The 230,686-nt window shown below is 41.8% G+C and carries 207 protein-coding genes and 3 pseudogenes (2 of these 210 cut by a window edge); 151 read left to right on the forward strand and 59 right to left on the reverse strand.

What is annotated here, in order from left to right; all coding sequences use genetic code 11:
- From MKY93_RS04045 to MKY93_RS04065, 5 genes are all read left to right on the forward strand, one after another.
- Positions 1 to 945, forward strand: partial view of a DctP family TRAP transporter solute-binding subunit gene (locus tag MKY93_RS04045; RefSeq protein ID WP_340758341.1) — the 3' portion only. The gene continues 45 nt to the left of window position 1, outside the view; 945 of the gene's 990 nt are visible here — the last part of the coding sequence; its start codon lies beyond the left edge, outside the window; its stop codon occupies positions 943 to 945.
- Positions 942 to 1,982 carry a DctP family TRAP transporter solute-binding subunit gene (locus tag MKY93_RS04050; protein ID WP_340758342.1) on the forward strand — a complete coding sequence of 347 codons (1,041 nt, stop codon included), beginning with the start codon at positions 942 to 944 and terminating at the stop codon, positions 1,980 to 1,982. The genes MKY93_RS04045 and MKY93_RS04050 overlap by 4 nt, the downstream gene beginning before the upstream one ends.
- Positions 1,983 to 2,194: 212 nt before the next feature.
- On the forward strand, positions 2,195 to 2,692 hold the full coding sequence (locus tag MKY93_RS04055; RefSeq protein ID WP_009765942.1) for a TRAP transporter small permease: 498 nt from the start codon (positions 2,195 to 2,197) through the stop codon (positions 2,690 to 2,692).
- On the forward strand, positions 2,673 to 3,944 hold the full coding sequence (locus tag MKY93_RS04060) for a TRAP transporter large permease (RefSeq protein WP_078817198.1): 1,272 nt from the start codon (positions 2,673 to 2,675) through the stop codon (positions 3,942 to 3,944). The genes MKY93_RS04055 and MKY93_RS04060 overlap by 20 nt, the downstream gene beginning before the upstream one ends.
- Before the next feature lie 101 nt (positions 3,945 to 4,045).
- Positions 4,046 to 4,612, forward strand: a complete 567-nt coding sequence (locus MKY93_RS04065) for a DUF488 domain-containing protein (RefSeq protein WP_340758343.1) — start codon at positions 4,046 to 4,048, stop codon at positions 4,610 to 4,612.
- A gap of 32 nt (positions 4,613 to 4,644) precedes the next feature.
- Here MKY93_RS04065 and MKY93_RS04070 read toward each other — a convergent pair whose 3' ends face one another.
- Positions 4,645 to 5,010, reverse strand: a complete 366-nt coding sequence (locus MKY93_RS04070) for a hypothetical protein (RefSeq protein ID WP_340758344.1) — start codon at positions 5,008 to 5,010, stop codon at positions 4,645 to 4,647.
- Positions 5,011 to 5,304: 294 nt separating this feature from the next.
- Positions 5,305 to 6,993 (reverse strand): M14 family metallopeptidase, encoded by a 1,689-nt coding sequence (locus MKY93_RS04075; protein ID WP_340758345.1) that lies wholly within the window; start codon positions 6,991 to 6,993, stop codon positions 5,305 to 5,307.
- A gap of 447 nt (positions 6,994 to 7,440) precedes the next feature.
- Between MKY93_RS04075 and MKY93_RS04080 the strand changes: the two genes are divergently transcribed.
- Together MKY93_RS04080 and MKY93_RS04085 are read left to right on the forward strand one after the other, a co-directional pair.
- The gene (locus tag MKY93_RS04080; protein WP_009765937.1) at positions 7,441 to 7,632 is read left to right on the forward strand and encodes a hypothetical protein; all 192 of its coding nucleotides are present in this window, start codon (positions 7,441 to 7,443) and stop codon (positions 7,630 to 7,632) included.
- Positions 7,625 to 9,043 (forward strand): amidase, encoded by a 1,419-nt coding sequence (locus MKY93_RS04085; protein ID WP_340758346.1) that lies wholly within the window; start codon positions 7,625 to 7,627, stop codon positions 9,041 to 9,043. The genes MKY93_RS04080 and MKY93_RS04085 overlap by 8 nt, the downstream gene beginning before the upstream one ends.
- A gap of 342 nt (positions 9,044 to 9,385) precedes the next feature.
- Here MKY93_RS04085 and mgtE read toward each other — a convergent pair whose 3' ends face one another.
- Positions 9,386 to 10,744: a magnesium transporter gene (mgtE, locus tag MKY93_RS04090; protein ID WP_009765935.1), complete on the reverse strand. Its 1,359-nt coding sequence runs from the start codon at positions 10,742 to 10,744 to the stop codon at positions 9,386 to 9,388.
- 149 nt (positions 10,745 to 10,893) lie between these two features.
- Positions 10,894 to 11,379, reverse strand: coding sequence for a general stress protein (locus tag MKY93_RS04095; RefSeq protein WP_340758348.1), 486 nt, complete (start codon positions 11,377 to 11,379; stop codon positions 10,894 to 10,896).
- Positions 11,380 to 11,653: 274 nt separating this feature from the next.
- Here MKY93_RS04095 and MKY93_RS04100 point away from each other — a divergent pair, with 274 nt between their 5' ends.
- A complete protein-coding gene (locus MKY93_RS04100) occupies positions 11,654 to 12,238 on the forward strand; it encodes a 3D domain-containing protein (protein ID WP_009765933.1) in 585 nt (194 codons plus the stop codon).
- Positions 12,239 to 12,366: 128 nt separating this feature from the next.
- Here the strand turns inward: MKY93_RS04100 and MKY93_RS04105 are convergent, their stop codons facing one another.
- The 3 genes from MKY93_RS04105 to MKY93_RS04115 all read right to left on the reverse strand — a co-directional run bounded on the left by MKY93_RS04105 (position 12,367) and on the right by MKY93_RS04115 (position 14,870).
- Positions 12,367 to 13,779: a GGDEF domain-containing protein gene (locus MKY93_RS04105; RefSeq protein WP_340758349.1), complete on the reverse strand. Its 1,413-nt coding sequence runs from the start codon at positions 13,777 to 13,779 to the stop codon at positions 12,367 to 12,369.
- Between the two features lie 240 nt (positions 13,780 to 14,019).
- A complete protein-coding gene (locus MKY93_RS04110; RefSeq protein ID WP_040758379.1) occupies positions 14,020 to 14,319 on the reverse strand; it encodes a hypothetical protein in 300 nt (99 codons plus the stop codon).
- A 74-nt stretch (positions 14,320 to 14,393) separates the two neighbouring features.
- Complete coding sequence (locus MKY93_RS04115) at positions 14,394 to 14,870, reverse strand: VanZ family protein (protein WP_009765930.1); 477 nt, start codon at positions 14,868 to 14,870, stop codon at positions 14,394 to 14,396.
- Between the two features lie 386 nt (positions 14,871 to 15,256).
- Between MKY93_RS04115 and MKY93_RS04120 the strand changes: the two genes are divergently transcribed.
- Positions 15,257 to 17,785, forward strand: coding sequence for an S-layer homology domain-containing protein (locus MKY93_RS04120; RefSeq protein ID WP_340758350.1), 2,529 nt, complete (start codon positions 15,257 to 15,259; stop codon positions 17,783 to 17,785).
- A gap of 151 nt (positions 17,786 to 17,936) precedes the next feature.
- The gene (locus MKY93_RS04125) at positions 17,937 to 19,496 is read left to right on the forward strand and encodes an FMN-binding glutamate synthase family protein (protein WP_340758351.1); all 1,560 of its coding nucleotides are present in this window, start codon (positions 17,937 to 17,939) and stop codon (positions 19,494 to 19,496) included.
- A 39-nt stretch (positions 19,497 to 19,535) separates the two neighbouring features.
- On the opposite strand, the gene MKY93_RS04130 is transcribed toward MKY93_RS04125, so the two are convergent.
- Positions 19,536 to 20,216: a C40 family peptidase gene (locus tag MKY93_RS04130; protein ID WP_340758352.1), complete on the reverse strand. Its 681-nt coding sequence runs from the start codon at positions 20,214 to 20,216 to the stop codon at positions 19,536 to 19,538.
- 206 nt (positions 20,217 to 20,422) lie between these two features.
- Positions 20,423 to 21,007, reverse strand: a complete 585-nt coding sequence (locus MKY93_RS04135) for a general stress protein (RefSeq protein ID WP_078817207.1) — start codon at positions 21,005 to 21,007, stop codon at positions 20,423 to 20,425.
- Positions 21,008 to 21,289: 282 nt separating this feature from the next.
- Here MKY93_RS04135 and MKY93_RS04140 point away from each other — a divergent pair, with 282 nt between their 5' ends.
- On the forward strand, positions 21,290 to 21,712 hold the full coding sequence (locus MKY93_RS04140; protein ID WP_340758353.1) for a hypothetical protein: 423 nt from the start codon (positions 21,290 to 21,292) through the stop codon (positions 21,710 to 21,712).
- A 161-nt stretch (positions 21,713 to 21,873) separates the two neighbouring features.
- Here the strand turns inward: MKY93_RS04140 and MKY93_RS04145 are convergent, their stop codons facing one another.
- Both MKY93_RS04145 and MKY93_RS04150 read right to left on the reverse strand, forming a co-directional pair.
- The gene (locus tag MKY93_RS04145; RefSeq protein WP_340758354.1) at positions 21,874 to 23,262 is read right to left on the reverse strand and encodes a purine-cytosine permease family protein; all 1,389 of its coding nucleotides are present in this window, start codon (positions 23,260 to 23,262) and stop codon (positions 21,874 to 21,876) included.
- 51 nt (positions 23,263 to 23,313) lie between these two features.
- Positions 23,314 to 24,438 carry a class II histone deacetylase gene (locus MKY93_RS04150; RefSeq protein ID WP_340758355.1) on the reverse strand — a complete coding sequence of 375 codons (1,125 nt, stop codon included), beginning with the start codon at positions 24,436 to 24,438 and terminating at the stop codon, positions 23,314 to 23,316.
- Positions 24,439 to 24,810: 372 nt separating this feature from the next.
- Between MKY93_RS04150 and MKY93_RS04155 the strand changes: the two genes are divergently transcribed.
- The 3 genes from MKY93_RS04155 to MKY93_RS04165 all read left to right on the forward strand — a co-directional run bounded on the left by MKY93_RS04155 (position 24,811) and on the right by MKY93_RS04165 (position 26,140).
- Complete coding sequence (locus MKY93_RS04155) at positions 24,811 to 25,395, forward strand: TetR family transcriptional regulator (RefSeq protein ID WP_340758356.1); 585 nt, start codon at positions 24,811 to 24,813, stop codon at positions 25,393 to 25,395.
- 81 nt (positions 25,396 to 25,476) lie between these two features.
- Positions 25,477 to 25,863 (forward strand): DMT family transporter, encoded by a 387-nt coding sequence (locus tag MKY93_RS04160; protein WP_009765921.1) that lies wholly within the window; start codon positions 25,477 to 25,479, stop codon positions 25,861 to 25,863.
- Complete coding sequence (locus MKY93_RS04165) at positions 25,826 to 26,140, forward strand: DMT family transporter (RefSeq protein ID WP_009765920.1); 315 nt, start codon at positions 25,826 to 25,828, stop codon at positions 26,138 to 26,140. Before MKY93_RS04160 ends, MKY93_RS04165 begins: the two co-directional genes overlap by 38 nt.
- A gap of 46 nt (positions 26,141 to 26,186) precedes the next feature.
- On the opposite strand, the gene MKY93_RS04170 is transcribed toward MKY93_RS04165, so the two are convergent.
- Positions 26,187 to 27,341 (reverse strand): polysaccharide deacetylase family protein, encoded by a 1,155-nt coding sequence (locus MKY93_RS04170; protein WP_340758357.1) that lies wholly within the window; start codon positions 27,339 to 27,341, stop codon positions 26,187 to 26,189.
- Positions 27,342 to 27,551: 210 nt separating this feature from the next.
- Positions 27,552 to 27,737 carry a sporulation histidine kinase inhibitor Sda gene (locus MKY93_RS04175; protein WP_445683477.1) on the reverse strand — a complete coding sequence of 62 codons (186 nt, stop codon included), beginning with the start codon at positions 27,735 to 27,737 and terminating at the stop codon, positions 27,552 to 27,554.
- A gap of 521 nt (positions 27,738 to 28,258) precedes the next feature.
- Between MKY93_RS04175 and ilvD the strand changes: the two genes are divergently transcribed.
- The 9 genes from ilvD (at position 28,259) to MKY93_RS04220 (ending at position 41,117) form a co-directional block, all read left to right on the forward strand.
- Positions 28,259 to 29,926 carry a dihydroxy-acid dehydratase gene (gene ilvD / locus MKY93_RS04180; RefSeq protein WP_340758359.1) on the forward strand — a complete coding sequence of 556 codons (1,668 nt, stop codon included), beginning with the start codon at positions 28,259 to 28,261 and terminating at the stop codon, positions 29,924 to 29,926.
- Between the two features lie 554 nt (positions 29,927 to 30,480).
- The gene (gene ilvB, locus MKY93_RS04185; RefSeq protein ID WP_340758360.1) at positions 30,481 to 32,232 is read left to right on the forward strand and encodes a biosynthetic-type acetolactate synthase large subunit; all 1,752 of its coding nucleotides are present in this window, start codon (positions 30,481 to 30,483) and stop codon (positions 32,230 to 32,232) included.
- Positions 32,229 to 32,747, forward strand: a complete 519-nt coding sequence (gene ilvN / locus MKY93_RS04190; RefSeq protein WP_009765916.1) for an acetolactate synthase small subunit — start codon at positions 32,229 to 32,231, stop codon at positions 32,745 to 32,747. The genes ilvB and ilvN overlap by 4 nt, the downstream gene beginning before the upstream one ends.
- A 27-nt stretch (positions 32,748 to 32,774) precedes the next feature.
- Entirely contained in the window at positions 32,775 to 33,809 is a 1,035-nt protein-coding gene (gene ilvC / locus MKY93_RS04195; protein ID WP_078817214.1) for a ketol-acid reductoisomerase, read from the forward strand.
- The gene (locus tag MKY93_RS04200; RefSeq protein WP_078817215.1) at positions 33,796 to 35,337 is read left to right on the forward strand and encodes a 2-isopropylmalate synthase; all 1,542 of its coding nucleotides are present in this window, start codon (positions 33,796 to 33,798) and stop codon (positions 35,335 to 35,337) included. Before ilvC ends, MKY93_RS04200 begins: the two co-directional genes overlap by 14 nt.
- 67 nt (positions 35,338 to 35,404) lie before the next feature.
- Positions 35,405 to 36,505 carry a 3-isopropylmalate dehydrogenase gene (gene leuB, locus MKY93_RS04205; protein WP_009765913.1) on the forward strand — a complete coding sequence of 367 codons (1,101 nt, stop codon included), beginning with the start codon at positions 35,405 to 35,407 and terminating at the stop codon, positions 36,503 to 36,505.
- Positions 36,506 to 36,667: 162 nt separating this feature from the next.
- On the forward strand, positions 36,668 to 38,080 hold the full coding sequence (leuC, locus tag MKY93_RS04210; RefSeq protein WP_009765912.1) for a 3-isopropylmalate dehydratase large subunit: 1,413 nt from the start codon (positions 36,668 to 36,670) through the stop codon (positions 38,078 to 38,080).
- Between the two features lie 13 nt (positions 38,081 to 38,093).
- Positions 38,094 to 38,678, forward strand: coding sequence for a 3-isopropylmalate dehydratase small subunit (gene leuD, locus MKY93_RS04215; protein WP_078817216.1), 585 nt, complete (start codon positions 38,094 to 38,096; stop codon positions 38,676 to 38,678).
- Positions 38,679 to 38,867: 189 nt separating this feature from the next.
- On the forward strand, positions 38,868 to 41,117 hold the full coding sequence (locus tag MKY93_RS04220) for an S-layer homology domain-containing protein (protein ID WP_340758361.1): 2,250 nt from the start codon (positions 38,868 to 38,870) through the stop codon (positions 41,115 to 41,117).
- 45 nt (positions 41,118 to 41,162) lie between these two features.
- On the opposite strand, the gene MKY93_RS04225 is transcribed toward MKY93_RS04220, so the two are convergent.
- Positions 41,163 to 43,190 (reverse strand): S-layer homology domain-containing protein, encoded by a 2,028-nt coding sequence (locus tag MKY93_RS04225; protein ID WP_340758362.1) that lies wholly within the window; start codon positions 43,188 to 43,190, stop codon positions 41,163 to 41,165.
- A 412-nt stretch (positions 43,191 to 43,602) separates the two neighbouring features.
- Between MKY93_RS04225 and MKY93_RS04230 the strand changes: the two genes are divergently transcribed.
- The 3 genes from MKY93_RS04230 (at position 43,603) to MKY93_RS04240 (ending at position 49,320) form a co-directional block, all read left to right on the forward strand.
- Positions 43,603 to 45,060, forward strand: a complete 1,458-nt coding sequence (locus tag MKY93_RS04230) for an O-antigen ligase family protein (protein WP_078817218.1) — start codon at positions 43,603 to 43,605, stop codon at positions 45,058 to 45,060.
- A gap of 668 nt (positions 45,061 to 45,728) precedes the next feature.
- Positions 45,729 to 48,041: an S-layer homology domain-containing protein gene (locus tag MKY93_RS04235; protein WP_340758363.1), complete on the forward strand. Its 2,313-nt coding sequence runs from the start codon at positions 45,729 to 45,731 to the stop codon at positions 48,039 to 48,041.
- Positions 48,042 to 48,171: 130 nt separating this feature from the next.
- The gene (locus tag MKY93_RS04240; RefSeq protein ID WP_078817220.1) at positions 48,172 to 49,320 is read left to right on the forward strand and encodes a polysaccharide pyruvyl transferase family protein; all 1,149 of its coding nucleotides are present in this window, start codon (positions 48,172 to 48,174) and stop codon (positions 49,318 to 49,320) included.
- A 27-nt stretch (positions 49,321 to 49,347) separates the two neighbouring features.
- On the opposite strand, the gene MKY93_RS04245 is transcribed toward MKY93_RS04240, so the two are convergent.
- Positions 49,348 to 50,013 (reverse strand): LytTR family DNA-binding domain-containing protein, encoded by a 666-nt coding sequence (locus MKY93_RS04245; RefSeq protein WP_340758364.1) that lies wholly within the window; start codon positions 50,011 to 50,013, stop codon positions 49,348 to 49,350.
- Between the two features lie 210 nt (positions 50,014 to 50,223).
- Here MKY93_RS04245 and aceA point away from each other — a divergent pair, with 210 nt between their 5' ends.
- Positions 50,224 to 51,504 carry an isocitrate lyase gene (gene aceA / locus MKY93_RS04250; protein WP_040758374.1) on the forward strand — a complete coding sequence of 427 codons (1,281 nt, stop codon included), beginning with the start codon at positions 50,224 to 50,226 and terminating at the stop codon, positions 51,502 to 51,504.
- A gap of 228 nt (positions 51,505 to 51,732) precedes the next feature.
- On the forward strand, positions 51,733 to 52,902 hold the full coding sequence (locus tag MKY93_RS04255; protein ID WP_078817222.1) for a pyridoxal-phosphate-dependent aminotransferase family protein: 1,170 nt from the start codon (positions 51,733 to 51,735) through the stop codon (positions 52,900 to 52,902).
- A gap of 46 nt (positions 52,903 to 52,948) precedes the next feature.
- Here the strand turns inward: MKY93_RS04255 and MKY93_RS04260 are convergent, their stop codons facing one another.
- The 4 genes from MKY93_RS04260 to MKY93_RS04275 form a co-directional block, all read right to left on the reverse strand.
- A complete protein-coding gene (locus MKY93_RS04260) occupies positions 52,949 to 55,126 on the reverse strand; it encodes a 5'-nucleotidase C-terminal domain-containing protein (protein WP_078817223.1) in 2,178 nt (725 codons plus the stop codon).
- Positions 55,127 to 55,315: 189 nt separating this feature from the next.
- Positions 55,316 to 55,480 carry a hypothetical protein gene (locus MKY93_RS04265; RefSeq protein WP_340758365.1) on the reverse strand — a complete coding sequence of 55 codons (165 nt, stop codon included), beginning with the start codon at positions 55,478 to 55,480 and terminating at the stop codon, positions 55,316 to 55,318.
- A gap of 513 nt (positions 55,481 to 55,993) precedes the next feature.
- Positions 55,994 to 57,652: an N-acetylmuramoyl-L-alanine amidase gene (locus MKY93_RS04270; protein ID WP_009765901.1), complete on the reverse strand. Its 1,659-nt coding sequence runs from the start codon at positions 57,650 to 57,652 to the stop codon at positions 55,994 to 55,996.
- Positions 57,653 to 57,815: 163 nt separating this feature from the next.
- The gene (locus tag MKY93_RS04275; RefSeq protein ID WP_009765900.1) at positions 57,816 to 58,712 is read right to left on the reverse strand and encodes a C40 family peptidase; all 897 of its coding nucleotides are present in this window, start codon (positions 58,710 to 58,712) and stop codon (positions 57,816 to 57,818) included.
- Positions 58,713 to 59,008: 296 nt separating this feature from the next.
- Here MKY93_RS04275 and MKY93_RS04280 point away from each other — a divergent pair, with 296 nt between their 5' ends.
- Together MKY93_RS04280 and murJ are read left to right on the forward strand one after the other, a co-directional pair.
- Entirely contained in the window at positions 59,009 to 60,127 is a 1,119-nt protein-coding gene (locus MKY93_RS04280; protein ID WP_009765899.1) for a glycosyltransferase, read from the forward strand.
- Positions 60,124 to 61,407, forward strand: a complete 1,284-nt coding sequence (gene murJ / locus MKY93_RS04285) for a murein biosynthesis integral membrane protein MurJ (protein WP_340758366.1) — start codon at positions 60,124 to 60,126, stop codon at positions 61,405 to 61,407. Before MKY93_RS04280 ends, murJ begins: the two co-directional genes overlap by 4 nt.
- 505 nt (positions 61,408 to 61,912) lie before the next feature.
- Here the strand turns inward: murJ and MKY93_RS04290 are convergent.
- Entirely contained in the window at positions 61,913 to 63,505 is a 1,593-nt protein-coding gene (locus MKY93_RS04290; RefSeq protein WP_221836729.1) for a SulP family inorganic anion transporter, read from the reverse strand.
- Between the two features lie 237 nt (positions 63,506 to 63,742).
- Between MKY93_RS04290 and MKY93_RS04295 the strand changes: the two genes are divergently transcribed.
- The gene (locus MKY93_RS04295) at positions 63,743 to 64,480 is read left to right on the forward strand and encodes an SDR family NAD(P)-dependent oxidoreductase (RefSeq protein ID WP_340758367.1); all 738 of its coding nucleotides are present in this window, start codon (positions 63,743 to 63,745) and stop codon (positions 64,478 to 64,480) included.
- Between the two features lie 74 nt (positions 64,481 to 64,554).
- Here MKY93_RS04295 and MKY93_RS04300 read toward each other — a convergent pair whose 3' ends face one another.
- Positions 64,555 to 65,253, reverse strand: coding sequence for a C40 family peptidase (locus tag MKY93_RS04300; protein WP_078817227.1), 699 nt, complete (start codon positions 65,251 to 65,253; stop codon positions 64,555 to 64,557).
- Between the two features lie 267 nt (positions 65,254 to 65,520).
- On the opposite strand from MKY93_RS04300, the gene MKY93_RS04305 reads away from it, so the two are divergent.
- Entirely contained in the window at positions 65,521 to 67,416 is a 1,896-nt protein-coding gene (locus MKY93_RS04305) for a sensor domain-containing phosphodiesterase (protein ID WP_340758368.1), read from the forward strand.
- A 62-nt stretch (positions 67,417 to 67,478) separates the two neighbouring features.
- Here the strand turns inward: MKY93_RS04305 and MKY93_RS04310 are convergent, their stop codons facing one another.
- The 3 genes from MKY93_RS04310 to MKY93_RS04320 are packed head-to-tail and all read right to left on the reverse strand — an operon-like array spanning position 67,479 to position 69,802.
- Positions 67,479 to 69,131 carry a b(o/a)3-type cytochrome-c oxidase subunit 1 gene (locus tag MKY93_RS04310; RefSeq protein ID WP_340758369.1) on the reverse strand — a complete coding sequence of 551 codons (1,653 nt, stop codon included), beginning with the start codon at positions 69,129 to 69,131 and terminating at the stop codon, positions 67,479 to 67,481.
- Positions 69,132 to 69,134: 3 nt separating this feature from the next.
- Complete coding sequence (locus MKY93_RS04315; protein ID WP_009765891.1) at positions 69,135 to 69,635, reverse strand: cytochrome c oxidase subunit II; 501 nt, start codon at positions 69,633 to 69,635, stop codon at positions 69,135 to 69,137.
- A gap of 26 nt (positions 69,636 to 69,661) precedes the next feature.
- The gene (locus MKY93_RS04320) at positions 69,662 to 69,802 is read right to left on the reverse strand and encodes a cytochrome c oxidase subunit 2A (RefSeq protein ID WP_425441331.1); all 141 of its coding nucleotides are present in this window, start codon (positions 69,800 to 69,802) and stop codon (positions 69,662 to 69,664) included.
- Between the two features lie 348 nt (positions 69,803 to 70,150).
- Here MKY93_RS04320 and MKY93_RS04325 point away from each other — a divergent pair, with 348 nt between their 5' ends.
- Positions 70,151 to 70,933 carry a glucosamine-6-phosphate deaminase gene (locus tag MKY93_RS04325; RefSeq protein ID WP_009765889.1) on the forward strand — a complete coding sequence of 261 codons (783 nt, stop codon included), beginning with the start codon at positions 70,151 to 70,153 and terminating at the stop codon, positions 70,931 to 70,933.
- A 1,083-nt stretch (positions 70,934 to 72,016) separates the two neighbouring features.
- Positions 72,017 to 72,496 (forward strand): C40 family peptidase, encoded by a 480-nt coding sequence (locus tag MKY93_RS04330; RefSeq protein ID WP_009765887.1) that lies wholly within the window; start codon positions 72,017 to 72,019, stop codon positions 72,494 to 72,496.
- 347 nt (positions 72,497 to 72,843) lie between these two features.
- Here MKY93_RS04330 and MKY93_RS04335 read toward each other — a convergent pair whose 3' ends face one another.
- Both MKY93_RS04335 and secA2 read right to left on the reverse strand, forming a co-directional pair.
- On the reverse strand, positions 72,844 to 73,752 hold the full coding sequence (locus MKY93_RS04335) for an accessory Sec system S-layer assembly protein (RefSeq protein WP_078817230.1): 909 nt from the start codon (positions 73,750 to 73,752) through the stop codon (positions 72,844 to 72,846).
- Positions 73,749 to 76,115, reverse strand: a complete 2,367-nt coding sequence (gene secA2, locus MKY93_RS04340) for an accessory Sec system translocase SecA2 (RefSeq protein WP_078817231.1) — start codon at positions 76,113 to 76,115, stop codon at positions 73,749 to 73,751. The genes MKY93_RS04335 and secA2 overlap by 4 nt, the downstream gene beginning before the upstream one ends.
- 405 nt (positions 76,116 to 76,520) lie before the next feature.
- On the opposite strand from secA2, the gene MKY93_RS04345 reads away from it, so the two are divergent.
- A complete protein-coding gene (locus tag MKY93_RS04345) occupies positions 76,521 to 77,564 on the forward strand; it encodes a glycosyltransferase family 4 protein (RefSeq protein WP_009765884.1) in 1,044 nt (347 codons plus the stop codon).
- 95 nt (positions 77,565 to 77,659) lie between these two features.
- Here MKY93_RS04345 and MKY93_RS04350 read toward each other — a convergent pair whose 3' ends face one another.
- Together MKY93_RS04350 and MKY93_RS04355 are read right to left on the reverse strand one after the other, a co-directional pair.
- Positions 77,660 to 78,700 carry an LCP family protein gene (locus tag MKY93_RS04350; protein WP_139365953.1) on the reverse strand — a complete coding sequence of 347 codons (1,041 nt, stop codon included), beginning with the start codon at positions 78,698 to 78,700 and terminating at the stop codon, positions 77,660 to 77,662.
- 189 nt (positions 78,701 to 78,889) lie between these two features.
- Positions 78,890 to 79,522 carry a YigZ family protein gene (locus MKY93_RS04355; protein WP_009765882.1) on the reverse strand — a complete coding sequence of 211 codons (633 nt, stop codon included), beginning with the start codon at positions 79,520 to 79,522 and terminating at the stop codon, positions 78,890 to 78,892.
- 148 nt (positions 79,523 to 79,670) lie between these two features.
- Between MKY93_RS04355 and MKY93_RS04360 the strand changes: the two genes are divergently transcribed.
- The 4 genes from MKY93_RS04360 (at position 79,671) to MKY93_RS04375 (ending at position 82,715) form a co-directional block, all read left to right on the forward strand.
- Entirely contained in the window at positions 79,671 to 80,819 is a 1,149-nt protein-coding gene (locus MKY93_RS04360; protein ID WP_221837541.1) for a sensor histidine kinase, read from the forward strand.
- A 28-nt stretch (positions 80,820 to 80,847) separates the two neighbouring features.
- On the forward strand, positions 80,848 to 81,528 hold the full coding sequence (locus MKY93_RS04365) for a response regulator (protein ID WP_040758372.1): 681 nt from the start codon (positions 80,848 to 80,850) through the stop codon (positions 81,526 to 81,528).
- A 74-nt stretch (positions 81,529 to 81,602) separates the two neighbouring features.
- Positions 81,603 to 82,166, forward strand: a complete 564-nt coding sequence (locus MKY93_RS04370) for a nuclear transport factor 2 family protein (protein WP_009765879.1) — start codon at positions 81,603 to 81,605, stop codon at positions 82,164 to 82,166.
- A 171-nt stretch (positions 82,167 to 82,337) separates the two neighbouring features.
- On the forward strand, positions 82,338 to 82,715 hold the full coding sequence (locus MKY93_RS04375; RefSeq protein WP_040758371.1) for a hypothetical protein: 378 nt from the start codon (positions 82,338 to 82,340) through the stop codon (positions 82,713 to 82,715).
- On the opposite strand, the gene MKY93_RS04380 is transcribed toward MKY93_RS04375, so the two are convergent.
- The 3 genes from MKY93_RS04380 to MKY93_RS04390 all read right to left on the reverse strand — a co-directional run bounded on the left by MKY93_RS04380 (position 82,678) and on the right by MKY93_RS04390 (position 85,190).
- Positions 82,678 to 83,214, reverse strand: a complete 537-nt coding sequence (locus MKY93_RS04380) for a competence protein ComK (protein WP_009765877.1) — start codon at positions 83,212 to 83,214, stop codon at positions 82,678 to 82,680. The genes MKY93_RS04375 and MKY93_RS04380 overlap by 38 nt on opposite strands.
- 156 nt (positions 83,215 to 83,370) lie before the next feature.
- The gene (locus tag MKY93_RS04385; RefSeq protein WP_009765876.1) at positions 83,371 to 84,534 is read right to left on the reverse strand and encodes a M20 family metallopeptidase; all 1,164 of its coding nucleotides are present in this window, start codon (positions 84,532 to 84,534) and stop codon (positions 83,371 to 83,373) included.
- A 146-nt stretch (positions 84,535 to 84,680) separates the two neighbouring features.
- Entirely contained in the window at positions 84,681 to 85,190 is a 510-nt protein-coding gene (locus MKY93_RS04390) for an antibiotic biosynthesis monooxygenase family protein (RefSeq protein ID WP_009765875.1), read from the reverse strand.
- A 433-nt stretch (positions 85,191 to 85,623) separates the two neighbouring features.
- Between MKY93_RS04390 and hemE the strand changes: the two genes are divergently transcribed.
- The 3 genes from hemE to hemY are packed head-to-tail and all read left to right on the forward strand — an operon-like array spanning position 85,624 to position 89,085.
- On the forward strand, positions 85,624 to 86,667 hold the full coding sequence (hemE, locus tag MKY93_RS04395) for a uroporphyrinogen decarboxylase (RefSeq protein WP_009765874.1): 1,044 nt from the start codon (positions 85,624 to 85,626) through the stop codon (positions 86,665 to 86,667).
- Between the two features lie 39 nt (positions 86,668 to 86,706).
- Positions 86,707 to 87,633, forward strand: coding sequence for a ferrochelatase (gene hemH / locus MKY93_RS04400; RefSeq protein WP_221837538.1), 927 nt, complete (start codon positions 86,707 to 86,709; stop codon positions 87,631 to 87,633).
- Between the two features lie 3 nt (positions 87,634 to 87,636).
- A complete protein-coding gene (hemY, locus tag MKY93_RS04405) occupies positions 87,637 to 89,085 on the forward strand; it encodes a protoporphyrinogen oxidase (protein ID WP_009765872.1) in 1,449 nt (482 codons plus the stop codon).
- Between the two features lie 378 nt (positions 89,086 to 89,463).
- Here hemY and yhfH read toward each other — a convergent pair whose 3' ends face one another.
- Positions 89,464 to 89,589 (reverse strand): protein YhfH, encoded by a 126-nt coding sequence (yhfH, locus tag MKY93_RS04410; RefSeq protein ID WP_009765871.1) that lies wholly within the window; start codon positions 89,587 to 89,589, stop codon positions 89,464 to 89,466.
- A 206-nt stretch (positions 89,590 to 89,795) separates the two neighbouring features.
- Here yhfH and MKY93_RS04415 point away from each other — a divergent pair, with 206 nt between their 5' ends.
- From MKY93_RS04415 to MKY93_RS04460, 10 genes are all read left to right on the forward strand, one after another.
- Positions 89,796 to 90,788 carry a lipoate--protein ligase gene (locus tag MKY93_RS04415; protein WP_009765870.1) on the forward strand — a complete coding sequence of 331 codons (993 nt, stop codon included), beginning with the start codon at positions 89,796 to 89,798 and terminating at the stop codon, positions 90,786 to 90,788.
- Entirely contained in the window at positions 90,785 to 90,997 is a 213-nt protein-coding gene (locus MKY93_RS04420; protein WP_340758370.1) for a hypothetical protein, read from the forward strand. The genes MKY93_RS04415 and MKY93_RS04420 overlap by 4 nt, the downstream gene beginning before the upstream one ends.
- Before the next feature lie 84 nt (positions 90,998 to 91,081).
- Positions 91,082 to 91,780, forward strand: a complete 699-nt coding sequence (locus tag MKY93_RS04425; protein WP_445683478.1) for a response regulator transcription factor — start codon at positions 91,082 to 91,084, stop codon at positions 91,778 to 91,780.
- Positions 91,780 to 92,847: a sensor histidine kinase gene (locus MKY93_RS04430; protein ID WP_340758371.1), complete on the forward strand. Its 1,068-nt coding sequence runs from the start codon at positions 91,780 to 91,782 to the stop codon at positions 92,845 to 92,847. The genes MKY93_RS04425 and MKY93_RS04430 overlap by 1 nt, the downstream gene beginning before the upstream one ends.
- Positions 92,828 to 93,607 (forward strand): ATP-binding cassette domain-containing protein, encoded by a 780-nt coding sequence (locus MKY93_RS04435; RefSeq protein ID WP_040758369.1) that lies wholly within the window; start codon positions 92,828 to 92,830, stop codon positions 93,605 to 93,607. The genes MKY93_RS04430 and MKY93_RS04435 overlap by 20 nt, the downstream gene beginning before the upstream one ends.
- Positions 93,579 to 95,513 (forward strand): FtsX-like permease family protein, encoded by a 1,935-nt coding sequence (locus MKY93_RS04440; RefSeq protein ID WP_078817242.1) that lies wholly within the window; start codon positions 93,579 to 93,581, stop codon positions 95,511 to 95,513. Before MKY93_RS04435 ends, MKY93_RS04440 begins: the two co-directional genes overlap by 29 nt.
- 994 nt (positions 95,514 to 96,507) lie before the next feature.
- Positions 96,508 to 98,061 carry a fatty acid--CoA ligase family protein gene (locus MKY93_RS04445; RefSeq protein WP_009765864.1) on the forward strand — a complete coding sequence of 518 codons (1,554 nt, stop codon included), beginning with the start codon at positions 96,508 to 96,510 and terminating at the stop codon, positions 98,059 to 98,061.
- A gap of 141 nt (positions 98,062 to 98,202) precedes the next feature.
- Positions 98,203 to 100,173, forward strand: a complete 1,971-nt coding sequence (locus MKY93_RS04450) for a S9 family peptidase (protein WP_340758372.1) — start codon at positions 98,203 to 98,205, stop codon at positions 100,171 to 100,173.
- A 116-nt stretch (positions 100,174 to 100,289) separates the two neighbouring features.
- On the forward strand, positions 100,290 to 101,735 hold the full coding sequence (aspA, locus tag MKY93_RS04455; protein WP_340758373.1) for an aspartate ammonia-lyase: 1,446 nt from the start codon (positions 100,290 to 100,292) through the stop codon (positions 101,733 to 101,735).
- 563 nt (positions 101,736 to 102,298) lie between these two features.
- Positions 102,299 to 102,592: a late competence development ComFB family protein gene (locus tag MKY93_RS04460; protein WP_078817245.1), complete on the forward strand. Its 294-nt coding sequence runs from the start codon at positions 102,299 to 102,301 to the stop codon at positions 102,590 to 102,592.
- Between the two features lie 20 nt (positions 102,593 to 102,612).
- On the opposite strand, the gene MKY93_RS04465 is transcribed toward MKY93_RS04460, so the two are convergent.
- On the reverse strand, positions 102,613 to 103,422 hold the full coding sequence (locus tag MKY93_RS04465; protein WP_078817246.1) for a flagellin: 810 nt from the start codon (positions 103,420 to 103,422) through the stop codon (positions 102,613 to 102,615).
- Positions 103,423 to 103,534: 112 nt separating this feature from the next.
- Here MKY93_RS04465 and MKY93_RS04470 point away from each other — a divergent pair, with 112 nt between their 5' ends.
- On the forward strand, positions 103,535 to 103,933 hold the full coding sequence (locus MKY93_RS04470; RefSeq protein ID WP_340758374.1) for a flagellar protein FliS: 399 nt from the start codon (positions 103,535 to 103,537) through the stop codon (positions 103,931 to 103,933).
- Between the two features lie 40 nt (positions 103,934 to 103,973).
- Here the strand turns inward: MKY93_RS04470 and MKY93_RS04475 are convergent, their stop codons facing one another.
- Together MKY93_RS04475 and MKY93_RS04480 are read right to left on the reverse strand one after the other, a co-directional pair.
- Entirely contained in the window at positions 103,974 to 104,138 is a 165-nt protein-coding gene (locus MKY93_RS04475; protein ID WP_009765857.1) for a hypothetical protein, read from the reverse strand.
- A 61-nt stretch (positions 104,139 to 104,199) separates the two neighbouring features.
- On the reverse strand, positions 104,200 to 104,976 hold the full coding sequence (locus MKY93_RS04480) for an enoyl-CoA hydratase-related protein (protein WP_340758375.1): 777 nt from the start codon (positions 104,974 to 104,976) through the stop codon (positions 104,200 to 104,202).
- 704 nt (positions 104,977 to 105,680) lie between these two features.
- Between MKY93_RS04480 and MKY93_RS04485 the strand changes: the two genes are divergently transcribed.
- The 13 genes and pseudogenes from MKY93_RS04485 to MKY93_RS04545 all read left to right on the forward strand — a co-directional run.
- A complete protein-coding gene (locus tag MKY93_RS04485; RefSeq protein WP_340758376.1) occupies positions 105,681 to 106,529 on the forward strand; it encodes a DegV family protein in 849 nt (282 codons plus the stop codon).
- Positions 106,530 to 106,604: 75 nt separating this feature from the next.
- Complete coding sequence (locus MKY93_RS04490; protein ID WP_340758377.1) at positions 106,605 to 107,918, forward strand: DEAD/DEAH box helicase; 1,314 nt, start codon at positions 106,605 to 106,607, stop codon at positions 107,916 to 107,918.
- Positions 107,915 to 108,532 carry a ComF family protein gene (locus MKY93_RS04495; protein WP_340758378.1) on the forward strand — a complete coding sequence of 206 codons (618 nt, stop codon included), beginning with the start codon at positions 107,915 to 107,917 and terminating at the stop codon, positions 108,530 to 108,532. Before MKY93_RS04490 ends, MKY93_RS04495 begins: the two co-directional genes overlap by 4 nt.
- A gap of 6 nt (positions 108,533 to 108,538) precedes the next feature.
- Positions 108,539 to 108,955, forward strand: coding sequence for a TIGR03826 family flagellar region protein (locus MKY93_RS04500; RefSeq protein WP_078817252.1), 417 nt, complete (start codon positions 108,539 to 108,541; stop codon positions 108,953 to 108,955).
- Positions 108,956 to 109,077: 122 nt separating this feature from the next.
- Complete coding sequence (flgM, locus tag MKY93_RS04505; RefSeq protein ID WP_040758361.1) at positions 109,078 to 109,344, forward strand: flagellar biosynthesis anti-sigma factor FlgM; 267 nt, start codon at positions 109,078 to 109,080, stop codon at positions 109,342 to 109,344.
- Between the two features lie 18 nt (positions 109,345 to 109,362).
- Entirely contained in the window at positions 109,363 to 109,866 is a 504-nt protein-coding gene (locus MKY93_RS04510; protein ID WP_340758379.1) for a flagellar protein FlgN, read from the forward strand.
- Between the two features lie 16 nt (positions 109,867 to 109,882).
- Positions 109,883 to 111,403 (forward strand): flagellar hook-associated protein FlgK, encoded by a 1,521-nt coding sequence (gene flgK, locus MKY93_RS04515; protein ID WP_340758380.1) that lies wholly within the window; start codon positions 109,883 to 109,885, stop codon positions 111,401 to 111,403.
- Between the two features lie 18 nt (positions 111,404 to 111,421).
- On the forward strand, positions 111,422 to 112,333 hold the full coding sequence (gene flgL, locus MKY93_RS04520) for a flagellar hook-associated protein FlgL (protein ID WP_340758381.1): 912 nt from the start codon (positions 111,422 to 111,424) through the stop codon (positions 112,331 to 112,333).
- 105 nt (positions 112,334 to 112,438) lie between these two features.
- Positions 112,439 to 112,990: a DUF6470 family protein gene (locus MKY93_RS04525; protein ID WP_340758382.1), complete on the forward strand. Its 552-nt coding sequence runs from the start codon at positions 112,439 to 112,441 to the stop codon at positions 112,988 to 112,990.
- Between the two features lie 37 nt (positions 112,991 to 113,027).
- The gene (fliW, locus tag MKY93_RS04530; RefSeq protein WP_340758383.1) at positions 113,028 to 113,459 is read left to right on the forward strand and encodes a flagellar assembly protein FliW; all 432 of its coding nucleotides are present in this window, start codon (positions 113,028 to 113,030) and stop codon (positions 113,457 to 113,459) included.
- 1 nt (position 113,460) lies between these two features.
- Positions 113,461 to 113,682 carry a carbon storage regulator CsrA gene (gene csrA / locus MKY93_RS04535; protein WP_340758384.1) on the forward strand — a complete coding sequence of 74 codons (222 nt, stop codon included), beginning with the start codon at positions 113,461 to 113,463 and terminating at the stop codon, positions 113,680 to 113,682.
- A gap of 301 nt (positions 113,683 to 113,983) precedes the next feature.
- Positions 113,984 to 114,853 (forward strand): flagellin N-terminal helical domain-containing protein, encoded by an 870-nt coding sequence (locus MKY93_RS04540; protein ID WP_340758385.1) that lies wholly within the window; start codon positions 113,984 to 113,986, stop codon positions 114,851 to 114,853.
- Positions 114,854 to 115,193: 340 nt separating this feature from the next.
- Positions 115,194 to 115,307: pseudogene (locus tag MKY93_RS04545) on the forward strand (flagellin); the annotation flags it as partial.
- A 137-nt stretch (positions 115,308 to 115,444) separates the two neighbouring features.
- Here the strand turns inward: MKY93_RS04545 and MKY93_RS04550 are convergent.
- Positions 115,445 to 116,215 carry an endonuclease gene (locus tag MKY93_RS04550; protein ID WP_340758386.1) on the reverse strand — a complete coding sequence of 257 codons (771 nt, stop codon included), beginning with the start codon at positions 116,213 to 116,215 and terminating at the stop codon, positions 115,445 to 115,447.
- Positions 116,216 to 116,398: 183 nt separating this feature from the next.
- Here MKY93_RS04550 and MKY93_RS04555 point away from each other — a divergent pair, with 183 nt between their 5' ends.
- From MKY93_RS04555 to MKY93_RS04580, 6 genes are read left to right on the forward strand one after another with little or no spacing between them, the layout of a single operon-like run.
- A complete protein-coding gene (locus MKY93_RS04555; RefSeq protein WP_340758387.1) occupies positions 116,399 to 116,998 on the forward strand; it encodes a hypothetical protein in 600 nt (199 codons plus the stop codon).
- Positions 116,985 to 118,850: a motility associated factor glycosyltransferase family protein gene (locus MKY93_RS04560; RefSeq protein ID WP_340758388.1), complete on the forward strand. Its 1,866-nt coding sequence runs from the start codon at positions 116,985 to 116,987 to the stop codon at positions 118,848 to 118,850. Before MKY93_RS04555 ends, MKY93_RS04560 begins: the two co-directional genes overlap by 14 nt.
- Entirely contained in the window at positions 118,837 to 119,991 is a 1,155-nt protein-coding gene (locus MKY93_RS04565) for a polysaccharide pyruvyl transferase family protein (protein WP_340758389.1), read from the forward strand. The genes MKY93_RS04560 and MKY93_RS04565 overlap by 14 nt, the downstream gene beginning before the upstream one ends.
- 3 nt (positions 119,992 to 119,994) lie before the next feature.
- Positions 119,995 to 121,035 (forward strand): N-acetylneuraminate synthase family protein, encoded by a 1,041-nt coding sequence (locus MKY93_RS04570; protein ID WP_340758390.1) that lies wholly within the window; start codon positions 119,995 to 119,997, stop codon positions 121,033 to 121,035.
- Positions 121,032 to 122,159: a UDP-N-acetylglucosamine 2-epimerase gene (gene neuC / locus MKY93_RS04575; protein ID WP_340758391.1), complete on the forward strand. Its 1,128-nt coding sequence runs from the start codon at positions 121,032 to 121,034 to the stop codon at positions 122,157 to 122,159. The genes MKY93_RS04570 and neuC overlap by 4 nt, the downstream gene beginning before the upstream one ends.
- A gap of 5 nt (positions 122,160 to 122,164) precedes the next feature.
- Positions 122,165 to 122,860 (forward strand): acylneuraminate cytidylyltransferase family protein, encoded by a 696-nt coding sequence (locus MKY93_RS04580; protein ID WP_340758392.1) that lies wholly within the window; start codon positions 122,165 to 122,167, stop codon positions 122,858 to 122,860.
- Between the two features lie 502 nt (positions 122,861 to 123,362).
- Here the strand turns inward: MKY93_RS04580 and MKY93_RS04585 are convergent.
- Positions 123,363 to 123,724 (reverse strand): annotated as a pseudogene (locus MKY93_RS04585) (transposase); the annotation flags it as partial.
- Between the two features lie 492 nt (positions 123,725 to 124,216).
- On the opposite strand from MKY93_RS04585, the gene MKY93_RS04590 reads away from it, so the two are divergent.
- The gene (locus MKY93_RS04590) at positions 124,217 to 124,543 is read left to right on the forward strand and encodes an IS110 family transposase (protein WP_340758393.1); all 327 of its coding nucleotides are present in this window, start codon (positions 124,217 to 124,219) and stop codon (positions 124,541 to 124,543) included.
- Positions 124,477 to 125,316 (forward strand): IS110 family transposase, encoded by an 840-nt coding sequence (locus MKY93_RS04595; RefSeq protein WP_340758394.1) that lies wholly within the window; start codon positions 124,477 to 124,479, stop codon positions 125,314 to 125,316. The genes MKY93_RS04590 and MKY93_RS04595 overlap by 67 nt, the downstream gene beginning before the upstream one ends.
- Positions 125,317 to 125,491: 175 nt before the next feature.
- On the opposite strand, the gene MKY93_RS04600 is transcribed toward MKY93_RS04595, so the two are convergent.
- Positions 125,492 to 126,397, reverse strand: a complete 906-nt coding sequence (locus MKY93_RS04600) for an endonuclease (protein ID WP_340760903.1) — start codon at positions 126,395 to 126,397, stop codon at positions 125,492 to 125,494.
- A gap of 161 nt (positions 126,398 to 126,558) precedes the next feature.
- Here MKY93_RS04600 and MKY93_RS04605 point away from each other — a divergent pair, with 161 nt between their 5' ends.
- On the forward strand, positions 126,559 to 126,783 hold the full coding sequence (locus tag MKY93_RS04605) for a hypothetical protein (protein ID WP_340758395.1): 225 nt from the start codon (positions 126,559 to 126,561) through the stop codon (positions 126,781 to 126,783).
- Positions 126,784 to 126,996: 213 nt separating this feature from the next.
- On the opposite strand, the gene MKY93_RS04610 is transcribed toward MKY93_RS04605, so the two are convergent.
- Together MKY93_RS04610 and MKY93_RS04615 are read right to left on the reverse strand one after the other, a co-directional pair.
- Positions 126,997 to 127,290 (reverse strand): hypothetical protein, encoded by a 294-nt coding sequence (locus MKY93_RS04610; protein ID WP_340758396.1) that lies wholly within the window; start codon positions 127,288 to 127,290, stop codon positions 126,997 to 126,999.
- A 69-nt stretch (positions 127,291 to 127,359) separates the two neighbouring features.
- A complete protein-coding gene (locus MKY93_RS04615) occupies positions 127,360 to 127,701 on the reverse strand; it encodes a hypothetical protein (RefSeq protein ID WP_340758397.1) in 342 nt (113 codons plus the stop codon).
- 536 nt (positions 127,702 to 128,237) lie between these two features.
- Here MKY93_RS04615 and MKY93_RS04620 point away from each other — a divergent pair.
- Positions 128,238 to 128,957: a GntR family transcriptional regulator gene (locus MKY93_RS04620; RefSeq protein ID WP_340758398.1), complete on the forward strand. Its 720-nt coding sequence runs from the start codon at positions 128,238 to 128,240 to the stop codon at positions 128,955 to 128,957.
- A 38-nt stretch (positions 128,958 to 128,995) separates the two neighbouring features.
- Here the strand turns inward: MKY93_RS04620 and MKY93_RS04625 are convergent, their stop codons facing one another.
- From MKY93_RS04625 to MKY93_RS04645, 5 genes are all read right to left on the reverse strand, one after another.
- Complete coding sequence (locus MKY93_RS04625) at positions 128,996 to 130,672, reverse strand: amidohydrolase (RefSeq protein WP_340758399.1); 1,677 nt, start codon at positions 130,670 to 130,672, stop codon at positions 128,996 to 128,998.
- 14 nt (positions 130,673 to 130,686) lie between these two features.
- The gene (locus tag MKY93_RS04630) at positions 130,687 to 131,640 is read right to left on the reverse strand and encodes an AEC family transporter (protein WP_340758400.1); all 954 of its coding nucleotides are present in this window, start codon (positions 131,638 to 131,640) and stop codon (positions 130,687 to 130,689) included.
- Between the two features lie 37 nt (positions 131,641 to 131,677).
- A complete protein-coding gene (locus MKY93_RS04635) occupies positions 131,678 to 133,087 on the reverse strand; it encodes a sodium:solute symporter family protein (RefSeq protein ID WP_078817291.1) in 1,410 nt (469 codons plus the stop codon).
- An 18-nt stretch (positions 133,088 to 133,105) separates the two neighbouring features.
- Positions 133,106 to 133,318 (reverse strand): DUF3311 domain-containing protein, encoded by a 213-nt coding sequence (locus MKY93_RS04640; protein WP_078817292.1) that lies wholly within the window; start codon positions 133,316 to 133,318, stop codon positions 133,106 to 133,108.
- A 450-nt stretch (positions 133,319 to 133,768) separates the two neighbouring features.
- Complete coding sequence (locus MKY93_RS04645) at positions 133,769 to 133,969, reverse strand: hypothetical protein (RefSeq protein ID WP_139365958.1); 201 nt, start codon at positions 133,967 to 133,969, stop codon at positions 133,769 to 133,771.
- A 429-nt stretch (positions 133,970 to 134,398) separates the two neighbouring features.
- On the opposite strand from MKY93_RS04645, the gene MKY93_RS04650 reads away from it, so the two are divergent.
- The 17 genes from MKY93_RS04650 (at position 134,399) to hisD (ending at position 153,105) form a co-directional block, all read left to right on the forward strand.
- A complete protein-coding gene (locus MKY93_RS04650) occupies positions 134,399 to 135,868 on the forward strand; it encodes a methyl-accepting chemotaxis protein (RefSeq protein ID WP_340758401.1) in 1,470 nt (489 codons plus the stop codon).
- Between the two features lie 100 nt (positions 135,869 to 135,968).
- Positions 135,969 to 136,868, forward strand: coding sequence for a 3-hydroxyacyl-CoA dehydrogenase (locus MKY93_RS04655; RefSeq protein ID WP_340758402.1), 900 nt, complete (start codon positions 135,969 to 135,971; stop codon positions 136,866 to 136,868).
- 194 nt (positions 136,869 to 137,062) lie between these two features.
- Positions 137,063 to 137,257 (forward strand): hypothetical protein, encoded by a 195-nt coding sequence (locus tag MKY93_RS04660; RefSeq protein WP_340758403.1) that lies wholly within the window; start codon positions 137,063 to 137,065, stop codon positions 137,255 to 137,257.
- Positions 137,258 to 137,801: 544 nt separating this feature from the next.
- A complete protein-coding gene (locus MKY93_RS04665; RefSeq protein WP_340758404.1) occupies positions 137,802 to 138,818 on the forward strand; it encodes a LacI family DNA-binding transcriptional regulator in 1,017 nt (338 codons plus the stop codon).
- A gap of 23 nt (positions 138,819 to 138,841) precedes the next feature.
- Positions 138,842 to 139,612 (forward strand): SDR family NAD(P)-dependent oxidoreductase, encoded by a 771-nt coding sequence (locus MKY93_RS04670; RefSeq protein ID WP_340758405.1) that lies wholly within the window; start codon positions 138,842 to 138,844, stop codon positions 139,610 to 139,612.
- A 65-nt stretch (positions 139,613 to 139,677) separates the two neighbouring features.
- Positions 139,678 to 140,880 (forward strand): iron-containing alcohol dehydrogenase, encoded by a 1,203-nt coding sequence (locus MKY93_RS04675; protein WP_340758406.1) that lies wholly within the window; start codon positions 139,678 to 139,680, stop codon positions 140,878 to 140,880.
- 14 nt (positions 140,881 to 140,894) lie between these two features.
- A complete protein-coding gene (locus MKY93_RS04680; RefSeq protein ID WP_340758407.1) occupies positions 140,895 to 142,301 on the forward strand; it encodes an aldehyde dehydrogenase family protein in 1,407 nt (468 codons plus the stop codon).
- Positions 142,302 to 142,357: 56 nt separating this feature from the next.
- The gene (locus MKY93_RS04685; RefSeq protein ID WP_340758408.1) at positions 142,358 to 142,978 is read left to right on the forward strand and encodes a cupin domain-containing protein; all 621 of its coding nucleotides are present in this window, start codon (positions 142,358 to 142,360) and stop codon (positions 142,976 to 142,978) included.
- Positions 142,978 to 143,697, forward strand: a complete 720-nt coding sequence (locus MKY93_RS04690; RefSeq protein WP_340758409.1) for an alpha/beta fold hydrolase — start codon at positions 142,978 to 142,980, stop codon at positions 143,695 to 143,697. The genes MKY93_RS04685 and MKY93_RS04690 overlap by 1 nt, the downstream gene beginning before the upstream one ends.
- Before the next feature lie 116 nt (positions 143,698 to 143,813).
- Complete coding sequence (locus MKY93_RS04695) at positions 143,814 to 144,941, forward strand: ABC transporter ATP-binding protein (RefSeq protein WP_340758410.1); 1,128 nt, start codon at positions 143,814 to 143,816, stop codon at positions 144,939 to 144,941.
- 27 nt (positions 144,942 to 144,968) lie between these two features.
- The gene (locus MKY93_RS04700; protein ID WP_340758411.1) at positions 144,969 to 145,733 is read left to right on the forward strand and encodes an HpcH/HpaI aldolase family protein; all 765 of its coding nucleotides are present in this window, start codon (positions 144,969 to 144,971) and stop codon (positions 145,731 to 145,733) included.
- A gap of 12 nt (positions 145,734 to 145,745) precedes the next feature.
- Entirely contained in the window at positions 145,746 to 147,071 is a 1,326-nt protein-coding gene (locus tag MKY93_RS04705) for an amidase (protein WP_340758412.1), read from the forward strand.
- Between the two features lie 127 nt (positions 147,072 to 147,198).
- Positions 147,199 to 148,554 carry an ABC transporter substrate-binding protein gene (locus MKY93_RS04710; protein ID WP_340758413.1) on the forward strand — a complete coding sequence of 452 codons (1,356 nt, stop codon included), beginning with the start codon at positions 147,199 to 147,201 and terminating at the stop codon, positions 148,552 to 148,554.
- Between the two features lie 96 nt (positions 148,555 to 148,650).
- On the forward strand, positions 148,651 to 149,529 hold the full coding sequence (locus tag MKY93_RS04715) for a carbohydrate ABC transporter permease (protein ID WP_340758414.1): 879 nt from the start codon (positions 148,651 to 148,653) through the stop codon (positions 149,527 to 149,529).
- The gene (locus MKY93_RS04720; RefSeq protein ID WP_340758415.1) at positions 149,520 to 150,398 is read left to right on the forward strand and encodes a carbohydrate ABC transporter permease; all 879 of its coding nucleotides are present in this window, start codon (positions 149,520 to 149,522) and stop codon (positions 150,396 to 150,398) included. The genes MKY93_RS04715 and MKY93_RS04720 overlap by 10 nt, the downstream gene beginning before the upstream one ends.
- Positions 150,399 to 150,459: 61 nt before the next feature.
- A complete protein-coding gene (locus MKY93_RS04725; protein ID WP_340758416.1) occupies positions 150,460 to 151,707 on the forward strand; it encodes an ester cyclase in 1,248 nt (415 codons plus the stop codon).
- A 144-nt stretch (positions 151,708 to 151,851) separates the two neighbouring features.
- On the forward strand, positions 151,852 to 153,105 hold the full coding sequence (gene hisD, locus MKY93_RS04730) for a histidinol dehydrogenase (RefSeq protein ID WP_340758417.1): 1,254 nt from the start codon (positions 151,852 to 151,854) through the stop codon (positions 153,103 to 153,105).
- Between the two features lie 1,050 nt (positions 153,106 to 154,155).
- Here the strand turns inward: hisD and MKY93_RS04735 are convergent.
- Entirely contained in the window at positions 154,156 to 154,608 is a 453-nt protein-coding gene (locus MKY93_RS04735) for an OsmC family protein (protein ID WP_340758418.1), read from the reverse strand.
- Between the two features lie 258 nt (positions 154,609 to 154,866).
- Here MKY93_RS04735 and MKY93_RS04740 point away from each other — a divergent pair, with 258 nt between their 5' ends.
- The 14 genes from MKY93_RS04740 (at position 154,867) to MKY93_RS04805 (ending at position 168,891) form a co-directional block, all read left to right on the forward strand.
- Positions 154,867 to 155,316, forward strand: a complete 450-nt coding sequence (locus tag MKY93_RS04740) for a hypothetical protein (protein WP_340758419.1) — start codon at positions 154,867 to 154,869, stop codon at positions 155,314 to 155,316.
- Between the two features lie 853 nt (positions 155,317 to 156,169).
- Positions 156,170 to 157,549, forward strand: coding sequence for a hypothetical protein (locus MKY93_RS04745; protein ID WP_340758420.1), 1,380 nt, complete (start codon positions 156,170 to 156,172; stop codon positions 157,547 to 157,549).
- A 370-nt stretch (positions 157,550 to 157,919) separates the two neighbouring features.
- Positions 157,920 to 158,636, forward strand: coding sequence for a GntR family transcriptional regulator (locus tag MKY93_RS04750; protein ID WP_340758421.1), 717 nt, complete (start codon positions 157,920 to 157,922; stop codon positions 158,634 to 158,636).
- 118 nt (positions 158,637 to 158,754) lie between these two features.
- On the forward strand, positions 158,755 to 159,936 hold the full coding sequence (locus MKY93_RS04755; RefSeq protein WP_340758422.1) for an SIS domain-containing protein: 1,182 nt from the start codon (positions 158,755 to 158,757) through the stop codon (positions 159,934 to 159,936).
- A 14-nt stretch (positions 159,937 to 159,950) separates the two neighbouring features.
- Positions 159,951 to 160,394 carry a PTS sugar transporter subunit IIA gene (locus tag MKY93_RS04760; RefSeq protein WP_340758423.1) on the forward strand — a complete coding sequence of 148 codons (444 nt, stop codon included), beginning with the start codon at positions 159,951 to 159,953 and terminating at the stop codon, positions 160,392 to 160,394.
- A gap of 24 nt (positions 160,395 to 160,418) precedes the next feature.
- Positions 160,419 to 161,153, forward strand: coding sequence for an SIS domain-containing protein (locus MKY93_RS04765; protein ID WP_340758424.1), 735 nt, complete (start codon positions 160,419 to 160,421; stop codon positions 161,151 to 161,153).
- Between the two features lie 23 nt (positions 161,154 to 161,176).
- Complete coding sequence (locus MKY93_RS04770; protein ID WP_340758425.1) at positions 161,177 to 161,449, forward strand: PTS sugar transporter subunit IIB; 273 nt, start codon at positions 161,177 to 161,179, stop codon at positions 161,447 to 161,449.
- Between the two features lie 60 nt (positions 161,450 to 161,509).
- Complete coding sequence (locus MKY93_RS04775) at positions 161,510 to 162,886, forward strand: PTS ascorbate transporter subunit IIC (RefSeq protein WP_340758426.1); 1,377 nt, start codon at positions 161,510 to 161,512, stop codon at positions 162,884 to 162,886.
- Positions 162,887 to 162,981: 95 nt separating this feature from the next.
- Positions 162,982 to 164,139 carry an N-acetylglucosamine-6-phosphate deacetylase gene (gene nagA, locus MKY93_RS04780; RefSeq protein ID WP_340758427.1) on the forward strand — a complete coding sequence of 386 codons (1,158 nt, stop codon included), beginning with the start codon at positions 162,982 to 162,984 and terminating at the stop codon, positions 164,137 to 164,139.
- 38 nt (positions 164,140 to 164,177) lie between these two features.
- The gene (gene gatY / locus MKY93_RS04785; RefSeq protein WP_340758428.1) at positions 164,178 to 165,035 is read left to right on the forward strand and encodes a tagatose-bisphosphate aldolase subunit GatY; all 858 of its coding nucleotides are present in this window, start codon (positions 164,178 to 164,180) and stop codon (positions 165,033 to 165,035) included.
- A 47-nt stretch (positions 165,036 to 165,082) separates the two neighbouring features.
- Positions 165,083 to 166,015, forward strand: a complete 933-nt coding sequence (pfkB, locus tag MKY93_RS04790) for a 1-phosphofructokinase (RefSeq protein WP_340758429.1) — start codon at positions 165,083 to 165,085, stop codon at positions 166,013 to 166,015.
- A gap of 77 nt (positions 166,016 to 166,092) precedes the next feature.
- On the forward strand, positions 166,093 to 166,362 hold the full coding sequence (locus MKY93_RS04795; RefSeq protein ID WP_340758430.1) for an HPr family phosphocarrier protein: 270 nt from the start codon (positions 166,093 to 166,095) through the stop codon (positions 166,360 to 166,362).
- Positions 166,359 to 168,071 (forward strand): phosphoenolpyruvate--protein phosphotransferase, encoded by a 1,713-nt coding sequence (gene ptsP / locus MKY93_RS04800; protein WP_340758431.1) that lies wholly within the window; start codon positions 166,359 to 166,361, stop codon positions 168,069 to 168,071. Before MKY93_RS04795 ends, ptsP begins: the two co-directional genes overlap by 4 nt.
- Before the next feature lie 385 nt (positions 168,072 to 168,456).
- Positions 168,457 to 168,891 carry a hypothetical protein gene (locus MKY93_RS04805; RefSeq protein ID WP_340758432.1) on the forward strand — a complete coding sequence of 145 codons (435 nt, stop codon included), beginning with the start codon at positions 168,457 to 168,459 and terminating at the stop codon, positions 168,889 to 168,891.
- A 138-nt stretch (positions 168,892 to 169,029) separates the two neighbouring features.
- Here the strand turns inward: MKY93_RS04805 and MKY93_RS04810 are convergent, their stop codons facing one another.
- Both MKY93_RS04810 and MKY93_RS04815 read right to left on the reverse strand, forming a co-directional pair.
- Positions 169,030 to 170,247: a benzoate/H(+) symporter BenE family transporter gene (locus MKY93_RS04810; RefSeq protein WP_340758433.1), complete on the reverse strand. Its 1,218-nt coding sequence runs from the start codon at positions 170,245 to 170,247 to the stop codon at positions 169,030 to 169,032.
- A 516-nt stretch (positions 170,248 to 170,763) separates the two neighbouring features.
- Positions 170,764 to 171,900, reverse strand: coding sequence for an amidohydrolase (locus tag MKY93_RS04815; protein ID WP_340758434.1), 1,137 nt, complete (start codon positions 171,898 to 171,900; stop codon positions 170,764 to 170,766).
- Positions 171,901 to 172,076: 176 nt separating this feature from the next.
- On the opposite strand from MKY93_RS04815, the gene MKY93_RS04820 reads away from it, so the two are divergent.
- The 7 genes from MKY93_RS04820 to MKY93_RS04850 are packed head-to-tail and all read left to right on the forward strand — an operon-like array spanning position 172,077 to position 179,972.
- Positions 172,077 to 173,654 (forward strand): ABC transporter substrate-binding protein, encoded by a 1,578-nt coding sequence (locus MKY93_RS04820; RefSeq protein WP_340758435.1) that lies wholly within the window; start codon positions 172,077 to 172,079, stop codon positions 173,652 to 173,654.
- A 56-nt stretch (positions 173,655 to 173,710) separates the two neighbouring features.
- The gene (locus MKY93_RS04825) at positions 173,711 to 174,655 is read left to right on the forward strand and encodes an ABC transporter permease (RefSeq protein WP_340758436.1); all 945 of its coding nucleotides are present in this window, start codon (positions 173,711 to 173,713) and stop codon (positions 174,653 to 174,655) included.
- Between the two features lie 18 nt (positions 174,656 to 174,673).
- Positions 174,674 to 175,507, forward strand: a complete 834-nt coding sequence (locus MKY93_RS04830) for an ABC transporter permease (RefSeq protein WP_340758437.1) — start codon at positions 174,674 to 174,676, stop codon at positions 175,505 to 175,507.
- Positions 175,508 to 175,525: 18 nt separating this feature from the next.
- Positions 175,526 to 176,527, forward strand: a complete 1,002-nt coding sequence (locus MKY93_RS04835) for an ABC transporter ATP-binding protein (RefSeq protein ID WP_445683479.1) — start codon at positions 175,526 to 175,528, stop codon at positions 176,525 to 176,527.
- The gene (locus MKY93_RS04840) at positions 176,517 to 177,491 is read left to right on the forward strand and encodes an ABC transporter ATP-binding protein (protein WP_340760905.1); all 975 of its coding nucleotides are present in this window, start codon (positions 176,517 to 176,519) and stop codon (positions 177,489 to 177,491) included. The genes MKY93_RS04835 and MKY93_RS04840 overlap by 11 nt, the downstream gene beginning before the upstream one ends.
- Positions 177,488 to 178,147: a DUF1028 domain-containing protein gene (locus MKY93_RS04845; protein ID WP_340758438.1), complete on the forward strand. Its 660-nt coding sequence runs from the start codon at positions 177,488 to 177,490 to the stop codon at positions 178,145 to 178,147. Before MKY93_RS04840 ends, MKY93_RS04845 begins: the two co-directional genes overlap by 4 nt.
- A gap of 22 nt (positions 178,148 to 178,169) precedes the next feature.
- Positions 178,170 to 179,972, forward strand: a complete 1,803-nt coding sequence (locus tag MKY93_RS04850; RefSeq protein ID WP_340758439.1) for a helix-turn-helix domain-containing protein — start codon at positions 178,170 to 178,172, stop codon at positions 179,970 to 179,972.
- Between the two features lie 567 nt (positions 179,973 to 180,539).
- Here MKY93_RS04850 and MKY93_RS04855 read toward each other — a convergent pair.
- Together MKY93_RS04855 and MKY93_RS04860 are read right to left on the reverse strand one after the other, a co-directional pair.
- On the reverse strand, positions 180,540 to 182,522 hold the full coding sequence (locus MKY93_RS04855; RefSeq protein ID WP_340758440.1) for a methyl-accepting chemotaxis protein: 1,983 nt from the start codon (positions 182,520 to 182,522) through the stop codon (positions 180,540 to 180,542).
- Positions 182,523 to 182,656: 134 nt separating this feature from the next.
- Complete coding sequence (locus tag MKY93_RS04860; protein WP_340758441.1) at positions 182,657 to 183,160, reverse strand: sigma-70 family RNA polymerase sigma factor; 504 nt, start codon at positions 183,158 to 183,160, stop codon at positions 182,657 to 182,659.
- Between the two features lie 400 nt (positions 183,161 to 183,560).
- Here MKY93_RS04860 and MKY93_RS04865 point away from each other — a divergent pair, with 400 nt between their 5' ends.
- Together MKY93_RS04865 and MKY93_RS04870 are read left to right on the forward strand one after the other, a co-directional pair.
- On the forward strand, positions 183,561 to 184,118 hold the full coding sequence (locus MKY93_RS04865; protein ID WP_340758442.1) for a competence protein ComK: 558 nt from the start codon (positions 183,561 to 183,563) through the stop codon (positions 184,116 to 184,118).
- Between the two features lie 534 nt (positions 184,119 to 184,652).
- Positions 184,653 to 185,357, forward strand: coding sequence for a gamma-glutamyl-gamma-aminobutyrate hydrolase family protein (locus MKY93_RS04870; RefSeq protein WP_078817305.1), 705 nt, complete (start codon positions 184,653 to 184,655; stop codon positions 185,355 to 185,357).
- 50 nt (positions 185,358 to 185,407) lie between these two features.
- Here the strand turns inward: MKY93_RS04870 and MKY93_RS04875 are convergent, their stop codons facing one another.
- The 3 genes and pseudogenes from MKY93_RS04875 to MKY93_RS04885 all read right to left on the reverse strand — a co-directional run bounded on the left by MKY93_RS04875 (position 185,408) and on the right by MKY93_RS04885 (position 187,852).
- Positions 185,408 to 187,387, reverse strand: coding sequence for a methyl-accepting chemotaxis protein (locus tag MKY93_RS04875; protein WP_340758443.1), 1,980 nt, complete (start codon positions 187,385 to 187,387; stop codon positions 185,408 to 185,410).
- A 144-nt stretch (positions 187,388 to 187,531) separates the two neighbouring features.
- Positions 187,532 to 187,615: pseudogene (locus tag MKY93_RS20410) on the reverse strand (YjcZ family sporulation protein); the annotation flags it as partial.
- A 120-nt stretch (positions 187,616 to 187,735) separates the two neighbouring features.
- Positions 187,736 to 187,852 (reverse strand): YjcZ family sporulation protein, encoded by a 117-nt coding sequence (locus MKY93_RS04885; protein WP_078817308.1) that lies wholly within the window; start codon positions 187,850 to 187,852, stop codon positions 187,736 to 187,738.
- 177 nt (positions 187,853 to 188,029) lie between these two features.
- Between MKY93_RS04885 and MKY93_RS04890 the strand changes: the two genes are divergently transcribed.
- Positions 188,030 to 188,311 carry a hypothetical protein gene (locus MKY93_RS04890; protein ID WP_340758444.1) on the forward strand — a complete coding sequence of 94 codons (282 nt, stop codon included), beginning with the start codon at positions 188,030 to 188,032 and terminating at the stop codon, positions 188,309 to 188,311.
- 26 nt (positions 188,312 to 188,337) lie between these two features.
- Here the strand turns inward: MKY93_RS04890 and MKY93_RS04895 are convergent, their stop codons facing one another.
- Positions 188,338 to 189,090, reverse strand: a complete 753-nt coding sequence (locus MKY93_RS04895; RefSeq protein ID WP_340758445.1) for a DUF2268 domain-containing protein — start codon at positions 189,088 to 189,090, stop codon at positions 188,338 to 188,340.
- Between the two features lie 223 nt (positions 189,091 to 189,313).
- Here MKY93_RS04895 and MKY93_RS04900 point away from each other — a divergent pair, with 223 nt between their 5' ends.
- The 18 genes from MKY93_RS04900 to MKY93_RS04985 all read left to right on the forward strand — a co-directional run bounded on the left by MKY93_RS04900 (position 189,314) and on the right by MKY93_RS04985 (position 208,055).
- Positions 189,314 to 190,786, forward strand: a complete 1,473-nt coding sequence (locus tag MKY93_RS04900; protein ID WP_340758446.1) for a methyl-accepting chemotaxis protein — start codon at positions 189,314 to 189,316, stop codon at positions 190,784 to 190,786.
- Positions 190,787 to 190,946: 160 nt separating this feature from the next.
- Complete coding sequence (gene flaG / locus MKY93_RS04905) at positions 190,947 to 191,321, forward strand: flagellar protein FlaG (RefSeq protein WP_340758447.1); 375 nt, start codon at positions 190,947 to 190,949, stop codon at positions 191,319 to 191,321.
- 18 nt (positions 191,322 to 191,339) lie between these two features.
- Positions 191,340 to 192,926, forward strand: coding sequence for a flagellar hook-associated protein 2 (locus MKY93_RS04910; RefSeq protein ID WP_340758448.1), 1,587 nt, complete (start codon positions 191,340 to 191,342; stop codon positions 192,924 to 192,926).
- 35 nt (positions 192,927 to 192,961) lie between these two features.
- On the forward strand, positions 192,962 to 193,363 hold the full coding sequence (gene fliS / locus MKY93_RS04915) for a flagellar export chaperone FliS (protein ID WP_221835650.1): 402 nt from the start codon (positions 192,962 to 192,964) through the stop codon (positions 193,361 to 193,363).
- A complete protein-coding gene (locus MKY93_RS04920) occupies positions 193,360 to 193,713 on the forward strand; it encodes a hypothetical protein (protein WP_340758449.1) in 354 nt (117 codons plus the stop codon). The genes fliS and MKY93_RS04920 overlap by 4 nt, the downstream gene beginning before the upstream one ends.
- Positions 193,714 to 193,781: 68 nt before the next feature.
- On the forward strand, positions 193,782 to 194,153 hold the full coding sequence (locus MKY93_RS04925) for a PilZ domain-containing protein (RefSeq protein WP_340758450.1): 372 nt from the start codon (positions 193,782 to 193,784) through the stop codon (positions 194,151 to 194,153).
- A 118-nt stretch (positions 194,154 to 194,271) separates the two neighbouring features.
- Positions 194,272 to 194,832, forward strand: coding sequence for a ribosome hibernation-promoting factor, HPF/YfiA family (hpf, locus tag MKY93_RS04930; RefSeq protein ID WP_009765757.1), 561 nt, complete (start codon positions 194,272 to 194,274; stop codon positions 194,830 to 194,832).
- Between the two features lie 670 nt (positions 194,833 to 195,502).
- Positions 195,503 to 198,001 (forward strand): preprotein translocase subunit SecA, encoded by a 2,499-nt coding sequence (gene secA, locus MKY93_RS04935; protein WP_340758451.1) that lies wholly within the window; start codon positions 195,503 to 195,505, stop codon positions 197,999 to 198,001.
- Positions 198,002 to 198,253: 252 nt separating this feature from the next.
- Positions 198,254 to 199,355, forward strand: a protein-coding gene (prfB, locus tag MKY93_RS04940; protein ID WP_340760906.1) for a peptide chain release factor 2 whose coding sequence is annotated in 2 segments (ribosomal slippage) — positions 198,254 to 198,325 and positions 198,327 to 199,355 — 1,101 coding nt in all. Because the reading frame shifts where the segments join, the coding sequence is not laid out codon by codon here.
- Between the two features lie 866 nt (positions 199,356 to 200,221).
- Positions 200,222 to 200,569, forward strand: a complete 348-nt coding sequence (gene cccB, locus MKY93_RS04945) for a cytochrome c551 (RefSeq protein WP_340758452.1) — start codon at positions 200,222 to 200,224, stop codon at positions 200,567 to 200,569.
- A 196-nt stretch (positions 200,570 to 200,765) separates the two neighbouring features.
- Positions 200,766 to 201,452: a cell division ATP-binding protein FtsE gene (gene ftsE / locus MKY93_RS04950; RefSeq protein ID WP_078817320.1), complete on the forward strand. Its 687-nt coding sequence runs from the start codon at positions 200,766 to 200,768 to the stop codon at positions 201,450 to 201,452.
- Complete coding sequence (ftsX, locus tag MKY93_RS04955; RefSeq protein ID WP_009765750.1) at positions 201,442 to 202,326, forward strand: permease-like cell division protein FtsX; 885 nt, start codon at positions 201,442 to 201,444, stop codon at positions 202,324 to 202,326. Before ftsE ends, ftsX begins: the two co-directional genes overlap by 11 nt.
- Positions 202,327 to 202,366: 40 nt before the next feature.
- The gene (locus tag MKY93_RS04960) at positions 202,367 to 203,683 is read left to right on the forward strand and encodes a murein hydrolase activator EnvC family protein (protein WP_245799470.1); all 1,317 of its coding nucleotides are present in this window, start codon (positions 202,367 to 202,369) and stop codon (positions 203,681 to 203,683) included.
- A gap of 74 nt (positions 203,684 to 203,757) precedes the next feature.
- The gene (locus MKY93_RS04965; protein WP_340758453.1) at positions 203,758 to 204,414 is read left to right on the forward strand and encodes a hypothetical protein; all 657 of its coding nucleotides are present in this window, start codon (positions 203,758 to 203,760) and stop codon (positions 204,412 to 204,414) included.
- Positions 204,411 to 204,998 carry a peroxiredoxin family protein gene (locus MKY93_RS04970; RefSeq protein ID WP_340758454.1) on the forward strand — a complete coding sequence of 196 codons (588 nt, stop codon included), beginning with the start codon at positions 204,411 to 204,413 and terminating at the stop codon, positions 204,996 to 204,998. The genes MKY93_RS04965 and MKY93_RS04970 overlap by 4 nt, the downstream gene beginning before the upstream one ends.
- A 70-nt stretch (positions 204,999 to 205,068) precedes the next feature.
- Positions 205,069 to 206,502: a S41 family peptidase gene (locus tag MKY93_RS04975; RefSeq protein WP_340758455.1), complete on the forward strand. Its 1,434-nt coding sequence runs from the start codon at positions 205,069 to 205,071 to the stop codon at positions 206,500 to 206,502.
- A 114-nt stretch (positions 206,503 to 206,616) separates the two neighbouring features.
- Entirely contained in the window at positions 206,617 to 207,789 is a 1,173-nt protein-coding gene (locus MKY93_RS04980; protein WP_340758456.1) for a PDZ domain-containing protein, read from the forward strand.
- 14 nt (positions 207,790 to 207,803) lie between these two features.
- A complete protein-coding gene (locus tag MKY93_RS04985; RefSeq protein ID WP_340758457.1) occupies positions 207,804 to 208,055 on the forward strand; it encodes a CsbA family protein in 252 nt (83 codons plus the stop codon).
- Between the two features lie 112 nt (positions 208,056 to 208,167).
- Here the strand turns inward: MKY93_RS04985 and MKY93_RS04990 are convergent, their stop codons facing one another.
- Both MKY93_RS04990 and MKY93_RS04995 read right to left on the reverse strand, forming a co-directional pair.
- Positions 208,168 to 208,470, reverse strand: a complete 303-nt coding sequence (locus MKY93_RS04990) for an AzlD domain-containing protein (protein ID WP_009765743.1) — start codon at positions 208,468 to 208,470, stop codon at positions 208,168 to 208,170.
- Complete coding sequence (locus tag MKY93_RS04995) at positions 208,470 to 209,192, reverse strand: AzlC family ABC transporter permease (protein ID WP_078817323.1); 723 nt, start codon at positions 209,190 to 209,192, stop codon at positions 208,470 to 208,472. Before MKY93_RS04995 ends, MKY93_RS04990 begins: the two co-directional genes overlap by 1 nt.
- Before the next feature lie 131 nt (positions 209,193 to 209,323).
- Here MKY93_RS04995 and MKY93_RS05000 point away from each other — a divergent pair, with 131 nt between their 5' ends.
- The 10 genes from MKY93_RS05000 to MKY93_RS05045 all read left to right on the forward strand — a co-directional run bounded on the left by MKY93_RS05000 (position 209,324) and on the right by MKY93_RS05045 (position 222,484).
- A complete protein-coding gene (locus tag MKY93_RS05000) occupies positions 209,324 to 209,959 on the forward strand; it encodes a TVP38/TMEM64 family protein (protein WP_009765741.1) in 636 nt (211 codons plus the stop codon).
- A gap of 363 nt (positions 209,960 to 210,322) precedes the next feature.
- Positions 210,323 to 210,586: a hypothetical protein gene (locus tag MKY93_RS05005; protein ID WP_340758458.1), complete on the forward strand. Its 264-nt coding sequence runs from the start codon at positions 210,323 to 210,325 to the stop codon at positions 210,584 to 210,586.
- 45 nt (positions 210,587 to 210,631) lie between these two features.
- On the forward strand, positions 210,632 to 210,802 hold the full coding sequence (locus tag MKY93_RS05010; RefSeq protein WP_176132517.1) for a hypothetical protein: 171 nt from the start codon (positions 210,632 to 210,634) through the stop codon (positions 210,800 to 210,802).
- Positions 210,803 to 210,875: 73 nt separating this feature from the next.
- On the forward strand, positions 210,876 to 214,367 hold the full coding sequence (addB, locus tag MKY93_RS05015) for a helicase-exonuclease AddAB subunit AddB (RefSeq protein WP_340758459.1): 3,492 nt from the start codon (positions 210,876 to 210,878) through the stop codon (positions 214,365 to 214,367).
- Positions 214,351 to 218,061 carry a helicase-exonuclease AddAB subunit AddA gene (gene addA, locus MKY93_RS05020; RefSeq protein ID WP_340758460.1) on the forward strand — a complete coding sequence of 1,237 codons (3,711 nt, stop codon included), beginning with the start codon at positions 214,351 to 214,353 and terminating at the stop codon, positions 218,059 to 218,061. Before addB ends, addA begins: the two co-directional genes overlap by 17 nt.
- Positions 218,058 to 219,245: a DUF418 domain-containing protein gene (locus MKY93_RS05025; RefSeq protein WP_340758461.1), complete on the forward strand. Its 1,188-nt coding sequence runs from the start codon at positions 218,058 to 218,060 to the stop codon at positions 219,243 to 219,245. Before addA ends, MKY93_RS05025 begins: the two co-directional genes overlap by 4 nt.
- A 55-nt stretch (positions 219,246 to 219,300) precedes the next feature.
- Positions 219,301 to 220,200: a fumarylacetoacetate hydrolase family protein gene (locus tag MKY93_RS05030; RefSeq protein ID WP_340758462.1), complete on the forward strand. Its 900-nt coding sequence runs from the start codon at positions 219,301 to 219,303 to the stop codon at positions 220,198 to 220,200.
- Positions 220,201 to 220,300: 100 nt separating this feature from the next.
- Positions 220,301 to 220,675: a YisL family protein gene (locus MKY93_RS05035; protein ID WP_340758463.1), complete on the forward strand. Its 375-nt coding sequence runs from the start codon at positions 220,301 to 220,303 to the stop codon at positions 220,673 to 220,675.
- 33 nt (positions 220,676 to 220,708) lie between these two features.
- Positions 220,709 to 220,837, forward strand: a complete 129-nt coding sequence (locus MKY93_RS05040; RefSeq protein WP_281250648.1) for a hypothetical protein — start codon at positions 220,709 to 220,711, stop codon at positions 220,835 to 220,837.
- A 195-nt stretch (positions 220,838 to 221,032) separates the two neighbouring features.
- Positions 221,033 to 222,484, forward strand: a complete 1,452-nt coding sequence (locus MKY93_RS05045) for an alpha-amylase family glycosyl hydrolase (protein ID WP_340758464.1) — start codon at positions 221,033 to 221,035, stop codon at positions 222,482 to 222,484.
- A gap of 199 nt (positions 222,485 to 222,683) precedes the next feature.
- On the opposite strand, the gene MKY93_RS05050 is transcribed toward MKY93_RS05045, so the two are convergent.
- Positions 222,684 to 223,541, reverse strand: coding sequence for a DegV family protein (locus MKY93_RS05050; protein WP_340758465.1), 858 nt, complete (start codon positions 223,539 to 223,541; stop codon positions 222,684 to 222,686).
- A 31-nt stretch (positions 223,542 to 223,572) separates the two neighbouring features.
- Positions 223,573 to 224,412 (reverse strand): Cof-type HAD-IIB family hydrolase, encoded by an 840-nt coding sequence (locus MKY93_RS05055; protein WP_340758466.1) that lies wholly within the window; start codon positions 224,410 to 224,412, stop codon positions 223,573 to 223,575.
- Between the two features lie 175 nt (positions 224,413 to 224,587).
- Here MKY93_RS05055 and MKY93_RS05060 point away from each other — a divergent pair, with 175 nt between their 5' ends.
- The 4 genes from MKY93_RS05060 to MKY93_RS05075 all read left to right on the forward strand — a co-directional run bounded on the left by MKY93_RS05060 (position 224,588) and on the right by MKY93_RS05075 (position 228,870).
- On the forward strand, positions 224,588 to 225,364 hold the full coding sequence (locus tag MKY93_RS05060; RefSeq protein ID WP_340758467.1) for a dienelactone hydrolase family protein: 777 nt from the start codon (positions 224,588 to 224,590) through the stop codon (positions 225,362 to 225,364).
- Between the two features lie 46 nt (positions 225,365 to 225,410).
- Positions 225,411 to 225,722, forward strand: a complete 312-nt coding sequence (locus MKY93_RS05065; protein ID WP_009765729.1) for a metal-sulfur cluster assembly factor — start codon at positions 225,411 to 225,413, stop codon at positions 225,720 to 225,722.
- A 352-nt stretch (positions 225,723 to 226,074) separates the two neighbouring features.
- The gene (gene rraA, locus MKY93_RS05070; protein ID WP_340758468.1) at positions 226,075 to 226,554 is read left to right on the forward strand and encodes a ribonuclease E activity regulator RraA; all 480 of its coding nucleotides are present in this window, start codon (positions 226,075 to 226,077) and stop codon (positions 226,552 to 226,554) included.
- Between the two features lie 165 nt (positions 226,555 to 226,719).
- Positions 226,720 to 228,870, forward strand: coding sequence for an ATP-dependent Clp protease ATP-binding subunit (locus MKY93_RS05075; protein ID WP_425441333.1), 2,151 nt, complete (start codon positions 226,720 to 226,722; stop codon positions 228,868 to 228,870).
- Positions 228,871 to 228,926: 56 nt separating this feature from the next.
- Here MKY93_RS05075 and MKY93_RS05080 read toward each other — a convergent pair whose 3' ends face one another.
- Positions 228,927 to 229,109 carry a YjzD family protein gene (locus MKY93_RS05080; RefSeq protein ID WP_009765726.1) on the reverse strand — a complete coding sequence of 61 codons (183 nt, stop codon included), beginning with the start codon at positions 229,107 to 229,109 and terminating at the stop codon, positions 228,927 to 228,929.
- A gap of 178 nt (positions 229,110 to 229,287) precedes the next feature.
- Here MKY93_RS05080 and MKY93_RS05085 point away from each other — a divergent pair, with 178 nt between their 5' ends.
- Both MKY93_RS05085 and fabF read left to right on the forward strand, forming a co-directional pair.
- The gene (locus tag MKY93_RS05085) at positions 229,288 to 230,220 is read left to right on the forward strand and encodes a beta-ketoacyl-ACP synthase III (protein ID WP_078817333.1); all 933 of its coding nucleotides are present in this window, start codon (positions 229,288 to 229,290) and stop codon (positions 230,218 to 230,220) included.
- Between the two features lie 237 nt (positions 230,221 to 230,457).
- Positions 230,458 to 230,686 carry the beginning of a beta-ketoacyl-ACP synthase II gene (gene fabF, locus MKY93_RS05090; RefSeq protein WP_078817334.1) on the forward strand. Its footprint extends 1,007 nt past the window's final position, so only the first 229 of its 1,236 coding nucleotides appear in the window; the start codon lies at positions 230,458 to 230,460; its stop codon lies off the right edge, out of view.

Below are 230,686 nucleotides of genomic sequence, written 5' to 3' on the forward strand. Positions count from 1 at the left end.
TTAAGTGCAGAAGAACGATTGGTTATCCGTTTTTCACATGTTGTAGGAGAAGATACTCCAAAAGGATTGGCAGCCAGAAAATTTGCCAAATTAATGAAAGAGCGGAGCAATGGATATATCGAAGTACAAATATTCCCGAATAGTATCTTATATAAAGATGGCGAGGAAATGGAAGCGCTTTCTAATAATGATATACAAATGATTGCACCTGCTACATCTAAGGTTACGTCAACCGTACCGGAATGGTCTGTTGTTGACTTGCCATTTGCCTTTGATAGCTATGAAGAAGTACATGCATATATGCAAGGGAAGGTCGGTCGGCAGTTAATAGGGAAATTCGAAAAGCAAGGTCTCGTGATGTTGGGAATGTGGGATAACGGTTTTAAGCAATTGACGAATCGTGAGTATCCTATCAACATGCCTGCAGATATAAAGGGGCTTAACATGCGGATTATGCCAAGTGACATATTAGAGCAGCAATTTGAGCTCTTCGGTGCCTCCGCTATGAAATTGGATTTCAATAATGTGTTCCAGTCATTGGATAAAGGATTAATTGATGCTCAGGAGAATACTTTGTCCAATATTGTGAGCAAAAGCTTACATTTAAAGCAAGGCTACATGACGGTTAGTAATCATGGGTATTTAGGGTATGTGCTGTTGATGAATAAAGAGTTTTGGGATGGGTTACCTGAAAATGTTCAGTTCTTAATCCAAGATACGTTGTCTGAGGTGAGCGAATGGCAACGAGAAATTGCACACCAACTAAATGAAAAAGACCTCTCTGAATTGGAGAAATGCGATTGTATTCAAATTCACAATTTATCGGAAGATGAGAGACAACAATGGGAAGAAGCTTTCAGCCCGGTTTACGATTTTTATCGGGGGCGGTTTGGGGCTAAATATATAAATTCACTTCCAAAAATAAAAGGGGGAAATAAAGAATGAAAAAAATTTTTTTAGTTGCAGTGATCAGTATGTTTGCTATCGTGGCGGCTGCTTGTTCATCTGACAAAGAGTCATCTTCTTCAGGCGACGGCGAAAAAGCGTCATCTTCGGATAAGCCAATCATCATCAAGTTTTCGCATGTAACGGCAATTGATAGTGTAAAGGGGAAAGCTGCTGACCGTTTTGCGGAACTAGTTGCAGAAAAAACAGATGGAAAAGCGAAGGTAGAAGTATACCCGTCTTCTCAATTATATGGAGATGCAGATGAATTAGATGCATTGGTATCAGGAAATGTTCATATGATTGCACCATCCGTTACAAAAATGGTGAAGTTGGATCCACGCTGGCAGTATGTAGATATGCCCTTCTTGTTTGAAGATCAAGATCATGCGCGCAAATTCTTTGAGAGTGATGTAGCACAAACAATCTTGAATAGTGATCAATTAGCAAATAACGACATTATGGGATTGGAATTCTGGGAGAATGGGTTCAAACACTTTTCAGATAATAAACACCCTTTGAAAACTCCAGCAGACTTCAAAGGTCTGAAATTCCGTGCGCAAGCAGGTAAAGTCCTTGAATCTCAGTTCAATGCTTTGAACGCGGGAAGTGCAACGATTTCATTTGGTGAAACCTATGCAGCCCTGCAACAAGGCACTGTAGATGGACAAGAAAATACATTCAATAACTTTGATACTCAAAAGTACCAAGAAGTACAAAAGTATTTGACGACAAGTGAACATGGCCGTCTAGACTATGCGATTTTTGTTAACAAATCATTCTGGGAAGGTATGCCAGAAGATATTCGTACGCAAGTCGAGGAAGCTTTGAAAGAAGCAACAGAACTTGAGTGGCAGTTGGCTGCTGATGAGAATGAAGCAAGTTTTGAAAACATCAAGAACTCTGGAAAAGTTGAAGTTACTGAGTTGACTCCGGAAGAGCGCCAAAAGTTCGTTGACGCTTTACAGCCGGTATACGATGAGTTCTCTGATGATATTACACCTGAACTGCTTGAAGGAATCCGTAGCTTGAAATAAGAAGAATTGTCATCTAAGTGGGAAAGCGGAGATCATAGTACCTGTTTATACAGGGATATGGATGCCGATCTGATTACCGGATCGGCATTTCTTTGTTTATAGGTTGGCATAGGGCATGACTTGTCGTCTTTCGAATGATTAGCAGTAGGTTGGAAAGACGACAAGTCACGCACTTGCAATGTATCTGAATTCAGCAGAAGGGGTGCGAACTATTGAAAACATTACAAAAGATTTGGAGAGCAGTTGAGGAAATCTCAGCAGGAGTATTTTTCTTTGGTGGAATTACACTCATATTCTATGGCGTCGTCATGCGCTATGGCTTCAACTCTCCTAAAGCATGGGTTGAGGAAGTAGTGAGATATGTTATTATTTGGGGCGTTTTCTTAGGTTTCTCTATTGCATTACGACATAATCAGCACATCCAAGTAGATCTCCTCTATGATAAAATGCCAGGTAAAATGAAAAAGTTTGTTGATTTATTTGCTACGCTTGTCAGCATCTTTTTCTGCCTGGCCTATACGTATTACGGTTATGTACTCGTAGAAGCACGTTATCATTCTGGCATGGTATCACTGGATGTCGGCATTCCAATGTGGATTGTCTACTTAATCTTGCCTATTTCCGGTGTATTATTTACATTGCGTTTTATTGAAAGACTGGTTCAATTGGTACGCGGAAAGGATGTAAAATATGACAATCCTCTTACTTAGTATTTTCTTTATTTTACTTCTGTTGCGAGTTCCGATTGCCATCAGTCTTGCTTTATCGACTATGGTTGTGTTGTGGCAGATCGACTTTAATATGACGATGGTACCGCAACGGATATTTACGGCTCTTGATTCCTTTCCGATGATGGCGATTCCAGGATTCGTCCTAGCGGGCGTTCTGTTGGCCCGTGGCGGAATTTCGAAGTATCTAATCGAGGCTTTGAAATCATGGGTTGGCCATTTACCGGGTGGTCTTTCGGTTGTTACGATTTTAGCTTGTATGATTTTCGCGGCAATCTCGGGTTCTAGTCCGGCTACAGCAGCGGCAATCGGTTCGATCATGATTCCTGCAATGGTGAATGCAGGGTATGATAAGAAGTATTCTATGGGTCTGGTAGCAGCTGGTGGTACGTTGGGGATTTTGATTCCTCCAAGTATTCCATTGATTATTTATGGTATTACAGCAGAAGTCTCGATAGGAAAGTTATTTATGGCCGGTGTCATTCCGGGAGTCCTATTAGGAGGAGTCCTTATTGCTTCAGCTATTTTTTATGCAAAGAAAAATGGCTATAAAAGTGAGCGGAAAGCTACTTGGGATGAGAGAAGAAAGAGTTCATTAAAAGCAATTTGGGGAGCATTTCTCCCATTCTTGATTTTGGGTAGTATTTACAGCGGAGTAGTTACACCGACAGAATCTGCTGTTATTGCGGTGTTTTATGGAATCATTGTATCAGCGTTTATTTATCGCGAACTTCATTTTCGGGATATTCGTCCGATCATTATTGAGTCCATCAACATTACTGCGATGATCTTCTTGATTATCGGAGCTGCAAGTTTGTTCGGATTGTATTTAACCAATGCACAAATTCCTCATGAAATCGGGGCGTGGATTTCGGAAAGTAATGTGAATAAGTGGGTATTTATCCTGCTTGTGAATTTATTGCTGTTTGTGTTGGGAATGTTCTTAGAAGCAGTTTCCATCATTCTGATTACACTACCAATTCTATTGCCTATGCTCGTTCATTTTGATATTAATTTATTACACTTCGCGATCATTATGACAATCAACATGGAGTTGGGTATGATTACACCGCCAGTTGGTTTGAACTTATTCGTAGTGAGCGGAATATCGAAAGAAAAACTTGGAGATGTTGTAAGAGGAGTTATACCTTTTATCTTCTTGATGATTCTAGTGTTGGCGATCGTAGTTTTCTTCCCTCAATTGTCATTATGGTTAACAGAAAAGATGGATTAACAGAAGGTCTTCCAGTATTTTTGCTGGAAGGCTTTTTATTTATCTAAAAGTTTATTCATACAGGCAAGTAGGGAAGAGTGATGGTAAGAGGAGGGGAGAAGGTGGAGATTTATACAATTGGTCATTCTACGCATACAAAAGAAGAATTCTTAAAATTGCTTGATGATGCGAAGATCGAAAGGTTGATTGATATAAGGGCATTTCCAGGCAGTCGAAAGTTTCCTCATTTTCATGAGAATCTAATGAAAGAATGGCTCCCTGCAAACGACATTGCATATGAACACTGTGGAAAACTTGGTGGGCGACGGAGGAAATCGAAGACGATTGATCCAGAAATAAATGATGCGTGGGACAATCAGTCCTTTCATAATTATGCGGATTACACATTAACTGCAGATTTTAAAGAAGGCGTTGATCGATTGATGGAAAAGGCTTTAAAGCAGAGGATTGCGATATGTTGCTCTGAACGCCATCCCGCACGATGCCATCGTCTGTTAATCAGTAATTGGCTGGCGCTGCACGGATGGGAAGTGAAACATATTATAGACGGTCCAAAAGAGAAAACGCTTATTGAAGATCATGTTATCGGAAAATGGGGACCACATCATATAGTGCTAGAAAGTAATGGCACGGTTATTTATCCTCCAGAGCCAAAAGAAAAAAACTAGCTTGCCCTTACAATGTTGAAAGGGCGAGCTAGTTACTCGTAGAGGGTCTTTTCATGTGATCCATCAGCAAGGAAAATGGATAAAACTCCATCATGTTCATTCACATATTTCTTGGCTTTCTCTAGTAGATATGTTTTCGTAGAATCTTTAAGGATGACATGGTCGCTGTCGGTCTTTTTTAGAATCCATTCGTCTTGCCTAGGTTTCACTTCGTAGTGTGGACGTCCTTCACTTTTTCCTTCTACATATTCATGAGCTTGGGCGGTAGCTATTGAGATGGCGCGACCTTCTTCGTAGTTCTCTCTTAATAAGGCGTTGGCAATTTCAATCGCTTTTTCTCGGACATCTGGATCTAAGTTCTTCATTGAAGCAGGATAATCATTTTTACTCCATGGCATGAACCGTCACCTCCTGCTTCATAAATTCCCGTTCGGTAATGAAAATAAACGTAATAAGTCATGAAGTTTTGGACGGCTCTAGTGTTTACTGAAAATCTTTTGTTTGTCATTTATCGGCTGCTCTATCAGGGGGAATGTGCTGTCGGGAATGAGAATGGTTCGGTAAGATGGTGTAATGGTTCATCCCGACGAAGCATTGAAGTGATCCTTTACCGTCCGAAGTTTGATACAGAAATAAAAGCCTGTCCTGAAAGAAATTACTGACTTTCAAGACAGGCTTTTTGGCATTTATTTTTATTCCAGGACTAAATCCAACTCCAACTCTTTCATATATCGGTAAACAGGTACTTCATCTTTTACATTTACAGGGATAAAGTTGAATGTTACATAGCTATCGACAGATTCGGGTTCTAGCGAAAGAGCGACTAGATTGGCGGTAGGTTGTGCCATACTGATGACGTAGCTGCCAGCAGGGAAGAATACTCTTTTCTTGGAGAGTTGGGCTTCGATATTTGCTCGCATATGTCCTTCGTAATAGCTTGTGTCTACCTTTTTATCTGTGACTATATAACTCTCCACTTCTAACTCTTGAGCATTCTTTGTTTTCTTAACAGTAGCTCCTTGAATTTTCAGCTTGTCCGCAATATGGTGATATGCTGGCGGTAAAATATAAGCGGTAGGGCGAACGCGTTCTAATGTAGCGATACCATTCGTTGCGCTGTTATAGCCAACCGGTATTTCTTTTACCGTTCCTGTTGCAACATCAACGACTTCGAGAGTTTGGTTTTTCACTTCTGTACGATCACTTCTCAAAATAAGTGTGTCTTTTTCCGACACTGTTTTTCCTTTTTCAACTATTTCATCGCGAGCATCTTGCACCATTTTCTTAACAGACTCTGCATTTTCTGCAGTTGTTCTCAAAATACTTGAGTGTGTTTCGACTTGTGATGCGACTCGGCGGACAAAGTTCTCTTTACCAATCCCGATCCCGCGGCTTTCTACTAAGAAGGAGAAGCTTGGCTGCAATCCATTTGCGTTTCTACCGATTCTTGCTTCTGCGCCGCCTTCATCCAATGTCACATGACCATCTTTGGAGCTGTTAGTAAAATATTCTCTACTCGAATAGCCAGTACGCTCGAGTGCCTGAAAAACATTTTTTCCGAATAAATCATCTGATTGCTTTCGGATTTGCTCTGGAATATTTAAGTTCTTTCCGGATAGCAATAAGATATCATGATACTTGATGGAGCCTTGCTCGCCAAATTGCTTGAAGGTTGAATCGCTCAATCCGTATTCATGTGCATCGACTACTACTTCAGGTTGGAATTGATTCATGCCTTTATGGACAGCTTGGGTTTCAGGAAGCTCTAATTTTACGTGATCTCGGTTCGCATCTAAAGGAAGTGCTGTTTGACGCTGGAAGTATTGTGCGCCATCTGGATTGATACGTGGATAAATGACGACGTTGATCTTATCCAATACTTCTTTTCCTAGGTTTCCATTTGCCAACTCATTAGCCATGACCAGCATGGATTCTCCGCCGGCAGGCTCGTTACCATGGACATGTCCTTGTAGCCAAACTGTGGGCTTCGAATTAAATTCTGCTGAATCTTTTCCGCTGGTTGTAGTGAAAATGAGCATAGGCAGTACAACGCCTTCAAGAGAGTGCCCGGCAATCTCCATACTGACTGTAGGGTTATTATCCACGATATCTTGCAGGTAACGCATCATGTCGGGATTCGTAGTCATCCATTTATCCTTTTTCAAGCCTGGCGTTACAAGCTCCATTTCTGGTTCTTTGTATAACTCTAATACTTTGAGAGATTGTTCATAATGAGTGCCGGGAGAATAAGACATATGTGAAGAGTTTGTTTGGCCGGCAGCTGGAGGTAAGGAGTGTTCTGCAGTTGCAGCTGAAGAATAAGTGGGCGCAGCGACAATTGTTGCTAAAATAGCAGGTATAACTAGTTTTCTTTTTAACATAGAATTCCCCCTAGAATAATGTTTTTATATAAATAATAGTAGTAAGCGCTTACAAGTCGAAGTTATAATAGATTGCTAAATAACTCAAGCAACTAAGTTTACACCAACTAAAATTGATTCGTTTTATCTAAAATATTAATATGTTCCGGTACTGTTGGTACAATTAATATAAATAATCATGCTTTTAGGTTAATTGCATGTATCTTTTGTAGTATTTGGTAGAATATTTTATTTTAAGTTAAATTTCATAAAAGCCATTGTAAAAGATATAGGGCAGTAAAATAAGAAAAATATAATTAAACGAAAAGACCCAGTAGAGGATTGTTATATTTGAATTATTTTGAATAATTTATAACTTGATGATAGTGTTAAAGAGAGAGCTTAGTATTGGTTCACAATAAGATCTCACTTTGCACTAAACAATGTAGAAAAAACAAATTAAAAGGAGTGAACACATTGTCTCTATCCGTTAAGCAACTATTGGAGAACAAAGGGATTCAGGCTAAGCCGGAACATTTGGAGATCTTGGAAAGTCGCTGGAAGGGTATGCAAGAGTTAAGAGGGACATTAAAGGGTGTTAAAATCGAAGACGCCGATATCGGGCTTCGCAATATTCCCGGAGGTGATCATATTGGCTAAAGAATTGATTCAGAAATCTGTTGAAGAATTGGCTCCGCTTATACAAAATGGCTCCTTATCTCCTGTTGATTTAACGAAGGCGGTTTTAGACCATGCTGAGGACACTCAGGAATCCATTAATGCGTATATGACCATCTATCGCGATGAAGCAGAGCAGTCAGCCCGTGAGGCAGAAAAAGAAATTAAAGAAGGAAAGTATCGGGGAATGTATCACGGTATCCCGATGGCCTTAAAAGATAATTTATATTTCAAAAATAAAGTGACTACAATGTCATCTAAAATCCATAAAGATTTTGTTCCGGACGATGATGCAACTGTTGTTAGCAAGTTGCGGGACGCAGGTGTAATTTTTACCGGCAAACTGAGTATGCACGAATACGCATGGGGGATCACTAATAATAATCCTCATTACGGAGCGGTCAGAAACCCATGGGATACCGATAAAATACCAGGCGGTTCGAGTGGCGGTTCCGGAGCAGCTGTGGCGGTAGGTTCGAGTGTTGCTTCACTTGGAACAGACACGGCAGGCTCCATTCGGATTCCGTCATCCATTTGCGGAATTGTCGGATTAAAACCGACGCATGGACGAGTTAGCAAATATGGCTGTTATCCATTAGCTTGGACACTGGACCATATTGGACCTATGACGAAAACAATCAAGGATGCGGCGGGAATGATGAATATCATTTCAGGATACGACCAGAAAGATCCCACTTCTGTGAATAAACCGGTCGATCAGTATTTGCAAAAGATCCAAGGCAATGTGAAAGACTTGGTAATCGGAGTGAATGAAGAGTACTTCTTTAAACAAGTCGATAATGAAGTAGATCAAATCGTACGGAAAAACATACAAGCTCTTGTAGATCAAGGAGCTAAAGTAGAAATCGTTAATATTCCTTCACTTCAATATGCGGAGTGGGCAGAGCTGGTTACTTCACTTTCTGAAGCATCTGCAATTCACCATGAAGATATGTTGAAGAGACCACAAGATTTTGGCGATGATATCCGCATGTTGTTTGAACTGGGTGAACTACCGTCGGCTGTAGATTATTTACAAGCACAGCAAGTCAGACGACAGTTGAAACAGGAATTCCAACAAGCGTTCCAGAAAGTGGATGTAATGATCGCACCAACGTTGCCTGTAGTCGCCAGTACAATTGGGGATGATACCGTTGATCTGAATGGTCAGCAAGTCGATTTGATTGATAATATTATCCGTTTCACAGGACCAAGTAACTTAACAGGCTTACCGGCATTATCGGTACCTGGAGGGCTGAAAGGGAATCTGCCGGTTGGCGTCCAGATTATCGGGCCTGCATTTGCTGAAGCTCGTATACTTGATGTAGGATATGCAATTGAACAGACAAACCCAATGAAAGACAGAAAGCCTGAGTTGTTAACCCGAGCGTAAAATCAATTAAAAACTCCGCGATCAACCCATGATCGCGGAGTTTTGGTTAGGTACCCGCTCTTCGACTAAGCGGTACTTAACTATTCGACGTATAGTTTCTTCCCTATCACAAACCCAGCTGCACCAAACTTCAACCCAAATCCGTTTGTGCAATTGGTATTACTATAAGTATAGCCTGTGAAGAACAGAATAAACGCAAATCATCGAACTGTGAGAAATGTCATGCCCCTGTAGTGTTTGGCATCATAATGACATAAATTACACCAACCTTACAACTGTCTTTCATTAAGATAACATATGAAAAACCTTCCGACTTTATGCATGAAAAGTCGGAAGGTTTTGTTACATTAATTTAGAAATAAACATTGTCGCAATACCAAAATAGATCAGCAAGGAAAGAATATCATTGATCGTTGTGATCAGAGGACCGGATGCTACAGCAGGGTCGACTTTGAACTTATTGAGGATCAAGGGAATAACAGTACCGGCAATTGTCCCGATGATCAATGTCGCAATGAGTGAGGAACCTACTACCAATCCAAGAGTAAAGCTTCCTTGCCAAATATATGCAATGACAGAAATAACTGCCCCGCACACGACACCCAATATAACGCCAACAATTAATTCGCGAAATACTAAATGCAGAGATTTTTTCATGGTCATGTCTTCAGACACTAAACCGCGCACGACGACAGCGAGTGACTGTGTACCAGTATTACCTGTCATTCCTGCAATCATTGGCATAAAAAAGGCAAGTGCAACGACAGCTTCGAGGGTCTCTTCGAAACGAGAAATGATACTGCCTGAAACGAGCCCGATAAAAAGTAATAATATAAGCCAAGGAAGTCTACGATAGGCAGCAACTAGGGGTTTTGTATGGAAGTCAATCGATTTACCGGAAGCAAAAAGCATTTCGATGTCTTTATCTGCCTCTCTGACGACAATGTCGAGGACTTCGTCAGCCCTGATGATCCCAATCAATATATTATTTTCATTGACTACAGGAAGGGACACAAAATCAAAACGCCCAATCATTTTGGCAACTTCACCTTGCTTGGTCGTATCAAACACTTTGGCGATCGAAGTTTGCATAATATCTTTTACGCATTCATCAGCTTCAGCAAGCAACAAGTCCTTATAGGATAATACGCCAACTAATTGTTTATCATCGTTAATGATATATACATAATTTAGATAATGGGCGAAAGCTTCATAATGCTTTAATTTTTCCACAGCTTTTGTGACGCTATAAGATTGATGAACCCATACATAACGAGTCCTCATAATTCGACCTGCAGAATCTTTTGGATACTTTCTCTGTTGGCGAATATACTTTTTTTCTTCCTGTCGCATTTCAGCAATTAATTTTTCAACTTGTTTATCGGGAAGATCTGAAAGCAGATAGGATAAGTCTTCACTTTTCATTTGATCAAGTAATTCTGTTGAACGAATCGGGCCTACTAATTCAAGCACCCGCAGTTGTTCATTTCTAGTTAGGGACCCGAGCATTTTGATCAATTTATCAGTGTCCAATACTTCCAAAAAGATTGGATGTCGCTTTCTTGGCAGCCGTCGGTATTGTGCAGCAACTTCAGAAGGCTCTAATTCATCAATCGCCTTTTTCAAGGACTCTAAATTACCGTCCTTCGTCAGTTTTATAATAGCTCTTGAAATATCATCTCTATTGTTTGTCAATGGCAAGGTCAGCACCCCAATCGTTTAAAGATAATTGTTGTCTCTCTTGCTATCCCCCAAATGAAGAAAAAACAAACAATAGTAAACCTGGCTAAGTGCATAAGTTTTTCCAATCAAAAAAGAGCCTCCTTTGTGGAGACTCTTGTATCTTTAAATCAAATAAGTGGACCTCTGCCATGAGGTGCCGGGTCATTTAATGAGTCATAAAGATCGGAATCGACTAATACCAATATTTTCCCATGTTCGAACTGTTCATTATATTGATGTGCTTCTTCATCTGGAATCCCCATGCCGATTAAAGCACCCGCCAGACCGCCTACACCGGCACCTGCAGCCGCGCCCGTGATGCCCGCTACAATTGGTCCTGCTGCAATAATCGGACCGACGCCAGGTATAGCTAAGGCCCCAAGGCCCGTTAAAATGCCGCCTAATCCTCCAATTAATCCTCCAGTTGCTGCTCCTGTAGCTGCGCCTTCACCTGCATGCGTATCCGTTTCTTCCACTACATGTTCTACTTGATCGGAACTTCGACTGATTACTGAAATTTGATCCGCAGTAAAACCTTGGCGTTTAAGATTTTCAATCGCCGCAATTGCTTCTGTATCCGTGTCATATGTTCCTACCACTTGTCTTCTAACCATAAAAAATTCCCTCCTTGAACTAAAAGCTCTTATTTTCTCACTACAGAGAATTTACCCTTTTTTTAATAGATAAAACGTAAGAAGAAATAAGAGTTATTTCGACAGTAGTTGATAGATTTATTGGACAAAATACCTGTTTCTTAAGCAATTTTCTATTAAGGAGCCATACTTGTAACAATAGACTTATCTTTGTAATGGATTCGACTGATAGTTGTAATGTAACTGTAACAGTAGCTTGGTAAGCTGAGTCTATTAAAAAGTTAGGGGTGGCATATTGAAGAAGTTTTTATTTTCATTAACAGTAGCCATGTTGATTACTATTTTCACAAGCGGAATGAATGAAACATCTGCAGCTACATCTGTTCATACAGTGAAAAAAGGCGATAGCTTATATAAAATCTCACAGATACATAAAGTTTCCGTAGCAGATTTGAAAAAATGGAATAACTTAAAGTCATCGGTTATTCATCCAAACCAAAAACTGCGCTTAGTTAAGCCGTCAAAAGTTGCTTCCAGTACATCTTCAAACAAGAGCAAAACACCATCACGCTCTGATGGACCACAAGTCGTTAAAGAGTTCATGGTGAGTGCAACAGCATATACGGCACATTGTAATGGGTGTACGGGCTTGACGAAAACAGGTTTAAACTTACGTAAAAACCCAGATTTGAAAGTGATTGCAGTCGATCCAAGTGTCATTAAATTAGGCACGAAAGTCCATGTCGAAGGGTATGGATATGCGGTTGCTGGAGATATTGGCAGCGCAATTAAAGGAAATAAGATTGATGTATTCATTCCAAATAAGACACGCGCGTACCAATGGGGCCGCAAGAATGTGAAAATCAAGATTCTTGATTGAGAATAAACCTAGTTCGGCTTTATGCCGGATTAGGTTTATTTTATTTCTCTGTTCTTATTTCAGAATTGGAGAAGGTGAATACCATATAAAAAAACATGAATCCTTTTCAAAAGGAATTCATGTTTCTATTATACAAATGAAACGATTTGATTTTTCCCATTTTGCTTTGCTCTATAGAGCGCTAAATCAGCTAGGTGAAATAAATCTTTAAAGCTTACAACATCGCGCATCAGATTATCACCAATACCAATACTAATTGTAATCTTTTCAGGGACAGTTTGTAGATCCAGTGGTATAGTTTCAATTTTCTTTGAGATGAGTAAAGCTTTCTTCTTCGCTTGCTCTCGCGATATTCCATGCATGACCAACACAAATTCATCACCACCGAAACGTCCTAAGATGTCGTCTCTCCGAATTAGAGAAGAACAAACCTTTGCTACCATTTTAATTGCCTCATCACCTGCTAAATGACCGTACGTATCATTGATAGATTTTAAATTATCAATATCAAAGGCGATACAAACAATAGATTCTTTCGTATGTGAAGCAGCGGCCAATAAACGATCCGTCGTTTCCTCTAAATACCTTCGGTTATACAAACCAGTTAGATAGTCAAGATGCTCATTTGTTTTCTTAGAAGAGGCTTGCAATCGGAGTTTTAATTCTAAAGCAGCTTTCCCCCAATTGTAGCTTTCGAGTTCATGTAATAAATCAATATATTCCTTTTGTATGATCGCCAATTCATCATAACTAAAAAGATGTTCTGCTAATTCAATTCGTTTCTGTTGAATTTCTTTCAATAAAAAATTATCGTGAAGCAATAGGTCACTTTCTTTGACCGTTGTATAAAATTGAAACGCTTTCTTTTGGTCACCAAGGAGTTCGTAAAGCCGGCCTTTTAAGATTGTTAAAAAGGCCTTCTCCTGTGGATACTTTTGTAACTCTGGGAGCTGATCTAAACATTTTATACTTGTCATCGCAATGTCAGAACGCTTCATATTGAGGGCAGATTCAACTAAATATAGATGCCCGCGAATCGAAAGGATAAAGCGATCTGCCACGTATAAGTTTGCATATTTAACTGCAGATTGGGCAGCTTTCAGAGCTTCAGAAAATTGATTAGTTTTATTGAGCGTATGGCTTAAGTTACTATAGGCCATGCTCACATACACGAAATTCTCTGTTTCTAGAGCTATCGAGAGTACGTCTTCCAGCAGCTTTTGCCCATGTTCAAAGTCGTTTGATATAAAACTGACGAAATATTGTAAATAATACGAGCGCATCCAGTCCTGCTTGGCACCGAATGATAGACAATTTTCATGGTGAGCTTCAATATGGAAAAGAACTTTTTTGAGATCACCAACATAATAATTGGAGAGCGCACTGAAGTAATGAGCATATAAAATGGCTTTCGGATCTGCATACTGAGTGCCTTTCTTCAATAATTCCTCTGCAGTCTTTATGACTAGTTCGTATTTACCTTCACTTCGTAAATGGCTAATAGAGTTTTGTAATGTAGCTAACTCCTTTTCGTGAAGCATATTAGCCCCTCCCATAAACTTTGAATTTTACTAGCTATCATGAGTAAAGACCTATGTTTGTGAAAAATATATGCCTCAATTATAACATGATTTTCCAATAAAAATGACAGTTAAATGAAAAAGAACGTAAATAAATAAAGTTTTAGAACATTATTCTAGTTTTTTATACCTTTTGATATATTTACTAAACATACTACTTTAGGTTTATTTAAAGGTTGGATAAGTGATTTGAAAATCAAATCAGTTAGATTGTATTTCTTTAAACAATTTAATGAAACGATCGGGGTTATCCACTACTTCAAATGTAAATACGCCTTCGTGGGTATGAAGATAAAAAAGACCTGTTTGACCAGAGAAAGGACGATATGATAGATCAAACACATGCTCAAGTGGAAATGTGCGTTGGGAGGTAGTGATACGATCCTGGAACAAATGAATAGAGTGAAAAGATTTAAGGTATGTTTGTTCCAGGCGGTCAACGACCCGTTGGATAGATACATAAGAAATTGAATGGATTAGTTGATCAGCTGAGTTGCTCATAATAAAACCTCCTGTATCGCGTATCATATCATATGCGAACAACTTCACAAAAAGTTGCACTTACTATTTGGGCTCTAAATTTTCCTGATAGCTCGAATAAACTGAACAACTGCAACAATAAACAAAAAGGTAATTGCACCTGCCATGTCCAAATAGACATCTTGAAGGGTAGCGGTTCGTCCTCCTGTAAAAGATTGATGTAACTCATCAGCGCAAGCTAATATTAATGTAAGAAGGGCAGCCCCTAATAAGCGCCCTTTTCGTTTTGGCAGTACCCAATAGATTACTAAAGAAAGAAATCCGAACGTTAAAAAGTGTGCAGCTTTGCGAATTAAAAATTCTACAAAGTAATAGTAACCGCGTTCGTCAACTGAAATTATGCGGTCCCAATAGGAAAACTCCAATTCGGACAGGACAGCTTTGCCAGGTTCATCAGGCAGCAGCTGTTCAAGCGTAGAAACAAGTGATTGCTGTTCGTATGTTTGACTCGATGAAATTGCCAAGCCTACTAAAAGGGCTATAAGTATAAGAATCACAATAAATTTTTTCATAGTTGGATTGTATCACAGAACCCCCTTTCCTTGTCGTATAATAAAATTGTAAACTCCTATATAAAAATATAAACATCTTCTATATATATACCGTACACTTTGTAGAATACTAGATACCATTATACATTAAATATATCCTCAAATTTCCACTTACTATTGTAAAAAGATATGCTAATATTTAACTCGAGTGGTTGAAATAAGCCCTAACCCCCAATCATACATACAAGATATTCTAGCTATATCGAAAAATTGAATGATTACGGAATAATAAATAGGGTATAAGAACAAAAGAACGTTTTTATACTACTCAACGTTTTCTACAAGCTCTTTGGAAACCTAGTAGTTTCCAAGCAGTATTAGAAGAATTAAAAGGAGGAAATTTTTCCATGAAGGTTCAATCAAAAAAATACAGCAAATACATTACAGGCGTAGCATCAGCAGCATTAGTTGCATCAGCGGTGGCACCAGTTGTCAGTGCGGCAGATTTCAATGACGTACTGGAAAACAACTCTCACAAGCCGGCAATTGACGCTCTGTCAAACGCAGGTGTTATTTCTGGATATCCTGACGGTTCTTTTAAACCAAATAAAACGTTAACTCGTTCTGACGTAGTGAAATTGATGGGTAAATGGCTCGTCTCTATGGGATATGAAATTCCTAAAGACTATAAAACAAACCCTCGTTTCAAAGACTTAACGTCTAAGTCTAACGATGAACTCTTACAATCAGCAGCTATTGTTAAAGATAATAATGTCTTCAAAGGATACGAAGACGGCACATTAAAGGCAACTGGCAATATCACACGCGAAAATATGGCGATCGTCCTCGTACGTGCATATGATGCAGTGAATAAAACAGATCTATTAACTTTTGTTAAAGAAGAAAAGTTTGATAAAGATGTTGTAGATTTGGCTAAAGCTAAAGCTGAAGCACGTCCTTACATTGACGTACTCGACTACTTCGATATCACGAACCCAGCTGCACCAAACTTCAGACCAAAAGAAACTACAACACGTGCACAATTCGCTTCTTTCTTATATAAAACTAGTGAAGTAGAGAAGCCAGGTGAAGAAACACCTGAGGCACCGGAAGTAGCTGAAGTGACTGCAGTAGAAGCAATCAGCGACAAAGAATTGGAATTGAAAGGGACAAACCTACACCTTCTAAAAGCTGAACAGCTTAAAGTAGAAGGTAATGAACTAGCTTCATTCAATGCCAATCAAGATGGAACTCAAGCAACAATTGAATTGAAAGACGAATTGACTTCTGGAAAAGAGATGACACTTACTGTCACAACTAAAACAGAAGGACAGCCTGATCAAGAGAAAACTTTCAAATTCACTTATGAGTTGAAGGTTGGTAAAGTGGTTGCGACTACTACTCAGGTGAATGAGACTGGCGAGCAATTCCTTGAATTCAATGTAGATGGTAAACTAGCAGACTTAAAGAAATTGAACGAAGCAGGTTATACAGTTGAGTTTCAAGCTACGAAAAATAATGTACTAAAGAATGCGAAGACCGGTGAATTGAATGCAGATCAACTAAATGCGAATGATACTTTCTCTTATAAAGTAGTAGTATCAAAAGACGGAAAAACGGTTGAATCGGACTTGGTAGATGTAAAAGTATTGAACTACGGTTCTTATGTTTCTACTATTGATGAAGTAACTGTTACGCAAGGTGGTACGACAGTAGAAAGCGGTAAAGTATCTCTTGATGAAGATGAAGGTAAAGTTACTGTAAAAGCGACTAAAGCGACAACAGTAAATGGCACTTCTGTAAGTAATCCTAATGCAACTTACACATCATCGAATCCTAGTGTTGCTACAGTCAACTCAAGCACTGGCGCTGTGGAACTTGTTAGCCCTGGTGAAGTCAATATTGTGGTGAAAGCAGATGGAGCTACTAAGAATGTTCCATTGACAGTGGTATCAGGTAAACGTGCAGCTGCTGAAGTAGTTGCTTCACCAACTTCAGCAAAAGTATTGAAAGACAAAACTTCAGATATCGGGTTGACAGTTAAAGATCAATACGGTGAGTTGTATACAGGTGCATTAACTGTTACTTCTAAGGACGAAACAATTGCTACAGCTACTATTGATACAGTAACTAAAGGTAAGTCAGCTGTTCACATTAACGGAGTGAAGACAGGAACAACAGAAATCCAAATCAAAGCAGGCGATAAAGTCCTTTCAACAATTGCAGTTAACGTTTCTGACAATTCACAAGTAGCTACTAGAAAATTAGAAACTAAATCGGCTTCTGACGATCTACAATTAGATGTGATGAAAGGTTCCGAAGACAAGACTGTAGAGTTGGTTTGGAAACAATATAATGAGCAAGGTTTCTACCTTGGAAATGATCTTATCCCAGTTGCGAATTATACTGTAACTTCATCTAATGAAGACGTAGCAAAAGTCAGCAAAGATGCTAATGGTGTAATTACAGTTGAAGGATTAAAAGCAGGAAATACAACGATTACGATTAAAGAAGGCAGTGTAACACGAGCGACAGCTGAAATTAAAGTAGTAAATACTACCCCTTCTATCGCTTCAGTGAATTTTGAGAAAACAGAACCGGTTACTAAAGTTGGAAACTTTAGTAGTGCTGTAGTGAAAGAAGAGGGTATTAAGCTAACTTCTTCTGAATACAAAGCTAAAATTGCTGCAGATGGTACGATTTATATTGACTTAGACAAAGTGGATGGTTACTCAGCGACTGAGGATGTTAAATTAGGAACTATTGCAACAAGCTACTCAGGTAATGCGACAGCACTTGGTTTGAAAGTAGTTAACGGAAACATTACAGGTACTGCAACAGCAAGCGACAATGGTACGATTGTTGTTAAAGTTAACCGTACAGATGAAACTGCTCCAGTTGGAACTAGTAATATTGAGGTAAGTGTACCAAAATAATAACGAAATTAATCATGTACATGAATAACTAACAACACCCAAGCTCTATTCCTTGAAGACGTTCAAGGAATAGAGCTTTTTACGTTTACTAAGCTACGTACCAAGGGTACAGATAGAATAGAAAGTTTAAAAGATTGAGAGGAGTGGGAGGATGCTTTGGTTTGAAGGAATCTATTTTACGACATCGTTGATTGTGCTTTTATTGCTAGCTGTACCAATTACAATTGCAATATTCCTGTATTTCTTTGATCGACGTCAAAAACAGCACGCGATTTTACGTAATTATCCTGTACTTGGCAGAGTACGTTATATGTTTGAGAAGGCGGGACCGGAAGTGCGACAGTACTTATTCAATGACGATAACAGCGGCAAGCCGTTTAGCCGAGAAGAGTATTTACATATGGTCATGCCGGGAAAGTATTTGAATAGTGTCATCGGTTTTGGTTCGAAACGGGATTTTCAAGAGCCGGGTCATTACATTCGAAACGCCATGTTCACGAAGCAAAATGATGAGATGCGTGTAGATAATGATAACTTGATGAAGACGATGCGCTATGAGGTAGATCAAGATAACTTATTTTCACGTAAAGAACATCGAGAGGAAATTACCACACTTCCTTGGCTGCTTCCTGAAGAAGATGCGATTGTTTTAGGTCCCAACTGTGAGCAGCCATTTGTCGTACGCAGTTTGCTCGGGCAGTCAGGAATGAGCTATGGAGCTTTAGGAGACCATGCGATCACTGCGTTGTCAAAGGGGATTGGCATGGCGCAGGGTGCGTGGATGAACACTGGGGAAGGCGGTGTCTCGGATCACCATCTAGCTGGCGGTGCAGATATCATTGCACAGATCGGCTCAGGTTTATTCGGTTTCCGAACTGAAGAAGGAGACTTTGATTTGGAAAAGGTGAAAGAAAAGGCTAAAGTACCTCAAATTAAAGCATTCGAAATCAAGTTGGCGCAAGGTGCAAAAATGCGTGGCGGTCATGTAGAAGGTGAAAAGGTGACCGAAGAAATTGCGGCCATACGAAATGTCGTTCCTTTTACTTCTATTAATAGCCCGAATCGCTTCAATCAGTTCAATGACTATCCTACATTGTTCACATTCATTGAAGATATTCGTACTGCTGGCGGCAAGCCGGTCGGCATGAAAATCGTCATTGGAGGGAAGGAAGACGCTGAAGAACTTGCGGAACAGCTGGCAGAAACTGGTATGGGGCCCGATTTCATTTCATTGGATGGGGCAGAGGGTGGTTCTGGTGCAACCTATCAAGACTTAGCGGATAGTGTTGGGCTGCCGTTACGTTCTGCGCTTGTTTTATTGGATGATGCATTGCGGAAGTACGAGGTGCGAGATCGGGTGAAAATCATTGCTTCTGGAAAGGTCATTACACCGGACAAAGCGGCCATCGCGTTGGCATTAGGTGCGGATCTTGTGCAAATTGCCCGGGGATTCATGATTTCCGTAGGCTGTATTATGGCGGAACGTTGCCATACAAATACATGCCCAGCGGGGGTAGCGACGACGGATAAACATTTGCAGAGAGCGCTCGTTGTGGAAGAGAAAAAGTTTCGTGTCACCAATTATATCTTGACGATGAGGGAAGGATTGTTTCGCGTAGCTGCTGCGGCGGGTCTGGACTCTCCAACGAAGTTCGAACGTCATCATGTCATTTATAAGGATGAACGGGGAAGGATCCATTCTGTAGAGTAAAAAAGACTCGATGAATATTCATCGAGTCTTTTTTTAGGTTTATATTCTTCTGAAGCTATTGAATTTAGATTTCCAGTACGGGTTGCTTAAGCTGACAACCTCTGATTTTTTTCCACCAGCATGAACGAACTTGTTATTACCGACATAGATTCCAACATGGGAAATGCCTTTTCGATATGTATTGTGGAAGAATACGAGATCACCTGGTTTAGGTGAGTTGATTTTAGCGGACTGCGTGTACTGTCCTGTTGTTGTTCTGGAAACAGACTTACCATTTTTCTTGAATGCATATTGGATAAATCCGCTGCAATCAAATCCTTTTGTTGTCGTACCGCCGAAGCGATATGGAATACCTCTCAAATTCATTGCAGTTTTGACAACTCCCGCACTGCTTTTGGCAGGCGTGGATGCTGCAACCGACTTAGCAGAAGACTTTGCCAAAAGTGAGCTAAGTACATAACCCTTTTTACCATTGATTTTTACTTTGTACCATAGTTCAGAACCTGAATTCTTTTGATGGGTCAGTTGTACTCGTGTACCTTTTTTTAATGTGAAGACAATTCTATGTTTAGTGCCCGCATCAGCACGGACATTTATATTATGTTTCGTTATGTATGTACCACTTTTCGCTGTTGCCTTACTTGCCGCATCAGCACTTCCTCCTGCAAACCCCGCGACCATTACTGCTGCCATCAATAGTGAACACAAAAACTTCTTCATCATGACTCTCCTTCGAAATAATGTATGTCTCTCTAGCTGCAAGTTACATCTTACATGACTTGTAGAAACGAAACATTACGTTCTTGTTAAGAAGAGGTTACAGTCTTGTAATCATATTAATAGATTGTAATAAAGCAAGCCAGCCGCCCCAAAATCGGAACGGCTGTTATCAAACTATTTTATTGTCCTTCTCTTGGTACCGGATCTCAATCTTCCTCATTTAATAGGGGCTCGTCTTGAATATCTGCAGCCAAAACTTCTGGAGGTACAGGATTTTTCAATGGTTCATAGCCGCCGTATGAGGGCTCATTTACTTCCAACTGCCTTGCCTTTTTGGCATGTTGATCTCTCAATAATGGATCTGCTTCATTTTCGGTATCCGAAACTTGTTTTGAAGTAGCAGGAGCTAGATTGTCCGTATAAAAAGGCTCGTCTTTTGAATACACACTGAATGCCCAACCTTCGTCCACATACAGCAGTATACCGCCATGCTGCACTTCTTCATAATAGCGATCGATTTCAATTTCATTCATACCGACACCATCCATCATGCGCTTCACATGATTTTCTCCGGTAAGGAACCCGATAAACCGATCTGTCCAAGTACCATAAGCTGCATGTACATCGGCTGCAGTCCGGTTTCTAAGCATGGAGACATCGTTTTCATTCTTGGCGATTACGTAAATATTGTCGGCAAGATAGCCCGTCAGCTTTAGTTCCTCTATCTTGTCGAGAAGGTCAGAGTCGTTATAATATACACCGATAAATGTCTTGTTGTTTGGTTCAACCATTATTCTTCCTCCTCTAACTTTTAAGTTTATTTGGTATAGATACAATACCCTCAGGAATAATATAAAAACCTTGAAGGGAATCAATTTTAATTCTGTTTATAGAACTAGCACAATCTGGAAAGTTATATGCAATGGAGTGTACATTATAATGTTCGTTACTAACCTCGAATATAGTTACCTTACTAGTTCTATATATTGTCATAAATTATCAAAACCTTTGTCAGCGTTTTACAATTATGTTAGGATACAATCTAGAGTCTAGAAAAGAAAGGGTCGGTTACAATGAAGAAAAGACATTTAATGGCGCCGCTTGGTTTATCTCTTCTATTATTAGGAGCTTGCAGCGGGGACGCTGAAGAAGATAAGAAAGCGGATCAGGAGCAAACCGAACCAGCTGATAAAGAAACACCAGGTGTTGTAGATAAATCCGATACTACGACCTCAGACGATGAACTGAAAGAGGAACTCGCTAAAGAAGAAGGTGTATCGCAAGTAAGCTTAATCATTACAGAAGATGCGGGTGGTTATGTATTACTTGATTTCGAAGTATCTGAGGATATGAAAAAAGAGCAGGCTGAAGAACTCGCCAAGAAATTCTTTACACGCATTGAAAAAGAATATCCAGATCACAGTATAGATATCCAAGCAAGAAAGAGCGGGGAAACCTTCGCTCAAGAAACAAAGGAAGCAAAAGCAGAAAAATAACTATCTAAATAATTGCATATTGTATTATTGGCATTCGCTTAAATAGACATAAAAAACATTGCAGAGGAAAAGTCTCCGCAATGTGGTAAAATTATATTATGCGTTCTGGTCAGGAACGTTACAGTGAGTCATCATTCGATATCTATCCGAATGATGACTTTTTAATCTACCGTACTCGCTACACGGATATCAGCCGCCTTTTTAGAAGAAACCCGTTCACCTATTTTCATTGCAATCATATAGAATACGAATGCAATAACAATTCCAACAATCCATGCGATATCCATCCCACCCATTGCTTTTGACAGAGCGCCTTGGTATATCTCTGTATTAATAAAGGGGACTTGACAAAGTATTGTAAATAAGTAGATACCCATCGTTTTATAATTTAGTTTTCCGAATATGCCATCCTTTTTCATAAAATCCTCGTGGTGAAATCTTCTTTTTAATACATAGAAATCTGTCAAGTTGATAACGCTCCATGGGATAATAAAAAATAACACAAAACCCAAGTAGATTTGAAAGTTTGACATGAAGTTACCAGCACCTGCAGTTGCGGCGAAGCCAATGACAATACCAATTAACACAGAGATAATGATACGTAATCTTCCTGAAGTTCTAAAAGACCAAAAATTACTCGCGATCGATAGCACGATAATGCCCGCGCCATAAATATTTAATGAATTGATGATAAGGACACCTAGAGAGAGCAAGATGACAATAGAATATCCTAACACACCGCCCATGTTTTTAATTTCACCCATTATATTTCCGTTTACTACCATTGTAGCAATAGCTGCGCCAATCAGCATAAGCCAAGCAGAACTCATGAAGCTGCCGCTCGCCGTGTATAAAAAGGTTTTGCGTGCATCTTTTGCTTTCATAAATCGAGAATGATCGGATACATAAGGACCGTACGTAATTTGCCATGTCACACAGATGGAAGTCGCTAAAATGAATGCAGTCCAGGTGAATGTTCCTTGTCTTAACAAATCCATCGACAATTGACTTATGACCAAGCCTGAAAGCACAACGAAAACCAACGTGTAACCGACTGTGTAGAATTTCATTGATTTTTGAATAATATTTTGTCCGTAGATCGCCAAAAGAACCATAGGGATTAAGCCAAGAATTACTGTGATATTGATGTTAAGTCCGATTGTCTCTTGTATGCCTTGTGCGACTAAGATCGTATTCATGGCACCATAACCGAAATACATTGTCAAAATGATTAGCATCGGTAAAATAACGCCGAAATAACCGAATTGAGCACGACTTTGCAGCACTTGCGGGATACCTAACTTCGGTCCTTGAGCTGAATGTAAGCCCATAATAACCGCACCGATGGCATGACCGAGAAGAATTGCTAGTGCCGCCCACCAGAAGTTTAATCCAATGATGATTGCTAACGCTCCGGTCACAAGGGTAGTAGATACTGTACTTGCCGCAAACCAAGTGAAAAATAGTTCTTTAGGATTCCCTTTCCGATCAACTTCCGGTATAAATTCAAAACCGACTTGCTCAATAGCCTTTGATTTTTCTTTACCCATTGAAATGCCTCCTTTAAGCTAAGCGAATAGGGGGAAGGGCAATCACCCCTCCTATTTACTAACAAATTGACTCAGTGAACTCCAAAATTCCTGTTGAACTTCAATTACTTCATCGATAGCTTCTTTTTGATTGGGATACAATTTATCTGGATAACCTTGTGAACCGGAAGCGTATGGGTCCGTTACGTCAGTTTCTATACCACTCAAACGTTCAATAATTTTTAGTGTACAAAAGGGAACATACGCATTACTGTACCCCCCTTCATGGCAGAAGACGATTTTTCCATCGCAATACGTGTCGGCGATTCTTAACATACAATCTGTTAATTGACCGAAGCCTTCAGCTGTCATCATCATGCGGCCGAGGGGATCAAACATGCCTGGATCTTGACCAGCTGAAATAATAACTAATTCAGGCTTGAACTCAGCTGCGATAGGTTCCACGATTGACTTGAACGCGTGAACATAGCCTGCGTCTCCGGTACCTGGAGGTAATGGAATATTTACGTTGTATCCGCGTCCAGCTTCAGCTCCAACATCTTCTTTAAAGCCTGTATTATTCGGAAAGCTTAAGTGCTGATGGATTGAAAAAAATAAAACATTTGGATCCTCATAAAAGGCTTGTTCAGTGCCATTGCCATGATGAACATCCCAGTCGAGTACAAGTACTCGTTTTAAGCCGTATTTCTTGCGTGCATATTGAGCCGCAATTGCTACGTTATTAAAAATACAAAAGCCAATGCCTTTTTCTCGTTCTGCGTGATGACCAGGGGGGCGAGTCATTGCGTAAACATTATTAACTTCACCTTCCATAACAGCATCTACTGCACGTAAAGCTCCTCCGGTAGATAGCAGTGCAATTTCATAGGAACCCCTGCCTACAATCGCATGGTCTCCCGCGTCGCCACCCGTCGTATCACTTAATTTCTTTACTCTTTCTACATATTCAGGTGCATGAAAATATTCTATTTCTTCTTTCGTAGCGGAACGCGGTTCAATTTGTTCAAGCTTTTTCATCAATCCGCATCGTGCAAGTAGATTGTTGACCCGTCTTTTTGTTTCAGGGTGCTCCACGAACACATCAGTCTGCATATATCCTCCTGAAGGTAAGTAAAGAGTCCCGCTGCCGTTATCGTGCCAGAAATAGCTTTCGTCAAAAATATATCCAGTGCCCATCTGAATCCCTCCAAAATTTATTTTAGAATAAATAGTAAGAGATGAATGAATATCAGTCATTAGATTACAAAAATATAAGTGAGTAAGCGTTTTCAATTGTATGTCAAAATAACTGTTATCTTATGCTAGAATAGATGGAGTAACATAAAAGAAAAAATTATGTTGAAATACAAAATGTGACGTAATCGTGACTTTTCAATCTCTTGATTCCTCACATTAAATGAATATCAATCATTTGTCAATGATAAATTTTAGATAATTCAAAACATATGAATGAGTGTCACCATGGTGTGGAGATACATGAACAAGTTGTAAGGAGAGAATATTTACTATATACTATCTGAAATCTATTTATAGAAAGAAGGACGTTCATTGGGGAAAAAAACAGCGATAATTCATTCAGCTATAGAGGTATTTCAAGAGCAGGGAATCGAGAAAACGAAGATCTCGGATATTGTTAAACGTGCTGGAATTGCACAAGGAACTTTCTATTTATACTTTCCATCCAAACTGTCATTGATGCCTGCAATCGCAGAAGAGATGGTGGCGAAGACAATGGATATTGTGCAACGTACAGTTGATGATCTAGCAACTTATTCAAAGCAATTCGAACAGATGGTAGATGCGATATATGAAGTGAACAGGGAGTATTACGAAATAATGGCTGTAATTTACTCAGGACTTGCCTCCACAGAGCATATTAGGGAATGGGAATCGATATATGCTCCATTTTATGAATGGATCAGTGAGAAGCTTGAAGCGGCAAGGGAAGAAGGAGCTATTCGTCAGTCAATAAAGCCGGAGCGAACTGCAAAAGTCATCATAGGTCTGATCGAATCGACGGCAGAACAAGTATTCTTGTATGCTCATCGTGACGAAAGTGAGGCGGATCGCCAAAAAGAAGAGGTATTGGATTTTCTGTCACACGCATTACAATTCAAGACTGTGAAAAGTTAACATGGCACGTTGTTAACTTTTATGATAAAATGAATGACAGTCAGTCAAATAAATGAGACATAGAAATACGGAGGGAATAGTATGAGTAAGGCTTGGATGTATGTAGCGTTAACTAGCTTCTTTGAGTTAGTTTGGATATTTGGTTTTAACACAGCAAGTCAGTGGTGGCACTGGATTTTCATTGTCGGTTTTATATTTATTGATTTTCATTTCTTGACGAAGGCATGTGAAGGTTTGCCGACGGGAACGGTATACGCAGTATTTGCAGGTATCGGAACGGTCGGGACATCTCTGATGGACGTGCTTTTCTTCGGTGAACATATTAGTTTAGGAAAAATATTTTTTATATTCATCTTGGTTCTTGGAGTGGCAGGTTTAAAAATAGCGGATGGAATTGATGAGAAGAAAGCATTGAAAGAGGTGGAGAAGCATGGGATGGACGCTGGTGTTCTTGGCCGCTCTGAGTGAGTTTGTCGGAGTAATCGGATTGAAGAAATTTAGTGAAAACAGAAGCTGGGCTACTGGTTTAATGTATTATGGGGGTTTTGGGACGGCATTCTTCTTCCTCTATAACTCCTTTAAATATTTGCAAGTGAGCACGGCATACGCTGTCTGGATCGGCGTAGGTACAGCAGGGGCTGTTCTGATTAATATGATTTTTTTTGGCGAATCAAAAAGTGTCGGAAGAGTTGCGAGTTTATGTTTGATCGTATTTGGAGTAGTTGGATTAAAGGCTTTATCTTAAAAAGAAGGAACAGTCGACGGTTTAGATCGACTGCCCCTTCTTTTTTTTATTGACCGAGCAACCTTCGCTCGAAATCCGAAATAGACATTCCAGAATGAACACGCTGGCGTTTTAGATGAAATGGTGAGTCCCCTTGGAAGACGTTTCCTTCGGTGATCGTATAAGCACTTTTCATGCCCGCCACTTTACTCGCTCGTATAGCCTCTGTGTTACGAAGACCATATGGATAGGCAAGCGCGGAAACTGGAGGTTGCTCAGGAAGGATGCTTCCTATTTTTTGATTGGCCATGGTAAGATCTGTATAGATTGCCGATCTTGGCGTATATTCCAAGAGTGCTAGTCCAGTCATCGAATTAAAACCATGCAAGTCATATGTGTGGTTTTGGTAGGAAATCACATCCTGAGTTGACCGAATTTGTTCTTCTGTTAAATAACCGGGACGTTCTATACGGCTCGCTATCAAGAATGCCGTCGCTTTGAAACGATGGGATTTTAAAATAGGGTATGCTAAATCGGCAGTTGAGGAATAGCCGTCGTCAAATGTAATAAGGACTGATTTTTCTGGAAGCTTAATTTTCTTTTGAAGCCAAAGTGTTAAATCATCAGTGGAAATCGTATGCCAATTGTTTTTCTTTAAATAGGCCATCTGAGATTTGAATTTATCCACTTCCAAAATAGAAACATTTGTACCTTCTTTTTTCTTGACTAAATCATGATACATAAGTACAGGTATACCTTTTTGAACTTCTACGTCTTTCCTGTAGATATACCCCGTCTTGCCGCCGAACACGATAGGATAGTAATCACCACGCAGACGTTGCGTGTAAATTACTTGCTTTGGTTGGATATGGCCAAGCTCAGTTGATTTAATGTTTCGATTCGAATAGATTTTCACATGCTTTTTTGTAAGCAGTCGAACAGGGTTTGCGCTTTTCAATTGATCTGCATCTTGATGAATCATTTTTGCTTTCTGCTTGGAAAATTTGACTTCCAAGTCACCGATCTTTGTATAGTGAAAACGTTGATCGGACTTGGTTATAGTATGTATTGTTCCTTTAGAAAACACTGCGATTTTTTCGGTGTCTTTAAAAACAGGTGTAGTAGCTGCGATCTTTATAACAGATGTGGTAGCTGCTTCAGTGGTAGGTGTGGAAATAAACAAGCTGCATAATAAAACAGCCACCAACAATAACTTCTTCATTCTTCTTTCTAACCCCTATCTATAATGTCCTTTTCTAATAGTATGTTGTACTCTGGGGTAAAGCAAGATGCATATACGAAAAATCATGCAGTTTTTGTGAAGAATCTGGTAAGGGTCTTGTGTACAGTATATAGAAGAACAATTTCATACTCGAAAAAAGGACATACCCGAAAAATGCTAGGGCATGTCCTTTTTAATTGAATCCAAAGGCTAGCGAGAGAGATGCGTAGATTCTAAGGAGCGCTTCTCTATTTCTCTTTCTAACAATCGTATGAACTCAGGGCTTAGTTTTAGTCGTTGAGCTTGTTGATAAGAATAGAGCAGCATTTGATCGGACAATTGAAACATAATTGAACCGCCTCCCTTTCGGATGAATATCAAGCATCCAACCTGCATAGACTTTTTAGGATGTTATACAATACTTTAACAGTAAAGCAACAAAAGAACAACCGTTCGTTTTATCAACAAGAGCAGTGGATAAGCTGTGCGTACCCTGTGCATAGTTGTTCAAAACATAAAAGAGACGCGGTGGATTATGTGTGTAAAGTTATAAACAAAAATAAGTTGTCGTAAATTGTCGAAACATTCTTAACGATTTATTACCATTTTAAAGTGTTAGTGTGGATGGATCTAATAGTTGGGTTGCAACAAAGTTTAAAAAAAACATAATTTTTTTTTAGATTTTTTCAATATGCAATATATCGCTCCGTGCCGCGTATGTAAGCGTATTCAACTATTTTTGATTAGTCGCAATTGATTAAAAACTTTAAAAATACAGTTGACCTTTCATTGTTTACAAGATATGATAGCAACAATCTAGTTCATAGCTGTGAAACTTTTCACTGGCTGTTCAGAATATTCAACTGAATTCAATTGTTTGGAAATTGGTTCGTTCGATTAGTTTAGGAGAGATCGCAATGAGAAGTGACATGATTAAAAAAGGAATCGATCGTGCACCACATCGTAGCTTACTTTATGCAGCAGGTGTAAAAACGAAAGATATGAACAAACCATTTATTGGAGTATGTAATTCGTATATTGATATTATACCAGGACATATGCATTTGAATAAATTTGCAGAAGTCGTAAAAGAAGCAATTTGGGAAGCGGGCGGCGTACCGTTCGAATTCAATACAATTGGTGTAGATGATGGTATCGCGATGGGACATATTGGAATGCGTTATTCATTACCAAGTCGTGAACTGATCGCGGATGCGGCAGAGACTGTCATAAATGCACACTGGTTTGATGGAGTCTTCTATATACCGAACTGTGATAAGATCACACCTGGTATGTTGATGGCAGCAGTTCGTACGAATGTACCTTCCGTATTTGTTTCAGGAGGACCAATGGAAGCTGGCGTATCGGCAACAGGCGAACCCCTTTCATTAACATCCGTATTTGAAGGTGTCGGCGCTTATAAAAGCGGTCAGATGTCGGCAGAAACATTAAAGGATATTGAAGAAAATGCTTGTCCTTCATGTGGGTCTTGCTCGGGAATGTTTACTGCGAACTCCATGAACTCCTTAATGGAAATGCTCGGTATGGCCTTGCCAGGAAATGCGACAATTCTCGCAACTTCCGATGAGCGTCATACGTTGATCAAGCAGGCAGCAAAGCACTTGATGAACTGTATTGAAAAAGATATTAAACCACGCGATATTATTACTAAAGAAACGATCGATGATGCATTCGCGCTCGATATGGCGATGGGTGGTTCGACAAATACTGTCCTTCATACATTGGCAATCGCTCACGAAGCAGAGATCGACTACAATATTGAAGATGTAAATGAAGTTGCAAAACGAGTACCATATTTGTCCAAGATCATGCCGGCATCCGATTATTCTATGCATGACATACATCTAGCCGGTGGTGTAAGCGCAATTGTCAATGAATTGTGTAAAATTGACGGGGCCATCCATAAAGATCGAATAACCATTACAGGTAAAACAATTGCAGAAGATGTCGCTGGACATGAGATCACGAATACAGACGTCATTCGAACAAAAGATAACCCATATAGTTCAGTCGGTGGTCTTTCAATCTTATTTGGCAATATTGCACCTGAGGGCTCTGTAATTAAAGTAGGAGCCGTAGATCCTTCCATTAAAGATTTTAGAGGAGAAGCGATTGTCTTTGAATCTCAGGAAGAAGCGCAGGAAAATATCGATAATGGCACAGTGCAAGCAGGCCATGTAGTCGTCATTCGATATGAAGGGCCTAAAGGCGGTCCAGGAATGCCAGAAATGTTGGCTCCTACTTCCGCAATTATGGGGAGAGGGCTCGGGAAAGAAGTAGCTCTTATCACAGATGGACGTTTCTCTGGAGCATCCAGAGGTATTTCCATCGGACACATTTCACCTGAAGCTGCAGAGGGTGGACCAATTGCTCTTGTTGAGAATGGCGATATTATTGAAATCGATCTGATCAACCGAACAATCGAGCTTGAAGTTTCGGATGAAGTGTTGGCGGAACGTCGACACGCTTTAAAACCATTTGAACCAAAAATTAAAAAAGGATATCTAGGTAGATATTCTAAGTTGGTTACTTCAGCAAGTACAGGTGGAGTAATGAAAATATAATAAATCAATTACGCCTCGGCGTAAGTGCGTCCAGATTTTGAATTGTGTTTAGGCCAGCGTGACGCAGGTCAGTTAACCTTTGCCTGCGTACCTCTTTTGTTCAGCGGGTGTTTGAATACCCACTGAACAGGATAAAGATTACATTCATCTCATCACCTATATAGGTGAGAGTCTTCAGTTGAATAAAGATAAAACGTTGATGAGGTAAAAGTAAGTAGAAACTTGTATTCACAGAGAGCCGGTCATGCTGGAAGCCGGCAATACAACTATTTACGACATCCCCTCGGAGTGGACTGTTAAAAGGTATGCCGATTAGGCAGTCCCGGGCTCGGCAATTGGGCTCGTTAACAATGAAAAAGTCAGGTTTCGACTTGCTTTTTCTTAAGGTGACTCAGGTCACGAACTAGGGTGGTACCATGAAAGCTTTTTCATCCCTATGTGAAGAAATTCGGTTTCTTTGCGTGGGATGAAAAGGCTTTTTTTTAGGAGAAAATGCTGAATATTATGCCATTGAGTATCATCATATAGAAGAAAATTGTAAGGAGGAGTTCATTATGAGTGCTAAAGTAAAAGAAGAACAAACTGCTGTAGCAACAAAACCTAGGGAACAATCCAATAAAAAACCTGCTGATGGCTCTGCTATCTTGATCCAATTATTAAAAGAACAAAATGTTGAGATGGTCTTTGGATATCCCGGAGGGGCAGTTCTCCCAATCTATGATGCTTTGTATAATGACCCCATTCCACATGTCTTGGCACGACATGAACAAGGAGCAATTCACGCTGCAGAAGGTTATGCGCGAGTTTCTCGAAAAACTGGAGTCGTTATTGCAACATCAGGACCAGGTGCGACGAACCTAGTAACAGGTATTACGGATGCCATGATGGATTCTTTGCCACTGGTAGTCATCACAGGCCAGGTTGCAAGCACGGTGATTGGAACCGACGCTTTCCAGGAAGCAGATATTATCGGAATTACACAGCCGATTACAAAGCATAACTATCAAGTTCAAGACGTAGCAGATCTTCCGCGTATTATTCGTGAAGCATTTCATATTGCATCTACGGGAAGACCGGGACCAGTTGTTGTGGATATACCGAAGAATGTTGCTACAGACATTTTTGTACCGGTGGAGAAGGACAATAAAGAAGTGAATTTGCCAGGATATCAGCCGACTAAGCATCCTAATTATCTGCAAATTCAAAAAGCGGCACAAGCACTTTCTACCGCAAAGAAACCTATGATTCTTGCGGGAGCAGGCATACTCCATGCAGGCGGGTCAGAAGAACTGAAAGAACTGGTGGAAAAGCATAGAATCCCAGTTACAAACACATTATTGGGATTGGGCTCTATCCATGGTGATCATGAATTATTCTTTGGAATGGCAGGAATGCACGGTACGGCAACAGCAAACTATGCATTAAGCGAATGTGATGTACTGTTGAATATCGGTGCCCGCTTCGATGACCGCCTGACGGGTAATTTGAATTCATTTTTACCGAATGCCCGTGTCATACACGTGGATATTGATCCCGCGGAAATCGGAAAAAATGTTCCAACTGAAATTCCGATTGTGTCGGATGCGAAGGAAGCTTTACTTGCGTTGATAAATGCGGATTTCAAATCACCGGACACAGACGGATGGGTTGAATATCTGAAAAATATGTCGAACGAATATCCACTTTGGTATAAGGAAGATGAAAATGATCTATTGCCGCAGCAAGCGCTTGAAATCATTCATCGCATAACAAAAGGGGATGCAATCGTTACGACAGATGTAGGTCAACATCAAATGTGGGCGGCTCAATATTATCGCTTGAATAACCCGGATAATTGGGTCACTTCAGGCGGGCTAGGGACTATGGGATTCGGCTTCCCGGCAGCAATTGGCGCTCAGCTTGCTAAACCTGAAGCGCGAGTCATCTCAATTGTGGGAGATGCAGGCTTTCAGATGACAGCTCAAGAATTATCGTTGCTTCAAGAACTTCGAATTCCGGTTAAAGTCATTATCTTAAATAACGGTGCACTCGGGATGGTTCGTCAGTGGCAAGAAACTTTTTATGAAGAACGTTATTCCCAGTCGCTAATTCCGGTACAACCAGACTTTATTAAATTAGCTGAAGCATACGATCTGAAAGGATACCGGATTCAGACGCTGGAAGAAGCAGAAAAAGTATTTGAAGAAGCTCTATTGTCTGATGAACCAGTTGTGATCGACTGTCGGGTAAAACAATTGGAAAATGTCTATCCGATGGTTGCACCAGGCAAAGGCTTACAGGAAATGATTGGGGTGAGTCCTAAATGAAACGAATCATTACAGTAACAGTCATCAACCAAAGCGGTGTATTAAACCGAGTGACAGGACTTCTCATGAAGCGGCAATTCAATATTGAAAGTATCACTGTCGGTCCTACTGAACAGCCGAACAGATCCAAAATGACGTTTCAAGTTCATGTAGAAGATGAAAACAAAATCGAACAACTTGTAAAACAACTGCAAAAGCAGATTGATGTTATTACAGTTAAAGATATAACAGACAAAGCGATCGTGCTGCGTGAGCTGGCTTTAGTAAAGGTGATCTCGCCACCGCAGATCCGTTCTGAAATGAATAGTATTGTAGAACCTTTCCGGGCGACAATTGTCGATTCAGGAAAGAATGTAGTAACTTACCAAGTAACGGGTGATCCAGATAAAATCGAGGCTTTTATCGATTTGCTGAAACCATATGGCATCAAAGAATTAACCAGAACTGGCGCAACGGCGTTTGCCCGTGATATGCAAAAAGTTCAAGCACCACAGTTGTCAATCTTAAAACAATAATTCAAACACACTTAGGAGGAAATTAAAATGACAAAAATGTACTATAACCAGGATATCAATGAAGGACTTTTACAAGGTAAAAAAATTGCAATTATCGGATACGGTTCACAAGGTCACGCACACGCTCGTAACTTGAAAGACTCTGGCTTCGATGTAGTAGTGGGAGTTCGTGCTGGTAAATCATTTGATCAAGCAAAGGCAGACGGGCTTGAAGCATTATCTGTTAAAGAAGCTTCAGAAAAAGCAGATATCATCATGATCTTGCTTCCAGACGAAAGACAAAAGCAAGTATACGAGGCAGAAATCGAGCCGGCTCTTACTAAAGGGAAATCACTAGTATTCGCTCATGGTTTCAACGTACACTTTGGCGAAATTAAACCACCTGCAGACGTAGATGTATTCTTAGTAGCTCCAAAAGGACCTGGACATCTTGTACGCAGAACATTTGAAGCGGGCGGCGGTGTTCCAGCACTATTCGCGGTATACCAAGACGTATCGGGCCAAGCGAAAGACGTTGCACTTGCATATGCAAAAGGTATTGGATCTGCACGCGGTGGTGTATTGGAAACAACATTCGAAGAAGAAACAGTTACAGATCTTTTCGGAGAGCAAGCAGTACTTTGCGGTGGCTTGACTTCATTGGTAAAAGCTGGTTTCGAAACACTGGTGGAAGCTGGATACCAGCCTGAACTTGCATACTTTGAAACATTGCATGAAACGAAACTAATTGTCGATTTGATGTATGAGGGCGGTATGGCAGGCATGCGTTACTCGATTTCTGACACTGCAGAATGGGGAGATTTCGTTTCTGGACCACGTGTAGTCGATGCAGATACGAAAGCTCGTATGAAAGATATTCTTACAGACATCCAATCCGGTAAATTCGCTAAGGAATGGATCGAAGAAAATGAAAACGGTCGTCCGAAATTCAATGCAATTGAAAAAGCAGAAGCAGATCACCAAATTGAACAGGTTGGACAAAAGCTTCGTTCTATGATGCCTTTCATCAACGAAGGAGCTAAATCGAAAGAGGAAGAAGTGGTAGCGAGTGCGAAAAATTGATATTTTCGATACAACTCTTCGCGACGGTGAGCAATCTGCAGGTATAAATTTAAATACAGTAGAGAAATTAGAGATCGCTCGTCAGCTAGAAAAACTTGGGGTAGCAGTTATTGAAGCAGGGTTTCCTGCTTCTTCCCCAGGTGATTTCGAAGCCGTTCAGCGCATTGCCAATACTGTAAAAAACTCAACAGTAACAGGTCTTGCCAGAGCGATGAAGAACGATATTGATATATCATGGGAAGCATTACGCGGCGGAGAACAACCGCATATCCATGTATTCTTAGCAACATCACCTATCCATATGGAGTATAAGTTGAAAAAAACTCCGGATGAAGTAGTCAATATTGCAGTGGATGCAGTGAAGTATGCAAAACAGTATTTCCCTCTCGTTCAATGGTCAGCGGAAGATGCTTTCCGTTCAGAACCAGAATACCTCGTGCGAATCATTAATCAGGTCATTGCGGCAGGTGCTACAACGATTAACATTCCTGATACGGTCGGCTATGCCACTCCCCAAGAATACGGTGCTCTTTTCAAGTATTTGAAAGAGAATGTGACAGGAGTGGAAAAGGTAAAACTTTCCGCACATTGTCACGATGATCTTGGAATGGCAGTTGCCAACTCCATCGCGGCGGTTGAAAATGGAGCAGATCAAGTGGAGTGTACGATTAATGGGATTGGCGAGCGTGCAGGGAATGCTTCATTGGAAGAAATTGCGGTGGCTCTGCATATCCGTAAAGACTTCTACAATATGGATACAAGTATTAACTTGCAGGAAATTAAGCGTTCCAGTCAGCTTGTCAGTCGTTTGACAGGAGTGATGATTCAACCGAATAAAGCTGTTGTCGGTAAGAATGCATTCGCACATGAATCTGGAATACACCAGGATGGCATGCTGAAAAATCGCCAAACGTATGAGATCATTACGCCTGAATTAATTGGCGAAAGTGATATGCCGCTTGCCCTTGGAAAGCACTCTGGACGCCATGCATTTAAAGATCGCGCCGTTAGGATGGGCTTTGATTTAACAGAGAAACAATTAAATGAAGCATTTATCGATTTCAAGAAGCTGGCAGACCGCAAAAAAGAAATCACAGAAGATGATCTCTTTGTACTTTTCACTGGACAGCAATTGCAAGATACGGATACACCGATTTACGAATTGCATAACGTCCAAGTGCAGTATGGTACATCTAATATACCAACAGCAACAGTGACGGCTACTGTACCAAGTGGAGAAACTGTTACGGTGGCAACGACTGGTGCAGGTTCAGTTGAATCAATCTTTAATGCACTGGAACTGGTCATTAAAGGTGAAGTGTTAATTTTAGATTACCGCGTAACATCCATCGGCAAAGGCCGTGATGCATTAGGCGAAGCTGTAGTGAACTTAAGCTATAACGGCTTAGAACTAAAAGGACGCGACGTAGCACAGGATGTTCTTGAAGCATCTGCTAAAGCTTACTTAAACGCGATCAACCGCCAACTGGTACGTGAAAGATTGCGTAAACAAGAGGTAACTAACTGACTTTTTAAAAATAATGGATAGAGTATTCGATCGAGTGATACGAGATTGATCAAGGAGGAGAAGTTCTATGGAAAAGAGAGTAGCAGTATTGCCCGGCGACGGCATAGGACCAGAGGTAATGGCAGAGGCTGTTCGAGTGCTGGAAGTGGTTGGCAGACGCTTTAACCATACGTTCCATACTGAGTATGGATTGATTGGCGGAGCCGCTATTGATGAAAAAAATAATCCGCTTCCTAAAGAAACAATTGAATTATGTGAGTCAAGTGACGCCATTCTCCTCGGAGCTGTGGGTGGTCCGAAATGGGATCAAAATCCGTCTGAGTTACGGCCGGAAAAAGGATTGCTTGCGATCCGCAAACATTTTGATCTATTTGCGAACCTTCGTCCCGTTGCAGCTGTTCCTTCTTTAATCCATGCTTCTCCTTTAAAAGAAGAGATCGTCAAAGAAGTGGATATGCTGATTGTCCGGGAATTAACTGGGGGACTGTACTTTGGAAAACCGAGCCGGCATACAGATCAATCTGCAGTAGATACACTCGTGTATACACGTGAAGAAATCGAACGTATTGTCGACAAAGGTTTCGAGCTTGCCCGCTTACGTAAAGGCAAAGTAACTTCTGTGGACAAAGCGAATGTACTCGAGTCCAGTAAGCTCTGGAGAAAAATTGTGGAAGAGAAGAAAGTGGATTATCCTGATATTGAAGTGGAACATCAATTGGTAGACTCTGCGGCGATGAAATTGATCACGAACCCGTCAGTCTTTGATGTCATTATCACAGAGAATATGTTCGGAGATATTTTGAGTGATGAAGCCTCGGTCATAACAGGCTCACTTGGGTTATTACCTTCAGCAAGTGTTCGTTCAGACGGCTTAGGTTTATATGAACCAGTACACGGTTCAGCACCAGACGTAGCCGGTCAAGGTGTAGCCAATCCAGCGGCAGCCATTCTTTCCGTCGCGATGATGTTGAAATATTCATTCGGACTGGAAACAGAAGCTGCGGCAGTAGAGAAAGCAGTCAATACAGTTTTTGAAGAAGGACATTTTACAGCAGATTTAGCTGGTAAAGATCAACGTGCCTTATCTACGAAAGAATGGACAGATAAAATTGTAGACGAATTAGATCTTCAGTTCGTTTCTAACAGTATTATGTATTCTTACATCTAAGTATCAAAAGTGGAATGCACCGTATAGCCTCGACAGGCGTTGGAAGACCGGTAATAAAGGCGTTCTTTGCCTTTACTGTCATTCTGAAACGACCTGAGGGGCTGGTGCTTGGAACTAGATGTAACAAATTTTTAAGGGCATGGCTTGGAAGGAGAAACGATTATGGCAAAAACAATTATAGAAAAAATATGGGACCAGCATATTGTATACGAAGAAGAAGGGAAACCCGATTTGCTTTACATTGATCTTCACTTGCTGCATGAAGTAACTTCACCACAAGCATTTGAAGGCTTGCGCTTAGCAAATCGTAAAGTGCGCCGCCCGGATCTTTGCTTTGCGACGATGGATCATAATGTCCCGACAAAGAATTTACCGACTATAAATGATCCAATTGCAAAAAAACAAATTACGACTTTAGAGAAGAACTGTGAAGAGTTCGGCGTACAGTTAGCTCATATGGAACACCCAGACCAAGGGATCGTGCATATTATCGGACCAGAACTTGGATTGACGCAACCTGGAAAAACAATTGTCTGCGGTGATAGCCATACATCTACACATGGTGCGTTCGGAGCAATTGCTTTTGGCATCGGCACAAGTGAAGTAGAGCATGTATTGTCTACACAAACCTTGTGGCAAAATAAACCAAAGACGATGGAAATTCGTGTGACAGGTAAGCTGGGTTTTGGCGTTACCGCAAAAGATATCATTTTAGCGATCATTGCGAAGTTTGGAATCGATGTCGGAACAGGTCACATCGTGGAATATACAGGAGAAGCGATTCGGTCATTGTCTATGGAAGAGCGCATGACGATTTGTAATATGTCAATCGAAGCCGGGGCTAAAGCAGGCTTGATCGGCCCGGATGAAACTACGATTGAATACTTGCGTGGACGACGTTACGCTCCTCAAGGAGAAGAATTTGAAAAGGCGGCAGAGCGCTGGATCGCATTGAATACGGATGAAGGTGCACAGTTTGATCAAGTGTTGGAAATCAATGCGGATGAAATTGAACCATTTGTGACATGGGGGACCAACCCGTCGATGGGTTCCGGAATTTCGGCAAGTATTCCATCCGCTGCAGACTATAAAACAGAAACGGAAAAGTCCGCTCTTCGTTCTGCTCTCGAATATATGGGACTGGAAGAAGGTATGCCGTTAACGTCGATCGATATCCAGCATGTATTCATCGGTTCGTGTACGAATGCTCGTCTAAGTGATTTACAGGCAGCTGCAGATGTCATTGAAGGTAAACATGTTCATCCTTCTGTGACCGCGATTGTCGTGCCTGGGTCGCGAACAGTCAAAAAACAAGCTGAAGATATTGGATTGTCTCAAATCTTTATTGATGCAGGGTTTGAATGGAGAGAATCTGGTTGCAGCATGTGTTTAGCAATGAATGACGATATTGTACCAGCTGGTGAACGATGTGCATCTACATCGAATCGTAACTTTGAAGGCCGCCAAGGCGCAGGCGCTCGTACACATCTAGTCAGCCCATCGATGGCTGCAGCCGCTGCAGTTGCTGGACACTTTGTAGACGTTCGGGACGTAAAAGCCGCTGTGCATAATTGAGGAGGGGATTCAGATGGAACCAATTAATATAGTAGAGAGTGTACTCACTCCATTAGATAAAAATAACGTAGATACAGACCAAATTATTTCTAAAGAATTTTTGAAGCGAATCGAACGTACGGGATTTGGAGAGTTTTTATTCTATCACTGGCGCTTCAATCCAGATGGTACAAAAAACGAGAACTTTGTATTGAATGATCCGCGCTATCAAGGTTCTACTATCCTTGTGGCTCATGAAAACTTCGGTTGCGGTTCGTCTCGTGAACACGCGCCATGGGCAATTTTAGACTACGGTTTCCGTGTTGTCATCGCACCAAGCTTTGCTGACATATTCCACAACAACTGCTTTAAAAACGGTATCTTGCCAATCGAACTATCGGTTGCTGAAATAGATGAGCTTTTGGCTAAAGGGAAAGAAGCAGCTTACCAATTGACGGTAAGCCTTGAAGATCAAACGGTGACGGGAGAAAATGGAAAAGTCTATCGTTTTGACATTGACCCATATTACAAAAAGATGCTATTAAACGGCTGGGATGAAATTTCATTGACGATCCAATATGAAGACCATATTGCCGCATATGAAAAACAACAGGCATAATAAAGACTATCCATCGCTTTCATAGCCATGGATAGTTTTTATTTCCTTTTACTAGTCTATTTTACGCGTTTTATGGATAACGGACGAAACAACTGTCGCATTATGCTATAATTGTTGGAGGTATATACATACTACTATAATGAAAGCAGTGAATGGAGTTGATTTAAAAAGATGGTGACCTCACCTAAAATGAAAAAAAATATTATTTTCATTCCTTTACTATTTGCGCTGTTGATCTATATCAGTTTGCCACAGCTTTATGTGAGTGCGGAAATACAAGATCAGCGCTTCTCTGATGTGCACAATGATTTCTGGGCTAAAGACGAAGTGACGCAATTGGTTGAAGAAGGGATTATTAATGGCTATCCTGACCTCCAGTTCAGACCAAGCGTAAGTATTATGCGTGGTCAAGCTGCCAATTTATTAGCAGGTGCCTTGAAATTGCCGGAAGCGCCCTATCAGCCAGTATTCAAAGATGTCAGCCCAAAATCATCCCATCTACGGGGAGCGATGGCTACGTATCAAGAAGGCATATTTGGAGGGAAACCGGATGGCACATTTGGAACCGGTGACCAATTGACACGGGAACAAATGGCAAGTGTCATTGTACGGGCATTTAAATTGGAAGACACCGGAGAAGATGTGCGGTTTACAGATGATAACAAAATTAGTGAATCTCATAAGTATGGCGTAAAAGTCCTAATGCAGCATGGAATCACTACAGGTAAAGAAGATGGGTCGTTTGATCCGAAATCACCTGTGAATAGGGCATCCTTTGTTGTGTTCTTACATAGAGCAATGATCCAGGCAGGCATGTTGGAAAAAGAGAGTCCTATTTCGTTTAATAAACCAAAAACAATAGGGGATTTTGATCCGATCCGTTTTGAACAGCAGTTTGTAGAAGTGCCGATAACAAATGAAGACAAAACTTTCTTACGTTCCAATCATTATCTTCAGCTTGTCACAAAGCGTGTACAGCCTTATGCGCATGCAACGGATCATGTGTATATATACGGCGTAAGCGGGATGAAATCGACTCGCGTCACGGTGACAAAGCGAGAACTGCCGAATGGAGATTACTTCGTATTTACAGAATTACGAAACCCTCAGCGACTGCCGATTCGTGTGGATCTGGTACAGATTGAAAAGGGAATAAAGGAAAATCGCTTAGAACCCTACAGTAAATATCCAATGAAAAAAGATATTGATGACACCTTTGGATTCGATATTGCAACCTCCCCAATTGGAGTGCTTGAAACTGTATCGGATCAAGGAACTGGACAACAGATGATTGCGAAATCCTATCGTTCACGTGATTTGGAAATGAAGTATCCGAATGGTGCATTAAGTCAGACACGTGAATTGCATGATGAAAAAATAGCACACAGCAATATTGTAATGGGACCAAATCGCGTGACCGTCTATGAATTATATTCTCGCGGCTATGATATTGTAGATCAGTGGTATTTATCATCAGCTGAAAAACTATTCTCGAGCAACCAACGAATGGATGCTTGGATGCATGAGTCAATCATCAATTATAAAAAACGAAATAAATGGTATACCGCAAACGGTCCGTATAATAAAATGGCGACAACGATCGAACCAATGCCGGCTTCAGGAAGAGGATATGGCCGCAACTTATTGTTAGTGAAAGAAGACCGTGTTATGCTGCTGTACAATCAAACGCAAGAACGGTATTACGAAGATCTTTTGCATAATTCATTTGCGAACTTAACGATTTTTAGAGGGAATAAAACATATTGGGAGACAGAAGTGACAAGCACTTATTTAAAGAACTTGTATAACTTCACTGCTCCATTTGTCGATACACGTTTCAATGAACAAATTGCATTATTCCTTTACAATGGAGGAAAGGCGTTTGGTCATAAAGATTACAATGAAGGTTTACGTAACTATGCGAATTTATTGGTTCAGCAGCAGAAAAAAGGCAATGTCAGCGCGTTAACGAAAAGTGCTTATTATATTCCGGACTATTTCCCGGCGAAACAGCAAGTCCGTACGCATACTTCCATGAATCATTTGCTTGGTGGGATGAATATCTTACTTATGGCTTATCAAGAGGTCAAAGATCCGATCTATCTACAGACAGCGAGTGCAATTGAAAAGGCGATCCAGCTGGATGAGAAGAAGTGGATTCGTTCTGACGGGGATATTTGGTACAAACGCGATCCAAACGGTCAGTTTGCAGGAAGAGACTATACACATTTAACACTGGAAGATTTGATTCACTCCTATGAAAAGTGGTCTGCTGTAGACAAAACAAAATTGCCGGTATTTGAGCGTATGATCAAATCAAAAGCTGGCTATCTGAATAAAAATAAAAAAGGCTACACAACGAAAATTAAAGAAGGCCTTGAACGAATCAATATGTCGAACTTGTTACCTGCAGGAGCAGAACATACAGACGCGCTTTAAGTAAAAAACACCATCTCCCATGACGCGGAGATGGTGTTTTGCTGTTTATTTAACTAAGGTAACTAAGTCGGAACGAATCCAGCCATATGGTTCACTTGGCTTTTTATAATCAGGATTCGTATCTGCCAGCACTTTATACCAGACGTATCCGTCCGAACTATGTGTACGGTCCACAATGACTAAAGGATAACCGAATGCTGTCAGTTCGCCTGGATGTTTTGCTTTGTAGGAGAACAAGATATTGCTAGAATTACGCACTTCCGGGCTTGTCCGAATATTGACATCGGCAGTGCCGGTAAATGAAATGAAAGCCAGCTCTGCTTGATTCGCATCTTTATTGCCTAGATACTGATCAATTCTCCACATATGGCCGGCGATTTTACTGCCCCAAAAAGGATCGGAAGCGTATTTCATATTAAATCCAACTGCTTTATTTCCTGGTGCAGCGCCGTTCGCATAAGCACCGAAAGGATTTGCATAGTTCAAGTTGATATAACGGCCTATAAACGCATCAATACTTTTGGTAGGGTCTTGATAAACTTCTCCTTTGTCCGGAGAAGAGTCGAATACTCGAATACCGAAAATATTATTTTTGTTTTGCGCATTTGCACTCATTCCATAATCACTTTCATGGATGGCTGTCGCCAAGATGAACATAGCGTTTACTTGGTGCAGTTTTTCTGTAGATTTAATATAAGATCCAAGACCAATTAACTTTGACTTGGTCGTCGCATTTTTATAGCGCGCAATACCTGTTTTTTCACGGCTTTCTAATGCGGACTTAATGAATCGCTCCAAGTCTGCACCTGAATAAGAAGAAGGCTGACGAACAGATTGGAACTGGAAGTATGGATAATACTTCACAACGGTCTGACTACCGCGCTCTTTAAAGTGCACGCCGTCATTACTTGTGTAGGTTTGTCCTTTTTTCAAAGCAGAAGAAGCAACAGGTCCTACTGTATACTCTGCGTATTTACCCGTATATTTCTTAGTCTTCGAATCATATGTCCGGTAATATGGATAATGAACCAATAAACCGTCATTCGATACTTTATAGTAGCTGGAGCCTGCTGAAAGCTGAGTTGGCACGAGGTCGACTTCTGCGTGTTTCGCATAATATTTATAGCCGCCTAACTCAACGATCACGTGATTTTCACTGCTGCCTACATAGTCCAATTCAAATCCTTTTTGGACGTATGTGACCTCTTTTTTCAAAGCCGAATCACTATATAATGATGTATATTGCTTAGGGTTTTCCGAAGCAAATACTTGTCCTGACTTCATTTTAATAATCACATTGTTTTGAGAAATCGTCTGAACAGAAGAGGACGCATTATAAGCTGCTAATGCATCCTCGAATTTTAAAAACGACTGGTTTGTTGGATTCAGCTGACCATTTGTAACTGAACTGATTTTATACACTTCGGGATCTACATTCCCGTTGGCGGGGGGAGTAGGAACTGAAGGTTTTGACGAATCCGTTACCGCAAACATTCTGAACAAAAATGCGGAAGCATGTCCAATGGTTGCATTATTTGTTGGCTTAAAGTAGCCTTGATCTCCTCGAATGATGTTTAAGTTCGAAGCGGCGGAAACAGCATCGACAAAGTTCGGAGAGATTTTCTTGCTGTCTTTAAACTGAACCAGTTTTGTATTGACCGGAATATCAAGATAACGGAACGCTTTGAAGATCATTCCAGCCATTTGCTGGCGAGTGATCTGCTGGTTCGGTTTGAATGAGCCGTCAGGATAACCGCCTAAAATTCCAGCGCCTGCTGCATTTTGGATTTCAATCGTACGTGATGTATTTGCTTTCAAATCCTTAAATGTATATTTCGTAGACGCAGGCAGTTCAAGAGAACGTGCTAAATAAGAAGCAAATTCACCTCGTGTCACCGCGCGATCCGGAGATACATTGCCTTTTGCATCGGTTTGAATTACACCCTTATTGACCCAATATGAAAGTTCCTCTTTCATTTGATGCCCTTTATAATCATTGGCGCTTGCAACTGAAGTGAAAAACGGAGAAACTACTAAAAGTAGAAGCGTAAACAGTGTGACCCATCGTTTCAATTTAAAACCCCCTCTATAAATCTTCCACTATTGTAACAGAAAGTGCTAACATTAGTAAGTTGCTTTTGACATATTGAGAGATTAATAGTATATAAAAGAAACGATTTTGTTGTTGCTATAATTACACTTCTCCAGTAATAGATGGGTTTCCCAAAATTGGGGAAGTTTACAAGAGAAGATTTTCGCTCCAGACGGTACGCTTTCCGGAGGGCGGCGACTCCTGTAGAAAGCGTCCGTCCGGAGCTGTCATCGACTGTGCTCGGTTAAGATGCATTTGCTCCTATAATTTTGACTTAGACAGGGGACTTTGAATTAATTCGAAAAGATGCAACGAAAGCTTGCACCATTACGTCCAAGAAAGTGATATAATGCAACAAGGAACAAGCATGTGTAGAAAGGGATTTATAATCGAATGAATAAATGGATACAGCGATTGGAAAAACAATCTACGGTTACAATACTGATTGCAGTAGCAGTTATGCTCATAGCTTTGTTGCTGCCTTCAAAAATAGCATTACTCGGTACGGCTTTATTTTTTGTCATATTTTCATTCCTTCAGCCGCAACAGAGCCTTCTCTTCTTGGTCATTTACGTCAACATCCGACCCTTCTTGATCGAAGTGAACAGTGGGCTGAAATTAATAGGAGATTTAATTATCTTCGTCGTATTCGCATGGACCTTACTGCGTTACAGACGAAATATCGGATCTTTATTTACGTTCAAATGGTTTGAATGGTCTTATTTTGCGTTTATTTTATTTGGATCCATTATTGGTCTGCTGAATGATGTAGCACCGACAGCGGTTATTTTCCAAATACGAACATTCATTATCATGTATTTGTTGTATTACACGATCTCTAGGATGGAATTGACGAAGAAATGGTTAATGCAGCTGGCATGGGTTACGGTGTGGATCAACCTTGTCATGTCGATTCATGGTCTGATTGAGAAACTATCCTTACGGCAACTATTGCTTCCGGAAGAGTGGAAATACAAGGTGTTATCCGCAACGAATGCAGTGCGTATTTATGGGCTTGCGGGAAATCCGAATTCATTGGCATTGGTCCTGTTTTTCGGAATTATTGGGGTTATTTATTTGCAACATGTCTATCAGGCGAATAAGTACAAATGGTCTTTACGGATTCTATTAGTTTTATTCTTAGGGATTCTCGTCCTTACATATTCAAGAGGTACATGGATTTCTGCGGTGACGTTCGGCATTGTGTTCATCGTGATGACGAGGAAATGGTATATCTTAAAACGTCTTGTGATATCAGGCATAGTTTCAATTATTTTGGTCTATTATCCAGCCAACTTAGCTGTTCATTATTTGCAAGAGTTTGGCATGAAGGTCGACCAGCCAGGTCCAGGTAGTATCGGGGGGCGCTTTGGTGAGACGTTTGATGAGAAGAATTTAGCGTTGATGACAGAGAGTGGAAGATTTTTCTATATCAAGAAAGGTTTTGAGATCTTTGGGGATCATCCGGTGACAGGAACTGGATTTGGTTCATTCGGCGGTTCTGCAACACTTTCATACGGTTCTCCTATCTATGATCACTATGGAATCAATTCGGATATTTACGGAGGCAAGTACTTCTATTCGGACAATCAATATATTCAGGTCATTGCAGAGACAGGCGTAATCGGTGTACTGATTTTCGCTCTATTCTTACTAAGTATGCTGTGGTACTTCTGGAAAGCGCGCCATACAAACTTCGGTGTCTTCATGATTGCCCTATGGTTCTCAACAGGGGTTTCGGGAATGTACTATAATATTTGGGAATTAAAAATGTACACACTGTTCTACTTTATTTTGTTGGGTACATTTACGGCTTTTACAAAACTTCAAACAAAAACTGCGAATGATTAATTCATTCGCAGTTTTTGTTTGTAGACACACATCAATTGACAAGTTGCATTAGCGTCAGAGAGAAAAATACATGAAAGACGCACCGGCTCGCGGACCGGGGATTTGCGCTGCAGACGGGACGCTTTCCGTGGGGCGCGGATGAGCCGCTTCCTTCACTACGCTCAGTCCAGGGTCTCATCATTCGCGCTATATCCCACAGGAGTCGCCCGTCTTTCGCTCCAATCCCTAGAAGGTGAACCGTGATACATAGTAAGCTCACTTTAAGTAGTATGAATTTCCGTATTCTGGGATGGAAAAGTATACGTATTTTCAAGAGAATACAGCTTCCGCGCGTGGACATTCAACTCACTAACTTCAGAAAAATACACTAGTTGATCGTAGTAAAAGGCGGCGACTCCTGCGGGATTAGCTCGACAGGTGAGACCCCGCAGGAGCGCAGCGACGAGGAGGCTCACCGCGAGCCCCGCGGAAAGCGTCCGCCTGGAACGCAGATCAACGGTGCCTTTACCAACTGCCATTTTTATAACTATATTCTAAAACCGTGAATGGATAATCTCATCGCGGTTCTTTTTCGTCCAAACGGTACATAGTAATCTTGCTATAAATTTGGTAAACTATAGAATGACATAGAATTGGAAGGATGGAGTTGCGTTATCAATCAAAAAAGTTTGCTGACCCATGCGAAGCGGAGAGTAGCAATCACCGCCATGTCGGCAGTCATGCTCGTGTCATTGCCGTTTGGAGCATCAGCCAGCACGAAAACCGTCACTAGTTACCCAGTCTCTTCGGGCGTCAATTATTCTCAATACACGTATTCAGGCAGTAGTTACATAAATCATTTAGAAGTCAATCTTGGAGACCCACATACAAAACTAAAAATGGGCGTACCTTCACCTATAGCGAAAACAGCGCCAACACTTACTTTGGCGAATCGCGATTCCAAAGAAGGAAATCGGGTAGTAGGCGCTGTCAATGCATCGTTTTTTGATATGAAGACAGGGATGCCCATGTATTTATTATCTGAAGGGAATGAAATCGTCAACGGCGGTGTAATCTCCCAATCAAATTCCTATTATGTGAGCCATCCGATCGCTTTCGGCGTGACAAAAGATGGGCTGGCGGAAATTGATAATTTTAATTTAGGTATTCAAGTCGGAGCCAAAGGAAATGTCTATCAAATGACAGGAATCAATAGAGAACGTCAGGCAGACGAGACGATTATCTTTACTCCGCAACACTATAAGAAAAGTACTGGATCCAATGAATTTGGAATTGAGATTGTCGTAGAGACCAATGCGCCAATTACATCCACTCATTACGGACAGAAAGTACAAGGTAAAGTGGTGAAGGTCCGTGGCTATGGAGAGAAGGCAGCTGTTTCCATTCCATCAAACGGTTTCGTATTATCAGTTCACGGTAAGAAAGGGTTGGAACGTTTCAAGTCGTTAACAGTAGGCGATGACGTTTCATTGGATCTATCAATTGATGATAAATGGAAAGATTCACAGTTCATGATGGCGAGTGGTCCTATGCTTGTGAAAGACGGCAAGCGTCATATTACGATGGACACGTCCAATTGGCGTGCGACTGCTAAAACTGCAAGAACTGCGATTGCAATCAGCAAAGACAAGAAGCAGGTTCATTTGGTGACAGTTGATTCGCGTTCTGGTTATAGTAATGGGATGACGTTGACACAATTCGCAAATTATCTTGTATCTAAAGGTTACGACCGCGCGTTGAACTTTGACGGTGGGGGCTCCACGACAATGGGTATCCGAAAATACGGCAGCAATCAAGTCGTGTTGGCGAACCGGACGACAAATGCCAGTCAGCGAAATATTTCAGCAATCGTTGAAGCGGTCAGCACAGCACCTACCGGCGAACCGGCAATTGTCAGTGTGTCTCGTTCGAATATCGGTGAAATGCTTGTAGGAGCAACGGCGACATTGAAACTGAATCATGTATTGGATGCACATTATAATCCGATCGTGCCAAATGCGTCACAGCTAAAAGTCACTTCAGGTAAAGGCACAGTCGAAGGTACCGGTTTGACATATAAAGCAATAAAAGCAGGGGAAGATCGAATCTATGTAAACTATGGTTCTGCTGAACAGTCCTTCCCGGTTAAAGTCGTTGCGGAACCAGCAAAACTAACTGTCAAAGCTTCAGCGAAAAGTGTTAAGCCAGGTGAAAAAATCAACTTTACGGCTACGCCTGCAGATGCATCAGGAAAACCAATCATTTATCAACCGAGTCAATTGACTTGGAGCGTTACAGGCGATCAAATCGGATCGGTTAATTCAAATGGTACATTCAATGCTACAAAAGCTGGAAAAGGACAAGTCAATGCGACGCTGGGTACAAAAACCATCGCGGTGCCGATTGAAGTAAAATCGACATCAACATCAACTCCTAAGCCGACACCGCCAACTGGGGGAGGCAATGGTACGGATACAAATCTGTTCAAGGATGTGCCTAAGTCCTATCCATATGCTGAGGAGATCTACTACTTGCGAGATCAGAAAGTGATTAATGGAGATATCGATGGGAAGTTTAATCCGAGTCATACCTTATCAAGACAACATGCTGCGGTTATTTTGAGCCGTGCATTCGATTTAGCGCCTGTAGATAATGCAAAAACAAGCTTTAGTGATGTGCCGAAAACACATCGCTATTACAAAGAAATCAGTGCTATCGCCAATGCAAATATCGTAGGAGGCTATTCGGACGGAACATTTAATCCGAATGGACAACTGACTCGGGCGCAAATGGCCATGATTCTTGTGAAAGCCTATAAATTAGAGGGAGAATCATCTGCTAAGTTCAAGGATGTATCCCCTCAACATGGTGCGTATAAACAAATTCATATTTTAGCAAATCACGGTATCACGACGGGGAATGAAAAGGGTGAGTTCATGCCTGGCCGCGCTGTGAATCGTGCGCAATTCAGTGCATTCCTATACAGAAGTATGAACTTGTAAGTTTGGATGAAAGAAGCTTTCAAATCAATTGAACAACCGTTGATTTGAAGGCTTCTCTTCCGTTTGTATACAATATAAAACTCCACTCTGCTATACTTGTAGCAAATGATCTGAAAAGGATGTATGGAAATTGAAAATAGGAATTGTGGGGAACTATGGTAATGACAATAACGGCGATGAAGCCATTTTACTGAGCATCATTTCACAAGTTACAGAGGTCTTTCAAGTTCCAAGTGATGTGATCACCGTATTCAGCAATAATCCGAAGCAAACTGCAAAACGCTACCAAGTGATGAGTGCACCGCTTTATTATAAAAAAGGCAATGCAGTCAAAACATTTGCAGCCACGTATATGCAAAATAAGAAAATCGTTAAAACATTTGATTTGCTCATTATTGGCGGCGGCGGTATCTTAATGGATTTGTACAAGCGTGAAGCCCCTTTATATGGATCATATGCCATGATGGCGAAAAATTCAGGCGTGCCATATGTGATTTATGGTTGTGGAGCCGGTCCGCTCAGCAGTGATCTTGGAAAGTGGTTCATCCGATATATGAGCAAGCATGCACATAGTATTTCTGTGCGAGATCCGGAATCGGCAGAGCTTTTGCAATCAGTAGGTGTGAAGAAGGAGATCCAAGTCATTGGGGACCCGGCCTTTTCATTAAAAAAAGAACGTCACACACACTCAGAAAGCCCGGTGAAAATCGGCGTGACAGCTGTTCCTTATTATCATGGCGGCTATTGGCCGGAGAGTAAAGAGGAAATCTACCAGCAGTATATAGAAGGAATGGCGAAAAACCTAGACGCTTTAGCGGCGGCTCGACCTGTTGAAATCACGTTTTTTGCTACAAAGTTCCCTCAGGACGCAGACGTAACGAAAGACATTCAAGCATTAATGAAAGAATCAGCGCACACCACTGTTATCGACCGCAATTTATTGCCGAAAGACTTGTTGGAAATCACGGCGTCCCAAGATCTGGTAATCGGGACCAGATTACACTCGTTAATCTTAGCGACCTGTACAGCGACACCAGTTATCGCGGTTTGCTATCACCACAAAGTTACCGATTTCATGAAGCTCGCTAATTTGGAGGAAGTTTCGATTCCGATAGGAGAGATGCATCAATCTGAGAACCATTTGACTACTGCATACGAATTATTAGCTGCGGATTGGACGCAGACATGTGAGCAGACACAGAAACTTTCCACAACGTTATATGAAGAAGCTATGAGCGGCACACGACAATTTACAGAGGCCATCAAAAAAAACGTATGAAACTGATTACAGTTTCATACGTTTTTTTTAAAATCCAAGCAATGATCTTACTTCATTAAGGTAAGTTTGGCTTACGGGGAGTTCTGTGCCATCAATGAGCGTGATGACTAAGTTTGAAGAAAAATCCCTGGAGATTTTTTCGATACAACTCATGTTGATAATATACGAACGATGGATACGCAGGAAAACCTTGGGGAGACGAAGATGTAAATCTTTTAATGTGAAACTAATATTATATTGTTCACCAGACGTATAGAACCAAGTCTTCTTATGTAAACTTTCAATATAAGTTACTTCATTGATAGGGATGGGAAACCATTCATCATCCCGTTTCCCCGTCAGAAATTGTAGTTGATCTTTTTTAAGCACATGAAAGTTCGGTGGCAATATAATGATCAAGGCTCCCGGTTCGCCCTTGACATCAATCGGATAGCCTATTCCAAAGTAGGACATTCCATAAAGTGTATTATCCATGACGACCTCCACTTTATGGCGTCCTTTGATCGTAGCCTCCGCAATACTGCCTGTTTGGATATGTTGACCTTCTTTTAAATGGATGTCATGCATGCCAGGATCATAGTAAATGTAGCGGTCCGATACCGCAATGGCGATAGAAGCGTCCTTTGGAACCCAGTCCTCTAAGATGGTTGCATATTGATTCAATATTTTTTTTGGGATATCAACATTTTCCATAGATTCACATAAACCCCTTTGTTTATGAATTCATTTCAATAACTTTCCTTTTCATCCATTCTACCATTCTTTCATCCACTAAAAAAGCCTTTTTGTCGAAATGAACTGACAATTCAGATGGACTGTTATATAGTAATCAATAACGAATATAACTGTTATGAAACAGTTTGTAACAGTTAGCCGTTGAAAAATTGGGAAGGTGTGAAGAATATGTCAACTAGACAAGAACAAATTGCGCAATTGGAAAGAAGCTGGGCCGAGGATAGCCGTTGGAAAGGAATCAAACGTAACTACACTGCCGAAGATGTAGTGAAACTACGAGGTTCACTTCTAATTCAAAATACACTAGCTGAAAAGGGTGCTGCTCGCCTTTGGAAATCTCTTCATGAAGAAGATTTCATCAATGCACTTGGTGCACTTACAGGTAACCAAGCGGTACAACAAGTAAAAGCTGGTCTACAAGCAATCTACCTAAGCGGATGGCAAGTTGCTGCTGATGCAAACCTTGCAGGACAAATGTATCCTGACCAAAGTTTATATCCAGCAAACTCTGTGCCTGCAGTTGTTAAACGCATCAACCAAGCACTTCAACGTGCTGACCAAATCGACCATGCTGAAGGCCGTGAAGACGGATTTGATTGGTTTGCACCAATCGTAGCGGACATGGAAGCTGGCTTCGGCGGTCCATTGAACGTTTTCGAATTAATGAAAGGCATGATCGAAGCTGGAGCTGCCGGCGTTCACTTGGAGGACCAATTGGCTTCTGAAAAGAAATGTGGACACTTAGGCGGTAAAGTTCTTCTACCAACTCAAAACGCGGTTCGCAACCTATCTGCTGCCCGTCTTGCTGCTGACGTTCTAGGCGTTGATACAGTAATCATCGCTCGTACAGATGCGGATGCTGCTGATATGGTAACTAGCGATATCGATCCAGTAGATGCAGAATTCCTAACAGGAGAGCGTACACCTGAAGGATTCTACAAATCTAAGCCAGGTATCAAACAAGCAATCGCACGCGGTCTTGCGTATGCAGAATATGCTGATCTAGTATGGTGTGAGACTTCTCACCCATCACTTGAAGAAGCTCAAGAATTCGCGGATGCTATCCATGCGAAATTCCCGGAAAAAATGCTTGCATACAACTGTTCACCTTCATTTAACTGGAAGGCGAACTTGGATGATGCAACAATTGAAAAATATCAAGTTGAACTTGGTAAAATGGGATACAAGTTCCAGTTCGTTACACTTGCAGGTTTCCACACGTTGAACCACAGCATGTTCGAATTGGCTCACGGTTACAAGACTCGCGGAATGGGTGCTTATTCAGAGCTTCAGCAAGCTGAGTTTGATAACGAAGTAAAAGGTTACACTGCTACACGTCACCAACGTGAAGTAGGAACAGGTTACTTTGATGAAGTCGCACAAGTAATCTCTGAAGGCCAATCTTCAACGACTGCAATGTCAGGTTCAACTGAAACAGCACAGTTCTAATAGAAGTTTTATAGTTTTACCGAATGTGACTTTGGGGAGAAAGTTCCGTTCGCTTAAATAAAAGGGGTATTAATAGAATAACGGGGTCACGGTATCTTCCAGTAGATAACGTGAAAGGGGGAGGGAATTGGATGCGAGTCCAGTTCCCTTTCTTTGTTTCATTTGAAAGATTCTGATATTTTGTCTATTATAGAAGTTATGCATATACAATAAAGGAGGAGTAATAGGATGAGAAATGAAGAAATGTTGCTAATCCCCGGACCGACACCGGTGGTAGATTCAATTTATGAAGCGCTTGCAGGCGAGACACGATCTCATACAGACCCAAGATTTGTAAAAATCTACAAGCATACAATTGATCAAACGAGAAAGATATTTAATACCGATGGGGAAGTGTTCGTAGTGGCTGGTTCTGGCACAGTCGCAATGGAAATGGCCATCGTCAACACAATAGCAGAAGGAGAAAAGCTGCTTGTCATCAGCCAAGGCTATTTTGGTGACCGTTTTATTAAATTAGGCCAAGCTTTCGGGATCGAAGTAGATGTCTTGCAGTCTGAGTGGGGGCAACAAGTGTTACCTGAAGATATTGATCGTAAGCTGTCAGAAGGAAACTATAAAGCAGTCACTGTAACCCATGCAGACACTTCTACAGGTGTGGCGGCTAATCTGGAAGCCATCGTGCCAGTCATCAAGAAACATGGCGCATTGGTTATCGTAGATGGTGTCTGTGCTTCTACTGCAATGGATGAAGATATGAGCAAAGAGTACGGAGGACCGGGGAATACATTGGATATTGTATTAACAGGTTCACAAAAAGCGATAGGTGTCCCTCCAGGTCTTGCGCTTGTCGCATTTAACCAAGCGGCTTTGGATGCACGCGCAGCGATGGAAAGAGTTCAAGCGTATTACTGTGATATTTATAATTGGATTCCGATCATGCATGATCCTTCAAAATACTTCGCGACGCCTGCCGTGAATTTGATCTATGCTTTAGAAGAAGGTTTGCGCATTGTTTTGGAAGAAGGGATCGATGCGCGTATCAAACGCCACCAAGCTTATGGTCGTGCGGTTCGACAAAGTCTAGCTGTGTACGGTATGAAGGCATTAGCATCGGAAGATGTAGCTGCACCGACGTTGAGCTGTATTCAGTACCCTGAAGGTGTGAACGATGCACAGTTCCGTGCAGCTATGGCAGATAAAGGCACGATCTTGTCAGGTTCGTTAGCTCACTTGGCCGGTAAAGCTTTTCGTATCGGACATATGGGCAATACGACAGCGGATATGCTCGAAAAAGCCGTTATGCAAGTCGGTGAGACATTAAACGAAATGGGTCACCAAGTGGACATTGCCAAGGCAGTGGAAGTATTCTCTAATGAAATCAAACAGCTGGCCGCTTAATATGAAAAGCCGATAAGAGCAGTAATCTCTCTTATCGGCTTTTTTGTTATTCAGCTTTTTTCACTTGTTTTGTATTGTAGACAAAGTTTGAAATCAGTTTAGCTGTTTGTTGACGAGTTGTAGAGGCAGTCGGCTTGTAGTAACCATTATCGCCGTCTGCGATATCTAGCTCAGCCATCATAGCCATTGCTTCTTTTGCTTCTTTTCCATAGTCACCCAAATCGCTGAATGGATTGGAAACAGACGGTATATACAATTGACCTGTATAGTTTTCATATGCACGCTTAAGCATTTGTGCGAATTGAGCGCGTGACACAGGTTCGCCCGGTTTAAATTGATCGCCATAGCCTTTAACAATTTTATGCGCATATGCTGCTGCAATTTCATTTTGCGTATCGGCGGCATAGTCCTTCAAATCTTTGAAAGGAACAGTTGCTGTAGAATCGGTGGGCAACTTTAGCGCTCTGACGATAAATGAAGTAGCTTGTGCTCTAGTCAGTTGATTGCCAGGTTTGAATGCACTGTTTTCAGTATTCAACAAATCACGGTAATATAGATCTGAAATATACGGGTAAGCCCAATTTCCAGACTTCACATCAGTAAATGGAACTTTAGCCATAATACGGCCTTCAATTCCTTTATCTACTGTTTTCAGAGATTTTAAGTGATCGGCAAAGTTCTCCCAATCCGAGAAGCCGGGTTCGCTGACGCGGCCAGCTTCATACGCTTTGCCCAACGCCTCGAAACCATCTCCGCCACGTGCTGTGAAAACGTTCGTAGCTGCTTTATACATGTGGCTGTCGACCACTTCTTTGCCATCCACTTCCAATGAAACAATTCGGCTTCCTACTGGTTTAGAAGGGTCGAAAAGGAACTTCATACCGGCCACGTGAAGGAAACCGCCCGACTCTTTAGGATATTCTTTTACGGAATGTTCAAAGGTCGATTTCAATTCGGCGCCGCTTAACTGAACGATCGCTAAAGGATTTCCGAATGGCAGTACAGTTAATACTTCGCCGTATGTCACTTCACCTTTATCGATGGATGCTCGAATTCCACCGCCGTTTTGGAATGCAATGGAAACATCGGAGTCAATTTCTTTTGCCTTCTGCAACATACCATCTGTAATTAAGTTTCCGAGATTCGTTTCTCCAGCACGAACACCGCCTAAATCCCGTAAGCCGTTTAAAAATACTTTGGTGGTGGCACCGACAGGGCTTGCCATACGCTGTTCCACTTGTTTTGTATAAGGTGCCAGGATCTCAGCTGCACCTTCATCTATTTCTGCACCTTCACCACCGATCTCATGTAGCTGGCCATTGAAGTTTGTGATGACACCATCTCGGTCGAATTCCACATCAAGCTGTCCGAGAAATTTATTGTATTCATTAGCTTGTACAATGACGACCGGATCCGTATCGGCATTTACAACATGAGGTTCAGGAAGATTAGAGTGGGTATGCCCTCCTACAATAATATCGATTTCAGGGACAGCTTTCGCTAATTCCTGATCATTGTCAATTGCTTTATTGTCATCGAAACCGATATGAGTAATCGCGATGATCTTATTAATGCCAGCTTCCTCAAAAGCAGAGACTGCTTCCTTTGCTTCTGTAATATAGTTTGTGAATGTGACCTTGTCTGGGCTGGAAATTGAGACGGTTTCTTCAGTCGTCAAACCAAAAATACCGACCTTCTCTCCATTCACTTCTTTAATAATACCGTTATAGATTTTGCCGTCTTTTGGATCATCGGTGATCGCTTTTGTCTGCAGTCCGTCAAAGAGGGCATCCTTAGAAAAATCAATGTTTGCGGAGACAACCGGGAAGTTTGCTGCTTTCACCATTTTGGCAAGGGAGGCATGTCCATTTTCAGAACGTCCGAGGTCGAATTCATGGTTCCCGAACGTCATGGCATCATATCCTAAATAGTTCATGATTTTCATGTCGACTTCGCCTTCGAATTCATTGAAGTACAATGTTCCTGAAAAGATGTCACCCGCGTCCAACAATAGATTGGCAGGATTTTGTTCTTTCAGTTTTTTTACAAGGGCTGCACGTTCTGGTGCGTTTGCCACGTGGGCGTGGGTGTCGTTCGAGTGTAGGACGGTCAATGAAAAGTTGTTTTCAGGTGTTTGTTCTGCTGAAGCAATCGTAGGTGTGATGGATGCTGCGGATAGAAGAAGTGCGGAAGCTGTACTCCATTTAATAAAGTTTTTCGCCATTACACATTACCACCTCTCGTTTTTTGAAATTATTAAAAATTGAAATGCTATTGATAGTTTACCATTTAGATCCATAGAGAGCAATGTGAATTAAAGGTTGTCTTTTCGCTATTTTAGCGCTTGTAGGGCGCCTACGTTTGGGACTCGATGTGCAAGGGAATCTTTCGTCGCAAAAGCTAGATTTGACTACTAAACAGATACTAGCTTGGGCATCGAGATAATAAAAGTAATACCGTCATTGAACTCACTTCGGCGCTTGCGGCTGGCTCCCGCAATGAGCCAGTCAGGAAGAGCGCCTGTCTGTCTCATTGCTCCGCCTACCGCTTGTAAGGCGCCTTCGTTTAGCAGGTACAAGCAGGTATTGTGTTTTTTCTGCTAAACAATTTCCGGGCATAACAGGAGCATTTGTTCAAGTGCAAAGCAACGTCATTGGACACACTTCGGCGCTAGCGGATGGCTCCCATGATGAGCCAGTCAGGAAGGGCACCTGTCTGTCTCATCACTCCGCCTACCGCTTGTAAGGCGCCTTCGTTTAGTGAGGGGGAAGCACTTGGCATGTTTTTCTGCACCTTGGCTTTTGACTAATTAGCTGGACAACTTAGGCTTACTTATTTCTAAACACCACACCCATTATTTTAAACATGCCAGCGAAGCCGCAACTGCGGGGTCGGCCGTAGCCATGAGACAGCTAGCGTTCTTTGCTAGTTGGCTCATGGCGGGAGGCAATCCCCCAGCGGCGCAGCGGTGACAGAGCACAAGCCTCTTTCTATTTAGACCCAAAATAAGTCGAGTAACGGCCCTGGCCCTTAATACTTGAACACAAAAAACCTCCCAGACAATCGTCTGGGAGGTTTGAAACGCTGAAGATTATTGCTTGCTGTAGTACTGGTGAAGACCTTGGTAGATTGCGTCTGCGTAAATATCAGCATACTTGTCGCTTGTCAGCTTCTTGTAATCATCTGCATTCGTCAAGAAACCTAACTCCACAAGCACCGCAGCTACATTATTATTACGGATTACATAGAAACGGTTATTCTTCACACCGCGGTCGACCATATTCGCCTTCTGCACAATATTACGCTGAATGAATGTTGCCAAGTCGCGGCTTTCCGTAGCATTTGGGTTAGCTGAAGAGTCATAATACGTCTCTGTGCCTTTAGCAGAAGCGGTTGCTGAATTCACATGAATTGAAACGAATGCTTCTGCAAAATTCTTCTTAGCGAAATTCGTACGCTCTTCCAATGCATAATACTTGTCTGTTGAACGTGTCATCAACACTTTAGCACCAGCATTTTTCAGCTTAGCTTCCAACTTCTTTGAAACTTTCAAAGTGATCGATTTTTCTGTTTGTCCACTTTTACCTGTGCCTGGATCATGTCCGCCGTGGCCTGCATCAACTACGATGATGCGATCACGTAATGGATTACCGGTTTGGTTCAGTAATTTCAAATACGACTTGTGTACGTAGCCTGTTTTGCTGCCGTATTTAATTTTTGCCCAATAACCAGTGACTGAAACGATTTCTACTTTTTGACCTGTTTTCAACTTATCAATCGTAGGTGCACTAGAATTACCTGCAGAACGGACATTCAAACTATTCACTGTTACTTTCCCCATCAACTTTGCAGAAGGGGAGGGAGTTGGTTTTGGAGGTGTTGGCTGGCTTGGTTTGCTTTCTTCCAGATTACTAGATGTATAGTTTTCATGGATATAGCCATAAACGCCTGCAACATTTACCTTCAACCAAACGCCTGTAGAGCCAACTACTTCGACTACTGTACCATTAGGCAATGCATCGATGATTGTAGAAGTAGCGGAAGGAGCTGAACGTACGTTTAATGGATCATTATCATTTCCTGTATCGACCTTTACATAATCGACACTGGATTGTTGGTCGGGAGCTTTAACTTTTAGCGCAAATTGCTTATCAAGTGCGCGGGCAATAAATAATGCAAATTGAGAACGAGTTAATTTGTTATTCGGCAAGAATTTTTTGTTGTCGCCTTGTGTGATCCCTGCATAATATAAACCGTTAATGCGCTCTGCATATTTATGATTGACTACATCTGTTAAAACTAATGGTTTTTGACTTGTCACTTTTTCTGATAGATTAAAAGCGACGGATAGTGCATAAGCCATTTCGTCTCGTTTAATTTCTTCGTTTGGATTAAAACGGCTGCCATCGGAAATATTGAAAAATCCTTTTTGTATCGCGATATTGGCATATTTGTATTGTTCGCTATTTGGTTCCAAGCCGTCAATCGTCATTTCTTTGAGCGGCGTGTTTTCAAAACCTTTTGCAATGACAAGCATTTTTGCAACGTGTGCACGCTTTAGATTGTCTTTTGGATTAAACTTAACTGATTTATTGACAATTCCTTTTTCGGCTATGTAATGGACTTCCTTATAATATTCACGTTCGACTGGTACATCGGAAAACTTGAAACTTGCTAATGACTGAAGAGGTGAGAGAACTAAGATGGTGAGCAGCAACAGTCCGGCTGTTGCCCATTTGAACTGATTCATGGAATCCTCCTAAAATATGATAGTTTACTAAGATAAGTGTAACAGCGTTGAAAAACGATTACTAGATGTTTTTGACAGTGTTCGAGAAATAGTAACTTAGCGCGAGAAATTTCGTCATAATTATACAAAACCGAATGTCCTTTTAGAACATTCGGTGGCTGACTTAATTTTTTACACGGTCAATAAATTTTTTCAATTGTTCGGAAGTTACTTTATCATCTAAACCGAATGTACCGTCTCCGTAACCAGTTGTAATATTGTGGTGGTAGAGAATATTGATATATTCAGTTGCCCAGTGGCCTGCAGGAACGTCCGTGAAATTCGCTTGAGCTGAACCTTTTAAATCGAAAGCTTGTACTAATACTTTTGCTAGTTGTGCACGAGTTAATTCATTTTCTGGTTTGAAATTGCCTTGGTCGCCGGAAAAGATATTCGCTTCGGCAACAGCTGAGATTGCAGCATAGTAAGGATTAGATTCATTGACATCTTTAAATGTAATATTTACAGTTGTTTGATCGAGATTAAGAGTATCTGCAAGAACCTTTGCTACTTCTGCACGGCTTGCGTATACAACTTCTTTAACAGGTGCTGCAGCAGCGACCTTTTTCTCTTCATCGAAGCTTGCTACACGGCGCGCACCGATATAACGGCTGCCCCAATAGTAAGGATCGTTGAGTGAAGATACCATTACACCTTTACTTGTGGAAGCATGAATGAAGTTATTGGATCCTGTGTATACTCCTACGTGAGAAACACCGCGTCCTGAAGTATTGAAGAAAACCAGATCTCCAACTTCTAAATTACTCTTTGCAACGGCAGTGCCTGCTGCAAATTGCTGTCCTGTTGTCCGTGGCAATGAATGGCCTTCTTTGTTGAAAACATATTTCGTATACCCTGAGCAGTCAAAGCCCGATGGAGTCGTTCCGCCATAAGAGTAAGGTGTTCCTAAATAATTTCGCGCAGAGCTAATTAGCGACGTTGGTGAGTTTGCGGAAGCAAATTCTGGTACAAGTGAAAAGAATAATAAACTTGCCAGAGCCAGAGACAATAGACGTTTCATGCTGTTCTCAAATTCCCCTTTCGCACAATCAACTGTTGTGCTTTGTAATCTAGGAATATATTAGCACGTATAAACACGTTTTTTGTTACATTTTCATTACAAGAGGATTACAGGTGATAGATTAGTTGAAATGTTAATAGAAAGACCTAAAATTATTTGAAGTTTCGGTGGAAAATAATGAATAATCAGTTTATAATTAACGTGACTTTATAACTATCAGTATTATGGTATAATCATTCAACGAATAAAAGAGCTAGCGTCCGTTAAACCGGAAAGCTAAAAAGGATGAGTAATTAGTGACTAAAGTAGTAATATTTAGCAATATGTATCCTTCTACTGAACATCCTACATACGGGATTTTTGTGAAAAATCAAGTGGAATTACTGAAAAACAGCGGGTTGGATGTCAAAGTTATTGCAATCAATGAACCAGGAAAAGGACCAATTGAAAAAATAGCGAAATACATTTCATGGGGTACCCAATCCCTTACTTATTTAATTAGACATAAAAAAAAGATTGGGATTACACATGCTCATTATGCATTTCCTACAGGTATTCTTTCATTTATAGGAAAGAAGTTATTCAATATTCCATACATAGTGACAGTTCATGGTGGAGATTTGGATAAAATGGCGAAAAAGAGCGATCGAATTGCCAAGTATACGAAAAAAATCTTGGAGGAAGCAGCCAAAGTGATTGTTGTAGGTGAAAAGCTTCGAAATGATGTGCTTCAAGATTATGAAATATCTCCGCAAAAAGTCGAAGTGATGAGCATGGGAGTCGACACAAATATCTTTAAACCGATGGGGCAAGAAGAAGTTCGCCTTCTATTAAATGTACCGTTGAATGAGCGAGTAATGATTTACGTAGGAAACGTAATCGAAGCGAAAGGTGTCATAGAACTGCTGGATGCCCATTATCAATTGAAGAAAAATCATGACGATCTTCTTCTCTATATAATAGGATCGCAAAAAGATCAACGTTTTGTCGATACGGTAAAAGAAAAAATTGAAAATGAAGAAGGCCTCCATCCAGGCTCTTTGGACATTGAGTTCAGGGAACCTGTTAGTCAAACGGAACTTGCGAAATGGATGGCAGCGGCAGATGTGTTAGTGTTGCCGTCTTATCACGAAGGTTTTGGTTTGGTGGCATTAGAGGCGCTTGCATCAGGAGCGAAAGTCGTTGCGACAAATGTCGGCGGTTTGCCTTATCTATTGCAAGATAATGCAGGGATCTTAGTAGAACCGCACGATGCGGATTCCTTGGCAAATGGCTTGGAGAAAGCGCTTGTGGATGACATAACAAGGGCTCAACAGGAAGTCATACAAAAAGTCGTCCAGCAACATTCTTATGAGGTAATCGTCAAGAGACTGAACGATATCTACGAGCAGAATGGAAAGGGATCTTTTAAATGAGTAAATTATTCAAGATCATCGGAGCTGTCGCGATCATAAATATTGTAGCGAGGCTGTTTGGGTTTGGACGAGAAGTAGTGATCGGTATCCAATATGGTACATCTATGGTTGCAGATGCGATTGCTACAGCCTATACAATTCCAAACTTTATCTATTTAGTGCTGGGCGGTGCGCTGACGACAGCTTTTATCTCTGTTTATCATTCGTCTAAGATGGACAAAGAGCTGTTCGTACGTAAGGCTTTTACGACAGTTGTCGTGTCCGCAACTCTCATTACGCTGCTTCTTGTTTTATTGACCAACCCGATTTTACATTTTTTCTTTAAAGATTTAAGTGAAGAAGATTTTACATTAACGAGAAATCTATTTCTTTGGATGATGCCTTCTTCTATTGTCTTGGTCATGTCGACATGGATGAGCGGCTTATTGAACATCAATGATCGATTTCAGTTATCCAGTTTAGCCATTCTTTTATACAATGCATCATTTGTCGCTGTAGGTGTTCTATTGACTAAGTGGCTTGGACCTGAGTCGTACGGAGTAGGTGCGATGGTTAGTGCGCTGTTAATGGGTATATTTTTGTACTGGGGAATCAAGCGCGCGGACTTGTCTTCATTGAAGCCTTCTTTTGGGATGACAACGGATATAAAAAAACTTTGGTGGCTGGCACTGCCTATTTTATTCGGCGGGGCCTCTTTGCAATTTTATTATATTATCCACCGAATTGCTGCGGATGGATTGGGGACAGGTGCAATTTCATCCATTAACTACGCATCGAAACTGACAGGCTTTCCACAGGCGATTTTGATGACAGCGGTAACGACGGTCATTTATCCGATGCTTGCGAAAAAAGAAGGCGAAGGGGATACGAAGACGGTCAAAATGCTCTATAAAAAGGGTATGCTATATATGGTGGCTCTTTTAGTGCCTGCAACGATTTTTTGCTACTTTCTCGCGGAACCATTGATCCGACTGGTTTTCGGATATGGAAATTTTGGAGAAGAATCCATTATGCTGACTGTTCCAGTATTTAAAGTATTCTCTTTGTCCATGTTTTTCTTGGCAGCGAATACGTATGTAACGCGTTTTTATTATGCAAAAGGGAATTCCATCACGCCAATCCTATTTAGCTTGATCAGTGTGTTTGGAATTAATATCGGAATCATTTATGCATTTGTTGATCAAATCGGAGCCCAAGCCATTGCTTATGGAACCGTGATCAGTGCAGCAGTGAACTTTTTGCTACTCGCAGGCTATGCACGATTTAAGTGGAAATTATAAGACGAATAAAAGAGCTTCCTGTCCCAAAAAGGATAGGAAGCTCTTAGCTTGTGGACAGCAGAAAACGCAAGTGGGTGATGGCACCGTTGATCTACGTTCCAGGCGGACGCTTCCCGCGGGGTTCGCGGTGAGCCTCCTCGTCGCTACGCTCCTGCGGGGTCTCACCTGTCGAGCTAATCCCGCTGGAGTCGCCGCCTTCTACTACGATCAACTAGTGTATTTTCCCAACTTTAGTGAACGCACCATCCATTCGAAGAAATTTTAAATACAAGAAGTAATGTCAAAGTGGATATACGTATACTTTTCTGTCTTGGGAAGCGATAATTCACACTATATACAATGAGCTTGCTATGTCTACAGTTCACTTTATAGGGATTGGAGCGGAAGACGGGCGAAATTGCAAAGATGTGCTCCCAACGCTTCGCTAAATCCCCGGACCGCAAGCCCATAATCCTTCTAGATGTTTTCTCTCTGGCGTTAAGTCATACTTTATCACTTCATTTTTTCATAGCATGAAGAAATTATCTTTGCCGATTTTCTCAAACAGACCACTGCGTTTAAATAAGTTTACTTTATTCGGCGGCACTTTCTTGAAGATGAGCCGTTTATTTTGGCGTCGTGCTTCATCGAGAAGTGCGGATAGTGCAGCTTCTCCTGTTGCATCGATTGCGGTCAGATTTTCCATGTCTAAGATGATAGTAGATTGTTTGGTTTTCAAAAACTTTGGATAACGGTCTTCGAAGTTTTTGGCAGTGCCGAAAAATAATGGGCCTGAGAGTTTGTATTTGATCAGTTCCTTCCCGGAATCTGTTGCCAACTTGAATTTCTCGACATCTGTCAATTTACTTTCTTTAATATCTAGAGAACCGCTCATTTTCCGCAAGAAAGAAAGAGCAGCCAACAGGATGCCGACTTCCACTGCAATGGTTAAATTTATGAAGATCGTTAAGAGAAAAGTAGTTAACAGGACAAGTGAATCGCCTGACCGCAGTGAAATGATTTGTACAAACGCTTTTCTAGCACTCATATTCCAGGCGACATACATTAAGATCGGTGCCATAGCGGCTAGCGGAATGTAGGAAGCATAAGGTGCGAACACTAGCAGAAATGCCAGAACAAATATACTTTGTATCACACCGGACATCGGACTGACCGCACCTGAACGAATATTCGTGGCGGTGCGGGCAATCGCTCCTGTTGCAGGAATCCCGCCGAAAAGCGGTGTAATCATATTGGCGATGCCTTGCCCGAATAATTCCCTTTTGGAATCGTGTTTCGCTACATCACTTTTCATGCCATCCGCGACGACAGCTGAAAGAAGCGACTCAATCGCGCCAAGTGCCGCGATGATCAAAGCAGGTTGCCAAAGAGCAACAAGTTTCGAGAGGCTGATTTCGGGAAAATGGAAACTAGGTAGATGCTGCGGGATACCGCCAAATGCAGTTCCGATCGTCTCGACTCTACCAGGGAAAAATAAAATCGTACAAATCGTTGGGATTAATAAAGCGACGAGCAATACTGGAACTCTTGGAGCGATTTTTGGTAAAATAAAGATGACGAGTAACCCAATCGCTGCAGTCAAAATACTGTATGTGTTCACCGTATAAAATTGACGAATAATCTCCATCATACTTTCATGGAAAAACTCTTTCTTCTCAATACCTGTCAGCCCGAAGAAATTTTGGAACTGTCCAGTAAAAATAATGACTGCAATACCGGCTGTAAAGCCAATCGTGACCGAACGCGGGACGAAATGAATTAAATTACTGACACCAAGAAATCCCATAACGACCAAGAAGACACCCGCTAAAAATCCGGCAATCAATAAATCCTCATAACCATATTGCAGCACGATCGCCAGCAAAATAGGAATAAAAGCTCCTGTTGGTCCTGCAATTTGGAAACGCGAGCCACCTAACAATGCGACGATCAGACCGGCAATTATCGTTGTATATAACCCATACTCAGGCTTCACACCGGAAGCAATTGCAAAAGCCATCCCAAGTGGAATGGCTACAATACCAACAGTAATCCCTGCAATCAAATCCTGCCGAAAGCCTGCTGCATTATAATTTAGAAAGCGTCGGTCTCTGAACATCTTTGTTCACTTCCTCCACTTGTAGTATATATCTAACAATTCTTATTATATCGTACACTGGGAGTCTATACAAGGTGTGCATAAAGATAAGGCTGGAATGAGTGGTAATTTTGAACTTTCCAGTTTATTTATACAAATAGCCAATGTACGAGGAAAACGTTCAATGTAATCATGTCGGGAAATTGAATTAAAGATACTTTAGTGTTAAAATATATATAATAAAAGGAGTGGTGAAATATGGGCAGATTACAAGACAAAGTAGCGTTTATTACTGGCGGCGCCTCTGGTATGGGTGAGATGATGGTGAAGCAATTTGTGGCAGAAGGAGCGAAAGTTATAGCGGCCGATATCAATGAAGCTGCACTAGAAGAAAAATGGGGCGGACAAGATCAAATCCTCATCGTCAAACTTAACGTGACAGAAGACAACGAATGGAAAGACGCTATGAAAAAAGCGGTCGATCACTTCGGCAAACTGGATATCTTAATTAATAATGCTGGAATTTCTACTGAAAAAGCAGTGAACCAAATTACAATTGAAGACTGGCGCAAACTATCCGATATTAACAGCTTCGGTACATTTCTTGGCATGAAACACGCAGCTGGCTATATGTCCGAAGCAAAAAAAGGTGCTATCGTTAATATTTCATCTTATACGGCTTTAATCGGAATGGGCTTGAACCCATATTCCGCATCTAAAGGGGCAGTACGCGCGATCTCTAAAGCAGCTGCAGCCGAATACGGTAAAGACGGTATCCGAGTCAACACAGTATTCCCGGGTGTTATCGAAACACCGATGACTCAAGCATTAGAAGAATCTAAAGAACTACTCGGGATGCTTATTAAGATGACTCCACTTGAACGCCTAGGGAAGCCTGAAGATGTTGGGAATGCTGTAGTGTTCCTCGCATCAGATGAAGCCTCGTATATTACAGGTGCTGAACTTGTAATTGATGGTGGATACTCAGCGAGATAATCAACGCAAGAAGTAATTGAAAAAGGGCTGCTCTGTACGTCATGGTCATGATGTACAGAGCAGCCCTTTTGCTGTTATTTAATGTCCTTGAAACGTTTATAGCCTAGGAAACGCTGGCTCCAATATGGAGATTCAACAGAAGCGATTTCTATCCCGTTTGTGCCTGCATGGATGAACTTACTGTCGCCAAGGTAAATTCCGATATGGGAAATGCCTGCACGATATGTATTTTCAAAAAATAATAGGTCACCTACGACAGGGGTTTTAATAAAAACAGAACGATCGTACATTCCGATTGTATCGAGCCTTGGTACTTTTACGCCTGCTTGGTTAAACACGTAATAGATGAATCCACTGCAATCAAATCCAGATGGAGTGGCGCCTGCCCAGACATAGGGAACGCCTTGCAGAGGCATAGCAACGTCGACCACTTTATTCATTAGTGCGCTGGAGCCAGCCGATGGTTTTGGTGTAACAGTCGGCTTGTCCACTATTGGCTTCTTGGCATCATGTAATGAGTTGGTGGAAGAAACGGTCTTAGCATTCTTTGATTTATTTTCAACGATCAACTTTTGATTCACTTTAATAGTATCGGAAGAAAGCGCATTTAAGCTCTTTAATTCATTTACTGTCAATTTATATTGGTTGGCCACTTTCCAAAGCGAATCACCTGGTTTTACAACATGCGTTTTTGTCGAGGCGTCTGCACTTCCCACCGAGATACTTGTTGCGAGCATGAGAGAGGCAATGGCTGCGAGAGCTGTTTTTTTCATTCTGATTATCCCCTTTTGAATATGTTTAGCTATTTCTACTAAGTTAGCAACTTATCGAAAATCAACCAATAAACCTAGTATACAGAAGAATATTCTGAAAATACATGTATCGAAAGTCCGATATTAAACTAAAATTTTTTGGACAAGTATACTTTATTGCGGAAAGAACTATGTGTTACTATTAATTTATCTATAGACTGATATAATTGAACCATTAAAATTACTTTGTTTTTTTCACAGATTTCACATAAGAAAGGCGGTGCTTTCTTGCGAAGGGATGATAAAATAATCGAAAACTTGCATAAGATTGATGCAATACGCGTGCAACAAGAACGGATATTTGAAAAAGCAAAATACTGTGCAGTTAATCCGAAAACAATTAAAGAGACGCTGGAGAATATATGTTTTGAAGTTTCCCAGATCATGGATTGTGAGCGCGTGAGTATATGGCTGTTTAATGAGGATCGGACAGTACTTCATTCGCAAAACTCTTATAACGATGAAACAAAAGAACATGTTGTTGACGAAGATTTGAGAGCTGAAGAGTTTGCAGCCTACTTTACAGCTATTCAAAGCCACCGCACATTAGCAGTAGTTGATATAAATCAAAACGAGGCTACCAAAGGAATTGTACGAAAATTCCTCGGTTATTCGGGAAACTATCATTCGCTTTTGGATGCGTGCATAATTCTTGGTTCAGGAATCGGCGGAGTGCTCTGCTGCGAATCACGTGAACGCCGGGAATGGAATACCTTTGATCGGATGATTATTTCCTCCATTGCTGATATGCTGTCCTTTCTATTCGATCGATTGAGCCGGATAGATTTTGAAGAAAACATCCATCGCTTGGCTTTTGTAGATGAACTGACAGGAATGAAGAATTATAATGCGTTCCTGACACAAGTGGCTTCCAGTATTTCACCGTTTGACGAACAGCAGGAAGGGATTTTTCTCTATATGAATATTGACCAGTTCATTGATATTCAAAGTGCATTGGGTCCTGAGTTGGCAGATGAAATTATTCAGACTGTCGCCAAGCGTTTTCAGCACTATTTGGATATGCCTCATTTCATCTCAAGAATTGCGTTTGATCATTTTATCCTCTTCGTTCCTTACGGTAAATATGGCATAGAATTTACCAAGAAAATGGAGGGACTGATGAAGAAACTGAATGAACCCATTCTTGTCGCTAAACAGGAAGTTTACCTGACATTCAGTTATGGAGTCGCATACTATCCGAAAGACGTTCGCTCTCCGATTGATGGAGTGCAGGCTGCACGTTTTGCTTTGGAAACTAGTAAACACCTTTCTTCTAGAAAGAGTGTAGGTATTTATAATGTAGATATGCACAATCATATGAAACAAGCGATGATGTCTGAGATGAACTTGCGCAGAGGTCTGGATATGAATGAGTTCAGTCTTTTTTATCAGCCGCAAGTACTAAGCGAAACAGGGGAAATCATCGGTTTTGAAGCGTTAATCCGTTGGCACCATCCAGAATACGGATTAATATATCCAGCAGATTTTATTGAGCTGGCAGAATCGACAGGTTTTATACTATCAATTGGCGAATGGGTCATCCGTCAAGCGACAGAAAAGCTGAAAATATTTAAGGTATTGGGGCTACATGACCTCACTATTTCAATCAATCTATCACCGAGACATTTTTTGCAAGATAAGTTACCAACATTTCTACAAGAATGTTTGGAAGAAGCACAAATATCTCCTAGTAAATTAGTATTAGAAATTACAGAAAGTGTCGCACTCGAACGACATGATATAGTACAGAAACAAATTCAGACACTGTCAGACCAAGGATATTCTATCGCGATCGACGATTTTGGTACAGGCTACTCTGCATTTATCTATCTTCAATCATTCCCTATCAAACAGCTAAAAATCGATCGAACGTTTATTATGAATATTGTGCATGACGAGAAAAGCAGGACCATTGTAAAAACAATCATCCAATTAGGTAAAACATTGAATATCCGAACAGTAGCAGAAGGGGTAGAGACGAAAGAACAATGGGAAATCCTGAAAGACAAAGAATGTGATGAACTACAAGGTTTCTATTTTGCCAAACCTCTTAACGAACAAGCTATGGCCGAAATGCTTGAGAACTTGACAGGTCATACCGCTTTGTATTTACCGCTAAAATAATGTTTTAGTACAAAAAAGCCCTGAAATCCAAAGAATATGGATTCTCAAGGCTTTTTTGTTGTTTAAGAACGTCCGATTGGCCAATCGAATGGGATAGACCCTGGTGGAGAGTGCTTGATGATGTCAATCATCGGAATCGTGTACGCGAATAAGATTAACGCGATCGTGATACCGATCCATAAATACCAGTTCTCCAAAATCTTCGGTGTTTTTTCTGCATCCATATCCTCTTCGGCAACTGGATATTCTTCGTACCCGCGAGGTGCGAAAAATGCCAGTTGGATGAAGATATAAACCATCAATACGATACCGACAAATAAAATGGTTCCCCCAACTGCTTGTGAAATTTGATAGCTGATCCAAGTGGCTACTTGATCGCCTCCTGCGTATTCAGAGAAGTTTGAACGACGTGGTCCGCCGAGCAAGCCTTGAATGTGCATGGAAGTAGACATAATTGTCATACCAACTGTCCAGATGATAGTTTGAATAATACCTAATTTATTCAATTTGGGAGTCAAACGACGACCCGTCAAATGTGGAATCAACCAATATGCAATACCGAAATACGTCAAGATCACGGTTGTAGCAATCGTCAAATGGAAGTGACCAGTAACCCAGATTGTGTTGTGGACGAGAGCGTTCACTTGGTGAGAAGCGTTTATGATCCCGCCTGCTCCTCCTGGAATAAAGGCTACCATTCCAATGAAAGGTGCCAAGAAACGAACATCTCTCCAAGGAAGGTGTCTGAACCAGCCAAATAAAGACTTATATCCTTTATTTCTTCCCGTCGTTTCAAATGTAGCGAATATAGAGAATGCAGTCATCAAAGTCGGAATGACAACCATGAAAGTTAAGACAACTTGAATGAATTTCCAAGTAGGATCGATACCTGGCTCTGTCAGTTGGTGGTGAAACCCGACAGGTATCGAGAACATCAACAGTAAAATGAATGATAGTCTTGCTAATGAATCACTGAAAAGTTTTCCACCGATAATTTTTGGGATAATTGCATACCAGGCCATATAAGCAGGCAAAAGCCAGAAATAAACGAGCGGATGTCCGAAATACCAGAATAATGTACGCGTTAAGAGTACGTTTACGGTTGCAACATAGCCAAGTGACCAAGGTAAGATCAGTACGACAACTGAATAAGCTACTCCCAATGAAGCAACAACCCACATGACCATATTGATGGTGACCATGAAAGCGAGTAATGGAGACTTTTCACCTTTATGGGCTTTCTTCCATACATACAATTGACGGAAGTTGACAATAGCGGCAATCCAACTACCGATAATAACGAGCGCTAAACCAATATAGAAAATTGGATGTGCACGAAGAGGTGTATAGAATGTATATAATACAGAAGCCTCTCCAGTTAGAATCATCCATGCTGCGAGTACGGTACCGACCAGCATGACCCAGAACGAAACCCATCCCCACATGATTTGCTTATCGGATATTCCAACCGTTTTTCCCATAAGCGAAAACTGGAACCCGATGATGAAGAATGTAGTTAAAACCAGACCAAGAACAACGCCATGTGTTGTCAAGATCGTGTAGTAATCGATATTGAATGGTAATGTATATTTTCCTGAGCGAACCAATGTCTGCAATAGTCCCATTAAGCCGCCGACCAAAAGAGAGACAAACGTGACATACATGAAGGACATATACAATCTTGATTCTTTTTTTGAGAAGTTAAATAGTTCCATTGGTTAGTACACCTCCACAGTGCCAAACATTAAGTGGTGTCCGATGCCGCAATATTCATTACAGACAACCGTGAATTCACCATTGTTTTTCATGACAGCTTCAAAGCGGCTAATATGCCCTGGTTCCACCATCATATTGACATTCGTTCCGGCCACTTGGAATCCATGAACTACGTCTTTACTTGTAATTTGGAAAAGGACTGTGGAACCTTTCGGCACGCGAATCGTCTTAGTAGCGCTGCCATCCTCTTCTTTTCCGAAGTCATAATTGAAAGCAGAAGCGACCATATTAACAACATACTTACCTTCAGCTACTTCAGTCAGGCCCAAGTTTTCAGGCTGGAATGCTTCATTCGCTTCCACGTTTTGCGGATCGATTGTTTCAATATGGCTTTGTGGGTGCGTTCCTTTCCAGAATGCTGCAAAGCCGATGATAATTAGGAATAAGGCCAATGACCCTAAACCAAATACAAGCCAAACTTTTTCGTATTTATGCAGATGCATAGTATTTCCTCCTCAAACACTTTTGGTTATCTAGATAAGAAAAGACCGTAGATTCCGAACCAGAAGACAAGAATTATGACACCTAGGATCATTACCATGATCAACGTGCCTTTTAAATTCACATCTTCCTTCGTTTGTTTCGCAGAAGCCATTTTTCTCTTGCTCAATGCGGCCACCTCCTCGTCGGGAAATTAATCTTACGTTTATCTTAATCTTTGGGAGGGAATAAGGAATTAGGGAATTCCCTATGAGTGTAAAAGCAGACGAACTGTTCACAATATGTTCAACCACTATACATCCTTTTGACATACACAACTGCGTATCTTTGTGCATCAAAAGTGCAAAGCGCCGTCTAGTCTCGACAGGCACTGGAGGTCTTGCCGACTAAGGTGTGGCCTTTGCACCTTTTCGGAAAGACCGAAGTGACCGAGAGACTGGCGCTTGGAACTGGATGCGATCAAAAGTACAAAGCGCCTGCAGTGTAAATCAACGGTTTAAAAGTCTACTCCAAGTGAATGGTTCAAATCTTGACCAATGAAACATTTGAAATTACAATATATAAGGTAAAACTTAGGAAAGCCGGTGTGTATAAGATGGAAAACTTAAAATGGATCACAGTAAAAAGTCCTGAAGAAGGAGCAAAAGAAGTTTATAAAATTATTGAAGAAGAGCTCCGCAACAATCGACTAAACGTACTTGGACTAGCGACAGGCAGCACGATGATCCCGGTCTATCAGGAATGGACCAACTCAAACCTGGACTTTTCACAAGTAACTGCGTTCAACTTGGACGAATATGTAGGGATAGATGCTAACAACCCAAATAGCTATGCCTACTTTATGAAACAACATTTATTCAATAAAAAGCCTTTTAAAGAAACACATATACCAAACGGGATGGCGGAAGACCTGGACAAAGAATGCCAGAACTATGAGCAGCAACTAAACGCCAATCCTCTTGATATTCAATTATTAGGGGTAGGAGAGAACGGTCATATTGCTTTTAATGAACCCGGAACTTCTCCTGATTCCGTAACACATGTCGCTACACTCACAGACTCGACTCTTGGCGTAAATAGCCAATACTTTGAGAACGACGAAAAAATTCCAAACACGGCTCTAACGATGGGGATTTCCTCCATCATGAAGTCGAAAAAACTCATCATGGTTGCATTCGGCGAGAAAAAGCGAGCAGCGATGGAGAAATTAAAGCAAGGCGAAGTCACACCCGACTGGCCAATCACTAAACTATTGCGTCATGAAGACGTAGTGGTAATAACGGATCTGCAAATCGACTGATGTCCTACAAAAAAGGCTGCTTCCTCAATTCTGAGGAAGCAGCCTTTAGCTTGTAGATAAATACCTATGAGATAAAGTTGGATTAGCGTTATAGAATAGAACGCAAGAAAGGAACATGGGCGTAGGTCCGGGGATTTGCGCTCCAGACGGGACGCTTTCCGCGGGGCGTGCGGTGAGCCGCTTCCTTCGCTTCGCTCAGTCCAGGGTCTCACCTGTCACGCTAATCCCGCAGGAGTCGCCCATCTTCCGCTACAATCCCTACTTTATTATGGGAAGTTTAAAGTGTTGTTCTTTGCAATTTTTTAAGTGGTAATGTGATGCTTTCTTATACATTGTAACCAAAGTTCAAAAGCGAATGATAAGCAACATTGCCCGAAAGTTTATTTTCCTGAATCACTTAACGCCCTTAAACTAAGTCAATGAAATATGGTAGTTTTGTACTTTGACTATGGAAACACTTTTTAGAACTTAAAAAACTACAATGAGCTTGCTATGTGTCCCTACATGCTAACTATGGATTGGAGTGGAGGACGGTCGAAAGGCAAAAATGTGCTCCTAACGCTTCGCTTTTAGTCGCAAAAGCCGTTCTTCGTGACGGCTTTTCCTGGGGGATCAGCGTGCGTCTTGAGACCCCGCAGGAAGCGAAGCGAACGAGGAGGCTCAAGGCCACGCCCCCCGGAAAGTGTACCGTCTGGAACGGAAATCCCGGACCGTTCGCAAGCTATAATTTCATAAGTCTATTCGGATAAGTCACCCTATTTCTTATCTTCAATTTCAACAAAACACTTGGTCAGGGATAAGAAAGCGTCAGCTTGGAACGTAGATCAACGGTGCCGTTACCATACCCAAATCTTTTTTTATAATCCGAAGGCTGCTTCTTTACGAAAAGCAGCCTTTTGTATGTTCAATTTTATCGAAAGATAAATATATTGTAATAAAATGTTTCAAAAGTAACGGATATTACTGTTTTGAAATCTTCTTGTTACATAACTGTAATATAGCAGGCGTTTGAAAAATGATAGAGTTAATACAACATAAAAGGTTAGCAAGTTACCTAAATACATAAGATTATCGGAGGAACACATGAAGTTATTGAAGAAAACGTTTTCAGTTTTGGCAATGTCTATTTTATTACTCGTCGCTCCTTTCGCTGGACAAGCAGATGCTTCAACAAAATCTACAAATATTACTAAGACGGCAACAAGTCTAACAGGTATTAAATACCGTTATGGCGGCACTACAAAAGCAGGGTTTGACTGCTCAGGTTATGTCGGATACGTATTCAATCAAAATGGATTGAAAGTGGCACGTACTTCCAGTGGTCTTTATGCATCTGGAAAACCAGTGAAAAAATCCAACTTAACATCTGGTGATCTTGTATTCTTCAATACAAGTGGTAAAGGTGTCTCTCACGTAGGAATCTATGTAGGGAACGGAAAATTCGCTCATGCTTCGACATCTAAAGGTGTACGAGTAGATAAATTAAACGATCCATATTACTGGGGCAAGCGCTATGTAGGTGCAAAACGCATCGCTGGCGTTCATCAAGTCGCAGCTAAATAATAAAATTCCAATCGATCTTCCAATAGGGGGATCGATTTTTTTGTACATAGAAAAAGGAGCTAAATAACTTGTAAACGATCGGGAAAGTGCTGGGTAGTGACTCGATTATGAACTATATCACCAAAAATCAGTGAGGTAAATTGCTCTATGAGCGAGTGGAGTAGCTTTATGATCGAGTTCAGTGATGTTATGAGCGCCTGTGGGATTTGTATGATCACCAGGGTACTAGATATGAGTGCCGAATGGAGTTTATGATCGCTTGCGGGTAGTTTATGATCATCGGTAGACATTTTCAGTCAATAAAATGAAAGAACTGCCCGATAGATTTTCCGGGCAGTTCTTTTTCATTAATTTGTAGAATCTTGTGGTACGCGGATCGTCCAGCGTGAGAAATCTGGTTCGTCCTTTTTAATCAATTCTGTCGGATAGATGAACGTCCAAGGAGTCGTGCTGTTCGCTTTCACAGAAAGCGCGGGATTCAACTCAAATGTTCCCCGTGCTACGAGTTCCCCAGTTGCATCAATTAACTCTAAAGGAAGCTTTTCAATATTAATCTGCTTGGAATGACCGTTACGGACAAAAACAGATGCTGCAATATTGCCGTCTTCTTGCTTTTGAATTTGGAACCCTGCGATATTTACTTCGCGGGGTTTTAGTTTTGGAAGACCAGCTACTACTTCAGCTAGTGCTTCTTTTTGCTCAGCAGGCAGCTGCTCTTCCCAAGAAGGTGCAAGCTCCAATTGATGTGGCATCATAGAATGTACATTGAACGCGAGCTTCCAGTTTTCAGTCGGAAGTTCTTCTGCCAATTGATCATTCTTTTCAAATACAAATACCCATGGACGTGCGCTGCGTGCAGGAATTTCGCCTAGTTCATTCAAGTCGAACTCCGCGGAAGCTGCTGTATTGCCTTCCTCGTCAATCAATAATAATTCGATGGAACCGACAGCGATTGCTTGGTCGAGCGAAGAACGGAAAAACGCTTTGACAAGCCAGCTACCGTTTGCAGGCTCCAAGTCAATATCGATACCTGATAAAGAGATTTGATTTGGTTTTAATGGCTCCAGTTCATTCGCGAGGAAACGAAACACATATTCTTGCTCCTGTGTCAGATTCCATTGCGGATGAAGGGATAGTGCCGTCTCGATGTCTTCGTTGCCAGAGCTGCTTTGTGCATTCTCTAGTATTTCATTGGATTCCACTGTACTGTCTAACCCAGTTTTTTCAGTCTTTTTAAATAGGTTGAAGAGTTTCATTGGGAAACCTCCTGTTCTTGTGTGTTAAGTTGCTTCATGAATGCGATAATTTCAGACGCAATATCGCGACGCAGACGTTGATAATGCTTGGCAAATAATTGCAAGCCTTCACGCTGGTAAATACGCATCGGATCTTCTTGTCCGTAAGAACGCAAGCCGATTCCTTCTTTTAAGCGTGTCATCACTTCAAGATGCTTGACCCACATCGTATCGAGATAGCCTAGCATGACTTGAGGGAGCAGTTGACTCACTTGTTCATTATCAGTGAAGGAGTCAATAAATGCAAACAACTCCGCCATTCCTTCATCATACTGTTTCAAGATATCAGAAGTTCGATCCAGTGACTTCGGCAATTCGACAGGAGTCAGCAATAAGGCGTTCATCGTGCGCTCAATCCGTTCGAAATCCCAGTTATCTGCAATCTCATTGTCTGGACAGCTGTCGAGTACAACAAATTCAACCGTTTCAGAAAGCATCGCCTTCAACTTTCCGAAAATATCTTCTCTTTCAAGTACCCGATTACGCAATGAATAAATAACTTCCCGTTGGTCATTGATGACGTCATCTAGCTTGAGATTATATTCCCGCATGGAGAAATGAGCCCCTTCAACAATCCGCTGTGTTCGCTCTGTTAGCTCGTGGACTTCAGGGTTTAACACTTTGCCGTCTTCATCGGTGCGTACCTTCGGCAGGAACTTCTCGAGCTCTTCAGGGGAAAAGCGAATGTACATCTCATCTTCCAATGAAAGATAGAATTGGCTTTCGCCGTGGTCACCTTGACGACCTGAACGACCTCGCAACTGATTGTCGACACGACGGCTCTCGTGCTTTTCCGTACCCAGCACGAACAATCCGCCGTTTTCTTCGACACCTTCGCCGAGCACGATATCTGTACCGCGGCCGGCCATATTCGTAGCAACCGTAATATGTCCTTGTTGCCCAGCTTGTGAAATTAAATCGACTTCCTGCTCGACACTTTTCGCGTTCAATAGGTGGAAATCCAAGCCTTGTTCACGCAGATGCTTTGCAACAGCTTCCGATTGCAGGATGGACGTTGTACCGACAAGTACCGGCTGTCCTTTCGCATGACGCGCTGCCACTTCTCTTGCCACTGCTTTATACTTCTCTTCAATCGTCTTATATACGAAGTCCGGAGAATCGATTCGCGCACGTGGACGATTCGTCGGAATTTGAATAACTTCCATATTGTATACTTCACGGAATTCCTTCTCTTGCGTTTTCGCCGTTCCGGTCATACCGCAAAGTTTTGGATACATACGGAAATAGTTTTGGATCGTAATTTGGGCTTGTGCTTTATTTTCATCTGTAATGGGCACGCCTTCTTTTGCTTCGATCGCTTGGTGCAGACCATCCGACAACGTACGGCCTTCCATGATTCGACCTGTGAACATGTCAACCAGCTCGATTTTTTCATCGCGCACGATATAATCTACATCGCGCTTAAAGATGACGAATGCACGTACAGCCTGGATGACGTAATGATAAAGCGTTTGGTGATCCAAGTCATATAAGTTGCCGATACCGAATGCTTTTTCAACTTTTTCGATACCTTGCTCAGTTAGTGATGTAGCTTTTGTGGCATCGTCAAATTCGAAGTCTTCACCCTTTTTGAAGCGTTTTGCCAAGCGAGCCGCAATATGGTGCAGATCGGCATCAGCTTGCATTTTACCTGCTACGATGAGCGGTGTTTTTGCTTCGTCAATCAAGACGCTGTCGACTTCATCGATAATAGCGAAGTGGTAGGGTCTTTGTACTTTTTGAGAAGGATCTTGGACCATATTATCGCGCAAGTAGTCAAAACCAAACTCTGTACCGACACCGTATGTGATATCCGATTGGTAGGCCGCTTGTTTGGCCGGTCCTTGCATCATTGGTACGTTCAATCCAACTGTCAATCCGAGGAAGCGATGGATTTGTCCGATTTGTTCATAGTCACGCTTTGCTAAGTAATCATTTACAGTGATGACATGCACGCCTTTTCCTTCTAGGGCACGTACGTAAGAGGGGAGAGAAGCAACGAGTGTTTTCCCTTCACCGGTCGGCATCTCAGAAATATTACCTTCCGTTAAGACGGCTCCGCCAATTAGCTGCACATCAAAATGCCGCATTCCAAGAACTCGTTTGGAAGCTTCACGCACTACAGCAAAAGCATCCGGTAAGATGTTTTCGATCGTAGCTCCGCCTTCCAATTGCTCTTTGAATTGATCAGTCATACCAGACAAGTCATCATCCGACATGGCAATGTATTTAGGCTCAAGTGAATTAATCTGCTCCACAATCTTGCGGTATTTCCGCAGTTGCCGTTCACTCGTCCCAGTTTTACGCTTAAAGATTTTCAACATAAATTAAACGCTCCTTTATAAACCTCTATCCAAATGAGAGATTCCTATCTATTTTACCAAAAACCTAGGCAAAAGACTATCTCTAGAATATGGCTGTATGGTTGAAGTGTGAACTTTGTATTGTTCGGGAGATGACTATGTATTCTGCGTTGTAGTTTCGTTATTTTAGTGGTTGGGAGCAAGAAGTTTCAGGGTAAGCAACTCAACCATGACGCAGGTGTAGCTTCACGCACATTTAACTTCATATATCCTAGCGGAAATCCCGCTAGGACCAGTAGCAATGTTAGTTTGCAAGCAAGCGATTGAGGGAACGAACAGGGAAAGTGTACTTAGTAGTGAAATCTAGTAGCAAGCATGCTATAATGAAATGCGATATGAACTTATTGTTAATTGGGGAGGAAAGACATGTTATTCATTGCAATGTCTGTAGCTTTTATCGCTGCTGTCATACTTACACCACTTGTCATTAAACTCGCTTTTCGAATCGGTGCGGTTGATCGTCCCAATTATCGAAAAGTCCATGCGAGAGTTATGCCTCGAATTGGTGGACTAGCCATCTTCGGCGCATTTATTATTGGATATGCGATTTTGTTGCCATCCGACGAACACGCAGCTGGCATTTTGGTCGGTGCGCTATTGATTGTCATAATTGGCTTTTTAGATGATATGCTTGAAATAACAGCGAAAGCAAAGGCGTCAGGCCAGCTTGTAGCTGCATTGGTCGTCGTTCTATGGGGCGGTCTGCAAATAGAGATGATTAACTTGCCGTTCATTGGCCAGTTGGATTTAGGATATTTAAGTATTCCAATCACCATTATTTGGATTATTGGAATCACCAACGCCATCAATTTGATTGATGGATTGGACGGCTTGGCCGCAGGCGTATCTGCCATTGCATTAATTGCCATTACAGTCATGGCTGTGCTGATGGGGAATGTCTTCGTTGCTGCTACAGCATCTATATTGGCAGCCAGCTCGCTCGGATTTTTGATCTACAACTTCCACCCAGCGAAAATTTTTATGGGGGATACAGGATCGCTGTTCCTTGGCTTCATGATTTCGGTACTGGCATTGCTCGGCTTCAAGAATGTTGCGGTTGTATCCTTGGTCATTCCGATTATTATGCTCGGTGTTCCAATTTCCGATACGTTCTTCGCGATCGTACGACGCGTTCGAATGAAGCAGCCAATTTCAGCAGCAGATAAATCACATTTGCATCATTGCTTACTGCGTTCAGGTTTTTCACATAGACAAGCTGTATTGACGATCTATGGAATTGCGATTTTATTCGGTGCGGTGGCCGTACTGTTTTCGCAAGCAACGGTATGGGGGGCATTGTTGCTCGTACTAGTTATGCTCATCGTCATTGAGTTGTTTGTCGAATTGATCGGATTGGCAGGAGCGAATTATCGCCCGTTGTTGAATTTAGTGCGTATGATTGGTAAATAAATCTGAAAGCTCCCATCCGGATGACGGATGGGAGCTTTTTTGGTGTCTACTAATAGGAAAAGAGCGAGATGCCATATGGCATCTCGCTCTTTTCCTTACTGATGTGCTACCTCGCTTGGAGGAGAAGTTTGGTTGGTGTCCAACTCCGTCAATGAAGAAGAATCAGGAATCAACCCAAGATGTGATTTGAGGATTTGCTTTGTTTCTTCCAAATCCCGTTCGTCAAGTTTATAGTAATACACGCCAGTAGACCAATCATCGTAACCGCTTAATGATAAAGTATCTACTTCAGGCATACCGCTTTTTACATACTCAATGAAAGAAAGCATTTGTTTTGATGTCATGTCAGTTTTCATATTTTCACCGAGAGCGTTGATCACATCGCCATATTTCGTAATGGACTTGATGGAGGTTGCTTCTTTGATCATCGCTTGAAGAATCATTTGTTGACGTTTACCACGTTCAAGGTCGCTGTCGAGTTTACGCGTCCGTGCTAAGGCTAATGTGTGACGTCCGTCTAAGCGTTGCAAGCCAGGCATCAAGTGGATTGCATTCTTATCGTTTTCATCTTTTTCAATCCGTTCATAAGGTACTTCTACCTCTACACCGCCAAGCGCGTCTACCACATCGATAAACGCATTGAAGTTCATTTTGACGTAATAATTAATCGGGATATCGAATAACTCTTCCACTGTATCGATGGAAGCAGCTGTCCCTCCGTAAGCATGTGCATGTGTGATCTTGTCTTTGTATTTGACTTCTGGAATGTAGACGTAGGAGTCACGAGGAATGCTGACAAGCTTTACACTTTTTTGTTTAGGATTTAAAGTAGCTAAGATCAATGCGTCAGAACGTCCGTGACTCTCTTCTTTTTGACGGGTCTCACTCTCATCCACACCGACCAAAAGAATCGAAACTTTGTCTTTCGCAGGCTCTACACGCAGCTCTTGCTGCGAATCCTTTTTGGCGAGTGGCTCGTAGGAACGATCCAATACATCCACTGTCTGATTATGCAGCTTTGCCAAATACGCGGCGCCTACTGCCACTACAGCGAGAAACGTAAATAAAAATATTTTTAAGAAGAGCCGAGTTTTCGAAGAGGCTTTCTTCCTTTTTTTATAATCTTTTCTTTTCATCATATACCTCCAAAGTGTACGGCAGAAAAGGCCGTCAGTGGCGAATCGGGCAAAAACAGCCGTGACTTACTGACACATAGTCAAGTATTCATGCCTTTTTCATTAGTCAGATTACTGAAAGAAGGACATATTAATCATCTATTACATCTTCTGCTATTATACCTGTTTTTTTTGCAAACGTATAGTAGTTCAAATAGCGAATTCAAGAAACTTGTGACGGATTGTAGTGATTTCTGCTTGACCGTTCGTCAGCTCTGTCATCCATTCTTTAAATGTCATTTCATCTTCTGCAGGAACATATAAAAATAGTCCGACGTCCTCTTCATAGACGATTTCTTTTAAAGGATAGGCAGATTGGCGAACCTCATTCTCAACTTTTCCTAACCAAGTATAATCTATAGAAGTCTTTGTCAAGAGATGCAGCCTTCTTTCTACGACGCCTGTTGCGGCAATTCCTTCTGAAGCGGCTTTACCATAGGCGCGAATCAATCCGCCCCCACCGAGTTTAATGCCGCCGAAATAGCGTGTGACCACGATGACGGTGTCTTTCAGTTGTTGTTTTTTCAGAACCTCCAAGATTGGAACGCCCGCCGTGCCGGAAGGTTCCCCGTCATCGTTCGCTTTTTGGATATGATCGTGCTCGCCTATTATATATGCAGAACAATTATGTGTCGCGGAATGGTGTTGTTTTTTGATATCCTGGATGAAGTCGAGTGCTTCATCTTCAGTTTCTACTCTTTTGACAAATGAAAGGAAACGAGATTTTTGAATCACGAATTCACTTTCACCATACTGGTTTACAGTTTTGTAATTAGCTCGCATTTGTCGTGCCCCCTACATTTGTAATATACTTATAATACTTTTACATCATCTAGATGATATACTATATGAAGTGTATAAGTAATTAGGCTAAACTGCAATGCTGCTCACTTTGCATATTTTTACATAGACAGATGCGGGAGGGAGTTATTTGAACGAGAAGGCGATCGACATCCAACAAATGGAGAAAATTTTCGAAAACATGGTCGATGTAATGGATCAGTCGAAAAATGACATATTTTTAATTAGCGAACAAAGCCGTCAAAGTTTTGAAGAGATGCAGAAAGAGCTAGCTGAAGTGAAAGAGAGCATTTCCCATGTCATAACTGAAGGCGATTATCTAGAAGATATGTCACGCCACTCAAGAAAACGCTTGGCTAACGTGTCGAAGAATTTCATCAGTTATAGCGAAGATGAAGTGAAGCAAGCTTACAGTGTGGCAAATGATTTGCTTGTACGCGTCTCTGTCAATAAAATGGAGGAAAAGCAATTGCGAACAAGACGTGATGAGTTAGAACGTCGACTTGTCATGTTGCTCTCTACAATTGAAAGGGCTGATCAACTTGTTAATCAAGTAACCACAGTGATTACTTACTTAACATCGGATTTGAAAAATGTGAGTACGGCACTTGAAACTGCTCGTCACAAACAAGATTTTGCAATTCAAATTATCCAAGCCCAAGAAGAAGAGCGTAAACGACTTTCACGCGATATTCACGATGGACCGGCTCAAATGCTGGCGAATGTACTGATGCGTTCAGGATTGATTGAGAAAACATTTGTGCAAAAAGGTCCGGACAATGCATTGTATGAACTGGCCCAGCTGAAAGAGTCAGTCAGAGGAGCACTATCCGAAGTGCGGCGCATTATTTACGATCTGCGTCCGATGGCTCTCGATGACTTGGGGCTTGTCCCGACATTAAAAAAATATTTATCGACCATTAGTGAATATGAAGCACCACTAACTATACATTTTCAGAGCAGTGGAGTTGAGAGAAGATTTGATTCCAACTTTGAAGTGGGGATTTTCCGCCTCGTTCAAGAATCTGTCAATAACTGCATCAAGCATGCAAAAACAGATGAAATTTGGGTGAAAATCGAGTGGTTGCGTGAAACTGTAAATATACTCATAAAAGACAAAGGTTGCGGTTTTGATACAAATGAAGTGAAAGATAAATCATTTGGGTTAATTGGAATGCAAGAACGCGTGGATTTATTAAAGGGAGAAATGAAAGTTATTTCGAGTATTGATGAAGGAACTTCGCTTCTTTTCCGAATCCCGCTAGATGAAGAAAGATAAGCTACATAAAGACTTGGAGGAACAGAACATGGAATCAACGAAAATTTTAATAGTAGATGATCATCAATTATTTCGCGAAGGGGTTAAACGCATTTTAGACTTTGAAGAGTCGTTTAACGTAGTAGCGGAAGGTGATGACGGGAGTGAAGTGGTTGAATTGTTCGAACAATTTCAGCCGGATGTAGTACTAATGGATATTAATATGCCCCGTATGAACGGTGTAGATGCTACGGAGCAATTGGTGAAGGAATACCCGGACGCAAAAGTGATCATGCTATCCATTCATGACGATGAGTCCTATGTGACACACGCTTTGAAAACGGGGGCACTTGGCTTCATGCTGAAAGAGATGGATGCCGATGCGATTGTACAAGCGATCAAAGTAGTGGCTGCTGGGGGATCATATTTGCACCCGAAAGTTACACATAACTTAGTATCAGAATTCCGCCGCTTGAGTGAGAGAGAACATAAGGGATCTTTCCAGCAAAACGACATTCGCCGTCCGCTTCATTTATTGACGAAACGGGAATGTGAAGTACTGCAATTGCTGACGGACGGACAAAGCAACAGGACGATCGGTGAAACATTGTTTATTTCCGAAAAAACAGTGAAAAACCACGTCTCCAGTATCTTACAAAAAATGAATGTAAACGACCGGACACAAGCAGTTGTCACGGCAATTAAAAATGGTTGGGTAGAAGTAAAATAATTATCTTTACAAAAAGAAAAAGGACCTTTGCTTAATTAAGTTAAAAGGTCTTTTTCTATATGTAGGAGGAAAAAATGAAGAAAAAATTAGCAGCCGCATCTATTAGCGTCGCACTGATTTTGGGTGCATGTTCGAATGCGGGAGAAACCAATCCAAATGACATCGACAATGGGGAAGCGGCTCCGGGCAGCGGGGCGATCGACCATGGTGTCGACGATAACAAAGTGGGCTTTAGCATGTCGGGTGATCAAGTCGAAGAGGCATCGGATGTTCCGGACGAAGAAAAGAAAAATATTCTCGCAGCATTCGACCGATATATTGAAACGTTGAACAACAAGGACGTGGACGGCTATCTGGCTACGTTGTCTAAAGAAGGTTATGATCTGAAAGAAGAGCGTAAAGCGACAGAAGAAATGCTGAACACAACAGACATGAAGCGCGAGGCAGATAACGAAACAATCGTAAAATATGATAAAGATACAGCTCAATTGTTTGCTACGATGAAAACGACTTTTACTGATTTGGAAAGTGGAGTAGAAAATGTTCCGGAAGGTCGCCAAGTGACAGTGTTCCATAAAGAAGATGGCGCGTGGAAAGTCTTCTCGATTCATTTTATCGGGGATGAACCACAAGAATAAAAGGCATTCAGCCAAAAACTGCACCCTGCTTGTTAGGTATGATTTAACAAGTGGCGGTGCAGTTTTTGTATGAAGAGAAACAAAAATTACCATACTAATACTGCTTGCTTTATGAGCTTAAAGGAATTATAATCAGTATACGAACATAAGTTCTTATAGGAGGCGATGTTTATGCCTTTGATTCCTGCGGAGGCATTGCCGTATTTGGAGAACCATATTTATTTGCCCATGCTAATGACCATTCTAGAAAGAGATCGACAATTAGTGGAAAAAGTCCCCTTTAAACTGAAAAGTCCCTATCTGAATTTGCTGGAAGATGCAATGAATTCGGTAACGACAGATTTGCAAAAAACTGCTGTATATTTGCGGCAGCACAAGATGAAAGTAATCCGCCAATCTTCAGATGAGTTATTCACAGAATATCTATTCGTGCATGATGGCTATGAAGACTACCGCCGTTACTTAAACGTACGCTTGCGGAACCGTACAGAAGAGCTATTAAATCAGTATCTCAGGAAATTGGAGAGTCAGAATTTTTTGGCTCCATGATCATATAGTAAGAACTTCTCAGTTCTTCCTGAGCGTTATCAAAACGCTCGGAAAGGAAATGCGACAGTGCAAGTTGCCGATAGACCGTAGCGATGGAAGTGTTTAAAGACATCCGAGTATCATTTTTTAGAACGACCGAGACTCCATCCTTATGCTGGTGCGCATCTTTTACGGCATGATAGGCAATCCAAGAATTTTTATGGAGCGATGGGGACAATAAAGGAAAAAACAGCAGCGGCCGATCGTTTGAATGGGTCAGCATGATCGGCGGTTTAGGCCGTTTCTTTAAGTCGCTTTTTGAACTGTTGATAATCGAATCGAAATTTGTACGATAATGCGTGCAAGAATCCCTCATGATTTCCAAAGGTGTTTTCTCGACAATGAAAGTTCGATCATTTTCTACTACTTTTGTATAGTAAGGATTCGAATGTTGCCCGTGAAGTAATGCAAAAGTATGAAATGTGACTACGTAAGACGATAAATTTTGTTGATTTACCATAGCGTACCCTCCTCTTTTATAGGACAATATAAGTGTTTCTCTCATTATATGACAGAAAAAACTAAAATCAACAACAAAATACAGAAAAGGTGAATTATTTAGTTAATTACATGAAAAAAGGCTGCCAACAGAATAAAATATGTTGACAGCCTACGTTCACTTTTGGTATTCGATTGCTGCAGCGCCGAGAGTTTTTGCCGCTGCCATCATCGCTTTTTCATCGATGTCGAATCGAGGATGATGGTGAGGATATGCGTCCGTCGGTTTAGCTCCTGTAAAGAAGAAGGTGCCCGGTACTTTTTCCAGGTAATAAGCAAAATCTTCTCCACCCATCTGTGGTTTCATTTCTTCAACACCTGCCAAATCAGGAATTGACTCAGCGACAGATTTAAGGAAAATTGTTTCTTTGACATGATTGACTACTGCAGGATAGCCGCGGGTATACTCTACTTTAATCTGGCAATCATTTGCAATAGCGGTACCTTCCGCCACGCGGCGAATCTCCTGTTCCATCAAATCACGGAGTTCTTGTGTGAATGTCCGAACCGTCCCAACGATCACTGCCTGATCGGCAATGACGTTGTATGCGTTATCCGAAATGAATGATCCGACAGATAAGACTGCCGATTCAATGGGATCAACACGTCTAGAGACGATCTGCTGTAAGTTCATGACCAATTGGGAGCCGATGACAATCGCGTCCTTTGTTTGGTGAGGAGAGGCGCCGTGTCCGCCAGCTCCCTGAATAGTGAAGTGGAAACGATCGGGTGCTGCCATGATCGGACCGTCTGCATAATAAATGACACCCGACTCAAACAAAGACCAAAGATGCGTACCAAAAATGACATCTACTTCATCCAGACAACCGTCTTCAATCATGGCGATCGCACCGCCAGGAGCCAGCTCTTCTGCGTGCTGGTGAATAAACACATATTCACCTGCCAACTCTTCTCGCATTTCGTGGATTGCCTTCGCAAGCTGGAGAAGTGTCGCAGTATGGCCGTCATGGCCGCAAGCGTGCATGACTCCCGGAACTTTAGAAGCATAAGGTGTGTCTTTTTGATCTTGAATAGGCAATGCATCAAAATCAGCACGCAACGCGACAGTCTTTCCAGCTTTTCCGCCTTTAACTTTAGCCACAACTCCATTGCCACCAACGCCAGTACGAACGTCAACACCTAATTGTTTATAAAAATCCGCAATATAGGCAGCAGTCTTTTCTTCTTTAAATGAAATTTCGGGGTTCATATGTAAATGGCGGCGAATCTCTACCATGTCATCATATGATTGTTCTAATTTCTTGAATAATAAATCTCTCATCAAAATTCCCCTTTCAACCTAAGTACGAAACTATGCATCCCTAGCTACTAGTATAGCAATGCGAAAGGACAGCCGCAAATAGGGCAGTCTGACAATTCAGGCGAAAGCAGAGCTGAAGGAAGAAAAGAAGGTTTGACGTGGATACGTCAAATCTCCTCAGTAGGTGTTTTGTATGTGGCGGTATAAGGTGCGCTCGAAAAAATATGCAAAGTGGCTCCGCCTTGGTCTTTAAAATTATTAGGGTTGGAAAGTTTTGAACCAGGGGAGTTATGCCATAGTTCATAAAGCCGCTTCTCTGTCCATTCAGTCAGTATGATGTACGTGTCGGAACCGATAGGACGTAACAGACGAAAAGCAATGAAACCTGGAAGGTCTTTCAATTTAGTGCCCATCGTTTTGTAGTGATGTTCAAAAATCGGTTTGCCTTCGTCGGTGACTGCAACGTTATCCAAAGCATAATATCCGTTCTCAGAAAGCTGCCCTTCTGCTCCTACAACCTCATATTTTCTAGGAGTTTGGAAAACGGATGCTCCACTTGTTTCGTGAAGCAAAAGTGTATGACCACCGCCATTCATTAAGATGATCGATTCGTTCTTGTACTTTTCTTTAACCTTTTCCATAAAGTCAATAGTTCCTGTTGTCATATAAATATTCATCAATAGTTCCTCCTTTGGCTAGTAACATACGAATTAAACGGCTGAATCCAGTCGATCGTGTTCTATCTTATCCTGTTTGTGTATTCTATAGTAAATAGTTCCCCTTAATACTAAAAATCAAACTCAAAGTAAGTTAGTTAGGGGGAATGATTGTCTAAAACATGGCGAAGTGGTCAAGAAGCAAAGCACAAAATTATGACAAAGGGGCAATTCGCTATACATTGACTTATCAACAGTTTATGATGAGAAACGAATAATAATTTAACTTCACTCTACCGTGCTTGAATTTCAACGGAGTGAAATTAAAGCCTCCAGCGAATGTCACAGATTTTTAAAGGGAATTTTCGAGTGAGTTCGAAAAAATCTGGACACAATTGCGCCGAGGCGTAATTGATTGATAAACGTAAAATAATGGAAAGAGGGATCGGTAAACATGACAACGTTTAATGATACGTTGCTGCGTGCTGCCAGAGGAGAAGAGATTGGCCACACACCTGTGTGGTTCATGCGTCAAGCAGGACGTTCGCAACCGGAATACAGAGAGATTAAAGAGAAGTACTCCTTGGAAGAGATCACGCACCAACCTGAATTATGTGCATATGTGACGAAATTGCCTGTCGATCAATACGATGTAGACGCGGCTATTTTATATAAAGATATTGTAACACCATTAGTTGGAATCGGAATTGACGTGAAGATAAAGTCCGGCGTTGGCCCAGTCATTTCTAACCCGATACGTTCGATAAAAGATATCGAGAAACTTGGAGAGTTTTCGGCAGAAGACCAAGTTCCATACGTTTTGGACACGATTAAAATCTTGACCCAAGAACAACTGAATGTACCGTTGATTGGTTTTGCTGGAGCACCTTTTACACTTGCCAGCTACATGATCGAAGGGGGACCTTCCCGCAGTTATAATTTAACGAAATCCTTCATGGTGTCTGAACCAGAGGCTTGGTTTGCGTTGATGGATAAATTAGCGGACATGACGATTGCCTATATTCAGGCGCAAGTGGCAGCCGGAGCAAAAGCTGTTCAAATATTTGATTCGTGGGTAGGTGCACTAAACGTGTCAGACTACCGTATCTTTATTAAGCCAACGATGACACGTATTTTCTCAGAACTTCGCAAGTTAAACGTTCCATTGATCACATTTGGCGTAGGTGCGAGTCATCTGGCAAATGAATGGCATGATCTTCCTGTCGACGTAGTAGGACTGGATTGGCGATTGTCCGTTAAAGTAGCAGGAGAACGCGGGTTGACAAAGCCGCTTCAAGGGAACTTAGATCCATCCATGCTGTTGGCGGATTGGTCGATCATTGAAGAACGCGCGAAACGAATTGTCGAAGAGGGTGTCGAACACGGCAGCCATATCTTTAATTTAGGCCATGGTGTCTTCCCAGAAGTACAGCCGGCTACATTGAAACGTTTGACAGCTTTCGTGCATGAATATAGTGCACAATTGCGCTCAAAATAAACTGAAGAATAATGTATTAAAACCAATGAGGTGAACAATATGACAAAGAAGAAAATGGGTCTGCTTGTGATGGCGTATGGAACACCATACTCAGACGAAGACTTGGAACCCTACTACACGCATATCCGCAGAGGTCGTCCGCCGGCACCTGAGCAATTGGAGGATCTGCGCAATCGCTATGAAGCAATCGGAGGGATTTCACCGTTAGCTAGAATAACGGAAAATCAAGCGAACGCGTTATGCAACCGTTTGAATGAAGTGCAAGACGATATCGATTTTCAAGTATATGTCGGGCTGAAGCATATCGCTCCGTTCATTGAAGATGCAATACAAAAAATGCATAACGATGGAATAGAAGAAGCTGTATCTATCGTCTTGGCACCTCATTTCTCAACGTTCTCGGTAAAATCGTATAACGGTCGTGCGAAAGAAGAAGCGGACAAGCATGGAATTCGTATGACATCTGTGGAAAGCTGGTACAAACAGCCGAAGTTCATTGACTACTGGGCCAACCAATTGCGTCAGACATATGATGCGATGGACGAGTCTGAACGCAAGCATGCATGTTTGATCGTCTCGGCACATTCATTGCCTGAAAAGATCTTGGCAAATGGCGATCCGTATGCAGATCAGTTGAAAGAAACAGCTAAACTGATTACAGAAGCAGCCGGAGTGAAAACATATGCACTTGGATGGCAGAGTGAAGGACAAACCGGCGAGCCGTGGCTTGGACCTGACGTACAGGATTTAACACGTGAGCTGCATGAAACAAAAGGTTACAAGTCCTTTGTTTATACGCCGGTCGGTTTTGTTTCCGATCACCTAGAAGTGTTGTACGACAATGATTACGAATGCAAAGTCGTTTGCGATGAAATCGGAGCGGCGTATCATAGACCTGCGATGCCAAACACAGATCCGTTATTTGTGGATGCGATGGCGGATGCAGTATTAGAAAAGTTAAAGTAAGGTATGGAATCCAGCAAGATCGGAGGGACGAAGGACATGAATGGGCGGAAAAAAGTAGTCATTATCGGCGGGGGCATCACAGGGCTTTCTGCGGCTTATTATATGCAAAAAGAAGTTAATGAACAGGGGCATCCTTTAGATATCACCTTAATTGAGGCTTCACCGGAGCTAGGTGGCAAAATCCAGACAGTGCGCCGAGACGGCTATGTGATAGAACGCGGTCCCGACTCCTTCCTGATCCGTAAAAAGAGCGTAGATCAATTGGCAAGTGATCTCGGAATAGCCGATCAACTCGTCCGAAATGCGACTGGACAAGCCTATATATTACTGCAGGATCAAATGCATCCTATTCCGGCAGGTGCTGTGATGGGGATTCCGACAGAGGTCAAACCATTCATTACATCGGGATTATTCAGTTTAAGCGGAAAACTGCGAGCAGCAGGTGATTTTGTGTTGCCACGCTCCGAAGTATCTGGTGATCAGTCGCTGGGGAAATTCTTCCGTCGACGCTTTGGTACCGAGGTAGTGGAAAATTTGATCGAGCCATTATTGTCAGGTGTCTATGCAGGCGATATTGATCAGATGAGCTTAGAATCTACTTTTCCACAGTTTTATGAAGTGGAGAGAAAGCATCGGAGCTTAATTTTAGGCATGAAAAAAACAACGCCGAAACAGTTGCCGCAGAAAAACAGCCATAGCTCCAAAAAAATGGGTGCTTTCCACACCTTTAGGCAAGGGTTGGAAGCTGTAGTAGAGGCGCTGGAAGAACAGCTCGATCCAGTAGTCGTCATGAAAGGGACTCGGGTAATCAAGGTAGATAAGCAAGATGACCGAGTGATTTTGACATTGAGCGATCAGCAACAAATCGAAGCAGATGCAGTGATCATGGCAACGAGTCATTCCGTAGCAAGTCAATTGTTTGAACCGCATGGTCTGCTAAAGGAACTCGGAACAATCCCAACCACCTCCGTCGCGACCGTTGCACTTGGTTTCCCAAAAAGTGCAATGAAACGCGAAATTGACGGAACGGGTTTCTTAGTGCCACGCAGCAGCAATTACTCAATTACCGCCTGCACACTCGTCGACCGCAAATGGCCAACGACCACACCGGACGATAAAGTGATGGTCAGAGCTTTCGTCGGAAGAATCGGAGAAGAAGCGATCGTCGATTTGCCTGACAGTGAGATAGAGAAAATCGTCCTCAAAGACTTAGGTGAAATCCTAGGCTTAGAAGGTCAACCCGAATTTTGCATCATCACACGCTGGAAAGAAGACCGACCGCAATACCGAGTCGGACACAAAGAAAAAATTCTAAGAGCGAGACAAGAACTCCACGAACAATTCCCCATGATTCAACTCGCAGGCGCCTCCTACAACGGAGTTGGCCTGCCCGATTGCATCGACCAGGGAGTAGCCGCAATGGAGAACATCTTGACCGACCTCTTTAAATAACCAAAACAGCCAGAACGCTATGCTCTGGCTGTTTTTTTATGTGAATTTTTTGATTGGTATATCTCATGTTTTATTGACAATTCGCTTCAGGTTTTGGTATTTAATTTCAGATGTTAGATTTTTATATTTTAGGTTTTTGGATGAAGAGATTCTAGGTGATTGGAGCGGAAGACGGTCGACTCCTGGGGGATTAGCGTGCGCCTTGAGACCCTGGACAGAGCGCAGCGAAGGAAGCGGCTCAAGGCCACGTCCCCCGGAAAGCGTACCGGCTGGAGCGCAAATCACCGGCGAATAGCAGCAATGCCCTCGCAAGCCTGCATCTATTCCAGACAACAAAAAAAGCGAATATCGAGATATTCGCCGAATGAAAGTTTTATATTATTTAATGTTGCAGTGGTCACATTGATTAGAGTAGCACTCATGCTGCTCTTCGATTTCGTTTCCGCATGTCGCACAAACCTTCGCCGGCAAGTTCTTGAAAAACTCTACGATACTTTCAACCATATCTGATCAATTCCTTTCCCTTGTTGTATAACTCCTTGATATATTCACAGTGTATTATAACAGGTAGCAAAAGTCAACACTCTGCAAATTTATCTGTTAAAATAGGTTCAGACCTTTGGTGACGCGCTTTCCACAGGTTTTGGACAAGTTAAATTGAAAGAATTCACAGAAAATAAATGTGACAAAATTGTGAGGAGAGATAGGAAATGCAATTTATTGACAATAAAGGGGTAACAGATCCACGAATTAACTTGGCAATTGAAGAATATGTCTTAAAGACGATGGACGTCGACAAAGATTCGTATTTACTGTTCTATATCAATGAACCATCGATCATTATCGGTAAGAATCAAAATACCATTGAAGAGATCAACACAGAATTTGTGGATCGTGAAGGCATTCATGTCGTCCGCCGACTATCTGGCGGCGGCGCTGTCTATCATGATCAAGGAAACTTGAACTTCAGTTTCATTACGAAAGATGATGGAGATTCATTCCGGAACTTCAAGAAGTTCACTGAGCCCGTAACAGATGCGCTCGCGAAGATGGGCATCAAAGCAGAACTGCTTGGTCGTAACGATATTCTGATCGATGGACGGAAAATTTCAGGAAATGCACAGTTTGCGACAGGTGGCCGAATGTTCAGTCACGGGACATTGCTGTTTGACACAGATATGGAAGGTGTCGTCAACTCGCTGAAAGTGAAAAAAGACAAAATTGAGTCGAAAGGCATTAAGTCGATCCGCAGTCGTGTCGCCAATATTTCCGAGTTTCTTGAAGAGCCAATTTCGATTGAGCAATTCAGGCAGGAAATATTGAATTCGATTTTTGATGGAGAAGAAAATATTCAATATAAGGAACTTACAGAAGAAGACTGGTCAAATATTCGCAAGCTATCTGCTGAGCGTTACGGAAATTGGGATTGGAACTATGGTCGTTCTCCAAAGTTCAATGTGCAACAATCGAAACGTTTCCCGGTCGGGGGCATTGATGTACGCTTGTATGTTGTAAAAGGAAGCATCGAAGATATCCACATCTATGGTGACTTTTTCGGGGTTGGTGAAGTGGCGGAGATTGAACAGCGGCTGACTGGCGTAAAATATGAACGTAAAGCGATTACGGAGGCGCTGGCGTCGATGGATGTGGAGAAGATTTTGGGCGGTATTCAACTAGAAGAGTTTGTTGGATTGATTTATTGAATGAAGAGGAAGCGCGTGTCTTGCGAGGCACTGCGCTTTTTTTCGTTAAGGATATGGTTTGGTTCGGTGCAAAAGGAGTTTGGCGCGTTAGTCTGCTGTTTTGGTTCGGTCAGGGTGGAGAATGGTTCGGTTCGTTGTTGGAATGGTTCGGTGTGATGAGAATTACGTTCGGTTCTGCATCTTTTTTGCGCGGTTCGTTTGTTGATTAGTGAAGAAGCAAGTAGACGGGCTGAGATTTTATGTGGATGAACAAATGCGCTATACTAAATGAAGTAGGAAAGTGAGGGATTGCGGTGAAGCATCGAATTTTCATTGTGGAAGATGATCAGAAGATTGCGCAGTTGCTGGCGGGTACACTTGAGAAGTACCAGTATGAAGTGGCAATTATTGAAGATTTTGATCGGGTGGTGGAAGAGTGCGTGGCATATAATCCGCATTTGGTACTGCTCGATATTAACTTACCAATTTATGACGGCTATTATTGGTGTCGTCAATTGAGACAGCATACGATGTGCCCGATTATTTTCATTTCGGCACGTTCAGGTGATATGGATCAAGTATTTGCATTGGAAAACGGCGGGGATGATTTTATTACGAAGCCGTTCCATTATGAAATTGTGTTGGCAAAAATTAAGAGTCATTTGCGTCGATCCGTCGGGGAGTATGCGCCGAATCAATCGGAGCGGGTTATCGATTTCGGCGATTTGACATTGTACATAGAACGGATGGCGTTACAAAAGGGAGGGGAAGAGATTCCGCTTCAGAAGAAAGAGTGTGTCATCTTGGAGCTGCTGATGGGTGAGTACCCCAAAGTGGTCTCAAGGGAGCGGTTGCTTGAGGAGTTATGGGATGATCAGTCATTCGTCGATGAGAATACGCTCAATGTCAATATGGCACGCGTTCGTAAAAAGTTGACGGATTATGATGTGAGTTCTTGGATTGAGACGGTGCGCGGTGCGGGCTATCGCTTTGTACCGGAGTCTGAGGCGTAATGAAGAAGGCTATTTTGCTGTTCGTTCGAGAACATATCCCATTCATGTTGTTTCAGTTGGGGCTCGTCCTGTTCATTTTGCTGCTGTATTGGCTGGATGGCTTCCGGAATCCAAACACGGCCATCTATTCGGTAGCGATGAGTGTACTGCTGACTTCAGGTTATTTGGGGGGAAAGTTCATTATGCGACGTTCATTTTATTCAGCTATTGTTGAAAAACCTGAAAAAATGGAGGACGCGCTCATCCGGCATGTATTGACCCCGGAACATCGAAAGACGACCGAATACACGCGTCAATTGTATCGTTTGTATCAACATGAGGTGCAGACGCTCTATAACGTCCAACATCGTCATCTGCATTTCATGAATCAGTGGGTGCATCAAATGAAAACGCCGATTTCTGTTATTAATTTACTGTTGCAGGAGGAGGAAGTGGACAAGAAGAGCATCGGTCAGGAAGTGGAAAGGATCCGGACTGGCCTGGAGATAGTCCTCGTCAATGCACGGCTTGAAACATTCGAAGATGATATGCAAATTGAACGATTGCCGTTAAAAAATGTACTGCAGGAAGTGTTGAATGAAAATAAGCGTTTGTTTATTACAAACGGTTTGTTTCCTGTCTTAAATGTAGATGAACAACTGACTGTTGCGACGGATCGCAAGTGGATCAAATTTATGCTCAATCAATTCATCACAAATGCAGTAAAATATACGTTTGAAAAAGGCAAGAAGATACATGTGACGGCTATGCAAAATGCGGAGGGCCTGCTGCTTGAAATCAAGGATGAGGGAATCGGCATACCGGCGTCCGATCTGCATCGTGTGACGAAGGCGTTTTTTACAGGCGAAAATGGCAGACTGTCTGGTGAATCGACGGGCATGGGCTTGTATATTGCATCGGAAGTGTGTCAGCGATTGGGACATGAATTGACGATTTCATCGAAGCAAGGAGAAGGTACGACGGTCGCCTTGTTATTCAAAGACGGAAAGGCGGGTGAACAGCCAGATGCACGATCACAAGATAAACAATCACCAAATAAACAACCAAATGAGGAAACCAATCGTTGAGATGAAAGATGTCACGAAGATTTATGAAGGAAAAGTGATGCACCGCGCATTGAAACAGTTGGATTTTGACGTAGAGGAAGGGGAATTCGTGGCAATCATGGGTCCTTCGGGGAGTGGTAAGACTACGCTGCTGAATTTATTGATGGCTACAGACATCCCAACATACGGCAAGATCGTCATTGGCGGAGTGGAGCCGGAAACTTTGGGTCAAAATGAAATTGCCTTATTCCGCAGACGGCAAATCGGCTTCGTCTTTCAAGAAATTAATTTACTGCAGATGTTGACGGTAGAGGAAAATTTGGTGCTACCGCTGACTCTTGATGGTTTACCTGTAAGGGAAATGAAAAGCAGAGTGCAAGATATGGCGCAGAAATTGAATTTGGAAGATATTTTAGAACGCCGACCTGATGAATTATCGGGTGGTCAGGCACAGCGCACGGCGATTGGACGCGCGTTGATTCATCAGCCGAACATTGTGCTGGCAGACGAGCCGACAGGGAATTTGGATTCGAAGTCTGCGAAAGATGTGCTGGAGCTGTTGGAGAATATTAACACGCATGAGCGAACAACGATCATCATGGTGACGCATGATCCGATCGCTGCGAGTTATTGCGATCGTGTGCTGTTCATTAAGGACGGCGAATTTTTCAATGAAATTTATAAAGATGAGCGCAGGCAGACTTTTTTCCAGCGCATCTTGAATGTGCTGTCATTACTTGGAGGCAATGTGCATGACTTTTCGTCAGTTCGCTTACCGTAACGTTCTCCGAAATCGTCGTGTCTATGCCGCATTTTTCATGGCTAGTGTGTTTTCGGTCATGGTGTTTTTCCTGTATTCAATGCTGCTGTTTCATCCGTCAATTGAGAATTCGTTTCTAAAAGAAATTTCATCTCTTGGTATGGGAATTGCGGAACTTATTCTATTTATCTTCACGTTATTTTTCCTGTTTTATTCGATGCGTGCATTTTTACAGGCGCGTTCGAAGGAATTTGGCGTGTTGTTGTTGCTTGGGATGGCGAAACGGCAATTGTACCGATTGATTTTCATTGAGACGATGTTACTCGGTTTTGCTTCGATCCTTACTGGGATTTTTATTGGCTTTATGTTCTCCAAATTCTTTTTCATGATCGTTAAAGCGATCGTGCAAATTCCCGTGCTGCCGCTTTATTTATCGTGGAAACCATTTGGGTTGACCATAGGCGCGTTCCTCAGTTTATTCGCGATTATTTCGTATATTGCACCAGTGTTCATCCAACAAGGGAATGTATCGGATTTATTGCATGGTGATACGGCAGTGCAGTCGGTTTATACGTACTCAAAAAGGCGCGGCGTTTTCGGCGTCATCTTGTTAGCGCTGGCGTATGGAATGGCGGCATTTGTCTCACGCTCGAGCATTCTCAGTCTATTTTTCTTACTGCCGCCGTTTATCACGTTCGGGACGTACTTCTTTTTCACTGATACGCTGCCGCTTATTTTGCATGCGCTTCGCAGTCAGAAGCATTTTTTCTGGCGTGATTTCTGGATGATTTCCATATCAGAAAGCATTGTTCGACTGAAAGAGAATGCGCGGATGTTTTTCATCGTGACGATCGTTTCGACGATTGCGTTCATGTCGGTCGGAATTCTCGCATCGCTGACGTCATTTGCTTCACAATATCGAGAAGTGAATCCGCTTGGCTTAGTCTATAAAAGCTTTCCGGATAATGAATTTGAATATCGACATATTGCGCAGCTGACGAGTGAATTGGAGCAGCAAGGGCTGGGTTACTCGGCTGTGCGTTTACGCATTCTCGAACAGCAATCTTCTCATACGCGAAACAAAGTGAATATCGTCAAATTGGCGGATTTGAACGAACTTGCTGCTTCATTCGGCAAAGATTCTATCCGGTTATCGCAAGGGCACGCCTTATTCCTGCCTTCCAGTTCTTCCGCTGCGGAAATGTTGCAGAATAAATCGGTACGAACGAAACTGTCGGATAGTAATGTAACATTAGAGGTAGAAGGGGTCTATCCGTATAAGTTGTTCCCGCCGAATGCGATAGGGCTCAATACGATCGTGCTGAATCATTTGGATTTCGATCGGGTGGAAGAACAGATTTCCGCCGATTCATTGGCGTTTACGTATTATGCGTTCAATATAGAGGATTGGCAGAAGACGAAAGACATCGGGTTATCGATCAATGCGCAAGTGTTGGCCGGTCTCATGCTGGACGATCGACAGCCGGTTCGCTTTGAATTTGAGAACCCCGGACTGAATTATTCTCATATCCGCATGACGTTCTCGTTGTTGTTGTTTATCGGCTTGTTGCTGGCGGGCGTGTTTTTCCTGGCGTCGGGCAGTTTTATTTATTTCAGGCTCTACACGTCGCTCAATCATGATCGAAGGCAATATGCTGTGCTGCAACGGATCGGCATGACGGATCGGGAGTTTAAGAAAATCGTCAATCGTCAATTAATCCCGCAGTTCTTCTTCCCATGGGGCGTGTCATTCATCCACAGCGCGTTCGCGTTCCTGTCGCTGCAGGTGATTTGGGATGCGCTGGCTGAAATTTCAATCGTCAAAGAACTGACACTCGTGTTGCTCGGCTTTGCGGTCATGCAAGTCTTCTATTTCTACTTGATCCGCTGGCGTTATATTTCACATATTAAGGCACCTACTTCTTGAAGTGGGTGTTTTTTTAGGATCAAGGGTGAAAAATAGAGTTAGTGAGTACACCGGGATTTCCGCTCCAGACGGGGCGCGTGGCTCGAGCCGCTTCCTTCGCTGCGCTCAGTCAAGGGTCTCGAGGCTTACGCTGATCCTCCCGGAGTCGCCCCGTCTTCCGCTCCAATCCTTAATTAGCATGTTTGGACACATAGTAAGTTCCTTGAAATTTTTTTAAGTCTAAGAAGGGCTCCCATAATCAGAGTACATAACGTGCATCTCTCATTGACTTAGTTTAAGTACGTTAGATTTATGGATATAGTGAGCGGTCCGGGATTTCCGCTCCAGACGGTACGCTTTCCGGGGGGCGTGGCCTTGAGCCTCCTCGTTCGCTTCGCTTCCTCCGGGGTCTCAAGACGCACGCTGATCCCCCAGGAGTCGACCGTCTTCCGCTTCAATCCTTAGTTAGTATCTATGGACACATAGCAAGTCCATTGTAACTTTTTTTTAGATCTAAGAAGAATTCCCACAGTCAGAGTACAAAACTGGCATCTCTCATTGACTTATTTTAAGGGCTTTAAGTGATTTCAAGGACAATAAGCCTCCAGGCAATGCTGTTTATCATTCGCTATTGAACTATGATCACTCTTGTAAGGAATCATCGCTTTGTCACTTATAAATTGCAATGAAAAAGCCCCTATGATTCTCATCGAAAAGTAGGGATTCGAGCGGAAGATGGGCGACTCTAGCGGGATTAGCGCGACAGGTGAGACCCTGGACGGAGCGCAGCGGAGGAAGCGGCTCACCCGCGCCCCGCGGAAAGCGTCCCATCTGGAGTGCAAATCCCCGGACCGCTATCCTAAGTTCTTTTCCAATTTTAGATAACGCAACAAAACCTCTGCCAGGTGACAAAATCTATAAAACTTTCAGTAAACGGTTGCGGATTAATTATTCTATCGATATAATGAATGAAATACTGAATGGTTACTCATTCATTTATTAGGGAGATGAAAGTATGAATTTAGTTTCAAGCGTTCACCAGACAGCCCAGACAAAACCCGACAAAGTTGCTTATCGTTTTATGGAAAAAGACACTACATATGCAGAATTTGATCTATCCGTATCGATGTTTGCCTCTGCATTGAAAGAGTTAGGAGTCAATGAAGGAGATAAAGTTGCGTTTTTATTAGGCAATACACCGCATTATTTAATCTCCCTCTATGCCACGATGCGTCTCGGTGCAACAGCCGTGCCGATCAATCCACTCTATACGCCGGACGAAATTTCATTCATTTTGGAAAATAGTGATGCGAAAGCTGTCATTGCGATCGACCAGTTGCTGCCGCTTGTAGAAGTCGCGAGCCATTCATTCCCGACGATTGAAAACTATATTATTTGTGAATTGAGCCCCGACACGCCTGAAAAAATGGCGGGACTTGCGGACTCTGTGAAAACAAAAGTACATGCGTTCATGGCATTGATGAAACAATCGCAACCGCTCTCAGAAATGGTGAAGGTTGATGAGGATGAAAGCGCTATCATACTCTATACATCCGGTACAACAGGACATCCGAAAGGTGCGATGCTGACACATAAGAATATTTATTCCAACGCGCGTGATGTCGGGAACTATTTGGACTTCTCTGAAGATGATCGAATTGTTGCGACGTTGCCGTTATTCCATGTGTTTGCTTTGACGGTTGTGGCGAACGCACCATTGCTTAAAGGAGCAACCATTTTGCTGGAGCCGCGCTTTAGTCCAAGCGAAATCTTTTCATTGATCCGCAAACAGAAAGCGACCGTTTTTGCAGGTGTGCCAACGATGTATAACTTCCTTTATCAGTATCCTGACGGTAAAACAGAAGACTTTGAAACGGTCCGACTTGCTATTTCGGGAGGCTCTTCATTGCCAGTTTCCCTGCTGCATGATTTTGAAGAGAAATTCCAGGTCAGAGTCTCTGAAGGCTACGGATTATCGGAGGCATCACCTGTCACATGTTTCAATCCACTAGATAGGGAGCGGGTACCCGGTTCGATTGGTACGACGATCATGAATGTGGAAAACAAGGTTGTCAACGAGCTGGGTGAAGAAGTGGCAGACAATGAAGTGGGCGAATTGATCGTCCGCGGACCGAATGTCATGAAAGGCTATTATAAGTTACCGGAAGAAACGGCTGCAGTCTTGCGTGACGGTTGGCTCTATACAGGCGACCTTGCACGGCGCGATGAAAACGGTTACTTTTATATCGTAGACCGTAAGAAAGATATGATTATCGTCGGTGGATTCAACGTGTATCCGCGTGAAGTGGAAGAAGTGTTGTTCAGCCACCGCGATATTATCGAAGCCGCTGTAATCGGCGTGCCGGATGTCAATTTCGGTGAGGAAGTTCAGGCATATGTGGTTCTGAAGGAAGGATCGAAGGCGACGGAACAAACGATACTGGATTTCTGTGCGAAGCGTCTGGCGAAGTATAAAGTACCGAAGTATATCGAGTTCCTTGATGAGTTGCCGAAAAATACGACGGGGAAAATTCTTCGACGTTCATTGAAAGATCAAGTGAAAAACTGAATTGTTTAAGACGAAAGGACCTTCCTGTTCATTGGGAGGGTTTTTCGTTGTGGAGATCGGTTTCTATAGAATGAATGGTTGCCAAAGTTCGCGTAAACTTGTTATGGTTTAATGAAACAACTATAAAATAGGAGGGATTGGATGGAAAAACGGCCAGTAGGAATCAATGATTTATTCGAAACGAAGTCAGTAACGAATCCTGTACTGTCACCGAATGATGAGGAAGCAGTCGTCGTCGTGACGGAAATGAATAAAGAGGATAATGAATATTATTCAGCGATTCATCATATCGATTTGCGGACGCAGGACGTGACCCAATGGACGTTCGGCAAGCAGAAAGTGAGCATGCCGAAGTGGTCTGCTGACGGTAAGATGCTTGCATTTTTATCAAATCGTATGGAGAAAAACCAACTGTATGTTCTGCAGACAGCCGGAGGTGAAGCGAGACAGCTGACAGAGTGCAAAAATGGAGTGGACTCATTTGAATGGGCGCCGTCCGGACAGAAAATATGGATTAGCGGTCGTGTGAAAACAGGCGAGACATTTGTTTCGCAAGAGGAAGCGAAGAAAGAGTTTCCGCAGCCAGTACGCGTTACGAAGATGAAATATAAAGCGGACGGAGCAGGCATTTTACCGCAAGACGAGTTTGCGCAGATCGGTTGCGTGGATTTAGCGACGTGCAGCGTGACAAATTTCACTTCAGAGCCGTGTGATCATTCATTAGAAGCGGTGTCAAATGACGGTAAGCAGCTGGTCATTGGTGTGAAGAGAATGGAAAACGATGATCAGGATTTCAGCTCGCCTTTGATTCTCGTTGATACGGAAACGAAGGAAGATACTGTGCTCGTTGATGAACAAGGCTATTTTGGCAACGTCCATTTTTCAAAAGACGACCGCTATATCGCTTATGTCGGAGCAGACTTGACGTTTAAAAACGCCACGCAAGCGGATGTTTTCGTCTATGATCAAGCGAACGGGCTGACGATGAACTTGACAGCGGGGATTGACGCGCCAGGCGGTGATGATAGTATTTCGGATCACTTACAGCAAGCCGCCGCCCCAGGAGTTGTCTGGACAGAAGACGAACAGCTCTACTTCCAGCTGTCTGTTATGGGCGATGTGCGATTGTATGCGGCCACGCTGGACGGGGCGATTTATCCCGCGACAGGCGAAGAAGAACATGTCTATGGATATGACGTTTCGTCGAATGGAGAATTCGCGCTTCTAACGGTCAGTACAGCGACGAATCCTGGAGAGCTGTATCTTCAGACCATTGCAACAGGAGAGCGGACTGCACTCACTTCATTCAATGAAAATTGGTTGAAAAAAGTACAGCCTGTTGCGCCACGAGCTGTTCAGTATATGAGTGGCGCCACGGAAGTGCATGGATGGCTGCTAAAACCGGCAGACTATGAAGAAGGTAAACAGTTTCCGCTGATCGTCGAAATCCATGGCGGACCACATGCGATGTTCGGTAATACGTATTTTCATGAGCTTCAGATTCTTGCTGCTAATGGCTACGGTGTGTTATATGTCAATCCTCGAGGTAGCCATGGCTATAGTCAGGCGTTTGTCGACGGAGTGCGAGGAGACTATGGCGGAGGTGATTACGAGGACATCATGGCAGGTCTCGACGAAGTCTTAGCGCAAGAATCTTGGATTGATTCGGATCGGCTGGGTGTTACGGGTGGAAGCTATGGCGGGTTCATGACGAACTGGATTGTTGGGCATACGAATCGCTTCAAAGCAGCCGTAACACAACGCTCGATCAGCAACTGGATCAGCTTTTTCGGTGTCTCGGATATCGGTTATTATTTCAGTGACTGGCAGTTGAACGCGGATATGCGGGATGCGGATACACTATGGAAGCACTCGCCGTTGAAATACGCCGAGCAGATTGACACGCCGTTATTGATTTTGCATTCGGAAAATGATTTCCGTTGTCCGATCGAGCAAGCGGAGCAATTGTTCATCACGTTGAAGGATTTAGGGAAAGTGGCGGAATTCGTTCGTTTCCCGCAGTCGGATCATAATTTATCGAGAACCGGCAAGCCGAATTTACGCGTTGCGAGGCTAAAAGAAATTATTGACTGGTTCGAACGCTATCTATGAGGTAAGATTAGATAGTAAAAAACCTGTCGAAATTACACTATACATCGCGAAAAGTGTATACGTATAATTGGGATGAATATGTAAATACAGGAAAAATATTTGAGAAGAGGTTCTGCATGATGGTAGAGGAATTGTTGTACAGAATAGAGAAGGATTTCATCGGAGAAAAGAAAGTGCCACAAGATGCTTATTATGGCATTCAGACACTGAGAGCAGCAGAGAATTTCCCAATCACTGGCTACCGGGTCAACCGCGATTTGATTCGTGCGATCGCGATCGTCAAGAAGTCTGCTGCACAAGCGAACCGCGACATCGGCCAATTGGATGAAGAGCTTGCAAAAGCAATTATTCAAGCGTCGGACGAAGTCATGAACGGCGCATTGCGCGATCAGTTTTTGGTCGATCCGATCCAAGGCGGCGCGGGTACATCCGTCAATATGAATGCCAATGAAGTCATAGCCAACCGAGCGCTTGAAATCCTTGGTCATGATAAAGGTTCATATGATGTAATCAGCCCGAACTCCCATGTCAATATGGCGCAATCGACAAATGATGCGTTCCCGACAGCGATCCATATTGCGACACTTGTCAAAGTCGATAAATTGCTCGAGGTCATGGAGGCGCTTCATAAAACATTCCTGAAAAAATCGATCGAGTTCCAATCCGTTCTGAAAATGGGACGCACGCACTTGCAAGATGCTGTACCGATTCGTCTTGGTCAAGAATTCGAAGCATACGCGATGGTGCTGCGCCGTGATATCGAACGCGTCCGTGTCTCTCGTGTCTATTTGTATGAAATCAATATGGGTGCAACAGCTGTCGGAACAGGTTTGAACGCCGATCCACTCTATATCGAAAAAGTAGCAAACTATCTATCAGAAAACAGCGGCTTCGAATTAAAGTCCTCCACGCATTTAGTGGACGCGACTCAAAATACAGATTCATACGTACAAGTCTCCGCAGCGTTGCGCGGCACCATGTTGAATATGTCCAAAATCTGTAACGACTTGCGTTTGATGGCGTCAGGCCCACGCACAGGCTTGTCTGAAATTTCATTGCCTGCAAGACAGCCGGGCTCTTCGATCATGCCAGGAAAAGTGAACCCAGTCATGGCAGAAGTCATGAACCAAGTCGCGTTCCAAGTTGCCGGCAACGACATGACGATCGCGCTCGCTTCAGAAGCGGGACAATTCGAATTAAACGTTATGGAACCAGTTCTAGTGTTCAACTTATTGCAGTCACTGAAGATCATGACAAACGTCTTCGAAGTGTTCCGTGATTACTGCTTAGACGGCATCACAGCAAACGTCGAGCATTTGGAAGAATACGTGGAGAAGAGTATCGGCGTCATCACAGCGATCAATCCACACGTCGGCTATGAAGTAGCGTCACAGATTGCGAAAGAAGCGCTGCTGTCGAACAAATCGATCCGTGAGCTCTGCATTGAGAAGAAAGTACTGACAGAAGAGGAACTAGACCTGATCCTGCACCCTTTCGAAATGACGAAGCCTGGAATTTCAGGTAAAGATTTACTTAAGAAAAAGATTATTTTGTCGAAATAAGTAGAGAGTGGTGGTTTAGCTTTTACGGAAGAGTGAGTGTTCTTTGCAGGAATATGGGTCGGGTATCCGGGGATTTGCGCTTCAGGCGGGACGCTTTCCTGGGGGCGTGGCTTGAGCCTCCTCGTTCGCTTCGCTTCTGCGGGGTCTCAAGGCGCACGCTGATCCCCAAGGAGTCGCCCGCCTTACGCTCCAATCCCTACAAGGCGAGCTGAAGCACTTAGTAAATACTTTGAAATTATAAGGTGTTTGCTGTACCAGTGGAAGGTTCTTCAGCTTTAGAGCTAGAGAGACTAACGCTTAATAAATAAGCGTTAGTCTAGTGAATGCAATTGTTTTTTATCGAATTTAGTTGATTGTAGTGGAGGGCGGCGACTCCTGTGGGATTAGCGTGACAGGTGAGACCCTGGACTGAGCGAAGCGAAGGAAGCGGCTCACCGCACGCCCCACGGAAAGCGTCCGCCCGCAACGGAAATCAACGGTGCCTAGGACAAAATGTAACCCATATCCACTCAACGCAAGCAGAACACTAACTCCCTGTGCAGGTTGAAAAGGGGTATCAGAAAATGAAAGTGCAGAACGTTATGGAGATTGTCGTCAAAGATGTCATTGAGAAATACAAAAAAGAGCTCAACATGTCATGCACATGCGATCACTGCATGAACGACGTGTTGGCGATGACGTTGAATAATCTATCGCCTCAATACATCGTCGACGAAGCAAACAGCGCCTACATACGAGCCATTCATCAAGCCGATCGCCAAGGCGCCACCGCCATCTTGACAAAAGTGGCCTGGGCCGCAGGAGTTGTGGCAGAGAACCCACGCTGTGAAAACGTAAAAAACCCTTCCAACGAATAAAAGTTGGAAGGGTTTTGCATTCACTTCAGAAGCGATAGAACATCCTGCAAATTACTATTCACAGTTTTAATCAGCAGCTGATCGCCTTTTTGTCGAATATCCTGTTGGACGAAATTCATCATTTCCCCAGCCATATCGGTATCCGCAAGCAACGAAAGCGATTTGGTCAGATTGCCTTCGAACACGAGAGCATTTGTCAAATGGTGCTCGATCGATTCCATCTCAGAGCCGACTTTCGTTAAATGACCGCCGACAACGCCGATTGCTTTATCAATCTTCGAAATCAATTCCTCCGCGTCTTTCTGTGTCGCGATGGAAGCACCGTCAAGACCGAGTTTGTCCGTGCTGACGTTAATATTACCAATCGTCAATTGCTGTCCTGGATTCGCACCAACCTGTAAAATCAGCGCCTTATCTTCTCCAAGGATCTTCTTCGTATTGAACTCCAGTTTACCTGCAGTGTCATTAATGGACTCCATGATCTGGTCCAGTTCCAAAGAGCTTGCTTCTCGATCCTGGTCGGTCAATGTGCCGTTTGCCGCAGCAACTGCCATTTCACGCGCTCGCTGAAGCAAGTTGTTGACGTTATTCAGTCCTTCATTGGAAGATTCGAGAACGGAAAGTCCGTCTTGCATATTGCGCTGCGCCTGGGAGAGTCCCCGGATTTGAGCACGCATCGTTTCGGAAATGGCCAGGCCGGAAGCATTTTGACTTCCTTTTGCCACCTTCGATCCGCTGCCGAGCTTCAACAGCGTCTTTTCAATGTCCGTCGCATTCCTTTGCGCACGATTCGTTGAAAACGCAATATGTTCTTGGCTGTGTATTCGCATCCTTTCACCTACTTTGACTATTCATTTGTGCATCAGATTTTATATCGGCCGATTTCATTCAAAATCAAACGAAACAGACGATAATAAAAGAAAAACATTTGGAGTGAGCCGCATGTATATAAAACGTGCGATCGAAGTCTATCAAACGACAGCGAGCACGACGACCCCGACGATTGACTCCATAATTCAACTGCTGAATGAAATGAGCAGCTTGCTTTCGGAAACACAAGCAACTACAGAACGAGTAGCGAATCCTGACGTAACCGAGCCGCTGAAAAAGCTTCAGTATGTGCTATTCGAGCTAATGGGCGTGGTGGATCACCGAAGTGAAGAGGGCAAGCGGCTAGTGCTGCAGTATGTTGTGATCAATCAAAGTCTCTTGACTGTGCAATTACATAAATACTACGAATTGCTGCCGGAGATCCGGGAACAGCTCGATCAGCTGGCGGAAGCGTGGAGTGAAGCGCGCCAAAATCAACGGCGTGAGCGATTTACGACGAATAGTTTGTAAATGAAGAAAGGCCATCTTAAAAGTCAGTGAAAAAGACTTTCTAAGATGGCTTTTTTCGTTTATTAAACTTTTTTTGAATAGCTGGCAACTGACTGTAGTCGTCGCCGCACCAATCTGCCTGCGCACCGAACCAAACAAGACCCCCACCGCGCCAAATTATCGGTGCACCGAACCAATCCCCGCTACCACCGCACCAAACTCTCATCGAACCGCGCCAAACGAAGTAAACGCAGCACCAAAAACAACTGACCATCTCTTTTTGATCATCAGCGCCCTTTAAACACAGGCTTCCGCTTTTCAGCAAATGCAGTCAACGCCTCAACCCGATCTTCCGTCGGCAACGTCATTTCATACGCCTTCCGCTCGATCGCAAGCCCAGTCTGCAAATCTGCGTTCATCCCTTGCTTAATAGCGAACTTCGCCTGCTGAATTGCAATCGGTCCATTTGCAAGCAATGAAGCCACGAACGCTTCGGTGGTTTCCGCCAATTGATCGGCAGGCGCTTTTTGCGTCAAGATTCCATAGTCTAGTGCTTCATCCGCAGTCAATCGCTTCGCTGTCAAAATCAACTCGAGCGCTTTCGCTTCACCTATCAACCTAGGCAATCGCTGAGTACCGCCAGCGCCCGGGATGATCGCCAGCCCAGTTTCTGTCAGTCCCATGACCGCTTCATCCGCCGCAATCCGGAAGTCGCACGCCAAAGCAAGCTCCATCCCACCGCCAAACGCAAAGCCATTGATGACCGCAATCGTCGGCTGCGGCAGCTGGTCAATCATCGTAAAGACATCACCAATTTTATTCAAATTCCGCCGCACCTGGGCTTCCGTCAGCAGTTTTCGCTCTTTTAAATCAGCCCCCACACTAAACGCCCGATCCCCGCTGCCTGCGAAGACGACCGCACGAATGTCGGAATCAATCCGAATCGCCTCCACCACTTGCCCGAGTTCCATCAGAAGATTAAAGTTGAACGCATTCATCGCCTCTGGTCGATTCAGCGTTACATAAGCCACCGAGTTCCGTTGCTCATACCGAATTTCCTGCATCATGAAAACTCCTTTCAGTTTGGATAGTCTACTTACAAGATAGCATGAGTGGAAGGTTGTTGTCAGAACATTAGAGAAAATTGAAGTGGGAAATTGTGAGTGGTCCGGGGATTTGCACTCTGGGTGGACGCGTTCCGCGGGGCGCGCGGTGAGTTTCCTCGTTCGCTGCGCTCCTGCGGGGTCTCACCTGTCGCGCTAATCCCGCAGGAGTCGCCACCCGCCGCTCCAATCCCTACCTCGAGAAGGTAAGAATAAAGTGTAGTTCATCGTAATTTTTAAGTGACAATGTATTGTTTTCCTATAGTAGTTCAAAAGCTAAATAGCATGGAGTATTGCCTGTGGTCTTGTTGTTGCTAAAATCACTCACGCCCTTCAACTAAGTCAATGAAAGATGCCAGTTTTGTACTCTGACTGTGAAAGCACTTCTTAGACCTGAAAAATTACAATGAGCTCGCTATGTGTCTATCCACGCAAATTAAGGATTGGAGCGGAAGACGGGGCGACTCCAGGAGGATCAGCGTGAGCCTTGAGACCCTGGACGGAGCGAAGCGAAGGAAGCGGCTCAAGCCACGCCCTCCGGAAAGCGCCCCGTCTGGAGCGTAAATCCCGGACCGCCCACAAAGTTAATCTCTTATATAGGCTTCAACTTCACAGATGCCATCTTAAACAATTTCAGGTAGAATAGGGGACAGGAGTTGATCATGTTGAAAACAGCGATTGTGACAGATAGTACGGCGTATGTGCCGGATGACATAAAAGAAGAACTTGGAATACACACCATCCCCTTAATGGTGACGATCGATGGAAAATCGTTTGCGGAAGACGTCGACCTGACAACGGAAGCATTCTATGACCTGGTACGCGGCAAAGGTCCGCTTCCAAAAACATCCCAACCTGCAATCGGAGACTTTGAAACGCTCTACACACAACTGGCGAAAGACTATGACGCCGTCATTTCAATTCATCTATCCAGTGGCATCAGCGGCACATATATGGGAGCGATGCAAGCAGGTGAAATTGTAGAAGATATTGAAGTCTTGCCGTTTGATTCGGAAATATCCGCGTATCCCCAAGGTTTTTACGCGGTGCGGGCAGCCCAACTGGCGAATGAAGGCGTCGAACCACGTGCGATTTTGGAAGAACTTCATAAAATGAAGAAAACGCTAAAAGCCTATTTCATGGTGGACGACCTATCTCATCTGCAGCGTGGCGGCCGATTATCCGGCGCGCAAGCGATTGTCGGCGGACTTCTACAAGTCAAGCCTCTACTGCATTTCGAAGATAAAGTCATCGTGCCGTTCGAGAAAATCCGTACGACGAAAAAAGCGATGAAACGAATTGCGGATTTATTGGCGGAAGATGCGAAAGATCAGTTGCTCGACGCAGCGATCATTCACGCAAACCGCTATGAACAAGCAGTGGAATGGAAAGAAATTTTAGAGAAAAAACATCCGAACGTCGATTTCACGATCAGCCATTTTGGTCCGGTCATCGGCACCCATCTCGGAGAAGGGGCCATGGGACTCGGCTGGGTGAAGCGGCGCGGAACATAAAGGAGGATTCCTTCTATAGCCAATTACGATGAGCTACAAAAGTTCCTGGCGGGCCGCATTTGGCTGCGCCACGTCATGCCGTTTCCGCCTGAATCGATTGACTCGGCAATTGAACAAGGATTCATTCGGGTGATCGAAGGCGTCACAGCTGAAACGACTTGGCACGGTACGCATTTTACGTGCCGTCGTTGCCTCAATGAAGACCAATCAAAGTTTACGAGTTTCCAATGTGCGCAGTGTGAAACGACGTGTGCTTACTGCCGCAACTGCTTAAAAATGGGACGCGTCTCACGGTGTTCGGAATTGCTCGTCTGGACAGGACAAGCTCCGATTTATCCAAAAAAGCATCGAATGGACTGGCAGGGAAACTTGACGCCAGCCCAGCAAAAGGCAACGAATGAATTACTCGACAGCACGAAGCAAGGCATTTCCCATCTATTATATGCAGTCTGCGGCTCTGGCAAAACGGAGATGCTGTTCCAGCCAATCCATTACTTGCTGAATGAAGGCAAACGCGTCTGTCTCGCGGCACCGCGAGTGGACGTCATCCTCGAATTGCTGCCGCGACTGAAAACCGCATTTCCGGATACCGTCATAGAAGCACTTTATGGTGGGGCGGAAGTGGAACATTTCGATGCACAGCTGATCCTAGCAACCACTCATCAGCTGTACCGATTCCAAGAAGCATTTGACGCGGTCTTCGTTGACGAAGCAGATGCATTTCCTTATACTGCCGACGAAACACTGCAACAAGCAGTGCGAAAAGCCGCGAAGGCAAACGCACCGATTCATTTCGTCACCGCGACACCTTCAGCTCAATTGCTTGCCATGAATAAAAAAAATGGCAATATTTCCATCCTCGCGAGGCGCTATCATGGCAAACCACTGCCTGAGCCGCGCAATGAAACATTATGGAATTATGAAAAGCAGCTGAAGAAGAAACACATCCCCAAAAAACTGCTGAATTGGACGAAAGAACGCCTGGATAAACAACAGCCGTTTCTCATCTTCTTTCATCAAATTGGATTAATGGAAATTGCGGAGCCTCTTTTTCAGCAACTCGACGATAGGATCTGTGCTGTCCACGCGGAGCATGCGGATCGAAAAGAACGCGTACAATTGTTAAGGAAAAAAGAAGTACCCGGCCTTTTGACCACAACCATACTTGAACGCGGCATTACGATTCCGAACGTGCAAGTGGCGGTCGTCGGCGCGGAACAGAAGATTTTCAATAAAGGGGCACTCATCCAAATCGGCGGCCGAGTCGGGCGTTCCGTTCCGAATACATCCGGCGATTTTGTGCTGTTTCATCAAGGCATCACGAACGCAATGGACGAAGCAAAGCAAGAAATCCGCAAGCTTAACAAACAAGGAGATCCCTTGCTATGAACAGTTGCCTATTATGCGAAAAGCCGCTCGACGACCAGCCGACGTGGCAACAATTTCTAGGTATCGAAAAGCAAACCTCAACCTGTCCAGTGTGCTTAGCGAAATTCGAACGGATCGACAGTATCACAAAAACCGATCAGTTGGACTCTATTTATTCGCTCTATGCATACAATGAGCAAGCGCGCGAATACCTGCACCAATTCAAATTTCTGCAAGATATCGCACTGGCGTATGTATTTGCGAGTGACCTGCGAAGCGTGTTGATTGATCCGAAAAAAATTATTGTGCCGATTCCGATGCACCCGGCGAGTAAAAAGAGGCGAACTTTCGCGCAAATCGATGCGTTGCTCGAAGCTGCTGGCATTCCATTTCAAGAACTTTTGCAAAAAACGACTGAGTCGGTGATGGGCGAAAAAACACGGAGTGAACGTCTGGCGATAATTGAACTATTCACCGCGTCAGCCGATATAATAAGTAATGAGAAGATCTATGTGCTCGTTGATGATATTTATACGACCGGCACCACTTTGCAGCACGCTGCGCATACGTTAAAGCAAGCGGGGGCTGAACGAGTGGAAGCGGTGGCATTATTCAGAGCTACAGGAAAGAAGTGATGAGACATGGCAGAACTGAGGAATTGTCCGACATGCGGAGATTTTTTCAATTACACGGGTGTCCGGGATGTGTGTGCGAAGTGTGCAATGAATGAAGAGAAAATGTATGAAACGGTCTATCGGTTCTTACGCAAACGCGAAAACCGTGCGGCAAACATCGACCGGATCGTCGAAGCTACAGGCGTGACCGAGAGCTTACTGCATCGCTGGGTGCGTAAAGGAAGACTTCAGCCCGCATTGTTTCCGAATTTAGGCTATCCATGCGACAAATGCGGCTCGTTGACGACGACCGGTAAACTTTGCGTAAAGTGCACTGACGAGATCAAACGTGAATTGAATACGATCGAAGCAGCAGAAGAACTGCGTGAAGCGATGAAAGAACAAGACCGAGCGACGTATTACTCGCAAAAAGACAGGAAGTGACGAAAAAACGAGCAGTTCGTACTGTTCGTTTTTTCATCCCAAAGCCTCTAAACGTTTAAGGAATTCTGCCGAAGTAAAGAGTAGGACCTATCTGAAGGCTTAAAACGAAAGGAGCGAGAACTATGAAAATTGAAAGATTCAACACCCCAGCGGTCAATCCATACCGCAATCAGCAAATGAAAGTCGATCAAGCAAAACAGTCGAATCAATTGAAGACCGACAAACTGGAAATTTCATCGGAAGCAAAAAAGTTATCTACGGCAACACCTATTGAAACGGAACGTCAGCAACGCGTGCAACAGCTGAAAGCGCAAGTGCAATCCGGCGATTATCAAGTGGATGCAAAAGAACTCGCTTCCAGCATGCTGTCTTATTACAATAAGCTGTAACAGAAAGTAGGGAACCACATGTCCATTGAACCGATCTTAACGACGCTCAATCACCTGGAAAAACTGCATACGAGCCTGCTCCGTCTGTCCAACGACAAGACCGCACTGCTGAAAAGCGGAGACATCAACGGGATTGACCAGCTGTTGAAGGAGGAGCAAGCCCATTTGGCGGCGATTGTGCAAATGGACCAACAACGCGTGAACGCCGTGAAGCAGTATTTGACTGAACAAGGAAGTCCAGTTCCTGCTGAACCGACAATGACGCAACTGATCGAACTAGTGAACGAACCGGACAAACAACCGTTAGCAGAGGCGAGGGACCGTCTCCTGCATGCGATTCATGAGTTGAAACAGCAAAACGAACTCAACCAACAAATGACCTACCAATCTCTTCAATTTGTGAATCTATCGCTGGACATGGTGCGTCCGCGTCCGGAAACCGCCAACTATTCGAAAAATGAAGTACAAGGGCAGTCGCCAGGAGCCAAACCAAAACTCTCCTCATTCGACTCCCAAGCCTAAGGAGGACACAAACAACATGCGCTCAACATTTATGGGACTAGAAACAAGCAAACGCGGATTGTACACCCAGCAATCCGCTCTTTATACGACAGGACATAATATTAGTAACGCGAACACACTGGGGTATTCGAGACAGCGGGTGAATATGCAGGCTACTTCTGGGTTTCCGGGAGTGGGGATGAATGCGGGGACGATGCCTGGGTTTTTAGGGACAGGTGTGGAGGCTGGGTCGATTCAGCGGATTCGGGATGGATTTGTGGATAAGCAGTTTCGTAACGAATCCAATCAACTAGGTTACTGGGAAAACCGCACGAAAAATATTGCTCAAATGGAAGATGTATTGGCTGAGCCTTCGAAATACGGACTTCAAGGATCACTAAGTGAGTTTTGGCAAGCATTACAAGGATTGGCAAACAATCCAGAAAACGGCGGAGCACGCGCAGTTGTTGTGGAACGTGGCGTGGCGGTTGCCGACTCGTTTAAATATATTGATAAGTCCTTGAAAGAAATTCAAGATAATATTGGACAGGAGATAGGTGTTTCTGTTAAAGACATCAATTCCATCATGGATCAAATTGCGGGACTTAATAAACAAATCGCAGAAGTTGAACCCAATGGCTATTTGCCGAACGATCTATACGACGCTCGCGATGCGTTATTGGATGAATTATCGACATACTTGCCAATTGAAGTAAAGAACGTACCCACTGGTGGTAAAGCTCTGGCTATAGCAGAGGGTACAGTTACAGTGAAGATTAAAACAAAGAATGGTGATATAACTGTCATTGAGGGCAAGGACGTTGCGAAAATGTCAGTGGTTAATGGTGATGGAGAAGGAAAACCTGCAAGCCCTGATAAAATGGAGTCATTCACTTTTACTGGAAATGGTAACGCGACTGGCGGACCTTTAACGGTTAAAGATATGCAGGAATCTGGGAAATTAAGATCATTGGTAGAATCTTATGGTTATCCAGATGGAAATGATGTTAAAGGCCTTTATCCTGATATGTTGAAAAAGTTAGATGATATGGCAAAGGCATTTATTACAGAGTTCAACAAAATTCACGCAAAGGGCGAACCACTTTCCGGCACCAAAATTGATGATTTTTTCCAAGGCGACAGTGCTTCCACTATCAAGGTGGTAGATGATATTCAGAAGGATCCAAATAAATTTAATGCTTCAGATGCAACAGGAGAAGTGGGGAACGGCAAAATAGCATTAGAACTTTCGAAATTTCAATTTAATAAGATCAAAATTGGTGATCTAGAAGATACAACCATCCAATCTTATTATTCGGGTGTAATTGGGGAACTCGGTGTAGAAGGACAACAAGCAGTAAAAATGACGAAAAGCTCATTGACGCTACTTGGTGCAGTATCCAACCGACGCGACTCTATCAGTTCAGTTTCATTAGATGAAGAAATGACTGATATGATCCGTTTTCAGCAGGCATATAACGCATCTGCCCGCATGGTCACTGTTATGGATGAAACACTCGATAAAATCATTAACGGCATGGGCGTTGTCGGTAGATAATAAGGAGGAATAAACATAATGCGTGTTACACAATCAATGTTATCTAATAATATGCTGCGCAACTTATCAAGTAGTTATAACAAAATGGGTATACTGCAGGAACAGCTGAATACAGGAAAAAAAGTCAACCGACCATCTGATGATCCAGTTGTAGTCATGAAAAGCCTTGGCTACGGTATGACGGTGGACAAAGTTGCTCAATACCAGAAAAACTTAGGAGAAGTCAATAATTGGTTGGATAGTTCGGATGATGCGTTGGATGGTGTTGGGCAAGTATTGCATCGTGCGAAAGAGCTTGCGACAAATGCTGCCAATACTGGAGCCATGACGCCTGAAGACAGAGATAAGATTAAAATTGAAATGAAACAGCTTCGCGAACAACTACAAGATTTAGCCAATACAAAAGTAGGCGATAAATATATCTTTAGCGGTACTGCTACAGATAAGCCGTTGTATGGGGAAAACGGATATCCGGAATTAAGTACAGATAATACTCCACCTACAATTAATCAAACTGCTTATGAAAAACAGGTAGAGATAGAAGTGTTTGATGGAGTAAACCTGAGAGTGAATACTGAAGCTGGAGCAATGTTTAAACAAATTGATGAGGTTTTTAAAGGTATTCAGGACAGTGTAGATAATAATACTGATGACTTTGACTTCAGTGGCGCTATATCTTCAATAGAGAAAAATCTAGACAAGGTACTTACTGCTCGAGCTGACATCGGCGCTCGCTCCAACCGTGCTGAACTCATGGACAACCGTCTTCAAATGCAAGAAGGCGCAGCAAAAAAACAACGTTCTGAAAATGAAGATATTGATTATGAAGTAGTTATTACAGAACTCATCACATCCGAATCCATTCACCGAGCGGCACTGTCGGTTGGCGCACGAATTATCCAACCGTCACTAGTAGATTTCTTGCGATAAACAACAATACTCAGGGTGCTAGGTATGAAATGCAATTCGTCACATAAACGAATTGCGCATGTACCTGGCACCTGTTTTGATATATACGAATGGAGGTCGCTCGTAATGAACATCCCTCAGCTACAAATCCAAACCACATCAGCTAAGCTAGGACTGCAAATCGATAAACCAATCCAAGAAATCGAACAACCCAAAGCGACATTAAATATCGAACAACCAGCCGCTATCCTGGAAATGTCTACTACACGTCCTCAGCTCTCATTGGACACAACTGAAAACCGAGCGGACATCGATCTTAAAAGCATACTAAGGCGCAGCGCAGAAAATGCTCAATACGGTATGCAACAAGCATTAGAAGGAGCAGGCAGGCGTGCGCAAGAAGGCCAACAACTAATGAAAATCGAAAACGGAGCCAGCCTAGCGGACGTCATCAAACAAAACACCGACCGACCACAAGCTGACATCAACGTCCGCTTCGTAGGCGATAGAACAAAACTACAGATGAGCATCTCACCTGGCTCATTGGACACCAATGTAAGAACCCAAAAGCCGATAGTAGATGCACAAATAAACCGTCCAATACACAACTACACCCAAGGAAAAGTAACCGGTATAATGGAACAATACAACTCTATCGACATCGACTGGAAAATCTAAAACTAGTATCAAAACAATGATAAAAGGAGCAACCAACATGCAAATCCAAACAAAATTCCACGGCTCTGTCCATATAGAACCAACCGAAACCTGGCACTTCCCAAAAGGTCTGCCAGGATTCGAAGAAGAAACCGAATTCGCCCTATTACCAATAGAAGGAAACACGGCATTCCAAGTACTCCAATCAACAAAAAACGCCAATACAGCCTTCATCGTAGCCAATCCATACACCATAGTCGACAACTACTCATTCGAAATCGACGAACCAACTATTGACTTACTAGAAATTACAAAACCAGAAGACATCATGGTACTAGGCATTCTATCCATGAAACAACCATTTGAACAATCAACAATAAACCTTCAAGCACCATTAATTTTCCAACTGCACAACAAAACAGCAAAACAAATGATCCTGAGCGATAACCATTTCGAAGTCAGACACCCAATCGGCAAAGGAGGAAACTAACATGCTCGTCCTTTCACGCAAGATAAACGACACCATTAAAATCTCAGACAACATCGAAATCCGCATTCTTGAAATAAAAGGAGACACAGTACGTATCGGAATCGAAGCCCCGAAGTCAGTCGACATCCTACGTGGAGAGCTAGTCCAATCCATCACAGAAACCAACAGCGAAGCCATCACCCTGGACGCCAACCTGTTTACCACCCTACTCAAAAATGACTAACCACCAACCAACAGCCCACCAAGGTGCCAGGCTCCCGCCACAATTCACCGTATTTCGTGAATTGTGACGGCGCTTGGCATCCCGGCATCAACAAGCATCCCATCAGCTAACGAACCAACCGCCACAACTCCTCCACATTTAAAAACAATCGAAAAAAATTTCATAAACTACTAAACACTCCACCCACCCATCCGATATTAATAGTGTAAGCGGGAGAAAGAGTTCGGCCGGCTCTAGACACCGCCACAAAAAATGGGTCACATGGATGTGAACCCAACACATACTCAAGGAGGAAATTAAAATGATTATTAATCACAATATTGCAGCACTTAATACGCACCGTCAATTGGGAGCAAACAATGCTCAGGCTTCTAAAAACTTGGAGAAACTTTCTTCTGGTTTAAAAATCAACCGTGCTGGAGATGATGCAGCAGGTCTAGCAATCTCTGAAAAAATGCGTGGACAAATCCGTGGTTTGGATATGGCACAGAAAAATGCACAAGACGGAATCTCTTTGATCCAGACTGCTGAAGGTGCATTAAACGAAACACATGATATACTTCAACGTATGCGTGAACTTGCAACACAGGCGGCAAACGATACAAACGTTGGATCAGACCGCGGTGAAATTCAAAAAGAAATCAATTCATTGACTTCTGAAATTAACCGTATTGCAAATACCACAGAGTTTAACACGCAAAAGTTAATGGAAACTAATGTGAGCGGTAAAGGATTTGAAGCGAATTTCCAAATCGGTGCTAACATGGGGCAAGGAATGACTATCGAAATTAAAGATATGAGTGCCAAAGCGCTAGGTTTGACAACTACAAGTGGTGGCGCAGCACATGGTGCAGGTTCTTCTGTAGAATCTTTAACAGGGGTATCAGGTGGAGTAAGTGGCGCAGTTCATACAAGCGGAACAGCTTCAGTTAATAACGGTACGAACAATTCGGGTGTTGAATATGGCTTAGATGTATCTTCACATGCAAATGCTACAGCTGCAATTAAAGCAATTGATAATGCTCTTGAAACAGTTTCTGCACAACGTTCTAGTCTTGGATCTTTCCAAAATCGTCTCGAACACACAATCAACAACCTTGGAACATCTTCCGAAAACCTAACAGCTGCGGAATCACGTATCCGCGACGTGGATTATGTCTTAGCTGCTTAAGCAGTGACAGACACAGTCGTCCTGATTGGTAACGGTCAGAGAGTACGACCGGGTGAATTGCTGGAAACCCCTGAAACTTTTCTTGCCACAACGTAACTGGAAACGGTAAGCGTGACGGCTTAAAAAAAGAAGAGATTGGGCAATCAGCAGCCAAGCTCCTGTCTCGAAAGAGTGGAGAAGGTTCAACGACTAGGATACACCATCTAAGGCGAAAGCTAAGATGATGAAATCCATAGGAAATGCAAGTCTGAGTAACTTGCTGATCCGAAGTGCCCGGCCCCTACCCAGAGTGGAGGGTGAAGATATAGTCTAGTCATTAGTGAAAGCTAATGTTCGCACGATGGCGAAAGAGATGATGGACTTCACGAAGAACAACATCTTAACTCAAGCAGCTCAGGCTATGTTGGCTCAAGCAAACCAACAGCCGCAGGGCGTACTTCAGTTGCTACGTTAATCTGATGAATCAGCACGACTCGAGCAATCGGGTCGTGTTTTTAATATATTACCGAAAGCAATGTGCTGCCAACTCACTGGCACTCAACCCAGTCTGCTGCCGAATCTTTGCAAGTACTTTTCGGTGCTCATCATGAATCACGATCTGATAAGCAGCAGTCTTTTTTCTTCAACCGTAGACTGTCTGAGTAAATTAAATAACGTATGATGGCAAACGATTTTTTCGTCTGGATAGAGAAAAGAATGAAGTCTCGTCAATTTATCATTAATTTCTACTGTAGGTTTTGTCAACTGAACACTGGAAGGTAAATAAACGGTTGTTGGTTTCGCTATTGGGCGCAAAGGCAACTCTACGGCAGCTTTTCTGCTCATGGAGTCTTGTAGCCAGGGAGAGACCAGTCGCAAGAAATACATAATTTGAAATTGGTCATATAAAATCAACCGATTCTGCCCATCCACTACAAAATGAAGTCTAAACTTATCGTACAGTAAATTGATTAATCCTACATTCTCATCAGCGGAAAAGCTTTCTTTAGATAAAATGATCTTAGACATTTTTCCGTTTACTACTTTTAAATGCCCGTCATCTAGATACCACCACGCCAATGCTTCTTCATTGAGATACCTATTCAGGAAATGAAAAGGAATTACTTTCTTGCCGGCAGGGTACCACTCTTCATACATAACATTTATTCGTGTATGTGTCCGTGACTGCACTACATAACTCTCTGAATACCCTTTCTTTAAACGGGGATCGATATTCTTCTTATAAGCAGGCGATGACAGAGGTAGAAAGTCCTTTAATTGTGTATAGCAATACGCCGACCATCCCAAGTCCTCTGTTCGATGTATGAACTGAAAACTCGGCTGTCTGTTCACCTGTTTCGTGAAACAGCCATCTCCAAACAATTTACCGCATATTTGTGAATAAAATGATGATAGTCAGTCATTGAATATCCACTCCTCAAATAGTGCATATGTTCTATTGTGCAATATTCACCAACGTAAATCTACTTCAAACCTTTCACTTTCAGCCGATAATAATAATATGATTATGATACAATCTACATAAAACTATTGGAGGCGTTCTCCGTGGAAATGATTTTTCAGCAAGAGACCATTACACTCGACCAGCCGACTGCGGAACAGGTCATTGAACAGATTAATAACTATCTTCAAAAAGATTACTACTTCAGCCATTTCATTGCAGATGGAACAGCTGTCTATGAAAACCATGAACAATATTTAGAGCAGGAACTTCCGGGCGTTGGGAAGCTTGAAATTATTGCGAAGACAGTGAAAGAGTTCGTCAATGATTTACTGCTTTCGACACAGGATTACACGGAACGAGCTATTCCTGTGTTTCAGCCACTTGCAGAGGCTTTCTATGATAATCCGAAGGCAGAAACCTGGTCGACGCTCGATCAGCTGCTAAGCGGCCTGCAGTGGATTCAGGAGATGCTGATGACTGTCGGAAAAAGCGGTAATGTTCCTTCTAACTGGGACCGCTATATTGCAGTGTCCAATAAAATGCAGGAAGAGATCAGCAATTTGGCGGAAGCGATCGAGAATGAAGATAATATTTTGATCGGCGACCTGCTGCAGTATGAACTTCTTCCGAATTTTGAAGAGCTACAGAAAGAAACAGAATGGACGATTGATAATGAGGGGACCCGCCATGATCTTAATTGATAACCGGAACTTACTGCGAATTAAACACCGTGAACTCCTGCAGCAGCTCTCTATTTGGGACGAGAAACCTTACGAAAGCATTGAAATCGACCAGGCGAAAACTGGCGTTCCGACAGTCAAAGTGGAGCTGGAAGGGAAAACGCAGTATATCCAGAGTAAGTATGATCCAGAAAGAGAAGCAAAGCGGCTGGCGGATAAACATGATGAAGAAAGCGTCCGTCATATATTGTTCATCGGGGTAGGAATGGGCTATCATATCAACAGCTACCTGGAAGCTCACGTTGACGTCAAGTTTTCTATTTATGAACCGAATGAAGAAATATTGCACGCCTACTTATCCAATATGCCTTTAGACAAGCTGCCGATCCAACAATTGCAGTCAGTTTTCACAGGTACAGATGAGGAGTTGCTGACTGAGAAAATACAGGGATTGCTTGCTGCCTCGAATAATGTATTGAAAATTATCACACTGCCAGTGTATGAGAACATCTATGGTGAGCAAATTCAACTTCTTTTACAGAGAGCATTAGAGTCTGTAAAAGACCGGCACAGCGCACTTGCAACAAATGCAGTATTTCAAAAGCGATGGACAATCAACTCAATCAAAAACTTCGCGACAGTGCTGAAGACACCGAACATCCTTCATGATATTGACCGGAGTGCTTTTGAAGGGAAGCCTGCTATCATTGTGGCCGCAGGGCCTTCATTGAATGAAGAATTTAAGAACTTGCGGTATATCAAGGAAAATGGTTTGGCTTATATCTTTTCTGTTGGGTCGGCGATCAACGCGCTGATTGAACAGGGGATTTATCCGGATGCGGCTTGTACGTATGACCCGAAGGAACGTAATCAGAATGTAATTAAAATCATAAAAGACAAGAATATAAAAGATATACCTTTAATTTTCGGAACATCTGTAGGATATGAAACTATTGAAAATTATCCAGGAATCTTGTTAAGTATGGTCACCAGTCAGGATATTATATCATCTTATCTTTTAGGTGAAACTGAAAATTTAAGCGTAATTAATGATGCCCCATCAATTGCTGTGATAACTTTGCAATTACTTATTAAACTTGGATTTTCTGAAATTATTTTAGTGGGACAAAACTTATCTTTTAGAAACAATAAACGATTTGCTGAAGGGATCAATTATAGACATATTAGTAATTCAATTAGCGAAGAAAAGAAAAAAGATCTCGTACCTATCAAAGATGTTTACGGTGAAATAGTTTTCACAGAAGATATGTATATCAGGATGCTAGATCAGTTTAAACTATATATAAATGCCAATCCACAAACCAACGTTATTAATACGACAAAAGGCGGTGCCGCTATTGAGGGTACTGAATTTATTGAGCTTGCTACGTTGATCAAAAAAACACTCCATAAAAGTGTAGTCATAAAGAATTGGTATGAAGGGGAAGTAAATAGCAATATCAACCATATTGTTAAGAAGCTCACCATCTTGAATAAAGCACATCTTCATTTAGATAATCAATTAAAAGATGTGATGGAGATTTTAGATAGGATACTAGAAAATGAATCTTTAAATATAAGAAGCAAATTAGAAAGCTTACATTTGCTTCTTGATAAAAAAGTGTCTTTATTGTCGGATAATCATTATTATCAAGTTATTATTAAGTCGATGATAAAAGTGCAGTATGAGAGACTACAAGAAAGAGTTTTAAAGTTGAAGTATGAGCAAAACATCAAAAAGAAAAGCAAAGAAATACTGGAAACATTTAGACCTTTTATTATTGCATGTAAAGAAGAATATCAAAACTCAACTCCTTTGTTTTTGGAGTTATTAAGTAATATTGAAGGAATGAGAAGTAATGAAGAAAATTAAAGCACTCCATTTAGCTAGTTTTGCTGGAAATATAGGAGATATAGCAAATCATCAATCCTTTTATCACCAATTAAGAAAGTTGGATGAGTTTTCCTTTGAAATAGAAGAGCTGGAAATAAGAGATTTTTATAAGGTTAATCAAATAAGAAAGTTCGATGAGGATTTTGTGGAATTTGTTAATCAGCATGACCTTTTCATCATAGGGGGCGGAAATTTCTTTGAATTATGCTGGGATTATTCCTTAACAGGCACCACATTCGATATTTCTCCAGAATTTTTGAAGAAAATAAAGACTCCTATTTTTATTAATGCGATAGGTATTGACGATAATAAAGGAACGAGTGATCTCAATATAGAGAAATTCAAAACATTCCTAGATACTATCTTTAAGCACAACGACGTTTATTTTACGGTTCGAAACGATGGATCTCAATCCATAATCAATAAATATTTTCCTGAGCATACAAGTCTTATATCTACAGTCCCTGACTGGGGGTTTGGATTAGATGAAGTCGAAGAGTTGAAGGCTTATAAAACAGATAATAATAACAATACTAAATCTATAGGTTTTAATATTGCCATAGATATGATGGAGTTACGTTATAAGAAGTTGAATTATGAAGAGTTTCTTGAAAGTGTTACTCTTCATATTAACAAGGTTTTAAAAGAAACTGACTATAATATAATTCTTTTTCCACATATACAATCAGATTATGTCCCTATTACAGATATTTTGAAAATGATAAATATTAATTTTGTGAGAAAACGAATCTCTATTGCTCCTTTGCTCCAAGGAAAAGAATTAGAGTCATTTAAGCTCTACAAAGATTGTGACATGATATTCGGTATGCGATTTCATGCAAATGTTTGCGCAATTGCACTAGGAAAACCTACTTACGGTATTCTTTCATATATCAAGCATAATCAACTGTATGATGAAATCTCTATGCCACATAGAAAAGTGGATATTAATGAAGTGAATTTTAAAACAAAGTTAGCTAGTGAGGTAGATCGATTAATTAGTTATAATAGTTCTCTGAACGAGCTAGTAATTGAGTATCAGAGTGTTAAAGATAATTTGAATAAAGAAATGAAAAAGAACTTATTAAATTTTCGGGACTTCTTGAAGGAGGTTTTGTGATAAATGATTAATAGATTGGTTATTAAAGAAAGAGCTGTAGACTTGAATCATTCTCCTCTAGTCATTCCTGAAATAGGGATTAATCACGAGGGTGATATTAATAAAGCAATTCAAATGATTGACGATGCCTGTTTAGCTGGAGCTGAAATCGTTAAATTTCAGTCACATATTGTCGAAGATGAAATGTCTTCTGCAGCTAAGAAAGTAATTCCAGGAAACGCTGATGTATCGATTTATGACATTATGGCTCGTTGTGCACTTACTAAAGATGAAGAAATGGAAATAAAGCGGTACGTCGAACAGAAAGGTATGCTCTTTTTGAGTACACCTTTTTCTCGTGCTGCAGCGAATCATTTAGAAGAACTCGGTGTAGACGCTTATAAGATTGGTTCTGGGGAATGTAATAACTATCCGCTAATTGAACATATCTCATCGTTTGGTAAGCCGATGATCCTCAGCACTGGTATGAATAATATTGAATCTATTAAACCAGCTGTCGAGATCTTAGAACGAGCAAATGTGCAATACGCCTTGCTTCACTGCACTTCTATGTATCCTACACCCTACAATAAAGTAAACTTAGGTGCAATTGAAGACTTAAAACGAAACTTTCCGAATGCAGTGCTTGGTCTTAGTGACCATTCATTACATAATTATACTTGCTACGGCGCAATTCCACTTGGTGCCAGTATAGTGGAAAAACACTTTACATCAAACAAGTCATGGGATGGACCAGATATTCCGATATCAATTGATCCTCAGGAATTGAAAGAATTAATAGAAGGTACTGAGGCGATTTGGAAGGCGCTAGGGGGTACTAAAGAGATATTGCCAGAAGAGCAGGTGACAATTGATTTTGCTTACTCTACTGTCGTATCAATTGCTCCGATAAAAAAAGGTGATAAATTTACTATGGATAACATTTGGGTTAAACGACCAGGAACTGGTGAAATTAAAGCTGCCGATTTTAAAAATTTGCTTGGGAAAGAGGCTGCTCACAATATATCACTAGATACTCAACTCCAATGGAGTATGTTGAAATGAAAAAAATTGTTTTCCTAACTGGGACAAGAGCTGACTATGGAAAGTTGAAAGCTTTAATGCAGTCTGTAGAAGAGAGTCCCGACTTCGAATTGCAAGTTTTCGTCACAGGTATGCATATGCTGTCGAAATATGGATCCACTTATGGAGAGGTTGTTAAAGACGGTTTTAGTAATATTTATCAGTTTGTGAACACGCGTGATGCACAGAGTGCCGATCTAACGTTAAGCAGCACGATAACGGGGTTTAGTAATTACGTGGAGGAGTTCAAACCTGATTTAATTATAGTGCATGGTGATCGTGTTGAAGCATTAGCTGGAGCAATTGTCGGAGCTCTGAATAACATACGTGTTGCGCATATAGAAGGTGGAGAGATTTCAGGTACAATTGATGAATCGATTCGTCATGCTATAACTAAATTTGCACATTATCATCTAGTGTCTAATAAGCAGGCAGCTCGGTATGTTACGCAGCTAGGAGAAAGAGAGAAATCAATTTTTATTATCGGTTCCCCTGATATCGACGTTATGAGAACAGAACAGCTGCCTAGTTTGGAAGAGGCAAAAAAAAGGTATGAAATCTCTTTTGATAACTATGCAATCCTTTTGTTTCACCCAGTAACTACTGAGGTTGAGCAATTACCTATGCAAATAAGTGAAGTTAAAGATGCAATTCTAGAAAGTGGGAAAAACTTTATTGTCATCTATCCAAATAATGATTTGGGTTGTGAATTGATATTTAAAGCGTATGAACAGCTAACTGGTATAGATCGGATTAAATTATTTCCTTCCTTACGTTTTGAATATTTTCTAACGCTTTTACGGAACGCAGAATTTGTAATTGGAAATTCTAGTGCAGGGATAAGAGAGGCTGGCATCTATGGAACACCTACAATAGATATAGGAACCAGACAATTGAGTAGATATACAAAAGAAGAGGCTCCACATGTTATACATGTGGAAACTGTAGAAAAGGATATTGTAATGGCCATTAACCAGGTATCCAATGTCCGATTCGAGCCTAGATTATTATTTGGTGAGGGCGAGAGTGCTAAGAAATTCATGTCAGTTATAAACGACCAGGAATTCTGGAACTATCCGATTCAAAAACAATTCATTCCGAGGTGAGCTAATTGTATAAAGATAAAACTTTTCTGGCTGTCATACCCGCTCGTGGCGGCAGCAAAGGAATACCGAGGAAGAATCTCTATGAGATTCAAGGTAAACCTTTAATTGCTTATGCAATCGAAGCAGCTAAGGAATCGAGCTATATTGATCGGATAATTGTTTCAACTGATGACAACGAAATAGCACAAGTCAGTATAAAATATGGAGCTGAAATACCTTTCATGCGGCCCTCTGAATTGGCCACTGATGAAGCAAAAACGTTAGATTCTTTATTGTGCGTATTAGACAACTTAGAAGAACACTATGACTATATAATAACCCTGCAACCGACACAGCCATTAAGGACAGCAGAGCATATTGATCAATCAATTGAAAGACTATTTGAGAATTCATATAGCGACTTAGTAAGCTTATCCCCTGTAAATGAACATCCTTTGTTGATTCGGAGTATTGACGAGAATGGGAAACTTCTATCATTACTGAATGTTAAAAGCACTGTAAGACGTCAAGATTTTAATCCTTATTATTATGTTAATGGAGCTATTTATATAAATGACATATCTCTATTAAATCAATATACTAGTTTGAATGACAACCAAGGATATTATATTATTGATGAACCCTTGGTAGATATTGACAATATAGAAGATGTAAATTTGGTAGAAAGTTACTTAGATAACGAGAACTGTTTTAAAGATTAATTATTAACAACCGGAAATTTATTCTTAATAAATAGTACTTTCATAAGCCTTAAAGGAATTTAAATATTTATGCCGAGTTTCTTATGAAACTTTTTCGTCTTCAATTGAACAGCAAAGGAGTATCTTATATTCCTTGAATGGAAATTTGAGAAACCATCTTTAGTAGAATTCTAAATTCTGATGATTATTCGATCGCCTAGATAATGAAAAGTTTGTCTTTGTTGTTTTATTCAGGTAGTCATCTAGCAATATATTTTAAATATTGGTGTCAAAATTTCAATAAAATATGAAGTCTTTAAGTATTAGTACTAAATTATTATCTATATTAATTAAGCCCGGTGGTAATAAGTCAAGTACCCAAATCGAATGAATTGGAATATTAATTGTATGGCATGCCAATATCCAGGGTTTTTAGGTATGACAAATAAATCTCGTATTTTCTTATTTTTAAAAAGAAAAAAATGGAAGTTGAGGCTGGAAGAAAGGACATGAGAGAGCGGTCTTACCCTCTCCTTTCAAGTGGTATGTACAATTGATTGGTGCGAGTAGTGAATACACCAACCGTACCAGTTATCTTGCGGTCATGACGAGAGCGCGTTTATGTTTCGGAACTTCATCGTACTTCTTCTGGTAGAATGCCTGATATTCTGAATCATGCTTACGAATGGAATCGGCTGCTTGAATCAGATAATAACGCAAGTATTTATTGCCTGTTCGCATCCGGCTTGTATTCTTAGATTCATATTCACCGGATTGATACTGATTCCACGTCAGACCCGCGTATTTTGCCAGCGCGTAGTGGTCATTACACTTCTTTACATCACCGATTTCGGCAATCAGTCCAGCTGTGTACACAGCGCCAACCTCTTTATAATCGTGTACGCTTATCAGACCAACTTCTAAGAGTGAACACACTCACTATTGCACACCGGGCAGGAGCAGTAAGTTTGGAATACCTATTATATGAAATAGATTGAGTGAAACACAAAGAAACCATTGTTTTCAGGGTATAGGAGAGTACCAATCACAGAACTTCCCAACCTACCTCACTAGTAAAAGAGGAGCTGAAAAAAATGGTTATGTCATCATTAAATCATATTCAGGGAAGAAACGGAAGTAATTGGAGCCGCCTGATGAGAAGGGCTGAAGCTGACCAGTATTGTAGCTATTGATGCTGCTAAGTATGTGAACGCCGCGATGATTTGTACGATCTTTGGAGATATTTTAAGAGGACCTTTCGAATTTGACCGGTCCCAAACAGGGTTTCAAGTGTTGAAGGGATAAATTGACCAGACACTAGAAACGTATCAATTAACGCGTGTCATCTTAGGCATAGAGACGACTCCTCATGAAGACTTGGTCAGAGTATGTGATCAACAGGGGTATATGGTGCGAGTAATCAACGCCGCGACAACAGCGGAAGAACGAAAGAAGATGCTGAACTACACGAAGACAGACCGAGTGGATCTACATGCGATTGTGCAGTCCATTCTGCAGGGACGTGGAGACACAAGCAGGAAGAAGCAGGAGTGTTTTGAAAGGCTTCAGACACTGACTCGGGCAAGAGGCGGATGGTGGATGAACGGACCCGCTGTATCAACCATATCCGCCTATATATGGATCATATCTTCCGAGAATTTCAAGGCAAGAATGTGCGGAAAGATGGAAAAAACCAAGTCGTGAAAATAGTTGATGAGTTCACATCCAAGACATCTCTCTTCCTCATGAGACATTACCCGCACCCATCAGATATCATCGAGCTTGGTGCCAAAGGATTGCGGGCATTGTCCATCGAACACAATCTAAAGTTACGTGACGCAGTTATTGAACGGTTGTTATGGTATGCCGAAGAAAGTATATCCAAGCCCAAAGAAGCGTTAGCCGGTGAGCTACTGCTTCTGCGATTGAAGTTGGATGAATACGATCTAATTCGTCGACAGGTTACCGAACTGGAAGAAGTAATTGAAGAGTTGCTTCTAGAAACCGACAGCGGTATTCTGTTAAGTGTTCTAGGAATTGGTGTAATACTCGCCGCTGAACTTACAGCTGAGATGGGTGATTTGGAAGCGTTCACGAATGCGGGACAGTTGATCAAGATGGCTGGTACCAATCCCGTTGTGAAGCAGTCCGGCGGGAAAAAAGCCACTCACTTCGCGATCTCGAAGCAGGGACGGGCGCCATTCCGCGGCATCGTCTATCAAGCCGGTAAATGTGCGGCCCTTCATAATCCCGAAAGGAATGCACGTTACCGACGGATGAAGGAACAGGGAAAGCTGACAGGCCAGGCGTATATCGCAATTGGCAATAGAATAGTACGCCTCGCCTATGCCATGAGGAAACATCAAACGCTTTATCAAAGCACTTGCCCTGATTACGTTTTACAAAAAGTCATCGCTGGAAAGTTAAGAAACAAACCCAAACAAGCGGTCTTTTTTAGTCGATTTGTCAGTGTATAAAAAATGAAGTTATAGTGTTAGAGTCGTTAGAAAAGCACCAAAAAAGGCGTCTTCCCGGAGCTTTGGTTTCGTGTCCCTAAAAATAGCTCAAACATGGCACTTGACTTATTCCACATTAAACGCTGTGCATCACACAATTCAGATATGAATCTGAATTTTAAACATTTCACACATTTCACACTCTAAAACAATAATCAACCAACTGGCTCACCGTTAACCCGGTTTGTTGCCGTATACTAGCTAGTTTTTCACGCTGGAAATCTTGAATTCTAATTTGATAAGCACTAATTTCCGACACTGCGGAGCAATTTTCTGTAAATAGTTTAAACAATGAAGCGTGGCAAACAATTTTACCATCATGGCAAATAAGTGTATCCAACCTGTTTAGTTTTTCATTAATCTCTGCAGTCGGCTTTAAGAGAGAAATTGTTGATGGTAAGTAGATTGTCGTCCGTTTCGAAACTGGTCGCCGTGGCAATTCGACTGCCTCCTTTCGCTTCATAGCTTCGCTTATCCACGGAGAAACTAGTTTCAAGAAATAGGTGATCTGGAACTGATTATAAAGAATTAATCGGTTTTGTCCGCCAAATGCAAAATGTAGCCCGAACTTGTCAAAAAGCAATGCGATCAATTGGATGTTTTTCTCAGTAGAAAAACTGTCTGTTGATAAGATGACTTTGCTCATTTTTCCGTTCACGACTTTTAGATGCCCATCATCCTGATACCACCAAGACAATGCCTCCTCGTTTAAATAGCGATTCAGGAATTGGAAAGGTATTTTCTTCTTTCCGGCAGGATACCACGTTTGATATAGCCCGGTAATCACTTCATGCGTCCTTGATTGTACTGTGTAACATTCCGAAAACCCCTTTTTAAGACGTGTATCTATGATTCTTTTATAAACAGGGGGAGTGAGCGGTAAAACCTCTTTTAGTTGTGAATAGCAGTATTCCGCCCAGCCTAAATCTTCAATTCGGTGAATGAATTGAAACCACGAATTCCGATTCCCTTGCTTCGTTATACTGCCTTCCCCTAGCAATTTCCCGCAAATACGATGATATAATTGCTCGCTGCCTTCCATTGAATTCACCAGCCTATAGGAATGTTTGTTCCATTATACTATGTTTGCTGGCTTAATCTTACTTCGAACATCAGGCAGATAATCTAGCTTGTTTCTAGTAGATAATCTGTCTGATTAGCCGATATAAAATGTAATACTTAACGTAAAGGGAGACGACAGCTATGTATGAAAACTCTGAAGGTGAACTCGAACTGCTTAAACAGCAACTGGAGCGGGGTAAGCAACAAGATCGTACCCTAGAGATTGAAAGCAGGCTGCATGAGATGAAAGAGATTGCTCAGTATGCCGCAGAGCATCGATTGTTGATTGATGAGCAAGAACAGCTGAATAAGCAAATGCAGGAACATCAGGAAGCGATTAGGTCGTTGGAGAACTATCTATCTTAAATAATATTAATTGTTCGACATGACTAATCCGCAATCCCTTACTGATTTATTGCAGATGACAGCATAAATGAGTGAATTCACTGTATTTAATTAAAAAGCATTTGAGCTGAATTTGATCGCAGAAATGAAAGACATTATGCATGGTCAAATTCAAAGTACAGACTGTTCAAATAAAAGCGTTCCCTTTATTAAAGAACGCTTTTCTAAGTTTTATTACCAATGTAAATTCTGAACTAGAACGCTATACCCCTGATAAACATCCCCTAAAAACGTCTCATCAATCAGTTCCCGCAGAACACCGCTAAAATAACCAGGAAAATTTCGGATATTCTTCGTTTTCATTGCCATCACGCTGATTCGCATCGCTCGATAAGCCAAATCCTCGAATACATCTTCCTTGCCTTTATAAATTTCAAATTTCAACATGCGTCCTGAAAGAGCTCTATAGATCCCAAAGAATTCACGTGTCTTTGAGATATCTCTGGTCAATGACAATATATTCATCATCGTCGTGAATAGGGTTGTGGATAACTTTTCACCAGCAGGGTAAGACGTCTTTATAAAGTCTTTAGTGTCTCAAGATTTATAGATAGAAGGTTCATTTTCCGAAACCGATTTAGAAACCGTATCTTTATTGGGCTCGTCCGCTTCCTTACCCCTGTTCAAATTCTCCAGGTCATTCACCTGCAAAATAACATAAATGTTTGCTCCCAAACCGCTTATCATAGGTCTGATGTAATGGATTCGTTTGATGATCTGCAGCTTGATCAGTTTCTGGATAGCACGTCTGACCGTGGAATTCGACAAGCCGAGTTTCGTCTCAATCGTCTCATGCTTTAAGTGGGCGGCCAAGTACTTCACCGAGTAGCAGCGGATCATCTCAAGTAATGCAGGTCGGTCTTGTTCATCACATTCCAATAAAGATCCATATGCTTGCGTGCGGCTGCATCCATTTCAATTTGTTTTGGAATTTTGCGTACTTGGAAAGATAATGTGTCATGAGAAAAGCCCCTTTTTCTTTCTATATAGAAGGAAGTGGAAGGGATACAGGTGCTTGAATTAATTTCAATAAAGCTTTCCTTGCGTTCAAATTTATACTTGTTGATCTATTTAAGAAAGTGACAAATGTTACATCAGAAGCTTGTCGATTAGTAAAGTTACCTGGCCCCCATACAATTTAGACACTTATTAAAATTGTATAAAGCTAGAATACTTGTTCATTTAATTGCCAATGTGCTTTTGGAACTCGGATGTCCGTCTCGTTTTTTTACAAGTATACTCTCCGAACTCAAGTGCCTGTAAACATACCAGATAAGAACCAATGGGTCTTCGTTTTTAGTATGATAAAATCTCAAGCCACCACGATATTAGACACTCATGGATTAAAAAGGTATCATATAAGTATATAGGCACGTAGGGAATTTTTCCTTGTGAATTCTGAGGAGGTAATTAGCGTGATCAATCCTAGCAGTCCAGTGCCGCTACATATACAACTTAGAAAGAGTATAGAACAAAAGATAACGCAAGGTCTATTTGAGGAGAAAATACCAAGTGAACGTGAATTAATGGAAACATATAATGTGAGCAGAAGCACTGTTCGAGAAGCTATTTCACAATTAGTTATTGATGGAATACTAGAAAAAAAACATGGTAGGGGAACATTTATTTCAAAACATCCTGTTCATTATTGGCAGGGGAATTTTATTAGTACAACTGAAATGATTGAGCGTATGAACAAGATTCCCAGTACTAAACTAATTGGACATGGAATTGAAGTAGTTCCTGAGGAATTAAATAAGGCGATTGCTTTAGAGAATGCGTATCTGATTAAGCGTGTTCGTTATGCAAATGAGGTGCCTCTTGCAATCGAAACACAGTATTATCCTGTTAATATAGGTCTACAATTGGCAAATCTAGATATTAGCCATGGAACACTATATGATTTAATGGAGAAAGAACTGTCTATTCGGCTTCATGAAGCTGATGAAAAGATTACCGCTCAAAAAATATCAATTGAAGATGCGGAATTACTTAATCTTCCTGAAGATTGTTATACTTTACACTTAGAGCGATTTGTCTATGACGTGAATGGTGATTTGGTTGAATATTGTATAGCTGATTATAATCCTGAGTTATATTCACTTCATTTTAAGTCAGCAAGGGCTGGTAAATAAAAGGAGACTCCTCACTAAATGGGAGTCTTCTTTTTTATTTATAAGTTTGTTGCAACTTGTTTTGTGTTTTCATAAATTACTTCTCCGTTTATAATAGTCATTTCAACTGAAATATCTTTAATTTCTAACGGATCAATTGCAGTAGGGTCTCGATCAAGTACAGCAAAGTCCGCTAATTTCCCAACCTCTATACTACCTAATTGGTCTTCTTCAAAGTTTAATCGTGCTCCATATATAGTCATTGATTTTATAGCTTCTAAGACATCTATCTTTTGGCCTTCTCCTAACACCTTACCTTCCCGTGTAATACGATTAGCCGCTGCCCAGATAGAAAATAAGGGGGAAATGGCAGTGATTGGACAGTCTGAATGTAATGTATAAAGCATATCTAAATCTGAGGCATCTTTTAAGGGGTTCATGCGTTCTGCTCTTTCAGGTCCTAAAAATATTCGTTTATGACGATCCCCCCAATAGTACACATGATTGATAAAGAAAGAGGCGGCGATATCATGTTTTTTCATTTCCTGTAAGTCCTCTACAGTAGCGGTTTGTACGTGTTCAATGCGATGTCGATGGTCTATTTTCGTATTGGAATTAAGGGCGTATTTGTACGCTTCAATAATCGAGCCAATTGCCTGATCACCATTCCCGTGCGTTGTAACACGAAAACCACGGTTATGGAAATCAAGGACATAAGAATTTAAAGTATCTTGATGAAAAATTAAATCACCGTATAACTCGTCATCACAATAGTAAGGTTTACGCAATGCGCCAGTCAACCCTTGAATAGAACCGTCTTGAAATAGCTTGGCACTATCTAACTTTGCTTTTCCATTCGAGTCTTTCAAAATTCTTTCTCGTAATTCTTCAGCGTGAAATTTTTCGAATGGGCCACCTTCAGATAATAAATCATACATAATCATTAGACGCATACGCAGTTGGTTTGCGCCTTCTCTTAATGCGATCATATGCAAGTCATATTCGGACCGGCCAAATACTAAACCTACGCCTGCATCTGAACTTGTCGTGATACCTTGTGCCAAATAGTCTTCTGACGCGAGTCCCATTAATTTAATAACTTCTTCCTCTGTTGGAATCGGAGCGTGCTTATAAACTATATCCATTGCTGAAGGTTCAAATAACACACCATTCAGGGAGTTATTTTCTTCTCTTCCAAAATGACCGCCTTCAGGATTCTCAATTGACTCATCAACTCCCGCAAGCTTGAGTGCATAGGAGTTTGCGACTGCTAAATGATTCGAGATATGTTTTATAAATATTGGACGATTCGTACTTACTTTATCCAAATCATGACGAGTAGGATGTCTATTCTCTTTTAGCAAGGTATCATCGTACCCGTACCCAATAATCCAGCTGCCATCCGAATGTGTATTGTGATGTGTTCGAAGGTTGTTGAGAATATCCTCGATACTTTCATTTTTTGGTGAAGAACAGTCTACTTGGTTTTTATTAAGTGCATACATAAGTAAATGGTTATGAGTATCAATAAAACCAGGAATGAGCGTCTGGCCTTCTAAATCATGAACAATGAGTTTATCGTCTTTCTCAATCTCTTTTTTTATAAGATCGAACTCACTATTGGTCCATATTCCTGTGATTTTGCCATTATAGGATGCTACAACATTCGCATAATTGTTTTCCTCGTCGATCGTTAAAACGTTTGCATTTTTAAACAGTCTGTCCACTTTTATCATGGCATTCATTCTCCTCACATGTATTTAAATTTTATGAATATCAAAATTAGCGAAGGAATCGTTACTAACGAAATTATGGTTGACATAACGGTAGCAAATGCTCCAAACACCTCATCTTTAGAGTACTTTGTAAATAAAATGGATGCTAGCGTTAGTGAAGGCATCATTGCCTGAATGAGCAGCACTTTATTGATCATCACATCCATCTGAATCGGTAAAATACTAATAATAGAAAGTGTAATTATCGGTAATACTACTAACTTTGAGAAAATAGGAGAAAAGATATTTACATTTGTCGTTTTTATTGCACTTTTATTTTCACTCTTAGACATAATCAATAAGCCAATATAAAACATTGCTAGGGGAGATGCTAAAGCCGCCAACTGGTTAGATAAATCAATGAAAATTTCAGGAGGCCGATAATTTATAAATGTACATAATAGGCCTACGATTATTGCGACAATTGGAATATTAATGAGCGATTTTATGTTGACTATCGAGAAGGCGTAAGAATTTTTTAATATCATGACACCTACTGTCCAAATTACGATATCCACACCTGCATCAAAAATAGCTGCATAAAGCGCTCCTTCAGGTCCAAGTATTGCAGCGCATAAAGGAATCCCGATAAAACCTGTATTCCCTAGACCGGATAAAAGAGCAATCTCTTGTCGAAGCCTACGGTTACCGGAAAATGAAGAAGCAAAAACCCATCCAATTCCAATTCCGATCGTATTAATAACAACGGAAAGGATTAAGACGATTCCGATATTTCTCAACATTGATTGGTCAATATTGACTTTAAAAATACTAGAAAGAATGATACAAGGCATAGCTACATTTACAATAAGTAGTGTATACGTTTTCTTAGTACTTTCGTTAATCGGTGTTACTCGGGCAAGTGCAACACCGATTACGATCATCATTCCAATTAGAGTTATTGAATTAAATACTGTGCTTAGTTGCATTTGAACCACATCCTAAATTCATCCAATTATCGTATGCTCATTTTATGTTCACCATTGGTGTTAGTAAGCGAACCTTACTTGCCGTCAACAAACTAACAATAATTGTTACAACAAAGTTGAAAACTAATGCAACTAGACCATTATTAATTGCAAATACACTTATGCCAGTGAATTGTAGGAACAATGCGACAGTGATTCCTGCAATAATACCTGCGCCCACTCCTTTGGCTGTTGCACTTTTGGAAAATAGAATAGCCAAAAGTCCAGGTAAGATTTGTCCGAAACCGAAATAGGCAGTATTGACAAGGTGAAGCATCAAACTTGGCATTCCAACAGTTAAAACCATCGAGATAAGTAGGTAGCCAATTACTACAAATTGAGACCACTTTCTTTGTTTGTTTTCAGGGATACCTGGCATAAGGTTACGAGTAAAAATACCACCCACAACTAATGAAGTGATAGCAAGTACTAATAAGCCTGACAACGCGGCACCAGCAGCGACTATGCCGACAACCCAAGATGGTAATAATTCAATTGCCGTGGCAATAAACGCATGATTTGGATTATCGACGTTTGGAAGACCAACAAGTGCAAAGTAAGATGAAGCGATTAAGAACGGGTACATTAGCATATAAAGAGGCATGAATCTCTGTGCTCGCTTTATCGTTTTTTCTGATTTACTCGTGAATACGACCGTCACAATAAATGGTAAACAGTAAAAAGCGACTGCTTGAAAAATGATTGTGGTTACGGAAAAGGTCAAATCACTAGTATTGGTAAATGATAATGATGTACCATGAGATTTAGCGGCTGAAAATAGATTATGAACGCCATCTAGGTTTCTAAATGCGGCTACACCTACAATGATAATCGCAGCAAACAATAATATATCTTTCAAGATTGAAATGATAGCAGGCGCCTTGACTCCAGATACAGATATATACAAGTAAGCAATCACGCCTGCTATAAATACAGCCAGACTAGGGGAAAGATTAAATCCCAAGGCATTTAATGCGACATTTAAGCCTTCAAATTGCAATTGTCCCCATGGTATGAGGAAGATTAAATATGAACAAGCGACGATCAATTCCAATGGTCTACTTTTAAAGTGACTTTTAAATAGATCTGGAGCTGTCATCGCATTGTATTTCTTACCTGCTCGCCAAATTAGAGGTGCTAAGAAATAACCAATTGGATAAGCTAATAAAATATAGCCAAGGAACCAAAGGCCATAACCAACACCCTTTGCATAGATGCCGCCCGGAAAGCCAATAATCGTTCCTATGCTGTAAACTTCTCCAATTGCTAAGAAGAATAAGATGAAACCATTAAATGATCGTCCCCCGACCAAGTAATCTTCCATATTCCCTTTTTTCGCTTTACTCGAAGATCGAACTGCTAAGTATAAAGAAAAAATTAAAATACTACTAAATATTACAATTGCCATCTATAATCTCCGCCCTTCTCAATCTAATTCTACTTCTTTGCTGTCAAAGAAGTGCCATGATAGTGAAATGCAAATTGAAGTCAAAATAAACCATAAAAACATCCAGAAATATAAGATTGGAAACCCTAGAACGAATTGTTCAGAATTTCTAAATGCTAAGATACCCCCAATAACACCTACAAAAGGGATTACCAATCCAATTAGCACATTTAGCGCTGTCTTCAATTTCATCTTATCTCCTCCTTTTATTACAAAGTAAATTCAATTCATCATGATGTCCGTACCAGTTGTGTTTTTAGTAGTATAAGTTAAAAGAATAAAAGAGTCAATAACATTTCTGAAAATAAAAAATACATAGAATAAACTAATAAAAACTATTTTAGAATTGTTTTTTAAGGAAATTTGAGTGTAAGGAAAGCTGAAGTATGAATAGGAATACAGGCTATATACATGGTTAATTTTGAAACTGTATGCTGTTCTCCGTACACTTCAGTAATCGGTTTTCACATAATTCAACATTTGTTTAAAAAACTAAAAAGCGGGAGGAGAGTTATTCAACCCTTCAATTCATCCACTTGATCTAATTTTCATTTCAATTACGGCCATCAAACTAATAAAACCTATCATCACTAACAGGAACCGTATAATCCTGATAGATATCCTTAAAAGCGTCTCATCAATCTATTTCCGCAGGAAGCCACTAAAATATCCCGGAAGATTATGAATGTTTATTGTCTTCGTCGCCACCATACTGATCAGCATCGTACGGCGAGTCAAATCCTCAAACATACCTTCCTTGCCCTTATGAATATCGAATTTTAGTATTTGCTCGAGTATTTGAAAGGACTCACGCGCCTTTGAGACAACTTTAGTTAACTTCAATAAATCCTTCATCTTCACGAACAAGGATATGAATAACATTTCAACAGCAGGGGATACATCTTTATAGAATTTTTAATATTTAGATATTTGTTGAAAGAAGATTCATTTCCCAAAAACGATTTAGAAACCATGTCCTCATTAGGCTTGTCCGCTTTTTATCCCTGTCCAATTACCCTGGTCATTCAACGGCAAAATAACATAAATGTTTGCTCCCAAACTGCTCATCTCTGGTCTGACGTAATGGGCTCGCTCAACAGTGCAGGATTTTGTTTTTAAATTTTAGCGATTTAATACACCTTAATAAGGGTTTTCCTCACACCCTTCCTATCAAATATTTTATTAGAATAGCATTACATATTACCTAAGCCTTTAAAAACTTAAAATTATACCGATATAAGAATTTGGATTGGAATTTAGGGAGGCTAGATAATGCAGTCAATCGAGCAGTTAGTATTAAAAGATGTAATGAAGAAGAACCGAGTAATGGCGATCACGATGGGTATCTCGCTGTTTATTGCGGTTATGCAGGCTTTAGCGTTTAAAGACACTGGGACTGCGATTTTATACAGTCTCGATTTTTTAGGGGTTGTCGGTTTTTATTTCCTATTCAGTAAGTGGTTACATAAGGCGGAGTGGTATGCTTATGCGGTCATTTTCAATGTGTTTACGTTTGCATTGATCGGGAGCGTTCTGTTCGACGGTGGCATGAAAGCAGTAATCATTAGCATTTTTCTCGCCATCTTCTCTGCTGTCCAGTTGAAGTTGCCACCATTTATTTTCGGTTATGCTTATGGTTTAGTATTGCTTATCGTCAACCGTATGGTGAGTGCCGAGGAGATGGTCGGAGAATTATTCGCCTATACCTTTATCCTATACCTTCTGCTTGGATTCATGTTCATTGCCATAATGCGATTGACGACCGGGCAATTCAGACAAGTTGCAGCTTTTACGCAAGAGTTTGCTGAAGATGCAAAAAGGAAAGAAAACGAAAAAGCTATTTTGGACAAGAATGTGACGGGAATTATCGAGAGCATTTCGGGCATGAATGTGCGCATTCAGCAAAATATGACGTCACAGAGCAATATGTCATCTGTTGTGGAAGAGATGGCGGACGGCAGCCAGTCGCAGGCTGATCAAATTTCAACCATTGCGCAAAATACGGTGTCCATGAAAGATGGCATCTCTTCTCTATTCGATTTAGCGAATGAGTTGAAAAGGGAATCGAGCGAAGCAAACGGAGTGGCAGTTGAAGGGAACATGCAAATTGATATCCTTTCAGCGGACATGATGATGTTGAAGGAGAATATTGCCGAGTTACATAAGACATATCTTTCGTTATCCAATAAGTTAAATGAAACAAATGAATTCGCCGCTCTCATCAAAGGAATCACGGAACAGACCAACTTGCTTGCGCTCAATGCCTCAATAGAAGCCGCGCGGGCCGGGGAAGCGGGCAAAGGGTTCGCGGTTGTCGCTGATGAAATCCGGAAATTGGCTGAAGTGACGAATAAGACGACGGAAAAAATCACAGCCAATTTGTCAGAACTGAACGACAGCAATCGCGATGCGTTTAAAAAGATGACGGAAAGCAGCGAGAAGATAGAACAAAATGCGCTGACGACGGAACAGGTTTCAAATCAAATTTCAAAGATTGCTTCGACACTGCAGCATTTGGATGATGAGCTGGTCCAATTCGCATCCTCTTCCACTGAAATGATTGAGCAATCAACGGAAATCGAAGACTCGACGAACAACTTTGCGGCAATTGTTGAAGAGAATTCAGCCAATTTACTAGAAATGAGCAAGATCATCGACAATTTGATTTCCGACAGTCGGATAGTAGCAGAGGAAATGGATAGTACTGCTCAACAGGTTACTTCTTTGCATAAAGGGGAGTGAATGATGAGTGTAAGTTGCAGGCAAAAAAGATGTCAATGGAATATTATTGTCCTATAATAAAAGTAGTTCAAGAGTTATAGGCTGAAAGGGGTAAATGATGATGGAATACAAAAATATTACAGTGGCAGGCAGCGGCGTTTTGGGGAGCCAAATCGCTTATCAAACAGCGTTTCATGGCTTTAACGTTTCCGTTTACGACATTAATGACGAGGCTTTGAACGTGGCGAAAGAGCGCATCAACAAATTGAAAGATGTTTATAAAGCGGATTTGAATGCTACAGACGCGGTTGTAGATTCGGCATTTAAACGGATTTCATTCAATAGTGATCTTGCAAAGGCTGTTAAAAATGCAGATCTTGTGATCGAAGCGATTCCTGAAGTAGTCAGCATTAAGACGGATTTCTACGAGAAACTAGGACAAGTCGCACCTGAAAAAACAGTGTTCGCAACGAACTCATCGACTTTATTACCAAGCCAGTTTGCAGAAGCGACAGGACGCCCCGGGAAGTTTTTAGCGCTTCACTTTGCAAATGAAATTTGGAAAAACAACACAGCCGAAGTGATGAAACACCCGGGAACGGACGAATCAGTGTTCAACGAAGTGATTGAATTCGCAAAAGCGATCGGTATGGTAGCATTGCCATTGCATAAAGAGCAGCCAGGCTATATCCTTAACTCACTTTTAGTGCCGTTTTTAGATGCTGCGCAGACATTGCTCGCAAGGGAAGTTGCAGATGTCGAGACGATTGATAAGACGTGGATGATCGGGACAGGCGCTCCTTTAGGCCCTTTTGCTATTTTGGATATCGTCGGCGTAACGACTGCCTACCACATTGTATCGGCAAAGGCGCAGGCAACAGGCGATCCAGAAGCCCAAAAAGTAGCCGATTTGATGAAAGAAAATTATATCGATAAAGGAAAATTGGGTAGGGAGACAGGTGAAGGATTCTATAAATATCCAAACCCTGCTTTTGCCCAACCTGATTTCTTAAAAGGATAAGATTATATGAAAGGGATGGCTTTTTAGCTGTCCTTTTTTTGTTGATTCATGTTCGAAACATCGCACTGGGCAAGAAAGAAGGGGCGTCCATCGAAATAGATAAGTACATAAAATTTGGAGTAAATCTTATCGTCTATTACTTACAATAGGGCGAGGATCCTGTGGAGGGTACGAACCTCAAGTTCTGTTGCTACATGGATTTGACAGTACGGTATATGTGTGGTTTGAGCTTGCGAAGAGACCGTGTGGGACGGACATTTGCATCGCTCAAAGGTCAGTACGAAGATGATGAACGCTGTCTAATGCAATTAGGTAAGCCTAGTGGGGGCAAAGGACAGCGTGCATATCTTTATTTTTGTCGACAATTTTTACAGACCGTCACAGTTTGAGCCGATTCAGTTTTACTAGAATACAACAGCTTTATTCGTTTACGTCCACATAACGGGCAGTTTCCACGCGCATTGGCCGGTAGCCTTTTTAAAGGTTTCCCCCGGTTTCTTTTCGCCATTATCATCACCCCTGTAGTAAAGATTTCACTATCTCTGTAGTAAATGATAATGCGGTAAAATGTTGACGAAGGAAAGGGACTTTGCATTAGTTATTTGGATTCTGAATGTGTTGGTGGCAGGCCCACTATTAAAAAGAAAGCACTTTTTTTACTCAAACCAATTCGTTGGCAAGTCTAATATGAAACTATTAAGAGTAATTATTTGCTTTCATAATTTATGTAAACTCAAAATTAGCAAGTGTTATTTTGTTAAGTAGTGTTCTTGTATTTAATTAGAATAATATTTAAATATAATTTAAATATTCATATATTTCAGTATTGACAATTAGTTAGAAAACATCTATAGTTCTAAATATTACGCGGAATACGTATTCTCTATTGCTGTCTTTCTAGTAAAAAAATGTAGTTAAAGGAAGAGGATCGTGATGAGAGTAACAGTAATAGACATCGCAAAAAAAGCAGGTGTTTCACAATCAACTGTGTCAAAGGTTTTGAATAACTATCCTGCAATTAGTGAAAAAACTCGAGACAAAGTATTGAAGGCTATAAAAGAATTAGAATTTTATCCAGATTTAATTGCCAGAAGTTTAGTGTCAAAAAAATCCAAAACGATAGGTCTCATTGTTGGTGACATATCGAATCCATTTTTTTCTGAAGTTTCTAAAGTAGTTATCACTAATGCTAGAGAACAAGAAATTGATGTAATTATATCTGACACAGATTATCGTTTGGAGAACTTGGAGTGGGCAATACGAAACATGATTGGTAGAAGAGTAGATGGCATATTGGTTGCTTCAGTTGATAGACATGATACCATCACAACAGATTTGGAGAAAAAAGGATTCCCGATTGTTCTATTTAATCGACATACAGATGATAAGGGGACGCCATATGTAGTTATAGATAATGAGCGAGGTTCATGGCTGGCAATAGATCACTTAGTAAAACTAGGGCACAGTAGAATTGCTTATATCTCGGGATCTTTAAATTTCTCTACATTTCATCAACGATATGAAGGATATAAGAAAGCGCTTACAGATCATGACTTGATAATAGATCCTGGCCTTGTATACAGCGGAAATACAGATTCACTTGAAATTGAGAAATTCTTAAGAAGGATCTTATTTAATAAGAATCCTCCGACAAGTTTGTATGCGGCAACCGACCAACTTGCAATGATTGTCATTGACCTTTTAACGAAAATAGGATTAGATGTCCCGGCTGATTTTTCTATTGTTGGTTTTGATAATATCGATATTGCATCCAATCCGCATATAAACTTGACGACTATATCTCAAAATAAACAAAAGATGGCGGAATTGGCATTAGAAAAACTATTAAATATTATTAATGAAGGTAACGATGACTTGCCTTATCAAATCATTTTAGAACCTGAGCTAATTTTACGATCTACAACAAGATCTATAAGGGAGAACAACTAGTTTTAGAGGGAGGTTGCATATTAGTGCTAAGCATCCAATCAATGTTTGGTTTGTCTGAAAAAGTTGCAGTAATTACCGGAGCAAGTAAAGGAATTGGAAGGGACATTTCTTTATTCCTGGCAGAGGCCGGTGCTGATATAGCTATTATCGCTCGAAATAAACAAGAACTTTATGAGCTTTCTGAAGAAATACAAGCTAAAGGAAGGCGCGCGTTGGCTATCTCGGCTGATTTAATGGAAATATCCTCTATTCACAATATCGTTGATCAAGTAATTAAGGAGTTTGGGCGAATCGATATTCTAATTAATAACGCTGGTATGAATATACCCAAACCTGCTCTGGAGATTACAGAACTTGAATGGGATTTGGTAACGGACTTAAACGTGAAAAGCCTATTCTTTATGACAAAAGAAGTCGGCAAATATATGCAAGAACAAAAGGCAGGAAAAGTCGTAAATATTACCTCTCAAATGGCGTTTGTTGGTTACTACGATCGCGCTGCATATTGTGCAAGTAAGGGTAGTGTAACGCAAATGATGAAAGCATTAGCCATCGAATGGGCACCTTATAATATTAATGTTAACGCTGTAGCACCAACATTCATTGAAACACCAATGACAAAAAAAATGTTTGAAGATGATCATTTTAAAAGTGAAATATTAAGCCGAATTCCACTTGGCCGTTTAGCTAAATCAGAAGATCTTTTTGGAGCAATTTTATATCTATCATCACGATCTTCAGACATGGTTACAGGACATACATTAAAAGTAGATGGCGGATGGACCGTTTGGTAAAAATTATTTTTTTGCCATTTAGAGAATACGTATTCCGAAATTTAATAGATTAGGTGGTTGAGTGAATGATAGCTACAAATGTGACATCTATTGCGCCTGACTTCAGAATGCCGGGTAATTTTAAATTTGGTTCCGGTGCGCATAAAAACTTAGCAGAAGAATTAAAAATATACTCTCCTCAAAAAATCGCAATTGTTAGTGATAACGGAGTAGCTCATGCTGGCTTGGTAGATAAATTGAAAGATGTTTTAGGACCAATAAATGTACCTATTTATACATTTACCGATATTTCAGGAGAACCCACATTTAAATTGGTTGAAAATGTCACTGGGAAATTGCAAAAGGAGAACTGTGATCTTGTCATTGGCATTGGTGGAGGTAGTGCATTAGATGTAGCAAAAACAGCGGCTGCGCTACTGCTGGTAGAAAATATAAAGCCTTTTTTAGATGGTTCTCAACAGATCGAAACACGTAAAACGCCTTGTATCCTCCTGCCGACCACCTCTGGTACTGGATCGGAAGTAACTATGAATGCGATATTTGGTGACGAAGAGAAAGAATTAAAAAGAGGGATTGTTAGTCCAGCTTTACTGCCCGACTTGGCAATTATCGATCCTGAATTAACACTTTCATGCCCGCCCCGCGTGTCGGCATCTTCAGGAGTAGATGCATTCACACATGCTATTGAGTCCTATATTTCTGTTAGAGCTACGCCGTTGACAAAGATTTTTGCTGAAAAAGCAATGCGACTTTTTCCGGATTATATTACTCGGGCGGTTCATAACGGATCTGATTTAGAGGCGCGAACTGGCATGGGCTGGGTAAGTGCATTGGCAGGAGTATCCCTTGCAAATGCAGGGGTGGGTGCAGTCCATGCACTTGCATATCCATTGGGTGGAAAATATCATATCGAGCATGGTGTAGCAAATGCCTTATTGATGCCATATGTGTTTGAAAAAATAGGAACAACATGTACGCAAGAAATGGTAGAGATTGCTGAATACTTGCAACTCGGGGATTATTCCCATCAGCCAGCTAAAGCGTTGCAAACCGTGGTTCAATATTTATTTGAACTATTGGGGACTTTAAATCTCCCCACCAAGTTGAAAGACCTGGATATTCCTCAAGATTCATTGGCTGAACTGGCGGAAAGTGCTTCAAAAGTCGAGAGGTTGCTTGCTAATACACCGTACAAACTTTCCGAAGAAACTATCAAGCAAATCTATGTTAATGCATATTACGGAAAGGGCGGTGCCAAAGAACAATGATTCCTAGAAAGCAAATGTTTATCAATGGGGAATGGAAACAAGGGAAAACTTCCTATGAATTGAAGTCTCCCTTCAGTGGAGAGGTGGTTGCCCATATTCCATTCTCTGCAAAAGAGGATGTTCTGGAAGCGATAGAAGCAGCAAAGCAAGCGAAAGTAAAAATGAAGGAGCTCACTATTCTTGAAAGGTCACAGATCCTTGGAAGAGTGGCTGATCTATTCGAAGAGCAACTGGAGGAATGTGCCCTTATTCTCACTCAAGAAAATGCAAAACCTTTAATAGCAGCTAGGGGAGAGATTTTGCGCACTATAGAAACGTACCGATTTGCAGCAGAAGAAGCGAAGCAATTAACAGGTGAGATGATTCCTATGGATGCAGCAAAAGGAGGAAAGGGAAAGTTGGGTTTTACGAAGCGTGAGCCGCTTGGTGTGATTGGAGCTATTACTCCGTTTAACTTTCCCTTTAATCTAGTTGCTCATAAGCTAGGACCTGCATTTGCTGCCGGGAATACAGTAGTCTTAAAGCCCGCTTCACAAACTCCCTTAAGTGCACTCAAAACAGCAGAAATCTTTGAAAGTGCAGGCTTGCCGGCAGGAGCTTTAAATGTAGTGATTGGGAGGGGCGGAGAAGTGGGGGACTTGTTAGTCACTCATCCTGATATTAAATTGATCACTTTCACAGGTAGTTTGGAAGTTGGCTTGGACATTAAAGCGAAATCAGGACTCAAAAAGACGACATTAGAGCTTGGATCCAATTCAGCGGTCATTATAGATGACGCGGAAGATATTCAAGCTATCGCTGATCGCTGTGTGGAAGGCGCTTTTACTTATTCAGGACAAGTATGCATTTCAGTACAACGAATCTATATTAAAAAAGATTTATATGAAGTATTTAGCCAAGCTATGCTAAAAACTCTAGAAGGTTGGACTATCGGTAATCCAGCAGAAGAAACTACCAATATCTCAGCTTTAATTCAGGAAAAGGAGGCGGTACGGGCGGAAGAATGGATTCGAGAAGCAGTACAGGCAGGAGCAGATATTATTTTTGGTGGAAAGCGTCATGGCTCAATAGTTGAACCAACCATTTTAGTAAATTCGCCGGCTCACGTATCTATTAACTGTAATGAAGCGTTTGCTCCGTTAGTGGTTATCCATACCTATGAGCAGTTCGAAGAAGCCATCAGTAATGTAAATGATTCTCAATATGGTCTTCAAGCAGGCGTTTACACAACATCCCTTGAAAAGGCGTTTCAGGCTATTGACCAAATTGAAGTCGGAGGCGTCATTATCAATGATATTCCTTCATTTAGAGTAGATCAAATGCCGTATGGAGGAGTTAAGAATAGTGGAATGGGGCGTGAAGGCATAAAGTATGCGATGGAAGAGATGACTGAATTAAAATTAGCTGTTTTTAATCTATAAAATTATTGATCAGTAGGATTTATTTTGAAAATAAAAAATGTGAGGGAGAGTTTTTAATGACAAACCAATCTAAAGAAAAAAAGGTAATTACAAATGAAGAGATGGAAAACAATTGGATAGTGAGATTTGATGAATTAAGACCCAAAGGTATTCCACTAATGTTTATTGATAGTATTATTCCGGGACATCAACGAATCAACTACACTTTAGTTGGTGATACAGCAAGTGAGAATGATAATTTTACACCAGAGATAACAGAACCACATGGTTTTCAAATCGGTATGGTTAAAGCACCTAAAGGAAATGGGCCTGCTTACCACACGCACGATTATATCGAATCTTTCTTACCGCTAACAGGAAAATGGCGATTTTACTGGGGAAATAGTCCAGATGAAATAGAAGGAGAAACAATTATCGAACAGTGGGATTACATTTCTTTACCACCTGGATTGTGGAGAGGGTTTGAGAATATTAGTGAAGAAGATGCTTGGTTATTCGCAGTCCTAGAACAACACGAGGTATTTGAAGGGAAAGACCCATATTGGTCGCCAAAAATTATTAAAGAAGCGGCAAAGCATGGCTTTCACGCAGATGAATTAGGAAAGATGATAAAGCCGGATAACTTTAACGAACTGGAGAAGGAGATTGCCGATAAATTGAAAATGGGAGAAAAATAATGGTAGAAAAGATTCCGTTACTATTACTTCCAGGTACATTATGCGATGACAGGCTATGGCAGTTTCAAATCCAGGGGTTAGAAGACGAAGTAAACATAACAGTTGGCGAACTTTCAAAACAAGATTCTATAGAGGCTTTGGCGGATGAGATACTGTCAAAAATGCCCGATAAATTTGCTGTTGCTGGTCTTTCGTTTGGTGGGATGGTCGCACTTGAAATTGTGCGTAAGGCTCCTGAAAGGGTGTTGAAACTAGCTCTACTTGATACAAACCCATTTCCTCCAAAAGAAGAGCAAATCTCCAATTGGAACAGCTTTCTAGACATGATTCAAACCCAACGATTCGGTGAAATTGTGAAGGATTATCTGCTGCCGGTTTTAATACATCCTGATAAACAATCTAACGATGAATTAGTGGAAACCATTTTTAAAATGGCAGATACAATGGGAGAAGAAGGCTATATTAATCAGCTCAGAGCATTGAAAAAAAGGGTAGATCAAACTACTGTTCTACCCTTCATCACATGCCCCACTCTAGTTATCGTTGGAAGACAGGACATTGTGTGTCCAATAGAATTGTCAAAATATATGGCGGATACAATCCCAAATGCCAGTTTGAAAATAGTAGAGGATTCAGGTCATCTAACAACAATGGAGCAACCTGAGGTTGTATATGAACTCTTAAAGGAATGGATTACAAAACCGAAAGTAGAGTTCTAGGGTACTAAGTGGATTGAAAGAGTCAAAGCATAATCAGTTTTTGGAATAATAAATGTGTTTTCATTTAAAGCGATGTAATCTATTGCGACAATAATATGGTTACAGGAGGAAAATAGATGGCAGAACTTAGCTTGAATAATATTTATAAAATTTATGATGGAAACGTGACTGCGGTTGAAGACTTTAATTTACAAATCGAGGATAAAGAATTCATCGTATTTGTAGGTCCTTCAGGTTGCGGTAAGTCAACAACACTACGAATGATTGCTGGCCTTGAAGAAATATCTAAAGGTGATTTTTATATTGATGATAAACGTGTTAATGACGTAGATCCCAAAAATCGTGATATTGCGATGGTTTTTCAGAACTATGCGTTGTACCCCCATATGACTGTTTATGACAATATGGCATTTGCTTTGAAACTTCGAAAGGTTCCGAAGACAGAGATTGATAAACGAGTGGAAAATGCCGCTAATATTCTAGGGTTAACGGATTATTTAAAACGTAAACCAAAGGCTTTATCTGGCGGACAACGCCAACGTGTTGCCTTAGGCCGTGCAATTGTTCGAGATGCAAAAGTATTTTTAATGGACGAGCCACTTTCCAACTTGGATGCAAAATTACGTATGCAAATGCGAGCGGAAATTATTAAACTACACCAACGTCTGCAAACAACTACGATTTATGTAACACATGATCAGACGGAGGCATTAACAATGGCCACTAGAATAGTTGTTATGAAAGATGGAAGAATCATGCAGATTGGAACTCCTAAGGAGGTTTATGAGAATCCAGAAAATGTATTCGTAGCGGGATTTATCGGCTCACCTCCAATGAATTTTTTTCAAGGAGAACTGAACAATGGAACATTGCAGATAGGCTCCATTTCATTGGATATACCTGAAGATAAAATGAGTTACTTACGCAAAGCAGGGTATGAAGGGAAATCTGTCCTAATGGGTGTTCGTCCGGAAGATATATACCATGTACCCTCTTCAACAGCAATCCCACAAAAAAACACATTTGATGCAAATATATCTGTTTCAGAATTATTGGGCTCAGAAATAATTGTTTACTCTGATTTGGAGGGTCAAGAATTTATTGCTCGTCTTGATTCTGAGTTGAATATTAAATCTGGAAATTTAATGACAATGACTTTTGATATGAGTAAAGTACACTTCTTCGATGTAATAACAGAAGGTCGCATTTTGCTCCCCAAAAAAGAATTGGCATTACAGGGGTAATTAGACGTCAGTAAAGGAGTTGTGTAAATGGGGATGTCATTAAAGGAAAAAATAAGTAGTGGTGAAAATACAATTGGTATATTTGTTGGAATTTATTCACCTGCTATTGTTGAAATGTGTGGTCATGCTAATTTCGATTTTATTGTAATCGATGATGAGCACGGGGCATTTAGCTATAGCGAACTAGAGAACATGATCAGAACTGCCGAACTAGTGAATTTGGTACCCATCGTGCGTGTTTCGTATGATGATTCCAGTATTCAGAAGGCATTGGATAGAGGAGCTAAAGGTCTCCATATTCCAATGGTTAATACAAAAGAAGATGCTCTTCAGGTTATTCAAAGAGCAAAATATCCTCCTATAGGAAATAGAGGTGCAGCCTATTCACATCGCGCAGCAAGATACGGAAAAGATGTTGGCGAAAATTTTTTAGATTCTTCCAATGAACAACTTTTAATAAGTGTACACATAGAAACCCCAGAAGCTGTTAGAAATTTTGAAGAGATAATGAGTGTGGAAGGAATAGATTTAGCTTTTCTAGGAACCACTGATTTATCAGTTAGCATGGGTTACCGAGACGGGATTCATCACAAAGAAGTAAAAGATGCAATCTCCCAAGTATATGAAAAAGCAAAAAAAATTAATGTGCCAATAGGGACAGTAGCGAATAGTGTGGATGCAGCAAATCAAGCATTTGAGGATGGCGCGGTTTATGTTGTTTCAGTTGGTACGACACTAATTTCCAATACACTATTGAATTTCGTCCACTCGACGATAAATTCGGAAATATGAAGGAGATCAGGGATGATTAGTTCGATAGATAACCTGATAGTGGGATATCAAGAGAGGAAGTTTTCTCCGACTGAAATTACAGAATGGTATTTGAAGAGAATTAAAAAATTAAATCCTCAACTTAATGCGTTCATTACAATTACTGAGGATACAGCTCGTCAACAAGCCAAATCAGCAGAAGATAAAATGACTTCCGATATAGTGAAAGAGCTGCTAGGTGTACCGATTTCATTTAAGGATTCAATTGACACGAAAGGGATCTTAACTTCCAATGGCTCCCATCTTGATGCGGAAAGGTATCCAAAAGAGGATGCTGAAATAGTTAAATTGCTAGAGCGAGAGGAAACTGTGTTACTTGGTAAAACCAATATGTATGAATACGGAGCAGGGATAACTTCGGAAAATACAAATTTCGGTGATATTGTAAATCCATTAAATCCTAAAAAGACTGCAGGCGGATCTAGTGGCGGTTCAGCTGTAGCTGTCGCTTCGAATTTATGTTTAGGATCGGTTGGAACGGATGCTTCAGGTTCGATTCGTGTACCTGCTGCCTGTTGCGGAGTAGTAGGGATAAAACCAACATATGACCTAATAAGTACAAGGGGAACAACTCATTTATCTTGGACTTTGGATCACACTGGTGTAATTGCAAATAGCGTAAAGGACACTGCTATTATGTTGCAGGCCGTCACGAGAAACGTTTATGTTCAAGACAATTCGTTTAAGTTAACAGGTGTAAAGATTGGTATCCCTACACATTATTTTAATGAAGATAGTGAAATAGAAGTCAGAAAAGCTTATGAAAAAACAATTCATCAAATTCGAAAGCTTGGTGCGCAGATTGTAGAAGTAGACACTTCTTTTTTAAGTGATGTAGTGAAAGTTTCTAGAACGATTGGGACTTCCGAGATGGGTGTTGTGCATATGGAGAGAATTGCTGAAAATCCTCAATTATATAGCAAAGAATTACAACAAACATTTGAAAGAAGTAAAGGGATTTCAGCAATGGATTATATTGGTGCCTTACAAAAAAGAGAGGAATGGAAGCAGAAAGTTTCCCAGATCTTTTCGATCGTAGATGTAATGATGACACCAGTAATGCCTATCATACCACCGGGTGTGGAGATGAATGAGAAAGCCTTTGGAAATGAAACATTAGGAGATTGCATGGTTCGTTATACAAATGTTTTTAATTTAACTGGACATCCAGCTCTATCTCTTCCCACCGATACTATCGTCCATGGCATACCAATTAGCGTACAATTAGTTGCTGGACATCACCAAGAAGTAAACTTGTTCCGTGTCGGTCGTGCCTACGAACAATATATTTTGGCTTAAATTTATACAATGACTAACAAAAAAATTGTAGGAAACTCCTATAAATAGTAGCGATTGTCGGAAAAATAATAAATTTTTTTAGTGCCTTTAAACCTTTCTAATAGAAAACTGAAAAGGGGTATGTTGGATGAAAAAGCCTGTAAAGTTTTTAAAAGTATTGCTTATTTCCACATTAGCACTTTTATTAATGGTGGCTGGGTGCAGTGATTCAAATTCCACCCAAGGATCTACTGATGATGATTTGGAAGGAAAGACTGTAAAAGTACTTTTGTCAGCGGGTGATATAGGTCAGTTTAACTCTTGGAAAGAAAGAAGTAAAAAGTTTACGGAAGATACAGGTATAAAAATAGAATTTATTGAAACACCTTACGAAAATCTACTAGAAAATATAACGTCAGACGGTATTGCCAACAGTGGTGCATATGATCTTGTTGTATTCCTAGATTCTATGGGATCTTCCATTAGTCAGTTCTTAGAACCACTGGATGAGTACGCGGCAAAAGACGACTATAACCTTGATAGGTTTCCTTCCTCTATCCTAGACTTATCTACTTTCGACGATAAAGTATATAGCCTCCCAGTTAGGGCACATGTTCAGATGATGTTTTATCGTCAAGACATTTTTGATCAGCTCAATCTAGAAGTACCGACAACTTGGGAAGAATTTGAAAGTACAACTAAGAAAATTTCAGATGAAACTAATCTGGATGGGGTTGTACCTTATTATGGGGCTGGTAATAATGGCCAAAATATACCTATGTGGACTAGTTACTTATGGAGTAATAATGGTGATATTTTTGATGAGAACTATAAACCGATTTTCAATAATGAAGAAGGTATAGAAGCGACACAACGTTATATTGATCTTCTTGTCAAGGATAAAGTTGCGCCAAAAGGTTCAGTTACGTTTGGAGAGCAAGATTCCAGAACGTATTTCAAACAAGGCAAAGCAGCAGTTTGGCTTGGCTGGTGGTGGGTCTATTCTGAGTTTAATGATAAGGAAGCATCAAGTCCCGAAGTGGCTGGAAACGTGAATTTCGCCCCGGTTCCGGGCTGGGAAGATAAATCGATTTCTTCGAACGTGAGTACATTCCCACTTGCTATGATGAAGGGATCTAAGAATAAAGAAGCAGCCTGGGAAGTATTAAAATGGATTTCTGAGCCAGAAGAGGAGCTTGATATTGTATTGAAAACATGGAAAGAAGAAATTCCTTCAAAAGAGTTTTCAACAGTAATCACTCAAACAGAAAACTTGAAAAATGAAGAATTAAATGGCCTGACAAACGATTTTTATTCTGTAGCTGCAGATGGATTTGAGAATGCTAAAACTTTGCCGCAAATTCAAGAATGGCCACAAGTAGCAGATATTATTAGTTCTGCAATTTCTAAAATGGCAACCGGAAAACCTGTAGAGTCCACCTTAAACGACGCTGCTGAACAAGTAGAAAAATTACTAGATAACGCAGGCTATTATAATAAGTAAAACAATCGAAAAACTACCACGCTTAGTTTTGGCGTGGTAGCACTAAAGATAAATCAACGAAGAACAACATACTTGATATGTAGGGGGGAAACGATATTGAAAAGTAGGTTATTTAAATACACCTTGTTAGCCCCAGCATTAATCTTGATTGCGGTTACAACGTTTTATCCCTTAATGCGCTCTTTTTGGATTAGCCTTCATGATTGGGATCTAAAGAAGTCAGCCGATATGGGTGATTTTGTTGGCTTTCAGAATTACACGCGTGCATTTTCAGATTTCCAGTTTTGGCATAGCGTAGGTGTAACATTTATATTTGCAGGAAGCACAGTTGTTTTGACCTTAGTCTTAAGCATAATGGTAGCGCTTTTATTAAGTAAGGATAAAAAATATCTATCTTATATCAGGGCAGTGTTAATAATCCCGTTTGCCATGAGTCCAGCGTTAATTGGTTACTCATGGAGATTTATGCTTAATTCCGACTATGGATTGTTTGACAAAATCATTGGTTTTTTAATACCTCCACTATCAGATGTTGTTTGGTTGGGGACAAATACAACGTCCATGATGGCACTCATATCTGTTGTTGTATGGATATGGCTACCATTTATGAGTCTAATGTTTATTAGTGGTTTAATTGGTATGCCTGCCGAAGTATTTGAAGCAGCAAAAGTTGATGGTGCAACACCTTTGCAAATTATATTTAAGATTACGTTACCTATGTTGAAACCTATTATTTTAATCGCGTCAATCCTAATGACTATGTTTACGCTGAAAGCATTCGATCCAGTTGTGACTTTAACACACGGTGGACCGGGAAATTCAACAGAGGTATTGAACTACTTCATTTATAAAACAGGATTTCGTTATTTTGATATGGGTTATTCCGCTGCAGTCGGCTATATCCTTGCATTCATCACCATCATATTTGTCATTGTTTACATGAGAAAATTGGTGAAGGGAGATGATTGGAATTGATAGCAAATATAATAGCTCATATTAAGGCGCCATCTCATGAAAAGAGACGGACACCTTCATTGAAATTAACTTCTATATTGGAAGTCTTGAGTGTACTACTTGTGATAATATTTTTGTTTCTTCCAATTATTTGGATTTTTATAACGGCATTTAAACCGGAAGCAGCAACTTATACTACGAGTATAATTTTTAAAGCGACTTTGGATAATTTTAAAGCTGTATTCGGCTCAGGTTTTAATTTTGGAAAATACTATTCAAATAGTTTAATAGTAGCACTAGTTACCTTATTGATAACAATTCCAGTCAGTATACTTGCATCATATAGCTTATCCCGTTTTCAAATGAAGGGGAAACAAATTTTTATGTTTGCTATTTTAGCAACACAGTTTATCCCACTAATAGTAAATGTCATTCCTTTTTTCTTGATGTTTAGAGACTGGGGACTGCTTGATACAACAATCGCTTTGATTATTGTCAATCTTGGCCACACGATTCCGTATGCAATTTGGTTAACAAAAGGATTTATCGATAGAATCCCTATTGATATTGAGGAAGCCGCATCAATCGACGGGGCAAGCCGCCTTCAAATTCTCTGGCATGTATTATTACCACTTGCTATGCCAGGGATTATTACAGCAACCGTTTTTTGTTTCGTCATAACTTGGAACGAATTTATGTTTGCACTTGTATTAACACAGCAAGAGGCAGTTACATTACCTGTCGCACTTTCATTCTTCACAGGTGAAAAAGGAGTGTTATGGAACCAAATGGCTGCAGCGGGCATCGTATTCGTATTACCTACTGTTATATTTATGTTGCTAGTACGTAAACAATTCATTCTTGGTATGACTTCAGGTGGGGTAAAGTAACCATCAAATAAAAAATAGAAAACAAGAAGATAAAAAATATAAACAAAAGAGGACGGATAATATGGCGGATGAAAAAAGAGAAAACACAAGAGTTGCAGTAAAAGAAAGAAATACAGAATTAAAATTAAATACATTAAATAAAGATCAATCAAACTTTATTTATTATGCCGATAGTGCAGATGTTAACATGATTGATTCTAACGACGATTACGACTATATCAATATTGCAGAATCCCAACAACGAAAGCAAGAAATGAAAGGATTTAATCCTGAATACAATAATATCGTTGACTATATTGTAAAAATCACCAGACAGATTTGGAAAGAGAAGGATATTGGGCTGATCTATGATACGTACAGCACTGGCGTTGCAGTGCATAAAGGTCTAGTAAATACCCATGGTGTCAATGAAGTTATCTCTGGTACGTTGCAAACGTTACATGCATTCCCGGATCGAAAAGGATTGGGGTGGAATGTAATTTGGTCGGGTGATGATGAAAATGGCTTTTTCACATCTCATAGAGGACGCTCAGCCGCTACAAATTTAGGTGACAGTTTATATGGTCCTGCCACAGGAAAGAAAGTAATATTTAGGACGAGTGCGGATTGTCTAATCAAAAATAATAAAATTTATGAAGAATGGTTAGTTATGGATACCTATCATCTAGTTCAACAATTAGGATTGGATCCAGTTGAAGTGGCTAAAAAATTGGCTATGTCTACGCGTAAACTGGTGCCGACTATTCAATTGGGTTTACCCGAGACAGCGGAAACAGGGTTGCCACCGAAGCTTTATAAACCATCCTCTGATGAGTTTGAAATTGGAGAGTTTATGCAGCTTGTCTTTAATCGAATTTGGATAAGACGTTCATTTAATTACGTTAAAGAGTATTATGAAGAAAATGCAGTCGTACATTTTGTTTGTAATAGAGATATTGTTGGAGTAAATGAAATTCAAGGAATGTTCATTAGTTTATTTGCTTCTGTTCCAAATGGAAAGGTAATTATTGAACGGATTACTTGTAATAAAAGAGAAACAGAAAATGATTGGGATGTAGCTGTTCGTTGGAGAATCCAAGGTGTCCATGAAGGTACTGGATATTTCGGTTCGCCAAGTGGCAAAGGGATTGATATTTCTGGAATAAGCCATTATAAAGTGCGAAATAAAAAAATTGTAGATGAATGTTTACTTTTTGATGGAATCGAAGTTTTGCGTCAAATTTATACTCCTAGCGATCATGAACTAGATGAAGAGGGTCAAGCATTATTTAATGGTATTGAAGACGGGAATTTTCCAGGAGTCTCTTAATAACTCCAAGGAATAACACAAATCTAAAAAATGATGGCCAGTAATAAACTCGAAACATAGAGAGAAGTTAATTTATCTCATGAAGTGCTTTTATTTTTCACTGATTTCAAATACAAAGATACATTTTATGGAGGAGGCCCTATATTGGAATACTTAAAAAAAGAGAGCATTCTTGGTAACAAATCTCATAATGACGTTGAGAACACCGTGAAAACGATTATAGAAAATGTTAAAAAGAAAGGCGATAGTGCTGTTCAAGAGTATGAAAGAAAATTTGGTAATTCAGATCGTCAGGTGCGGGTGGGTGATAAGGAGATTGAAGATTGTCATAATATACTTCCCAAAGACACAAAGCTTCTGATTGACCGAATTGTTGATAGAGTATCTGAGTTTGCAAAGGCCCAGATGGAATGTATATCACCTTTCGAAAAAGATTTTGGAGAAGGTATTAGAATGGGACATAGGGTGGTACCCATTGAAAACGTTGGTGCGTATATTCCAGGCGGAAGGTTCCCATTGCTATCCTCTGGACCTATGGTTGTTGCTCCTGCAAAGGTTGCCGGTGCAAAAAGAATAATAGCATGCAGCCCAGCTAACTACCAAGGGGGAATTCATCCGGCTGTATTATATGGATTGGTGCGTTCAGGTGCAACAGACATTTTTGCGATTGGAGGAGCACAAGCTATTGCGGCAATGGCTTATGGAACAGAATCCGTACCGGAAGTAGACATAATTTCTGGTCCCGGAAATATGTTTGTGGCAGAAGCGAAACGTCAAGTTTTTGGAAAGGTTGGAATTGACCTAATTGCAGGGCCGAGCGAAGTAATGGTATTAGCGGATGAGTATGCTTCGCCAAATAAAATTGCGGCGGATTTACTCGCACAGGCAGAACATGATCCTTACGCTCGTGCAATTCTCGTGACAACATCACGTGAAATCGCCACTTCAACATTAAAAGAAATTGAGAACATTTTATTGACATTCTCTGCAGCATCTCCAGCACATGAATCATGGGAAAGTAGAGGAGAAATAATATATGTAGAATCGTTACAAGAAGGTTTAAATGTTGGTAACGATTATGCAATCGAGCATTTACATTTACATGTCAGAAATAGTAAAGAATTAACTTCAAAACTCTATAATTATGGCTCATTGTTTATTGGCGAGGACAGTTCTGTTGTGTTCTCAGATAAAGTTTCTGGAACGAATCATACACTTCCTACTCAAAAAGCAGCGAGGTATACAGGAGGTTTATGGGTTGGGAGTTACCTAAAAATATTAACACATCAGGAGATAACTGGTCCTGGGGTTCAATATTTGGCTTCTCATGCAGAGCAACAATCAGATATCGAGGGGTTAGAGGGTCACAAATTATCGGCGACAGTTAGAATGGGTTGATGACAAGATAGTGACTCATAGCTAAAGCAAGTGCTTGGCTTGTAGGTATATGGGACTCATTAATGTTCGCTATCTTCCTATACATCATTTTTCCTCTAGTGAATTTTTCTTTCAGTTAGTTGGGCCAATACATCGAACCATTTACCCCATAGCTAATATGTTATATCTGAAGCTTTTAGTTAATGGAGGGGGAAAGGTCAGAAAACCCCCATATCAGTCAACCAAATGAAATTTAAAAAATATCTATTACTTAGATAAAAAGAAAGACGCTGACGGAATTCAATCTGTCAGCGTTTAATTTTTATGTTCATCTCACAATAGCTTCCTGAATACTTCTTTAATCACTGGTACCTATAAAAGTCAGACGCCATTCCGAATATATAACCCGGAATGCCAAAAGCTTTTCTTATAAAATGACTGTTTGAAAAGCTAGGTGAAAATGACTTCTCGGGCAGCCAATAATTAATAAAGAATATCAAATTTTGGCGTGCCTATGCATCATACAACTTAGAGATAACTTTAAATTCCATACGTATTGACAAAGGTACCTGTTAACATACAATGTGATTGATTCATTCAAAAAAACTCCTTCGACTGCGAAAATACTTTTTTCTGGTAATGGTTGGTGCGAAGGTACTGAACACTATCTTCTGCAATTATATAAGCCTGCCGTGTGTATAAGTACAAAGTGTACATGACTTTATTTTTGTCGACAATTTTTACAGACAGTTAAAGTTTGAGCAGATTCAGTTTTAATAGAATACAACAGCTTTATTCGTTTACGTCCACAAACTGGGCAGTTTCCACGCGAATTGGACGGCAGCCTTTTTAAAGTTTTCCCCCGGTTTCTTTTCGCCATTGCTAATCACCTTTATAGTAAGGATTTATCTATCTCTGTAGTAGATGATGATAAGGAGAAAATGTTGACGATAGAAAGAGAAAATCGTCAACATTCTTATTGGATTCTGAATGTGATCGGGGTTTTTTGTCTCTAAACAAGAAAAACGTCTACAGAATAGCACTTCATTGTGCTTCGTAGACGTTTTTTATTTATTTTCTTGTCCAAGTCGATTGAACTGGGACGTTGGCATCCAACAACAGATTCATGACTGGACATCTTTTTTCGACAGCCTGTTTCAATAGTTCGATCCGTTCCTCAGTCTCTTCCGTTGTCAATACCACATCAAACTGGACAGATTGGAAGTGTGGAGAGACACCTTCGACCCCTGCTAATCCTTGAAGATCTAGTTCACCTGAATTGGAAAATTCAGCAGCTTCGTATGAAAATTTATGTTCTTTCGCAATGAGGGCGATCATGACAGATGTACAGCTGCTAAGACTCGCTAACACAAGTTCTACTGGATTCGGCCCTTCGTTCTTTCCTCCGAGGTTCTCAGGTTCGTCTACAATAAACGGTTCAAATGATCGGATGTCAATCTCAGTTTGTACTCCGCCTGTCCACTTCCCGCTTGTTTCCACTTGAATAAGTTGTTTTGTTGTCATGGGAATCACTCCTGTAAAGTATAGTAAGTTAATTGGTTTTATAAACTATAAACTATATTTTTAGAAAAATCAAGTCGCTTTAAAACTTCGAGCTTTTCACTCAGTTGAAAATTGAACTAGGCTAAAATATTTCTTTACGGCGTCTGAACCCAGTAGGCCACGTCATTGATAGCTGCATCCAATAGTTAAGTAACTTTGTCCTATTCGACCTATATGCATCATACATTTGTATGAATAACAGGAGGGGGAGCGGATGGGTTGGCGAAAATTAAAAGAAATTTAGACTTAGTGTGTTCATCGCTTGGAATAGTTTTAACATTTCTTTTGATTATGACAGCTGATAAACTACTTGATCCAATAAAAGGAAGACAGGATTATCATCTTAAAGGAGAAAAGTTCAGTGGGTTCTTCAGGAAAATGGGAAATGAAATTTCTGAAATCTGTGGATTACCTGCCACTGCCCCAGTTGAAAATACGTATAATGTTTTTAGCAATCTAATGATACCGTTATTATTAGTATGTATCTCTTTAGCAATTGCTTGTTTCACATTTGGTTATCTTCTGAAAACAATGATATATTCGGATGATGTGTGGATTAATAAGGTCTTAAGTGGTATGTTGGGGGTATTATATCTTGGCGTGATTATACTAACTGCCCGTATTGCATGGTTTCTTTTCGTGCTTAACTTAAAAGTGTTCATAGGTTAGACAGTATGAAATCCTGAGTATGTAAAAACGGCTATAAATTGCATACCTTATTTCTTTTACCTAACACTTATAGCCGCTTGTAAAACCAATATGAGTGTTGTGATTGCGAGAAGTTTTTATGAATAATATAAAAATTGTATCCGACTTGGAGAAGTGTCGAAATTGAGTGGGCGGCCAAGTGTTTTTAGACATTTAGTTTCCAAGCAATTACTACTTTTGGTTACCTCATGACAAACAAGCCATCGCATAATATTCTAAACATCACCCGATCAATATCCCCACGTAAATGGAAATAGAAGCTTTATTTGTATCTTTAAAATATGTATTTACTGATATCAATAGATATGCAATGCTGCTATGTGGGTATCTATCATCAAGAAAAATATTTTATATTGTGAAGGTCTTTCGCCAAAGTAAGGATTTGGTGAAAGACCTTTTTGTCATTTAGTAGTTAAATATTCTTATTAATTTCAACTTCTTCGTTTCGGGTAAAAGTACTTAATCTCTAAATAATATATGTGAATTTTTGATTAGAAATCTATGGCAGCAGTCAAAATATATGAAGAGTAGGGTGTTTTTACTATTTTTCAAATAGTTAGATAACTATATTGACAAATAGTCTCTATTTATTTAGTATACATATAAATTGGTTATAACCAGTTGAAGGGGAAGATAAATGGACAAAATGATGTAGCAAAAGAAATATTGTCGTTGAGAGCATGTACTATGGCGAATTGTGTTTAAAGAAAGAAATGGCTCTTTGTGAAATAAGAGAGGGAGGTCTAATCAGTAGAGTTTGAACAACTAAAAATGTTTACGGTTTATTACTTTTATTAGAGGAGGAATGGTACGTATGAAGAAGAAACTTATTGTGAAAAGTATTTTATCTATGCTTTTGATTTCGCCGTTAGTTGTTGGCCATGTTCACGCGGAGATATTGGATAAAGAACCTAATGTCCATAGACAATGGAAGTTAAAATACCAAGAGAACTTTAATAAAAAATTACCAACAGAAGAAACAAATTGGATTCTTGATAGCTATGGAGATGACAGCCCTTGGCATGTAGATCATCTTGACGACGATGGTGACTTTTTCAAAATCCAAGGAGGAGATGATTTTTTAAAGCAGCTTAATAGTTTTGATTTGTTACGAAAACAGATGAAGTTTGGAAAAGATGGCTGGCTGACTGCAGAGTTTGCGGTTAGGGACTATGATAAAAATGGGTTACCAGACACAGAAGCATTATTAGAAAATGTTCAATTGAAGAATGGAGGACAGGCTGCGAAGCTATCGACTAGCTTTGATTCAGGTTTAATCATTCGGTCCACAGAAGCTTTACCATCTGAATATAGAGTGGAATATGTGTTGAAAAATATAGACTTTGGTGGAAAAAGGAATGATAGCTTTCATTACGATGATAAGTTTAATGGCTATACAATGGATCAGCGTAAATCAAATCACCCATGGAAAAGAAACGGTGAATTTACTGGGGACTCCAATCATACGAATAAGAATTTCGGAGATGTAACGAATGAAAACGGTTACTATTTCTTATCCATTATGGACTATGAAAAACCTGCGCCCCATAACAATGTTTTTATCCATAATCATAGGAAAATAGGTATGGATGCGTACAACACTGATGCGACGTGGGCAAATTCATATGCAACTTGTAATCCTTCTACTGGGGAGTTATATAAGCAACTCAGTGACAAAAGTTCAAATAACGCGATAAATGGTATTTTCTTTGCAGGAGATACATTTAGAGATAAATCGATGGCTTATAATTCTTTTTTATTTGAAACTGAATGTGGATCCCTATCTGACACAGATACAGAGTATTCCATTATTTCTAATGCTGAAATTCAGCCTGAATTAATGCCTGATGAGGATTATAAATTTGCTATCGAGCGTAATAAAACAGGTTATGTAATGGAAATGACCGGGAACTTTAAATATATTGGGAAAAAAACGTTGCGATATGAAAGGGAATTTATTCAAGATGGCAGACCAATTTGGCATTATAATAACACTCCAGAAGAATATGATGGTCAGTATAATTCCACACTCACTTTTACTGGTCCACATGGCAGTTACTCTGTAGAACAATGGCCTGAAGGCTCTGCATACCCTGATAATTTCGTCATTGGAATCCCGCATATCAATTATTACGAAGGGTCGGCAGTTATCGATGACATAAAACTTTTCGTCCCACGGAACAACTCTTGGTAATATTTATTTGTCAAATCAGTATGGTATGTAAAATTTGACCTTATCTAAAATCAGTATTCACCTCGCCACTTTTTTTAGTGGTGGGGTGAATTTCATTTGTTTTACATTCTGGCAAGGGAAGAGACTTTGATTAAATAGAAATAATATTTCCTTAGGTTTTCAAAGATTTTAAATGGAGTAAGTTGCACAGTCGCTATAAAAACTAAGTAAATGTATATTTTACTCTAGTATTTTTGTGTATTTTTTACTAAAACCCTTTACATTCTCAGAATACTTTGTTAGTATAAAAAATATACAAGTGGTTATAACCAGGTAGTCGCACGTAACTATCTGAGTTTTAAGTGTCATATAGTTAGGGGGTGCAAAAACTATGGATAAGAGTAGTAAGGTACCACTTTATTTGCAACTGATGGAGGTACTAATCAAGAAGATTGAAGGAAAAGAGTATGCTGAGCATGAGCAACTACCATCCGAACGCGATCTTTGTGAAATATATAAATTAAGCCGGATAACAGTAAGGCAAGCACTTCAGGATTTAGAACGCGAAGGATATATTTATAAATTGCATGGGGTGGGTACCTTTGTAGCCTCAAAATCATATAATCAAAACTTAGTTAAATTATATAGCTTTACTAATGAAATGGAGAAGTTAGGAAAGAAGCCTACGACAGAAGTATTATCTTTCAATGTGATCGCGATTGATGATCGATTAGCCAAAAAAATGAACTTATATACATTAGAAGAAGTCTATAAAATTGTACGATTGCGATTTGCGGATGGTAAACCACTAATGTTTGAAACTTCTTATTTACCTAAAAAAACATTTCCAAATTTAACTGAAAAAGACTTAAATGAAAGACCGATGTATGAGGTGTTTCATCAGGACTATCAAATTGGTGTTACAAAGGCAACGGAACGACTGTCGGCTACACTTATACAAGAGCAAGAGGCCCAATATTTAAATGTTAAAAGTAATCAACCTGGAATGTTAATTAAGCGTTATGCATATCATCAGGATCAATTGATTGAGTATACTATCAGTGTAGCACTTGGAGATAAGTTCTCGTATACCGTCGAATTAACGTAAAGAAAAGTCTAATACATGCTATCTAAGTAGTTTTATATTAGATTTTTCATCTAACTGGTTATGACAACATAACCAATAAGGAATATAATTATCTAATTGATAAAAGTGGAGGTTTAACATGTTCAACTTAAATCAAGAAAATTTAATAGAAATGAAAGCGCTTCAAACCGCTGGTGAAATTTACCAGCAACCAACTGTCTGGGATGAGTTGATTTCTTCACTAGCTCAGAAAAAAGCTGTTACTCAAAATTTTATACAATCGATTTGTCGTAAACATGAGTTGGTAAGAGTTATTTTTACAGGTGCAGGTACATCTGCGTTCGCGGGGGATACAATTGTCCCTATATTGCGTAAACAAAATCAAGAAAATAAGTGTTTGCAATTCGAATCCATCCCTACAACCGATATCGTTTCAAATCCAAAGGAATATTTGATTCGTCATGTTCCTACAATTATGGTATCTTTCGCTAGATCAGGGAATAGCCCAGAAAGCGTTGCAGCTGTCTCTTTAGGGAGAGAAATTATTAAGGATTTTTACCAAGTCGTTGTAACTTGCAATAAGGAAGGGAAGCTTGCAAATAATATTATAGATGATGAAAATAGCATGACAATTCTGACGCCTGAAAAAGCAAATGATCAAGCGATGGCTATGACTAGTAGTTTCACAAGTATGCTAATTGCCGCGTATACGGTTTTTGCAGATGACGAAATGATAGTGAATAATATGAAGGCGGTTATTGAAAGCGGTAAACGTTTAGTCGAAACCGTATCTGATCAAGTGGATGAGATTTTGAAATTTAATTTTGAGCGTATTATTTATTTAGGATCTGGAATTTTAGGACAGCTTTCACATGAAGCCGCTCTAAAAATGTTGGAACTATCAGCGGGTCAAGTAGTGGCGATGCATGAATCTTCATTAGGTTTTCGACATGGACCTAAGTCGATCTTAAATGATAAAACGGTAGTTGTTCTTTTTGTCTCACAGGATTCTCATACAAGAAAGTATGATCTGGATATCTTGCGTGAAATAGCTTCAGACCAATCTGAATTAAAGATTGTTGTATTAACAGATAAACGTGATGCTGTAGTCGAAGAACTTGCGGATTGGATAATCCCCGTTAGTTCAGAGAATTTGGAGTTATCCAGTGACTTTGATCTAGCTTTGCTATATGTAATCTTTGCTCAAGTCTTTGCAATGAAAAAGTCTCTGCAACTTGGCATCACACCAGATAATCCAAGTCCCGAAGGTCGAATCAACCGGGTAGTTGAGGGCGTTACCATTTATAACTATATCAACTAAAAAGGAATGTTATTATGCTGAAAAATATACTAACTAAAGAAACGGTTGTTGTAGAAGAAGCATGTGATACATGGCAAAATGCGGTACAAAAAGGCGGAATATTATTAAAAAGAACAGGGGCTATTGAGGATGGTTATATTACAGCGATGGCAGAGTCCGTTGAGAAGAACGGTCCGTATATGGTCATTGCCCCAGGAATTGCCTTGCTTCATGCAAGGCCAGAAGATGGTGTAAATGAAGCGTGTATGAGTTTACAAATCCTAAAAACTGGTGTGCCTTTTGGTCATGAAGAAAGAGATCCGGTAACTTTAGTTTTTGCATTTGGTGCAGTGGATGCACAATCTCACTTACAAGCATTACAGCAATTAATGGAATTATTTAATGATGAGGATAGATTAACTAAGCTTAGAAACTCTCAGAGTGTAGAAGAAGCATTAATACTTCTAAATGAATTATAAACTAGTGAAAAGGGTGAAGATTATATGATGGCATTAAATTATATTGAGCAAATAGAGGAGATTATTAAAAAAGTGAAGGCTACCCAAATGGATGCAATTCATGAAGCTTCTTCGTTAATCAAAGAGGCAGTCAAAAACGAACGATTGGTTCATGTTTTTGGCTGTGGACATTCTCAAATGTATGCAGAAGAAATTTTTTACAGAGCCGGTGGGTTAGTGGCTGTCAATCCGATACTTGAGCCTGCTTTATCTTTAAGACCTGAAGCTACAAAAAGTACCTGGTTTGAAAGGTTAGATGGCTATGCGAAAAAAATTCTTGATAGTGAAGAAGTAGAAAAAGGAGACGTCATCATTATAGCTTCGACGTCGGGAAGAAACTCAGTCCCAATTGAAATGGCATTAGAAGCAAAGGAAAAGGGATTAAAGGTGATTGCGTTAACATCAACTGAATTTACTAACGACGTTACATCTAGACATGTATCTGGGAAAAAATTAATCGATATTGCGGATGTCGTTCTGGATAATTGTGGAGTTAGTGGAGATGCAGTAATTGAAGTAGAGGGGTTTGCAACAAAGTTTGGTCCTACATCTTCTATTATAGGATTTATGATTTTGCAAAGCATCATCGCACAAACCATTAGCGATCTAGTAAAGGAAGGAACTGAGCCGAGTGTATGGGTGAGTTCTAATTTAGATAAAGGTGACGACATTAACAAAGGACATATAAAAAATTACAAAAATCGAGTTAAATGTTTATAAAATAAAAAAAGAGGAGAATTCGTATGAAAATTTATACAGTTTGTGGAATGGGTTTTGGAACTAGTCTAATGGTGAAGATGACAATTGATGATGTTTTAAAAGAGATTGGTAAAGAAGCAAATGTTGAGGCAATTGATATGGGTTCAGCGAAAGGTCTGAGTGCAGATTTATTTGTTACTTCTAACGATATGCAAGGCTCGTTTCCAAGTGTTGATGCTCCAGTAATTTATTTGAAGAACATGGTAGATAAAGCAGAAATTCAAGACAAGATTAAAAACTTTTTTGAAACGGAATAAGAAGGATCGTGTTGGCGGAAAGGATAGAAGAACGGCTATAAAGGAAATGGGGGGATACACGTGCTTGAATTCATAATTCAATTATTGACAACACCAGCCATCATGCTCGGGCTAGTAGCCTTAATAGGTCTATTAATTCAACGTAAGGCATTTAGTGAAGTTGTTAAAGGAACTTTCAAAACTATTTTAGGTATACTCATTTTAAGCGCTGGGGCGGCTATTATTGTTCAATATATTACGCCGTTCAGTGAAATGTTTACACAAGCTTTTAAATTGACGGGAGTTGTACCGTTTGATGAAGCAGTAATAGGTGCTCTATCAGAAAGCGTTACTGAAATAGCTCGAAATACATCATTGATATTAGCATTTGGGTTCATTGTAAATATCATTCTAGCAAGGTTTTCACCATTTAAGTATATCTATTTGACAGGGCATATGCTTTGGATTATGTCAGGAGCTTTAGCTTGGGCTTTTTATGATCTAGGGTATTCTACTACGGAAGCAGTATTATGGGGTTCTTTAATTCAAGGACTAGTTTTAGTTCTATTTCCGGCTTTAGCTCAGCCGGTTATGAGGAAAATTACTGGTAATGATGAAATTGCGTATGGACATTTAACGACAAGTGGTGTTGTTTTATCAGCTTATATTGGGAAACTATTTGGAGATGCTTCGAAAGATTCTGAGGAAGTTAAAATGCCTAAAGGTCTGGAGATGTTTAAAGACACGGCAATTTCAATTTCAACAGTCATGTTAATTTTGTATTTAGTCACAACTCTTGTGGCGGGACCTAAGTTTGTCAGTACATTAAGTGGGGAGCAGAATTGGCTAGTGTTTTCCATCGTTCAGGCTTTTGGTTTTACTGCTGGAGTTCTCGTTTTACTTCAGGGGGTAAGAATGTTTTTGGGCGAAATTGTTCCAGCATTCCGTGGTGTTGCGGTTAAATTGGTTCCAGGCGCAAAACCAGCACTCGATGTGCCTGTAATTTTTGGGTTTGCTCCAACTGCTTTAATGATCGGTTTTGTTTTCTCCGTAATTGGTATGATTATTGGAATGTTTGTCTCCAAAACATTTGGTACGGTTATTCCCCTACCTTCTATAATAGGGGGATTCTTTACAGGGGGAGCAGCTGGTATATTCGGAAATGCCCTAGGAGGAAGACGCGGCGCTATGATTTCAGGCGTAGTATATGGTTTGATTTTAACTATACCTGTTGCTTTATTCTATCCATTATTTGGACTAGAAGTATATGGCGTCTCGGGTATTGCACTCTTAGTACCAGATGCGATTATAGTACTTACCTTGCTAAAGGTATTCTCAAGTCTGAATATCATACCTGTCGTTGTAATCCTATCTATTATAGGTGTGCTAGCAACAGGATTTATTAAGAGAAAAAAGAAAACAGAAAATGAAGAGAAAAAAGAAGAGAAGTTTGCCTAGTGAGTGTGCAAATGTTAGCTGACTTAGGGTTGGCATGTCTGAATTATTAGTTTATAAGTGTGGGATAATTGATTTTTTAAAAAGGAAGCAAAAAAATGACATATTATATTTACGCTGATCGATTTCTACTTAAAAACGAAACGAAAAAAAAGGGTTATTTAAAAGTAGAGAATGGAGTTTTCGGTAAATTCAGCAATGAAGCCCCCGAAAACGTTGAGGTAAAGGATTGGTCAGGGTTCACCATAGCTCCTGGCTTGTTCGATACCCATATTCATGGAATCAAGGGATATGACGTCATGGACGGGACAACAGAAGCAATCCAAGAAATTTCGAAAGCGATCGTTCAACTTGGCGTCACCCGTTTCCTACCAACCACTTTAACTTCATCCAATGAAGCATTAGAACAAGCAATCAACGCTATTGTTCGTGCAACGAACAGCGGGCTATCAGGGGCCCAGTCAGAAGGCATATTTTTAGAAGGTCCTTACTTCACTGAAAAACATAAAGGTGCACAAAATCCTGGCTATTTTAAGAACCCTGACGTAACTGAATTTAAAAGATGGCAAGATCTTGCAGACGGAAGTATTGTGAAAATTGCGTTAGCCCCAGAACGGGATCGTGCAATGGATTTTATTAGAGAAGTTCATGGACAGGTATTGGTTAGCATTGCGCATACAGAAGCAGATTTTGATTGCTGTCTGCAAGCAGTAGATAACGGCGCCCGTAACTATGTTCATCTGTTCAATGGGATGTCGGGTCTACATCATCGTGAGCCTGGTGCGGTCGGTGCCGCTTTAACGGATTCACGTGCCTATGCAGAATTAATTTGCGATGGCTATCATGTACATCCAGTTATTGCAGCCATGGCGTTGGAGAAAAAACAAGAAAAACTAGTGTTGATTACGGACTGTATGCGTGCTGGATTAATGCCAGATGATCAATATTATTTAGGGGAATTTCCGGTGAACATTGCAAATGGCATTGCTCGTACGGAAACAGGCTCCCTTGCCGGAAGTACGTTGAAACTGATTGATGGAGTTCGAAACTTACAAAATTGGAGTAATCGTCCTTTACATGAAATATGGCATCGAGGTTCTTTGTCACCTGCAGCTAGTATAGGAAAAGCAGACAAGTTCGGAAGCATCGAAAAAGGGAAAGTTGCAGACTACGTAGTGCTTGGTCAGGATTTGACGGTTATGGCAACAGCGATAGATGGGGTAGTGAACTACGTGAGGGATGATTTCACAAAATGATCCTGCATACGAAAAATCGGTAATTAGGAGGAAACAGTATGACGCATTTACGAAACACAAAGGATATGTTGATTAAAGCCAGAAGAGAAGGATATGCGGTCCCAGCATTCAACATTCATAACCTGGAAACTATACAAACTGTAATCGAGGCTGCAGTTGAAATGAAATCTCCAGTTATTTTGGCTGCGACGCCTGGAACGATGAACTATGCGGGGCGTGCTTATATTCAAGCAATTGCCGAAGTAGCTGCTCAAGAGAATGAAATTCCGATCGCTTTGCATCTAGACCATCATGAAACACTTGAATCTATTGAAGAATCGCTAAAATTAGGAACGAAATCTGTAATGATTGATGGTTCACACAATTCATTTGAAGAAAATATAGAACTAACAAAAACAGTAGTTGAATTGGCACATTCATATGGAGCAACTGTTGAAGCAGAACTAGGCAAACTGGTCGGTCAAGAAGATGATTTAATTGTAGAAGCGAAAGATGCCGCTTATACGGATCCTGAAACCGTAGTAGAATTTGTAGAACGTACTGGAGTAGATACATTGGCCGTTGCAATCGGAACGGGGCACGGTGTGTACGAAACAAAGCCGGAATTAGACTTCGAACGCTTAGAAACAATAAAAAACTTAATCGGTATTCCGATTATTTTGCACGGTGCATCTGGTATCTCTAAAGAAGATGTTCAAAAATGTATTGCACTTGGCTGTGCGAAAGTGAATATTTCTACAGAATTGAAAATACCTTTCTCTACAGCACTTCGCCAATTTTTGATTGAACATCCGAATGAATCGGATACGAGAAAGTATATGGGACCTGCAAAGGAAAAAATGAAAGAAGCTGCCATCAGCAAAATTTTAATTTGTATGAGTGATGGAAAAGCATAATCACTCGCAGTTATAAGTACAAATTGACCAAGAAAGGGTGCAGCTAAATGATACTTACTGTAACCTTGAATCCTTCTGTTGATATAAGCTACAAACTTGAAGATTTTAAGTTGGACGCAGTAAATCGTGTTGGAAACATATCAAAGACAGCGGGCGGAAAAGGATTAAATGTTTCTAGAGTTTTAGTTCAATTAGAAGAAGAGGTTGCGGCTACTGGATTTCTAGGCGGAAGTCTAGGAGGCTTTATCCGTGAACAAATTAATAATCTTTCAATAGGAGATTGTTTTATAGATATCATAGAAGAAACTAGGAATTGTATTGCTGTTATCCATAATGAAAAACAGACAGAAATTCTAGAAAATGGTCCACGGATTAGTAAAAAGGAAGCCAAAGAATTTTTGGAGCAGTTTCAGTCCTTTGTCAATAAAGTAGATATCATTACGATCTCAGGCAGTTTGCCAAGAGGCTTAGAAGCGAACTATTATGGAGAGTTGCTAAAGATTGCTCATGAAAATCAATCGTTCGTATTGTTAGATACAAGTGGAGAGGCGCTCAAATATTCTTTGGAAGGCAACTACAAACCCTTTTTGATAAAACCCAACCAAGAAGAGTTGGAAGAGTTAATAAATCGGAAAATTAATACGGAAACAGACACGATTCAAGCGTTGCAGCATCCGATCCTAAACGGTATAACATGGGTGGTCGTTACTTTAGGTGGTCAGGGCGCATTAGTTCGCTATGAAGAAAAAGTGTACCGTGTGCAAATTCCTGAAGTGAAAGTGATAAACCCTGTAGGATCAGGTGATTCTGTCATTGCAGGGTTCGCAGCAGGTTTCTCACGTAAACTGCCTCCACAAGAAGTAATTAAATATGGAATCGCGATGGGAGTTCTAAATGCAATGCAGGAAAAGACAGGTTCTATTGATACCGAACTTGTAAACAGGTGTATTGGTGAGATAAAGGTAGAAATGTTTAATTGAATCCCATGATCGAACTTTCTATCAGTTAAAGTAGGCTAGGAAGTATTCGAATTAATCTATAAAGGAGATTGAACAATATGATTGAAAAAAACTTTAACGTAATCGATGAGGCAGGCGTTCATGCACGTCCTGCATCTGTATTAGTTAACGTGGCGAATGATTATAAATCAGAAATAAAAATAATTTATAAAGAGAAAACTGCAAATTTAAAATCCATTTTGGGTGTGATGGCTCTTGGAATTCCATTTGGTGAGGGATTTACAATTACGGCGGAAGGAACGGATGAAGTAGAAGCAGTAAAAAAACTAGAAGAAACGTTGAAAACCGAAAGATTGGTTAACGCATGAACTTACAAGGAATCGCTGCATCGAGCGGCATTGCCATTGCAAAGGCTTATCTTCTAGTCGAGCCAGACTTGTCTTTCGATAAAAGAACGATTGAGGACAGCGAAAAAGAAATCGAGCGTTTCCAGTCTGCAATGTCTATCGCCAAAAGTGAATTAAAAGATATTCGCGTAGCTGCTGAGAAAGAGTTTGGAGCAGCAGAGGCAGCAATATTCGATGCACACATCTTAGTGCTGGAGGATCCAGAGTTAATAACACCTATTGAAGAAAAAATTAACATAGAAAGAGTAAATGCAGAATATGCACTTAAAGAGTCAACAGATATGTTTATTGGGATGTTTGAGGCAATGGACAATGAATATATGCAAGAACGAGCAGGGGATATCCGAGATGTAACGAAACGAATTTTGTCTCATTTACTAGGTGTTAAAGTTGTAAATCCAAGTGCCATTTCTGAAGAAGTTATAATTATAGCGGAAGACTTAACTCCTTCAGACACAGCTCAATTAAATCGTATGTATGTTAAAGGTTTTGCAACGAACATAGGTGGGAGGACATCCCATTCCGCAATTATGGCCCGTTCATTGGAAATACCAGCGGTTGTAGGAACCAAAGAGTTAACACAGCATATCAAAGATGGTGATATGGTCATTGTAGATGGGTTAAATGGAATTGTGCATATTAATCCTACTTCTGAGCAAATAGCGATACATGAAAACGAACAACAAAAATACAAGGAACAAAAAGCAGAATGGGCGAAGTTGATAAATGAAAAAACGACTACTTCGGATAACCACTATGTAGAGTTAGCGGCAAACATCGGTAGCCCAGAAGATGTAGCCAGTGTTTTTTCGAATGGCGGAGAAGGTATCGGTTTATATCGAACGGAATTTTTGTATATGGGTAAAGATCGATTGCCTACCGAGCAAGAACAGTTTGAAGCATATAAAATTGTTCTTCAAAAAATGGGGAGTAAACCGGTTGTTGTGCGGACATTAGACATTGGCGGGGATAAAGAACTTTCATATTTAAATCTACCTAAAGAATTGAATCCATTTTTGGGATCCCGAGCAATACGTTTATGTTTGGAAGAACAGCACATTTTCCGAACCCAGTTAAGAGCTCTTTTACGAGCAAGTACATTCGGGAATTTGAAAATTATGTTTCCAATGATTGCAACGCTAGATGAATTCCGCCAAGCTAAAGGCATGTTGGAAGAAGAGAAAAAAATACTCTTAGAAAATGGCACAATAGTTGCAGATGGGATTGAAATCGGCATCATGGTAGAGATTCCTTCAACTGCTCTACTAGCGGATCAGTTTGCAAAAGAAGTGGATTTCTTCAGTATTGGAACAAATGATTTAATTCAATATACGATGGCGGCAGATCGTATGAATGAACGTGTTTCCTACTTGTATCAACCATACAATCCAGCAATTCTGCGGCTTGTTAAGATGGTGATTGATGCGTCACATCGTGAAGGGAAATGGACAGGGATGTGCGGAGAAATGGCCGGAGACGAAATTGCAATTCCAATATTACTGGGTTTGGGATTGGATGAATTCTCAATGAGTGCTTCGTCGATTCTAAAAGCACGCAAGCAAATCAGCCAATTGAAACAAAGCGAGATGGTAGAACTTGCAAATGAAGCACTTAAGCTTGGTACAAATGAAGAAGTTGCCCGGACTGTCAGGATCCGCTGTAATTTATAATGTTGACGATGAACTTTTTATTTCCAAGGTGCCTATGACATTGTTTCCTGGAACAATAAACAGTGAAACTATTAAAACTGGGCATAGGCACTTTTCACATACATAACTGTATAACTTTTACCGTAAATACTGCCGCGTGCGGTATTTTTTCAGCTCTTTTTTAAAGATACTTATGAATGGACTGGCATTTCTAATTTTGTGAGCAGTCTGAACAGAAAGAGTGCGGCTAAATCAATAATCCTAACATTAAAGAAACCACTCGTGATATATCTTCTTTAGCGCAGGGTATCCCAACAATCACTACTTCTGGATTCCTCATGACAAACAAGCCATTCCATGATAACCTATATCTCAACCAATCAATCAAAATAAAGGATGATTTGTGATGGCTCCACTTATTATTTTCATATCAACTATTATTCTATCGCTCATTTTTATGATGGTAAGTGTCCGGAAATTCTATAAAAAAGAATTGAAACGCAAAGGAATTTACGACAATTTCTATTTTAAATATCAATCTGTGGAATGTCCGCACAGCAAACAAAAAAAGCTTTCTGAAACTACTTGGCTTGATCATTTTACAATGAAGCGGGAAATTGGCGGAAGTGTCCAAAGCGGGCTTGCGAAAGTCAGCATTACACGTACACAGCATCGCCTGTTTTGTGAAGAATGCGGAGAAAAAAGGTGGTTCGGTCAGGTGAATTCGATGAGTGAGCTTTGGCCTTTAATATTCGTTTTCTTGAAATACATGCTGGTTACACTATTGTCGCTCGTTGTTTTGGCAAATATTTTTGTGAAAGTTGGTGCTTGGTGGTTTTAGTGTTCGAATAGCGCTTGTTTTCACTTCATAACTTAAATCATATAGTCGATAAATGAACTACCCTTCGTTGCTAGACACTATCTAACAACGAGGGAGCGGTGATCGAATTCACGATTAGCCCTTTCTTTATCTAACCAGCTAAGCCTCCCTTTTATTCCTTGCAAAATGCTCCCTCTCCACCAGAAAAGAAACAAATAAGCTCCCGATAATCGCCCACAAAGGCGCACTAATATTAAAGAAACTCACATCCGACATTCCGATAATCAAAGCAAAAAACGAACCCATTTGAAATTTATTTGCTGAAAAGGCTGTCTTAAGGGAAGTAATAAGAACTCCAAGCATCGCAAGGCCCGCAATCACACTGACAATTACACCAGGCATAGCAATTACCAGTGGCACGACTGCAGCTGCAAACAACCCAAAAATAGAAAATAACCCACCACTGACAACCGCTGCCGCATATCGACTCTCTTTTGTTCCGACCTCTTCGGCAGAACAAATCGCCGTCATCGGCCCAGCGATATTAATAGCATGACCACCGAAAAATGAAGCAATCAGACCAGTACTTGAACCATAAATCGCCATCGCGTTATTCGGCGGTTTATAACCTTGAGCCATTAAAACTCCTGATGCTTGAGCATTTTCCGTACAAATGATAAGCAATGCAAGAGGAACACCAATAGATAAAATGGCATCCAAACTGAACTCGGGCAGCATCAACTGTGGAAGTATGAATGAATTTTGAACAGATTGGATCTGAAATTCATTTGTCATGAGGGCCAGACAAACCGCGACGACCAATGCCACCAAAACAGGGGGAATTTTATTAAAAAGTCGAGTCGACAGTAAAAAAACTATAATAGCTGAACCTGCCAGTAAGGGCGAAAGTGTTATCGCTGTAATCATATCAGTGGCAAAACGGATCATCACGCCAACGATCATCCCCATAACAATAGGCACCGGAATCCATTTCATCACTTTGTCGATGACACCTGACGCACCGAGAAGGATTACGATAATGTGGGCAACCAGATAAGCCCCTACCGCTTCTTTTAATGTAAAATGCGTCAACGCACCGGCAACTAAAACAGCTCCAGCAATTGAATGGGCACCTACGATGGGCTGACGATATTTCAATGCTAAAATCATACCGAGCAGTCCACTGAAAAAATAAATAGCAAATATCCAACTGATCGTCTCGTTGTATGTCAAGCCGCCACCTGTTGCCCCTCCAATGACAATTAAAGCAGGGCCTGTACAGCCGAAGATCGCTGCTACTAAGCCGGAGCTTGCCGTTTTGACGTTTAAATTTTGGCGAAAGTCTTTCAAGTGTGCGGATAAAGTATCTGCTGTCACGTTGACACCCCCTGGACCTACTGTTTTATCTAATATACACCAAACAAAGTCTTTGTATTGTAAATACTTGTGAAAAACCCCTTTTTTCTTCTATTTAGAAGGGAGGGGCAGAAGGATATAATTAGTGATTATTTTTGAGGTAGTTTGTATACAGTATAAAGTAGGATAGATATTGGTTTCTGTTGCCTATACGCCACGCATTCAGAGTCGGTAGATTAGAAGTTGAAGTGGATATTTATCGATTCACCTCCCATGAAGAAATCCTAAATAAGCCTTCGCCTGATTGATCATGTAAAGGCTTTTTAAAACATAAATCGGAAAATTTTTATACTTTAAGTCAAGATATCCAGACTGATTTTCTTTTTTATCAAAGAATCAATAAAATGCGCTAACTCTTGGAAGTAATAGCTCTTATGGTCGTGAACCCTAAATAGCTATCGCGTGGAAAACCCGATAATAAAGGGAAGTATTTGGAAAGAAGAAAGCGATGATACAAACAGAGCAGGCACCTTCCTTCTAAAAATCTAAAATTCTCTGGTATACACAGTTTCCATTAATAAACGTACCATCCACGGTAGTACGCAAATCGAAAGGATCACCATTCCACACAACAAAATCTGCATCTTTTCCAACTTCAATCGATCCAACCCGATCTGCTATCCCTAAGTGCTTCGCTGCGTTCAATGTAATTGCTTGTAATGCTTTTACCTCTGCCAATCCATTTTTAACCGCCAGAATTGCACTTGTCATTAAATGTTCGATGCTTACTACAGGGTGGTCAGTCGTCAAGGAGAAAGGGACATTGGCATTGTCTAACGCAAGGACAGTTTCCCAGCTTTGTTCTGCCAGTTCGAATTTGGGCCGGCTGGACATGGTCGGGCCAACTGCTACTCGAACGTTTCTTTCTGCTAAGAGATCAATGATGAGATGTCCTTCTGTGGCGTGTTCAATCGTAACATCGATTTGAAACTCTTTTTGGAGTCTGAGTATCGTCGCGATGTCGTCCGCTCTATGTGCATGGACCCGCAGTGGAATATCGCCATGTAATACTTTTACGATATGGTTCAGCCCTAGGTTAGGCGGGCAATTTCCTTTTTGTCGATGATCATCATAATATTGTGCCTCCATTAGTTTTTCACGTAAACGGGCGGCAATCCCCATTCTTGTTTGGACGGTTTTCTGATGATGATTTTTTGGGTTTTCTCCCATGGCTGCCTTAAGTCCAGATGGATTACGGACGATGCAATCATCCACAATTGTTCCTGCTGTTTTAATGACGACCATTTCACCGCCAATAACGTTTGCGCTCCCGGGCATGACCTGGACGGTCGTGACTCCTGCTCGGCGTGCATCTTCAAACCCACTATCTTTCATTGTGATGGCATCAATCGAATTGACTTCAGGAGTAGAATCAGAACTAGATTCATTGAAATCGTGCCCAGCTTCTCCTATGCCTTGTTGGTTAATGCCGAGATGTGTGTGTACATCGATCAGACCTGGAGTAATTACTTTTCCCTTTGCGTCGATGACGTTTGTGCTTGGCTGCGTCATCTCATCTGGATTCGCAAATTTCCCTTCAGCTACTCCTATAGTTTCATAGGAAGGCGATTGACACTCCCCTTTGTATACTAGGGCATTTTTTATAAGTAGCATCATGTATTCCTCCTTTTGACTGCTAATAGATATAGCTTAAACTACTAGCAGTCAATTGAAGTTAGAAGTTATAACAAAATGTTAACGCTTACCTTTAGAATATATTCTATATTATTTAGCTTGTTCCTAAATTAAACTATAAGTAGTTAGATAATTTAAAAAAGGAGTGAGGTTACATGAAGAGGCTAGTCGGCTTGTTTGGAATTTTTTTATTGTTAATGCTAGCGGCGTGTTCTGCAAATGAGGAATCTTCGCCTAAAGATGAGGAGAAGCCAAATTCGAATGATAAGACGGAGAGCACAGGAGAGCCGATTGAAGGTGGAAAATTAACGATAGTAGATCTAAATGATGCGCAAGGGCTGGACCCGCATAGTGAAACTAACGCGCAATCGATGCATTATATTGAGAACATGTACAACACGCTTTTTAAGTACAAAGAAGGTACTTATGGTGAAATTGAAGGAGATCTGGTACAAAACTATGATATTTCAGAAGATGGAAAAATATACACGTTCACGCTTCAGGAAGGAGTCAAATTCCACAATGGTGATGATTTGACGTCTAAAGACGTGAAATATTCAATAGAGCGGATCGTGGATCAGCTCGTTCGTGCTCCTCAATTTGAAGATGTAGAGTCAATTGCAACACCAGATGACCAAACTGTGATTGTCAATTTGAAAAAGCCGGTCGCTCCATTTTTGACGTTTCTTGCGTATCCAATGAATGCAATCGTCAATCAGTCGGTCGTGGAGGAAAATGGTGGTAGCTTGGATAATGCAGATGCGGGAAGCGGTCCGTTCCAGTTGGTGCATTGGAAGAAAGACCAAGAGATGGTACTTGAAAAGTTTGCAGATTATTTTAAGGAAGGCTTACCGTATTTAGATCAAGTTACTTGGAAAGCAGTGCCAGATGAGACCTCAAGAACGACTGCAATTCGGAATAAAGAGATTGATATTATTTTACAGTTATCACCAAAAGACATTCAATTACTTTCAAAATCGGATGATCTATCAGTAGAACCTGTAACAGGAACTTATTGGGAGTATATGGGTTTGAATGTGAATGCCGGTCCGCTGAAAGAGAAAGCTGTGAGACAGGCGATCGCGACTGCAATTGATAGGGAAGTGATGAATAATTCGGTAAAGTTTGGACAAGCGACGATTTTGGCGGGTGGTCCGATACCTGAAGGTCACTGGGCAGATGCAAAGCTAGATACGTATTCGAAACCAAATATTGAAAAGGCAAAATCTTTACTGAAGGAAGCCGGATATGAAGATGGTTTTGCTATTTCATTGAAAGTCGGACAGAACAAAGCGCAAGTGGATGCAGCACAAGTGATCAAACAGCAATTGCAACCGGTTGGAATTGATGTGGAAATACTGCAACAAGAGGACAGCATCTTCTTTGATGCCCTAGGAAAGAAAGATTTTGAAATGTCCATTGTCGGTTGGGTTGGATTTGTAGATCCAGATGAATTCTTGTATAACATTTTTCATACAGACGAAGTGTGGAACCAACAAGGCTACTCTAATGCAGAAGTTGATCGTTTGTTAGAAGAGGGCAGAGAGACAGCAGATCAAGATGAACGTTTTGAAATCTATAAAGAAGCCCAGTCCATTATTGTTAAAGAGGCTCCCATGGTTTTCTTGTACGCCAATCAGCATGCATCTGCAATTCAAAAGGGAGTCCATGGATTTGACGTGAACCCAACAGTATCTACCAAATCATTAGAAAATACATGGATCGATCGCTGAGAGCTAGACAAGGGGGTGAATAAAACACACCCCTTTCTACATAAGGAGGTGTCTGTTTGTTTGTATATATCTTACGTCGCTTGCTAATCGCAGTTCCGGTACTGTTTGGAATATCAGTACTTGCCTTTTTTATGGTGAGATTAGTACCGGGTGATACAGTAACGGCTATGCTAGGAACGAATTACAATGAGGCTCAGGCAGAAATCCTACGGCAAAAGTATGGCTTGGATCAGTCAATATTTGTTCAATATGGTATCTGGATCATGAATGTCTTAAAAGGAGATCTTGGTATCTCTTCGCTTACAAATGAACCAGTTTTAGAAATACTGATCAATCGTCTTCCAATTACTTTAGAACTCACTGTAATTAGTATTCTTTTTGCTTTGTTGATTGCGATACCGTTTGGAACAATTGCGGCTTTGAAGCGAAATACACCGATCGATTATGGTGCAAGCTTCTTCGGAATGTTTGGTATTTCCGTACCTAATTTTTGGCTCGGTACATTGATGATCTTATATTTTTCACTTCATCTGAGTTGGTTGCCCTCTAGTGGTTTCGTGCCACTCTCTGAAGGAGTTTGGATGAATCTAAAGACGATGATAATGCCGGGGATTGCGTTAGGAACCTCAGTCGGAGCAGTCACGATGAGAATGACCCGTTCATCTATGTTGGAAGTGTTAGGTGAAGAATATATGAAAATGGCAAAAGCGAAAGGAGTTACGAATTCTCGTCTCATTTGGAAGCATGGATTGCGAAATGCTCTAGTTCCCGTAGTCACAGTGCTGGGAATTCAGGCGGGATATTTATTGGGTGGTTCAATCATTATTGAACAAATCTTTTCGTTGCCGGGGATCGGACAGCTGGCATTGCAGGCAATTTCAAACCGCGATTATAGTTTGTTGCAAGGAGCCATTTTATTCATAGCGAGCGCTTTTGTATTGATTAATCTAGCTGTGGATATTATTTATGCCTTGATCAATCCGAAAATCAGATACAGTTAGAGTGAGGTGGGATGACAAATGAAAGATACTTGGAAAAGGTTTAAGAAAAATCGTTTTGCGTTCGTTGGCTTCCTGCTCATAGCCCTCATTCTAATTGTAGCACTGCTGGCGAAATGGATTGTTCCTTTCGATCCGTATTACATGGATCCGAATAGTACGCTCACAGCTCCGAATAGTGAGCATTGGTTCGGGACAGATCAATTCGGACGTGATATTTTCAGTAGAATTTTATATGGAACGCAAATTTCATTGAAAGTAGGTTTAATCGCAGTCGGTTTTTCATTATTCTTTGGAACGATTATAGGAATCGTTGCAGGCTATTTTGGAGGAAAGATCGATCAAATTCTATCTAGGATAACAGATGTATTGTTTTCATTTCCGGATATTTTATTGGCTTTGGTCATTATGGCGATTTTAGGACCGAGTTTGACGAACTTGATGATTGCGATTGGAATTGTCTATACACCAATTTTTGCCCGGATTGCTCGGGGAGCGGTACTTAACATTCGGGACTCGTTATATATTGAGGCTGCACGTTCAATGGGAGTCAACTCCTTTCAAATTATGTTGCGGCATATTTTACCGAACTCATTAGCGCCGCTCATCGTACAAGTTACGCTTTCGTTTGCATTCGCAATCTTGGCGGAGGCTGCTCTAAGTTTCTTAGGGTTGGGAGTTTCGCCTGATACGCCATCTTGGGGAATTATGTTGAGTGAAGCGAAGGATTGGATGGAGATTTCTTGGTGGACTGCGATTTTCCCTGGGATTGCTATAACGCTGTCGGTGCTAAGTTTCAATATTATGGGTGATGGGTTACGTGATGCACTAGACCCAAGGCTGAAAAATGAATAAAAAAGGAGGTCAGCTACTATGCCTGATATGAAAAAAACGTTACTTGAAGTAAAATCATTGACCACGTCTTTTCGTACGGACAGAGGAGTGGTAAGGCCTGTTGACAATATCTCCTTTACAATAGAACATGGACAGATTCTGGGTATTGTCGGAGAGTCTGGATCTGGTAAAAGTATGACTTCCCAATCAATTTTACGACTAGTGGGTAGTAGAAAAAGTGAAAAATTAGCAGGTGAAGTATTATTTGAAGGGCAGAATTTGCTTGAGTTGAAAGAGAAACAGATGCAGAAAATCAGAGGAAAAGAAATCAGTTTAATTGCACAAGATCCGATGACGTCATTAAATCCTGTATATACAGTAGGAAATCAAATTGCAGAAGTACCATTTATCCATGAGAAGAGTTCTAAGAAAAGTTCTTGGGAGAAAGCCGTTGCAATGATCAAAAGAGTAGGGATTCCTTCCGCGGAAGTTCGGGCAACACAGTATCCACACGAATTCAGTGGAGGAATGAGGCAACGTGGGGTGATTGCTATGGCGCTTGCAGGTAATCCAAAGCTTCTTATTGCAGATGAGCCGACTACTGCGCTGGATGTAACAATCCAGGCTCAAATTTTGGAGTTGATTCGAGATTTGCGTGATGAAACGGGCGCTGGAATCATGTTGATCACTCATGATCTAGGAGTTGTTGCAGAAATATGTGATCAAGTAGCTGTCATGTATTCGGGCAAGATTGTAGAAAAGGCGTCTGTGGATGAATTGTTTTCAAAGCCAAAGCATCCGTATACGAAAGGATTGTTGTCTTCCCTTCCAAAACTAGGAGATAAAACACGATTAAAGTCTATACCGGGGCAGCCGCCTAATCTGCACCATTTGCCTACAGGTTGTGCATTTGCAGATCGGTGTCCATTAGTTATGGACGTATGCAAAGGGGTTCATCCTAATCTTCGAGGAGTTGGTCCTGATCATGAAGTCGCCTGTTATCTATACGGAGAGGAGGAAGGAAATGCAAATGAGTTATGAGGAGCTTGTTCGGGTAGAAAATCTGACAAAGCATTTTAGCTTAGGCGGATCATTTTTTAATAAAAATACAAACACCATCCGTGCAGTGGAAGACTTATCATTCTCTGTTTACAAGGGAGAAACACTTGGAATCGTTGGAGAATCGGGCTGTGGGAAATCGACTACTGGACGCCTTCTTCTGCGATTAATGGAGTCGACTTCGGGGTCAGTGTTTTTTGAGGGTTCTAATATCATGGATTATTCCAAGGAAGAGCTTCGCGCAAAGAGAAAAGATTTTCAGATGATTTTTCAAGATCCCTATGCCTCATTGAATCCGCGGATGACAGTTGAAGAACTGATCAGCGAGCCGCTGAGAACTTACAAAGTGAAAGATAGAAAAGAAAGGCTAGTGAAGTTAGTGGATTCAGTCGGCATTCCAAAAGACTATTTGAACCGTTACCCACATGAATTTTCCGGTGGGCAACGCCAGCGGATCGGAATCGCTCGTTCTCTCGCATTGAATCCCAAATTCATTGTCGCCGATGAACCAGTTGCTGCATTGGATGTATCGATTCAAGCACAAATTATTAATTTGATGAAAGATCTGCAAGATGAGTATGATTTGACCTATTTGTTTATTGCTCATGATTTAAGTGTAATAGAGTATATAAGTGACAGGATCGCGGTAATGTATCTTGGCAGTATCGTGGAATTAACTGCGAGTGAACGTTTATATGAGAAGCCTCTGCACCCTTATACTCAAGCTCTCATATCAGCCATCCCCATACCCGATCCATCTAATTCACGTAAAAGTATAAAATTGAACGGAGATATCCCCAGCCCGATGGATCCGCCCGTTGGGTGTAAATTTCACACGCGTTGTCCTTTGGCGAAAAATATTTGTAAACAGATAGTTCCGCAGCTTGTTGAAGCAGAACCTGAACATTTTGTTGCGTGTCACATAGTAGAGGAGAGTTTAACATGACGTATTCAATCATTGCACGATGTCCTGATACAGGTAATTTTGGAGCCGCCATTGCCTCTTGTTTTCCAGCGGTAGGCGCACATTCACCGGCAATTCAAGCAGATGTAGGAATCATCGCAACACAAGGTTGGGTGAATCCTTCACTTGGGGGAAAAGGCATGCAATTTTTGAGCGCGGGCCAAACTGCTAATGCAACCTTGAACACATTGCTTCATGGTGATCCGGGAAGGGAACTGCGTCAATTGGCCATTTTAGATCGTTTTGGAAATAGTGCAGTATATACAGGAATCGAAAATGATGAGGAAAAAGGACATATTATTGGTAATCAGTATGCTATTTTAGGTAATCTTTTAGCAAGTAAAGATGTATTAGACGGAATGGCAAATGCATTTGAACATACCGATGGAAAATTGGAAGATAAGCTGCTAGCGGCCTTGGTGAAAGGGGATCAGATGGGGGGAGACCGAAGAGGCAAGCAGTCTGCAATACTTAAGGTTGTGGCGTTAGAAGGTTATCCTTATGTAGATTTCAGGGTGGATGATGCGGAAGAGCCGGTACTTGAATTAGAACAGATATACTTGAAAAATAAGTGTGTTTTGATTGATCGATATGATGAATGGGTGGAAACGATTGAAGCTGGTATTAGACTGACATAGATCGAAAAAAGTGGGTGCTGATGTGAATAGTTATAAAACCAACGTACCTGAAAAAAGCATATACGAAGTTTTTGGCCATGTGACATCTAACATTTTTAACACGGTAGGACAAAATTGTTTTTTTAAGACGGTCCTCGAAGAGATGATCGGTTCGTTTGCACAGTTTGACACAGGATTTTTGTTTATTTTCAGTGAAAAAACGAATAAACTAATCGTGAAGTATGCGATTGGCTATGTAGAAGAGAATTATCGCAAGACGCAATTGAAACCAGGCGAAGGGATCACCGGACTGGCTTTTGAAACAAATGAACCGCAGTTTCTTACTTTTAGAGATGACATTATGAAGGCGATGAGGACAATGTCTCCTTCCAATTTATCGCATTATATTCAGTCAACCATCCGAGCAGATTACCCTCACCAAACGTTGGCGCTTCCATTAATAGACGATCAAGGAACGGTGGGAGTAGTGACGATGAACGGTCATGACTCCTCTGCACAATATACAGAAGACTTTCTAAAGAAAGTACAGATACTCGCACCTGTTATTACGATGTCGTATCGGTATCATATTTTGCAAGATAGAACGAATCATTTGGAAAAAGAACTTGCATTAACAACGAAAGCTTTACATAAAGAACACGACCAGCAACAGAAAACAGCTGATTTATATAATGAATTAACGATGTTAAGCAATCAAAAGAAAGGAATTGGAAGGATGATCACTGCGTTGCAGCGATATGTAGAGGTGCCAATCGCGCTTTATGATGGTCTCTTTAATTTGATTGCGCTACACGGCTCCGATTCGTTTCCTCTTCCTTCAGGTATGATTTCAACAAAAGAAGTCCAATATGTGATCGCGACAAAAAAATGGCAAGTATATAATAGTAAAAATGGCACGTCTATCATCATTATACCGATTGTTGGGTCTGATTCTGTAATTGGCTTCCTATTGTCCTATATACAGATTGAGGAAGTTCATCTTGTGAATCGAATGCTATTGGAATATGGCGCTTCATTGCTGTCGTTAGAAATGATCAAACAACATTCTATCAAGGAAGCACAGCAAATATTTTACGGCGAGTTGTTCGAAAAGGTTTTGTTAGGAGTTTATGATAACCAATTGGATGAACAAGCGAAGAATTTAGGTCTCTATCCGCGCGACTTCTATGTGGCGCTGATTTGTAGCGAACCAGAGCAGACAGTTTTGAAAGATTCACGATATAATCGCGAGAAATGGATGCAATGGATTGAAGAGGCTCTAGCATTTAATCATATTAAAGGAATTGTGACCGAGCGAAATAAGCAGATCATCGCGTTCATGTCTTTCCCCCAAGTGGAGGGGAAAGAGAGTGCAACCGAAAAATTAACAACGCTTTCTGGGTATTTACGTTCAATGAATTGGCCGATAATCATTGGCCTAGGACGAGTATACGATAATTTTCGTGATATTCAAAAGTCGTTTGATGATGCGGAAAAGAGTTTGATCTTACTACGAAAGAAGAAGACTGGTCGGGTTCACCTGTTTTCAGAAAGTGGTGTAAATCGGATTTTGTTAGACATGAAACACGATGAACTGGAGCTGTTTTTGGCCGACCACTTAGGTGTCTTACTGGACGAATCAAATAAAGAGTTCTTGGATACTTTACTCGTATACGTAGAAAATAATAAAGCCTTGAAACTTACAAAGGAAAAATTAATGATTCATCAAAATACGCTCTACTACAGGCTGAAACGTATTGAAACGCTTTTGGATATTCGGCTCAACGATTCAGAAAGATGGTTCGATGTTCAATTGGCTTGTAAGATTTACGAATATTTGCATTGAAAAGTCTCTGTGTAAAAGGAAATTATACTTGGTCTAATATAATGAATCAGCCCGATGATCAGCAGCTTGATAAGTTTACGGATGGCAAGTCTGACCGTAGAATATGACAAGCTGAGTTTAGTTTCAATTGTTTCACGTTTCAAGTGTGCAGCAAGATATTTCACTGAATAACAGGTGATCTCATGAGGACGGCGAGGTCTGTCTTGTGCATCGTATTCCAATGGAAATCTACATGCCTGCTTGCAACTGTGTCCCTTTCGATTTAGTTTTGGAATGTCGCTTACTGAAAAGATCATGTATCAAGTTAAAAATCCTTTTTTATATATAGAAGGGAGGAAAGGATACAAATAGAGCGGATTATTTGTATGAGAAGTAAAGGAACGCTAGGTACAGATGCGTAAGTAGAATCGAACCACCAAACCATCCACACACCGCACATTTCCGCCGCCATGATATCAGTCAAGAATGTTCACAAGCTTTCCTCAAAAAAGAACTGCCCGAAAAGTCAGGTGGAAATGACTTCTCAGGCAGCCTGTATTTAATGAAGAATATCAAAATTGGTATCCCTTACACAGTAAACCGTTCAATCGCCTCCTGCAATCGTTCACTCAAATCAGTCAAAGTTTCTGCTGCGTCCGTTACCGCTTGGATCGCGCGCAGCTGTTCTTCAGACGAAGCGCTCACTTCTTCACATGCCGCAGCAGTTTCTTGGGAAGTGGCGGTCATTGTTTGGATGGTCCACATTACTTCGTCTTTATGAGTTGCTATCTGTTCGATTTCTTTTGTGACGGTGTGGATGCTTTGTTGCATGTCGGTCATCAGTGCAGAGAGTTCTTGGAATGTCGCTTCAGTCTCTTCGACAACAATTCCTTGCTGTTTGAATGTGTCGACGGTTTCGCTTAATTGATTGGCAACCATTGTCGATTCTTCTTGCAGTTCATAGATTGTCATGCCGACGTTTTCTGTCGATTTGGCGGTTTGTTCGGCGAGAGTGCGTACTTCTTCCGCCACTACCGCGAATCCTTTTCCATGTTCTCCGGCCCGTGCTGCTTCAATGCTGGCATTTAAGGCTAATAAATTGGTTTGTTTGGAAATATTCATGATCGTTTCCATGACATTTCCGATTGCGTTTACTTTCTCGCCGAGTGTTTGCGTTTGCTGTGTCATTGTACGCAAAGTGGCGCCGGATGTTTCGAATGACTGTTTCAAAGCTGCCATCTGTTCCTGTCCGCTGGCATTTTTAATGCCTGTCTGTTCAGCAATCTGCAACATTGATGCTGCGTTATCGGTAATTTCGTTGATTTGCTGTCCGAGCAATTCAGTGCGTTCTGTGACCATTTCAGCATCTTCAGCAGATTTAGATGCTCCTTCCGCAATCTCATAAATGGCATGTGCGACTTCTGTGCTTGCCGCGCTTGTCTCTTCTGCAACGGCGCTCAAGCTTTCCGAATTGGATCGGACATCATCGGCTGAAGTGCGGACTACACGAATGATGCCGTTCATTTGATCGAGCATATGATTGAAGTCTTTGCCTAGGCTGCTGATTTCATCGGTTGCTGTCATTTCAGAACGGACGGTTAAATCGCCGGAAGATACGGAGTCCATGACGGATTTGATTTTTCCGATCGGTCTAGTTGTTCGGCTGACCGTTACAAAAAGTGCAGCAAATATGACGAACAGTGTTAGCAGGGCGAAGAGCAGCGTGGAATTTCGTAAATTGTTCGCCAAGCTGTTCAGTTCGCGTTCTTCATAGACTGCTCCTACCTTCCAGTTGACGTCAGGGAGCGTCGTGAAAATGATTCGTTTTGCCACTCCGTCTTCATCTTTATAGGTGACAATTCCGTTTTCCGATTCGTACAATTTGCCGACATATGAAAGTTGGCTCAAGTCGTTACCGGTTTCGGAAGGATATGAAATTGCTGTGCCTTTTCCGTCGAGCAAGATAGGAAACCCGTTATAGCCGATTTCCCGATTGGTGATTTCATCGGTCAACGTTCCTAATTGAATATCGAGACCTACGACACCTACTACTTTGCCGTTATCCCGAATCGCTTTTGAAACGGAGATGACAAGCTCGCCGGTTTGGTCGTCTTCATAGGGCTCAATCCACTGGATAGCGTCGGGATTCTCTATCGCGAGGCTGAACCAAGGACGAGTTTCAGGCTCATAGTCGGACAGGTCAGCATAAGGCATGATGAATGAATCGCGTGTTGTGGATGAGTAGTATGCAGCCGATGTTTCCGGATAAATGGACAGAAACTCATCTAGTTTGTCTTCCATTTCCTTACCGGATTTTTGAGAATCTTCCGCTCTTTTGAAAAGCGCGATGGAGTCGGAGGTTGCCAGTAAATTGAGACCAGTTTCATATTTCTGCAAGAATTGATTCACCCCAAAACCCATTTCATTCACAATCGCGTCACTTGAATCCAGTGCGTCCGCTATGGAATGTTTTTTCGCTTGATTGGTCGTGAAATAAGTCATCAGCGAAATTCCGAGAATAAATAAAATCATGACAGTGAAAAGTAATTTAGTTTTAATTGATTGAAACAAGAGAGAATCAGTCCTTTCTAGGTTGCTGTCGCGTTTATAGTACTCATTACATTATCGTCAATCTGTACAAGTTATTTAGCTTAGTTTTTAGATGATATGCAAATCAAACACTATTCAGATAGGTGTATAGGGGTTCATTCGCTCGCTAATTCCATCAATCGCTGTTTCAGTTTCCGAAGAAGCCGTTCCCGGCGTTTTTTCACACCTGCGATTGAAATCCCGAAAAACTCAGCGCACTCTGTTTGTGATGTTTTTTCTACGAACAGCATGTTAAGCAACTGTCGCTCTTCCATCGTCAATGCTTTAACAACAGTACTCAAACCGGCATGTATCTCTTCCGCGTGTGTAGAGAAGGGAACCGTGCCACCTAGCAATTCTATCGTTTCTGTTTCTACCGACGTATTTACCGCGCTAAAGCGATTTTCCCGTTTTATTTCATCGAGCAAAGCTCCGTAAATTGATCGATAGGCAAATGGAGTGAAGTTTCCTTTGCTTTCATCAAACCGTTCCCACGCTTGCCATAATGCCACACGTCCAGCTTGGCGGTACTGTTCAAAATCACGATAGATATTCAACTTACGAATGACTGCCGAAATCATCGGCTCGTATTGTGCCAATACTTCTTCAAATGAATTCATGAAAGCTACCTCTTCAGGTCGTGCACGACACCTTGTATTCCCTGGGTGCATTCATCATAGGAAGTTCGGGTTTGAAAATCGAATCGCTATTTTTCAGCTTTGTCTAAGGCAGAACTTTGAAACACTGTAGAAAGATTTTAAAGGTTGCTCACAGAAACAAAAATAGTTGGGTAATTACAGAAAAAGAGGAAAAAATGACAATGTTCTCACTCTATTAACAATAAAATCAGAAAAATGGGAAAATTAGATAGACGAAAAGATTACTGTAGTATACAATAGGTGAAAAGACAGGGAGAGGATAGATCTAATTTATGTAGACGGAATTGGCGGAAGAATAAAGATTCGTTGATAGTATGTCTTTTTTGGGGGACATAATAGGATGAAAAGGGAGATGGTGGGAATGGAAAGTAACAAAGAAACTTTGATTACACCGAGGACAAGTGTGATTTTTCCACACTACGACTCTGCAGGGAAGTTATGTGCCAAAGTGCTGATAGACGGTCAGTTTGTTTCTGTAGATATGAGCCCGACAAATATGGTGGACCTAAGCTTACGCTATTTTGGCTCCAGTTTACGGGGAGCTTTCGATGGATCCAAGTCAATATTAGGAGAGAAAATCAGCATGCCGCCGGTCGTGGTCAATGAACGGTTGAAACTGTATTGGTTTCCGACCAAGTCACCTTCCAGCGATGACTGTATTTGGCTATCCCTCGGTCATATTTACAAATATGTGAAAGTGGATAAAGGGCATTCAAAAGTGATCTTGACCGACGGATCTTCCGTCACGATTCCTCTTAGTCTTCATTCATTCGAAAGAAGATATCAGCGTGCAGGTATGCTGAAACTCATAATAGAGGGAAGGATACGTCAGCATGCATATTACGAACAAGCAAACGGTGTGACATACTCGATTTCAAAAGATGCCAAAAAACGAAACTTTGATGTCTCGGAAAGTTAAAGAAACCGACATAAGGAATAGCGTTCCCCATAATTGGCGGAACGCCCTTTGCAATTTTGGAAAAATTCACTTGGGGACTTTACGAAATAAGAGTGTGTGGAATAATTTAATGTACTCGCTTTAGTAATGCTTCGTGTTCAATGGAACGGCTGGAGAGGATATCGATGGTGGCGTGCTGGTTGTCTTGTCTGTCAATTGTTTGACGCGTTCATTCGTTTCTAGGACAGCCTGCTTGATCTAGGCTTGTTCGTCTTTAAGGAATTGAATATCTTGCTTCATTCCAGACATCTCTTGTTTAATTCCGCTGATTTAGGATTTCTCGTAGTAATACTTCGCTCATTTTGCTCACCTCCTATTAAAGTGCATTTATTATAACATGGAAGTTTGTCGAAAGGTATCCTCCTTCTGAACGTTAGGAAGATGAAAAATAGATGTTTGCAAATCGGGTTAAGTTACTCTAGAAAAGGGTAACAAGTTAGATAGTGTCTTTTTTTTACTGTGAAGCAGCAGTATATTAAAAGGAGAGTGCAAGGGATGAAGCCGTTGATTGGGATTACTTCAGATTTGGATCAAAATGGGGAGACGTTGGTACAGTCAAATTACAGCCGGGCAATTTTGCGTGCAGGTGGTTTGCCCGTTGTCTTGCCGGCAGGATTGGAAGATATAGATGAAATTTGCGGTCGTTTGGATGGTTTGCTTTTGACGGGCGGGGAGGACGTCAATCCGCTCGTCTACGGAGAAGAGCCACACCAGGAGGTTGGCAAATTGTCGCCGGAACGTGATGAGATGGAACTTGCGCTGGCTAAATGTATGACAGAAAAGGATAAGCCGGTACTCGGGATTTGCCGCGGCCATCAAGTTTTGAATGTGTCGTTTGGAGGAACGCTTCATCAGCATATTTATTCTGAGTTGTCTGCTGAATTGGTTCAGCATAAGCAGCAGGCAGATCGTGAGTTTGCGACACATTCCATTGATATCATTGACGATAGTAAATTGGCAGGATTTGCAGGGACTTCAGAGATCCAAGTGAATTCGTTGCATCATCAGGCGGTGAATGAGGTTGAAGCGCCTTTAGTGGTAACGGCTGTGGCAAAAGATGGCGTGATCGAGGCACTTGAAAGTACAGAACATCGTTTTGTCATGAGCGTGCAATGGCATCCTGAAGCGCTCATGAATCGTGATGATCCGACGTCGCTAAACTTATTCAAGCATTTTATCGAAGCATCGAGTCAAGCATAAGAGGGAAAACCAAAAGGACTTGTCGATGGACAAGCCCTTTTTGCATTCGGTTAAACTTTAAATTGTTCTATGACTTCAGTCAGTTTCTCGCTCAGTTCAGTCAGTGTTTCGGCCGCATCCGTGACAGATTGGATGGCGCGTAGCTGTTCCTGTGATGAAGCACTTACTTCTTCACAAGCCGCTGCTGTTTCTTCAGATGTAGCAGACATCGTCTGGATCGTCAATGTCACTTCGTCTTTATGAGCGGCTATTAAATCAATTTCCTCTGTCACGGTGTCAATGGAATCGTGCATGTCATACATCAGAGAGGAGAGTTCCTTGAAGGTTTCCTCAGTGCCTTGTACGACCAATCCTTGCTCGCGGAACGTGTCGATTGTTTCTTTCATTTGTTCCGAGACGATTCTTGAGTCTTCCTGTAGTTCTTCAATGGTCACTTTAACGTCATCCGTTGCACGTGCGGATTGTTCAGCAAGCTTTCGTACTTCTTCGGCTACCACAGCAAATCCTTTGCCGTGTTCTCCCGCTCTTGCCGCTTCAATACTGGCGTTCAATGCCAATAAATTAGTCTGCGCGGAAATGTTCATGATTGTTTCCATGACACTTCCGATTGCTTGTACTTTTCCAGATAATGAAGAAATATCTTTAGTCATTGTTTCCAAAGTCGTCCCGGTTGTTGCGAATGAACGATTCAGTGCATTCATCTGCTCCTGGCCATTGGCGTTCTGGATACCTGTTTTTCTCGCGATGTCCTTCATTGTATCTGCCTTTACGATAATTTCATTGATTTCATGGCTGAGCAAATCGGTGCGTTCCGTTACGATTTCTGCAACTTCTGCTGATTTGGCTGCACCTTCTGCAATTTCATTGACTGCTTGGGCGACTTCCGTGCTTGCGGCATTGGTTTCTTCGGACACAGCACTCAGGCTTTCCGAATTGACGCGGACATTTTCTGCGGAGGTGCGGACGACTGAAATAATATCGTTCATATTCTCTACCATTTGATTGAAGTCTTGACCGAGTTCGCCGATTTCATCATTTGTTTTGATATCGGAACGGACAGTCAAGTCACCTGTAGAAACTGTCGCCATCGTTTCTTTAATTATTTCGATAGGTTTGAGCATACGGCCGATTGCGATGAACAGGCCGGTAAATGTGATTGCCAGCGTAATGAGTGCGATGATCAACATGGAGTTTCGGAGAGAGTGAGCTAGACTATTGAGTGCATTTTCTTCGTAGACCGTCCCTACTTTCCAATTGAAATCAGGCAATGTTGTATAAATATTGCGTTGCGCTTTTCCATCTTCATCTGTAAATGTGACTACACCACTTTCGTGATCAAACATTTCATTGAAGTAAGACAAAGTGCTTAAATCTTCCCCGATTTTTGACGGATGAATGATGGCAAGTCCTTGTTGATCCAGTAATACTGGATAGCCGCCATACCCGATGTCTTTGCTGGAAATTTCGTCGGTCAGCGCCGCCAAGTCAATATCTAAGCCGATAACTCCAGCCACTTTTCCATTCTTGGTAATTGCTCTTGAAACAGTAATGACGAAATTGCCTGTTGCATGATCGAGATAAGGGGCAGACCATTGGGCTTCTTCTGGGTTTTCGGTTGCTAGTTTGTACCATGATCTCTCGGTGGCAACGAAATCTGTTAAATCAGCATTTGGTTTTATGATTGTGGAATTTGAGGCCAATGAATAAAAAATAGACGATGTATCAGGATAGACTGCTAAAAAGTCTTCCAACGCCGATTCGAGATCAACTTCAGTCGTCCCGCCAGTTTTCCCTGTGAAAAAAGTGATGGCGTCCGTAGCCGCAAGTAAATTCAAACCATTTTCAAAGTTGTCCAAAAAGCTATATATACCAAAGCTTATTTCGTTTGCAATCGTGTTGCTGGATTCTACTGCATTCGCGATAGATTGTTTCTTTGCCTGATCATTCGTCATGAATGTCATCAAGAAAATACCGACAATGAAGAGGGCCATGACCATTAGAATGATTTTAATTTTAATAGATCTAAACAAGTGGTGTTCCTTCCTTCCTGCTCTTTAAATAGAACACTAGTATTATCGGTTGAAATATGAGTGTCTTAATTTGTCGAATGAATAAAATACAAAAAACCCGTCGTAAAAATCGACGGGCTGACAAACCATTACTCCTTCTCCGTTTTATAGGCAAGCAGCGCCAACGATAATGAGAAGGATAAATAATACGACAATCAATGCAAATCCACGACCTGCGCCATATCCGCCACAGCCGGCTCCGCCAACATTACCACCGCCGCCATAGCCACAGCCACCGCCACCGCCGCATCCATATCCACCGAATCCGAACATTTTATTCACCACCTTTTCCGTTTCATTTAGAAATTATTAACAGCCGTATCCCATAAACCCTGCGCCGACAATGATCAATAAGATAAATAACACGACGATCATTGCGAAACCGAAACCACCGTTGTAACCTGCTCCTCCAACTGACTCACCCATAGTTACTTCACCTCCAAATGTGGAACTATCCTTATCGTATGCAGAAATTTTCAGAGTGTCTTGGCTTCTCAAAAGAATTTATGATGTTTATTTTGGAACCCATCATGTACGGATGGATCAGACGTATGCCTTTTAATGGCATACGCTGTGTATAGGAGTGACTGAGGGGGTGAAAAGATGTCGAATTGTGGATTTTACGAAATGTGTCAGCGATATCATGGCAGAGCAGTTACGGTTCAGACGAAGGATGGCGGTGTTTATCGTGGCTATATTCGAGAAGTAGATCGAAGGCAAGTTGTAATCGAGCCGATCGGTAGACCTCGTGGATTGGGCGGCTTTGGCTATGGCGGTTTTGGTATAAGAGGATATGGTTTTGGAGGATATGGCTATGGCGGATATCAACGAATTGCGTTAGGTGCGATTGCGGGCATTGCTTTATTGTCCTTGTTTTTCTGGTAAGAAGTAAGGGAGGAAGCTGTCGTGGGTTACGACAGCTTCTTTACCATTTGTTCTGCCGAAACACCAAGTAAACCAGCCGTTGTAAGCCCTGAAGATTTCATATACCTCCCTACTAAAAAATAACCGACTGCGTAACCTGCCATGCGTGGATTGCCAGCCGTTCCATTCACTAGATGCTCATGCGCCCATGACGATTTTGGCAGCTGACGGTTCGGAAAAAACAGTGTATCCCAAAACTCTTCCAACTGACTGGTTGTATACCAATTTGTCCAGCTTGCTACCAATTGACTCCCGAGTCGTTCACGGACCGCATGCTCTGCAAGACCTTCCAGTACGATGGCGTCTAGTAGCGTATAATCGGATTCTTTCTGAAAAAATCTTGAAAGTCGACAAACATGATGATATTCATGCGTAACGACAGCTTTGATCTCAGACTCGCTACAATCAGGAGGAAGAAAGATGAATAATTTATCATTGAATGCTAAACCAGATTTTGTGGAATGAGCTGGGAGAATGAAAGTAGGGATTTGAGGACCTTGCCATTCCTTACGGAGCAGTTTGATTTCTTTTTGCACAATATCCCAAGCTTGTAATCGCTGAAGTTCTGAAACGACTTGTTTAGCTGGTTTGGTAGGATAGCTGTAGAGACCATGAAACGTTAGATGGTCATAGATTTGGCCTGCGGTAGCACCTCTAAAGTAGCTCGTTAACTTTCGGCAGAGTTCGATAGGACGCTCATAACACTCCAGTAGCCATTGGTTTGTATCAGGGCTTGACATTGAACCCTCCTTTCTCTATTTTACCTAATCTTATGTAGTAGGTTAAGAAGTTATCAAACGTTAAAGGAAAACTTCATATAGATCCAAAGACCCTTCGGAGAATGGAGATGAGCACTATAAATTATAAGATAGGCCATCGGAATTATATGAATGAACATTCATTCATGCTACCTTAATATTACTATGTTGCCAATTATACTGGTATAGTGAAAGGGGATGTATGATGGATATTGAACAGGTAAAGCGAGAGGACTGGATACAGAAGAATAAAATCATGGGGTTAGGGTTTGGGATTGCAGCGGGACTTGGACTGATCGCGCAGTTTATTCAGCAATCGGCTATGGAGATTATTTTATCGGTGGCCATCCCGTTTGCGATAGCAGCTATGTTGTATTTTTATTTTTTGTTCACTAAGCATGAACTGATCACGAAATATTTGCCTTACTTCTTGATGCTGATGAATTTTGCGATTGCGGTTGGAGTCATTTATTTTTCCGAAGCGAATTTAGGGTCAATAGGTATTATCATTTTGCTGCTTGTGCTGGGGGGCATTCACGGCAAGATGGGTATTATGGCATTTGGATATGTGTTGAGTTTGATTGCATTACTGTTGAACAATGTACATTTCGTTGAGCCAGAGTTGGTGGCGGCGAGCGGAAGCAACCTCGTATTGCTTCATTTCTTAGGTGGAGTGATATTGCTCTTGGTCGTGCGCCAAAATGCACGTAATTTTAAGCAAGTTGAAGAATATGCCGAACTGACAGCAGAAAAAATGCGCAAAGAAGAGCAGTTGGCACAAAAACTAGATCAAGCGGTTGAAAAAATCACCAGCAATCTAGGCCAGCTTCAAGTTAGCTCCGAGACTTCCGTATCGTCCCAACGCGAAATGTTGGTTGCGATTAATGAAGTGAGCGCCTCCAGTCAAAATCAAGCCGATCATATAATGGAAATTGCTGAGAGCACAGAGAATACACATAGTTCTGTGACGCGCATTTCGGGACAGATGGGTGAATTAGCGATACAGACAGACGAAGCAGGCCTAAAAGCAGAAGAAGGAACGCATCAAATTAGTGAACTGAAACAACAGATTGACCATTTTTCAAAATTCTTTGAAGAACTGGATGAAACATTTAAGATTCTTTCTGATAAAATTAAGGAAACGAATACATTTGCAGGCACAATCAAGGAAATTACGGAACAGACCAACTTGCTTGCCTTAAACGCCAGTATTGAAGCGGCGCGAGCGGGCGAGAAAGGAAAAGGATTTGCAGTCGTTGCGGACGAGATCCGAAAGCTCGCTGGGTTGACCGACGGAACGCTGAAGAAAATTGATCTGAATTTATCCGAAGTAAATACATTCAATGAATTATCGGTAGGCAAGTTGCAGGACGGCTTGCGACAAGTCGCCGAACAAGTAAAAGTTGCAGATCGCTCCAATTCATCATTCACTGAACTGTTCGGCACGATGACGACATTGCAAAGCGCCTTACATGCATTCATGGATGACTTCGAATACATCACAAAGAGCAGTGAAACAGTCTCTGAACGTACAGTGGAATTTGCGTCGATCATTCAGGAAAGTACGGCGGCGATCGAAGAAATGAACGCCACGCTGACAGAGCTGACGAACGAGCAGGAACAGATTGCGGAGTATATCCAGGAAACGCATGAAGAAGCTGTACAGCTGAGGATATGAATTTTGATACAACAAAGATCCGCTACTCCCTCAACGAGAGAGTGGTGGATCTTTTAAATTCAGTCGGTGGGAAGATTTTCATCTGTTTGGCTCAACATCTCTAGTTTAAAACCGATACTAGTAATAACGAATGTTGATTTAAAGACGGGGGGTTCCATGTATGGTTAGCCGAATAGGCAGTGGATCCACGCCTCAACCAGTACAGTCATCCTATGATAGTGCGTCCATTGAAACCGAAAGACCAGTTACAGAAGTACAGCCAATTAAAGACACCAGGCAACAACCGCCTCCTGAAGAGCGGAAAGAACTTTCAAAAAGTGATGCAAAGCAGCTGACAGACGGCATGAATAAGTTCCTCGAAAGCGTAAATACACAGTTGCGATTTAAATTTCATGATAAACTGAATGAATACTATGTAACAATCGTAGATTCTCAGACGGATGAAATCGTGCGTGAAATCCCACCAAAGAAATTGATGGACATGTACGCCTCAATGAAAGAATTCGTCGGATTATTGGTAGACCAAAAAATTTAAAGAAAAGGTGTGAAGCAAATGAGAATTGGTGGATTAGCATCCGGTATGGATACAGAAACAATCATCAGAGACATGATGAAAGCACACCGGATCCCGCTTGATAAAATTACACAGAAAAAAGCATATACGCAGTGGCAGATGGATGATTATCGTAGTATAAACCGGGATTTACGCAAACAGAGTGATAAGTTGTTTGATACTGTTATTAAGGAAGGTAACTATTTACAAAAAAATGTAAATGTCTCAGATGATAAGGCAGTCAGTATTAAGTCGTTGAATGCTTCTAGTGATTTTTCAGGGACTTTGGAAGTGAAGCAGTTAGCTAAGCAGGCTACTTTGCAGGGAGCTGTAGTAGATGGAAAGCCATCAGAAGCAGATTTCGCTAAAAGAAAACTTTCAGATTTGGGTCTGACTCCAGATTCAAATGGAACTTTCAGCTTGAAGGTTAGTACGGGCGATGGAACAAGCAGTAAAACAGTGTCGTTTTCTAGCGATGATACTTTAGATTCGGTACTTAAAAAAATAAATAAAGATACTAGCGTCAATGCGTTTTATGATTCTTACTCAGGAAGAATTGCTGTTACTGCTAAAAACAGTGGGGAAGGCAAAATAACTATTGAAGATGTTTCTACACCACTAGACGAAAACGGTGGCACGGCAACGGGGATAGGAAATTTGGCAGCGAAGCTCGGAATAGTTACTGAGAATGCAACTGAAGGTTCGGCAACGAACGAACCCGGAGATGCAGGAAAAGTATTTTTTACTAATGGTGAAAATGCGAAGTTCACTTTTAACGGCTTGGAAACAGAACGTGCATCTAACACATTCCAAATTAATGGTTTTGAAGTGACACTTAAGCAGACTACTACTTCGCAAATTACATTCAGTTCATCCGCAGATTCAGATAAAATTGTCGACTCCGTCGTACAATTCGTCAACGATTATAATGAGCTGATCGAAAAACTAAACAGCAAAATCCGTGAAAAAAACTATCGTGATTTCCCGCCACTTTCAGACGAGCAAAAGAAAGACATGAAAGAAAAGGAAATTGAGCTGTGGGAAGAAAAAGCAAAAAGCGGAACATTGCGTAATGATCCAGCGATTTCGAGCATGCTGACTAACTTGAGAGGGATTATGACAAAGTCTGTCGATACGACTGATAAAGACGGCAATAAAATTACAATTAGTCTCAAAGACTTAGGTATTGAGCCGTCAAAAAGTTATATGGATAACGGAAAGCTAGTTATAAATGAAGACAAACTACGCGAAAAGATTGCAGAAAATCCGAATGCTGTCTACGATTTAATTGGACGGGATGATAAGGAGAATCCAAAAAACTCCGGTATCGCTCAAGACTACCGGAAGGAACTGCAGAACGCCCAAAAAACCATCGAAGAAAAAGCAGGTAGAACCACTGCAGTCAACGACACCTTCGCCCTAGGACGCTCACTAAAAAGTTTCGACAAACAAATTGAACGTTTTGAAGATAAATTAAAGATGATGGAAAATCGCTATTGGAAGCAGTTCTCCGCGATGGAGCGTGCGATCCAGCGTGCGAATGCCCAGTCTGCACAGTTGATGAATGCATTTGGCGGCGGTATGTAATGAAACTTTGTAAGAAAAAAGGAGAATGACGTAACATGGCTATTAACAATCCTTATGCAGCATATCAAAACAACTCGGTGACGACTTCTACTCCCGGAGAATTGACTTTGATGCTTTACAACGGATGCCTCAAGTTTATTCAACAAGGGAAAATGGCGCTAGAAGAAGGTAAACTTGAAGAAAAAAATGTCGCAATCCAAAAAGCTCAAGCCATTGTGACGGAATTGATGTTGACATTGGATACTTCTTATCCAGTCGCGGAGAATATGTTGGTGCTGTATGAGTTTGTCAACAGTCGTCTCATCGATGGTAATATTAAAAATGACCCGGCTCTTTTCGATGAAGCTTCAGGAATTATCAAGGAATTCCGCGATACGTGGAAGCAGGTCATTCAGGTCAATCGTTCAAAACAGTATGCGAACGTGAATGAAATATGATTCGGGCTGCTATTACAGTTTGGCGTGAACGTTCTCTACAATTGATTACGTTGACGAACAATGTGGAGGAGTCCAAGCGGGATGAAGTGATAGTACAGATTGAGGAATTGCTCGACGACCGTGAAAAATTGCAACCGCATATTGCAGAACCATTCACAGAGGAAGAACGAGATGCTGGTCAAGAGCTCATGCAGCTTGAAAAAGAAGTGCAAATGAATCTTGCGCGCTTCATGAAGGACATCCGCACAAATATTTCGGAGTCCCAAGCAAAGAAAGAAAATATCAATAGTTACACGAATCCTTACGGGAAAATGATCCAAGACGGTGCCTATTACGATACGAAACAATAAGAACCGAAAGAGAGCGCATCTCTTTCGGTTTTTTTACATAGAAATTCAATAAGAAGGGAGAATAGCGTATGCGCTATAATCGGCATGACTATTTTAGATACGAGTTCAACCCACAACTACCTGCGAAGTTTCGACTTCAGTTGGATGGCGAAGAGAAGAAATTGTCGAATGAAGGGGAGTGTGAGCTAATAGATATTAGTACGGGCGGCGTGAAGTTTTTTACGTTCCTCGATTTGCCTCTGCATCCTAAAAAACTTACTTTGCAGTTGGAGTTCACGCTGTATCAGCACCCTTTCAAAATTCTTGGTGCCGTCGTCTGGAAGCAGTCTGTGCAGCACGGTTTTCAATACGGTTTCGAATTCGGTGAAGAGCAACGAGTAGATGCGCAAATTGTGGAGGAACTGAAACAACGTGCGCGTGTGGAGAAACATTTGGAGTGAATTCATTGATCTATACAAAATTTCTTGAAGTTTCAGCAAATTTCTCAAGTTTGCAGAAGGTATTTAAGGGTACTATGAAGAAGTATACTAATAAGGTTCAAATAAAGGAGGAGTTCATATGTTAGACTTCAATATCCGCGGTGAAAACGTCGAGGTTACTCCGGCGATCCGAGAGTACGTAGAAAAGAAAATACAAAAACTGGAGCGTTATTTTACAGAAGGTGCAAACGCAACAGCTCACGTTAACTTGAAAGTGTATAATGATAAACAAACAAAAGTGGAAGTAACGATTCCAATGAAGAATTTGACACTTCGCGCAGAAGAGCGCCACAGTGATATGTATGCAGCTGTTGACTTGATCGTTGATAAGCTCGAGCGTCAAATTCGTAAATATAAAACACGCGTCAACCGAAAATCTCGCGAGCGCGAAGGCGTAGCTGCTTTCTTCCAATCTGTTGAAGATAGTAACAACACACAAGAATCTCTCGATGACGATCAAGACTTCAACGTAGTACGGACAAAGCAGTTCGACTTGAAGCCAATGGATCAAGAAGAAGCCATCCTTCAAATGAACATGCTCGGCCACAACTTCTTCATCTTCACAGATGCAGAATCCGACGGCACAAACATCGTCTACAAACGAAAAGACGGCCGTTACGGTCTGATCGAAACAAACTAATCAACAATCTCAAACAAGTCCAGCTAAGCTGGGCTTGTTTTATTATACATAATGATTTATGCCGAGCCTTAACCTATAGGATTACTTGTTGAGCGGTCCGAGATTCAGGGCAAAGATTTGCAATGAACAATTCGCCAGTCCACAGTGATTTCCTTAAATCTAAGAAGAAGCTAAATGTCAGATTGCAAAACTTAGATATATTATTAAATGAGTTCAAGCGTGTTAAGTGATTTTACGGCTAACCAATCCTGCGAGTACTGCACAAAATCATTTAGCTTTTGAACTTTGATCACGCTAGAAGGCAACACCTTGTCCCTTATAAATTACAATGGACTAGCCATTATACTTCCTTTTAAAAGTAGGGATTGTAGCGGAAGACGGGCGACTCGGGGAGGATTAGCGTGAGTCTTGAGACCCTGGACTGAGCGAAGCGAGGGAAGCGGCTCAAGCCACGCCCTCCGGAAAGCGTCCCGTCTGTAGCGCAAATCCCCGGACAACCTAGCACTCTCACTCTGTCCTCTGAAAATCCATACGGCGGACCATTTGCACCAGGCTTTTGACAGTGCTAAAATGGAGTGTGACACAAATTCGTATTAGTGAAAACTTACCAGAACGAACAACTGGCGGGACAAACCTGCTTGATTGAAGAAGTTATGAGGATGTGACATAAATGCTTGGCGTATTGAATAAAATGTTTGATCCGAACAAACGTGACTTGAAACGTCTCGAAAAAGTAGCAGACCAAGTCGAAGCATTGGCTTCCGACATGGAAAAATTGTCAGACGATGAACTGACAGCAAAAACCGACGAATTCAAAACACGCTATCAAGAAGGCCAAACGATTGAGGACCTGCAAGTCGAAGCATTCGCAGTCGTTCGGGAAGCCGCTCGCCGCGTGCTCGGACTCTATCCATTCCGTGTTCAAATCATGGGGGCAGCCGCACTGAATGAAGGCAATATCGCAGAGATGAAGACCGGTGAGGGGAAGACGCTGACTTCTACACTCGCCGTTTATTTAAATGCTCTAACATCTAAAGGTGTGCACGTCGTGACAGTCAACGAATACTTGGCCAGCCGTGACGCAGCCGAAATGGGCCAGCTATATGAATTTTTAGGCATGAAAGTCGGCCTGAATTTGAACAGCATGGGCAAGGAAGAGAAACGCGAAGCCTATGAAGCCGATGTCACCTATAGTACGAACAATGAACTTGGTTTTGATTACTTACGGGATAATATGGTGCTTTACAATGAACATAAAGTTCAGCGCCCGCTTCATTTTGCGGTGATTGACGAGGTTGACTCCATTTTAGTCGATGAAGCCCGTACACCGCTTATTATTTCCGGTCAAGCAGCAAAATCACAAGAACTATATCGTCTGGCGAATCGTTTCGTCATTACATTGAAAAAAGAAGAAGACTATTCGTTTGATGAATCGACGAAAGGCGTCGTCTTGACAGAGTCAGGTATTGAGGCTGCAGAGAAGGCGTTCAGCATTGACAACTTGTTCGATTTGCAGCACGTCACGCTGAATCATGCGATTAATCAGTCATTGAAAGCGCATGTCAGTATGCATAATGACGTAGACTACGTTGTGGAAGAAGGCGAAGTTGTCATCGTTGACTCCTTCACCGGACGTCTGATGAAAGGCCGTCGCTACAGTGATGGCTTACACCAGGCTATAGAGGCAAAAGAAGGTCTTGAAGTTCAGAACGAATCGATGACACTTGCGACGATTACATTCCAGAACTATTTCCGTATGTACGAAAAGCTTTCCGGCATGACCGGTACTGCAAAAACGGAAGAAGAAGAGTTCCGTAATATTTACAATATGAACGTCATTGCAATTCCTACGAATAAACCAATCGCACGTGACGACCGTCCAGATTTGATCTTTGCAACGATGGACGGCAAATACAAAGCGGTGGCGGAAGATATTAAAGAACGTCACGAAAAAGGTCAGCCTGTCTTGGTCGGTACCGTTGCAATCGAAACATCTGAAATCATTTCTGCTTTCTTGAAAAAGTATGGTATTCCGCACAACGTCTTGAACGCGAAAAACCATGAACACGAAGCAGAAATAATTTTAGACGCCGGTAAAAAAGGTGCAGTAACGATTGCGACAAACATGGCAGGTCGTGGTACAGATATTAAACTGGGCGATCATATTCAAGAAGTTGGCGGTCTTGCGGTCATCGGTACAGAGCGGCACGAGTCAAGACGTATCGATAATCAGCTCCGCGGTCGTTCGGGACGTCAGGGAGATCCTGGGGTGACACAATTTTATTTGTCACTCGAAGATGAATTGATGCGCCGCTTCGGTTCGGAGCAAATGAAATCGATGATGACGAAGCTCGGAATGGATGATTCCACACCGATTCAATCCAAAATGGTTTCGCGTTCTGTTGAATCTGCGCAAAAACGAGTCGAGGGGAACAACTTTGATTCGCGGAAACGTTTGCTGCAGTATGATGATGTTCTTCGTCAGCAACGTGAAGTTATCTATAAAGAACGTAATGATGTGTTAAGTTCCGATAATATACGTCCTGTACTTGAAGGGATGTTGAATTCGGTCATTGAGCGTGTAGTTGTGCTGCATATCGATGAGAACACAGTACATGCTAAAGGTCTGAAGGATTATCTGGAAGCGAACCTATTGCCGGAAGACTCCGTTACGGTCGCGGAGCTTCAAGGGAAATCTCAAGAAGAACTGCAATCATTTATTCACGAATTGGTGATTGCACGCTATAATGAGAAGGAGCAGGAAATGTCTGAAGACCGCATGCGCGAGTTCGAGAAAGTCGTCTTACTGCGTGCGATTGATACGAAGTGGATGGATCATATAGATGCGATGGATCAGCTTCGAAACGGAATTCATTTACGTGCGTATGGACAGACTGACCCGTTGCGTGAATATCAGGCAGAAGGATTTGCGATGTTTGAAGATATGCTGACAGCGATTGAAGACGACGCGACGAAGTATGTCATGAAAGCAGAAATCCGCAACAACCTAGAGCGTGAAGAAGTAGCAAAAGGGCAAGCGAACAACCCGAAAGAAGGCAGCGAACCGGCACGCAAAAAACCGATTCGCCGTTCGGTCAACATTGGCCGCAACGATCCTTGTCCATGCGGCAGCGGCAAGAAGTATAAAAACTGCCACGGCAAAGCGTAATATTATTTTATTTGGTCTAATGATCTATTATCCGAGCTAACCTTGAACGAAAGGAAGCCAAGTTGATTGGAGTGGAAGGCGGCTACTCCGGGAGGATCAGCGTGTGTCTTGAGACCCTGGACTGAGGGAAGCGGCCAAGACACGCCCTCCGGAAAGCGTCCGCCTGGAACGTAGATCAACAGTGCATAATCGGTATATAGGTTAATCAGTCAAAGATTTAGAGAAACAACCACTCAGGAGGAAACAATTATGATGGAATTATCCGATGTTCGGAACGAGCTCGACAAAACAGCTAAGAAATTAGCGGACTTTAGGGGGTCTCTTTGACTTAGAAAACAAAGAGGCCAGTATGCAGGAATTAGAAGAAATGATGCTTGAGCCAGGCTTCTGGGACGACCAGGATGCCGCGCAAAAAGTCATTTCTGAATCCAATGCATTAAAAGATATTGTCGGGGAATACAATGACTTGAATGACACGCAGGAAAACTTAGAAATGACACTTGAACTGCTTCGTGAAGAGGCAGATGAAGAGTTGCAGGAAGAGCTCGTCTCCGAATTAAAAGAGTTCAAAGGACGAATGGATAAATTCGATCTACAGATGCTATTGAGCGATGAATTTGATAAAAACAATGCAGTGCTGGAGATACATTCAGGTGCGGGCGGGACCGAGTCACAAGACTGGGCTTCAATGTTGCTCCGCATGTATACGCGTTGGGCTGAGCACCATGGTTTCAAAGTGGAAACCCTTGATTATCAAGCAGGTGACGAAGCAGGTGTGAAATCGGTCACTTTGGGTGTCAAAGGTCATAACGCTTATGGTTATCTAAAAGCTGAGAAAGGCGTTCACCGATTAGTCCGTATCTCACCATTCGACTCTTCTGGAAGACGTCACACATCTTTTTCTTCCATTGAAGTCATGCCGGAATTCGACGGCGATATCGATTTGGATCTTAAAACAGAGGATATCAAGGTCGATACGTATCGTTCCAGCGGCGCGGGCGGACAGCACGTCAACACGACGGACTCTGCTGTACGCATGACACATATACCGACAGGCGCGATCGTTACCTGTCAAACGGAACGTTCACAGATCAAAAACCGTGAGCGTGCGATGAATTTGCTTAAAGCAAAAATTTATCAAATTCGCGTTGAAGAAGAAGAAGCCCGCTTAGCGGAAATCCGTGGCGAGCAAAAAGAAATCGGTTGGGGCAGCCAAATCCGCTCCTACGTCTTCCACCCATACTCCATGGTAAAAGACCACCGAACAAATGAAGAAACCGGAAACGTAAGCTCCGTCATGGATGGCGATCTCGACCCATTCATCAACGCTTACTTGCGTTCCAGAATATCCTAATCAAAAAGTGCAGAAATGCACTTTTTCTTGTTCTAATAAAGTAATAATGGGATTGTAAGACTTAGTAAATGCTCCGGGGATTTGCGCTCTGGGTGGACGCTTTCCGCGGGGCTCGCGGTGAGCCTCCTCGTTCGCTACGCTTCCTGCGGGGTCTCACCTGTCGAGCTGATCCCGCAGGAGTCGCCACCCGCCGCTCCAATCCCTACTTTTTGATGGGAATTATAGTGGCTTATCCATTGAAAATTCTAAGTGACAAAGCGATGTGTCCTTACGAAATTGATCAAAGTTCAAAAGCTAATGAAAAGAAGCAGTACTCGCAGGCTTCTTGTTCTTGAAATCACCTAACGCTATTTAACTAAGAGAATGAGAGATGCCCGTTATGTACTCTGAGTGTGGGGACTCTTCTCAGACTTTAAAAAAAGTACAATGGGCTTACTGTGTGTCCATCCCCACTAATTAAGGATTGGAGCGGAAGACGGTCGACTCCTGGGGGATCAGCGTGCGTCTTGAGACCCCGCAGGAAGCGAAGCGAACGAGGAGGCTCAAGGCCACGCCCCCCGGAAAGCGTACCGTCTGTAGCGGAAATCCCGGAACGCTTACTGAGTCATCTTTACTCATCGAGAAAAGTAATAGGCACAGCTGACTTGCTAAATTCCTTACACTTTATCTAAAATAAAATGTTTAATCCGCAATGTTTTGGTCAATACTATAGAGTGTATTCATTACCAAACCGTCCATTACGCAGAAGACGCATGGCAGCTTCATTGTAGAATTTGAAAACTTGTCATTTCTGTTTGCTGTGGAACGAAGGTTTTTTGGTATACTATTGAATGTGAGAAAAAATTAATCAAAAGGGAGGATATTGCATGAAGAACAAACTTTTGGCTACCTTATTTGGAGCAGCGCTAGTGCTTGGTGCATGTGGCGGCGGTGACGACAACGCAGCGGACAAGCCAGCAGAAGACACAAATACCAACAACGGTGCTGAAACATCCAATGTAGACGCGGAGAAAGTCGTACAGACTAGCTGTGTGTCTTGTCACGGTGGAAACTTAGAAGGTGGAGCGGGTCCTGCATTGGACAAAGTTGGAGCTACTCACTCTGAAGAAGAAATCCATAACATCATCATCAACGGTAAAGGCGCAATGCCTCCAGGTCTCATCAAGGGCGAAGAAGCTGACGCAGTAGCAGCTTGGCTTGCTGAGAAGAAATAATTATGTAACAATCGACCATTCTTGAGGACTCCTTGAGAATGGTCTTTTTCATGTTTGGAGAGGGTTAGCCAGGATTTCACATAAAAATACCCACTTAGACCATTTGATACATAACTGTAATACAAGGCATGTCGAATCATGCTATAATTAGTTTGGCGAATATGAATGGAAAACAAAATTCAGGTGGTTAAAATGTATGATTGTAATGAAAAATGTGTACAAAAAGTACCCGAATGGCGTAGTGGCTTCTAACGGAATCCACATTGAGATCACAAAAGGTGAATTTGTTTACGTTGTCGGGCCAAGTGGAGCAGGAAAATCCACTTTCATTAAGATGATGTATCGTGAAGAAGTTCCGACCAGTGGAACGATTTATTTCAATGGAACGGACTTAACAAAAATGCGCAGTAAAGATGTGCCTTTCTTGAGAAGACAGATCGGTGTGGTCTTCCAGGATTTTAAATTGCTGCCTAAATTGAATGTCTATGAAAATGTTGCATATGCACTAGAAGTAATAGAAGAAACACCGAGTGCGATCCGTAAAAAAGTGACTGAGGTATTGGAATTGGTCGGATTAACTCAAAAAGCAAGAATGTTCCCGAATGAATTGTCGGGGGGCGAACAGCAACGCGTGTCGATTGCACGGTCAATCGTCAATTCACCGAAGCTGGTTATTGCGGACGAGCCGACTGGAAACTTAGATCCCGACACATCTTGGGAGATCATGAAAATTTTTGAACGAATCAATGCGCACGGCACGACGATTGTCATGGCAACACATAACAAGGAAATCGTCGACACGCGGCGCAACCGAGTGATTCAGATAGAAGGCGGTCTCATCACACGAGATGAGTATGAAGGAGAGTACCGCTATGAAATTTAGAACGTTAAAACGACACGTGAGGGAAAGTTTCAAAAGCCTTAGCCGAAACAATTGGATGACTTTCGCATCTGTCAGTGCGGTAACGGTCACGTTGCTACTCATCGGCGTGTTCTTCGTCATCATGATGAACTTGAATCAACTCGCGGATAATATTGAAAATGATGTGGAAATTAAAGTGGTAGCGGATCCCGCGGCGGATCAGGAAGCGGTACAAAAGCTCTTAAAGAAAGTGAAGGAAACGCCAGGTGTGGAAGAGGTAGTCCATTCCACCCGAGATCAGGAACTTGAAAAAATGATCGATTCATTCGGAGATGAGCTGGCGCTGTACAAGCAGAGCAATCCGCTTGGTGACGCGCTTTATATTAAAGCTGCGGATCCGAAAGAGACGGCGAAAATCGCAAAAAAAATCGGTACATACGATTATACATACGATGTGGAATATGGAGAAGGTAAGGTTGAAAAACTGTTCAATGTGCTGAAGGTTGGTCGGAATGTAGGGCTTGTTTTAATATTGGCCTTATTATTTACCGCTATGTTCCTCATATCGAACACAATCCGTCTAACGATTGTGGCGAGACGAACAGAAATCGAGATTATGAAGCTTGTAGGCGCAACCAATAGCTTTGTACGAATTCCATTCATGCTCGAAGGAGTGTGGCTCGGAATTTTTGGTGCGATTTTGCCGATGATCTTGGTTACAGTCGCTTATTCTCAATTGTATACCGTATGGGAAGCCAGATTGCAAAATGAACTGTTTCATTTACTGAATCCAATGCCATTTCTATTGCAGTTGAATGGTTTACTGCTGTTCATCGCGGTATTCATTGGCGTATGGGGCAGCTTTATGTCAGTTAGAAAGTTCTTAAAAGTATAAAGGATTGATAGATTTGAAATTTCGAAGGGGGAACTGGGATTTGATAAAGCGACACCGAATCATTTCGAGTGTCTTGGCGGTATGTCTTATGACGACGATGGTCGGCAGTGGGGGCGTTTCGGCAAGTACTTTGAAAGATCTTCAGAATGAACGAAAAGCGGTGGAAAATAAAAAGAACAGTTTAAATTCCACGATCGAGAATAAAGAAAGTCAAATTCAGGCGAAGCAATCGAGAGCAGATCAGCTCACGGGGCAGATCAAGAAGCTCAACGCGAAAATCGATGAAACAAACAGCAATATGAATCATCTCGTTGCCGAAATGGATCAAACAAAGAAAGAGATTAAAGAATTAAAAAAGTCGATCAAAGAACTGGAAATTCGTATTGCGGAACGTGATGAAGTATTACGCGAACGCGTGCGGGTTATGCAAGTGAAGGGCGGACAAGTCAGCTATTTGGACGTGTTGCTCGGTGCGAACAGCTTCTCTGATTTCATTGACCGCTTTTCGGCAGTGACGACTTTAATGGATGCGGATCGTAAAATTATCCGCCAGCAAGAAGAAGATATGGCACAGCTTGAAGAAGAGAAAAAGCTTGTCGAGCAAAAGTTAGCAGAACAAGAAGAACGCAAGATTAAAATTCAAGCAATGAAAGATAAGTTGGATGCTCAAAAGAAAGAAAAGAATACGCTCGTCAATAAATTGCAGGCTGAGCAAGAGAAACTTTCAAAAGAGAAAGCCAATCTCGAAGAAGAGTATAACGATGCAATCGAAATCAGTGACGAGTTGGAAGGCCAAATCGTAGCGGAACAGAATCGTCTCGCGGAAGTTGCTCGCAAAGCAGAAGCAAAACGTCGTGCGGAAGCAGCGGCGAAGCGTCAGCAGCAAACACAATCAAGCGGTGGTTCATCTGCACCGACTGGTAACCTACCTGCTGTTTCAAGCGGATTTTGGACAAAGCCTACAAATGGTAGATACAGCTCAGGATTTGGCTGGAGAACACACCCGATCACTCATGCGAAAAAACAGCACCGTGGTATCGATTTAAGTGCGCCTATGGGAACTCCGGTTGTAGCAGCTGGAGATGGCGTCGTATCTTACGCGGGTCAGATGAGTGGATTCGGTAATGTGATCATGATCACACATTCTGTCGACGGTAAAATCTTAACTACTGTCTATGGTCACCTTTCGTCAATTAGTACGAGCTCAGGTGCCCATGTCGGAAAAGGTCAATATATCGGAGCTGTTGGATCAACAGGCTTCTCGACAGGACCACATTTGCACTTTGAAGTCCATGTTGGAAACTTCTCAGGCTCTGGTCCAAGCGCGGTCAACCCTTTGCATTACGTGTCTTTTTGATATAGGATAAAATGAAAACCTGCCTATTCAACGGCAGGTTTTTCATATGGTGACAGATGAAGGAGGAAGTGGCGGTGCCCATAACTCAGTATTATCCTGTCGGAGCAATCACCATGCCGTCTTCCTGGATTGCATTTAGTGCAGGCTTTGTCATGACCTATCTTTTCATTCGCATATACTTTGGGAAAACAGCTGGTGACCGAATCGGCAATATATTTTTTAATACGGTGATCATATGGAAGTTCTCTGTGATCTTGACAGACTTTTCGACTGTCCGTCACTATCCTTTGTCTATTCTATACTTCCATGGCGGCAAGATTGGTTGGATTCTAGCTTTGATTGTTGTCGGTCTGCTGACAATTCGGCAAGGGATGAAAGAGAAGTGGAAGTACGAGGATCACTGGTCGCTGTTGCTTGCGTTGATTAGTTGGCAGACGGTGTATCAAGTGGTCATGACTTTTTTGAATGATGGCAGTCTCCTAGTTAAAGGCGGGACGATCGCTTTCTTCGTTTTGTTATGGGCCTTGACGTTTTGGAGTTACCGCAAGAAAGCCAATTCGGTTAGTGAATTATCAATTATTTGGATTGCGGTTCATTTCATGGTGTCGGCATCTCAGCCAGGCGCATTTTGGACAATGCCGCTTATCACAACGATCGGAAGCGGGTTGCTGATGTGGATTCTGCAACGCCAGGCAACGCATTCGGTAAGTAGAAAGGAAGAAGCAAAGTGAGTAAAAAAATGATTGGATCCATCCTCAGTTTGTTAGTGATCGGCACATTGGTTTTTTTGATGGTGAAGAATACAGTGGAGAAGCCTGAGCCGATTGAATCGCCTGTAACCTCCTTGAGTCAAGCGAATGAACTAGAGGTGGCTGAAGAAGGGCTCGAACAGTATTCACCTGCTCCTGACTTCACATTGGAGACACTTGCCGGTGAAACGGTGACTTTGTCAGAGCTGAAAGGTAAGAAAGTGATCTTGAATTTCTGGGCGACCTGGTGTCCTCCATGCAAAGCAGAAATGCCGCATATGGAAAGTTTTTATTCGAAACTGACGGATGAAGATCAAGTCGAATTGATTGCGGTCAATGTGACGGAGTCAGAGAAACTGGGAATCAGTGAAGTAGAGAATTTCGTAGAGTCGTATAAATTGAGCTTTCCGATCCCGCTTGATAAAACTGCGGAAGTAACGCGAATGTATGGTGTATTCTCCATGCCGACAACGTTTATGATTGATACGAAAGGGCGAATTGCACAAAAGGTCATTGGCCCGTTAGATGAAAAAACGTTGAATGAATTGGTCGATTTTATGGATTGAAAAAAGAGTCTGTTCTCGTGTCGTAACTTCTTGTCTTCCTTCATATAGTGGAGGGAGGAGGAGGTTATGCATGCGTAGGAGCAGGCTTTTTTTATTGGGAAGCATCTTGCTGATCGGCGGTGTGCTGTTCGGATTGAATGGTTGCGGAAAATCAGGATCGGAATCAGCAAAGCCCATCAGTAAGTTGCCTGTGCTGGATGAAGTGTATGAAACCATTCAAGAAAAAGCAGTTTATCCAGTCGAAAAGGACAGGCTCATCGAAGGAGCACTGCGTGGGATGACGGACACGATAGGTGATCCGTATTCGACTTATTTGACGGAACAAGAAGCAGCTTCACACCGTGAATCGCTGGCAGGCTCCCGAGTAGGAATTGGGGCTGAAGTGACGCGGACGAACGGCAAGTATATCATCGTCTCTCCTATAAAAGGGGGGCCAGCGGAGAAAGCAGGTTTGCAGCCGTATGATGAAATCGTAAAGGTAGGCAATGAGCGATTAAGCAATGAAACGCTGCAAGAAGTTGTAAATTTGATTCGGGGTAAAGAGGGAACGGAAGTGAAGATGACGATTTTCCGGCCGGACGCAGATAAACATATGGAATATACCATTGTTCGAGATCAAATTCCGGTGCAGTCCGTTTCACATCAACTGCTGGAAGAACGAGGTGCTAAGTTAGGGTACATAGCACTGACGATGTTCGGTGAAGAGACGGCGAAAGAATGGCAAAAAGCAACTTCAGAAGTCATCAAGCAGGGTGCGAAGGCGATTATCATCGATGTGCGGGGCAATCCAGGCGGTTATTTGATGGCAGTCTCCGAAATAGCGGGGAGTTTATTGAACGAAGATAAGGTGTTTGTCGTGATGCAGGATGCGAAAGGGAATTTGACTCCACTCGTGACAGAGAAATCTGCGGATATCGATTACAATGAACGATTGAAACAAATTCCGGTCGTACTCGTACAAGACGTGGGAAGCGCATCCGCAAGTGAAGTGTTAAGCGCAGCTGTAAAAGATCTGAAACGCGGAGCCATCATCGGCACAACAAGCTTCGGGAAAGGTACTGTGCAGGAGACGATGGAGTTAACAAACGGTGGCGAGTTAAAACTATCGACGAATAAATGGCTGACACCGAAAGAAAAGTGGATTCACGGAAAAGGTGTCAAAGCAGATATAGAAGTGAAGCAGAGTATACTGTTCACGGAGCATTTACAAATGGTCACGGAAACGTTTAAAGAGGGTCACTACAATGACCAAATCGCTTATGCGCAACGGATGCTGAAAGCTTTTGATTATGAGACCGGTCGAGTAGACGGTTTTTTTGATAAAGATACTGCTGAAGCAGTACAGGCATTCCGTGCAGACCATCAAATCGCCGACAATGATGCGATGGATCGAGAGTTTTTCACCACGTTGAAGGCCGCAGTGGAGGAGTACCGCGGTGAAGCGAAAAACGATAAGCAGTTGAGGATGGCAATTGATTATTTAGTAAATGAATTAGCAGAATAAATAGAGCGCATCTCATAGGAGGTGCGTTTTTTTTCGTTCTGCATTCGCTATTTCCCTTCATTTTTTGTACAATGGGGAAAAGAGTTGTTTGGACGAGCGGGAAGGTGATAGATGATGTCTAGCGAACTACTGAATACTATTATGGAAGCAATATTATATTTTCTTCTTAATCCAGTCTGGCTGGTTGCTTTGCTTGCGGCCGTGCTGCTCGGCTATGTTCGGGTCAAGAGAGAAAGAAAAGACTTTACGACCCGCGTGCTGGCTGGCTTGACGGAGATGAAGCATGGGCTTACTTCTGCCTGGATACATGGCTTGCTACTTTCTGTTCTAATTGCAGGCGTAGGATTAATTGTTGATTTTAATTGGATCATAATTTTTTCGCTCGTGATGTTGCTAGTAATCTTATCATTTTCCTATAAACTAGCTTCACCGATCTATTATGCAGCGATAGCGTTTTTCGGTTTATATGCAGTCGGTCGATGGGTGGGAGATTTTTCAATTAACGATTGGTTTGTACAAGAGGATTTGGACTTTTTCGGCACATTGGCAATTACAGTCCCGATTATCGCCGGACTGTTTTTAATTACGGAAGGTTTGCTGATCCGTCGTTATGCGAGTCGTCATGCTTCACCGTTTTTAATTCCGACAAATCGAGGAATGCGTGCGGCGATATATAAATCAAAACTGTTGTGGATAGTTCCGGTTGTTCTCTTAGTGCCCGGTCATATGGTTGCGGAATATGCTCCTTACTGGCCACAATTCACGCTCGGGGCAGAAAAGTTTTCATTCGTACCAATTCCGCTGATCATCGGTTTTTCGCAGATGGCACGTGCTTCATTCCCAGATGTGCTGTTTCCTAAAATGGGTGCAGCGGTCGCTTGGCTTGGGATTGCGGTTGCAGCCATAGGCGTCGGGGCGATTTGGATGCCGATTCTTGGTTGGGCCGCGTTGATCGCGGGGGTGTTGTGTCGTATCTTCCTGTCTGTTTTGATCTCTGTTTCCGAGCGCAAAAAGCCTTTAATATTAGTGCCGCAGTCTGAAGGGGTTTTCGTCGTTACTGTACTGGAGGATTCCCCAGCAGAAAAAATGGGAATTATTCCAGGTGATCTGATTAAGTCGGTGAACGGTATTACGATTCATAATGAAGGTGAATTGTATGACGCGATCCAAGTGAATGCCGCTCATTGCCGATTGCAGGTGATTGGTCGTGATGGTGAAGTGCGGCTGAAGCAACAAGTGTTGTACCGCCACGATCATTTCCGTCTAGGTATGCTAGTCGTGCGGTAAAAGGAGAGAGTACGATGCATGATTTTGAAACGAAGCTTCTGCTTGCTACATTGTTGCCAGGACTTTTAGTGGTGTTTTTTACGAGGGTGACATTCCATCATGTGGTAGGGCTCATCCTTACATTGGCCTTGATTGCTGCATCTGTCTATGCAGGGTACACGCATAATTGGCTGCTTTATGTAGCAGATGCAGTCTCGTTAACGGTGGGGTTTTGGTTTGCTTCACGTATGGTGCGCAATGCCCGGAGAAGCCAAATGGAGGAATGAAAAAAGCGGTTTTCAAAGCATATAACTCTTTGAAGACCGCCTTTTTGTTCCTAAAATTGCATTCTCTGTTTTAGTCAGGAGTGTTTCGGGGATAATTAAGATAAGAGAGCGATTAAAACAAACTATAAACAGCTAATACTGCAATCGTTCCTATAACGACGAACATGACATCGAGTCCGATGAAAGACAGAGCAAAAGCCGTGACGGCACCGATGACTCCGAACAGGATATTGTCTTGGATATGAAGAACCGCAGGGAAAATTAGCGCACCAAGCACAGCGTACGGAATATTGCGAAGTACCCCGCTGACGATCGGCGGCAACTCTTTTCCATCCAAAAACGTCAAAGGAATCATTCGAGGCACGTACGTAGCGATCGCCATCCCGAGCAGCATCCACCAATATGCAGCGCCCATCAGTTATCCGCCTCCTTTTGTACAGTCCAATGTTCGACTGTCTGGTTATTTTTTACATAAATGATTTCTACAAAAATAGCGGATCCGAGTGTTGCGACCAGAATAGACCATCCGGTGGACAGCAGATTTCCGTAATACAACACGCAATGAATAGCAGCTCCGATTGCAGCAAGCAAGACAACTTTGCGATTGCCTTTCATCGAAGGGACGAGCAATCCGATAAACATTGCATAGAGCGCCACAGACATCGCATTTTGTAAAAATTGCGGAAGGTTGGCGCCAATAACATGTCCTACTGCAGTGAAGAAAACCCAGCTGCCGTAGGCGATTGAGGCAACGCCAAATGCGAAAGCTGTCGTGATCTTGCCTTTTTGTGTAGACAGGACGGAGAATGACTCGTCCGTAATACCGAATGCATAAATCGCCTTCATCCACTTCGGTGCCGGTTCCACTTTTTCGCTTAATGAAGCGGTCATCAGGAAATGGCGTATGTTGACGATAAATGTATTCATGACGACGAGCCAAGGTGCTACGCCTGTTGCGATCAGGCTAAGTGCCATATATTGCGAAGCCCCTGCGTAGACAATCAAACTCATAGCAGTCGCTTCGATCATAGACAGTCCAGTTGTTTTAGCAAGCAGTCCGAACGTTAAGGCAACCGGAAAGTAGCCGATGGCGATGCTCGATCCTGCTTTCAGGCCTTGAGAAAAAGTTGTATTCATATGAAGCAGCCCATCTTTCTATCAGAATCTTTCTGCTATTATACTATAAATGGACAGATGCTAGGGACTTTTGCAATTATATGGAGAAGTAAACATATTTAATTGAACTTTAAACGGTGAGGGTGTTTGCGATGAAGGAATGGCTATCAATTGATAAAGTGGAGGAATTGGCAAGGCAATATGAGTCGATTGGGTTTTATATGGGCTTAATCCCGCCTTTTTTGGAGGCGTTTTTGCCATTTCTGCCGTTGGTCGTGTTCGTCATCGCAAATGCTCTGGCGTTTGGTTTTTGGCAAGGTTTCCTGCTTTCATGGGCAGGTACGGTGGCAGGGTCGTATGCGGTGTTCTTGCTCATTCGGAAGTACGGGGATAATCGCTTTTTCACGTTTTTGACAAAGCCGGTGCGTGTGCAGAAGTTGATTCGATGGGTGGAACGCAATGGATTCGGTCCGTTGTTCATTTTGCTTTGCTTTCCATTCACTCCTTCTTCGGTTGTTAATTTAGTGGCGGGTTTGTCAAATATGAATAAGAAGAATTTTTTGTTTGCATTGATGCTTGGTAAGTTGGTCATGATTTTGATGATTACGTATATCGGGCATGATATACGTGCGTTGTTTACGAATCCGATTCGCACGTTGATTATGTTTTTCCTGATTTTCCTGTTGTGGTTGGTTGGTAAGTGGTTTGAGCGCAGGCTGGCGAAGAAGGTGGAGGAAGATTTTAAGAGTTTCTCCACTTTGGGGCAGTCGGATAAGAAAAACGTTTAAAATATTTCCTGTCTATCTTTTCTTTCGGTACAATGAAGGAAAGGAGTCGACAGGATTTTTTTGTTGTTTCGGCGCTCGACTGATAGTGGGTTCTGGCAAGGGGCGGTGTGTGTGTATTGTCACCGCTTCGCCGCTGGGGGATTGCCTTCAGCCATAAGCTAACTAGCAAAGGGGGCTAGTTGTCTCATGGCAACGGCTGACCCCGCAGTTGCAGCTTCGCTGGAGTGGTTAAAATAACGAGAGTGGCGTTTAAAATGAGAAGGTCTCAGCATCCAGCTCATTCATAGAATCCAATGTGCAAATAGATATACCAAGTGCTTTCACTTACCAAACGTAGGCGCCTTACAAGCGGTAGGCGGAGCAATGAGACAAACAGGCGCTCTTCCTGATTGGCTCATTGTGGGAGCCATCCGCAAGCGCCGAAGTGAGTCCAATGGGCTTACTCTTTTTGCTGTTACGGTTGCCCGACTTATAATGGGTTCTGATAAGGAGCGGAGGACCGTACTTTGTCACCGCTACGCCACTGGGGGATTGCCTTCAGCCATGAGCCAACTAGCAAAGAGCGCTAGTTGGCTCACGGCAACGGCTGACCCCGCAGTTGCGGCTTCGCTTGTGTTGCTAATTTAGTGAGTATAGTATTTAAAAATAGAACTAATTGACATCTACTAAGTAGTGAAAGACAGCTTAGGCTATGTGTTTCTCAACATATCAAACGAAGGCGCCTTACAAGCGGTAGGCGGAGTGATGAGACAGACAGGCGATCTTCCTGACTGGCTCATTACGGGAGCCATCCGCAAGCGCCGAAGTGAGTCCAATGCCGACGCTTCTTCCGCCATACACTAGCTCGCTGGATTTTAGCCAGCTTTTCTGTAAATACATTCACCATACCTTACAAGGATAGAAAGGAGAGAGAAAGATGTCGTTGCGTTTTGTGACTGGTCGATCCGGGACAGGAAAGACCACCTTTATCGAAAGGGAAATTGCGGAAGAGTTAAAGGAGCGGCCGATGGGGCCACCGATCATTGTTATCGTACCCGATCAGCTATCCTACTCGATGGAATATAGCCTATCTACAAAATTTGGATTATCGGGGATGATCCGCGCCCAAGTATTGACGTTCAAACGTCTGGCCTGGCGCGTGCTGCAAGAAGTTGGCGGCATCACTAGGGAAGAAGTCGACAGCTTCGGCTATCGCATGCTCGTGCGCAGCGTGCTGGAGGAAAATAAAGATTCATTTCGCTTATTTAAACAAGCCGCTTCAAAACATGGCTTTGTTGAGCAAATCAGCGACGTCATGAAAGAATTCAGCAAATACTGCATCGATCAGCAGGCATTTGCTGAACTGACAACTCTGCTCGAAGACAAACAAGCTCCGCGGATACTGCAGGACAAAGCACATGATCTTCAGCTTTTGCTTCAGAAAATCGAAGAGCGTCTGGGTACTACGTTTATGGACAGCGAAGGACAGCTTACAGCTTTAGCTGAGCAAATCCCTTTTGCAGAGTGGCTGAAAGATGCATCGGTCTATATCGATGGCTTTGGAGACTTTACCACACAGGAATACAATATCATCAATCAATTAATGAAATTTACCAAGCGGGTCACCGTCGTATTGCCGATGGAGGACAGGCTGCACAGCGGGGAACATGAACTGTTCTATACCGCGGAGCAACAATATTCGATGCTGCAGCAGCTCGCTCATAGCGATTCTGTAGACATCGAAAAACGGATTCATTTAACTGAAATGAAACGTTTTACGAATGAGGAACTCCAGCATTTAGAGGCGCAGTTCGATCGCTATCCTCCAGTGCCGAACGAAGCGGAAGGTCATATCCAATTGATCGAAGCGACGAACCGACGAGCAGAAGTTCACGCAGTGGCGCGTTCGATTCGTAAAATGATGCGTGAAGGCAAACGTTACCGCGGCATGGCTGTCGTCTATAGACAGCCAGATGTTTATGACGAATTGATTCAGACGATCTTTTCTCAATACGATATCCCAGTTTTCATCAGTCAGAAAAAACCGATGCTCCATCATCCGCTCATTGAGTTTGCGCGTTCACTGCTCGAGGCGGTGCGGACGGATTGGTCGTATGAAGCAGTGTTCCGTGCTGTGAAAACCGATTTGTTCTTCCCGGTGAATGAAAATAAGCGGGTATGGAGGGAACGGGCGGATCGGTTGGAGAACTTCGTGCTGGCTAAAGGAATTCATGGCAGTTCACGTTGGCTTGATGAAGAACGCTGGAAGGTCAGCCGCTACCGCGGTCTTGAAATGATTCGTCCGGTTCAAACCGATGAAGAGTTGGCAATGCAGGCGGAGTATGCGGAAACGCGTGATTTGATTCGAGACCCGATTTTGCAATTAGAAAAGCAGTTAAAAAAAGCAAAAACAGGACGCGACGTGGCGGAAGCATTGTTTTTCGCGATGGAGTCGCTGAATGTCTATGACAAGATGGTAGAGTTGCAGAAGGAAGAGCGGCGTGAGCACAGACTGCGTGCGGCGGCAGAGCATGAGCAAGCATGGAATAGCTGGATCAATGTGCTGGATCAGTTTGTCTTGATGTTTGGGGATAAGGAATTGCCGTTTGAGGCAGCCATTAAAATTTTGGATGAAGGTTTTGATACGCTGGAGTTCAAACTCATTCCGCCATCGCTCGATCAAGTGACCGTTACGACGGTGGATTTGTTTAATTCGATGGATGTTGAGGCGCTTTTCGTCCTGGGTGCGAATGAAGGTGTTTTGCCGTTGCGGAGTGACCGGGAAGGACTGCTGTCCGATGGCGACCGCGAATTGTTCAGTGAACTCGGTATCACGCTTGCGCCAACTTCGAAAATGCTACTCATGCGTGAGTCGTATATGGTTTATCGTGCATTCACCGGAGCAAGTGAGCGATTGACCGTCAGTTATCCGATTGCGGATGAAGAAGGAAAAGCGTTGATTCCGTCTCTTTATATTCCGAGATTGCAACAGATTTCAGCGGGCATTCCGGTTGAGTTAGCGGTGATTGAGCCGACGGAATTGCCCGATACGGAAGACAAGATGCACTATATCGAGCATCCGAAAGTCGCGTTGTCCTATGCGGTGCGTGTCATGCGACAGGCCAGTTCGCAGGAGGCCATTGCACCGGAGTGGCAGGCGGTGATCGCTTATTATAAAGAGGATCCGCTGTGGTCGTCGATCATTCAGTCAATCGTACAGCCGGCGCTGAAACGGCAGAAAACCGAAATGCTCGATCCACATCTGACAGCTGGTTTATATGGTTCGTCTTTTACGACGAGTGTTTCCCGTATCGAATCGTATTATAGTTGTCCGTTCCAGCATTTCACGACGTACGGACTTGGCTTGCAGGAGCGTTTTGAGTTCCATTTGGAAGCACCCGATATTGGGGATCTATTCCATGCCGCCCTAAAGTGGGTATCGGATGAAGTGATGAAGCGAGGATTATCGTGGGCATCTCTGACGAAAGAACAGTGCTGGCAGCTTGGACGAGAGGCGATTGAAGCGTTGACGCCAATGTTCTTCCATCGGATCTTGCTGTCCAGTCAGCGGTATGCGTATATTCAGCGGAAGCTGATGCAAATTATTCAGCGGACGATCCGTGCCTTGCAGTCACAAGCCCGCAATTCAAGATTCACACCGATTGCCATTGAAGCAGGATTCGGTCCGAATGAAGAAATTCCGCCGCTTGAAATTCATTTGAAACAAGGTCAGCAAATGAAAATCAGAGGACGGATTGATCGCATCGATACGATGAAGAAGGATGATCAGACGTTCTTGCGTGTCGTCGATTATAAATCTTCCGCTCGTGCGCTTGATTTGACCGAAGTGTATTACGGACTGTCGCTTCAGATGCTGACGTATTTAGATGTGGCGCTCGAACACGCAGAGGATTGGCTCGGTGTCCATGCGGATCCGGCGGGCGTGCTCTATATGTATGTGCACAATCCGATGCTGCGCTTGACGAAAGAGCTCGCCGAGGATGCAGTGGAAAAAGAGTTGATGAAATCGTACAAAATGCAAGGGTATATCGTGGAAGATGCCGAAGTGGCGCTTGCAATGGATGACAATATTGAGAGTGAATCGCTCATTATCCCGGCACGGCTGAAAAAAGACGGCTCCTTTTATTCCACGTCGAAAGTGGTACCTACGGAAGACTTAAATATGATGCGTTCATTCGTCCGCAAACGGCATCAACAGGCGGGAGATGGCATGCTTGCAGGGGATACGCGAGTGTACCCGTACCGCCTGAAAGAGCATATGCCATGTCAATTTTGCTCGTATCAATCGATTTGCCAGTTTGATCGGACCGATCCGACACAGCCGGCACGAAACTATACGGCGTTTAAGCCTGAAGAATCATTAGATAAAATGCGGAAGGAGATAGGCTGCGATGAAAATTCCCGTTAAACCGCCACATGAGACGTTCACGGATGAACAGTGGAAAGCCATTTATGCATCCGGCAAAGACCTTCTCGTGTCAGCCGCGGCAGGTTCAGGAAAAACAAAAGTCCTCATTACGAGGATGATTGAAAAAGTGTTGAATACAGAACAGCCGATTGACATCGACCAGCTGCTTGTCGTGACGTTCACGAATGCAGCTGCGGCAGAAATGCGTCATCGTATGGCCAGTGCGCTGGAAGAAGCTATTTTGAACGATCCAACTTCGGTGCATTTGCGCAGACAGTTGAATTTGCTGAATAAAGCTCAAATATCTTCGTTGCACTCCTTCTGCCTGCAAGTCGTCCGACAATACTCCTACGTGCTCGACATCGATCCCGGATTCCGTATTGCAGATCCAACAGAAGCTGCGGTATTGCGTGATGATACGATTGCATTGGTGCTTGAGGATGCCTATGGCCAGCCAGACCCGGAAGCGATCTATCGACTGAGCGATAGTTTTACCGCGGACCGTAACGACCAGGCGATCGAGACATTGATTGACCGGTTATATGATTATTCACGCGTTCATCCGAATCCTGCTGAATGGCTCCAGATGATTCCGCAACAATATGAAATCGGCGATGACGCAACGATTGATGAATTATCATTTATCGAGCCGCTGAAATTGGCTATCCGACATACGTTGGAAGAAGCGAAGACAGTGGCGCAGGATTTGCAGCGACTTGCTGAGATGAATGACGGTCCGCTGCCGCTTCTTGACACGGCGAAAGCAGATGAGGCATGGATTGATGATGCACTGGAATACGTCATCAACGGTAATTGGGAAGATGTCTATGCCTATTTCCAGACACTTAAATGGATGAAAGCAGGGATGATCAAGAAAGATTCCTGCGATGAAGAACTGGCGAAGCGTGGTAAGGCGATGCGCGAGTCGGTCAAAAAAATTGTTAACGCATTGAAAGAGACCTATTTTACGCGGACACCGGAGAGATTGCTGGAAGAAATCCGTCTGATGGCTCCATTGATGCAAACACTCGTCGAGTTGGTCGAAGATTTTACGGTTCGTTATCAGGCGCTGAAAGAAGAACGAGGGCTTGTGGATTTCTCTGACTTGGAACATTATGCGCTGCAAATCTTATCGGATGAAAAAGACGGAAAACTTGTACCTTCCGATATTGCGATGGATTATCAAAATCGCTTTGCTGAAGTATTGGTTGATGAGTATCAAGACGTGAATTTTTTGCAGGAAGCAATTCTTCAATTGATCAAGCAAGGCGGAGAAGCGGACGGCAATTTGTTTATGGTGGGCGATGTCAAACAGTCAATCTATCGATTCCGGCTTGCAGAACCTGGTCTGTTCTTGGGCAAATACGAACGCTTTACGGCAGAACCGCTCGATCAAGGACTGAAAATTGATCTGAATGCGAATTTCCGGAGCCGTACGGAAGTGCTTGATGCGACGAACTTCATTTTCAAACAGATTATGGGTGTGCGTGTCGGGGAAATCGAATACGATGACGCAGCGGCATTGAAATATGGTGCGCAATATCCAGAGAAAGAAGTGGCGGCCGGGCTAACGATTCTTTATGAGAATGAAGAGGACGCGGATTTATCGGAAGAGCAGGAAGCACAGCAAGAGTTGAAGAAGTCACAGGCTGAAGCGCGTTTCATTGCACAGAAAATCAAGCAGTGGCAGGCTGATAAGGAGCAAGTGGCGGATGCATTCAGCGGCAAGAAACGGCCGCTTGAGTATCGCGATATTGTCATTTTGATGCGCTCGATGACGTGGTCCAGTGAGATAGCGGATGAATTGAAAGCAGCCGGCATTCCGGTCTATGTGGAATTGTCTTCCGGTTATTTCGATGCGATTGAAGTGATGATTATGCTCAACACATTGCGGGTCATCGATAATCCGTATCAAGACATTCCGCTCGTATCGGTTTTGCGTGCACCGTTTGTCGGTATGACCGAAAATGAACTGGCACAAATCCGCCTGGCGAAACCGAATGCTCCGTTTTACGAAGCGGTTCAAACGTTCATTCAGACAGGCGGGGCTGGCGTGGAGCCGATAACACAGGAGAAGCTTCAGCGTTTCTTCCTGCGACTCGAGGACTGGCGTAATATGGCGCGCCATGGATCGCTGTCGGACTTGATTTGGAAAGTATATCAGGATACGTTTTATTATGAAATGGTCGGAATTCTGCCGAATGGTAAACAGCGTCAGGCCAATTTGCGTGCGCTGCATGATCGAGCGATGGCATATGAGAAGACGTCTTTCCGAGGATTGTTCCGATTTCTGCGTTTCATCGATCGCATGCAAAAACGAGGAGACGATCTCGGGGAAGCGCGTTTCATGAGTGAGAAAGAAAATGTCGTGCGAATCATGACAATTCATTCGTCGAAAGGCCTGGAATTCCCTTATGTATTTTTAGCTGGGATGGGACGTCCGTTCAATAAAATGGACTTTCATCAGCCGTATTTATTCGACCAGCATTTTGGATTGGCCGTCAAAGCGATTGATCCCGAAAAACGCATCACATTCACTTCACTTCCGTTCCTCGCTGTGAAAGAGAAGAAGGAGCTGGAGATGCGTGCAGAAGAAATGCGTGTGCTCTACGTGGCGATGACGCGGGCGAAAGAGCATCTGGAACTAATTGCCTCAGTGAAGGATATCGAAAAGGCAGTCAGTCAATGGCAGGAAGCACAGCTGCTCGATCCATCTGCTCCGCTGCCTGAATATAAGCGTTCGCGGGCGGCCGGTTATCTAGATTGGATTGGTCCCGCGATTGCACGCCATATCGATTTTGGCAAGTTTGGCAAGGCGGTTGGCGGTGAATTGATGGACGATTCGTCTTCCTGGGACGTCAATGCCTATCCGTTTTCAGCATTTCACAGTTCAGACACCGTGGAAGTCGATGACTGGATCCCGTTGGACAGTGAAACTACGTTTACTGCCGATTCACAATTAGTGGAAACGATCAAAAATCGGTTTGAGGCGCGCTATCCGTACGAGTACGCGGTAGAAATGCCTTCCAAGCAATCTGTCAGTGAATTGAAACGGATTGCCTTACTGGAGTTAGAACGGGGAGATGCCGATCCGTTTGAAGAGAGATCGCCTGAGATAGCGAATAAACTGTCCTTCCTGCATGATCGACCGTCCTTTTTGCAGCAGCGTTCCTTGACGAAAGCGGAAGTCGGAACGGCCATGCATACCGTCATGCAGCATATTGATCTGAAGCGCCCTTTAAATGTAACGCAAGCTAGCGAGTTTGTAGAGGAACTAGAGAAACGTGAGTTGCTGACGAAAGAAGAGGTGGCTGCTGTTGATGCCGATGCAATTGTGCGGTTTTATGGAACATCTTTAGGCAAACGCCTGCAACAAGCCGATCAAGTATTGCGTGAAATGCCATTCACCTATGCGCTGCCTGCTGAACAAGGAGAGTTCCAACTCTTGCAAGGGATCGCGGATTGCTTGTTCCATGAAGATGGGGAATGGGTACTCGTCGATTATAAAACGGACCAAGTAAGCGGTTTTCATTCGGAAAAAGCTTTGTCGAATGAAATGCAGAAACGCTATGGTACGCAGTTGAATTTATATAAAAATGTACTGCAATCCATTTTGGCTATTGAAATAAAAGAAATGCTCCTCTACTTATTTGATGGAGCGAAAACAATTAGACTACAGGAGGAATTGGTTTGAAGTTGACTCCTACTTCCCTAACGGAGCGAGTTGAAGGACTCGATTTTCTAAGGGGAATTGCTTTATTAGGAATTATCATCGCAAATATGCTGCACTTTCATTCGCCTTATGCGTATATGGATCCCTATACATGGTTTTCAACGCCGGGTGAACAGTCGGCATTTCATTTTATTGATGTGTTTGTCGAAGCGAGTTTCTATCCGCTGTTTGCGATGCTGTTCGGTTACGGATTAAATATGCAGTATGAGAAATCGTTGAAGAACCATACACCGTTTGCACCGTTCATGGCACGCCGCATGAGTTGGCTGCTCTTATTCGGAATTCTGCATGCGTTGCTGATCTGGTTTGGAGATATTTTATTTACGTATGCCATCATGGGCTTTGTAATGATCGCTCTTGTTAGGATACCTAAGAAATGGCTGTTTTCATTGGCACTTGTCTTATATATCGTGCCTTCGGTGTTGGTGTATATCTTGCTCGTCTTCAGCCGGAAAATTAATCCGAATTCTTTGCTCGACGGCTTTGTGGATATCCATCAGATCGAGCTTGCCATCTCGGCTTATGCACACGGTTCATTTGGAGAAATCTTCATGTTTCGAATGGGTGAATGGTTCACGTTCGGAGTAGTCGGTGTGTTCACGTCATTTTTCGCTGTTTTACCGCTCATGATGCTCGGTGCTGCGTTTTCGAAGTGGAAAGTCGTCGAGAAGATGTATGCAATGAAAGGGAAATTGGTCGTCACCATGATCGTCGGTATTACATTGGGTATTTTATTGAAGAATGTACCATACATCGACGGACCGAAATTTGAAAATATCATAATTGTACAGTCAACATTTGGCGGGCCGATTCTAGCGATAGGATACGCTGCTCTGTTGATGTTGTTATGGCAAATTCCATTCCTGAAAATCGTGACGAAACCGTTCGCAACGCTCGGGAGAATGGCATTCACGACGTATATCATGCAATCGGTCATTGCGACGCTGATTTTTTATTCATACGGTGCTGGTCTCTATGGTAAAGTAGACATAGTGACAGGTACGTGGCTGGCGATCGGAATATTTGTGATCCAATTGATCGCAGCACAAATTTGGCTGTCGAAATTCCGCATCGGACCTCTTGAATATGTATGGAGAAAGTTGTCTTATGGGAAGAGTTTTAGTAATAAAGAGGAAAAAGTATAGATTTTGTCGTAACATAGTAGTATGTGAATACACATGGAAAGGGTTGGGCATACACATGAAATTATTGTCATTCCGTTACGAAGGGCAAACTTTATTCGGACCGAAAGTGAAACGTGAGGAAGCAGTTTGGGATGTGCTCGCTATGGCGCAAGCACAGCAGCAAGCAGATTTTCCGAAGACGATGATCGAGGCCGTGTCCCTTGGCATGGATTTTGTGGAAATGGTTCGTAAATTAGTAGAGGAAACTGAAGCGGGTGAAAATGCGGCGCAATTTAAATATGCATTTACTGATGTTGAATGGCTATCACCGATTCCTCGTACGCCTAAGAATGTAATGTGCGTAGGCAAGAACTATGCAGAGCATGCGCAGGAAATGGGAGCAGAAGCACCGCCTGAAAAGGTCATGGTATTTACAAAGGCTCCGACAGCAATTGCCGGAGATGAGCAGACGCTGCCAATTCATAGTGATATGACAGATTCCCTAGATTACGAGGGAGAGCTTGCCGTCGTCATCAGTAAAACAGGAAAAAACATTCCAAAACAATTAGCGTATGACTATGTATTCGGCTACACGATCGGTAACGATATTACTGCACGAAATGTCCAAGCTGACCATAAACAATTTTTCCTTGGTAAGAGTCTAGACGGCACATGTCCAATGGGGCCTTATGTTGTAACGAAAGACGAGATTCCAAACCCACAGAATTTATCAGTCGTCACAAAAGTGAACGATGAAGTACGTCAAAATGGCAATACGTCATCCATGATGTTTAAAATTGATGAATTGATTGCAGAAATCTCCAAATATGTAACGCTTGAACCGGGTGATGTCATTTTAACAGGCACTCCAGCTGGTGTAGGCAAGGGCATGACTCCGCCTACTTTCTTAAAGAAAGGCGATACGGTGAAAGTTTCTATTGAAGGAATCGGGACATTGGTGAATCGTTTCGAATAAAATTCATTTATAGTTTTGATAATATGAGCAATAGAATAGTAGTCGATTGGAAAACATGGTAAAGTATCATTCGACTACATAATAAAATGAGGTGTCAGGATTGGGATTCTTAACAGATACGACTCACTTTCATATATTTACTTGGGTAGTGGGTATCGCGCTCTTCCTAGCTTCAGCTAGTATGGCTGCTGGGATGAAGGGGAAAAAGATTACACATATGATTGTACGTTTGTTCTATATTTTAATTATCGTGTCTGGTGCTGCATTGTTTTTCAAATACCAGACGAATGATTCGATGCTATACGGCATTAAATTCTTATTAGGTCTTTTGACGATCGGATTCATGGAGATGACATTGGTCCGAGGAAGCAAGGGGAAGAACACAGGTCTTATGTGGATTTTATTCGTTGTGTTCTTGCTGGCTACTCTATTCATCGGATTCAAACTGCCGCTCGGTTTCGACTTTTTTGCATAATACCGAACGATTAGAACAAAAGGAGATGGGCAAATGTCAACACAGACTGGATGGATCTTTTTAGCAGTAGTCCTCTTGTTGATGGCGCTGTTTGCAGTCTCCGTTTTCGTTAGTTCGCGTAAACAGCAAGATCCGGATTTTTTTTCGGAAGATGACAATTAAATGACCGGAAAGAGCTAACAGAGGAGGAATTCATAACATTCCACCCTCTGTTTTTTTGTTTGCTTGCACCTAGCTGCAATTCACAAGATTGCCGTATTTACAATGAGCATTCACCCTTTTATGAAGAAAGAATGGCGTCACCTTCAGCCGTTTGATAAACTAATAAAAGAGTTTGCGTAAGGAGGATTTACTACAGTGAAACGAATCACCGGACTACTGGCAGCATGCATGCTTGCCCTATCCATAGCACAACCGATCACATACGCTGATACGAAGCAATCCTTCAGTGATGAAAGTATCTATGATCTGCTCGTTGACCGTTTCAATAACGGCTTGGGATCGAATGATATAGAAGTCAATGCAAGGGACCCTCATGCTTTCAATGGCGGGGACTTTGCTGGGATCAGCAACAGATTGCAACATTTGCTCGATATGCATTTTACAATGATTTCCGTTGGCCCTGTTTTCAGCACAGCAACGTATGATGGGAATCAAGTACTCGATTATTCAGAGATCGAACCGCATTTCGGAACGAAAAAGGAATTTACTGAACTGATCAAAGAATTGCATGACAATAAATTGAAAGTCATGGCGGATTTTCCACTTGGAAACGTTAGTTCCGACCATGTCTGGGCAAGTCAGCTCCCGACAATCCCTGCTGAAGACGGAACGATTGATTGGGATTTAAGTAAACCGAAAGCGCAAGATCAAATCATTAGTGCAGCTGTGCAATTTGTCGAGGATTATAAAATTGACGGAATCCGTCTGACGCATCTTGAGCAGGCAGACACAGAGTTTCTTGATAAGATGATCAATGCGCTGAAAGAGATGCGCGAAGGATTATACGTCATTACCAACGAGCCTAGCGAAGCCGCATTCGACAGTGTACCGGCTGAAGAGCGCAGTCAGGCAATTCAAAAGTCGTTTGTACAGGTGAATCCTGATTCTTCTGCATTGGATATTTTCACCAATGAGGATGCGGACAAACTTCTGCAATTTGATGATTTGACAGGACCGCGTTTCACTTATGAAATGGTGGAATTGCGCCAATTCCCGCCCACTCGTTGGAAGGTAGCAACAACTGCGCAATTCATGTTGCCGGGCGTTCCGTTAGTTCCGTATGCGACAGAAATTGCAGTGAACGGAAAAGAAGCACCAGAATCACATCCATTCTTTAACTTTAAGACAGATATGGAATTACATGAGTGGATTGGTGACCTTAACACGCTGCGTAATGATTCCGAAACATTGCGATCCGGTGATTTCAAGATTTTGCACAATAAAGATGGATTTATCGTGTTCGAACGTTCTTCTGAAAAGGAAAAATGGATCATCGCGATCAATAACACATCTGAAGTACAAAGCTTTGAGATTGATCCTTCAGAAATTGGGGAAAAGAAAAAGCTGCGTGGTGTATTAGGTCAAGATTTAGTCAAGGAAACGAAAGACAATAAATTTCACATCGTTCTGGACCGTGAATTAGCTGAAGTTTATATCGTAGAGGATGATAAAGGATTCAATACACCTTATCTGATTGCTTCGATATTAGTGTATGTCTTCTTCCTGGCATTCTTGTTTTCGGTGATTCGCAAGGGAAGACAACGCAGGAGAGATGAAGCGTCGAAAGAAGAACAAGCGAAGGAATAACATAATAAACAACCAGCCCTCAATTTGTTTTTGTGGGCTGGCTTTTTTCTTCACTGAAATTAAATAAATTAATGCAACGGAATTTGCGCTCCAAACCCTGGCAATGTTACCGGCAATGAAAAACTTTAGGTTAGGGTGAGCTTATAAAGCTTTAAACGCTACTTAAAACTTAGTGAACTTTCTTTGTCATCTTAATATATTAAGATGAACTTACTTTATTCAAAAAGAAAAGTGCAATGGTGCCGGGACCTGCATGGGAACCGATGACCGAGCCGATTTGGTGGATTTCGATTGCTTTTGGCTGGATTACTTCTTCGATCATCGCTTTGAATTCATTTGCGGTTGTGAGATCGTCTCCGTGGCTGATCGCAATGGTTTGTTCTTCTAAATTACTGCCGCGTTCTTCCATCATTTCGATCATGCGCCGGAAGACTTTTTTACGGCCGCGGTGTTTTTCAATTGGTACCAGTTTTCCGCCTTCAACATGCAGTAAAGGTTTGATATTGAGAAGGCCGCCGAAAAATGCGCTCGCTTTGGATACTCGACCTCCCTTTGCTAAATAATCTAAGTCTTCTACTGTGAATAAATGCTCCATATGAGAAGCCATAGCACGGATTTTTCGTTCGATTTCTCGAACATCCAGCCCTTCCTTACGCAATCGAACAGCTTCCTTGACGAGCAGACCATAGCCGAGTGAAGCGCAACGTGAGTCGATGAGTACTAAATTCATGGAGGGGTTGCCTTCTTTTACTTGGTCGCTTGCCATGACAGCTGTTTGGTAAGTGCCGGAAAGCTGGGAAGAGAAGGCGATATAGATGCCGTCTTCTCCAGAGGCAGCCAGGTCTTTCCAAGTTGTTATCATTGTGTCCAGAGAAACTTGAGATGTTTTTGGCTGCTGTCCTTTGCGGATTGCATCGAATATTTCTTTAGAGTTAATTTCTACGATATCCTCGTACTCATTTCCATTCAGCAAGACGCTTAGCGGGAATAATTCAACTTCGTTTTCTTCAAAAAAGGATATAGGCAGATCACATGCACTGTCAGCAAAGATTTTCATTGGAATTCCCCCTGAACTTATATATTTACGATCAATTACTACTGTTTGTCTTAAGTTTTACTTTCCCTAAAGAGAGGCGATCTTCCAGGATATGCGAGATGCCGTCTTCATTATTAGTATCGGTTATTTCATCTGCAATGGATTTTAGGCGGTCGATGGCATTGCCCATTGCGACACCCACTCCTGCGTAATCAATCATTTCGAGATCGTTGTCTTCGTCGCCGAAAGCGATGATACGGTCTTGTGGGACATTAAGCCATTTTGAGACTGCATCTATGCCGACAGCTTTATTTAAACCGTGGCGTACAATTTCCACGATATTGAACGGTGCACCCCAGCGGCGATGGTCGATTACTTCCGCGTGAATATCTTCAAGGTGCTGACGAATTGGATCGACTGTTTGTTCGTTTGCTTGGATCAATAAACTGGTCGGATCCGTTTTTAAGGATCTTCGGATATCGCCCTCTGTAATTCGTGGATTTCCAAAGCTTAAGATATCCAGAAAGCGTTCATCATGATACTGTGCATAAACATCGTCCATCACTTCTGCGACAATATTCTCAACCGGAAACTGCTGCATCGCTTCCACCACTTCGTTGACGATTGGAAGGGCGATCGTTTCGTGAATAGTCTTCCAAGAAGTGTCTGATGGATGATGGACGAAGGCGCCATTAAAATTGACGATTGGTGTAGTTAAACCAAGTTGGCGGTAATACACTTCGCTAGCCCGGTATGGACGACCTGTCGCAATCATGACATAATGCCCTTCAGAAGCCGCAAGTTGCAATGTTTCTTCAGTTTTTGGAGAAATTACTTTTTCATCAGTCAATAACGTTCCGTCTAAGTCTAATACAATTAAATGTGGTTTCAACGTATCCTCTCCTACTATAGTGATATGATTAAGTCTACTCATTATATCTTCATAGTTTATCGTTAATGGAGCAAGTAAGTCAAAAAATCAAGGGCAAGGCGAAGTTTTTGTCTTCCATCGTAATTGTTGTTATCCTAAAATAACAGTATACATTTGTCAGAAAAGAGGAATTTGAATGATCATTCGTTCGGAACAATGGCAACATATCCCTGTACTACATATCGTAGAACAATCCAAAGACCAAGAACATATTCCTACGGTCATCTTTTTTCATGGATTCATGAGCGCTAAAGAACATAACTTGCATTATGCTTACAATTTAGCGAAGCAAGGAATCCGAGTAATTTTGCCGGATGCGAAATTGCATGGAGCACGTTCAGAATCGACAGATGAATTTCAACTGCAAATGCGGTTTTGGGAAATTGTCTTAACTTCAATTAAGGAAGCAGACGTGATCCGTCAAGAGTTGAAAGCGAGAGATTTAGTAGAGGATAGTACGTCAATCGGTGTCGGTGGAACGTCTATGGGCGGCATCACGACATTCGGCTGCCTCGCGAGCTATGACTGGATAGATGCAGCTTCCGTTATGATGGGTTCTCCAGCTTTTACACGACTTGCTAAAGGACAGATCGCTTATGCGGAACGTGCTGGCAAAGAATTACCGGTTACCTCAGCGGAACGCGAGCAACTTTTTGCTGCATTGGAGCAAGTGGATTTGTCGAAAAATCCAAACAGATTGAATCGTCGTCCGATTTTCATGTGGCACGGTGAGCAGGATACACTTGTGCCGTTTGAGCTTACAAATGAATTTTATTCTGAAATTCAGCAAGACTATAAAGACCATCCGGAACGTTTAGGCTGGATGCCGGAAGAGGAATCAGGTCATGCTGTTTCGCGTCCCGGCATGCTTGCGTCAGTCGATTGGCTTGCACAGCATTTGATTGCAAGGTAGTATGTTGGTAAGATGAAGATAGCACATAACAGAGAGGAGCATTCCGATGAGCAAAGATGAAATCAAAGATTACCTGTTTGGCGCGTTGGAAAACGTCATTGACCCGGAGTTAGGCGTCGATATCGTCAACTTAGGATTAGTGTATAACGCCGAGCTGCTCGATGAAGGCCTGGCAAAAATCACGATGACATTGACTTCCATGGGCTGTCCAATGGGGCCGCAAATTGTAGCCAACATCAAACAGGAGTTAATGGAACTTCCCGAAGTAAAAGATACAGAAGTAGACATTGTCTGGAACCCGCCGTGGTCCCGTGATAATATGTCCCGTTACGCTAAGATGGCACTTGGCGTACGCTAATATGCATCCCCGAACCATACTCTTTGTGGTATGGTTTTTTTGTTCTGTTAAAATAAAAACAGACGGTGTGAGTGGAACGGGATTTACGCTCCAGACGGTACGCTTACCGGCGACTCTTCCGCGCCCCACGGAAAGCGGCTACCAGAGAGCGAAAGCCGTAACGAAGAACGGCTTTTGCGAACATAAGCGAAGCGTTGTGAGCACGTCTTTGGTTTAATCCCCCGGACCGCCATCCCTCGGACTACTCGCCCTGTAATCTTTTATTTCAGTCTATGAAAAAGAAGGAATTGCAAAATTTTGTCGAATATGAAGGATGTAGCGTTAAACAGTATCTAGTAGGGGGAATAGGGAAATGTTAGTAAAAACAGCAGATTTATGCGATGACTTCATCAACGAACTACAAGTATGCACCGTGGAATTCAACTCCTACGGCAAACACAAACGATTCTCGGGGCCGATTTCCACAGTTAAAGTCTTCGAAGACAATGTCTTGGTAAAAGAAGCACTGCAAACGATTCCTGAAGGCAATGTACTCGTTGTTGACGGAGGAGGCTCAAAGCGCTGCGCATTAATGGGGGACATGCTTGGCGAAATTGCGCAAAATCGAAAACTGGCTGGCGTTATCATCTATGGATGTGCACGTGATACGGCAGATCTCGGCACACAAGAAATCGGAGTCATGGCAATCGGCAGCATGCCAGTGAAAAGTATTAAACGAGGCGAAGGTCAAAGTGGAGAAGTCCTTCATTTCGGAAATGTCGAATGGATTCCCGGACACTATGTCTACGCAGATGAAGATGGGGTTGTCGTGGCGCCGCGGAAATTGGTGTAAAAATTATATTGGCCGTTTGCATAATGCAAACGGTTTTTTTATGGGAAATAACCACATAATAAAGTAACTCTTAACTAAGCAAATCAATTTACTTCTCGTAGAAAAGAGACTATAATTAAATTAATCAAAGATAGTCAAAGTCAAACAAACGAAAGGTGGATGTTTATGCGTATGGATGGTGTACAAGAAGACCAGCGCTCACCACTTGAGCAATTTGGTCGTAATCTTGTTGATGAAGTGAAAAATGGAAAAATGGATCCGGTCATTGGCCGGGATGAAGAAATACGAAATGTGATCCGAATTTTGTCTAGAAAAACAAAAAATAATCCTGTGCTAATCGGGGAACCAGGTGTTGGTAAAACTGCAATCGTTGAAGGGTTGGCACAGCGAATTGTCAAAGGTGACGTGCCGGAAGGTTTGAAGGACCGTAAAATCTTTGAACTGGATATGAGTGCGCTCATTGCAGGTGCCAAGTATCGGGGAGAATTTGAAGAACGTCTTAAAGGTGTCCTCAAGCAGGTGAAAGACAGCGATGGCGAAATAATCTTATTTATTGATGAAATTCATACGATTGTCGGCGCGGGGAAAACGGAGGGCGCGATGGATGCAGGGAATATGCTGAAACCGATGCTTGCTAGAGGTGAGCTGTACTGTATCGGTGCGACAACGCTTGATGAGTATCGTATGTATATCGAGAAAGATCCAGCATTAGAACGTCGTTTCCAACAAGTGATGGTGCGCGAGCCATCTGTTGAAGATACCGTTTCAATTTTGCGAGGATTGAAAGAACGTTTTGAACTGCATCACGGTGTACGGATACATGACCGTGCTTTGGTCGCTGCCGCCACGTTATCGGATCGTTATTTAACCGAGCGTTTCATGCCCGACAAAGCGATCGATTTGATTGACGAAGCTAGCGCGATGATTCGGACAGAAATCGATTCGATGCCGCAAGAATTAGATGCAGTAACTCGCCGAATCATGCAACTCGAGATTGAAGAGCAGGCTTTGCGGAAAGAAAAAGATTCCATGAGTCAATCTCGATTGGTTACGCTGCGAGAAGAGTTGCAGCAACTGAAAGATTCATCTAAAGATATGCGTGAGCAGTGGGATTCTGAAAAAACAGCACTGAAGGAAGTTCAGAGCAAGCGGGAAGAACTCGATCGCTATCGAAGAGAACTGGAAGATGCGCAAGCTCGTTTTGATTTGAATAAAGCTGCTGAATTGCAGTATGGTAAAATTCCTGAATTGGAAAAAGAATTAAAAGCGCTTGAGAGTCCATTGGAAGGAAGTCAGGACCTTCGTTTGTTGCGTGAAGAAGTGACGGAAGAAGAAATTGCTTCCATCGTAGCCCGTTGGACAGGCATTCCTGTGACGAAACTTGTGGAAGGTGAGCGGGAGAAGTTACTTCGTTTGCATGAAACATTGAAAGAACGCGTTATTGGTCAAGATAACGCGGTGCAGCTCGTGACGGAAGCTGTTTGGCGTGCACGTGCAGGAATTCAAGATCCGAATAAGCCGATTGGATCGTTCTTATTCTTAGGTCCGACTGGTGTCGGGAAAACGGAATTGGCGAAGACGCTGGCTGCCACTTTATTTGATTCTGAAGATCATTTCGTCCGGATCGACATGTCTGAATATATGGAGAAGCATAGTGTGTCACGTCTTGTTGGGGCACCTCCAGGATATATCGGCTACGAAGAAGGCGGTCAATTAACGGAGGCTGTTCGACGAAACCCGTATGCTGTCGTGCTGCTGGATGAAATCGAGAAGGCGCATCCAGATGTGGCGAACATTTTGCTGCAGATTTTGGATGACGGTCGGATAACAGACAGTCAAGGGCGGTTGGTCAACTTTACGAATACCGTTGTGATTATGACATCCAATATCGGCTCTGCTTATTTATTAGAAGGCAACTTAGAAGACGGAGATCATGCAAAAGAAGACTTGATTATGGCAGAGTTACGCCGCCATTTTAAACCCGAGTTGTTGAACCGGATGGATGACATCATTATCTTCCACTCGTTAACGGCGGACTCGTTCAAGTCGATTACCCGCAAAATGTTGGGTGATTTAGTGGAACGTTTGGCAATGCAGGATGCGACGTTAAGCTACGATGAAGACGTCGTGAACTGGATTGTGGCGGAAGGTGCAGATGCGGATTTTGGTGCACGGCCGTTGAAGCGATTTATTCAGCGTCATGTGGAAACGAAGGTCGCTAAAGAAGTGATTAGAGGTAGTCTGCAGGAAGACGAACAAATTCAATTGTCGATGGAAGATGGACAATTAGTTGTTCAGCTCATCAAGAAAGATTAATCTGTGAAATTTTAAAAAGCGTAAGAACTGTCAATAGTTCTTACGCTTTTTATGTGTTATACGTCTGCTGGAGCTTCATCAGGGATAATTGCTGTGATAATAAGTACAACAACAGCCATAACGATAGAGACGATTACACCTGTCATGAAGTCAAATGGTGCCTCGACAATTGAACCTGCAACATAGTTCAACATGGCAACTAATAGGAATGACCAAACAAATGTCATAATATATTGCATGATTTTCACCTCGACTAGTCTATTTCAAACTTCATCATACCATAGCCGGTCAAAACGATGAAATAATAAATAAATTTAATTTTGACGAAAAAGTGTCCTTGTATTGAAAAGTGAGCGATTTTCTTCTATAATTAACACCAGGTACTAATAATAGATGATAAGAAACGGGGTAGATGAAATGAGAGCAGGGCTGCTGGGTATGGGGAAATACAACCCGCCACATGTTTTGACGAATGAAGATTTGGAAAAACGAATAGATACTTCAGATGAATGGATTCGTACACGCACAGGTATCGAAGAACGCAGGATTGCAGATGATGATACGAATACATCAGACATGGCTTTTGAAGCGGCGAAAGAAGCGCTCGCATCGGCAGAAATTCGCCCTGATCAGATAGGTCTTATCCTAGTGGCGACAGTGACACCAGATTATACGTTTCCTTCCGTTTCAACAATGATTCAAGAACGTTTGGGTGCAAAAAATGCGGCTGCAATGGATGTTTCGGCAGCATGTGCAGGATTTATATATGGTGTGGTGACTGCAAAGCAATTTGTCGAAGCAGGCACGTACGATTATGTCTTAGTTGTCGGCGTGGAAAAGCTGTCTAAAATTACAGACTGGGAAGATCGCAACACAGCTGTTTTGTTTGGAGATGGTGCAGGTGCTACAGTTGTAGGGAAAGTGAGTGAAGGAAGAGGAATTCTTTCATTTGAACTAGGTGCGGATGGTTCTGGAGGTAAACACCTATGCCATAGAGAGTTCATCGAAATGAACGGTCGCGAAGTATTTAAGTTCGCAGTCCGTCAGATGGGCGAATCTGCGCTCTCAGTCACTGAAAAAGCAGGACTTACTAAAGATGATGTGGATTATCTGGTTCCTCATCAAGCGAATATACGCATTATGGAGGCTTCGCGTGAGCGCTTAGGATTGCCGATTGAAAAGATGTCGAAGTCCGTTCATAAATACGGCAATACTTCCGCAGCTTCTATTCCAATTTCATTGACGGATGATTTAGCGGAAGGTCGCGTCAAAGATGATGACGTGATTGTATTGGTTGGATTTGGTGGCGGCTTGACATGGGGCGCCTTATGTATAAAATGGGGTAAGTAAAACATTAAAAAGAACGAACAAGTTGATCTTCATTCAGCAGAAAACTCTCACCTTTACAGTTGGTCACATGAATACGATTTTGTTTCCTGTTCAGTGGCTGTTCAAACGCCTGCTGAACAAAAATCATGCCTCCGGCGGATGTCACAGATTTTGAGAGGAGTGAATTGTGCATGCACAATTCAAAATCTGGACGCAATTACGCCAAGGCGTAATTGATTATAGAAAGGAAGTTTAGAATTGGAAAAACGACGTGTAGTGATTACGGGAATCGGTGGCGTTTCACCAGTAGGAAATACCGCAGAAGACTCATGGAAAGCAGTTGTGGAAGGAAAATCCGGCATTGATATTATGACGCGACTGGATCAGGAAAAATTCCCGGTCCGTGTGATGGCGGAAGTTAAAGATTTCGATATCGAACAATTTGTTTCACGTAAAGACGCACGTAAGATGGATCGTTTCACACACT

The organism is Sporosarcina sp. FSL W7-1283, from assembly GCF_038003105.1.
Lineage (GTDB): Bacteria > Bacillota > Bacilli > Bacillales_A > Planococcaceae > Sporosarcina > Sporosarcina newyorkensis.

Coding starts and splice junctions, on each gene's coding strand:
- MKY93_RS04050 (WP_340758342.1), top strand. CDS start 942: ATGAAAAAAATTTTTTTAGTTGCAGTGATCAGTATGTTTGCTATCGTG.
- MKY93_RS04060 (WP_078817198.1), top strand. CDS start 2,673: ATGACAATCCTCTTACTTAGTATTTTCTTTATTTTACTTCTGTTGCGA.
- MKY93_RS04070 (WP_340758344.1), bottom strand. CDS start 5,010: ATGCCATGGAGTAAAAATGATTATCCTGCTTCAATGAAGAACTTAGAT.
- MKY93_RS04075 (WP_340758345.1), bottom strand. CDS start 6,993: ATGTTAAAAAGAAAACTAGTTATACCTGCTATTTTAGCAACAATTGTC.
- MKY93_RS04095 (WP_340758348.1), bottom strand. CDS start 11,379: ATGGTTAGAAGACAAGTGGTAGGAACATATGACACGGATACAGAAGCA.
- MKY93_RS04105 (WP_340758349.1), bottom strand. CDS start 13,779: ATGCTTCACGAAAAGGAGTTAGCTACATTACAAAACTCTATTAGCCAT.
- MKY93_RS04110 (WP_040758379.1), bottom strand. CDS start 14,319: ATGAGCAACTCAGCTGATCAACTAATCCATTCAATTTCTTATGTATCT.
- MKY93_RS04115 (WP_009765930.1), bottom strand. CDS start 14,870: ATGAAAAAATTTATTGTGATTCTTATACTTATAGCCCTTTTAGTAGGC.
- MKY93_RS04120 (WP_340758350.1), top strand. CDS start 15,257: ATGAAGGTTCAATCAAAAAAATACAGCAAATACATTACAGGCGTAGCA.
- MKY93_RS04125 (WP_340758351.1), top strand. CDS start 17,937: ATGCTTTGGTTTGAAGGAATCTATTTTACGACATCGTTGATTGTGCTT.
- MKY93_RS04130 (WP_340758352.1), bottom strand. CDS start 20,216: ATGAAGAAGTTTTTGTGTTCACTATTGATGGCAGCAGTAATGGTCGCG.
- MKY93_RS04135 (WP_078817207.1), bottom strand. CDS start 21,007: ATGGTTGAACCAAACAACAAGACATTTATCGGTGTATATTATAACGAC.
- MKY93_RS04140 (WP_340758353.1), top strand. CDS start 21,290: ATGAAGAAAAGACATTTAATGGCGCCGCTTGGTTTATCTCTTCTATTA.
- MKY93_RS04145 (WP_340758354.1), bottom strand. CDS start 23,262: ATGGGTAAAGAAAAATCAAAGGCTATTGAGCAAGTCGGTTTTGAATTT.
- MKY93_RS04150 (WP_340758355.1), bottom strand. CDS start 24,438: ATGGGCACTGGATATATTTTTGACGAAAGCTATTTCTGGCACGATAAC.
- MKY93_RS04160 (WP_009765921.1), top strand. CDS start 25,477: ATGAGTAAGGCTTGGATGTATGTAGCGTTAACTAGCTTCTTTGAGTTA.
- MKY93_RS04165 (WP_009765920.1), top strand. CDS start 25,826: ATGGGATGGACGCTGGTGTTCTTGGCCGCTCTGAGTGAGTTTGTCGGA.
- MKY93_RS04170 (WP_340758357.1), bottom strand. CDS start 27,341: ATGAAGAAGTTATTGTTGGTGGCTGTTTTATTATGCAGCTTGTTTATT.
- MKY93_RS04175 (WP_445683477.1), bottom strand. CDS start 27,737: ATGCAGGTTGGATGCTTGATATTCATCCGAAAGGGAGGCGGTTCAATT.
- ilvD (WP_340758359.1), top strand. CDS start 28,259: ATGAGAAGTGACATGATTAAAAAAGGAATCGATCGTGCACCACATCGT.
- ilvB (WP_340758360.1), top strand. CDS start 30,481: ATGAGTGCTAAAGTAAAAGAAGAACAAACTGCTGTAGCAACAAAACCT.
- ilvN (WP_009765916.1), top strand. CDS start 32,229: ATGAAACGAATCATTACAGTAACAGTCATCAACCAAAGCGGTGTATTA.
- ilvC (WP_078817214.1), top strand. CDS start 32,775: ATGACAAAAATGTACTATAACCAGGATATCAATGAAGGACTTTTACAA.
- leuB (WP_009765913.1), top strand. CDS start 35,405: ATGGAAAAGAGAGTAGCAGTATTGCCCGGCGACGGCATAGGACCAGAG.
- leuC (WP_009765912.1), top strand. CDS start 36,668: ATGGCAAAAACAATTATAGAAAAAATATGGGACCAGCATATTGTATAC.
- leuD (WP_078817216.1), top strand. CDS start 38,094: ATGGAACCAATTAATATAGTAGAGAGTGTACTCACTCCATTAGATAAA.
- MKY93_RS04220 (WP_340758361.1), top strand. CDS start 38,868: ATGAAAAAAAATATTATTTTCATTCCTTTACTATTTGCGCTGTTGATC.
- MKY93_RS04230 (WP_078817218.1), top strand. CDS start 43,603: ATGAATAAATGGATACAGCGATTGGAAAAACAATCTACGGTTACAATA.
- MKY93_RS04245 (WP_340758364.1), bottom strand. CDS start 50,013: ATGGAAAATGTTGATATCCCAAAAAAAATATTGAATCAATATGCAACC.
- aceA (WP_040758374.1), top strand. CDS start 50,224: ATGTCAACTAGACAAGAACAAATTGCGCAATTGGAAAGAAGCTGGGCC.
- MKY93_RS04255 (WP_078817222.1), top strand. CDS start 51,733: ATGAGAAATGAAGAAATGTTGCTAATCCCCGGACCGACACCGGTGGTA.
- MKY93_RS04260 (WP_078817223.1), bottom strand. CDS start 55,126: ATGGCGAAAAACTTTATTAAATGGAGTACAGCTTCCGCACTTCTTCTA.
- MKY93_RS04270 (WP_009765901.1), bottom strand. CDS start 57,652: ATGAATCAGTTCAAATGGGCAACAGCCGGACTGTTGCTGCTCACCATC.
- MKY93_RS04275 (WP_009765900.1), bottom strand. CDS start 58,712: ATGAAACGTCTATTGTCTCTGGCTCTGGCAAGTTTATTATTCTTTTCA.
- murJ (WP_340758366.1), top strand. CDS start 60,124: ATGAGTAAATTATTCAAGATCATCGGAGCTGTCGCGATCATAAATATT.
- MKY93_RS04290 (WP_221836729.1), bottom strand. CDS start 63,505: ATGTTCAGAGACCGACGCTTTCTAAATTATAATGCAGCAGGCTTTCGG.
- MKY93_RS04295 (WP_340758367.1), top strand. CDS start 63,743: ATGGGCAGATTACAAGACAAAGTAGCGTTTATTACTGGCGGCGCCTCT.
- MKY93_RS04300 (WP_078817227.1), bottom strand. CDS start 65,253: ATGAAAAAAACAGCTCTCGCAGCCATTGCCTCTCTCATGCTCGCAACA.
- MKY93_RS04310 (WP_340758369.1), bottom strand. CDS start 69,131: ATGGAACTATTTAACTTCTCAAAAAAAGAATCAAGATTGTATATGTCC.
- MKY93_RS04315 (WP_009765891.1), bottom strand. CDS start 69,635: ATGCATCTGCATAAATACGAAAAAGTTTGGCTTGTATTTGGTTTAGGG.
- MKY93_RS04325 (WP_009765889.1), top strand. CDS start 70,151: ATGGTTCAAATCTTGACCAATGAAACATTTGAAATTACAATATATAAG.
- MKY93_RS04330 (WP_009765887.1), top strand. CDS start 72,017: ATGAAGTTATTGAAGAAAACGTTTTCAGTTTTGGCAATGTCTATTTTA.
- MKY93_RS04335 (WP_078817230.1), bottom strand. CDS start 73,752: ATGAAACTCTTCAACCTATTTAAAAAGACTGAAAAAACTGGGTTAGAC.
- secA2 (WP_078817231.1), bottom strand. CDS start 76,115: ATGTTGAAAATCTTTAAGCGTAAAACTGGGACGAGTGAACGGCAACTG.
- MKY93_RS04345 (WP_009765884.1), top strand. CDS start 76,521: ATGTTATTCATTGCAATGTCTGTAGCTTTTATCGCTGCTGTCATACTT.
- MKY93_RS04350 (WP_139365953.1), bottom strand. CDS start 78,700: ATGAAAAGAAAAGATTATAAAAAAAGGAAGAAAGCCTCTTCGAAAACT.
- MKY93_RS04355 (WP_009765882.1), bottom strand. CDS start 79,522: ATGCGAGCTAATTACAAAACTGTAAACCAGTATGGTGAAAGTGAATTC.
- MKY93_RS04365 (WP_040758372.1), top strand. CDS start 80,848: ATGGAATCAACGAAAATTTTAATAGTAGATGATCATCAATTATTTCGC.
- MKY93_RS04370 (WP_009765879.1), top strand. CDS start 81,603: ATGAAGAAAAAATTAGCAGCCGCATCTATTAGCGTCGCACTGATTTTG.
- MKY93_RS04375 (WP_040758371.1), top strand. CDS start 82,338: ATGCCTTTGATTCCTGCGGAGGCATTGCCGTATTTGGAGAACCATATT.
- MKY93_RS04380 (WP_009765877.1), bottom strand. CDS start 83,214: ATGGTAAATCAACAAAATTTATCGTCTTACGTAGTCACATTTCATACT.
- MKY93_RS04385 (WP_009765876.1), bottom strand. CDS start 84,534: ATGAGAGATTTATTATTCAAGAAATTAGAACAATCATATGATGACATG.
- MKY93_RS04390 (WP_009765875.1), bottom strand. CDS start 85,190: ATGAATATTTATATGACAACAGGAACTATTGACTTTATGGAAAAGGTT.
- hemE (WP_009765874.1), top strand. CDS start 85,624: ATGACAACGTTTAATGATACGTTGCTGCGTGCTGCCAGAGGAGAAGAG.
- hemH (WP_221837538.1), top strand. CDS start 86,707: ATGACAAAGAAGAAAATGGGTCTGCTTGTGATGGCGTATGGAACACCA.
- hemY (WP_009765872.1), top strand. CDS start 87,637: ATGGAATCCAGCAAGATCGGAGGGACGAAGGACATGAATGGGCGGAAA.
- yhfH (WP_009765871.1), bottom strand. CDS start 89,589: ATGGTTGAAAGTATCGTAGAGTTTTTCAAGAACTTGCCGGCGAAGGTT.
- MKY93_RS04415 (WP_009765870.1), top strand. CDS start 89,796: ATGCAATTTATTGACAATAAAGGGGTAACAGATCCACGAATTAACTTG.
- MKY93_RS04430 (WP_340758371.1), top strand. CDS start 91,780: ATGAAGAAGGCTATTTTGCTGTTCGTTCGAGAACATATCCCATTCATG.
- MKY93_RS04435 (WP_040758369.1), top strand. CDS start 92,828: ATGAGGAAACCAATCGTTGAGATGAAAGATGTCACGAAGATTTATGAA.
- MKY93_RS04440 (WP_078817242.1), top strand. CDS start 93,579: ATGACTTTTCGTCAGTTCGCTTACCGTAACGTTCTCCGAAATCGTCGT.
- MKY93_RS04445 (WP_009765864.1), top strand. CDS start 96,508: ATGAATTTAGTTTCAAGCGTTCACCAGACAGCCCAGACAAAACCCGAC.
- MKY93_RS04450 (WP_340758372.1), top strand. CDS start 98,203: ATGGAAAAACGGCCAGTAGGAATCAATGATTTATTCGAAACGAAGTCA.
- aspA (WP_340758373.1), top strand. CDS start 100,290: ATGATGGTAGAGGAATTGTTGTACAGAATAGAGAAGGATTTCATCGGA.
- MKY93_RS04460 (WP_078817245.1), top strand. CDS start 102,299: ATGAAAGTGCAGAACGTTATGGAGATTGTCGTCAAAGATGTCATTGAG.
- MKY93_RS04465 (WP_078817246.1), bottom strand. CDS start 103,422: ATGCGAATACACAGCCAAGAACATATTGCGTTTTCAACGAATCGTGCG.
- MKY93_RS04470 (WP_340758374.1), top strand. CDS start 103,535: ATGTATATAAAACGTGCGATCGAAGTCTATCAAACGACAGCGAGCACG.
- MKY93_RS04475 (WP_009765857.1), bottom strand. CDS start 104,138: ATGAGAGTTTGGTGCGGTGGTAGCGGGGATTGGTTCGGTGCACCGATA.
- MKY93_RS04480 (WP_340758375.1), bottom strand. CDS start 104,976: ATGCAGGAAATTCGGTATGAGCAACGGAACTCGGTGGCTTATGTAACG.
- MKY93_RS04490 (WP_340758377.1), top strand. CDS start 106,605: ATGCCGTTTCCGCCTGAATCGATTGACTCGGCAATTGAACAAGGATTC.
- MKY93_RS04495 (WP_340758378.1), top strand. CDS start 107,915: ATGAACAGTTGCCTATTATGCGAAAAGCCGCTCGACGACCAGCCGACG.
- MKY93_RS04500 (WP_078817252.1), top strand. CDS start 108,539: ATGGCAGAACTGAGGAATTGTCCGACATGCGGAGATTTTTTCAATTAC.
- flgM (WP_040758361.1), top strand. CDS start 109,078: ATGAAAATTGAAAGATTCAACACCCCAGCGGTCAATCCATACCGCAAT.
- MKY93_RS04510 (WP_340758379.1), top strand. CDS start 109,363: ATGTCCATTGAACCGATCTTAACGACGCTCAATCACCTGGAAAAACTG.
- flgK (WP_340758380.1), top strand. CDS start 109,883: ATGCGCTCAACATTTATGGGACTAGAAACAAGCAAACGCGGATTGTAC.
- flgL (WP_340758381.1), top strand. CDS start 111,422: ATGCGTGTTACACAATCAATGTTATCTAATAATATGCTGCGCAACTTA.
- MKY93_RS04525 (WP_340758382.1), top strand. CDS start 112,439: ATGAACATCCCTCAGCTACAAATCCAAACCACATCAGCTAAGCTAGGA.
- fliW (WP_340758383.1), top strand. CDS start 113,028: ATGCAAATCCAAACAAAATTCCACGGCTCTGTCCATATAGAACCAACC.
- csrA (WP_340758384.1), top strand. CDS start 113,461: ATGCTCGTCCTTTCACGCAAGATAAACGACACCATTAAAATCTCAGAC.
- MKY93_RS04540 (WP_340758385.1), top strand. CDS start 113,984: ATGATTATTAATCACAATATTGCAGCACTTAATACGCACCGTCAATTG.
- MKY93_RS04560 (WP_340758388.1), top strand. CDS start 116,985: ATGATCTTAATTGATAACCGGAACTTACTGCGAATTAAACACCGTGAA.
- MKY93_RS04565 (WP_340758389.1), top strand. CDS start 118,837: ATGAAGAAAATTAAAGCACTCCATTTAGCTAGTTTTGCTGGAAATATA.
- MKY93_RS04570 (WP_340758390.1), top strand. CDS start 119,995: ATGATTAATAGATTGGTTATTAAAGAAAGAGCTGTAGACTTGAATCAT.
- neuC (WP_340758391.1), top strand. CDS start 121,032: ATGAAAAAAATTGTTTTCCTAACTGGGACAAGAGCTGACTATGGAAAG.
- MKY93_RS04595 (WP_340758394.1), top strand. CDS start 124,477: ATGGATCATATCTTCCGAGAATTTCAAGGCAAGAATGTGCGGAAAGAT.
- MKY93_RS04600 (WP_340760903.1), bottom strand. CDS start 126,397: ATGGAAGGCAGCGAGCAATTATATCATCGTATTTGCGGGAAATTGCTA.
- MKY93_RS04605 (WP_340758395.1), top strand. CDS start 126,559: ATGTATGAAAACTCTGAAGGTGAACTCGAACTGCTTAAACAGCAACTG.
- MKY93_RS04610 (WP_340758396.1), bottom strand. CDS start 127,290: ATGATGAATATATTGTCATTGACCAGAGATATCTCAAAGACACGTGAA.
- MKY93_RS04625 (WP_340758399.1), bottom strand. CDS start 130,672: ATGATAAAAGTGGACAGACTGTTTAAAAATGCAAACGTTTTAACGATC.
- MKY93_RS04630 (WP_340758400.1), bottom strand. CDS start 131,640: ATGCAACTAAGCACAGTATTTAATTCAATAACTCTAATTGGAATGATG.
- MKY93_RS04635 (WP_078817291.1), bottom strand. CDS start 133,087: ATGGCAATTGTAATATTTAGTAGTATTTTAATTTTTTCTTTATACTTA.
- MKY93_RS04640 (WP_078817292.1), bottom strand. CDS start 133,318: ATGAAATTGAAGACAGCGCTAAATGTGCTAATTGGATTGGTAATCCCT.
- MKY93_RS04650 (WP_340758401.1), top strand. CDS start 134,399: ATGCAGTCAATCGAGCAGTTAGTATTAAAAGATGTAATGAAGAAGAAC.
- MKY93_RS04655 (WP_340758402.1), top strand. CDS start 135,969: ATGGAATACAAAAATATTACAGTGGCAGGCAGCGGCGTTTTGGGGAGC.
- MKY93_RS04660 (WP_340758403.1), top strand. CDS start 137,063: ATGGATTTGACAGTACGGTATATGTGTGGTTTGAGCTTGCGAAGAGAC.
- MKY93_RS04665 (WP_340758404.1), top strand. CDS start 137,802: ATGAGAGTAACAGTAATAGACATCGCAAAAAAAGCAGGTGTTTCACAA.
- MKY93_RS04675 (WP_340758406.1), top strand. CDS start 139,678: ATGATAGCTACAAATGTGACATCTATTGCGCCTGACTTCAGAATGCCG.
- MKY93_RS04680 (WP_340758407.1), top strand. CDS start 140,895: ATGTTTATCAATGGGGAATGGAAACAAGGGAAAACTTCCTATGAATTG.
- MKY93_RS04685 (WP_340758408.1), top strand. CDS start 142,358: ATGACAAACCAATCTAAAGAAAAAAAGGTAATTACAAATGAAGAGATG.
- MKY93_RS04690 (WP_340758409.1), top strand. CDS start 142,978: ATGGTAGAAAAGATTCCGTTACTATTACTTCCAGGTACATTATGCGAT.
- MKY93_RS04695 (WP_340758410.1), top strand. CDS start 143,814: ATGGCAGAACTTAGCTTGAATAATATTTATAAAATTTATGATGGAAAC.
- MKY93_RS04700 (WP_340758411.1), top strand. CDS start 144,969: ATGGGGATGTCATTAAAGGAAAAAATAAGTAGTGGTGAAAATACAATT.
- MKY93_RS04705 (WP_340758412.1), top strand. CDS start 145,746: ATGATTAGTTCGATAGATAACCTGATAGTGGGATATCAAGAGAGGAAG.
- MKY93_RS04710 (WP_340758413.1), top strand. CDS start 147,199: ATGAAAAAGCCTGTAAAGTTTTTAAAAGTATTGCTTATTTCCACATTA.
- MKY93_RS04725 (WP_340758416.1), top strand. CDS start 150,460: ATGGCGGATGAAAAAAGAGAAAACACAAGAGTTGCAGTAAAAGAAAGA.
- MKY93_RS04735 (WP_340758418.1), bottom strand. CDS start 154,608: ATGACAACAAAACAACTTATTCAAGTGGAAACAAGCGGGAAGTGGACA.
- MKY93_RS04745 (WP_340758420.1), top strand. CDS start 156,170: ATGAAGAAGAAACTTATTGTGAAAAGTATTTTATCTATGCTTTTGATT.
- MKY93_RS04750 (WP_340758421.1), top strand. CDS start 157,920: ATGGATAAGAGTAGTAAGGTACCACTTTATTTGCAACTGATGGAGGTA.
- MKY93_RS04755 (WP_340758422.1), top strand. CDS start 158,755: ATGTTCAACTTAAATCAAGAAAATTTAATAGAAATGAAAGCGCTTCAA.
- MKY93_RS04760 (WP_340758423.1), top strand. CDS start 159,951: ATGCTGAAAAATATACTAACTAAAGAAACGGTTGTTGTAGAAGAAGCA.
- MKY93_RS04765 (WP_340758424.1), top strand. CDS start 160,419: ATGATGGCATTAAATTATATTGAGCAAATAGAGGAGATTATTAAAAAA.
- MKY93_RS04770 (WP_340758425.1), top strand. CDS start 161,177: ATGAAAATTTATACAGTTTGTGGAATGGGTTTTGGAACTAGTCTAATG.
- nagA (WP_340758427.1), top strand. CDS start 162,982: ATGACATATTATATTTACGCTGATCGATTTCTACTTAAAAACGAAACG.
- gatY (WP_340758428.1), top strand. CDS start 164,178: ATGACGCATTTACGAAACACAAAGGATATGTTGATTAAAGCCAGAAGA.
- pfkB (WP_340758429.1), top strand. CDS start 165,083: ATGATACTTACTGTAACCTTGAATCCTTCTGTTGATATAAGCTACAAA.
- MKY93_RS04795 (WP_340758430.1), top strand. CDS start 166,093: ATGATTGAAAAAAACTTTAACGTAATCGATGAGGCAGGCGTTCATGCA.
- ptsP (WP_340758431.1), top strand. CDS start 166,359: ATGAACTTACAAGGAATCGCTGCATCGAGCGGCATTGCCATTGCAAAG.
- MKY93_RS04805 (WP_340758432.1), top strand. CDS start 168,457: ATGGCTCCACTTATTATTTTCATATCAACTATTATTCTATCGCTCATT.
- MKY93_RS04815 (WP_340758434.1), bottom strand. CDS start 171,900: ATGCTACTTATAAAAAATGCCCTAGTATACAAAGGGGAGTGTCAATCG.
- MKY93_RS04820 (WP_340758435.1), top strand. CDS start 172,077: ATGAAGAGGCTAGTCGGCTTGTTTGGAATTTTTTTATTGTTAATGCTA.
- MKY93_RS04830 (WP_340758437.1), top strand. CDS start 174,674: ATGAAAGATACTTGGAAAAGGTTTAAGAAAAATCGTTTTGCGTTCGTT.
- MKY93_RS04835 (WP_445683479.1), top strand. CDS start 175,526: ATGCCTGATATGAAAAAAACGTTACTTGAAGTAAAATCATTGACCACG.
- MKY93_RS04840 (WP_340760905.1), top strand. CDS start 176,517: ATGAGTTATGAGGAGCTTGTTCGGGTAGAAAATCTGACAAAGCATTTT.
- MKY93_RS04845 (WP_340758438.1), top strand. CDS start 177,488: ATGACGTATTCAATCATTGCACGATGTCCTGATACAGGTAATTTTGGA.
- MKY93_RS04860 (WP_340758441.1), bottom strand. CDS start 183,160: ATGAATTCATTTGAAGAAGTATTGGCACAATACGAGCCGATGATTTCG.
- MKY93_RS04865 (WP_340758442.1), top strand. CDS start 183,561: ATGGAAAGTAACAAAGAAACTTTGATTACACCGAGGACAAGTGTGATT.
- MKY93_RS04870 (WP_078817305.1), top strand. CDS start 184,653: ATGAAGCCGTTGATTGGGATTACTTCAGATTTGGATCAAAATGGGGAG.
- MKY93_RS04885 (WP_078817308.1), bottom strand. CDS start 187,852: ATGGGTGAGTCAGTTGGAGGAGCAGGTTACAACGGTGGTTTCGGTTTC.
- MKY93_RS04890 (WP_340758444.1), top strand. CDS start 188,030: ATGTCGAATTGTGGATTTTACGAAATGTGTCAGCGATATCATGGCAGA.
- MKY93_RS04895 (WP_340758445.1), bottom strand. CDS start 189,090: ATGTCAAGCCCTGATACAAACCAATGGCTACTGGAGTGTTATGAGCGT.
- MKY93_RS04900 (WP_340758446.1), top strand. CDS start 189,314: ATGGATATTGAACAGGTAAAGCGAGAGGACTGGATACAGAAGAATAAA.
- flaG (WP_340758447.1), top strand. CDS start 190,947: ATGGTTAGCCGAATAGGCAGTGGATCCACGCCTCAACCAGTACAGTCA.
- MKY93_RS04910 (WP_340758448.1), top strand. CDS start 191,340: ATGAGAATTGGTGGATTAGCATCCGGTATGGATACAGAAACAATCATC.
- fliS (WP_221835650.1), top strand. CDS start 192,962: ATGGCTATTAACAATCCTTATGCAGCATATCAAAACAACTCGGTGACG.
- MKY93_RS04920 (WP_340758449.1), top strand. CDS start 193,360: ATGATTCGGGCTGCTATTACAGTTTGGCGTGAACGTTCTCTACAATTG.
- MKY93_RS04925 (WP_340758450.1), top strand. CDS start 193,782: ATGCGCTATAATCGGCATGACTATTTTAGATACGAGTTCAACCCACAA.
- hpf (WP_009765757.1), top strand. CDS start 194,272: ATGTTAGACTTCAATATCCGCGGTGAAAACGTCGAGGTTACTCCGGCG.
- secA (WP_340758451.1), top strand. CDS start 195,503: ATGCTTGGCGTATTGAATAAAATGTTTGATCCGAACAAACGTGACTTG.
- cccB (WP_340758452.1), top strand. CDS start 200,222: ATGAAGAACAAACTTTTGGCTACCTTATTTGGAGCAGCGCTAGTGCTT.
- ftsE (WP_078817320.1), top strand. CDS start 200,766: ATGATTGTAATGAAAAATGTGTACAAAAAGTACCCGAATGGCGTAGTG.
- ftsX (WP_009765750.1), top strand. CDS start 201,442: ATGAAATTTAGAACGTTAAAACGACACGTGAGGGAAAGTTTCAAAAGC.
- MKY93_RS04975 (WP_340758455.1), top strand. CDS start 205,069: ATGCGTAGGAGCAGGCTTTTTTTATTGGGAAGCATCTTGCTGATCGGC.
- MKY93_RS04980 (WP_340758456.1), top strand. CDS start 206,617: ATGTCTAGCGAACTACTGAATACTATTATGGAAGCAATATTATATTTT.
- MKY93_RS04985 (WP_340758457.1), top strand. CDS start 207,804: ATGCATGATTTTGAAACGAAGCTTCTGCTTGCTACATTGTTGCCAGGA.
- MKY93_RS04990 (WP_009765743.1), bottom strand. CDS start 208,470: ATGGGCGCTGCATATTGGTGGATGCTGCTCGGGATGGCGATCGCTACG.
- MKY93_RS04995 (WP_078817323.1), bottom strand. CDS start 209,192: ATGAATACAACTTTTTCTCAAGGCCTGAAAGCAGGATCGAGCATCGCC.
- MKY93_RS05000 (WP_009765741.1), top strand. CDS start 209,324: ATGAAGGAATGGCTATCAATTGATAAAGTGGAGGAATTGGCAAGGCAA.
- MKY93_RS05005 (WP_340758458.1), top strand. CDS start 210,323: ATGAGACAAACAGGCGCTCTTCCTGATTGGCTCATTGTGGGAGCCATC.
- addB (WP_340758459.1), top strand. CDS start 210,876: ATGTCGTTGCGTTTTGTGACTGGTCGATCCGGGACAGGAAAGACCACC.
- addA (WP_340758460.1), top strand. CDS start 214,351: ATGAAAATTCCCGTTAAACCGCCACATGAGACGTTCACGGATGAACAG.
- MKY93_RS05030 (WP_340758462.1), top strand. CDS start 219,301: ATGAAATTATTGTCATTCCGTTACGAAGGGCAAACTTTATTCGGACCG.
- MKY93_RS05040 (WP_281250648.1), top strand. CDS start 220,709: ATGTCAACACAGACTGGATGGATCTTTTTAGCAGTAGTCCTCTTGTTG.
- MKY93_RS05050 (WP_340758465.1), bottom strand. CDS start 223,541: ATGAAAATCTTTGCTGACAGTGCATGTGATCTGCCTATATCCTTTTTT.
- MKY93_RS05060 (WP_340758467.1), top strand. CDS start 224,588: ATGATCATTCGTTCGGAACAATGGCAACATATCCCTGTACTACATATC.
- MKY93_RS05065 (WP_009765729.1), top strand. CDS start 225,411: ATGAGCAAAGATGAAATCAAAGATTACCTGTTTGGCGCGTTGGAAAAC.
- rraA (WP_340758468.1), top strand. CDS start 226,075: ATGTTAGTAAAAACAGCAGATTTATGCGATGACTTCATCAACGAACTA.
- MKY93_RS05075 (WP_425441333.1), top strand. CDS start 226,720: ATGCGTATGGATGGTGTACAAGAAGACCAGCGCTCACCACTTGAGCAA.
- MKY93_RS05080 (WP_009765726.1), bottom strand. CDS start 229,109: ATGCAATATATTATGACATTTGTTTGGTCATTCCTATTAGTTGCCATG.
- MKY93_RS05085 (WP_078817333.1), top strand. CDS start 229,288: ATGAGAGCAGGGCTGCTGGGTATGGGGAAATACAACCCGCCACATGTT.